Below are 222,846 nucleotides of genomic sequence, written 5' to 3' on the forward strand. Positions count from 1 at the left end.
ACCCGACCAGGACGTCATGCGCCACCGGCAGCGTCCGGGTGCTGGTCGGCCCGGCGTCCGCCGTGTCGTAGGCGGCCACGGCGTACCCGTCACGGGCCGCCACGGGCGCCTGCGGCACGTCGAGCTCCACGGCGATGTCGGTGGCGAGGATGCAGCCGACGGCGTCGGCGAGGACGACGTCGAGCGGGGCGACCGGGCCGACTGCCCCCAGCACCGCCGCCAGGTGGTCCTGGACGGATCTCATCTGCGCATTCTGCCCCGACGGCGGCCCTGGGACGGCCCCAGGGCCGCCGTCGGCGCGGCTCAGCCCTCCAGCGTCGGGGTGAAGCCCACCAGCCACTCGCGGAAGTCCGGGCCCAGGTCCTCGCGGTCCACGGCCAGGCGCACCACGGCCTTGAGGTAGTCGAGCCGGTCGCCCGTGTCGTAGCGGCGCCCGCGGAACACGACGCCGTACACCCCGCCGCCCTGCTCGGCCGGCAGGTCCGCGAGGGTGGCCAGGGCGTCGGTGAGCTGGATCTCCCCGCCACGGCCGGGCGCGGTGTTCTCCAGCACCTCGAAGACCGCGGGGTTCAGCACGTACCGCCCGATCACCGCGAGGTTGCTCGGCGCGTCCTCCGCGGCGGGCTTCTCCACGAGCCCGGTGACGCGCACCTGGTCGGCGGGGGCGTCCGCCAGCTCCTCGACCGCGGCCGCGCCGTACAGCGAGATCTGGCTGGGCTCGACCTCCAGCAACGCCACCACGGAGCCGCCGGTGCGCTCCTGCAGCGCGATCATCGTGGGCAGCAGCGGGTCCCGCTCGTCGATCAGGTCGTCGCCGAGCAGCACCGCGAACGGCTCGTCGCCGACGTGGTGCTTGGCCTGCAGCACCGCGTGCCCCAGGCCCTTCGGCTGGCCCTGCCGCACGAAGTGCACGTGGGCGAGGTCGCTCGAGCGCTTCACGGCGTCGAGCCGCGCGTCGTCGCCCTTGGCCTCGAGGGCGCGCTCGACCTCGGGCGCGGAGTCGAAGTGGTCCTCGATGGAGCCCTTGTTCCGACCGATGATGAGGAGGACGTCGTCGAGGCCCGCGGCGGCGGCCTCCTCGACGACATACTGGATGGCTGGCTTGTCGACGACCGGGAGCATCTCCTTGGGCGTCGACTTGGTGGCGGGCAGGAAACGGGTGCCGAGACCCGCCGCGGGGATGACCGCTTTGTGGAGTGTCATGCCAGATCACGCTAGCGTCGGACGGCGATCCCGGCGCGCGAGATTCGTCACATTCGTCCTCTAGGCGCGTAATGTCCGTGAGACTTAGGACACACGTGCCAGAGGTCCCAGATCACCTTTGCGAGAATGGTCCACATGCGCAGCGCTGCACAGCCCTATCCCACCGCCTCCGAGGGCTTGGAGGTCGAGGACCTCAAGGACTATCTGCGCAGGTCAATCAGGGCCTCGAGGGCCGCCCGCTCCACCCGCCGACGTGAGGAGGCGGAGCTCGCGCTGGCCTCCGTCGTGGAGACCGTCCCCGAGATCGCCGAGGCCCGTTGCGTGTCCGTCTACGCCGCGCGCCCCACCGAGCCCGGCACCGGCCCGCTGCTCGAGCGCCTCGCCTCCCGGGGCGTCCGGGTGCTGCTGCCAGTGCTCGGCGCCGGGCTGCAGCGCGACTGGGCCGAGTACGCCGGAGTCGAGGACCTGCGCCAGCGGGCGCCCGGCAGACCCCCCGAGCCGAGCACGCCTCCCCTGGGCGCCGAGGCCATCGCCGAGGCGGACGTCATCGTCGCCCCCGCGCTCGCCGTCGACACCGCGGGCACCCGGCTCGGGCAGGGCGGCGGCTGGTACGACCGCGCGCTGCTGCACGCCCGCCCCGGGGTCCGCGTCATCGCGCTCGTCTTCCCCGAGGAGGTCTACGACGCCGGGACGCGCCCACTCCCCCGGCAGCGGCACGACCGCACGGTGGACGCCGTGGCCACCCCCGACGGCTGGCAGTCGCTGCGCCCGGGTGACGACCGAGTCGGGTGACCCCCGCCGGGGCAAAGGCTCCCCGCCGGCCGTAGGGCCCCGGCGTCCGCTGGGCTCAGCGGCCGCCGCGGGCGGGCGTCAGGGTGAGCCGGTCCGCTGCCGCCTCGTCGACGGCCTCAGCGGTGAACGGCCACGGGTAGCTGGACCCCTCGGCCCAGGCCCCGAGCTGGTCGGCGTAGTGCGGGCTGGCCGGGTGGCCGGACACCCCCGTGAGGTTGACCCACGTGCTGGAGTCCAAGTCACCGAGGTCCACGACCATCCGCATGGACGGCGCGGCCCCCACCTCGAATGAGCCCGACGCCGCGTCCCAGGACGTCGCGTTGACGATCGAGGAGCCGCCGCCCACCGGCACGGCGCCGGGGTTCACCAGGCGGCGCACGATCGCGGGCATCGACGACCCGCCGAGCAGCGGGTGCTCCGGCGCCGCGGCGTGCAGCCTGCCCCACGTCCAGTCGCCCGCGTCACGTCCCATCGCCACGGTCAGCTCGCTGCGCGCCGTGACGAGCGCGCGGTTGAGGATCTCGTCGCGCCCCTCGACGATGCCCACGGTGGTGCGGTCGTCCCACCACGGCGACTGCGGGTCGTCGAGCATCCCCGCGACCACCGTGAGCCAGCGCGACCCGCCGCTCGGCTCGAACCCGTCGGGCAGGTCGTCCCAGAACGTGAGCCGCAGCAGCGTCGACCACACCGCCGCGAAGTACGCCGCCGCCGCCGAGTCGGCGTCGGAGCGCAGGTCCCAATCGCGCAGCAGCTCCTGGCCGTCGTCGTCGAAGTCGTCGTCGATCGGCACCGCCAGCAGCGCGGGCATGAGCGCCTCCGCGAACGGGTTCAGCTCGTCGAGCTGCAGCTCCTCGGTGCTGGCCACGTCGATCTTCTGCCCCGCCGCGATCTGGGCCGCGAGGCTGTCGCGGATGGCCTGCGAGCGGTACCCGTAGTCGAAGTCGTTCGTCAGGAACGGCCCGGCGTCGAAGGCCGTCACCGCCTGGTTCGCCGCCACGATGAACCCCTCGGCGGGGTCCAGGGCGGCGGGCAGCTCCTCGGCCGGCAGGTAGCCCTGCCAGTCGTAGGCGCTGTCCCAGCCGGGCCGGGGCCACGAGCCGTCGGACGGCACGGCAGCCCCGGCGACGTCGTCGCGCACCGGGATCAGGCCGGGCGCCTGGTAGCCGATGTGGCCGTCGACAGTCGCGAAGACGATGTTCTGCGCGGGCGCGGCGAACTGGGCCGCCGCGGCGGCGACGTCCTCGGCGTCCTCGGCGATGTTCAGCGCGAAGAGCGCGTCCGCTGTGATGTTCGGCTCCAGTGCCGTCCAGCGGAGCGCCACCTCGTACTGGCCCCACGGCGTCTCCTCGGTCGCCGGCGCCTGGTGCGCCTCGCCGAGGTTCAGCACATCGGACACGATCGGGCCGTGCACGGTCTCCCGCACCGCCAGGTCGACGTCGTCGCCGCCGTTGACCTTGATCGTCTCGATGCGGATGTCCATGGGCACCCGCTCGCCGTCGAGCAGCGTGGTCCGCTCGACCACCCGCTCCAGGAAGAAGTCGGTGACATCGGCCGCCATGTTGGTCAGGCCCCAGGCGAGATGGGCGTTGTGGCCGATGACGACGCCGGGGAAGCCCGCGAAGGAGAAGCCGGACACGTCGAACGGGCACTCCTGCGACACCTTCGCGCAGGTCAGGGAGATCTGCGACCAGATGCCGGGCGCGGAGATCCCCAGGTGCGGGTCGTTGGCCAGGACCGGGTTGCCGGAGGCCGTGTGGTCGCCGGCGACCACCCACGAGTTCGATCCGGTGCCCTCGCCGTCGGCCAGCAGGCGCGGGACGGCGGCGAGCGCGGCGTTCGCGGCGGCCAGCGCCTCCTGCAGGTCCGCGTCGGCCAGGTCGATGGCGGAGCCCTCCGCCACAGCGCTCACCTGCTGCGCGGCGCCGGCCGCGAGGATCGGGAGGTTGGACTCCTCCGGGTAGGCGGGGAACAGCTCCTCGACCCGCGCGACGTCGCCCACCGTGGCGTAGACGGTCGCCCGCTCGATCTCCTCGTCGAAGTTGGAGCGCAGGTCCCACGCCATCGCCTTGAGCCAGGCGAGGGAGTCCACAGGCGTCCACGGCTCCGGGTCGGCCACGTCGACGCGCATCCCGAGGATCGTGTACTCGACCGCGATCTCACCGGGCTCGCGGCCGTCCAGGTAGGCGTTCACGCCCTCGGCGTACGCCTGCAGGTAGTCCTGCGTCGGCTCCGAGAGCAGGTCCCACTCCTGCTCGGCGACCTTGCGCCAGCCCAGGGTGCGGATCACCTTGTCGGCGTCGAGGGCCTGCTCGTCGGCGCCGACGAGCTCCGACAACCGGCCCGCGGTGACATGCCGGCGGTAGTCCATCTCGAAGAAGCGGTCCTGCGCGTGCACGAAGCCCTGCGCGCGGAACAGGTCCGCGGAGGTCTCGGCGGTGAGGTGCGGGATGCCCTGGTCGTCACGCGTCACGGTCACCGCGGCGTCCAGGCCCGGCAGCTCGATCTCCCCCGAGACCTGCGGGAGGGGGCGCCGCACGAGGGCCGTGGTCACCACGACCGTCCCGACGAGGACGAGCACGATGGCCGTCGCGACGACGGCGAGGACAAGGCGGCGGGCGCGGCGACGGGGCACGCTGCGAGGGTAGCCGGTGGGCACAGGCGCCGACCTGCTCACTCGTCCGCGTAAGATTGGCACTCGATCTTGGAGAGTGCCAGCCGCCGATCTGCGGCCGGCAGGTCAGTCGACTGGGGAGAGACAGTGCCCACCTATGCCTACGCCTGCACGGAGTGCGGCCACGCCTTCGACATCCAGCAGTCCTTCAGCGACGACTCGCTGACGGTCTGCCCGGAGTGCGAGGGACGCCTGCGCAAGGTGTTCTCCGCCGTCGGAGTGGTGTTCAAGGGCTCGGGCTTCTACCGCAACGACTCCCGGAACACGAAGTCGTCGTCCTCTGCCAGCTCGCCGTCGACGTCGGGTGGCTCGACGTCGGGCGGCTCGGGCTCGTCGTCGAGCGACTCGTCCACGTCCTCGGCCGCCTCGTCGTCTGGTGGGTCGTCGTCTGGTGGGTCGTCGTCTGGTGGGTCATCGGCTGGCGGGTCGTCGTCGTCGACCGGCTCGTCGGGCTCGTCCAGCCCTGCTGCGAAGCCCGCCGCCGCGAAGCCGGCCGCCGCGAGCTGACCACCGCGACCCACCCCCAGTCCCTCCGTGGGACGGGCTCCGCGCGGGGCGCCGTGCTGCCACCTGGGGGGCCGCCCCACCGCGCCTAGCGTCCGGACATGGCACCCTCCCGCCCACTGACGCCCCGGCCCGCACGCGCCCGACGGCGCGCACGCGTGCTGCTCTGGCGGCTCCGCCTGCCGCTCGCCGCCCTCCTCGTCGGCGCCGCGGCGGCCGTGACCGTCGGCCAGCTCAGGCCACCGCCAGCGGCCACCACGCCGGTGGTCGTCGCCGCGCATGCGCTGCCCGCCGGGACAGTGCTCACCGCAGCCGACCTGCGCGCCTCCGCCCACCTCGCCGAGTCCGCTCCGGAGGGCGCCCTTCCTGCCGCCGACGAGCTCGTGGGGCGCACGCTCGCCGTCGCGGCGCCCGCCGGGCTGCCGCTGGTCGACGGGGTCGTGGCCGCCAAGGTGGTCGCGGGACCGCCCGGCACGGTGGTCGCCCCGGTCCGCTTCGCCGACGACGGAGTGGCGGCGCTGCTCACCCCCGGCGCCCGGATCGACGTGCTGGCCGCCGCTGCCGACGGCGCGGACCAGTCGGGCCGCTACCTGGCCCGCTCAGCGCTCGTGCTCGCGGCGCCCCTCGACGCGCTCGACTCGCGAGCGTCCGGGCCGCTCACGCTCGGCGCGGACCCCGGCGGGCAGGCGAGTCCCCCCGTGCTGCTCGCCGTCTCCGCCGACGACGCGGCAGCCCTCGCGGGGGCCGCCTCATGGGCGTCCTTGAGCCCGGTCATCGTGCGATGATTCCCGCGCCCAGTTCCCCCTCAGGAGGCGTCATGAAGAGTGTGCTGACCGGTTTCAAGGACTTCGTCGCGCGCGGCAACGCGATCGAGCTGGCGATCGCCGTGGTCATCGGCGCCGCGTTCAACGCGTTCGTCGCCTCGCTCGTCGAGGGGTTCCTCAGCCCGCTCATCGGCTCGGTCTTCGGTGGCGCCGACCTGACCAATCTGTGGAAGTACACGCTCCTCGGCGGCGACTACAAGTTCGGCCTCGTCGCCGACGCCGCGCTGCAGCTCCTCATCACCGCCGCCGCGCTGTACTTCGTCATCGTGCTGCCCCTGAACCACTTGGCCAAGCGCCGCAAGGCCGGGATCGAGGACGAGCCCGCCGCACCCGCCGAGGACGTGCTCGTGCTGCAGGAGATCCGCGATCTGCTGGCCCAGCAGCTCACCCCTGCCGTCCGCAACGACGCTGGCATCCAGCACCACCCGGCCCGCGACGACGCCGGAGCCCGCCCGCAGTCCTGATCCGGGCCCGCACCGCACCCGGCGGGAGGGAGGACGGATCACCCGGCAGACAGGCGCGCGGGACTGGCTCACCAGTGCGGTGGGACGTCCCGGCGCAGTCGGTCGTCGTTGGAGTCGAAGCCATCGCCCCAGCCGGCGTCCGAGTCGTCGGCGCTGCGGTCGGGGATGAGCGGGGCGTCGTCGATCACCGGGCGCCTCGGCCCGGGCTGGGGCGCGGCCGGGGTCGCGGGGCGCTGTGCCGGCTCGCCGTTCGCAGCGGGCTCGCCGGTGTCACTCGTGGCATGCGGGTCGATCGGGTTCACCCGTCCATGATCCCACCGCAGAGTCAGCGGCCGGTCAGCGGGCGCGGCGCACCGCGGCGGCGATCACGGCGTCCACCCGCGAGCTGCGGCGCGTGATGCCGAGCTCGTCGCGGACCTCGCCGGCCAGGTCCTCACGGGAGCGCTGCGCCCCGTCCGAGACCAGCCACGCCACGACCTCGTCGATCTCGTCGTCGCTGTACGCGCTGATCGGCAGCCCGGAGCGCACCGGCGGACGCGGCTGGGCGCGGACCGGGAGCGTCGGCTGCTGGCCCGCAACGTCGGCGGACGGCGCGGATGCCGACGGTTGGCCGTCGACCTCCCAGACGACTGTCGGCCCGGCCATCGCGGGCACGGAGCCCTCGCCGGACACAGGCTCCTGCGAGACGACGCCCGCTCTCAATGCTGCCTCCGCGACACCCGGGGCATCGGGGGCAGCGTCACCGTCGACCACCGGGATGGCCCCCGTGGCCAGTTGGTGCTCGAGCACGAAGGGCAGGGCGCCCGTCTGCGGGGCGTAGTCCACCACGCGCCCCACCGGCAGCCGCTCCGGCAGCCCGGCCTGCCCGACAGGCGCCACCGGCGGCCGGGCGGCGCGCACCGGCGCGGGACGCGACGCCACGACACGCGCCTGGACGACCCGCCGGATGCGGTCGACCTCGGCCTGCGGGTCGAGGAACGCCGCGGCGGACCAGACCTGCACGGTGCTCCAGCCGAGTTGCTCGAGCCTGTCGGCGGTCTGCCGGTCGCGCACGCGCACGCTCTGCTGGGCCACATAGGCGTCGTCGTCGGTGAGCACCGCGACGAGCAACTGGCCCGGCAACTCGGGGTGGCCGACAGCCAGGGGGATGCGCGTCCCGCCCGGCAGCCCGTAGTCCACCTCGACGAGCAGCCCATGGCGCCACAGTCGCTCGGCCAGGTCGATCACCAGGCGGTCGGACTCGTTCGGCGGGGCAGCGGGCGCGGCGGCCAGGCCGGTCGAGGCCACGGGCGCCTCAGTGGGCGCGTCGCCGGATGTGGGCACGTCAGCGGACTCATCGGCGGCCGGGGCGGCGATGAGCGAGGTCGTCTCCCCGTTGCCGCGTCGAGCGGCGAAGTCGAGCAGCGCGTGCAGGAGCTGGGCTCCGGGGCCGCGCAGCCGGTCGCGGTCCAGGTCGTCCGCGCCGAAGCACGAGACCACGTGCAACCGGTGCCGGGTGGCGCCCAAGGCGTCGAGCAGCAGGGCGTCGCCGCCCGGCGCGCTGATGGGGCCGAACCGGTGCAGCACGCGTCCGTGCGGGGTGCGGCCGTACCCGAGGGACAGCAGCACCGCGTCACGGCGCAGCCCGGCCACCCCGGCCAGATCGGCCACGACGAAGGGCTCCGCGCGGCGGGCGTCGAAGAACACCGCCAGCGCCGGGTTGTCCCGCACCTCGGCGAGCACCCGCTCGCGCACCTGCTCGGCGTGCAGCGGGGAGGACGCGATGACGGCCAGCGACTCGTCGGGGTGCATGAGCGCGTGGGTCAGCACGGCCTCGAGGACGTGCTCCACCTCGGCGCGGGTGCTCTCGACGGCGCCGGTGGCCGCGTCGGGCATGCCCGTGCCGTCGACCACGTCGAGCCGGACCAGCGGCGCGCTGTGCGGCAGCGGCGTGGGGCTCAGCACCCCGGCGTACCCGTGGTCGGCGAGGAACTGCGTGAGGTAGGGGTCGCGGCGGGAGGCGTCGGCGCGCAGCGCCACCACCGGCAGCACGTCCGCGAGCTCGCGGACGGCGGTGCCGGAGGCGCAGCGGGCGTCGCCCACCACGACCACCTGGCGGCCGCGCGCGATGGCGGCCAATGCGATCTCGACGGGCAGGTGCGCGGCGGCGTCGATGACCACGACGTCGACGGTGCGGCCGGCGGGGAGCACCTGCGGCACGAGCATCGGCGCGGCGGCGAGCACCGGGCGCAGCTTGCGGACCAGGTCCGGGTAGCGCGCGACCGTGTCCCGCAAGCTCGTCATGCGGTCGCCGATGAGCTCGGCGAACAGCGACTCCGCCTGCTCGCGGTGGGCGCGCAGCGCCGCTGTCACGTGCCCGACGACAGCCGTGCGCACCGGCCCCGGCAGGCTCGCGACATGCGCCCGGTCGAGGTGCGCGTACCTGGCGCTCAGGGCGCCGAGCGCCGCGCCGTCGTAACCGGCGAGCGCGGGGTCGGCGGTGAGGATGTGCTCGAAGACGGTGCTCCACCACGCCAGCTCGAGCTCGGGGCCCACCATCGCGGCGTCCACCTTGCGGCTGATCATGTCGTCCAGCAGACCGCCGAGCCCGGTGGCCACGAGCTGCGCGAGCGTCGCGGTGCGCTCGGGCAGGGTCTCCAACGCGGCGGCGTCGTCCTGCAGGCGCTGGAGTCGGTCCACCAACTCGGCGAACGGGACCTCGGCGAGCCTGCCGCCGCCGGGGGTGGTCGCGAGCGCCTGGTCGAGCACCTCGACGTCGGCCAGCACCTCCCGCAGCTCGCCCTCCATGACGGCCAGGCCGTCGGGCAGCCTCGGCCAGCCGCCCGCGGGGCAGTGCGCCTGCCAGATGTCGCGCTGGACCTGCACCTCGATGAGCGCGCTGTGCAGGTCGGCGACGGGACGGCCGGGGCGCACCATGTCCCGGGCCTGCTTGCGCAGCCGGCGACGCAGCCAGAAGCCCATCGGCATCCCGTGCTCCGCACGCCACTCCTTGGTGGCGGTGGCGGCGACCAGGTCGGCGGCGGTGCGCTCGAAGATCATCGGCTGGAACACGTCCAGCGCCCCGCGGATGCCGGCGAGCATCACGAGCTGCTCGCCCCACGCGGCGAGCGTGCCGGCTTCCAGCAGCCCGGTGGTGTCGGCGACCTCGCGCACCCGCCGGGTGATGCCCGCTAGGCCTGTGGTGAGCAACCGGTCGAGGCGTGCCAGCACGTCGGCGGCGGCCTCGGCGGTCCGCAGGCCGGCGCCGTGCCACGGGGTGTCGGTGGGCCGCAGCGTGAACGCGCCGAGCCGTGCGGCCCGGGCCAGCGCGTCGGCGGCCTGCTCGCGGCGGGGGGCGTCCAGCGTCCGCGCCACCTCCACGGGCAGGCGCACGCGGGTGCGCGGGGCCGGCCGGGTGGCGGTCAGCCGGGCCAGGGCCTGCTGGGCGTCGTAGGCCGACGCGCCCCATGGCATGCGGGAGGCGTGCAGGGCGTCCACGTAGGCGCGCAGCTGCTCGCGGTGCGCGACGAGGTCCCGGCGCAGCGCGCCGAGCCGGGCGGTGTCGACGGGCTCGGCTTCGAGCGTCATCGCGGCGAGGAGGCGCCGGCCAGCCGCGGTGCGCCACCCGGCCTCGGGCGCGACATCGAGCAGCAGGTCGCTCAGGCCCAGATCGTCCAACCGGGCGCTGAGCGCGGCGGCGGCCCGGCGGTGCCCCGGCACGTACAGCACCGAGCGCCCCGAGGCCGCGGCGTCGGCGACCACGGCGGCGAGGGTGCCGGTGACGTCGCTGCCGGTCGGCGCATCGATGAACAGGTGCTCCCCCGTGGCGAGCACGTCGAGGACGTGCTGCTGCGCGGGGTCGAGGTCCCCGACGCCGCGCTCCAGGTCCGGGTCGCGGTCCCCGCGCACCGGCTCGGGCAGGGGGCGGGCAAGGCGGGCCCGCGCCTCCGGGACGCCCGCGAGCGCGGCGACGACCTCATGGCGGTCGAGTGTGCCGGCCAGGCTGTCCAAGTCGTCGACCAGCACCTGCCCGGGGTGCACGAACGTGCCCACGACGACGCTCTCGTCGAGCCGGAAGCCCTCGAGGACGGCCTCGCCCAGCGACGTCAGCCGCTGCAGGGCCGAGCGCGGCTCGAAGCCCGTGCCGGTGAACGCGCCACGGGCCACGGCGCCCGGGTCGAGCAGCGCGCCACGGCTGCGCAGGGCGCGCGCGATGACGGGGTTCACCTCGAGGGACGGCTCCAGGGCCAGCTCGTAGTCGCTCTCGCCGCTGCCCCGGGCGCGCAGCGACACCGGTCGCAGCAGCACGGGGGCCCGGACGGTGCGCGCGGCGGGAGCCCCGTCGGCGTCCACGTCGCCCTGCCCCGCGCCCTGTCCGTCGCCCAGCCCGGCGCGGGACTGCGGCGCACGGGGGCGGGTGACGGCCGCGAGCGCGGCGACGTCGTCCTCGGCGATGTCGGGCGTCGTGCGCTCGGTCCAGGTCGCGACGCCGATGGCCAGGTAGGTGGGTGCGATGCCGTACCGCTGCGCGTACCGCTCCGCACGGGCGCTGACGGCCCGGGCCCGGCGCTTCGCGCTGGCGAGCGCGCCGCCCTCGCGGACCAGGTTGGACAGCCGCGTCTCCCGGCCGGCGAAGAGCTGCGCGATCCCGGACGGGTGCGCCGCGGACAGGTCGAGCGCGGCGTCGCCCAGCAGGTCGACGTCCGCCAGGGTGGAGCCCCCGGCGGCCTCGACGAGGGCGGCCCGCCAGGCCGCGACCGCGCCGCTCAACAACTCGGCGGCGGTGGGCGGCTCCACGAGCGTGGGGCTCGGCTGCGCGCTCGCGGGGTCGCGACGCCCGGCCTCGGCGTCAGGGCGGGCAGATGTGCCAGCGGTCGAGGTCGGGCTCGGGTGCACGCCGGGCGCGGAATCCACATCGGGTCCCGAGCCGGGTGCGCGCGCGGGAACGTTCACCCGCCGAACGCTAATGCCCTCAGGCCGAGATGGCCCTCCTGGCGCGCCGTAGCCAGCCCCACCGCGAGACGGCACAGGGCGACGACACAGCGCGAGGACACCACGCGCGACGACGACTGGTCAGGGGAAGGAGGAGCACGCTCGACCCGACTCGCGGGGAGCTTGTCGCGGGTCCTCGGGCGGGGGCTTCTCAGCCTCCCGCCCGAGCCCGGACGAAGAACAGTGCGCACCGCGCAGGGGGCAGGCGATGCGCACTGTCGAGCACCAGTGTGCCCCGTGCTAGAGGCGCTGGTCAAATGTCCAGGGCCGCGCAGGCGGGTGAACAGACGGCCGATAAACGCGGTGAAAACGGGAGAGTCACGCGGAATCCGACGTGAGGGCAGGTGCGTCCAGACGAGGTCGGGAGACGCCGTGACCAGCGCGTTGAGTCCCTCCTGGGCGCCGGGCGCGCGGGCCATGGCGTCGGAGCCGAGCCAGCCGCAGTCGAGCGGGCCGGCTCCCCGCTCGACGGTCGTCGGCGCCGGGGCCACGATGAGGGGGCGAGGGCGCCGCGACGCGAGGGCAGGGGGCGACGGGCCATGCACGAGGCACGTGCGGACATCCACATCAGGGCGACGCCGGAGGCGGTGTGGCGCGCGCTCACCGACACGGCCCTGGTGCGGCAGTACTTCTTCGGCACCGAGCTCACCACCGACTGGCAGGTCGGCAGCCCCATCCGCTACCGGGGCGAGTGGCAGGGCAAGCAGTACGAGGATCGCGGCGCGGTGTTGGAGTTCGACCGGCCGCGGCTGCTCGTCACGGACTTCTACAGCCCGTCCTCCGGCCTGCCCGACGAGCCCGCCAACCACCAGACTGTCACCTACGAGGTCGTCCCCGAGGACGACGGCAGCCGCGTCACAGTGATCCAGGACGGCAACCGGGACGAGGCCGGGGCCCAGCACGCCGCGGCGAACTGGCGGATGATGCTCGACGGCCTCGCGAGCCTCGCCCCCACACTCGACACCATCGTGGCCCGATTCGACGTGGACGGCTGGGAGCCCGCGACGCTCGAGGGGATCGACGGCGGGTGGCTTGACGCCGTGCTCATGCACAAGACGTTCACGTCCGGCATCCGCGGCACGTCTGTCGCGCACTTCCTGTCCTCCGGCGCGGAGGAGGGCAGCCGCGGGTACCTCGCCGCCGAGCGCATCGAGGGCGTCCTCGACGACGGGCGGTCTGGCGCGTTCACCGTGCACCACGGCGGGATGGAGCCCGGCCACCCGACCGCGTTCGCGTACGTGGTGCCGGGCTCCGGGGAGGGCGACCTCGTCGGCATCACCGGGACGGCGCGCATCGAGCACGACGACGCGGGGCCGTTCTTCGTGCTCGACCTCGACTGACGACGGCGGCGGCGGTGCGGCGGCGCGGAGGTGCAGCAGCGCGGTGGCCTCACGGCACGCGCAGGATGCGCACCGGGTCACGCGACGCCGCAGCGAGCGCAGGCGGCAGCGAGCCGAGGAGGGCCACCAGCACCGCGAGCGTCGCGACGCCGGCCGTGAACGCCGGCGCCGGGAGGCTGCCGGTGAGCAGCTCGACGGCCACGAGGCCGGCGCCGGTCCCGAGCACCGCCCCGGCAGTCGCCGCGACGGCCGTCTGCGCCAGGACGAGGACGACGATCGCGCTCCGGCTGGCCCCGAGCGCGCGGCGCCGGCCGAAGTCCCTGCGCCGCCCCGCCACGGCCCCGAGCACCGTGATCGTCACGAGGACGAGCCCTCCGCCGAGCACCCCGGCCATGAGCTGGCGTGACCCGGCGCCCAGGCTCCCCGCCACGACCTCCCGCAAGCGCAGCACACCCTCGGAGGTGCTGACCTCGACCGCAGCCGGGTCCTGTGCCCGCAGCACCGCGGTGATCGCGTCGGCGATGCCGGGTGCGGCGGCGGCATCGTCGACGAGCACGTAAACGAAGCGCACCGACTGGGCCTGCGCGTCGCCGGTGGCGCCGTCATCGGGGCGGTAGTCGCCGGGGCGGTACAACACGAGGTCGTCGAGGAAGGCGAGGGCTCCCCCGGCGCGCACGTGCCCGACGACGCCCACCCGCAGGGCCCCGTCCGTGGCGGTGCCGACCGCGTCGCCCATCCGGAGCCGGGCGAAGGCGCCCGACCCGACCACCGCCTCCCCGGGGCCCGTCGCGCCGCGGCCCGCCACGAGCTCGACAGTGGACGGCAGCTCGCCGACGAGGGCGCGCATCGGGACGCCGACCCCGACGGCGGGGAGGTCCGCATTGTGCGCGTCGCTCGCCGGGCCGAGCCCGAAGGCCCACTCGACGCCCGCGAGCGCGGCGACGTCCGCCACCGCCGAGGGCGCGATCCCCGCCGTGCCGCGGGTGTCCGTCACGGTGACGAGGCGGGCTCCGACCGAGTCGATCGACGCGATGACCTCGCGCTCCGTCGCGGCCGAGCGCCCGGTGGTGAGCAGCACCACGAGGCACACCGCCGCGACGACCAGCGCGGCCGTGGCGGTGGCCACCGGCTGCGCTACGGCGCCGAGCAGCGCGTCCCGCAAGATCAAGCGCGGGCGGGGCCGTCCGGGGTGGGCTGGCGCGCGGACGGCCGGCCGGGTGAGCGTCATGAGAGGCGCACCTGCTGGTCGGCCAGCGCCGCGAGCCGCAGGTCATGCGTCGCGACCACCACTGTCGCCCCGGCGCGGGCCCGGGCGGCGAGCGTCGACCAGACGAGCTCGGCCGACTCGTCGTCGAGGTTGCCCGTGGGCTCGTCGCCGAAGATCACCGTCGGCTCGGTGACCAGGGCGCGGCACAACGCGACCCGCTGGGCCTGACCGCCGGACACCTCGCCCGGGCGATGGTCGACGCGGTGCCCGACCCCGAGGTCGTCCAGCAGCGAGCGCGCGCGGTCACGGGCCTCGGCCAGGCCCATGCCGGCGTAGAGAGCGGCCTCGAGGACGTTGTCGAGCACTGTGCGGGACGGGTCGAGCATCGCGTCCTGGAACACGAACCCCGAGTGCGCGGCCCGCAGCCGGGCCCGCACGCCGTCGGGCAACGTGTCGGACCGCACGCCGCCCCACAACACCTGGCCCGCGGTGGGGCGCAGCAGCAGGGCCAGGACGTACAGCAGTGTGGACTTGCCCGATCCTGACGGCCCGGTCAGCGTCGTCACGGCGCCGGGCGGCAGCTCGAGGTCGAGGCCCTGGAAGACGGGCTGGTCGCTGCGATAGCCGAACGTGAGGCCGCCGGCGCCCAGGGCGGTCACGGTGACGAGGCGGTCGGGCCGCCCGGCTCGGGGCCGGTCACCGGCCCCTCGGCGAAGAGCCGCACCGACGCGCCCACCGCGATCCCATCCACCACGGCGCGCGATCCGTCCTGCGCGCGCACGGTCACGGGCGCCCGGGAGCCGTCTGCCAGCACCACGTACGCGCCTCCCCCGGCGGCGGTGGCCAGCGCGGACAGCGGCACGGCGGGCCCGGTGACCTCCGGGGTCAGGAGCACAGTCGCGGGAGCCCGGTGCTCCTGCCCGTCGAACGGCACCGCGTCGCACGGCCCCGGGCACACCGGGCCGCCGTCGGGCGCGGTCAGCGTGAACAGAAGCGCGCCGTCGTCGGTGGTCTGCGACGAGGCGACCAGCGCGTCCAGGACGGTGTCGCCGAGCGTGACGCGCACCGGGTCGCCGACCTCGGGGACCACTGAGCGCTGGTCGGGGCTGATCTGGAGGGTGAACGCGGGCGCCGGCTCGACCGCGCGGAGCACCGCGTCCCCCGGCGAGAGCACCGCGCCGACTCGCACGTCGTCCTCGAAGGTGATCCGCGCGGGGAGCTCGGGGACGAAGACGACGTCGCCGAGCGGCACGGACCCGGTCACGGGCGCCCCGAGGGCCTTCTGCCACGCCCGCACGGCCTGCGTGGTGGACGATCGGAACTTGCCGTCGGCGGCGCCTGCGAGGTGGCCCTGCGCGATGAGCATCCGCTGCAGTTGCGCCACGTCCGGGCCCTCGACCGTGGAGTCCAAGGCGCGGAAGGCGGGCACCTCGCCCGCGGCGACCACCACCGGGCGCAGGTCGACGCTGAACAGCACGCTGCCTTGGTCGACGACGGCCCCGGGCGCGGCCGTCATCCCCGTGACCTTGCCCGCGACATCACCGCCCACCAGCGGCACCGAACGCCACTGCGCCACAGACGTCAGGGCGAGCGAGGACCCGACAGTGTCCTCGGTGACGGTGTGCAGTTGCACCACGGCGGCGACGGGCTCCGCCTGCGGGGGGACGAACGTCGCCCGGCCCGCGGCCCAGCCCGCAGTCGCCGCCACGCCGAGCGCGGCGACCCAGGCCACCGCCGTCCACTTGCCCATCAGTGGATCCAGTACTGCGGGCACGCCGCCTCGGCCGCCGTGACCGCGTCGGCGTCGATCTCGCCGTGCTCGGCGAGCGACCACAGGTCGTCGTAGGGCTCCCAGTAGTCGGCCGACTCGTCTCCCGCGAAGAAGCGCACAGTCGTCTCGACGTACACGTCCTGCGAGGGTGCGTCCGGCATGTCGACCCCCTGGTGGCGCAGGCACGCGAGCGTGTCGAGCTGGTAGCCGTAGAACTCGCGCGCCTCGGCGTCGCCCACCGTCGGGAGGTCCATGCCGAGGTCCGCCAGGCACGTCGTCGAGTCCGCCATGAAGGCCGCTGCCTCGTCCTCGTCGGTGAACCCGGTGGGCGAGCCCCCGCGCTTGGTGATCGGCACCGACCACCCACGGCCGTCCATGCACGCCTGCAGGGCGGCTTGCGCTTCCTCGCCCTCGCGGGCCTGCTGGGCGAACCATGCCGGCTCCGCCCACTCCTCGGCCTGCCGGCTGTCCCCGGATCCGCCTTCGGACGCCGCGCACCCTGCCGCGGCGAGCGCCGTCAGCAGCGCGGCTGCCGCTGCCGCCACGACCCGTGACGCGGGCGCTCCGCCGCTCTGACACCGAGCTCGCACTTCCCCACCCTTCTCCGCGTGCTGGGGCCGCGAACGGCCCCAGCACGACGTTTGGCGCATGTGGTCAGACGGTGCCGCAGTAGCGCGACGCGGAGGACACCGAGCCCGCCGAGACCGACACCTTGTCGGCGAGCGACTTCCCCGTCTTGTTGGTGACGGTCCCGCCGCCGTTGCCGAGGATGAACGTCGTCGCCACGCCGTTCTTGACCACCGTGTCGTAGCGGTAGCCGGAGGTCGACGCCTTGATGTGGATCTGCCACCCCGTGGAGGTCGTGCACGAGATCGCGCTCGAGTTGGTCCACGCGAGGGCCGTGGTCGCGGGAGCCAGCACGAGGACCGCCGCGAGAGCCGAGGTGATGAAAGTGCGCTTGCTTGTCATTCCATCCTCATTCCAGTCGTCATCGAGAGAAATGCGAGAGCGGCGACTGGACGACAAACGGGAAGGTCATACGCGAGCCCCCTTCGCGTCTCCGCCTGTCGGCGCGCCCAGAACGTAGCGATCGGGGATGAACGGTGTCAACGGGCCCGCTTCACGTAGTTCATTAGCGTTGAGAACTCGTGAGGAACGCACTAGCCACGGCGCGGGGTGTGGTCTATTCGCAGGTGGGAGGCCGTGTCACGGCCATGTTCGAAGCGCGCCCGACGGCGGGCCTGCCGCGGCATGAATAGCAATCCGACGCGCCTGAGACGCGCGGTCGGGCGTCGTTGAGAATGGCGTCCGCCCGCCGCGCCGAACCGGCCAGACGCACGTGTCACCGAACGACTTGTCGTCATTCCTCAGCGGGTCATGTCACGTCAGGTCACGGCGCGACGGGCAGCACGAGCCGCGACGGATGGGCCGCGTCGTGGCGCACGCGCTGGTGCGCCACCCGGAACTTGGACCGGGCGGTGACACCGGCTCCGGCGCCCGTCCCGGGGTTCGGGTCGAAGCGGGGGAAGTTGGAGCTGGAGACGTCCAGGCGCAGGCGATGGCCCGCGCGGAACGTGTGGGCCGTGGCGCCCAGCTCCACAGCGACCTCGCGCACCTCGCCGGGTGGGACGAGCTCCCCCAGCACCTCCCGCACCCGGGAGATCCCATCGAGCACCGCGAGCGCCGTGCCGTCGGGGTGCACGTCGACGAGTTTCGCGGTCCAGTCGGTGTCCAGCGCGTCGGTCGCGGCCCACAGCCGGACGACCACGTCGCCGATGACCGTGACGTCCTCGTCCAACGGCGGGGACATGAAGCGCAGCACGTCGGGCCGGTGGTCGAGGGGACGCTGGTCCCACTGCCCGGTTCCCCGGGCGGTGTCGCCGCGGGCGAACAGGTTGGGGCCGCCGATGGTCAGCACTGGATCACGGGGGTCGAAGACGAACGTGGACGGCTCCGCGCTGCCGTCCGCGGCCTCTGACGCCAGCCTGCCGCCGGGCGCGAGATGCCACGTCGTCGAGACGGTGTCACGCGGCGGCCAGGTGTCGAGGTCCCGCCAGGCGTTCTCGCCCATGACGAAGACCCGCACCCGTGGGCCCGTCACGTCGTCGGGCGCCCCAGTCGCGTGCGCCACCAGGAACTCGACGCCGTCTGCGCCCGCCTGCTCGGCGCCGCGTGCCGCCGCGCGTCCGTAGTCCACCTCGCCCATCGCCTGCGCGGGGAGGCCGTGGCCCCACGGCCCGACGACCAGCCGCGAGTCAGGGTGTTGGGCCGTGGTGAACTCCCGCAGCGTGAGGTCCCGGAAGAGGTCGTGCCAGCCGGCGACGAACATCGTCGGCACGGCGGGCCGCGGGGGAAGCGCCCACTGCCGCCACCACGGGTCGCCGGCCGGGTGGGTCATCCAGTCCCGCCAGGCGGGGAAGCGCCGGTTCAGCAGCGGGAAGCCCGCTAGCGGCGCCGTCCGGGCGGCGGCGTCGGGATCGGCCGCGAGCGCCTCCCACTCGACGAGCTCGGCGCTCACGTCCTCGCCGCGCGCCGCGGCTCGCATCAGCTCCCCGCGCGTCATCGCCGTCGCCCAGTTGAGGGCCGAGCCCAGCACCACGGCGCCGCCCCGGTAGATGATCCCGACGGGGTCGCCGGGACACACCCCGAGGTGCATCGCCCGTAGCGCCGGGTGGCCGGTGGACGCCAGGTACAGCTGGGTCTGCGCCAGGTAGGAGCGCCCCCACCCGACCACCGATCCGCTGGACCACGGCTGCCGCGCGCACCACTCGATCACGGCATGCGCGTCCTCGACGTGCCCTTGCCACGGCACGAACGCGCCCTCCGACGCGCCGGTCCCCCGCAGCGCCACGACGACGACCGCGAGCCCGCGCGCCACGAGCTCCGACTCCCCCATCTCCTGCCGGGCGGCGTCAATGGGGTAGGGCGTGAGGGCCAGCACGACGGGCACGGGCTCGTCCGTCGCCGGGCGGTGGACCGTGGCGCGCAGGGTGGAGCCGTCCGTCAGTGGGATCGGCACGAGCTGCTCGACCTGGCTCACGGGGGCTCCTTCGGTCGCGGGCTCGGCAGGCACGCCCACGGCGGGCGGCCGTGCTCGCGGTGCGTGATCTGGGCTTGTCTACCGAGCGGCCCGGCAGATCGCAACGACGGCGCGCCTGGTTCGGCTGGGCCGGCTGGGTGATGTGCAACCGCTAGGCGATCCTCGATCAGAATCGTTTCGCATCTGGAAGCGGTCTGGGCGCGGCGCCAATGTGAACGCTCACACGGCCATCGAGATCGTTATCGAATTTCCAGGCACACGGCAGCCGTGCGGACGACCGACGACGACCGTCCGCTCGAGGCGGGGTCCGGTCCGCGGCGCACCCGCATGCCCGCACACCGGCCGCTGGCTGCGGCACGCCCGCTGGCGAAGCGCGAGACGGCTCACCCGGCCCCGCCCACCTGCCGGTGACGCCAGGTGCTTCCAGAGAGGCGACCCATGACCACCACACCACAACGGAGACGACGAGCCCTCGCCGCCACCACGCTGTCGGCGGCCCTCGCGCTCGCAGGCCTGTCCGCCGCCCTCCCCGCCCACGCCGCCGCGACCACGTTAGGCGAGGCCGCCGCGCAGAGCGGCCGCTACTTCGGAACCGCGCTGGCGGCAGGGCGGATGAGCGACACGACGTACACGACCATCGCGAACCGCGAGTTCACCATGATCACGGCCGAGAACGAGATGAAGATGGACGCGACGGAGCCGTCGCAGAATCAGTTCAATTACGCGAATGGCGACCGGATCGTCAATTGGGCCCGGCAGAACGGCAAGCAGGTGCGCGGCCACGCGCTCGCCTGGCATTCCCAGCAGCCCGGCTGGATGCAGAACATGTCCGGGACGGCGCTGCGCAACGCGATGCTGAACCACATCACCCAGGTGGCGACGTACTACAAGGGCAAGATCCACACCTGGGACGTCGTCAACGAGGCATTCGCCGACGGGTCGTCGGGCGGGCGCCGGGACTCCAACCTGCAGCGCACCGGCAACGACTGGATCGAGGCCGCGTTCCGCGCCGCCCGGGCCGCCGACCCGAACGCCAAACTCTGTTACAACGACTACAACACCGACGGGATCAACGCGAAGTCGACCGGCATCTACAACATGGTCAAGGACTTCAAAGCCCGCGGCGTGCCCATCGACTGCGTCGGCCTCCAAAGCCACCTCGGGACCACGATCCCCAGCGACTACCAGGCCAACATCCAGCGGTTCGCGGACCTCGGCGTGGACGTGCAGATCACCGAGCTCGACGTCGAGCAAGGTGGCAACCAGGCGAACATCTACCAGGCCGTGACGCGCGCGTGCCTGGCGGTGGCGCGGTGCACCGGCATCACGGTGTGGGGTGTGCGTGACAGCGACTCGTGGCGCACCGGGGCGAACCCGCTGCTCTTCGACGCGTCCGGCAACAAGAAGGCCGCCTACACCTCGACGCTGAACGCCCTCAACGCGGCGATCCCGACCCCGACGCCCACCACCACCACGCCCCCACCGAGCCCGACGCCGACCACCACCACGCCACCGGTGACCGGGGCGGGCTGCACCGTCACGTACTCGGCGCCCAGCCAATGGCCCACCGGGTTCACCGCCAACGTCAAGGTCACCAACCACGGAACCTCGGCGATCAACGGGTGGACCGTCACCTGGGCGTTCCCCGGCAACCAGACCGTGCAGCAGGCCTGGAGCGCCACAGTCACCCAGAGCGGCAACCAGGTGACCGCGCGGAACGTCGCCTACAACCCGCAGATCCCCGCGGGCGGCTCCGTGGAGTTCGGCTTCAACGGCGGGTTCAGCGGGACCAACACCAACCCGACGAGCTTCAGCCTCAACGGCACGCTGTGCAACGGCAGCGTGAACCCCACGCCACCGCCCACGACGACCAACCCGACTCCCCCGCCGACGACCAGCCCGACGCCGACGCCGACTCCCACCACACCGCCCACGGGGACGCTTCCGTCGAGCTTCCGCTGGTCTTCCAGCGGGGCGCTCATCAGCCCCAAGCCGGACAGCCAGCACGCCGCGACCTCGGTCAAGGACCCGACGGTGGTGTACGCCAACGGCAAGTGGCACGTCTTCGCCACGGTGTGGGCAGGCAGTTACCAGATGATGTACACGAGCTTCACCGACTGGTCGCAGGCCTCCTCCGCGACGCCGTACTACCTCGACCAGTCCGGCATCGGGGCGGGTTACCGCGCGGCGCCCCAGGTGTTCTGGTTCGCCCCGCAGAACCAGTGGTACCTCGTCTACCAAACCGGCGCGGGCGGCTCGTACTCGACGACCACGGACATCTCCAACCCCGCGTCGTGGTCGGCCCCGAAGAACTTCTACTCCTCGCAGCCGCAGATCATCCGCGACAACATCGGCGACGGGTACTGGGTCGATTTCTGGACGGTGTGCGACACCGCGAAGTGCTACCTGTTCTCCTCCGATGACAACGGTCATCTGTACCGCTCGGAGACGACTGTCGCGAACTTCCCGAACGGCTTCACCAACACCGTCATCGCGATGCAGGACTCCGACCGCTTCCGCCTGTTCGAGGCCGCGAACATCTACAAGATCGCGGGGAAGAACACCTGGCTCATGGTCCACGAGGCCATCGGCACAGACGGCAAGCGGTACTTCCGATCCTGGACCGCCCCGTCCATCACGGGCTCCTGGACGGCGCTGGCCGACACCGAGGCCAATCCGTTCGCCCGGGCGAACAACGTCACGTTCCCAGCGGGGGCCTGGACCCGCGACATCAGCCACGGCGAGATGCTGCGCTCCGGCACTGACCAGACGATGGAGATCAGCCCATGCAACCTGCGGTACCTCTACCAAGGGCTGGATCCGAACGCGTCAGGTGAGTACAACGCGCTGCCGTGGCGGCTCGGGCTGCTGACGCAGACGAACTCGACCTGCTGATGCGCTGATCCGCCGCTCATACCCGGGATGCCCGATCGCCGATGGAGGCGGTCGGGCATCTCGGTGTCCGGCGGGACTCAAGACCCGGGTGCGGGCTCCCGCGGAACGGCACTGTTGTCCCCGGCTGGAACGTCACCTCCCCGCAGAGTCGTGGGGCCCCACTCGCGGAAAGAGGACCTGGGCATGGTCGCGCTCCTCGCTGAGAACCCGGTGCTGCTGCTCTTCGTGACCGCCGCTCTCGGGTTCGCGGTGGGCCGCGTGCACGTGCGGGGCGCGAGCCTGGGCGTGGCGGCTGTGCTGTTCGTCGGGCTGGTGATCGGGGCCCAGAACCCCGACCTGGTGATTCCGGAGTTCGCCCGCACCCTCGGCCTGGCGATCTTCGTCTACACGATCGGGCTCTCGAGCGGCGCGAGCTTCTTCGCGTCCTTCAACCGCAAGGGCCTGCGGGACAACGCGCTCGTGGTCGTGGTCCTCTCGTTCGCGGCGCTGCTCGTCTTCCTCGCCGCGGGGATCTTCGACCTCAAGCCCACGGTCGCGGCCGGGTTCTTCGCCGGGGCCACGACCAACACGCCCGCGCTGGCCGGGGTGATCGAGGCGGTGCGCGGGTCGGGCGAGGCGGCCGCGACCGAGCCCGCGGTCGGGTACTCGATCGCCTACCCCATGGGCGTGCTCGGGCCGATCATCGCGATCGCGATCGCGCGGCGCCTCTTCCGGGTCGACTACCGCAAGGAGGCAGGCCGGCTCGCGTCGCTGCACCTGGTGCAGGAGGAGATCGCGTCGGTCACGGCCCGGGTGACGGCGCCCGCCGCGATCGACCGGACGGTGCGGGACCTGCAGCGCGAGCTCGGGGTCCCCGTGGTGTTGAGCCGCATCCAGCGCGGCACGGAGACGATGCTCGCCGAGGGCGACGTGCGGCTGCGCGAGGGCGACCTCGTCTCGGTCGTGGGTGAGCCGGGGAACGTCGAGACGGCCGTCACCGCGATCGGTGAGCGCGACCCGCGGCGCCCCGCGCTCGACCGCAGCAGCTACGACTTCCGGCGCATCTTCGTCTCTCGCACCGATGTCGTCGGCCGCCGGCTGCGCGACCTGCGCCTGCCCGAGGACTACGACGCGATCGTGACGCGGGTGCGGCGCGGCGACGTCGACGTGACCGCGACGGGCGACACCGTGCTCGAGCTCGGCGACCGGGTCCGCGTCGTCGCCGGACGGGCGCGCATGAAGGCCGTGACCGAACGGCTCGGCGACTCGTACAAGCACCTCTCCGAGATCGACCTGCTCACGTTCGGCCTGGGCATGTCACTGGGCCTGCTGCTGGGCGCGATCACGGTGCCGCTGCCCGGCGGCCTGACGTTCGAGCTGGGCTCCGCGGCGGGCCCGCTGATCGTCGGCCTGGTGCTCGGGGCCCTGCGCCGCACCGGGCCCATCGTGTGGACCATCCCGTACAGCGCCAACCTCACGCTGCGCCAGATCGGTCTGATGCTGTTCCTGGCGGCCGTGGGGCTGGGCTCGGGCTACACGTTCCGCACGATGTTCGCGGCGAACTCCGGGGTGACGCTGCTGCTGACCGGCGCGGTCATCTCGATCGTCGTCCCGATGCTCACGCTCGTGATCGGCTACCGGCTGCTGCGCATCCCCTTCGGGCAGCTCACCGGGATGGTCTCGGCGCAGCAGACCCAGCCCGCGGTGCTCGGCTACGCGCTCGAGGACTCAGGAGACGAGGCGCCGAACGTCGGGTACGCGATGGTCTACCCCGTCGCGATGATCACCAAGATCCTGCTCGCCCAGGTGCTCCTGCTCGCGTTGGGTGGCCTCGGCTGACGCACGTCGGGCGCGATCACCACGGGTGCGCCCGGGGGCGTCGCGGTCGGGCGCGGACGTGCATCCGTTCGCCCTGGCGGCCGAACAGGTGGAGGACCTCAGCCGGGTGCGGCCCGGGGTTGCCGACGAAGTGCGGCAGGTTCGTGTCGAACTCGGCGACCTCCCCGGCGCTCAGGGTCAGGTCCTGGTCGCCGAGCAGGAGGCGCGCCTGACCCGACAGCACGTACAGCCACTCGTAGCCCGGGTGGACCGACTGCTCGGGCGGGGCCGTCGGCCAGCCGGGCGCGATGATCTGCTTGTAGGCCTGCACCCCGCCGGGGCGCCTGGTCAGCGGGATGAACGTCGAGCCCCACGCCGAGAGCGGCTTCAGGTGGACCCGTGGATCACCCGTCACGGGGGCGTTGACGAGATCGTCGAGGTGCACCTGGAGCGTCTCGGCCAGCGGCAGCAGCAGCTCCAGGGTGGGCCGCCGCAGCCCGGACTCGAGGCGCGACAGGGTGCTGACCGAGATCCCCGTCGCCGCGGAGACGTCGGCTAGCGTCCGGTGGCGCGCGAGCCGCAGTGCCCGCAGCCGTGGTCCGACCGCCTGCAGCACGTCACGGTGGCTCGCCATGGCCCCACTTTGCCGTATCGGCAAGATCCCTCGGCGAACCGGGCCCCGGGGCCGGACGCTGGAGGCATGGACGACGAGACGTACGACGTGGTGGTCATCGGTGGCGGCGCAGCCGGGCTGAGCGGGGCCCTGGCCCTGGGCAGGGCGCGCCGATCGGTGCTGGTAATCGACGCGGGCGAGCCGCGCAACGCTCCCGCCGGGCATGTGCACAACTACCTGGGGCGTGAGGGGACCCCGCCGGCCGAGCTGCTCGCGATCGGCCGCGGCGAGGTGCGGCAGTACGGCGTGCAGGTCCACGACGGCGCCGTGCAAGACGCCACCCGGCTGCCCGACGGGAGCTTCCTCGTGACGCTGGCGGACCGGGCCGTCACCGCCCGACGGCTGCTCGTCACCACCGGGCTCGTCGACGAGCTCCCCGACGTCGCAGGGATCGCCGAGGGCTGGGGCCGCACCGTGCTGCACTGCCCCTACTGCCACGGCTGGGAGGTACAGGACCAGGCGCTCGGCGTCCTGGCGACCGGCCCCCTCGCGGTGCACCAGGCCTTGATGTTCCGGCAGTGGAGCGACGACGTCGTGCTGTTCCAGCACACCGCGCCGCAGCCGAGCGACGACGAGGCCGAGCAGCTCGCAGCCCGCGGCATCCGGGTCGTCGAAGGCGAGGTGGTCGGGTGGGAGGCCGACGGCGTCCGGCTCGCCGACGGAGAGCTGGTCCCGCGGCAGGCGCTGGTCGTCGCCACGACGCTCCACGCCCGCGTCGACGCGCTGGTCTCGCTCGGACTGACGACCACGGACCTCGAGATGGGCGGGCAGGTGATCGGCAGCCACATCGCGGCCGACCCCACCGGTCTGACGGCCGTGCCCGGCGTCTGGGTGGCCGGCAACGTCGCCGATCCGCGAGCGCAGGTCGTCATGTCTGCCGCCGCGGGCCTCACCGCGGGCGCAGCCCTCAACGGCGACTTGATCGCGGAGGACACCCGTGCCGCCGTCGCGCACCGTCGTGCCTCCGGCCAAGACTCCCAGGTGGCGACGGGATCGGCGGACGGCTGATCACCGTCGCGTGAGGCGGCTCGTCGCGCCTGCCGCGGGCGTGCGCTGGCTGCTGCTTACCCTGTGCGCGTGTCCCCGCCCCGCCCGTCCTCGACCGCACCCTCGACGGCTCGGAGGTGGACTACTCGCATCGCGCTGAACGCCCTCGGGCTCGTGCTCGGTGTGGGCCTCGGGCTGTTCTTCGCGGTGATGATCCGCGACTACGCGCTGGTGTGGATGGTGCTGCTGCCCACCGGGCTGTGGGCGCTCGCCAACCGGTCCGGCGTCACGTCGGCAGCGGGCGGCCTCAACCTGTCCCGCGTGCCCGCCGGGGACCTCGTGGCAATGACGATCGGCGTGCTGCTCGCCATCCCCGCGGCGCTCAACGCGCTCGACGGGTCCTGGTGGCGCACCGCGGCGCTTGTCGCGATCCTCGGCGCCCTCGGATTCGGGATGCTCGCCTACGCCGGCGCCATCCGCGACGGCGCCACGATCCGCGCCGGCGAGGTCACCGACAGCCCCCGCATCCTGCGGGCCGTCGACGTCGCGCTGCGCGGGGTCCGGACCAGCTCCGGGCTCGCGAACATGTACCTCGCGGCGGTGGGGACCCTGCTCGCGTTCCCCACCGCGTCGGACTGGCTGCCGACGGTGGCGGTAGTGCTGACTGGCGCCTTGCACGCGGTGCTCGACGGGCGGGACGTGCGGGCCGACGAACGCACTCTCGAGCCGGATCCACCCCTCGCCCTCGGCTAGGTGCTGGCCTCACGTCTTCGTCAAGCCTCCGTGTGCCGAGACCGCTATGATCGGTCAATAATGACCTCTTGACCAAGATAAGTGGTCATCTATGACCGATAAGGAGCGGTGATGGCGACCCGGACACCGATCGCGGTGACGCGGGCCATGGAGGAACTCGGGGAGTCGCTCGCCACATGGCGGCGACTTCGAGAACTGACCACGGCCGAGGCCGCCGACCGTGCCGGCATCGGCGTCAAAACCCTCCAGCGCCTCGAGCACGGCCAAGGCGCCACGCTCGAGAGCATGCTCAGGGTGGCGCGAGCCTTGGGGATGCTCGACCAGATCACCGCCGCCGCGGACCCCCTGTCGAGCGATGTCGGGCGGCTGCGCGCCGCTGAGAAGCTCCCCACGCGTGTGCGCCGGAAGGAGCCTCGATGACCGAGGTCACCGTGTGCACCGCGACGCCCGGAGGCGACGTCGAAGTGGGGAGTCTCTACACCCACCAGCGAGGCCGCACCGAATCGGCAACGTTCGTGTACGGCGCGGACTACCTGACACGCCCTGGCGCCTACGCGCTGGACCCGGGCCTGCCACTGAGCACCGCCCCGAGCCAGACCGCCGTCGGGCGCACCATGTTCGGCGCCATGACCGACTGCTCCCCAGACCGCTGGGGTCGCACACTGCTCGACCGTGCGGAAGCGCGCGCTGCTCGCGAAGAAGGCCGGACGGCGCGCGCGCTGCGTGAGGTCGACTACCTGCTCGGGGTCCGGGACGACCTCCGTCAGGGAGCGCTGCGCTTCCGCCATCCCGACGGGCCATTCCTCGCCACCGAAGAGACCGGCGTCCCGGCCCTGGCCGACCTCCCCGAGCTGCTCTCACTCGCGGATGCCGCCGAGCGGGACGACATCCGACTCCCAGACCTCCAGCGGCTGCTGCGGGCCGGAAGCTCGCTGGGCGGAGCCCGGCCCAAGGCGCACGTCCGAGACGCCAACAACCGAATCGCGATCGCGAAGTTCCCCTCCGCGGCGCACGACACCTGGAACGTCATGGCGTGGGAGAAGGTCACGCTCGACCTGGCTCGAGCGGCCGGAATCCAGGTCCCGGACTCGACACTGCTGAATCTGGCCGGGCGGCACGTCCTCGTGATCGACCGGTTCGACCGGCTGCCCGACGGGCAACGGGTGGGCTATGTCAGCGCGATGACGATGCTCGAGGCCTCAGACGGCGACCAGCGGAGCTACCTCGAGATCGCCGAAGTCATCGAGCAGCACGCGGCGCGCGCGACCGACGACCTCGCCCAGCTGTGGCGCCGGATGCTGTTCAACGTGATGGTGTCGAACACCGACGACCACCTGCGCAACCACGGCTTCGTCAAGGCGCCCGGGACCTCATGGGCTCTCGCGCCCGCGTTCGACCTGAACCCCGACCCCTCCCCCGGTCCGAAGCACCTGTCGACCGCAATCGACACGGCCGACGACACGGCGAGCATCGACCTCGTCATGTCCGTCGCCGACTACTTCCGACTCTCCCCCACGGACGCCAACCGCATCCTGCGAGACGTCACCGGCGCGGTCGGCGCATGGCGCGATGTCGCAGCGCAGTGGCTGCGACCAGGCGAGATCGACGCGATGGCGCCGGCGTTCGCCGAGATCGGGTCGTGCCCAGGCCAGTGAACGCACGCGCGGTGTTCAAGTAGCCCTGGGGACCAGGTGGCGACCGCCATTGCGATCCACATTCATCGCCCGTCCCGTGAAACGCTGTTGGCGGGAACAGGGATAGGACGGACGGGATCGATATTCCCACGCTGTGCGCAGCGACCATCTATAGGGTCGCGGTCATGTCCGAGCAACTGGTCACCCTGTGGCGCCCGACTGGTCCCGACGAGCTCGAACTCGTGCGCGCGACCGGGTTCCGGCGCTGGCCCCCACGCCTGCCCGATCAGCCGATCTTCTACCCCGTTCTGAACGAGGACTACGCGATCCGCATCGCCCGCGACTGGAATGTCGCCGCCTCGGGTGTCGGATATGTGACGCGCTTCGACGTGCGGCGCAGTTTTCTCGACCGATACGACGTCCAGCAGGCTGGTGGTGAGACGATCCTCGAGTACTGGATCCCTGCTGAGGAGCTCGAGCAGTTCAACGACAACATCGTCGGCGTCATCGATGTCGTGCACACGTTTCGATGACGGCCAGTCGGTCGACTCGGCTCCGGCGAAGGTGATCCCGGCTGAGGTCAGAGCAATTCGTGCATGAGGAATGTGGGACAGCCGGGTTAGGTTCTCGGGATGGAGTTCACCGACGAGGAACGGGCGGTCCTGCGGGCGGGCCTCAACGAGTGGGGAGGCCCCGCGAACCCCAGTGACGCCATTGCCATCACCATGGGATTCACAGGCGTCGCGGACCTCTTTGCGGAGCGCGACCGGCTAGTGGCCCAGATCCGCGCACGGGTGCCCGCGAGTCGCGCGGACACCGACCGTGCGATCGCGGCAACAGAACTGGCATTCGTCTCAGACCGCGTCGGGTCTGGCGTCGAGTGGGAGACCACGACAGGCTTCTCCGATGCCGAGACGATCCGGCGCCTCCGCTCGATCCAGCGCAAGGTCCAACGCGGCGCGACCCTCTAACCCGGCAACGCGCAGCGTGGGACCTCTGCCGCCGGCAGGCAGCGACGCGCCGCAGGTCAGCCCACGCCCTCGGCGGCGAGCGCGTCAGTCAGCAGCCCGACCAGGGTCTCGAGCTGCACGTCAGTCGACGACGGGAGATCCTCGTCGGCTGCCCCGTCGAGCGCCCGGGCGGCCAGGCCTGACTTGCTGTCGATGAGCTCGGCGATCTTGGAGTCGATCGTCTGCGCGGCGATGATCCGCCACGCGGTGACGGGCTCGTCCTGGCCGATGCGGTGGATCCGGTCGATGGCCTGGGTCTGCTCGGCGTGGGTCCAGGACAACTCAGCCAGCACCAGGTTGGACGCGACCTGGAGGTTCAGCCCCACGCCGGCGGCCGTCAGGGAGCACACCACGATCGCCACGTCAGGGTCCTCGACGAACGCCTTGATGTTCTTCTCGCGCGCCTTGGGCGTCTGGTCGCCGCGGATCGAGGCGTAGCGGATGCCGCGGTCGGCGAAGGTCTGCTCGGCCTGGTCCATCACGTCGACGTGCTTGGCGAAGAACACCACCTTGCCGACGTTGCGGGCGAGCTGCGCGGCGTAGTCGGCGGCCAGCCCGGCCTTGGCCTGGCCGATCCGGCGGACCATCGTGAACACGTTCTCGCCGCTGGCCTTCGAACTGGAGTCCTTGAGCTCCCCTGCCGCGACCCGGCGAACGAGCTCGTGGTCGATCCCGTCCACGACGCCCTCGCGGCTGCGCATCTCGATGGCGGACCGGTAGCGCTCGACCATGCGGCGGGTCAGCGCGACCTCGGCGGCGCGGATCGAGCGGCCGACGGCGCCGTCGAGCTCGACGGGCAGGTCTGCCACTCGGCGGGCGGGGATGTCAGCGACCACGTCGGCCTTGCGGCGGCGCACGATGCCCATGTTGATGACGCTGTCCCGCGCGGCGGAGTAGAAGCCCGGATCGGCGGGGGTGAGCCCGGTCTCCTCCAGGGCGGTCTGCAGCGCGCCGAGCGGCTGCTTGTCGTCGATCCAGCCGAGGAACTGCCAGATCGCGCGGAAGTCCTCGATGTCGTTGATCAGCGGGGTGCCGGTCAGCGCCATCAGCAGCGGCCGCGCGGTGCGGGCGCGGATCCGCTCCGAGAGCGCGAGGACGTGCTGGGAGCGCTGGGAAGTCTTGTTCTTGATGAAGTGCGCCTCGTCGACCACCATGCCGCGGAAGCCGAGGTCGCCGAGCCAGCCGATGTGCCGGTCCAGGAGCTCGTAGTTCACGATCACGACGTCGGCGAACCCGTCGACCTTGTCGCCATCACCGTGGACGACGGTGGCCCGACGGTGCGGCGTCCACAGCCCCACCTCATGCGCCCAGTTCGTCTTCACCACGTTGGGCACCACGACCAGCAGCGGGTACGCGTCAGCGGCCTGGGCGGCGAGTAGCGCCTGGGCTGTCTTGCCCAGCCCGGGCTCGTCAGCCAACAGGAAGGTGCGGTGGCCGCGGGTCGTCGCCGCGACGACCTGGGCCTGGTGCGGCATCAGCACGCGGCCGGGGGACGCGAACGCGGGGCGGGCGTCGGGCATCCGCATGCAGGCAGGAGCGCCGGTGGCCGCCTTCTCGAATGACCTGAAGAGCGGCTCGAGCAGTTCCCAGCCGGCCAGTCGGCGGGCCCGCGTCGCGATCCGCTCGGCCGCGGCCTCGTAGTCGGGGGCCAGGAACGGATTCGCCAGTTGGCGTGAGATCACGGACCGAGGAACCACCTGGGGCGCGGTGCTGATCGCCGGCGCTATCGGCGGCGCGGGCGTGGGCTCCTCCTCCGGCGGCTCGAGGCCGCCAGCGCGCATCACCGTCGCCTTGAACGCGCGCGCCGCGTCGGAGACCCGGGCGTCCTCAGCGAGCAGCTCGAGCAGCGAGGTGTCGCGGGCAGCGGTCTTCGCCAGCTGCGTCGCGACACCATCGAGGCGCTTGAGCTCCTGCGTCCGCTTGGCGGAACTCAAGGAGCCGTCGGCCATCACCCGGGCCCGCTCCTCGCGCACGAGCAGCGCCACCACCTGGAACTTCGTGCGGACCGCCGGACGCGTCGGCGGGCGCCGCACGGCATTGTCGACCTCGCGGGCGACCTCAGCGAGCACCGGGATGATCCCCTGCTCAGCAGGACGCGGGGCACGGCGGCGCTGGGCGCTGGAGTCAGTGCGCGCACGACCGGACCCGCGTTGACCTGGTCGAGCCACATCTCCTCCTTCGTACCTCCGTACCGCTGCTGCGGCACAGCGCGCCACACCACGGCTGCCTCGGGCGACAGCCAAGGGCACCGTGCAGCATCCCCGCCTGCGCCGATCGCGGGTCCGTGCTCACTCCATGGGCGACAGGCGTCGTCCGTCTGCCCACGCCTACGCCCGTGGGCGTCCGCCGTGTCCCGCTCACTGTCACGACGGTTTCATCATGACGTCAGGCGCAGTGCGCCTGGGCGGACTCGACTGCCGACACCCGCTGCACGAGAGGGCGGCCCGTTGACGGCCGACGCTCTGGTGTGGTGGTTCGTAGACTACCCGCAGGCCACCCACCGCTTGGCCGGGAACAGCTCACGACACCCCATACCACGTGGCGACCACGGGTGGGTCGGTTCATGTCTCGACAGGGTCGTGCCGGGCGCGACCTGGCTGTTCAGCCGAGCGCACCGCCTCCGCTTCACCCGGAGTGCTCGACGCGCGCCTTGATGAGCCTGAGGAGCGCGTCGCTGTCGTGACGAACGACTCTGTACGCGTCGGACTGGTGGGTGACGCGGAAGAGCTCTTGGGCATACCGCACGACGCCAGCCTGGTACGCGTCGCGACCTGCGCGGAGGTGGGCGGTGACGTCGGGGTGGTCGGCCAGCGCTCGGTCGATGACGACCTCGAGGCGATCCGGGTCAGGCACATCCGACAGCTCTGTGATGAGCAACTCTGCTGCGGGCCCGAACGCCCAGTACTGGCTCCACGGGGTCGTGGCGGCGACGGTCCTGGCCGGGCTCATGGGTGCGGGCCACAACTGCAGGAGGTATCGCTCGGCTTGCGTGTCAGTCGCGTCTGACCAGGGCGAGGCGGGTTCGCCGTCGACCACGACGTAGCGGACCCGGACGTCGAGCTCGGCGGGGATCGGGATGTCCAGGCGACCGGTGCCGCCCGATCCGAGAACGCAGGGGCCCTGACCGGTACGCATCGAGAACTCGACAGCGGTGTCCCATGACGGGTCCCGGGGTGCGGGCGCGTCCAGGACCCCGACGTCGATCGTGACCGTTCCGTACTCACGAGGTGTGATCAGGACGGCGTGCTCGCCGAACTGACCGCTGACCAATCCGACCTTCTGGAGGTCGGCGATGCGTCCACCGTCGCCGGGGTGGAGCTCGATCTGGGCGTAGTCCGCGTAGACGTCACCGATCACGACGGGCATGCGCACAGCGTAGGTCGACACGTGTCTTCCACGGCGAGTCTCACGTGTCAGGCGGCGTTCCGGACCGCGTGGCGCACGTAGATCACCCCGTTGTCGAACCGTCGCTCGTCCAGCAGCTCGAGGTCGAGCCGTACACCCCGGGGCAGCGCCGGCTTGCCGCCACCCACGATGACCGGGCAGAGCAGCAGCACGCACTCGTCGACCAGACCGTGCCGGAATGCCTCCGCCGCGATGCCCGCGCCTCCGATGCTCAGGTCCGAACCGGAGGCCTCCTTTAGCCGTCGTACCGCCTCCAGCTCGAACTTCCGCTCGATCCTCGTGCGCGCGGTCGAGACATCGGTGAGCGAGGAGGAGTAGACGATCTTGTCGGGGTTGCGGCAGATGTTCGCGTACTCGCGGACCACCGCAGGCTCGTCCGTCAACCAGTCGTCGCTCTCCCAGACGCGCATCGTATCGTACATCGGCGCCCATAGAGCGACGTGCCGATGTGGCTCTCGTGCTCGTTCCAGAACGCGTGCACGTCCTCGTCAGGCACGGACCAGTCGAACGACTCGTCCTCCAGGAACCCGTCGAGCGAGATGTTGGCCGCGTAGATCAGCTTGCCCATGGTGTCCTCCGTCGGGACGAGGGCTACAGCGTGCAGCGTCGCGCCGACACCGGCAACACCACGAACATGCGAGTAGTTCGTGCGGTGACACCGTTCAGCCGTGAGCGCTGGCCGAGTCCTGACCACGGATACTCCCGTTGCGAGGGCACACCTCGAGACAACTAGCACCTGCTTGCCTCCGCTCCTACGACGCCCGCAGAACCTCCGAGGCCCGCTGCGCGAGGCCCACGGCGAGAGCGCGACGAGCGTCGTCGTCCAGAACGTCTGCGTACTTCAGTTGCCGCAAGGCATAGGCGAGAACGCCCGCCCATCGCTCACGCTGACCGAAGCCCCGCAATGACCAGGACCTGGCACACGCACCCAGCCACGTCGACTCCTCCTGGTGACCTGAGATCGCCGCCTCGACTTCCTCCAGCGACGGCGCCCTGTCGCGGAGCGGGCTAGCCTTGTTGAACACGCCCCCGAGCGCCAACGAGAGCCCATCTAGGACAAGCGCCCCGACGCGCTGCCGGTCGAAGTCGATGAAAACCGGTCTATCTTCAACTACGAGCACATTCCCGGGATGGAGGTCCCCGTGCAAACAGCCCACATGCGTGGGTATGGGCAACTCGGGATTTGGAAGTTCGATTTCCAAGGCTGCCGCAATCTGTTCCCCCCGCGGCCAATCGATCAAAGGAGAAACGAAGCGATCAAGCCGAAGGCTCGTCGTTGCGCTGGCAACGCCGTCAAGTACCTCCACCACCTGAGCCACCGCGTCGACGGCGCGCGTCTCATCCGATGCGAGCAGATCTGCGAGCGAAACGCTCCCCTCGCCCGCCAACGGCGCAACGTGCCCACAGGCACCACCGCAGGCACCAGCCACAAGATGGATGGGCGAAGCAGCATTCGCCGAGGGAATGCTCGCCATGAAGCCGCCCGACGGCCGCATGTCGCCGTGGACTCCCGTCTTCACTACCACCGAGGTCAGCAATCGGCCGTCCTCAGCAACGACACCACATATCCACACGGTCGCGTCGCTGAGTCCTCCAACAGCTGGCCTGACATCAACGACCGCCCCGCCGAACAACTGCCCGACACGCTTAAGAACACGTCTTGTCGACTGGGCGGTGACGGGGCCTTCAAGGGCCAGGTCTTCAGTCTCCCGCAGGGCAGTGCCGAGCGCCCGAAGCGCACTCCGGAAATCTAGGGCTTGACTCTTCTTGAAGTGCACCACCCGCTGAATTGGCTCACGAGGTCCGACTTCGAGAACGTTCCTGCGTTGCAGGACGAGTAAAGCGAAATCCTCATCCGAGTATCCCGTAAGGATCATAATCGCTGAATCAGGAAAGTCAGCTTCAACCGCTCGAAATAGAGCATCGCCTGAACTCTCGATCGCCCTGTCGCCGTCCCGTTCCGGCAACTTCCGATCCAGCACCACCAAGTCAACGATGCCTTGTGATGCTGCAACCTCAGCCAGGCGCGCCCGTGCCTCCGCTGCACTGTGGGCACGCGCGACCCTAAACCCAGCATCCCTGATTTCACGCTGGAAGCGGTCGGCGGCTTCGCCAACTTCGTCCTCTACGTAGAGTGCCCACGGACTAGACAACGCTTCGCCGTCCCTTCAAGGAGAAGATGGCTAAGCCTGCCTCGGCTTCCATCTGGAGTTCGTAGCCCAGTCGCGCCGCCACAATGCGCATTATCCCGAAACCCTGCCCTTGGTGGCCAATCTTGGCCGATACGCCCCTGCCAGAGACCTCATCAAGAGAGAATTCTGCTCCTGAGAACCGGTTGCTAATATTCACCCAAAATGCCTGTGGCGTGACGCCCGACGCAACGTACACCTGCGGGTTGTTGTCACCAGCCACCTCTAGCACCGCCTCATACCCATTTCGGATTGCATTTGATAGTAGCAATCTCAGTAGATTCGGATCGCTCATAATGCCGTCCGGGCCTCCCCTGCCCGCGTCAACGGCTACACGAGACGTGGGGACGCGACTGATCTGAATGGCCTCGTGCAGCGCTTCCGACAGCGACAGGGGTTCGTACCGCGGCGGAGCACTGGCGCGCACAAGGGCTTCGACACTGTCGAGCCGCTTCGCCATTCCGTCGATCGCCGCGCGGGTCTCACTTGTCTCGAACTCCCCGATTTCGTCACTCGCCGCCAAGGCGAGCCAGCCGATCCCCGGTTCGAGTTCGTGCCGCATCCAGTGTATGAAGTCGTCTTCAAGGCGCGTCACACGCCCCTCCTCAGCGGGGACAACAATCGGTGTTGAAGGCGCGTGTGCCTGATCCAGAGCTCTTGCGATGTGGGACAACTGCCGACGCAGGGCCGGAACCGTCTCAGAGGTCATCGCCGCGCGCACGAGCTTCACGTCCGCCGGAGTCGCCTCCCGCCTGAGGCGGTCGATTCCCACTGAACGACGCGAAGGCCTCTCGGACTGGAGGAGTCTCTTGAGATCGTCCTTCATCATTCGTTCGCATGGTCAGCGTAGAAGCGTGCTCGTAACTCGAAAGCGCGTCGCCCGCCCTCCATGAGCGTGGTGATCACCTGCACAACGGGCAGCGCGTCGAACGGGCCCTTCACGTCCACAAGACCCTGCGAACCGTCGCTCGATAAATGAGCAACTTGGGTCGCGCCGCCGAGCACTGGAATATTGGGGTTGTGCGTGGCAACGATCGACTGTGCGCCATCATTCGTTCTAGCGACCAGACTCGTGACTATCCGGTCAACCAGGAACTGGTTGTCTAGGTGATCTTCGGGCTGATCGAGGATCACGATTCTCTCGGGGTCCGTCAACACGATCGGCAAGGTCACTGCACACTTCTGACCGGTCGACAGTTGCGCGGCGCTCTTCACAGTAGCCCCGTCCTGCAGGCGGAAGTCGACCGAGTCCATCAGGCTAGCGGCAGCGATGCTCGAAAGCGCTTCGCGGTTGTCGAGTGCGACGATGATTCGTGTAGCGCGGTCCAGCGGGATACTCGCAGACTCGGCAAGACCGCCAGCATCTCCCTGCTCGACATATCTCAGTAGAGCAGAGGGTAACGTCGCGGAAGCCAGTGAGTCGGCGAGCGCATTGTATTTCAGGCCCGTGCCTTGGAGCAATTCCACCAAGGTTCGCCTGTACGCGTTCGTGTCGGCAAAATGACGTACGGCGATTTGAACGCGATGGTCAAGTTGCTCGGTGATCGAGCGTGCCGCACGATTCCGCGCGTCAAAGACCCTTTCTGAAGCATCCTCGAGGACTTCCTGCGCTGTCTGGCGCCCCGCTAGCTCTAGCCGCTCAAGCCGCTCTAGTTCGCGAAGATCATGCTCGACCGAGTCAAGCCTCGTAATCTGAGCCTCGAGGTCGCGAAGCTCTGCCGTGATTGCGCCTAGGCCACGCTCAAGTTGGTCGAGATTCGTCCGAACTGGCTCAGCTTCGGCGCGCAACCGCAGGTCTTCCTGCGTAAGCCTGGCAGTCGAACCGACGGAGAGACGCTCAAGCCGATCGGCCGCGGCCGCCACTTCTTCCAGAGACTGCTCGATTGCATCGGCCAGCCGCTCGACTTCGCCCTTGATGGTGGCCTCGACGGAGAGGTCCACCAATCGCGTCACAACCTCCCGCGCTGGCGCAGTCGCGCCCCGAATCTCGGCCTGGGCTGCGCCGAGAGCCGCGGCGCCGCGAAGATTCGCTTCGACTCGAATCAGTTCCTTCTCGAGCACGTTGAGCTTCGCTCGCTGCGGCGCGAGGTCGGCCGCCGAACTGTGCTCGAAAAGTTCGGCCTCCCGATCCTGGGCGCGCTGCCGGTCCTCTAGGAGCGACGATCTCTGTCTCAACAGATCTCGAAGTTCCTCCTGGTGCCCTCTGAGGTCCGAGGCGCGCGCCGTCATCTTCTTGATTTGGGCGAGAACATCGAGCTGAGTCGTCGACTTGATTCCAGCCCTCAGGTCTATAAGCGCGAGGCGACGCGTCGCGCTGTCGGCGATCTCTTCCAGTTCATTTTGCCCGAGCATCAACGCAAGGTCCGCAGTCACGTCGGGACGACGGCCCCCGCCGCCCGCGTCGACGACCAGCCGCTCTGCCCCGGCGGCAGTCTTCAGATCCAGGACGACCTCGCCGGCCCCAAGGGCGTGGCGGAGGAACGCCGTACGGTCGCCTGTCGGCGACCCGTGAGGAAGCGCGAGCGCATGCCGAAGCAACTCGAGCAGTGTGGTCTTGCCTGCGCCGCGGGGGCCAACGATGACGTTCAGGCCGGGAGAGAGCTCAAGGTCAAGGCCGTCGAGAAACCCACCCGTGACTCGTACCCGCGAGATCAAACTCACTGTGTTCCTCTTCCTCGCGAGTACGGCGCCTGCCGGACTCCTCCTAGACTTCGGGCCAACGATAGGGGACCGCGGTTCGCCTGGCCGCTTCACCGTGATGGTTGGGGCGTGGGCGCGCCGCCGGCCGGCTCGCCGACCCGCACCCGGTCACTGTCCTCGGCACGGTTCATGGCGCCTCGCTGCCCCTGCGGCCGCTGACGGGCATTGAACAATGCAAGAAGAGTCAAACCATGTCATCGCCTGTCAGGCCAGACTCCTGGCTCACCATCTGCGCTCAGTCGGCGGGCGTCCGGGCCCTTGCTTACTCGTGACCTGGCCGCGCCGGTTCGAGTCGCGCCGAAAGCTCGTTCACGAGCCGGCGCACCTCCGCGGTCAGTTGCTCGACTTCGGCACGCGACGCGGCTTGCTCCACGTCGGTCGCTTCCGCCACTCGCTCCACGAGCCACGACGCCAGGGTTGCGGTGACGACTCCGAGTAGCGCAACTCCCGCGATCATCAGGGCGACGGCGACGGCCCTTCCGGTCGTCGTCGGGTAGCGGTCCCCATAACCGACGGTCGTCATCGTCGTGATGGCCCACCAGAAGCCGTCACCCAGATTGGCGATGTTCGCGCCCGGTCGGCCGCGCTCCGCATCGGTCACAGCCAACGCCCCGCACGTGATCAGCAACGCCGTAGAACCGACCACGTATGTCACGACGCGGCCTCGCAGCGTGCTGGAGCCGACGCGGTTAAGCACCCTTGCGAGTGCGACGAGCCGCAGCAGGCGTAGCGGACGTAGAACCGGCAGCGCGATGACAGCGAGATCGAGCGGGTTGAGCTTCACGAACGTCCAGCGGCGTTCGGAAAGGGACAACCTGGCGAGGTAGTCGGCCGCGAAGGCAATCCACGTCATGAGCACGATGAGTTCGCAGGCATTGCGTGTCGCCTGGGTCGTCGTGGGGACCGCGATCGGCACCGCGTAAGCGACCAGGAACGCCACCGCGGCGATGGACGATGGCCATTCGCTGCGCTTCTCCCCTACTCGACCTTGGCCACAGTGCACGTGATGCCGCTGGCGACAGTCCGCTCCGAGGCACACCGTCAGCGGTTTGAGTCAAGCAGTGAGAACACCGTCGTCACGACCCTGGCGAGTGGTTCAGCGAGCCGTGCGCGCCGCGTCCAGAAGGACTGCCATCGCTCGCCCAGCACGACGGGCTCGGTCGGCGCTGACCGGCGAGTGGCTGTAACCAGCCAGAGTCTTCATGGTGAGCAACGCACGCAGGTGTCCGGCCAAGGTCTTGTCGACCGCAGAGAGCAGCGCAATCGCCTCGTCGTGGTTCTCTCCACGGGAGTACTCCCCCAGTCTGGCGGCGCAGATCACATCGGCGGCGGCAATGCCTGCGTGGACGCACAGCGTGACGTAGGCATCGGCGACGTCCGCGGCCTCGTCGGCAAGCATGTCGACGGCAACCGCCGCGTCCGCGAACTGTTCGGCCTTCACCAACCGTCCTCGGCGCATCGACTCATCGGCCTTGACGGTGCGTGGGGTCATCGCCGCGCACCTGCCATCGCGCGACGCAGCCAGAACGGGTCCCCGCTGATCGTCAGCGCCTCGTCGAGCAACGACTGCAGAATCGGGTCTCGCGTGACCGCACTCACCCGCACCTCGGCTTCCGTCATGGAAAGCACTCTCGTGTCGTTCCCGGTCCACCGGGACACGTCGCCTGAAAGCTGGTCCACCAGGACCTCCCACCGGTCAGACTCGGTTGCCGGATCCAGCAGGAACAGGTCGATGTCGGACCCGGGGAGCATCTGACCTCGCGCGGCCGAGCCGAACAGGGCCGCCCACACGGGGGGCGTCGGCCACGCCTGAACGTGGAATTTGATCCGGTCCATCAGCGTCCCGCGCAGGTTTGCCAGCGCGATGATGTGATCGGCGGCCAGGTGCTCCCGGTTGAGCCGGTAGCTGACCACGTTGCCGACCTGCTGAGCCGTCACGGTGCCCTGTGCCGTCAGCCGCGTGAGCACCTTGCGGATTCCCTCGTAGGAGCGGCCACCGATCAGCTTCTGGACTCCCCCGACGGTATGCGGGGCGTCAGCGGCCGCGAGCACGGCGAGGACATCGCCGTCGAGCGTGGGCGTGATCACTGCAAGCGGATGCTGGGTCTGCATCGCCTCTCCGGTTCCACAATAGTTCGCGTACGCCCACTATAGTTGAAATGCCCGGGCGACACTACGCCCCTTCGGCCATGCCGCTGACGCGTTGGTACTTCGAGGCAACGTACTCGTCGACCCAGGCCCGGCAGCTCATCCACTGACCGTTCTCCGTGCGCTGCGCCTTGAGTCGCCCCCGCTGAGCGGCCGCACGCAACGCGACGGCGTTCAGGTCCGGGGTGGCGAGCGAGGGCAACGGCACGAGACGAGCAGGTCCCGCGAGGGCGGGCACCACGAAACGAAGCACGTTGTCGAGCACCGCGCGGGCGATCTGCTCCCCCAGTGGACCGAAGTTGCCGCGGTCGGCAGTGCGCAGCGCCCGCAGGTACTTCTCCCGCTCGCGCTTCTGGATGATCGCCGGTGCGTAGCCGAGCCGGCACAGCACCAGGTTCAGCAGCAGGCGACCGGTGCGCCCATTGCCGTCGATGAAGGGGTGGATCTGCTCGAAGGCGACGTGGATCGCCGCGACCGACTCCATCGGATGACGGCCCGACTCCGTGCGGATCGCCTCCACAGCGTCGAGCCAGTCGCGCATCTTGGGGTCGATCAGCGCACGCGACGGCGGCGCCATCCCGCCAGGGAAGGGGTGGATCTCGTGCTTGCGGAAGTGCCCCGGGCCTTCGTCCGGTCCGGCGTCCGGGTGCGGGGCGACGTCCCACACTGGCGTCATCGCCATGCGGTGCACATGACGGACCTCGGTGAGGGTCACCAGCTCGCCGTCGCCGCCAAACTCAGGCGCCAGTGCCTGGCTGTAGACCCACTGGGCGGCGTCGGCGTAGCCCTTGACCTCCATGTACTCCCCGAGCTGCTTGTCGCCGACGGCGCGGCCCTCGCGCAGCAGCTCCTCGACCTCCCGAAGGACCAGGGTGTTGCCCTCGATGGCCGTGGAGTTGTGCGCGTCGTGAATCCACAGCTCATCCCAGATCGCGCGCGCCTCGGCCGGGCTTGGCAGACCGCCAAGGCGCTGCTGCACGTCCCCGAGCGTGTCGTCGAGCAGCCGGTACAGCGCCTCACGGCTCATGCGGCCCGGGCCACCGGCGCGCCGTGGGGACGGCGAAGCGGATGTCGGCGCGGAAGTAGACGACGACGTGGAGGAAGCGGAGCCTGACTCGAAGTTGTCGCGCTCGGCCATGTTGAAAGGTAACACGACCAACTGTCTTGGTCGCGTACACCGGATCAAAATGTGAACACGACAAATTCGAGCGGGGGCGGACCACCGCCCAGAGCTGCCCATCGCGGCCTTGCTCGGCTGAGCGCTGGACGATCCGGAGCACGTCGCCGGAGCAGCAGCTGGACCCGTATCGTCCTAGCCCCAGAAGACTGACGTCGCGTGTTGCGCATCCCCTAGCGCACCCATCACCAGGAGCACCGGCAACCGGGAGCGCCGCAACCCCGCCGCAGCCCTGGCACAAAGAGCGGGCCTCATGTGTGGTCGCGGCCGCCATCGATGTCGCACGTTCGCAGAAGACTGACGGCGTTACCTTTGCGTTCCGCGTCCTGGCCGAGGTAGGCGACCGATCCGACTCACTCGAGTCTCGACCTGCTCGATGCTCAAGGCATCCTCGCCAAGGTCCACGCGCATGATCGTCGTGAAGACGCGCACCGCTTGACCAGCTCGATCCAAATGTGCGGCGAGTTCCGCCTCCTGGCCGGCGGTCGCCCTCCACGGCACGACTCCGCTCAGGCGGCGTTGTGTGCCGGTCATCGCTGTGGCCGCCTGCAGGTACGCCGAAGCCGTCGTGACCACTTCTCTCGTTGCACGTGCGGCTTCTGGAGTACCGCACGCGATGACTCCTGCTTGTGCGTCGAGCACTGGGCGGACTTGATCCGACATGCGCCACGCGATCTCATGTGGATCCAAGGGCCTGCGGATACGCAGCAACTCGGCCGCCGAGACCGCGAACCCGGACTGAACCTGAAGCAGGGCGCGAAGAGTCTGGCCAAGCATGAGCACCCCGTGCGCGGCTTCGACGAACGCGACGTACGCGGCTCGGCGAACCTCCACAGACTGGCTGCGGGCCGCCGCCCTCCGGCGCTGGGTCTCGAGCCCCCAGGCGCCGAGCGTCGTCAGCAGGGACGCTCCGAGCGCCGCCACTACGGGCACCCACAGCGACACCTCGGACCTCCGTCTCGACACGTGGTGACACCGCCAAGGTGACAGGTTCCACGGGCAGCAGGAACTTACCGCGGAAGCCCGAAGCACCAGCTCGACATACCGAGCGACCAGGTCAATGACCGACCCAATGGCATCGAGGGCTGCTGACCACATGGTGACGACGGGGCCCTCGCAGGCACACCACCCCTGACCTGGAAGAACGCACTGTGCGCCTGGGCAGATTCGAACTGCCGACACCCGCTTTAGGAGAGCGGTGCTCTATCCCCTGAGCTACAGGCGCATGGGACTTGGGAGAACGTGGTCGGAATCCCGAACGCGTGGCGTCCGGTGCCCCCGTCAAGGTTCTTGTCGGTCCCGTACGTCGCCGATCGGGCCACGGGGCTCGGTTCGGCGCACGGCTAGGGTACCGGTGCGCGTGTCGGGGACGCACCACTAGCCCCTCTACGGGCGTAGTGGTGTCGGTCGTGAGTCCGGCGGCGTGCGCTGGGCCGTGGCCGCGTTCGCGGTGGCCGTGGTCTGGGCGGCCGCGGTAGAGCCAATCGTCGAGCCGCGAGTGAAGCGACTCGTCATTCGCCGAGGCCGAGCACCCGAGTTCATACCGGTTGAGCTGCTGAGCACGAATGAGGACGCTTTTCGGCCGCGCGGGCGCACCGGCTAGCGTCGGACGGCATCACGCCGCGCGGCGTCGTGAGTCCCGCAACAAAGGAGCGCCCCGTTGACGATCAAGGTCATCGCGCGAAGTGTCGTGCGCCCCCACAGTCTCCCTGAGGCCCTCCGGCTGTATGAGGCCCTGGTCAAGGAGACCGTCCTGGAGCCGGGGTGCCACTCCTACGAGCTCTTCCAGGACATCGACGACCCTCATCGGCTGACGCTGATCGAGGAGTGGGAGGATCTGCAGGCGTTGGACCTCCACACCAAGACGCCGCACTTCGTCGACTTGGTCAGTCAGCTCACGGAGCACGAGGACGAGTTGCCCGTCCACAGGTACTCCCGGGTGTTCTAGGCGCACTGCCAGCCCCGTCAGCCATTCGGGCGATCCCGTCAACGTTTCGTTGACATAGATCAAGGCGTCAAGCCACAGTTGACACATGACCTCCGACAACACCCCCACCCAGCCCAGCGGAGACTCCCTCCGCGACCACCTCGCCCGCGCCCTGCACAACGTCGACCCGACCCTGCGCGACCGCCTCACGCATGACGCCGACGCGCACCTCGAGCTCGTCGCGCTGGCCCGCGCCGCGCGCTCGGAGACCGACGTGCTGCTCGCCGCCGCCGTCCAGTCCGCGCGCGGCGCCGGCTGCACCTGGGAGCAGGTCGGCGCTGTGCTCGGCATGACCCGCCAGGCGGCCCAGCAGCGCTACGGACAGCCGGACGCCTCCACGGCAGCAGCCGCCGGCGGCGGCTCGAGGGAGCGCCTCATCCTGCGCCCGCTGTCCGCGTTCAACGAGATGTCAGTCCTCGCGCGCGCCGGCCGCTACGGCTGGCACTCGGTCGCCTACGGCCCGCTGTTCCACGCGCTCGAGCGGGACGACCGCCAGTGGGAGCACACCCGGACGTTCGGGTCGCTGCCGGAGGGCGGCGGCTGGCTGCCCGTCGGATCGGGCTGGGCGTGGTGGAGCTATTGGGCCCGCCCCACCGATGCCCCCGCCCTCGAGGGCGACCCGACCGCCGCCGAGCTGGTGCGCGGCTGACCAGGACTCAGCGCCGGAGGCCACCTCCGGGATCGCTGAGCGCAGCCTCGCCGCGACGGGTCACCCTTGGTCGACGCGACGGAGGAACGGCAGCATGGCGGCCGCCAGAGCCTGCGGCGCCTCGAGCGCGACATGGTGGCCGACCCCGTCGAGGAGCACGGACGTGACCTCCCCCGTCGAGACCTCGCGGACCGTTCGCTCCGTGAACGGCCCCCCGAATCCGCCGACGGCGAGGATCGGGATGTCCAGCGGCCGGGCGGCGGCGAGCGCCCGAAACTCGTCGCCCTCGGCGAGCATCGAGCGGTACAGCCCTGCGGCGCCCCTCCAACCGCCAGGCTGGGCGTAGGCGCGGGCGAACTCGGCGATGTCGTCGTCGGTGACGGCGCCGGCGACTGCGGTCATCGTCGGGAAGGCCCAGTCGCCCAACAGGGCTCGCTCACGCCCGGCGAAGAGCAGCTCGGGGATGCCGGGCGCGGCGAGGGCGCCGATATGCCAGGAGCCGCCGCGGGCGACATCCGCGAAGGCCTCGAGCCCGAACCCGGCCAGCCCCATCTCGATCGCGGTGAGGCTCGCGACCTCGTCGGGGTGGGCGGCGGCGAGCCGGAAGGCCGCGCCGCCGCTGATGTCCTGGGCGACGAGGTGCACGGGGCCGACGTCGAGGCCCCGGATGAGGTGGCGGAGGTCTTGCGCGGCAGTGGCGCTGTCGTGGTCGTCCGCGGCGGGGTCGGAGTCGCCGAACCCCCGCAGGTCGACGGCGAACACCCGGTGCTCCCGCGCGAGGAGGGGGATCAGCCGGTGGAAGGCCCACCACGACTCCGGGAAGCCGTGGACCAGCAGGATGGGCGAGCCGGACTCCCCCGCCGAGACGTAGTGGAGCGTGGCGCCAGGCACGTCGGCGGCGTGGTGGACGACATCCGCGAGGGCGCCCTCGGAGGCTGTGGCGTTCATCGACTTCCCCTGCCCATCGATCGGATTCGATTCGACAACTTAGTTGTCCAATATCCAGAGTAGACAACTGGGTTGTCGACGTCAACGGACGCCCTACCCTGAGAACGTGACTCGATCAGGCGCCGACCTCGCACTGCTGCTCCTCAGCGCCTACCGGCTCCTGGTGGATGACGCGGTCGAAGGGCTCGCCGCGCAGGGGCACCCGGACGTGCGCCCCGTGCACGACTTCGCGATGCGGGCGATCCTCTCCGGCGCGGACAGCGCCTCCGAGCTCGGCCGGCGGATGTCCGTCTCCAAGCAGGCTGCCGCGAAGACCATCGCCACCCTGGTCGAGCGCGGCTACGTCGTCCGCGAACCCGACCCACGGGACGCCCGGCGCAAGCGCATCGAGGTCACACCCCTGGGGCTAGAAGTCATGAGCACGGGCGAGGCGATCTTCGACGAGCTGCGACAGGCCTGGGCGGCCCAGATCGGCAGCCACCAGCTCGCGGAAGTGGAAGGGCGGCTCGCCACGCTCGTCGGGGACGCGCGCATCCGGGTGGACGCCCCCGGCTGGGTGGCCGACGAGGCCGCCGACTAGCGTCGGCGGCCTGCGAACGCCCCAGCCGTCGGCGCGACGCCCACCGCGGCCAGGTCCGCTGGGGCCAGGGCGGCGGACGTCTGCGGCGCGCGGAGCCGCCACTCGAGGTACCGGCGCATCGGCTGTTGGACGCGGCGCTCCACGACGAGGTGCACGAGCACCGCGACCAACACGCAGACGCCGATGCTCAGCAGCAACGCCGGATAGGGGTCGAGGTAGGAGGACAGCGCCTCGATCGACGCCCACCCCGTGTACTCGTGGGTCAGGTAGAGCGGGTAGGTCAGCAGCCCGGCCCGCGTCAGGAGCCTCGAGTCGACCTGGGCCATCCGCGGGATCAGCGTGGCCCCCGCGACGAGCGCGACGCAGGCCACCACTCCGAGGGCCACGACCGTGGGCGACGTCCGCATGCCTGAGGCGACCTGGTCGATCGCGCTCGTCGTGTTGACCACGGACAGGAGCACCGCGGCGCCGACGTCGACGCCCAGGGCCGACCACGCGAGACGGCTCGGCCCGTCACGGCGCATCAGGTAGACGACCATCCCCGCGCAGAACAGCGGAAGCCATTCGACCAGCGTGAACGTGCGGGACAGGGCGGGCACGGCCAACGTCGCGGGGACCGTCAGCAGCGGCGCCGCCGCAGCGAAGGCCAGCACCCGAGGGGCGGTGATGCCGATGCGCATGAACACGGCGACCACCAGGTAGAACTGCAGCTCCACCCACAACGTCCAGTACACGCCGTCCACCCGGGGCACCCCGAACAGGTCCTGCAGCATCGTCAGGTTCACCAGCACCTCGGCCGGGGACCGCGCCTCGAAACTGGGCCACAGGTACCGCAGCGTCGCGGTCAGCAGCACCGCGGCCCAGAACGCCGGATACAGGCGGCTGACGCGCGACGCCGCGAACGAGCCGACCGGGCGCCCCCAGGCCGAGGAGAGTATGACGAAGCCGCTGATCACGAAGAACAGGTGCACGCCGAGGTAGCCGTAGCGCGTGACCTGCGACAGCTCGGGGAACACCTCCGCGGGGAGCCCGCCCTGCCACCTGTGGTGGTCGCGGGCCGTGAAGTGGAAGAGCACCACAGCGCCCGCCGCCAGGAATCTCAGCAGGTCCAGGACGCGCAGGCGTGGAGCCGACTGCGGCTCACTCGACGGCGGGGCGGCGGGGGGCGCTGGGGCGAGGGGCACAAGGGGACTCTTCTTCGCCCTCCAGCGGCCCGCATGCGGAGTGCGGCATATCGCCCGATATGCGGTGCGGATTCGCCTCCCGTCGGACGCGGTCAACCGTCTACGTTGTGGTCCGACGTCGACAGATCGGACGGACATGACGCCCTCGGACGTGCGCACGCAGGCGACGCTGGGCACGGGCTGGCGCGTCGGGCTGCTGTGCCTCTTCGCGGGAACGCTCGCGATGACCTGGCTCTCCGCGGCGCCAGACCAGGCGTGGCTCGAGGCGTCGGCCACCACCGCCTTCGCCGCGCTGGTGTTCTTCCCGGTGGCCCTCATCCGCGTCGACGTGCGGGCAGGGCGCGACGGCATCCGCGCGGGCTGGTACCCGTGGGTGCGGCTGCGGTTCGCCGCGGAGGACATCGCCGACATCCGGCCGGTCGACCCACGAGGGGGCGTCCACGACGGCATGGGGCTGCGCCACTTGGGAGAAGGCGCCTGGGGGCTCCTGGTCGGCGGCCCCGCGGTGCAGGTCGACCTGCGCAACGGCCGTCGGTGGGTGCTGTCCACCCCACGGCCCGACGAGGTCGCCGCCATCGTGGCCACCCGGAGCCCTCGCGAGAACCGAGGCGAATAGATCCGACCGCGGGTTCGTTGGAATGGGCAGAGCAACCGACCCACCAGGAGGCCTGGCATGACCACAGCACCCTCGACCACAGCACCCTCGACCACAGCGGCCTCGACCGCGACCCGTCAGGACGACCCGCGCGAGGACATCGAGGTCGGCGTCCTGCTGGGCAACGGCCGCCTGGCCGGCCGCTCATTCTGCGACCGCGCCGAGGCGGAGGCGTGGGCCCGCCCCGAGGAGGGCGAGCAGGTCGTCGAGTTCAACCACGTCTGCGAGTGCGACATGTGAGGACGCGGCTGCTGCCGGCCCACGCGGCAGGCGGGTACTGGCAGGATCCCGGGGCATGGCTGCCCGCGCGCCCCTCGCACTCGCCGTCACCCTGGTGCTGGCGTCGACCAGCGCCTGCGGGGCGGCCGCCGATCGGCTGCCCGATGGCGACCCCGATGTGACAGGCGTTGTCGCGGCGCCCGCGTCGGGACCCGCTGATCATCCGCGACGACGATGCCGACTCGCCCGCCCGGCTCGAGGACGGCGACGCCGTCGAGGTCTGGCTCGGGGAAGCGTGCGCCGAGTCGTTCCCGGTCCAGTGCGAGATCCGCGCGGTGCGGGTCACGGGAGAGGCGACGCGCCGCCCTTAGCCCACCGCGGCCGCCGACGCCCTGGGCGCCGTGCCGTCCGTCTTCTCGGTGACCACCCCGTCGGAGATCCACAGCCGTCGCTGCGCCCGGCGGGCCACCCACGAGTCGTGCGTGACGATGACGATCGTCAGGCCCTGATCGCGCCACAGCCGTTCGATCATCGCCATGATCTCGTCGCGGGTGCGCTCGTCGAGGTTGCCTGTGGGCTCGTCGGCCAGCAGCACCCGGGGGTTCTTCGCGAGCGCCCGGGCGATGGCGACGCGCTGCTGCTGCCCGCCGGAGAGCTCGTCGGGCATGTGGGCGGCGCGCTCGGCGAGCCCCACGTCGGCGAGCGCCCGGGCGGCGCGCTCAGCCCGCTCGGCGGCGCCGATCCCGAGCGGGACCAACCCCGTCTCGACGTTCTGCTGCGCGGTCAGGGTCGGGATCAGGTTGAAGTTCTGGAAGACGAAGCCAACGGTGCGGGCTCGCACATCGGCCCCCGCCGACTCGCTCAGCCCGGCGAGCTCGAGGCCGTCGAGGGTGACGGAGCCGGAGGTGGGGCGGTCCATCGCGCCGAGCAGCTGCAGCAGCGTCGACTTGCCGCCGCCCGTCGGGCCCTGGATCGCGACGAGCTCCCCCTCGGCGATGGAGAGGTTCACGCCGCGCAGGGCGTCGACGGTGCGGTTCTTCTGGGTGTAGCGCTTGGTGACATCACGCAGCTCGTACATCGGGGAGCCTTCCGGAGCGGGAACGGACGGGCGGACGGGGGTGGTGTCGCGCGACACGCGGTCAGGCGACATGCGGTCAGGCGACTCGCGGTCAGGCGACACTGCGCAGCGCCTCCGCGGGCCGCAGCCGGGCCGCGCGCCAGCCGCCCAGGCCACCGGCGACCAGCCCGCCGAGCACCGCGAGCGCCACGGCGGCCAGCACGGCAGTCCCGGTCACGGGCGCCTGCAGGGTCACGGCGATCGCCGAGGCCGCCTGCCCCATCGGGCCGACCATGCCGCCGCCCATGCCACCGCCGCCCATGCCGCCCTCCGGCGCGCCGGGGGCTCCGCCGCCGGCCCCGCCACTGGCGGTGAGGCTCGCGGACAGCTCGGGGGCGATGAGGTTGATGGCCAGCACGGCGCCGAGCCCGAGCACCAGCCCGACGACCCCGCCGAGCAGCCCCTGGGCCACGGACTCCCCCATCACCTGGCCGACGACGCGACGGCTGCGCCAGCCGAGCGCCTTGAGGGTGCCGAACTCGCGGATGCGGCGCCCGACGCCGGACAGGGTGAACAGGATGGCCAGCGCGAACGCGGCGACCAGCACCACGACGGCGAGCCATGTGCCGAGGGTCCCGGCGAGGTCGGAGGCGCTGGACAGCGACCCGGAGACGCTGCTGGCCAGGTCGGCGGCGGTGGCGACGGTCGCGTCGGGCAGCGCGGTCTCGATCGCGGCCTGCACGGCGGTGATGACGTCGGCGGAGTCGGCCTGCACGTACAGGGTGCTGACCTGCCCGGCCTGGTCGGCGAGCGTCTGGGCCGTGTCGAGCGGGATGTACACGTTGGCGGCGGTGGTCGCCGACGAGGAGGTCGAGGACACGATGCCGACGACGGTGAAGTCCGTGCCGCCGAGCGTGACGGTCCCGTCCACGGCGATCTCGTTGCTGGTGGCGTAGGCCGAGTCGACGAGTGCGACGTTGGCCCCGGAGTCGGACTCGTCGAGCGCGCGGCCGTCGTCGAGGGTGGCCGAGGTGAGCGGGCCGACGGCGTCGTTCGCCAGGTCGATGCCCTCGACGTCGATGCTGTCGATGCTGAACGAGCCCCCACCGGGCTGGCCGCCCGACCCGTCGGCGCCGCCCTCGGGCCGCTCGCCGGGCTCCGGCATGGAGGACATGTCGGGGACCTCGCCGGAGAAGCTGGTGCTGCTCAGGCTCAGCGAGCCGGCCACGGACGCGACCCCGTCGATGGCTGCGACGTCGTCGACGGCCGAGGCGTCCATCGTGGAGGAGCCGCGGGCGACCTCGAGCCGGTCCTGGGCGAAGGTCGCCCCACCCGAGCCGTTGTCGGCGCCCTGCTCGAACTCGAACTGCTGGGGCCCTCCCCCGCCCTCGCCGTCGGGCATCTGCGGCGCATTGGTCACGGTGATGTCCGTGCCGACGCCGTACACCGAGGCGAGCACCTCGTCCTGGGCCTTGCCGATGCCCGCCGTCACGCTGGTCACGGTGATGACCAGGGCGATCGCCAGGCCGAGCCCGAGGGCCACGAGCCAGGTCTGCTTGCGGCGCTGCCGCAGCTCCCGGCGCAGGTAGGTGAGGAACATCGACGCTCCCGTCAGGTCCAGAGGGGTCGCCGCTCGCTCAAGCGGCTGCCCCACCTTCGGGCAGCAGTCTGGGGCCGCCCCTAGGAGAACCTGTGAGCCACCTGTTCGATCAGGAGGGCCCTCGCCGGTGCGTCATGAGCACAGCGCGGTGTCGACAAGCTCCGCGAGGTGCGCGGTGGTGTCGGGCTGCCCGACGTCGAGCGCGGCGACGGCGACCGTCACGGCTCGGCCGCTGTCGGTGACCCCGCCCTCGGTCAGGTAGCCGGCGATCGCGCCGCCGTGGCCCCAGGCGACGTCGCCGCAGCTCAGCGCGGTGGACGTCAGTCCCAGTCCGTAGCCGAAGCCCTCGGGGAGCCCGTCGGGCGTGATGACGGCCTTCATCTGCGCCAGCTCGGCGGGCCGCAGGATCTTGCCGCCGAGCAGCGCGCTGAAGAACGCATTGAGGTCGCTGGGGGTGGAGACGATGTCGCCCGACGCCCAGGCTTGCGACGAGTCGAGGTCGGTGACGTCGACCAGCGCGCTGTCGGCCGTCGCGGCGAAGTACCCGTGGGGGTGCGGGCCGCGGATGGCCCGCTCGCCGCGATCGGGCACGTAGGTGCTGCGCAGGCCCAGGGGCTCGATGATCCGCTCGGTGATGGCCTCGGCCAGCGGGCGCCCGGTGGCCTTCTGCACGATGAGGCCCGCGAGCAGGTAGTTCGTGTTGCTGTAGGCGAAGGCCTTGCCTCCCCCGGACGCCGGCATCGCCAGGGCCAGGTCGAGCAGCTCGTGGGGCTCGACGTACCAGTCGGTGATCGCCGCCAGGTCCGGGACGCCGTCCTGGAGGAACGGGGGGCCGTCGGTGTAGCTGCGGATCCCGCTGGTGTGCTGCAGCAGGTCGCGCACCGTGATGTCGTGGCCGTCGACGCCGTCTCCCCTGACGAGGCCGGGCAGGTAGGCCTCGATGGGATCGTCGAGCCCGATGGCGCCCTCGCCGACGAGTTGCAGCACGGTGGCCGCGACGAACGTCTTGCTGTTGCTGCCGATGCGGACCTGCCCGTCCACCGGCACGCGGGCGCCGGTGGCGAGGTCGCCCACGCCTGCGACCAGGTCGCGGTCCCGCCCCTTGCGGTCGGTGACGCTGGCCAGCGCCGCGGGGACGCCGTCCTCCCGGACGAGCCGGTCGAGCCCTTGCTGGACGACATCCGCCCGGGGCTTCCCCTGGCCGTGCGGGCGCTCTCTGTCACCGGCGAACGCGGCGCCGGGGACGGCGAGCGCGGCCCCGACGGCGAACGCGCTCACCAGCACGAGCGCCGACGTGCGCGTGGGACGGCGCGGGCCGCGCTGCTGCGGTCGGGACTGCTGCGGATCTGGCTGCTGGGGCATGAGGTCTCCTCGGGTGGCCGTGCTGACAGTGGCGTTTCGTGCCTGTTCAGCATGGTTCGGGAGACCGGGCGCCACTATGACGCCCCCTGCCCCTTCCCGAGTCGGGCCAGCCCCACCTCCGCCTTACCGCTGGCGCCACCTCCCGGCCGGCGGGCGGCGCGGGTCGGCGGGCGGCAACGCGGAGGCGGGGCTCGCCGCGCCCGTCTCAGTGGTCGTGGTGCGCGTGCCCTCCCCGCGTGCTCGCCGCGAGGCCCGCGACGCCGGTGAGCTCATTCGGGGTGACGGTCAGCTCGACGACGCGCGAGACCTCCCCGGCCTCGAGGTCCACCGCGCGCAGCGTCCCGTCGCGCGGGTCGGTGATGTACGCGGCGCCGCCCTGGACGAACAGCGTCGGGCGCGGCTCCTGCCAGGCCTCAGGCTCGCTCCACGGGTCGATCACCGGGATGGACCGGGTCAGCGTGGCGGCCTCCACGTCGATGACGTGCAGCGCGCCGTCTGAGCCGAGCACGAGCCCCTCCCCGTGCGGCCCGCGCCCGAGGGAGCGGAACGAGTAGCTGGCGGGCAGGTCGACGAGCCGCAGTTGGGCGGTGCGGGTGTCGATCAGCGAGACGCGGGTGGGGCGCTCGAGCTCGGCGTCCGGGTCGGACTTGTAGTCGCCGAGCACGATCGGCGAGGTCTCGGCGCCCGCCTGGTTGCCGATGCGGCCGTAGGCGTCGGGGCTGGCGACCTTGGTGACGACGTGGCCGGTGGCCAGATCGCCGGTGACGACGAGCGCGCCGTCCTCGCAGCCGATGACCACGGCGCCGTCGGCGGCCACCGCCTCGCCGTGCACGCCGGGGCACGCCGCCGAGGCCGCGACCTCGGTGCCCTCCCCGTCGAGCACCTGGATGCCGGTCCGCGCGTCGGCTGTGCCCTCGGAGACCACCAGGGCCCCGTCGGGGAGCTCCACGGCGACGCCGTGGTGCGGGGCCGCGGTCGTCACGGTGCGGGCCGTGCGATGGGGCTTGGCGACGTCGGCCGCGTCGAAGACGACCACCTCGCCTGTGCCGTCGTCGAACAGCGCGGTGCGGCCGCTGTGGGCGACGACGTGGCCGGGCTTCTCGGCGGGGAGGACGACGTCGGTGAGCTGGGGGTCGGCAACGAAGTAGTGGGAGTGGTCGCCGTGCTGGTCGGCCCAGGTCCCGGCGTCGAGCACCTGGAAGCCGCCCGCCGTGGTGATGAGCACGTGGCGGCCGTCGCCGGCGGGGTTGAGCCGGTTGAAGCCGTCGAGGGGCAGATCGGCGACGACGTCGAGGGTCGCGGCGTCGAGCACCTGCACCCCGCCGTCGTAGGCGAGGACCAGCCGCGGCGTGGCGCCCGTGGCCTCCTGGGGGGCCGCGGCTGTCGGGCTCGCGGTCGGCCCGTCAGCGCCGCCGGGGCCGGTGGCGCAACCGGCGGCGAGCATGAGGGTGGGGACGAGTCCGACTGCGGCGAGTCGGCGGCGGGGCATGGTGCGCGGTGCAGGTGGCATGGCGCGGTCGGGCCGCACGCGCCCGACGGGTCGCGCTGGGCCCACTCCTCTCGGTCGCGGGTCCACGCACCGGTTCGGCGCGTGCGGGAGCGACCGTAGCAGAGGTGAGAATGATTCTCATCATCATGACGGTTCGGATGGCATGACGGCGCGACGGGCTGGGCCCGCCGCACGGTCATCGACGCAGCACACGCCTCGCCAGCGTGTTGCCCAGCCACTGGGCGAGCTGCACGATCACCACGATCACCACGACCGTGATGAACGTGACCTGCCAGTTGAAGCGCTGGTAGCCGTAGACGATCGCGAAGTCGCCGAGCCCGCCGCCGCCGATCGCGCCCACCATCGCGGACATGTCCACGATGCCCACGAACAGGAAGGTGTAGCCGAGGATCAGCGGCCCCAAGGCCTCGGGCACGAGCACCGTGGCCACGATCCGCAGCCGCGAGGCGCCCATCGCGCGCGCCGCCTCGATCACCCCCGGGTCCAGCGCCACGAGGTTCTGCTCGACGATGCGCGAGGTGGCGAACGTGGCCATCAGCGTCATCGGGAAGATGGCCGCCTGGGTGCCGATCGTGGTGCCCACCACGGCGAGGGTGAGCGGCCCGATCGCCGTGATGAAGATGATGAACGGGATGGGCCGCACGATGTTGACCAGCACGTTGAGCACCGTGAAACCGGGGCCGCTGGCGAACAGGTTGCCCTTGCGCGTCGTGTAGAGCGCGAGCCCGAGCAGCAGCCCGGCGAACCCGCCGACCAGCAGCGTCACGGACACCATGTAGAGCGTCTCGCCCAGGGACTCCCACAGGATGGGGAGCAGGACGTCCCAGCCGAGCTTCATCGTGCCTCCGTCAGCTCGACCACGTCGGTGGTGCGGCGCAGCGACGCCAGCAGCCTGTCGATCGCGGGATCGTCGCCCACCAGCTCCAGCGTGAGGCTGCCGAACGGCCGCTCGTCGATCTCGGAGATGCCGCCGTAGATGATCGAGCCGTCCACGCCGTGCTCGCGCAGCTCACGGGTGAGCTGCGTGCCGGAGCCGCCGTCGTCGCGGACCCCGACGGTGACGATCCGCCCCTGGTGCCGGTGCCGCAGCCGCGCGAGGACCTCCTCGTCGGGCCGGTCGTGCAGCGCCGTCGCCACGAACCTGCGGGTGGCGTCGGCCTGCGGCTCGGAGAACACCGAGTACACGTCGCCCACCTCCACCACGCGGCCGTGCTCCATGACGGCCACCCGGTCGCAGGTGCTGCGCACCACGTCCATCTCATGCGTGATGACCACGACGGTGACGCCCTGCTCGCGGTTGACGCGCCGCAGCAGCGCGAGGACGTCGCGGCTCGTCTCGGGGTCGAGGGCGCTGGTGGCCTCGTCGGCCAGCAGCACCGCTGGCGCGGCCGCGAGCGCGCGGGCGATGCCGACGCGCTGTTTCTGCCCGCCGGAGAGCTGGGAGGGGAACTGCCGCGCCTTGTCGCTCAGCCCCACGAACTCGAGCAGCTCGGCCACGCGGGCCACCCGCCGCTCCTTGGACCAGCCGGCCACCCGCAGCGGGTAGCCGACGTTCCCGGCGACGGTGCGCGAGGCGAGCAGGTTGAAGTGCTGGAAGACCATCCCGATGCCCGCGCGGACCTTGCGCAGGTCGCCCTCCCCTAGGGCGCTGACCTCGTGGCCGTCGACGACCACCCGCCCCGAGGTGACGGGCTCGAGGGCATTGATGAGCCGCACCAGGGTGCTCTTGCCGGCGCCCGAGTAGCCGATGACGCCGAAGATCTCCCCCCGCCGGATCTCGAGGCTGACGTCGTCGACGGCGCGCACGGCGGTGGAGCCGCTGCCGAACACCTTCGTCGCGTGCTCGAACGTGATCATCGCGCTCATGCGCTGAGTCCTCCTGGGGGGATGGAGTGTGAGGGGACAGTCTGACGGGGGCCGCTGTGGACCCCCGTCAGCCCTGTGCGGCGACGGCCTTCTGGATGTCCGTCAGGTAGCCCTGCAGCTCGGAGCCGCCCTGGCTGGCGATGACGGCGGTGCCGCCCGACGCGGCGAGCAGCGCCTCCTGCACCTCGGCGCCCTGGTACAGCTCGACGAGCTTGAGGTAGGTGGCGTTGTCCTTGTCCTCGGCGCGCGCGACCCAGATGTTGATGTACGGGCGGGCCCCCGGGCTGTCGGCCTTGTCCTGGTAGAGCGCGTCAGCGGGCGAGAGCCCGGCGTCGGCCACGAAGTCGTTGTTGATGATCGAGGCCGCGACGCTGTTCAGCGCCACCGCCGTCTGGGCGGCGTCGACGGGGGTGACCGTGACCGTGGACTCGTCGGCGATCACGTCGGCGGGGATGGACACCGAGCTGCCGCCGTTCTTGAGCTTCACCAGCCCGGCGTCCTGCAGCACGAGCAGGGCGCGCGCCTGGTTGGTGGGGTCGTTGGGGATGGCGACCTCGCTGCCCTCGGGGATGTCCTCGATCGAGGTGTGCTTCTTGGAGTACAGGCCCAGCGGGTAGACGGCGGTGGCGCCGATGGGCGTCAGGTCGTCGTCCGTGCCCACGTTGTACTGGGCCAGGTACTGCAGGTGCTGGAACTGGTTGAGGTCGAGCTGCCCCTGCGACAGCGCGGGGTTGGGCTGCGTGTAGTCGGTGAAGTTGACGAGCTCGACCTCGATGCCCTCCGCGGCTGCCGCCTCCGTGAAGACCGTCCAGTGGTCCTCGCTGGCGCCGACGACGCCGATGCGGATGGCCTCCTGTGCGTCGCCGGCGTCGGAGCCCGCGTCGCTCGTGCCGGAGCAGGCGGCGAGCAGGGCGACCGCCGAGACTGCGGCAAGGGTGCGGGCGAGGGTGCGGAGCATGGGGATGTTCCTTCCGGTGGGTGCAGGCCGACGCCCGCCACGGTGCGTGGCGGCCCGGCGATGCGGGGAGGTGCGGGATCAGTGCGAGCCCTCGGCGCAGGCGTCACGCCTTCATGGCAGAGGGAGGGTGCGGCACGCCCTCAAGGGGCGGCGGGGGCCGAGCGGTGGATCGCTGGCGTCAGCGGCACGCGGCGAGGGGCAGGCAACACATCATCACGACGTGGCCCATGGCCAGCCGTGACATGTGCGTTCCTCGCGGGGTGCTCATGGCGAGGATGCTGCTCCTCGAACGCCCTCTACGTCCACTTGGTGGCGCAACCGTCTCAGTGCGCGAGATTTCCGGGTGATATGCGTGAATCACCCCTTGAGAAAGTTCCCGACAACGTGTTGGTATCGTACCGACGCAGCGTCGGCAACCTGCTCGGCGCGTCCCGACGAGAGGCCTCTCGATGTTCCTCGCACTCCGCGAGCTCCACTACGCGCGATCGCGCTTCAGCCTGATGGGAGGTGTGGTCGCCCTCATCGCCGTGCTGATGGTGATGCTCTCCGGGCTCTCCTCCGGGCTGGTGAACGACGGCGTCTCCGGGCTCAAGGCCCAGCCAGCCGATGCCTTCGCCTTCGCCGAGGGCACCAAGACCGACTCCGCCTTCTCGCGGAGCATCGTCGACCTCAGCCAGGTCGACGCCTGGGCAGACCGCCCCGACGTGGCCGCCGCCGCGCCGCTCGGCTCCATGCTCGTCAACGCGCACAGCTCCACCGACGTCCCCGTCGACCTCGCGCTGTTCGGCGTCCAGCCCGGCTCATTCCTCGAGCCCGCCGCCGCCGAGGGCCAGGGCCTGGGCGCCCCCCACGGCATCGTCGTCAGCCAGACCGTCCTGGACGACGGGCTCGCGATCGGCGACACCGTCACCATCGACCGCGTCGGCCTGGAGCTGACGATCATCGGCAGCACCGGCAACCAGCACACCTTCGGCCATGTCGACGTCGCCTACCTGCCCCTGACGACCTGGCAGGAGATCCACTCCGGCGCAGCCGCAGGCGAGGAGGTCCGCCCGGACGCGTACACCGAGGCCAGCGCGATCGCGCTGCAGGCCGCCGACGGCCAGAGCATCGACCTGGCCGCAGGCGACTCCGCCGTCGGGACCTCGAGCAAGACCCTCGTCGAGTCCTTCGGCTCCTCCCCCGGCTACACGGCGGAGACCTCGACGCTGATGCTCATCCAGGTGTTCCTCTACGCGATCTCGGCGCTCGTCGTCGGCGCGTTCTTCACCGTGTGGACCATCCAGCGCCGACCCGAGCTCGCCGTGCTGCGCGCCATGGGCGGCTCCACCGGGTACCTCCTGCGGGACGGCCTGGCACAGGCGCTCATCGTGCTGCTGGCCTCCACGCTCGTCGGCGTGGCGATCGGCGTGGGCAGCGGGGCGCTGCTCGCCAGCACCCCGATGCCCTTCGCGCTGGAGGCGCCGGCCATCGGGCTGGCGTTCATCCTGCTCATCGGCCTGGGACTGATCGGCGCCGCGTTCGCGATCGCCCGCATCGCCACGGTCGACCCGCTCAAGGCACTCGGAGGACAGCGATGACCAGCACCGACACCCGCGCCTCAGGCGCCACCAGCCACCCCACGGCCAAGCAGCGCGGGCTCGTGCTGGCCGACGTGACGCTCACCGTCGGCGACGGCGACGGCACCGTCACCGCACTCGACCGCGTGTCCCTGACGGTGGCCCCCGGCGAGCTCGTCGCCGTGGTGGGGCCGTCCGGCTCCGGGAAGTCGAGCCTGCTCGCCGTGGCCGGCGCCCTCACCACGCCCGACGCGGGCTCGGTGCTGATCGACGGCCACGACCTGGGGGCGATGCGGGACCGCGAGCGCACCCGGTTCCGCCTCGAGCACATCGGCTTCGTGTTCCAGTCCGGGAACCTGGTGCCCGCGCTCACCGCGGAGGACCAGCTGCGCCTCGCCCTGCACATGCGCGGCGGCAAGCCCGCGCGCGACCCCCGCGAGCTGCTCGCCGAGGTCGGCCTGGCCGACAAGCTCCGGAGGCGCCCGCATGAGCTCTCCGGCGGGGAGCGCCAGCGCGTCGGCATCGCCCGCGCCCTGGTGTGCGGCCCGTCGCTGCTGCTGGTCGACGAGCCGACATCCGCCCTGGACCGCGCGCGCAGCCAGGAGATCGTCGAGCTGCTGGCCCGCGAGACACGCCAGGCCGGCGTCGCGACTGTGATGGTCACGCACGACCATGACATCCTGCTCCACTGCGACCGCGTGCTCGAGATGGTCGACGGCTCCCTCTCGGCGGCGCCCACCCGGGAGCCCGAGGCGCTGGACGACTGACTGAACGAGGAGGGCCCGTGCCGAAGATCCAGGCGGCGACGGTGGCCGAGCACCGCGCGGCCCAGCACCGGGCCCTCCTCGACGCCGCGCACGCGCTCCTCATGGAGCGGCCGGAGCAGCCGCCCACCCTCGCCGCCGTGGGCGCCCGGGCCGGGCTCGCCCGCTCCAGCGTGTACCAGTACTTCGCGTCCCGTGACGACCTGCTCGGCGCGCTCGTCACCGAGCTGTTCCCCCGCTGGTCGGCCACCGTGCAGCAGGCCATGGACGCCGCGGGCGACCCCGGCGACAAGGTCCTGGCCTACGTCCGCGCCAACCTGGACCTGGTCGCGTCGGGCGAGCACGCCGTGGCGCGGGCCCTCACGGAGATCGCGCCGGGGGACGCCCTGGCCCGCAGCAGCCGGGAGATGCACGACGCGCTGCTGCTGCCCCTGGTCGCCGTGCTCAACGACCTCGGGACGCCCGATCCGCGGGTCACAGCGGAGCTGGTCAACGGCGTGGTGCTCACCGCCAGCCGGCTCATCGAGACGGGCCACGACGCCGCCGACGCGCATGACCGCGCGCGCGAGCTGCTCGAGCCGTTCGTGCGGAGCCAGCCCCGCGGCTCCTGACCTGGCGCCCGTGCCCGTCCAAGCCGTAGGTGGCAGGATCGCGGGATGACCACGGACCAGGCATCGCAGACCACCCCCTCGCCCACCTCCGCTCCGGCCGAGCTCTGGGTCGAGCGCACCGGGCGGCGCACCTACACCGGTCGCAGCTCGCGCGGCGCCGAGGTGCTGATCGGCCCCGTCGAGGCCGGCGCCGTCTTCACCCCCGGGGAGCTGCTGAAGATCGCCCTCGCCGGCTGCACCGGCATGAGCGCCGACACCGCCCTGGCCCACCGGCTGGGCGATGACGTCGCGGTGACCGTCGAGGTCGAGGGACCGAGCGACCCCGACGAGGACCGCTACCCCGTGCTGACCGAGCGCCTGGTGGTGGACCTCAGCAGCCTCGACGCGGCGCAGCGCGAGCGGCTGCTGACGGTGGTGCACCGCGCCGTCGACAACCACTGCACCGTCGGCCGCACCCTCACCCACGGCGCCACCGTCGAGCTCACCGTGGAGGGCGAGCGATGACCCCGGCCCTCGCGCGCCGCAAGCCGCCCCGGGAGCGCGCCGAGGTCGTCCTGCCCGGGCAGGCCCCCGACGGGCCGCACCTGCGCCGCACCCCGCTGCTCGACGCGGCCCTCGACAAGGCCGTGACGATCCCCTCGGCGACCATCCACGCGCATGTGGAGAGCCTGCGGCGCCGCAACCCGCACGCCTCCCCGCAGCAGATCGTGTGGCTGCTGGAGCGCGAGTACATGCGCGTCGTGCAGGCCACCGGCGGCGCGGTGGGCGTGGCGGCCGCCGCCCCAGCCGTCGGCACCGGCGTGGCGATGGCGCTGACGGCCAGCGACGTGGCGACGTTCTTCGCCGCGTCGGCGGCGTTCTCCCTGGCCGTGGCCAGCGTGCACGGCATCGAGGTGCAGGACGCCGAGCGCCGTCGCGCGCTGCTCCTGGCCACGGTGCTGGGCGAGAGCGGCGCGAAGATCGTCACCGACTCCGCGCAGATCGGCTCGGCGCACTTCGCCCGGGCGCTGCTCACCCGCATGCCCACGTCGACGATCCGCAAGGTGAACTCGACGCTCACCCGGCGGCTGGTGCGCTCGCAGGCGGCCCGGCAGGGCGGGCTCGCGTTCGGGCGGCTGCTGCCCTTCGGCATCGGCGCCGCGGTGGGCGTCGCGGGCGCCCGCGCGCTCGGCAAGCCCGTGGTGCAGGGCGCGCGGCTGGCCTTCGGCCCCGCCCCCGAGCGGTTCCCCCAGGTCATCGAGGGCGTCGGCGGCCTGGTGCCACCCGGGCAGATCGGCCGCGAGCCGATGGGCGGCGGGCAGATCGGCGGCGGGCAGAGCTGAAGGTGGGCACAGCTGAGGGCGGGCGCCGCGGCTGGGCGTCTGCCCCGCCGGTCACCCGCCCTCAGGCACAGGTCACACGCGGCTGATCACCAGCGGTCGTGGACGTGCGCGCGCACCGAGGTGTCGTAGATCCGCTCGAGCTCGGCCGAGGTGACCTCGTCCAGCGGCGCCAGGTCCGCTGCTGCCGCGTTGCCCCGCGCCTGCTCGGCGTTGCGCGCCCCGGGGATCACCACGGAGACGCCCTCCTGGTCCAGGATCCAGCGCAGGGCGAGCTGCGCGGTGGTGGCGCCGTCGGGGGTGCGCGCTGCGACCTCGCGCGCCGCGAGGACGCCGACCTCGAACGGCACGCCGGCGAACGTCTCGCCCACGTCGAAGGACTCGCCGTGGCGGTTGAACGTGCGGTGGTCGGTGGCGGCGAACGTCGTGCTCTCGTCGTACCGGCCGGACAGCAGGCCGCTCGCCAGGGGCACGCGCGCGATGATCCCGACGCCCGCCTCGACGGCGGCGGGGAGCACGGCCTCGAGGGGCTTACGACGGAACACGTTGAGGATGATCTGCACGGACGCGACGTTCGGGCGCGCGATGGCGGTCAGCGCCTCGTCGACGGTCTCCACCGAGACCCCGTAGGCGGCGATGGCCTTGTCCGCGACGAGCTCGTCCAGCGCGTCGTACACGCTGTCGCGGCCGAAGACCTCGGTGGGCGGGCAGTGCAGCTGCACCAGGTCGAGGGTGTCCACCCCGAGGTTCTCGCGCGAGCGGTCGGCCCAGCCGCGGAACGCGTCGAGCGTGTACGCGCCAGCCACATGCGGGTCGGCCCGCCGGCCCATCTTGGTGGCGACGGTCAGCCCCTGGGCCTGGTCGCCCCGCTCGGCGAGGAACCGGCCGATCAGCCGCTCGCTGCGCCCGTCCCCGTACACGTCAGCGGTGTCGAGGAAGGTCACGCCGCTGGCGACTGCGGCGTCGAGCACCGCCAAGGCGTCGTCGTCGGCCACCTCTCCCCAGTCCCCGCCCAGCTGCCAGCAGCCCAGGCCCACAACCCCGACCGACCTGCCCGTCCGTCCCAGCACACGCGTCTCCATGCCCGTGACGCTACCGTGAGGAGGACGTGATCCAGCACACGCCGGGAGGCCTGGCATGTCGTCTGCGCAGGTCAGAGCGAATGCCGCCCGCGAGCCCGCCGGCCGCGAGGTGGCGGTGGCCCGAGTGCTCCCGCTGCCCGCCGCCGAGGCGTTCGCGCTGCTGGTGGACCTGCGGCACCACGTCCGCTGGATCCCGATGACGCGGGTGGAGGTCCCGCCCGGGCCGCCTCGCGTGGGCGCGCACGTGACGGCGGTGTCGGGCCCGCTCGCCCGACGCGGCGCCCCGGGGCTGGTGGACCGGATGCGCATCGACCGGCTGGACCCGCCGGACGCGGCGACTGGCTCGCCGGGGGTCGCGGTGCTCACCAAGCTCGGCCCGATCCTGCGCGGCTCGGCGCGGATCGTGGTGGCGGCCGCCGGGCCCGGGCACAGCCGGGTGACGTGGTCCGAGCGGGTGTGGCTGGCCGGGCTTGTGCCCGCCGCCGCCCTGGTGGCGCCCGTGCTGCGGGGCATGCTGGCCCTCGCGCTGGCCCGGGTCGCGCGCGAGCTCCGAGCCTCGACGCCATCGCCGCCGCGGGCGCCGTCGCCAGCGCGAGGGCCGGGACGATGACGCATCCGCGGATGTACGACGACCACGACCCGTGCCTCGCGCAGGTGCGGCTCCTCGCGGCCGGCTTCCCGGAGTCGTCCGAGGTGGAGTCGTGGGGGCGTCCGACGTTCCGCGCCGGCCGCCGGATGTTCGCGGTCTTCGGCACGCACGTGAGCCCGCGCGGCCTGGTGCTGCGCCCCGACGAGGACGAGCGCGCCGCGCTGCTGGGCGATGCGCGGTTCTCCTCCCCGCCGTACTACGGCCCGGCGGGCTGGCTGGCGCTGGACCTGGACGCGGCGCCGGTGGATTGGGAGGAGGTCGCCGAGCTGCTCGACGACTCGTACCGGCAGGTGGCGCTGCGCCGGATGCTGCGCGCGCTCGACGCCCGCCCGTCGGGCCTGCACAACGAATCGCCGGTTGACGGCCCTTCGACGCAACGATTGCCTCCCAGAACACAACATGACCTGTCGATTTCGCCTCCGAACGGCTCGTAGGCTCGATACGGCCCCGTCCCGATGACGCGACTCCACCCTCCTGCCCTTCTGAAGGAGCATTCATGCCCGTGAGCCCGGTCACCGAGCAGCCCACCCCGCGCGCCGCCACCCGGCGCCGTTACCTCATGTGCGAGCCGGTGCACTACACCGTCTCCTACGAGATCAACCCGTGGATGGACTCGACCCGGCACACCGACACCGACCTCGCCCTGCGCCAGTGGCGCACGCTGCGCGACGTGTACCTGGACCTCGGCCACACCGTCGAGACGATCGACCCCATCCCCGGCCTGCCCGACATGGTCTACGCCGCCAACGGCGCCCTCATCGTCGACGGCATCGTGTACTCAGCCCGGTTCCGGCACCCCGAGCGCGCCCCCGAGGGCCCGGCCTACCAGAAGTGGTTCGCCGACCGGGGCTTCGTCACGCACACCGCCGCCGAGGTCAACGAGGGCGAGGGCGACATCCTCCCCGTGGGCGACCTGATCCTCGCCGGCACCGGCTTCCGCACGGACCGCTCCGCCCACGCCGAGCTCGCGCAGGTCACCGGGCGCCGGGTGGTGTCCCTGGAGCTCGTCGACGCGCGCTACTACCACCTCGACACGGCGCTGGCCGTGCTGCAGAGCGACCCGGCGGACCCGCAGGTCGCCTACTACCCGCCGGCGTTCTCCGCCGAGTCGCAGGAGACGCTCCGCGAGCTGTTCCCCGACGCGCTGCACGCCACCGACCGGGACGCCGCGGCACTGGGGCTCAACGCCGTCAGCGACGGGAAGCACGTGGTCGTGGCGCCCGGCGCCGTGGACCTGGCGCCCGCGCTGCGCGAACGCGGCTACACCACCATCCCCGTGGACACCAGCGAGCTGCTCAAGGGCGGCGGCGGCGCCAAGTGCTGCACGCTCGAGATCCGCGACGTGCCATGACCGCCACCGCGGGCGCCGACGTGGACGCCGACGCCCACCGCAGCCGCCTGGCGCCCAACTACGCGCCGCTGCCGGTCCAGCTCGCCTGGGCCTCCGGCGCGTGGGCGCGGGACGTGCGCGGGCGCGCCTACATCGACATGCTCGCGGGCTACTCGTCGCTGAACTTCGGCCACCGGCACCCCGCGCTCGTCGCCGCGGCGCATGCGCAGCTCGACCGCCTCACGCTGTCGTCGCGGGCCTTCGGCCACGACCTCCTCGAGCCGTTCGCCGATGCCCTGGCCCGCCTCGCCGCGCCCGCGGTGCGGGGGGACGAGCCGCTGGTGCTGCCCATGAACACCGGGGCGGAGGCCGTCGAGACGGCGATCAAGGCCGCCCGCAAGTGGGGGTACGACGTGCGCGGCGTCGCCCCGGAGCGGGCCACGATCATCGTGGCGGACGGCAACTTCCACGGCCGCACCACCACCATCGTGTCGTTCTCCACGGACGACCAGGCCCGGGACGGCTTCGGCCCGTTCACCCCGGGCTTCAAGGTCGTGCCCTACGCCGATGCCGAGGCCCTGCGCGCCGCCGTCGACGAGACGACCGTCGCGGTGCTGCTCGAGCCGGTGCAGGGCGAGCAGGGCGTCGTCGTGCCGCCGCCCGACTACCTGCCCGCAGTCCGCGCCATCTGCGACGACGCCGGCGTGCTGCTCATCGCCGACGAGATCCAGTCGGGCCTCGGCCGCACCGGAACGACGTTCGCCTGCGAGCTGTGGGACGTGCAGCCCGATCTGATGACCCTGGGCAAGGCCCTCGGCGGCGGGATCGTGCCGGTCAGCGCCGTCGTGGGCCGCGAGGACGTCCTCGAGGTGCTCTCCCCCGGCACGCACGGCTCGACCTTCGGGGGCAACCCGCTCGCGTGCGCGGTCGGGCTCGCCGTCGTCGAGCTGCTGGAGGGCGGCACGATGCAGGCTCGCGCCCGCGCCCTCGGCGCCCATCTGCACTCCCGCCTGGCCACGATGGCCAGCGCCGGGCTGATCGAGCGGAGCCGCGGAGTCGGCCTCTGGGCGGGCATCGACGTGGACCCCGGCCACCTGACCGGCCGCGAGCTGTGCGAGCGCCTCCTCGAGCGGGGCGTCCTCGCCAAGGACACCCACGGCTCGACCATCCGCCTGGCCCCGCCGATCACGATCGACGAGCAGGACCTCGACCTGGCCCTGGACCGGCTGGGCCAGGCCCTGTGCTGAGGCGCCCGCTCAGCTGAGCTTGATCGCGGTGAACAGGCGCCCGTCGCGCACCACGGCGCCGATGGACATCCGGCTGATGTCGCTCTTCAGCATCCACGCGTTGTGGGATGAGGAGTTGGCGTAGGCGTTGATCATCGCGCTGGAGCTCGCGGGCTGCACCCAGCCGACGATCGAGTCGTTGCCGCCGTGCCAGATGCGCCACTCGGAGGCCATCGCCGTGGCGTGCGCGCTCAGCGTCGACGAGCCCGAGATGCTCAGCGCGGGCAGGCCGTTGTTCGCCCGGTGCGCGTTGAGCGCGTCCCCGATGGACTGGATGCCATAGGCCTCGATGCCGGCGACCTGTGCCGCCGCCGGGGCCTCGGCTCCGGCGGACGACGTCGCGGGCGCGGCGGCGGCTCGGCTGCTGCGCGGCGTGGCCTTCGACGTCGAGGCACGGGCCTTGCGCTCAGCGGCCGCAGCCGCCTCGGCCGCGGCGGCCTGCTCGGCGGCGATGCGCGCGTCCTCGGCGGCCTGCCACTGGGCCTGCGCCTCGACGACCGCCTGCTGCGGGGCGGCCAGCGCCGCGACGGACCCGCGCAGATCCCTCGGGCTCGTGCCTTGCCCGAGGGCTGCCGCCATGGCGGCGGTGGTGTCCATCGCCTCCTGCAGGGCGGCCCGGGGCGCATCCCCGGCCTGGGCGTTCGCGTCGAGCACCGTCTGGGCCTGCGCATGCGCCTGCAGGGCTGCTGCGCCCTGCGCGGCGTGCGCGGCGGCGATGCCGGCTTGGGCGACGGCGGCGCTGCTCTGCTGGAAGAACTCGGCGTCGGCCCGCTGCTCGGACACGACGCGCGCCACGCGCTCCTGCACCCGGGCCAGCTCGGCTGCGCGGGCCTCCTGTTGCAGCCTCACGACGGTGCCAGTGGTCAGCGCCGCGAGGATCACCACGACGCTGACGCTCACCGCCACGGTGGTGGGCCGGCCCGGACGCGCGGCAGACCGTGCCGCGCGGCGAGGGCCGGGCGTCTCAGTCTGGGGCGGCGCGGCGGGCGGCTCGGCGCTCGGGACGAAGAGGCCGGCGAGGTCGGGCAGCAGCAGCGCGGCCGTCTCAGGCGGCAGCGGCTCGAGCTGGGGCGCCGGGACGAAGGACGCGGGACGCGACTCGACGGCCGGTGCGCTGACCTGCGCGGTCCCACTTCCCTGCCGCTGCGTCGGAACGGTCTCGAGCCGCCGCTGGTGCTTGTGCCGGACTGTCGCCATCAGTGAGCCCCCTCGTGTCGTGCACGACTTTCCTCGACCCCGAGAGCATCGGCAACCGGGAGAAACTTCTGAAGCCGCTGGGAGCAACCTGTGCCCGCGATGTCCCACCTGCCTGGGCGCCCGCCACATCTGGGACATCATGGGCGGGTGCACCACGACTCCGGAACGCGGGCCGACGCCCTCGACGGCCTCGACGAGGCGATCCTGCGCGAGCTCTCGATGGACGCCCGTGCGAGCTACGCCGAGATCGGCGCCGTCGTGTCGCTATCCGCGCCGGCGGTCAAGCGCCGCGTGGACCGGCTCCGGGCACGCGGAGTCGTCCGGGGGTTCACCGTCCGCCTCGACCCCGCCGCGCTCGGCTGGTCCACGGAGGCGTTCATCGAGCTCTTCTGCCACGGCTCCACAAGCCCCGCGACCATGCAGACGGCCGTCGAGCGCTACCCCGAGGTCGTCTCGGCCAGCACCGTCACCGGCGATGTGGACCTGATGGTGCAGGTGCGGGCGCGGGATATGCGCCACCTGGAGCGCGTCGTCGAGCGGCTCGCGGCGGAGCCGTTCGTGGCCCGCACCCGTTCCACCATCGTGCTCTCGGCGTTGGTGCGGCGCCCCGAGGTGCCACCCGCCCTGGCCGACTGACCAGGGCGCCCAGCGGTCAGGCTGAGGCGTCCGGCTCGTCCAGCTCCTTGCAGCGGTTCGTCACGACCATCACCGGGCACTGCGCGTGGTGCAGCACCGCCTGGCTCGTCGAGCCCAGCAGCAGCCCGGCGAACCCGCCGCGGCCCCGCGAGCCGACCACCACGAGGTCGCTCGCCGAGGAGAACTCGGTGAGCAGCTCGGCGCCCGTCCCGTCCAGCACGACCCGTCGCACCTGCACGTCGGGGTTGTCCCCCAACGCCCGGTCCACCACGACGTTCAGGCCCTCGGTGGCGTCGGCGAGCAGCTGCTCGTGGTCGATCGTCGCGGGCATCCAGGCGAGGATCCCCGTGCCGGCGCCCACGGGCACCCCGGCCACGGCGACCAGCTCGGCGTCCCAGGCGCGCGCCTCGGCGATGGCCCGGCGCAGCGCGAGGTCGGCCTGGGGGGACCCGTCGATGCCGACCACGATGCGCCGCACGGGCCGCACCTGGGGCAGCGGCGAGTCGTCGGCGACCGGCTTGCCGTCGGCGCCACGGAGCGGCACCACGACTGTCGGGCAGTAGGCGTGGGCTGGCAGCGCCGAGGACACGGTCCCCAGCAGCCGGTCGGCGAAACCGCCCCGGCCGCGGGTGCCGACCACGGCGAGGCTCACCTCGCGGGACATCTCCACGAGCACGCCCGTGGCGTCACCCGTGGCGACTGTCGCCGTCACGTCGAGGGGGCCGCCGGAGAGCGCGCGCTCCTTCGCCTCGAGCAGCACAGCCCGGGCGCCCTCGAGGATCGCCGTGTCGTCCAGCGCCGCGTACCCGCCGTCGAGGGACGCCGCCGTGAACGACGGCACCGAGTACGAGCAGACGATCCGCAGGGCGTGCCCGCGGACGCGCGCCTCCGCGGCAGCCCAGTCCAGGGCGTGGAGGCTCGCCGCTGAGCCGTCCACCCCCACCATCACCGTGGCCTCGTGCTTCATGGTTCCAGCCTCCTCTGGCTCACGCGGCAAGTGTGCCTCAGACCATGCCCTCAGCGCACCTTCCGCGGGGAGATCCTGGAGTCGCCCTTGAGGAATCCTTGACACTCAGGCGACGAGGTAGGCCGACCAGGCTGGCTCCATCGCGAGGACGCCCGCGACGAGCGCCGACGTGCCACGCGGGGTGCGCGGCACGTAGGCCAGCTCCCATCCCAGCTCGGCGAGCAGCCGGTCCGCCTTGCGATGGTTGCACCGGGCGCAAGCGGCGACCACGTTGGCCCACTCGTGCAGCCCGCCGCGCGACCGGGGGTGCACATGGTCCACGGTGTCAGCCGCGCCGCCGCAGTACGCGCAGCGGTAGGAGTCGCGCTGCAGCACGGTGCGGCGCGTGGGCGGCTGCGGGCGCCGCACGGGCACGTGCACGTAGCGGGTCAGGCACAGCACCACCGGGGCGGGGAGCACAGTGCGCTCGGAGTGCAGCAGCCGCCCGTCCGACTCGAGGATCGTGGCCTTGCCGGACATCACCAGGCTGACGGCCCGCCGCAGGCTCACCACGCACAGGGGCTCCATGCTGGCGTTCAGCAGCAGGGTCCGGCGCGGTACGGGCATCAGCACGGCGACTCCTAGGCCCGGTGTGGGACCCGGCTGGCTGCCGGAGCCCCGAGGGGGAGGTGCAAGCGCGACCAGCGTACGCGGCTGCCCCCGGCACACCCAGCGTTTCTGCGCGCTCGGCCGGGTGGAGACGCCGAAGGGCCCCGGTGACTCAGGTCACCGGGGCCCTTCATGCGGATCAGGTCAGCCGACGCGGAGGAAGACCGGCGCGCTCTGCCAGATGGAGCGGAACTGGACCGTCTTGCCCGGGCGGGGCGAGTCGATCTGCTGGTCGCCACCGGCGTAGATCGAGATGTGGCCGGGGCTCCAGATCAGGTCGCCGGCCCGCGCCTCGTCACGCGAGATGACCGTCGCGGCGGCCTTGATGCCAGCCGACGTGCGGGGCAGCGAGATGCCGAGCTGCCCGTAGACGTAGGACACGAAGCCCGAGCAGTCGAAGCCGTCGGGGGTGGCGCCGCCGGAGACGTACGGGACGCCGACGTACAGCGCGGCGATCTCGAGGACCGCGTTGCCGGAGACCGACTGCGGGACGGCGCTGGCAGCGACCGCTGCGCGCTCCGTCGTGCGCGAGACGGCCTGGGTGGCGGCGGCCCGGGTAGCGGCACGCGTGGGGGCCACGACGGGCTCCACGACCTCGACAGCAGGCGCGTCGAAGGACCATGCGGCGTCCACAGGGGCGGTGACGACCGGGGCGGTCTCGAGGACCGCGCGCGCCGAGGCGGTGAGGGCCGACGTGTCGACGGCGGGAAGCGAACCGGCGGCGGTGCCCGAGTTCGCGGCGGTGGCGCTGGTGCCCAGCATGGTGACGACGAGGCCAGAAGTGGCGGCGACGACAGCGGTCCGGCGTCCGACGACGCCTATGGACTCGGTGGCTGCATGGGCCAGATCAGTCAGGGGTGTCACGGGACGGCGCGCAGCACGATGGCGGGCGCGGTTCGAGCTCACGGTCACGAAGTGCCTCTCCTGTCGCCTACGAGGTGAGCTGTCGGGTTCGGGTGGGAGAACACCCGGCCGGTGGATGAGTTTCCATCCCTCGGCTTCACCCCAAGGGCGCCAGAGTTCAGCGCCCACTACGTGGGTCCCCCGCCCCTGCCGGCGAAGTTGTACGGACCTCGTGCGGCGGCAGGGTTCGGCGTTCCGCTCGAGGGCTTCAAAGGGAGGAGGGTTCCTTGAAGCAGGACTGAACGTACAGCAGACCCGGTGCCGTGTCACGCTCCGGTCACGATCTGCTGGGCCGTGCAATACCGCGGCCCCGTGCGACATCGCACGGGGCCGTCAGATGGAGGGGCGCTGACCTGCGCCGACGCCAGGGGCGCCAGACCCGGCCGGGCTGAGCGCGCCGTGGCGGGCGTCACCCGGACGTGTGGCCGGCGTCACGCCGGAGTCACACCCCTGGGCGCGTCTCGCCAACTATCCGACGCGCACGAAGACGTGCCGGGCGACCTCGTCGGGCAGGTCCAGCACCATCTCGGCGTCGGGGCGTCCGACGGTGACGACGCCGGGGCTGCGCTCGATGTTGATCTCCCCGCCGGGCACGACTCCCGCCTGCGCGAGCCGCGCGAGCAGCTCCACATCGGTCTGCAGGGGCTCGGCGAGCCGCGCCACGACAGCCTTGCCGCTGCCGGATCCGGGGGCGGCCAATGACGCGACCCCGTCGAGGAAGCCCACTGACGTGCTCTCCTCGCCCAGCTCCGCCAGCCCGGGGATCGGGTTGCCGTAGGGGTCGAAGTGCGGGTGGTCGAGCAACGCCGCGAGCCGGCGCTCGACGCGCTCGCTCATCACGTGCTCCCAGCGGCAGGCCTCCTCGTGCACGAACTCCCAGTCGAGTCCGATCACGTCGGTGAGCAGGCGCTCGGCGAGGCGGTGCTTGCGCATCACCCGCACGGCCTTGCCCATGCCCGTCTCGGTGAGCTCGAGGTGCCGGTCCCCGCTGACCACCAGCAGGCCGTCACGCTCCATCCGGGCGACTGTCTGCGAGACGGTGGGCCCGCTGTGCCCGAGCCGCTCGGCGATCCGGGCGCGCAGAGGGGTGATGCCCTCTTCGGTGAGCTCGTAGATCGTCTTCAGGTACATCTCGGTCGTGTCGATCAGGTCGCTCACGGCACTCCCTCTCATTCGCAAGTCTCGCGACCCTAGGCTAGTTGGTCCTAGGCGTGGTCCGTGCGGTTCCTGACCTGCACGCCTTATCCTCTGCGTGTGTCACAGGCCCGCGAGATCCCGCAGATCACCATCCCCTCCGACCTCCTGCCGAAGGACGGCCGTTTCGGCTCCGGGCCCAGCAAGGTGCGGTCCGCGCAGGTGGACGCCCTCGCGGCGCTGGGCACGACGGTGCTGGGCACCTCGCACCGCCAGGAGCCGGTGCGCGCCATCGTGCGCCGGGTCCGCGCCGGCGTCTCCGAGTTGTTCGCCCTGCCCGACGGCTACGAGGTGGCGCTCGGCAACGGCGGCTCCACCCTGTTCTGGGACCTCGCCACCTTCTGCCTGGTGCGCGACCGCGCGCAGCACGCGAGCTTCGGCGAGTTCGGCGCCAAGTTCGCGCAGGCCACGGCCCGCGCCCCGTTCCTCGGCGCGCCCACGGTCCGCACCGCGCCTGGCGGCGAGCTCGTGCTCCCCGAGCTCGAGGATGGCGTCGACGTCTACGCGTACCCCCACAACGAGACGTCCACCGGGGTCGCGGCGCCGGTGCGGCGGGTCGAGGGCTCGCGTGAGCAGGGCGCGTTGATGCTGGTGGACGGCACGTCCGGCGCGGCCGGGCTGCCGGTGGACGTGTCGCAGACCGACGCCTATTACTTCGCGCCGCAGAAGGGCTTCGCCTCCGACGGCGGGCTCTGGCTCGCGGTGCTGTCGCCCGACGCGATCGAGCGGGCCGCCACGATCGAGGCCAGCGGCCGCTGGGTGCCCGAGTCGCTGTCGCTCAGCACCGCGCTGGCGAACTCCCGCCTGGACCAGACGCTCAACACCCCCGCGATCGCGACGCTGGTGCTCATGGCCGAGCAGATCGGGTGGATCCTCGCGCAGGGCGGCCTGGACTGGGCCACGCAGCGCACCGCCGCGTCCGCCGCGGCCCTGTACGGCTGGGCCGAGGCGCGCGAGTGGGCCACGCCGTTCGTGGCCGACCCCGCGCACCGCTCCGACGTGGTCGGCACGATCGACTTGGCCGAGGGCATCGACGCGCCGACGGTCACCCGCGTGCTGCGCGCCAACGGCGTGGTGGACGTCGAGCCGTACCGCAAGCTGGGCCGCAACCAGCTCCGCGTGGCCATGTACCCCGCGGTCGACCCGGATGACGTGCGCGCGCTGACCGCCTGCGTCGACCACGTGGTCGACCGCATTGCCTGACCGCGGGGCTGCTGGCCTCGAGCGCGCTGCGCCCGCCCGGCTCGTCCGGGACCGCCTCACCCTGACCCTCTACGGGTACTCGGTGATGTGGGGCTGGTACCTCTACAGCTTCACGCCCGCCATCCCGCTGATCGCGGCGGACCTGGGCATCTCGCGGGCCGAGGCCGGCCTGCACGGCACGTTCATGGCCGTCGGCACCGTGCTCGCCGGGACGGTGAGCGCCCGGCTCGCGCATCGCCTGGGCCGCCGCGCGGTGCTGCTGATCGGCCCCGGCATCGTCATCGTCGGCGTGGCGCTGCTCACCACCGGGCACACGCTCGCCCAGACCCTGCCCGCCGCCGCGATCACCGCGCTGGGCGGCTCGCTGTGCATCTCGGGCTTCCAGCCCGCGCTGAGCGTGCACCAAGGCCCGGCGGGCGCCTCGGCGCTCACCGAGGCGAACGGGACGGGCGCCCTGGTCGGCCTGCTCGCCCCGCTCGCCCTGGGGCTATCCGTGGCCCTCGGGGTCGGGTGGCGTCCGTCGGTGGCCCTCACCGCTGTGCTCGCGATCGTGGTGGGCGGCGCCATGTACCGCTTCACCGCCACAGGAGCCCTCGGGCGGCCCGGGCACGGCGCGGGCGACGGCCAGCCGGACGACGCCAGCCAGTCCGACGACCAGCCGGCCGCGGATGAGGCCGCGCAGCAGGGCATCGTCGTCGCCCACCTGCCCGCCGAGCCCCGCCGCCGCGGCTTCTCCCCCGCGTTCTGGTTGTTCTGGGTCGCGCTGGTGTGCGTGATCGGGGTGGAGAACGCCACCACGTTCTGGGCCTCCGACCTGCTCCGGGATCAGACGGGCGCCAGCGCGGGGCTCGCCTCCGGCGCGGTGTCCGGCCTGATCGCGGGGATGGCCGCCTCCCGGTTCGCGGTGGGCCGGCTCGCGCTGCGGTTCTCGACGGTGAGCCTGCTGCTCGCGTCATTCGCGGTGGCGGGGGCCGGCTGGCTGCTGTTCTGGACGGCGACGAGCCCCGCCGTCGGGCTGGCGGGCCTGATCCTCGCAGGCCTCGGATACGGCGCCCACTACCCGCTGATGATCGCCTCGACGATGGCGGCCTCCGAGGGGCGGCCCGACATGGCCCAGTCCCGCTCGACTGTCGCGGCGGGCGCCGCCATCGCCGCGGCGCCGCTGCTGCTCGGCGCGCTCGCCGACCAGGTGGGCCCGCATCTGGCGTTCACGCTGGTGCCGGTGCTGCTCGCGGTGGCTGCGGGAGGCGTGGCGTTGGCCCGCCGATCGGCCCGCCGCACCCCGGGGATCGCACTGCTGTAGCCCTGCCCGGGCCGTGGCGGATCGGGTCTAGACCGCAGTGGTCGACGTCGTGGTCTCCTGCGCGCGGACCTCGGCGACCGCCGTCTGCGGGGTGCTCACCGGGGGGTGGCGCACGTCGAGGTGCGGGCGGCTGCGAACCCGGTAGCGGACCTCGAGCCGCCAGTGCCGCTTGACCCACAGCGCCGCGCCCGACGCGACCAGCAGCGCGGTGATGGAGCCGATGCCGATGGACCAGCGGGCGCCGAACTCCTCGGCCACCCACCCGACGATGGGCGACCCGACGGGCGTCGCGCCCAGGAACACGATCATGTAGAGCGACATGACGCGCCCGCGCACCGCGGGGTCGGTGCTCATCTGGATGGTGGTGTTGGCCGCCGTCATCATGGTCAGCGACGCGAAGCCGACGGGGATGCAGGCGATCGCGTAGCTGGTGTACGTGGGCATGAGCGCCATCGCGCCGCTCGCGATGCCGAAGGCGAACGCGGAGCCGATCACCAGCCGCACCCGGGGGCGCTCGCGCCGGGCCGCCATCAGGGCGCCCGCGAGGGAGCCGATGGCCAGCACCGAGCCGAGGATGCCGTACTCGCTGGCCCCGCGGCCGAACTCGGTGCGGGCCATCATGGCGCTGGTGAGCTGGAAGTTGAGGCCGAAGGTCGACACGACGCCCACCACGACCATGATCACCAGGATGTCGCTGCGGCGGCGCACGTAGGCGATGCCCTCGCGGATCTGGCCCTTGGCACGCGCCACGGACGGGAGCTGGTGCAGCTCGGACTGCCGCATCTGGGTGAGGGCGAAGATCGTCGCGACGAACGTGACGCCGTTGATCATGAACACCCAGCCGGTGCCGACCCAGGCGATGAGCAGGCCGGCCAGGCCGGGGCCCACGAGCCGCGCGGCGTTGAAGGACGCGCTGTTGAGGCCCACCGCGTTGGACAGGCCGGCGGCGGGCACCATCTCGGCGACGAAGGTCTGGCGCACGGGGCCGTCGATCGCCGAGACGCAGCCGAGGCCCGCGGCGAAGAGGTAGACGTGCCACAGCTCGGCGTGGCCGCCCAGGACGAGCACGCCGAGGCCGAGCGCGAGCACCGCCTGGGCCGACTGCGTGCCGATCAGCAGCTTGCGGCGGTCGACGCGGTCGGCGAGCACGCCCGCCCAGGCGGACAGCAGGAGGGTCGGGGCGAACTGCAGCGCCGTGGTGACGCCCACGGCCACGCCGGAGTCGTCGCTGAGGACGGTGAGGACCAGCCAGTCCTGCGCGACGCGCTGCATCCAGGTGCCGATGTTGGCGACCAGCGCGCCGAAGAACCAGAGCCGGTAGTTGAAGTGCTTGAGCGAGGCGAACATCTGGCTCATTCGGCGACGAGCCTCCGCAGCAGGACAGTGGCCTCGGCCAGGGTGGCGCGCTCGGCGGGGGTGAAGGACGCGAGTCGCTTGGTGAGCCACTCGTCGCGGCGGCGCCGGGTCTCGCGGACCTCGGCGGTGCCGGCGTCGGTGAGGCTCACCACGACCTGGCGGCGGTCGGTGGGGTGCTCCCCCTTCTCGACGAGTCCGAGCTCGACCAGGGAGTTCACCGTGCGGGTCATGGACGGCGGCTGGACGTGCTGGCGGTCGGCGAGGGCGCCGGGAGCCATCGGGCCGTCCTGGTGCAGCCACGCGAGGACGGAGAACTGGGAGTCGGAGAGGTCGGCGGCGCCCCGCTCGGACTTGACGCGGCGCGCGGTGCGGAAGACCGCGACCCGCATCTCGCCTGCGAGCTCGTTCGGGCGGGCCTGCTTCGCGGTGACGGGGCTGGCGGCAGGGCTCGCGCTTGGGTTCGGCGCCGCCCGGCCGGGTATGTCAGCAGCGGGAGCACACGTCATGCCGTTACCTTAACTCATTACCTCAGGTAACGAAAGGCGGCAAAGCCCCCACGCGGGCCCCGAGGCCGCCCTACCCTGGCGAGATGTCCGAGTCTCACCGGCGCGCAGCGCTGCACCTCGCCCTCGCCGGCTACCTCGCCCTGGTCGCCCGCATGACGCTGCGCCCCGAGCCCGCCGAGCCCGAGACATTCGACCTGGTGCGCGAGGTCATCGCCTGGCTCGCCGAGCGCGGCGCGCCCGTCACCTACGACGGCGTGGAGGCGGTGTCGAACGTGCTGATGTTCGTGCCGTTCGGGGTGCTCGTCGGGCTGCTCCTGGGCTGGCGCAGGCGGTGGGCGGTGGTCGTCGCCGCGGCCTGCGCCACCTCCACCGGCATCGAGCTCGCGCAGCGGGCGTTCCTGCCGAGCCGGGTGCCCACCGTCCAGGACGTCGTGCTCAACACCAGCGGCGCCGCAGTGGGCCTGGCCCTCCTCGCCGTGGCGCACGCCGCGCTCGCCGCACGGGCCCGCAGACGCCGCGAGCCGGGCCCCTCCCCCCAAGGGGTGGACCCGGCTCGCGAGCAGGAGGCGCAGATCAGACGCCGAGGGCGTCCTTGATCGGGGTGAGCGTGAAGTACGCGAGGAACAGCAGGCTCGCGACCCACATGAGCGGGTGGATCTGACGGATCTTGCCGACGGCGATCTTGATGATGACGAAGGCGATGAAGCCCGCGCCGATGCCCGCGGTGATCGAGTACGTGAACGGCATCATGACCATCGTGAAGAACGCCGGGATCGCGATCTCGTAGTTCTTCCAGTCGATGCCGGTGACCTGCATGACCATCAGGAACCCGACGACGACCAGCGCGGGGGCGGCGGCCTCGGACGGGACCATGTCGACCAGCGGGGCCAGGAACGTCGCGAGCAGGAACGCGATACCGGTCACGACCGAGGCCAGGCCGGTGCGCGCGCCGTCGCCGACGCCAGCGCTCGACTCCACGAAGCTGGTGTTGGAGGAGACGCCAGCGGCGCCACCCGCCACAGCCGCGAACGAGTCGACGATGAGGATCTGCTTGGTCTTGGGCGGGTTGCCGTCCTCGTCGAGCAGGCCGGCCTCGCCACCGACGGCCACCATGGTGCCCATCGTGTCGAAGAAGTCCGCGAGCAGGATCGAGAAGACCAGCAGGATGACCGCGACGATGCCGATCTTGCCGAAGGCGCCGAACAGCGAGAACTGCCCGAGCAGGCCGAAGTCCGGGACGCTGACGAACGTGTCGGGGATCGACGGGGCGTTCAGCTCCCAGCCTGTGGGGTTCGAGCCGTCGGTGTTCTGCGGGCCGACCTTCGCGATCGCCTCGACGATCACGGCCAGCACGGTGGAGCTGAGGATCGCGATGAGGATCGCGCCCTTGACCTTGCGCACCATCAGCACGATGGCGATGACCAGGCCGACGACGAAGACGAAGACGGGCCAGCCGCTCAGCGAGCCGCCGATGCCCAACTCGAGGGGCGTGGACTCCGCGGAGCGGACGAAGCCCGCGTTGACCAGGCCGAGGAACGCGATGAACAGGCCGATGCCGACGCTGATGGCGGTCTTGAGCGGCGCGGGCACCGCCTTGAAGACGGCCTCACGGAATCCGGTGAGCACGAGCACGAGGATGATGAGGCCCTCGAGCACCACGATGCCCATCGCGTCGGCCCAGGTCATGTCCGGGAGCATGGCGATGGAGAACGCCACCACGGCGTTCAGGCCCAGGCCTGCGGCGAGCGCGAGCGGGAAGTTCGCGACCACGCCCATGAGGATGGTGAGCACGCCGGCGACCAGCGCCGTGGCCGCGGCGATCATCGCCAGATTGGGCTCGTCGCCCCCGCCCAGGTACTGGCCGGTGCCGTCCTGGACGAGGCCGAGGATGATCGGGTTGAGGACGATGATGTAGCTCATCGTGAAGAACGTGACCAGGCCACCGCGGATCTCGGTGCCGATGGTGGAGCCACGCTCGGTGATCTTGAAGAAGCGGTCGAGGGCGCCCTGCGGGGGTGACGCCTTCACGACATCGGGGGAGGTTGTCGCCATGGCGCGAATAGTCTCAGATCGAACTGAGGAGATCGTGCGCGCGTCCATCGCCTGAACACTCCAGCGCTTGCGCGCGCGTGAATCCTGTGCGATAGGGCCTCAGCCGAGGAAGACCTGGGCGCACAGCATGCCGCGCGGCCCACTGACGCACCCGATGCCGACCGATGTGTAGGACGCGCGCAGGATGTTCTCGCGGTGCCCCGGCGATCCCATCCATCCCGCGGTCATCTCCGCCGGCGTCCGGTACCCCAGCGCGAGGTTCTCCCCCACGGTGCGGCCCTCGCATGCGGCGAGGATGGGGCCCAGCGGATCGTGCTCGAATCGCCCCTCGGCGACGAGCAGGGCCGCGCGCTGTGCCGCCTGTGACGTTGCGCACTCGGACGTCGCCAGTGCCGCGAGGCCCGCGGCGGCGCGCTGCTCGTTGGTCTGCGCGACGAGTGTCGCGGCGAACTCCACGGCGGGGTCGGCAGGCGGATCGGCCGGAGGGGCAGGCGGATCGGCGGGCGGCGCGGGCTCAGCGGCCTGCGCGGCGTCGGCCGGTGGCGCGTCGGCTGGCGGCGGGTCTGCGGCAGGCGGGGGCGCGGTGGTCGTCGTCGCCGTCGGGTCGCCGGTCTCACTCGCCGCGCTGACCAGCGGCGTCGCCTCACGGGACCCGCTGCGCGAGACCCCGGGGCCGTCCCGTTCGACGAGCGCCGTGACTCGGTCCGGGAAGCCCGCGAGGGTCACCGTGCCCGACTCGTCGCGGAGCGCGGGGGCCGCGACGGCCACTGCCGCGCCCAGCAGCAGGACCCCGGCGACGCCGACCGTCCGGCGGAGCCTGCGCGCCCGTCGGGCCTTGCGCGTACGCCACGCCCGGAGGTCCCGCCGACGCGGAGGCGTCACGTCCGCATCGGTCGAGTTCATCTGCGGCACGTTATCCGATCGTGACCCGCAGATCGCCGAGCGGCGCATGTGAAAGCTCTCATCACGCCGCCCGGCCCCGCACCCGAGCGCCGTCAGCCGCCCAGGACGAGCATCGAGAACCGGCCGGGCCCATAGCCCTTCACGTCCACGTCCAGGTCGAGCCGGCGCACATACGTCAGCACCCACTGGGACACGTCGGCGGGCAGCGCTTGGCCGGGCTCGTACACCGCGTCGAGCTTGAGGTGCGGCAGGCCCTCGCCGTTGAACAACGAGGCGAGCACGTTGAGGATCTCGCTCGCGTTGTCCAGCAGGTTCTCCGGCAGCGCGCCCGCGCCGATCGCGCGCTCCGCGCCCGACGACGGGATCAGCGCGATGGCCGCCCCGCACCGCGCCGCCAGGTCGAGGTCCATGATGACCAACGCGCTGAGCTGCAGGCGGCGGTCCACATACACCCCGACGAGGGCGCCGAACTCGTCCGCCGGGTCCACCATCCCGCCACCCGTGAGCACCTGCACGTCACGGCCGAGCAGGTCGGCGATGACGTCGCGGACCTCCTTCGCCGCGGGCAGCGGCGTCAGGTCGCTCATGCGAGCACCGGCTCGATGACGTCGCGGAAGGACTCCGCGCTGAACGGCTTCGCGATGAGGAACAACGCCCCCGCCTGCTCGGCGGCCTGGCGCATCTCCGGCGACCCCTCCGACGTCACGAAGCCGAACGGCGTGGAGAACCCGGCCGCGCGCAGCTCGCGCAGCAGCTCGATGCCCGTCATCTCGGGCATGTTCCAGTCCGAGAGGACGAGGTCCGGCTCATCGGCCCGGACCGCCGCCAACGCCTCGGCGCCGTCGGCCGCCTCGGTGACGGACCAGTCGTACCCCGCCTGACGCAGCGTGCGGATGACGATCTGCCGCATCACGCGGCTGTCGTCAGCGACGAGGACTCGCAGCATGGTGTTCCCTCCCTTGGGGTGCGCCGATCGCGCACCGGATCTCCTGGCTGTCGGAACTCTCGGGCACTACTCGGCGGCCGTGACGATGACGGCGAGCGGGCGCCCGCGCCACGCCATGCGCAGCTCGTGCAGCACAGTGCCCGCCATGGGCGGCGCGGCGTCGGCGACCTGCGGGAGCCCGAGGCGCCCCACCTCGGTCAGCAGGGTCTTCACGTTCCCCCCGACGACGTTCGCCACCTCGCCGAACGCGTCCGCCACGTCGTCGTCGCCCACCGGCTCCTCGGGGCCCATGCCCAGGAGCGCGCGGCTCAGGTCGTGCGCGGTGGTGAGCTCCGTGGTCAGCGCCACGCGTCCCGTCCACGGGCCGGTGACATCGACCCAGGCGTCCATCGAGTCCTCCAGGTCGGGGAAGAGCCCCGCCCACAGGACCAGCGCGCTGGGGTCGTCGTCGATCATCGCCGAGAACACCTGCTCCGCGATGGACTGCACCTGCGAGCCGTCGAACGTGCGGCGCTGGCCCTCCCCGCTGACCTGCACGATGCTCATCGGGCGCCTCCCACCGGGAGCAGGCCGAGCAGCGCGAGCTTCTCCTCGAACTCCAGCGGCGTGAACGGCTTCACCAGGTACTCGTGGGCGCCTGCCGCGAGCGCGCGCACGATCTGGCCCTGCTCGCTCTCGGTGGTCACCATCATCAGCGTGATCCCCCGCCACTCGCGGTTCGCACGGACCCGCGTGACGAAGGTGAGGCCGTCCATGACGGGCATGTTCCAGTCGACGCACGCGAGGTCGACCTCGAGTCCGCCGGCGAGCAGGTCGAGGGCCTGCTGGCCGTCGGCGGCCTCCGCGACCTCGAACCCGAGCGGCTCCAGGATGCGCGTGACGATGCGCCGCATCGTCCGTGAGTCGTCGATCACCAGTGCTCTCATCGGGGGGCTCCTGATCCGAAGGGGGTCGGGACTGTGGCCGGCCACGGCGGCGGGTCACTTGCGGCGCCACGCGGCCGGTACACCGAGCCCCTGCCGAGGGGCAGGCGCTCCCAGTCGTCGTCGACGCCGATGGTGGTCTCCGCCGCGCCCAGCACCAGGAACCCGCCTGGCCGCAGGACCCGGTGCATCCGCGCCAGGATCTGCTGCTTGGTGGCCACGTCGAAGTAGATGAGGACGTTGCGCAAGAAGATGAGGTCGAACCCCTGCCCGGCGGGCGAGGCGTCCAACAGGTTGTGCCGCATGAACCGGACGGCGGCGCGCAGCTCGTCGCTGATGCGCCACTCGGACCCCGCGGCCTGGAAGTGGCGCTCGCGCATCGCCGACGGCAGCCCGCGATCGACCTCGAGCTGGCTGTACAGGCCCGCGCGGGCCCGCGCCAGCACCTGCTCGGACAGGTCGGTGGCCAGGATGTCGGCGTCGACGTGCGACGGCAGCGCGTCCTGCAGCGTCATCGCGATGGAGTACGGCTCCTGGCCGGTGGAGCAGGCGGCCGACCACACCCGCAGCCGCCGGGGGGCGACGGCGTCGGCCGTCAGCGCCGGGACGATGTGCTGGCGCAGCGCCACGAACGGCGCGCCGTCCCGGAACCAGGACGTCTCGTTGGTGGTGAGCGCCTCCACCACCAGGTCGCGCTCATGCTCGGACGCGGCGGCCCGCACGGACTTCACGAACTCGTCGAGGCCGAGGCCCGCGCGGCGGGCCAGCGGGGCCAGGCGGCTCTCCACCAGGTACTCCTTGCCCGCCTCGAGCTGGATGGCGCTGCGGCGCCGCACGAGGTCGGCGACGAACTCGAACGAGTCGGTGGTGAGGCTCATGACGCCCCGCCCTGCGACACGGCGAGGCCGCGCAGCCCGGCAGGACGCGTGGCGGCCCGCTGCACGGTGGACTCGATCACCTGCGCCATCTCGTCGAGCGGCACGATCCGGTGGGCCAGGCCCGCGGCGGCCACGACGCCCGGCATGCCCCACACGACGCTGGAGGCCTTGTCCTGGACGACCACTGTGCCGCCGGCGGTCACGACATCCTCACAGCCCGTGCGCCCGTCGGCGCCCATGCCGGTGAGGACGACGCCCAGGAGGTCGCCGCGCAGCACCTGCACGGCGGAACGGAACAGCACGTCGACGGCCGGCCGGCAGAAGTTCACCGGCGGCGCCTGGGTGAGCGCCGTGCGCAGGCCGGAGCCCACACGGCGCAGCTCCAGGTGGTGGTTGCCGGGGGCCACGTACACGTGGCCGGGCAGCACGTCCTCGTCGCCGTGGCACTCGACCACCGTCGAGGGCCCGATCCGGTCCAGGCGGGCGGCGAGCTGGCGGGTGAACACCGGCGGCATGTGCTGCACGACGAGCACCGGCACGGGCAGCGGCTGGGACAGCGAGCCGAGCACCCGGGACAGCGCCTCGGGGCCTCCCGTCGAGGAGCCCATCACCACGGCGCGCACCGGATGGCGCGATGGCTCGGGGCGGCCCGGCGCGGGATCGGCGCCCTCCGGGCGGGCCGGCGGGCGGGTCAGCCCGGGCGCCGGCGGCGCGGCGCGCTCGACGCGGCCCGGCAGCTCGAACCCGGGGCCGACGAGCGCGTGGATCTTGGGCAGGAGCTGCCCGGCGACCCGCTGCAACGACTCCTGGACGCTGCCGCTGCCGCTGGGCTTGGTCACGTAGTCGCTGGCGCCCGCGACGAGCGCGTCGAGAGTCGCCGCCGCGCCCTTCTCGGTGAGCGTGGAGAACATGACGATCGGCATCCGATGACCCGTGCGGCGCAGTTCCCGCACTGCCTCGATGCCGTTCATCTCCGGCATCTCGACGTCCATGGTGATCAGGTCGGGCCCGAGCTGGGCGGCCTTGGCCAAGGCCAGCCTGCCGTTGGACGCGGTGCCCACGACCTCGACCGACGCGTCGGTGGACAACGCCTCGGTCACGAGCCGGCGGATGACGACCGAGTCGTCGACCACCAGCACCCGGATGCGGGTCATAGGAGCTCCTGCCTGGCGCCCGAATGGGCGCATGTCGTCCTGATCGGCTGGCACGGTCGGATCCTGAGCAGTGCGCCGCAGTGATCCGGCGCACGGCCGCTAGGCGTCAGGCCGCTAGGTGTCAGTAAGTGAAGGCGGCCACCCGGGAGCGCAGGTCCGAGGAGTTCGCCGCCAGCACGTCGACGGAGACCTCCATCTGCGTCACGACGCCCGACGTCTGCGCCGCCTCCCCCGCGACGGACGTGATCCGCTCGGCGATCTCGCCCGTGCCGGCGGCGGCCTCCTGCACGCCGCGCGACATCTCGCCGGTGGTGGCGGTCTGCTCCTCCACCGCCAGGGCGATGGTGAGCTGGTAGTCGTTGATCTGGGCGATCACCGAGGAGATCTCCTCGATGGCGGCCACCGCCGAGGCGGTGTGCTCCTGGTTGGCCTGCACGCGGGCGGCGATATCGTCCGCGGCCCGGGCCGACTCCAACGCCAAGTCCTTGACCTCCCCCGCGACGACGGCGAACCCCCTGCCCGCCGCGCCCGCCCGGGCCGCCTCGATGGTCGCGTTGAGCGCCAACAGGTTGGTCTGCCGGGCGATGGCGGTGATGGACTTGACCACTGTGCCGATCTCGGCGGAGCTGGCGCCCAGCGCGTCGACGGTGACCGCCGCGGCCCGGGCGTGCTCGACGCCCTCGGTCGCGATCTTCGCCGCGAGGTTGGCGTTCTGCGCGATCTCCCGGATCGAGTCGCCGAGCTGCTCGGCGCCGGCCGCGACGGCCTGCACGTTGCGGCTGACCTGCTCCGCGGCCGCGGCCACCACGCCTGCCTGCGAGGACGTCTCATGCGACCCGGCGCTCACCTGCGCCGCGGCGCCCGCCAGGTCGTGCGCCGCCCCGGAGACCTCGCCCGCTGTGGCGCTGACCCCCTCCAGCGTCGCGCGCACCGACGCCTGCGCCTGCGTCAGGGCCCTGGCCATGCGCCCCAGCTCGTCCTCCGAGCGCTGCGTGGCCACCACCGTGAAGTCGCCCCCCGCCATGGCCTCGAGCGCGTGGTGCACCTCTTGCACGGACCTGCGGATGGAGCGGGCGATGACCAGCCCGAGCGCCACCACGAGCACCAGCGCCGCCGACAGGCTCGCGGTGAGGATCAGCACGGCGCGCTGCGCCTTCGCGTCGGCGCTCTCGGCGACCGTGTAGAAGTAGGAGTTGGTCTCGTCCGCGACCCGTCCCAGAGCCGCGGTGTAGGTGTCCACCAGCGGCTGGCTGGAGTCCTCCACGAGCGTCGAGTAGTAGACGCGGTCGTCCTTGAGCGCGGTGGGGATGAGCACCCCGTCGCGCAGCTTGACCCACTTGGCGTAGGTCGTCTTGAACGTCTCCCACGCCTCGCCGCTGTCGAAGGCCTGCTCGTACTCGGCGATCGCCTCGCTCACCGCCGCGTCGTTCTCGGCCTGCTTGGCCAGCCAGGCGTCGGTCATGCGCTCGTTGTCGAAGGCGGCGATCTCCGCGGCGATCACCCGCGCGGCGAGCTGGCCCTGCTCGACCTCGCTGCGCTTGAAGACCGTCTCCTCCTGCAAGCGCGCGAGCTCCTGCGTGTCCGCGGCGATCGAGCGCATCGCCACGGCCGCATAGGCGCCGGCGGCGAGCGCCACGACCGCGAGCAGCAGGATCGCCGCGAGGATCTTGGTCCGCACCGACCGCGCCGCGAGCCAGCCGCCGGTGCGGGCCGGGCGGCTCGCACTGCCAGGGCGGCGGGCGCCCGCGGGCTCGCCACCGCGCCGTCGTGCCGCGACTCTCATGACCCGCATGCCCGCTCCTTCGCTGAACCTGGTGGTACGGGGCCCATCGGCGGCCGTGGGGCGTGCGTGAGACTCGGGCGGGGCGAAATCCCCGGGGCCAGGAGGTGAAACTCGCGCTAGTACCTGAACGTCTCCACCCGCGCGTGCAGATCGGCGGACATGCGGGCGAGCTCCTCCACGGCGGTTCCCATCTGGCTGACCACCACGGCGTTGGACTCGGCCGCCGCCGCCACCCCGGCGATAGTCGAGCTGATCTCCTCCGAGCCGGCCGCGGCCTCGCCGACCCCGCGGGACATCTCGTTGGTGGTGGCCGTCTGCTCCTCCACCGCTGAGGCGATGGTGAGCTGGTAGTCGTTGATGTTGGCGATGACCTGCGCGATCTCCGCGATGGCGCCCACCGCTGAGGAGGTGTCCACCTGGATCGCCTCGACTCGGCGGGCGATGTCCTCGGTGGCCCGGGCCGTCTCGGAGGCGAGCTCCTTGACCTCGCCCGCCACCACCGCGAACCCCTTGCCGGCGGAGCCCGCCCGGGCGGCCTCGATCGTCGCGTTCAGCGCCAGGAGGTTCGTCTGCGCCGCGATCGAGGTGATGACCTTGACGACGTTGCCGATCTCCTGGCTCGATGTGCCGAGCTTCGCGACCTGCGCGTTGGTCCACTCCGCGACTCCCGTGGCGGCAGACGCCACCTTCGCCGCCTCGTTGGCGTTCTGCGCGATCTCCCGGATCGAGGAGCCCATCTGCTCCGAGCCCGACGCGACGGCCTGCACGTTGCGGTTGACCTGCGCGGAGGCCGACGCGACGACGCCGGCCCGCTCGGAGGTCTCCTGCGATCCGGCGGCCACCTGGACGGTCGCCGCTGACAGCTCCTCCGTCGCCGCGGCGACGGCCTGGGCGGTCCTGGCGACCTCCGTGAGGGCGCCGCGCACGGACTCCTGGGCCACCCCCAGCGCGCTGGCCATCTTGCCGATCTCGTCACGGGAGGCCACGTGGCTGGTCACGGTGAAGTCGCCCTCGGCCATCGCCTCCAGGGACTTCTGCACGCTGGCCGCGGAGCGGCGGATCCAGCTCGCGGTGAGGCTGCCCAGCACGATCGAGAGCACGAGCCCGACGGCCAGGCTGGCCACCAGGATCAGCTTGGCGGTCTGCGCCTCGGCCTGGCCCTCGGCGGCCACGGCGTCGAAGTACTGGGTGATGTCGACGCGCAGGTCGGCGAGCGACGCCTCGAAGGCCATCGTGAGGGCCTGGCTGCGCGTCTCGAGCAGCAGGTTGTACCGGTCGAGGTTGCCCGACAGGCCCGCGGGCACCAGCTCGGTGTCGCGCACCCCCAGCCACGTCGCGTAGTCGTCCTTGAACGACTGCCACACCTCGTACGTCCCGCCGCCTCCTGCCTCGAGGCCCTTCATCGCCGCGTTCATCGCGGCGTCGTTCTTGTCCTGCTCGCCCTTCAGGCTGGCCGACAGCGACACGTCGGCCGCGGCGATCTGCGCGACCAGGAGCTGCGCGCGCACCTCCGCCTCCGTCACCTGCGCCACCCGCGCGACGACCTCCCGCTGCACCGTCGCGAGCTCGGCCGACCGGTCCGCGACCTTCCCCAGCGAGATGAAGGCGTACACGCCCGTCCCCGTGGCGGCGACGCCCAGCATGAGGATGCAGCTGAGGATCTTGGTGCGCACCGACCGGTCGACGAACCACGACCGCAGGCCCCGGCGTGGCTTCCGGGCCTTCCGGGGCTTCCGGGGCGCGACGGGCTCCGGCGCGACCTCAGCGGTTGTCGGCTCCCCCTTGGCAGAGGCCGCCTCCGGCGTCTCCAGCGAGGCCGCCTCGGGCTCCTCAGCGGAGGGCAGGTCGGGGGAACGCTCAGAGGTGCGCATCATCGGGCTCCTTCATGGAAAACAGATCTCAGACCGGGCGTCCCTGTCAGGCCGCTGCCGCGGAGTCGACGTCGAGGACCAGAAGCAGCTCGGCGTCGAGCTTGTACGCGCCGAGGATCACGGCGCGGAGGCGCGCGTCGAGGGTGTCGGGCGGCGACTCGAAGGCCTCGGGGCCGACATCCACCACATCGCCGATCTCGTCGACGAGGAGGCTCACGGGCTCCCCGTCCACCTGCACCACGACCATCATCGGCTCGGCGCCCTCGGCCAACGGCTCCAAACCCAGCCGGGCGCGCAGGTCGACGGTGAGCACGACCTGCCCGCGCAGGTTCACCAGCCCCGCCACGCCCACCGGGGCCAGCGGGACCCGAGTGCGGGTGTGCGCGCGCAGCGCCTCCTGCACGCGCGTCACGGCGACCCCGTACAGGCCGCCGCCCAGGGTGAAGGTCACGAACTGGCTCATCGGACGGCCCCCACGAGGTCACGGCTGGCATCGGCGTCGTAGAAGGACGGATCGGCGGCCAGGACGGCGCCCCGCACGTCCAACAGCTCGGTGACCCGGTCGCCCAGCACCGTCGAGCCCAGCAGGCCGGTGTCGACGATGTCGGAGTGCCGGCCAGCGTCGTCGTCGACGATGTCGATGATCTCGTCCACCACGAGCCCGACGCTGCGGTCCTCATGCGTGTAGACGACCAGCAGCAGCTCGGCGGGATCCTCAGCGCCCGCGGCGCCATGCGCCCGCAGCACCCGGTCGAGGCGGGCGAGCGGGAGGATCGTGTCGCGGTACTGGATGACCTCCCGGCCGCCGACCAGCTCGACCTGGTCGGCGGGCACCAGCTCGAGCCGTGCGACGGACGCCAGCGGCATCGCGACCCGGCGGCCCCGCCCGATGCCGACCACCAGCACCTGCTCGGTGGCGGCCTCCTCCAGCTCCACGTCGAACTCGCGGGCCGCCCGGGCCAGCTCGCCCTCACTGGTCAGCGCGCGCCGGGCGATGGACTGCACATCCAGGATGAGCGCGACCCGCCCGTCGCCGAGCACCGTCGCCCCGGCGTACACGCCGATGGACTTCAGCCGCGCCGACAGCGGCTTGACCACGATCTCCTCAGTGTTGAGCACCCGGTCCACCAACAGCCCGAATCGCTGCTGGTCGGCCTGCACCACGGCGATGACCCCGCCCTGCTCGACTCCCGCCTCGGGGCCCGAGCCGACCTGCAGCACGCCCGCCAGGGACACCAGCGGCAGCAGCTCCCCGCGCAGCCGGTAGACCGGCGCCGAGTGCACGTACTCGATGCCCCCACGCGAGCGCTGCGTGTCGAGCGCGACGAGCTCCAGCAGGCTGACCTGCGGCACCGCGTACAGGTCGCCCGCGCACTCGACCGTCAGCGCCGGCATGATCGCGAGCGTCAACGGGATGCCCAGCCGCCACACCGTGCCGCGCCCGACCGTCGAGTCGACGTCCACAGCCCCGCCGATGGCCTCGATCTTGGTGCGCACCACATCCATGCCCACACCGCGGCCGGAGACGTTCGTGACCGACTCCGCGGTGGAGAACCCCGCGTGGAACACCAGGTTGATGATCTCGCCCTGGCTCATCACCGCGAGCTGCTCGGCGGTCCGCAGGCCGCGCTCGAGCGCCTTGGCGGCGATCTTCTCCGGGTCGATGCCGCGGCCGTCGTCGGAGATCTCCACGACCACCTGCCCGCCCGCGTGGAACGCCCGCATCGACAGCAGCCCCTTGGGCCGCTTGCCGGCGGCGACCCGCTCGGCGGGCGACTCGATGCCATGGTCGACGGCGTTGCGCACCAGGTGCGTGAGCGGGTCCTTGACGGCCTCCAGCAGGCTGCGGTCGAGCTCGGTGTCGCCGCCCAGCATCTCGAGCTGCACCTCGCGGTCGCAGTGCGCCGCCAGGTCCCGGACGATGCGCGGCATCTTGGACCACACGTGCTCGATGGGCTGCATGCGGGTCTTCATGACCCCCTCCTGCAGCTCCCCGGCGATGAGGTTGAGGCGTTGCGCGGTGCGCGTCAGCTCGGCGTCCTCGCCGCCCGTCGCGAGCCGGGTGATCTGGTTGCGCGCGAGCACGAGCTCCCCGACCTGGCGCATCAGCGCGTCCAGCAGGTCCACGTCGACGCGGATCGAGGCGTCGGCGACGCCCCGCGACGATGTGGAGTCGTCAGTGGCCGCCGGCGCGGCGGGAGCAGGGGCTGCGGGGGTGCGCGGCTCGCCGATGCGGCGCTGCTGCGGCACACCGAGGACGGATTCGGCGGCGGCCGCGGGCGCGGCGGGCTCCGGCGACGGCTCGGGGGTGGCGGACTCGGCGGGGGCAGCAGGCTCGGTGGCGGCGTCGGGCTCAGTGGGCGCGTCGGGCTCGGGGGCCTCGACAGCGGCGGCGGGCTCAGCAGGCTCTTCGACCTCGGTGGCGGCCGGCGGCGCGGGCTCGGTCGCGGCCGGGGCTCCGCCGTTCTGCAGCTCGGTGATCGCCATGATCACGTCGTCCACGGCGACGTCGCCCTCGGCGCCGTCCCGGTCGATGGCCGCGAGGATCGCGCGCACGGTGTCCACCAGGCGCAGCAGCAGGTCAGTGGTCGGGCCGTCCATCTGGCGGTGGCCGTCGCGCAGCTCGACGAGCAGGTTCTCCCCCGCATGCGTCACCCGCTCGAGCTGGCTGAACGCGAGGAAGCCGCTGGTGCCCTTGATCGTGTGGACGGTGCGGAAGACGCTGCTGAGCAGCTCCCGCGAGCCCGGGGACCCCTCGAGCGCGACGAGGTCCTGGTCCAGCTGGTCCAGGTTCTCGTGGCTCTCGACGAGGAACTCGCGAACGATGTCGTCCATGTCCTCCACGGAGCGCCTCCAGCTGTGCCTCGTCGAGGGCGGTCCACCGACGTCGACTCACTGATCGACAGCGGAGGTGCGCAGTTGAGGGATGCGGCGAGGCGTCACCGGGTGATCCCGGTGGGCTCGAGTGCGCTCGCCCGCGCGCTGACCTGCGCGCGGACCGTGCGGTCAGCGCCGCCCGACGGCCCCGGACGAGGGATCGGCGGCGGGACGCGGGCGGGCGACGAGCTCGCGCAGGGCGTCCACGGCGTCGTCGTCGACGGCGCTGGCCTCCACATTGGCGGCCGTCACGGCCTCGAGGATCTCCGCGCGGTGGATGCGCACGTCCCGCGGGGCGTCGATGCCCAGGCGCACCCCGTCGCTGCGGACCTCGATGACCGTCAGGACGATGTCGTCGCCGATCATGAGGCGTTCGCCGACGCGACGGCTCAGGACCAACATCCGGTCAGCCTACCGGCGTCCGGCCTCGACGCCCCCGCGCCGCGTCGGCTCGGCGCGTCAGTCCCATCGCGCCCCGGCGCCCAGGCGGTCGCTGAGCGCCGCCGCCCAGGCCACCCGGGTCGCGGGCAGCCCGTCGATCCACGCGACCGGGACGCCGAGGTCGAGCACCGTCCCCGGCTGCGTGGTCTCGAAGACGCCGCGCACGGCCAGCACGTCGATCCGGCGCCGGGCGCCCGTCTCGGCGAGCCAGCGCGCGCAGTCGCGCAGCTTGCTGTGCGCGTCCACCACACCCCACACCTGTTCCGGGGCGAAGGCCTCCAGCAGCTCGGCAGCCTCGCCTCGGGACGCGGCGTCGGGGCCGACGCCGAGGGCGACCACGGCGACCTGCCCGTCGGCGTCGGGGGCCTGCCCGCGCCAGCGCCGCGCGGCGACGACTGTGGCCACCCGCCGCCCGTGCCCCGCAGTCGCCTCCGCCCGGCCGGCGAGCACCACGCCGGAGGTGGGCTGGCCCAGCCGCTCGGCGAGCTGCATGGCCACTGCGAGCGCCTCGCCCGCAGGGCCCGCCACGACCACCACGGAGCCCGGCGTGCGGGGCAGGCGCGGCACCGCCGGCAGGGCCTCCAACACGGCGGACAGCAGCACGGGCCCGGTCCCCGCGACCCGGGCCAGGTAATGCTCGGGCACGCCCAGGTCGCGCAGCGCGTCGCGGCCCACGCCGCCGCTGGACGGCGTGGCCGTGGCGGGGACCAGCGGCTCGAAGGTGCGCGCGCCCGGCGCCGGCACCTCGACGTCGGCGATCACGGCGCCACCCGCCATCGCGCGGACCTGGTCCAGCACCGAGGCGAACGCCTCCTCCCCGGTGGACACGCGCGGCCCGGCGTCGGCGGACGACGTCGCCGTGACGCCCTGCCCGGCGAGGGCCGCGAGGTCCTGGCCCGGGGCGGCGTCGATCTCCGCCGCGTCCGCCGCGGCGAGCAACGCCTCCAGGCCCGACGGCGCGGGGTGCTGGCGCATCGCGCGGGGACGGGTGTGCGGCTCGTCCGCCACGTCCACCGTCAGCTCGTAGCGCTGGCGGGCGAAGAAGCCGGCGAACCCGCCGGACCGCACCCGCTCGGCGCGCACGATCCGCGCCGAGCTCCCGAACTCGGCGCGCACATGCGCCATGAGCTCGGGCAGGTCGGTCCCCTCAAGCAGCAATCGTGTGGACACCGCTCACCATCCCGACGGTCTCGATCTTGACTCCGGAGCCGGTGACCTCGGAGTAGGACAGCACAGGGGTGCGCGTCTGGCCGAGCATCACCAGGCGGCGCAGGGCGGGGCGCAGCGCGGGCGCGCACACCAGGACCACGGGGTAGCCCGCGGCCTCGGCGGCGCCCACGGCGGTGCGCACCTGGGTGAGGATCGACTCGAGGCGGTCGGGCTCCACCAGCAGCTGCGACCCGGCGTCCGACGGGCGGAGCTGCTCGACGAGGCCCTGCTCGAGTGCCGGGTCGAGGGTGACGACCCGCAGCACGCCCTCGTGGGTGTGCTGCGCGCTGAGCGCGGGGCCGAGCGCGGCCCGGGCCGCCTCGACGAGCCCCTCCAAGTCGGCGCCCGTCTTCGCGCGCAGGGTCAGCGCCTCGTAGATCCGCGACAGGTCGCGGATGGCGACCTCCTCGGCGAGCAGCCCTTGCAGCACGCGCTGCACCTCGCCGAGGCTCAGCAGCCCCGGCACCAGCTCCTCGACCACTGACGGGTTGACCTGCTTGACGCCCTCGGTGAGCACGCGCACGTCCTCGCGGCCCAGCAGGCGCGGCGCGTTCTGGGCGATGATCGAGCCGAGGTGCGTGATGAGCACCGACACCCGGTCCACGACTGTGGCGCCGGACAGCTCGGCGGCGTGCCGCAGCTCGGTGGGCACCCACTTGCCCGGCAGCCCGAACACGGGCTCCACGACCGCCTGCCCCGGCAGCGCCGCGAGGTCGTCGCCGAGGGCGAGCAGCCGGCCCGCGGGCGCCTCGCCCCGGCCGACCTCCACCCCGGAGATGCGCACCACATAGGTGGAGCGCGGCAGGTCCACGGAGTCGCGGGTGCGCACCGGCGGCACCACGATGCCCAGGTCCATCGCGATCTTGCGGCGCAGCCCGCGCACGCGGGTCAGCAGGTCCCGGTCCGGTCCCGCGCCGACCAGGTCCACCAGGTCCGGGGCGAGCAGGATCTCCAGGGTGTGCACCCGCATCTGCTCGATGAGCTGCTCGGGGGTGTCGCCTGCGGTGGGCGCGGCCTCCGCGGCGGCGGAGTTCTTCGCGGCCTGCGCGTCCCGGTCCTCGGTGGCCTTGATGCGCTGCGCGCCGATGAGCAGCGCGGCGCCCACGATGAGGAACGGGGGCTTGGGCATGCCCGGCAGCATGGCCAGGGCGATGGCGCCGCAGCCCGCGATGGCGAGCGCCGAGCGGGACTGCATGAGCTGCTTGGCCGCGGCCGTGCCCATGTCGCCCTCGGCGGTGGCGCGGGTGACGACGATGCCCGTGGACACCGAGAGCAGCAGCGCGGGGATCTGGGTCACCAGGCCGTCGCCGATGGTCAGCAGGCTGAACCGCTCGAGCGACTCCCCCGCCGTCATCCCCATCTGCACCATGCCGATGACGAACCCGCCCACCAGGTTGATGACCGTGATGATGATGCCGGCGATGGCGTCGCCCTTGACGAACTTCGAGCCGCCGTCCATGGCGCCGTAGAAGTCGGCCTCGGCGGCCACGTCGGCGCGGCGCTTGCGGGCCTGGTCCTCGGTGATGAGCCCCGAGTTGAGGTCGGCGTCGATGGCCATCTGCTTGCCGGGCATCGCGTCGAGGGTGAAGCGCGCCCCGACCTCGGCGACGCGGCCGGCGCCGTTGGTGATCACGACGAACTGGATGACCACCAGGATCAAGAAGATCACCAGCCCGATGACGAGCGAGCCGCCCACCACGAAGTGCCCGAACGCGTCGATCACCTGGCCCGCGTAGCCGTCCCGCAGCACGAGCCGCGTCGAGGCCACGTTGAGCCCGAGCCGGAACAGCGTGAACACCAGGATCAGCGACGGGAAGATCGAGAAGTCCAACGGCCGCTGCACGTACATGCTGGTCAGCAGGATGACGAGCGAGGCCGTGATGTTGATCGCCAGCAGGATGTCGAGCATCCACGCGGGCAGCGGCACGACCAGCAGCAACACGATGCCGACGACCCCCGCGGGGACGGCGAACTGGGCGATCGGACGGTTCCTCATGTGCGGGCCTTCCTGGCAGCGGGTGCTGCGGGCTCGTCAGGTGCTGCGGGCGCGGGCGTCGGTGGGGCGGCGGGCGGAGGCATGCCGGGCCCGGGTGGCGGGCTCATGCCGCGGCCTCCCGTCGGCGCCGGCCCCGGCGCTCCGGCGCGTCGGGCAGCTCGGGCGCGACGCCCGGCACCCGGTGCTTGCCCGCCGCGGCGCCCCGGCGGCGCAACGTCATGACGAAGGCCAGCACCCGGGCGACTGCCGTGAACAGGTACTCGGGGACCTCCTCGCCCAGCTCGCAGGCGCCGTGCAGCGCGCGGGCCAGCGGGATGTCCTCGACCAGGGGGACGTGCTTGGCGGTGGCCTCCTCGCGGATGCGGGTGGCGACGACGCCGGCGCCCTTGGCCACCACGCGCGGCGCGCCCGACCCCGGCTTGTAGCTGAGCGCGACAGCCACGTGCGTGGGGTTGACCAGGACGACGTCCGCGTCGGCCACCGCGGCCATCATGCGGTTGCGGCTCATGGCCATCTGCTTGGAGCGGATCGCGCCCTTGAGCAGTGGGTCGCCCTCGGAGCGCTTGTGCTCGTCCTTGACCTCGCGCATCGTCATGCGGGTCTTCTTGCGGTTGCGGCGCATGACCACGGCGACGTCGGCCACCGCGAGCAGGATGCCCGCGACGATGCCCAGCCGCAGCAGCATCGTCGCGCCGGACGACGCCGAGTCGATGAGCTGCGCCAGGGTCAGGCGGCCCGAGCCCATCAGCATCGGCACCATCGACTGGACGCCGAAGTACAGCGCCCCCGCGACCACGCCCGTCTTGAGCAGCGTCTTGGCGCCCTGCCACCAGGTCTGGCCGCTGAACAGCCGCTTGATCCCGGCGAGCACGTTGAGCTGTTTGACGTTGAGCTTGAGCTTCTTGAAGTGCACGCCGCCCTGCGCCGCCGCCACAGCCACCGTGATGAGCACGACGAGGGCGAACATCGGCGCGAGGGTGGGCAGGAACGAGCCGAGGCCCTGCTCGAGCGCGGCGGTGACGGCGCCCTCGCGCGGGTTCGCGGCGATGTCGCGGACGGCGGCGAGCTGCGACTTCGCGGCCTCCCCCGCGGCGCCGATCACCATCGGCAGCATGAGCGCCGCCGCGCCGAGGCCGATCCACGCCGACAGGTCCTGCGAGCGCGCGAGCTCGCCCTTGCGGCGGACCTCCTTCATCCGCTGCGGAGTGGCCTTCTCGCTGCGCTCCTGGCCGTCGTTGCTCATCGGACCACCCCCAGCAGAGCCTCGACGGCGCTGCCCAGCAGGCCGTCGATCACGCCGGGCATCGCGAGGTACGCGAAGCTCGCGAACGTGAAGGTCATCAAAATCTTCAGCGGGAAGCCCAGCGCGAACGCGTTCATCGCCGGGGACACCCGGGTGAGCAGGCCCAGCCCCACGTCGGTGAGGAACAGCACCACGATCAGCGGGCCCGCGATCTGCAGCGCCGCCACGAACATCTGGGCGGTGCCGTCCACGAGCGAGCTGCCCAGCCGGGACAGGTCCAGGGCCGCGCCGATCGGCAGCGCGTCGAAGGTGCGCGCCAGGCCCGCGATCAGCATCTGGTGGCCGTCCGAGGCGAACAGCAGCACCACAGCCGTGAACTGGTAGAAACGGGCGAACTGCGCCGCGCTGGTCATGCTCATCGGGTCGAACGCCGCCGCCATCTGGAAGCCGCCGAACTGGTCGATGAACGACCCCGCGGCCTGCACGGCGGCGAACACCAGCGCCACCAGGAATCCCAGCGCGCCGCCGATCAGCACCTGCATGACGAGGGCGCCCACGAACCCGGCGGTGCTGAGCGACTCATCCGCGGGGCCCAGCCGCGGGCTCACCGCGAGCGCCAGGCCCAGCGCCAGCATCGCCTTGACCCGGCCCGGCACCGCGCTGTTCGCGAACGGCGGGGCGATGACCAGGAACGCGGCGAACCGCACGCCGGCCAGCATCACCAGCTCCACCATCGCCAGCGGCAACGTGACGCTCACCGGGCCCACCGCGCTCAGCCGCCCACGAGTTGGGGGATGCGGGCGAACAGCTCATGGGTGAAGGTGACCAGCTCGGAGATCATCCAGTGCCCCGAGACCAGCAGCGCCACCGCGGCGGCCACCGCCTTCGGCACGAAGCTGAGGGTCACCTCCTGGATCTGCGTCACCGACTGCAGCAGGGACACGATGAAGCCCACCACCAGCGCCGTGATCAGCACGGGCGCGGCCAGCTTCGCGGTGAGGATCAGGGCGTCCAGGCCGATGTCCAGGACGGCATTGGTGTCCACCGTCAACCACCGCCCGCATACGAGCCGATGAGCGCGGTGAGGATCAGGCCCCAGCCGTCGACGAGCACGAAGAGCAGCAGCTTGAACGGCAGCGACACCATGATCGGCGGCAGCATCATCATGCCCATCGACATCAGCGCCGCGGAGACCACCAGGTCGATCACCAGGAACGGCACGAAGATGACGAAGCCGATGATGAACGCGGCGCGCAGCTCGGAGAGCATGAACGCGGGAATCAGGGTGAGCATCGACACCGAGGCCGGGTCCTCGGGGTTGGGCTGGTCGGCGGCGCGGGTCATCAGCGCCAGGTCCGCCTCCCGGGTGTGCGCGAGCATGAACTCGCGCAGCGGCTCCGAGCCGACGTCCACGGCCTGGGAGAACGTCAGCTCCCCCGCCAGGTACGGCTGCACGCCCGCGTCGTTGACGTCGCCCATCACCGGCGCCATCACGAACAGGCTGAGGAACAGCGCCAGGCCCGCGAGCACCTGGTTGGGCGGCACGCCCTGCAGGCCGAGGGCGTTGCGGGTCAGGGACAGCACCACCAGGATCTTGGTGAAGCTCGTGGTCATCAGCAGCAGCGACGGCGCCACCGACAGCAGCGTGATCGCCAGCAGCACCACGATGGAGCTGCTCGGGGTGCCGTTGACCCCGTTGACCGACACCGAGACGGTGTCCCCCGCGCCGGGCTCCCCGGGCGCCACGGGGGCGGTCGGGTCCAGCGGGTCGAGCGGCGCGGCGTGCGCGACGGCGGCCCCGACGACCATCAGCAGGACGACGAGCCCGGCGAGCAGCGCCGCCAGGGCGAGCACGCGCCCGGCGCCGCGCCGCGGGGCCGTCGTGCCTGTCGAGGCGATGCCCGTCGAGGCGATGCCCGTCGAAGCGATGCCCGTCGAAGCGATGGCCGTCGAGGTCATCGGCGCACCGTGCGGTCTTGGAGCACACCGACGGCGCGGCGCCAGGTCGCGGGCGAGAGGATCGACCCGTCGAGCGGGCCCCTGGCGGCCGGCTCCGACGCCGTCCGCTCGGAGGCGGGCGCGGCGTCCGCGCGGTCAGCCGGGGCCGTGGGCCGCGTCGCGTCGATCCGCGCCTGGGCGAGGACGGCGTCGATGTCCAGGTCGGGCCGCGGCGCGGGAACCGCGGCGAGGGCGGGCGCGGCGCCGACCCGGCGTGCCGCCACTGAGCCGGAGCCGCCTGAGCCGCCCGAGCCGCCCGAACTGCCCGACGCGGCGACGCTGCCGGCCTCGGCCATGCTGTGCGCCGCATGCGGCGCGGTGTCCGCCACCGGCGCGAGCTCGGTGAGCATCGTGACCTGCTGCTCGCCGTATCCGACCAGCAGCCGGCGGTTGCCCACAGCGAGCACTGCCACCCCGGAGTGCCGCCCGAAGACCTGCCGCGAGACGACCTGCATCTCGGGCGCGGTCAGCTTGCGCCGGCCCTGGGCGCCGCCGAGCTTGCGGCTGGCGAGCCAGATCAGGCCGAGCACGCACGCCAGGGCCAGGGCGACGCGCAGCACCAGGAGCGGCCCGTCCATCAGGCGAGGCCGTCCGAGCCCGCGACGATCTGCGTGATGCGGATGCCGTACTCCTCGTCGACGACGACGACCTCGCCGCGGGCGATCAGGCGGCCGTTGACCATCACGTCCGCCGGGCTCCCGGCGGTCCGGTCCAGCTCCAGCACGGCGCCCGGGGTGAGCTCGAGCACCTGGCGCACCGGCAGCCGGGTGCGGCCCAGCTCGGCGGTGAGGGTCATCTCCACGTCGTAGAGCACGTGCAGGCCCGCGCGCTGCGTCGGGACGCCCGCCTCGCGTGCGGGCACCGGCTCGGCGCGCACCCGCAGCGCGAACCAGGCGTGCGTGACGCCCTCGTGGGCCAGGGCGAACAGGTGGGCGTCGGAGGCCACGGCCTGGCTCGCGGGCGCGGTGCTCGCGGCGTCGAGCACCCCCGCGCCCAACTCGGCGCAGGCAGCCTCCAGCGCCGGGCGCAACGCGTCCGCCAGGGCGACGGGCGCCCCCGCGTCGGCGGCGGCGAGCAGTGCCTCGCGCACTGCCTCCTCGGCGATGATCACCAGGTCGGCGCTCACCGAGCCGACGAAGGACGCCACCACGGCGACGTCGTCCGGGCCCGGGCGCGCGCCGGCGGGCGCCGGTGACGCGGTGAGCGGCGCCGTCGACGGCAGCAGGCGGGCCACCGCCGCCGCCGCGTCGAGCGCGGCCGCCGTGAGCGACCCGGCGGTGAGCGGGAGGGTGGGGTTCATCAGAGGTTCTCCTCGACGTCGACAACCATGCAGGCGAGCCGGGAACCGTTGTTCCCGGCGGCGGCTCGGGCGAGCACGACCCCGTCGACGACCACGTCCAGCGGACGCGACGAGGGGTGGTTCAGGGGCAGGACGTCGCCCACCGCCAGGCTCATGACCTGCGGGGGGCGGACGGACATCGGCGTGAACCGCACGGCCACATCCACGGGCACGTGCTGCACGGCCAGTTCCAGGTCCTCCTGGGCGATGGCCTGCGCGCGGCGGTCGTCGGCGGAGCGCGAGTCCGCGCCCTCCCCGCTCAGCAGGGCCGACAGCAGCAGGTCCGCGGGGAACATCAGCGTCGCGTGGTCCTCGCGCTGGCCGGAGCGCAACGTGAAGGATGCCTGTAGCACCGGGTCTGTGGCCCCGACGGCCTGCACGAACTGCGGGTTGTACTGCACCGACCGCACCGTCACGTGCAGTGGCAGCAGGCCCGCGAACGCGTAGCCGAGGTCGCCGAGCGCGAGCTGCAGCAGCTCGCGCACCAGGACCATCTCGATCTCGGTGAGCTCGCGGCCCTCCCGCTCGTCGCCCTTGCCGGCGCCGCCGAGCAGGTAGTCGACCCACACCATGAGCGCGCCCACGGGGATCTGCACGACAGCGGTCTGCCGCGACTGCTCGACGCCGCACAGCACCATCGCCGTGGTGGGCGGCAGCGCCCGCACGTACTCGTCGTACGAGCAGAGCGTCAGCTCGTCGAAGGTGACCTGGGCGCTCACGCGCAGTCGCGCGCTGAGCTGGTTGCCCCACTGCCGGGCGAAGGTCTCGAACGCCATCTCCAGGACGCGGCCGTGCTCACGCGCCATGGTCATCGGCCGCCGGAAGTCGTAGGCCTCCGGCTCCTGCAGTCGAGCTCGCCGCGTCGCAGTGCGAGCGGAAGCGTGCACAGTCTCGTCAACGGTCACGCACGACTCATCGGCGGACAGCGCGCATTCATGAGCAAGCGGCGTGCGCGGATTCTCCGACCTGGCCCGTCATGGGCCGTCTGCTGGGCGGAGCGGTATGGCGCCCTCCATGGCGCCCCGACTTCACCGGCTGTCAGCCGGGTCCTACTGGGTCACGTAGTTCGTCAGGTAGACGTCCATCACCTCGCCCTCGTAGACCTCGACGAGCTGCACGGCGAGCTCCGCGGTGAGCGCGTCCCGCGTGGCCGGGTCGGAGACCTCTTCCATCGTGCGACCCGAGAACAGCTTGATCGCGGCGTCCACCGCCTTCGACGGGTCGGGCGCCTCCTGGACGTCGCTGGTGAGCTGCAGGCCCAGCCCGATGCGCAGGTAGTGGCCCCCGGCGAGGTTGAGGCTCACCGGATCCACCGCCAGCACCTCCCCCGGCGTCGGCGCGGGGGGCGCCGTCGGCTCGGCGGCCGCGCCCCTGTCGAACACCCCGCCCAGGTACGCCGCCCCGACTCCGAGGACGACCAGCAGGACGGCGCCGATGACCAGCAGCTTGACGCGCTTGCCGCCGCTCTTCGCGGGGGGCTCCTCGGCGGCCTTCAGGCCGGGGCCCTGCTGGGCGTTCTTGGCGCCGATCTTGCCGCCGGAGATCACTCGTTGCTCGATGGGCATGGGATTACCCCTCCGTCCCTGTCAGGGTGGGCACCAGCGCGCGCACGGCCTCCGGCGCGCTGCTGAGGATGACGAGGTCGACGCGGCGGTTCGCGACGATGGCGTCCTCGCCGACGCCGTCGACGAGCGGGCGGGCGTCGCCGAAGCCGACCGCCATGATCCGGTGCGGCTGCACGCCGTCCACCTCGACGAGGTGGCGCAGCACCTGCGTGGCACGGTCGGACGACAGCTCCCAGTTGGTCGGGTAGCGGCCCGAGACGGGGATGTTGTTGGCGTGCCCCTCCACCGAGATCGACTCGGCGAGGCCCACGAGGGTCGGGCCGGACACGTCGAGCACCTGGCGCGCGGTGGGCGTCAGCTCGGCGCTCGCCGCCGCGAAGAACACGTCGTCGGCCACCAGGCCCAGCACGAGCCCGCGATCGTTGATGCGGAACCGCACCGCGTCGCCCAGCCCGTTCGCCTCCAGCAACGCCGTGAGCTGGGCGCGCACCCCCTCGAGGTGCGCGGCCTCACGGCGAGCCGCCTCCAGCACCGCGGGATCGATCGTCTCCCCTGGGACGGACGACGGGTTGGCGCCCTGCGTGCCGAGGCCCGCGTCCGCGTCCACCATCCCGCCGGTGCTCGACGCCGGGGCGGTCTCCGGCACGATGCTGGCCCCGTCGAGCGTGCCCGTGCTGCCGTCCAGCACCGAGGGCGCCGCGTTCGTGTTGAAGCCGGCCGCGAGGGAGTCGCGCAGCGCGACGTACTTCTGCTGGTCGACCTGGCTGATCGCGAACAGCACGATGAACAGCGCCATCAGCACGGTGATCATGTCCGAGTAGCTGACCAGCCAACGCTCGTGGTTGACGTGCTCCTCCTCGTGCTGCGCGCGGCGGCGGCCCCCACGCCCGCGGCCGGAGCTCACGCCGCTGCCTTCGCGGCGGACGCCGCCGGCACCAGGCTGCGCAGGCGCTCGCCCACCAGGCGCGGGTTCGCGCCGGCCTGCACCGCGAGCAGCCCTTCGAGGGTGACCTCCATCTGCAGGCACTCCAGGTCGGAGATGCGCCGGATGCGCACGCCGATGGGCAGCCACACCGCGTTCGCCGAGAGGATGCCCCACAGCGTCGCCACGAAGGCCGCGGCGATCGAGTGGCCCAGCGACGCGGGGTCGGCCAGGTTCTCGAGCACGTGCACCAGCGAGATGACGGTGCCGATGATGCCGATGGTGGGCGCGTAGCCGCCCATGTCCTGGAAGTACTTGGAGTGCACGCGGTCCTGGGTCCGCTTTGTGGCGATCTTGTCCTCGAGGATGATGCGCAGGTCCTCGGGGTCGGTGCCGTCGATCGCGGCCTGCAGCCCGGAGCGCAGGAACTCGTCGTCGATGTCCTTCGCGGCGTCCTCCAGGGCCAGCAGGCCCTCGCGGCGCGCCCGGTCGGCGAGGTCCACCACGGTGTCGACCATGACGCCCGGATCCGGGGCCTTGCTGAGGAACGCGCGCGGCACCGCCGAATAGGACGCGATGACGTCCTTGACGGTGTGCCCGGCGATGCCGACGCCGATCGTGCCCAGCCACACCAGCATCAGCGGGGCGGGCAGGAAGATCGACATCGGGTCGGCGCCCTCGATGAGGAGCGCGCCGAAGATGGCGCCGAAGGCGACGACGATCCCAATGAAGCCGGCGGGGTCCATCAGCGACTCCTGGGTCGAAGGGGCACCGGGTGCGCGAGGGGAGCGTCGTCCGCGGACTCGTCATCGCGGACCAGCTCGACCGCCGGCTTGGGGGTGGACTGGATCTCCTGCGCGCGCGCCAAGAGCTGGGCGCGGTGCTCGTGGACCCGGGCGATGACCTCGGTCATCGACTCCTCCACGATGTACTTGGACCCGTCGATCAGCGTGAGGATCGTGTCGGGCGCGCTGTCGATGCGTTGCAGCAGGTCGGGGTTCACCCCGAACTGGTGCCCGTTGAGGCGCGTCACGACGATCACAGCGGTTCCGTCCCTGGTCCTGGCCGACGAGCCCGTCCGTGGGCCCTGTGTCTCTGATCGGCCGCTCTTCGGCGGGTATGAGGCTTCCGGCGGATGACCGGGCCGTTGTGGTGGTCACACGGCCCGGTCAACCACCGGTGGCGCGTCAGCGCTTGAGGTTGACGAGCTCCTGCAGCACCTCGTCCGAGGTGGTGATGACCCGCGAGTTCGCCTGGAACCCGCGCTGGGCGATGATCAGCGAGGTGAACTCGCTGGACAGGTCCACGTTGGACATCTCGAGCGAGCCGCCCGCGAGGCCGCCACGGCCGCCGGTGCCGGCGGTGCCGATCTGCGGGCCGCCCGAGTTGACGCCCGTGCGGAACAGCGAGCCGCCCGCCTTCTCCAACCCGCCCGGGTTGGTGAAGTTGCCCAGCGCGATACGCCCGATGGCCTGCTTGAGGCCATTGCTGAACGAGCCCGTGATGGTGCCGTCGGCGCCCAGCGCGAACGACAGCAGGGTGCCGGCCGCCTGGCCGTCCTGCGTGCCGGCCTTGAGCGTCTCGATGCCCGCGAACCCGGTGATGGTCGACAGGTCCACGTCCACCCCGCCGAGGTTGAACGTGGTGGGCGTGGTAAGCGAGCCGTCCGCCGCGAACGTCAGCGCGCCAGGCGTGGCGGTGGCCGCGCCGTCGGTGGCGTCCAGCGACCAGCCGGCGGCCGACTTCGTGAAGGTGAGCTTGATCTCCCGCTCGACGCCCGTGGAGTCGTAGACCGAGATGGTGCGGTTCAGCACCGTCCCGTCGGCCGCGTCGGCCGGCAGGTTGCCCACGAAGCCCGCCTTGGTGCTCTGCACGGCGGCCATCACCGTGCCGGCGGGGACCTTGAGGTCCACCAGCGGGCCGTTGGTGTCGATGACGCCGTTCACGGCGGCCCAGCCCTGCACGATGGCGCCCTCGCCCGGCAGCACCATCTGCCCCGTGGGGTCGAAGTCGAAGCTGCCGGCCCGCGTGTAGAAGGTCTCGGCGCCCTTGCGGACCACGAAGAACCCGTCGCCCTGGATCATCATGTCGGTGCTGCGCCCGGTGGACTGCGAGGCGCCCTGCGTGAAGTTCGTGGTGATGCCCGCGACGCGCACGCCCAGGCCGACCTGCGCGGGGTTCGTGCCACCGGCGCCGTCCTGCGCGGCGCCGCCGTTCTGGAGCACCTGGCTGAGCGTGTCCTGGAACTGGACCTGTGAGGACTTGAAGCCCGTGGTGTTGACGTTGGCGATGTTGTTGCCGGTGACGTCGAGCATGGTCTGGTGACTGCGCAGACCGCTGATGCCGGAGAAGAGCGAGCGGAGCATGGGAGTTCCCTTCGGTGGAGGAGGCCTGCGTCAGGCGCTGGGCGCGGGGGTCTCGGGGGGTGTCTCGGGTGTCTCGGGGGTTGTCTCGGGGGGCGTGCCGGGTGTGGTGACGGTGGCCACGGCGTCGAGGCTGACCTCGGTGTCGCCGACCATCACCGTCGGCACTGCCGTCTTGTAGGACACGGACGACACGATCCCCGTCTGGGTCTCGCCCTCCGCGTCGGTGTAGGTGACCTGCTGGCCGACGAGGCCGGCAGCCGCCATCCGCATCTGCAGCGCGAACCCCTCACGGGACGTGGCGGTCAGCTCGGTGAGCTGCTCCATCGTCGCGAGCTGGGTGGTCTGCGCCATCAGGTCATTGGTGTCCATCGGCGAGCTCGGGTCCTGGTTGGCGAGCTGCGCGACGAGCAGGTTGAGGAACGCCTGCGAGTCGAGGGTGTTCTTCGCCGTCGAGGCGGTCTGGCCGGTCGCCGAGGCGGGAGCCGAGTAGATGGCTGACGTGTCGATGCTCAAGGGGCGCTCCTGTTCAGGCGATGACGTCGATGCCGCCGGGCCGGGTGGCCGACGGGGTGCGGGGCTGGGCGGGCAGGCCGGCGGCCTGGCCGATGCCGGACGGGCCGGCAGGATCGGCGGCGCGGCGCTGGGCCCCGTCGCCGGAGCGCTGGTCGTCGGCGGAACCGGCCTGCCGTTGGCCGAGCTCGAGCTCGGCCTGCAACCCGGAGGCGGCGAGGTCGCGGCGCAGCTCGGAGATCGAGGAGCGCAGGGCCTCACGTGAGGCGTCAGTCGCCCCGATCAACTCGATCCGGATGGCGTCCGGGGAGATGTGCGCCACGACCCGCACCGGGCCGAGGTGTTCGGGGTCGATGGCCAGCGACATCACGTGCTGCCCCTCCCCCAGGCTGCGCACCGAGGCGAGCTGGGGCGCGAGCTGCGCGGCGACGGGCGGTGGCGGCGCGGGCGCGACCGGCGCCACCGCACGGGTCGCGGACAGCGGCGTCGACTCGGCGACCACCGGGACGGCCACCGGCAACGGGTCCGCGGCAGGCGGTGCGACGGCCGACGCCGGGGCGGGGGTCGCGGCCTCGACGGGCGCGGCCCCGGCGACGGGCTGGGCCCCCGCAGTGGCCGCCGACACCGCGACGGGCGCCTGCGCGGCGGCCCGGGGGACGGCCTGGACGGCGGGGTCCGTCACGGCGGCGACGGATGCCAGGCCGGCGACGGCGGGCTGGGCGGTGAGGGCCGACTGCGGGACGGGCGTGGCGTCGCCCTCGCCCGGCAGGGCTGTGGCGGACAGGGCGGACGGGGCCGTGGCGGGCACGGGGCTCGGCTCGGCCCGCACCACAGCGGGCGCCGCGTCAGCCGTGGCATCGGTGGCGGCAGGCGCTGTCGTGGCGGTCGCGGCGAGGGCGGCGGACTGATCAACCGGCGCCCCGACGGCGGTGAGGGACTGCGTGGCCACGGGGGCCACGAGCGGCGCGGCCAGCAGCACGGCAGGGGCCTCGGCGCCGGTGTCGGCGGTCGCGCTGGGCAGCGTGCCCTCCACGGCGGGCTCCCCCGACGCGTCTGCCGCGTCCGTGCCGCTGGCGCCCGTGGCGGGTGCGCCAGGCGCGGCGGCCTGGCGAGCCCGCAGGCGGTCGTCGACCTGCCGGTCGCGCTGCGCCCGGGCGGAGTCCTGGGCACGGGCCTGGGCGTCGCGACCGACCTGATCGCGCAGCACCGCGTCGAAGTCCCGCTGGGAGGTCGACGGGCTCGACGAAGGGCGCGCCGGGGACGCGGGCGCCGGCACACCGCTCGACTGGACAGGGCTGGTCATGAGGCCACCCCCGTCCCGGCGAGCAGGCTCAGCACATTGCGCTGCGCGGTCGCGGTGGACAGCGCCGCCGACAGCGCCGCGCTCGGGTCGACGGTCGTCGCCGCCTCCTGCGGCAGCACCCGGCGGATGGCCGTGGGCGTGGTGTACACGTCGCGGATCTGCACATGCGAGCCCGCTCGCGGAGCGTCGATCATCTTGCCGTCCCCCATGTAGATGCCGATGTGCGTGCCCCCGCCGAAGACCACCAGGTCCCCAGGCAGCGCTTGGTCGAGCGAGGCGACCGGCGTGCCCATGGTCATCTGCTGCCGTGCGACCCGCGGCACGCCGTCACCGACGCCCAGGTCGGTCATCGCGCGCAGCACCAGGCCCGAGCAGTCGAGCCCGCCCTCGTCGAGCGTCTCCCCACCCCAGACGTACGGGACGCCCAGGTACTTCTTGGCCGCCTCGACCAGGCCCTGGCCCGTCGCCGCACCCGACGTGGCCGTCGTGGCCTGCCCGGTGAGGGCCGCGTACTGGGTCGAGTCGACGCCGAGCGCCGCGAGCGTCGCGGCGAACGTCGCGTCGGTGGTCGACCCCGTGGACGTCGACGACCCTGTCGACGTGGTGGCGGCCTGCGGCTCCACGAGCTGCCGGAGCTCGGCGATGCGCGCCTGCACGGCGGCGATCCCGCTCATCGGACCCCTCCCTCCCGGTCGGCTGCCGGCCGCCGGCCGGCGACCTCGTCGATCACTGCCTGCTCGGCCCGCGCGTCCTCGGCGCGGACCTCGGCGTCATGGCGCTCCTCGAGCTTCTCGAGGGTGCGGGTCGCGGTGCGGGCCTGTGACCAGGCCTGCTGCGCGTCGTCCACAGTCCCTTGGGCCTGCGCCACATGCGCCCCGTGCTCGAGCAGCAGGCTGCTCAGCGCGGTGCGGCTCGCCACGGCGGCGCGCCAGTGCAACTCGTCGGCGCGCGCGGGCAGCGACGCGTTGCCGAGCATCACCTCGGTGTCGAGCCGGCGGCGCTCCGCCTCGTCGCGGCGGCGGGTGGCGGCCGCGAGCTCCACGGCGGCGCGATCCTCGGCGATGCCGCGCAGCCGCAGCAGGCTCGCCAGCCGGAAGGGGCCGCTCATCGGGCCGCCCCCATCGCCGTGACGAGCTCGGCCAGCCGGCGCCAGGAGTCCTCCGAGCCGGCGGACTCCTCGAGCGGCTGCTGCAGGAACGCGTCGATGGCCCGGCTGTGCGTCACGGCGGCGTCCACCAGCGGGTTCGAGCCCGCGACGTAGGCGCCCACGTCGAGCAGGTCCTGCGCCTGGCGCCGCGCGGCCATGACGGTGCGCAGCCGCACGGCCAGGTCCCGCTGCTCGCGGGAGACGACCCGGGTCGCGACCCGGGAGATCGAGGCGAGCGCGTCGACGCTCGGGAAGTGGCCGGCCACGGCGAGCTTGCGGTCCAGCACCACATGCCCGTCGAGGATCGAGCGGGCCGCGTCGGCGATGGGCTCGTTGTGGTCGTCGCCGTCGACCAGCACGGTGTAGATCCCGGTGATCGACCCGGCCGACGAGGTCCCAGCGCGCTCGAGGAGCTGGGCGAGCAGCGCGAACGTGCTCGGCGGGTAGCCGCGGGTGGCCGGGGGCTCCCCCACCGACAGCCCGATCTCGCGTTGCGCCATCGCCACGCGGGTCAGGGAGTCCATCATCAGCACCACGTCGGAGCCGTCGTCGCGGAAGTGCTCGGCGATGCGGGTGGCGACGAACGCCGAGCGCAGGCGCACCAACGGCGGCGCGTCCGACGTCGCGACCACCACGACGGAACGGGCCAGGCCCTCGGGGCCCAGGTCGTCCTCCAGGAACTCGCGGACCTCGCGCCCGCGCTCGCCGACCAGGGCGATCACGGAGACCTCGGCGTCGGTGCCGCGCGCCACCATGGACAGCAGGCTCGACTTGCCGACGCCGGAGCCCGCGAACAGCCCCATGCGCTGGCCGCGCCCCACCGTCACCAGGGTGTCGAGCACCCGCACGCCCAGCTCGAGCGGCTCGGCCACGCGGCTGCGCTCGAGCGGATGCGGCGCGACGCCCGCCACGGGCACATGCGCGTCGGCCAGCAGCGGGCCCTTGCCGTCGATCGGGCGCCCCAAGCCGTCCACGACGCGCCCCAACAGTCCGCGCCCCACCGGCGCGGTGAGCGAGGAGCCCAGCGCCCGCACCGGCATCCCGGCGCGCAGACCGTGCGTGGGACCCAGCGGCATGCAGCGGGCCGCGCCCCGATCGGCGGCGACGACCTCCGCCGGGACGGCGTCCGGGCCGCTGCCGATCTCCACGAGGTCGCCCACCGCGGAGCCCGTCCCGGCCACCTCGACCGTCAGGCCGACGACGCCGCGCACCGAGCCGACCAGCTCCGGGCGCCCGACGCGCAGGGCATGCGCCCAGCCCGCGGCGCCCGCCACGGAGACGGCGGCGTCGAGCACGGGCTCGAGGGTGGGCGCGCTCATGGGCTCGCCTGCCCGGGCGGGTCGAGCACTGCGCGGACCCGGTCCAGCGCCGTGGTCAGCCGGGCGTCGAGGTAGCCGTCGGCGTGCTCGCTGACCGCGTCCCCGACGGCGAGCGTCGCGTCGGCCACCAGGGTGAGGCCTGTGACGTCCACCGGCGCCGCGGCCGCCTGCAGCGCGGCGAGGTCGCGCGGGTGCAGGCGCACCGTCTGGCCGCCCACCTGCAGCGGCTGCGACCGGACCCGGGCCAGCGCCGCGCGCGCGGAGTGCTCCCCGTCCCGCAGTTCATGGCCGAGGATCGCCTGCGCGAGCTCCAGTGCCGCCGCGTGCAGGCGCCGCTCCGCGTCGGCGAGCACCGGGGCCGTGCGGGCCGCGGCGGCCGTCGCGGCCCGTCCGAGCACCGCGAGCGCCTCGGCGTGCTCGGCAGCCCGCACCGCCTCGGCCCGCTCGCGCTCGAGGGCCACACGCGCGGCCTCCACGGCCGCTGCCTCGGCGGCGTCCCGGCGTCCAGCCGCGAAGCCCATGGCGTGCCCCGCCCCGCGCGCCCGGTCCAGCTCGGCCGCGAGGGCTGCGTCACGCGACTCGTCGCGACGCTGGCCCACGAAGGCGGTCTCGAACGGGCTGGTGCGCAGGTCAGGAGACATACTCGTCCTCGCCGTCGCGGCGGATGACGATCTGGCCGCCCTCCTCCAGGCGTCGGATCACCTGCACGATGCTCGCGCGGGCGTCCTCCACCTGGGAGAGCCGCACCGGTCCGAGCAGCTCCACCTCCTCGGTGAGGTTCTCGCGCGCACGCTCGGACAGGTTCCGCAGGATCTTCTCCCGCACCTCGGTGGCGACGCCCTTGAGCGCCACGGACAGCTCGCCCATCTCCACCTGGCGCAGCACGAGCTGCATCGCCCGGTCCTCGAGCAGCACGATGTCGCCGAAGACGAACATGCGGCTGCGCACCTCCTCCGCGAGCGCCTCGTCGCGGGCCTGCAGCCCCTCGAGGATGAGCTTCTCGGTGGTGGGGTCCGCGCGGTTGATGATCTCCACGAGCGGCTGCACGCCGCCCACGGCCGACAGCTCCTGCGGGGTCAGCACTGTGGACGCGTTGCGGCGCAGGTTGTCCGCGACGACTGCCACGACATCCGGCGAGGCGCGCTCCATCAGGGCGATGCGGTGCGCCACCTCGGCCTGCAGGTCCCCGTCCAGGCCGGCGAGGATCGCCGAGGCGTGGTCCGGGCGCAGGTGCGCGAGCACCAGCGCGATGGTCTGCGGGTGCTCGCCGCTGATCAGCGACAGCACCTGGCGCGCGTCGGCGTGCTGCAGGAAGTCGAACCGCTGCCCCGCCATCGACGACTGGAGCCGGTCGATCATCCCGGCGGCCTGGTCACGGCCGATCGACGCTTCCAGCAGGTGCTGGGCGTAGCCGAGCCCACCGCCCACGCCGGGGCCGGTCAGCGAGATCGCGTAGAACTCGTCGAGCACCTCATCAGCGACGGACTGGTCGACGTGCTCCAGGCGCAGGATCTCCGCGGTGAGCTCCTCGATCTCGGCGACGTCGAGCTGCGCCATGACGCGCGCGGCCCGGTCGCGGCCGAGCTGGAGCAGCATCATCGCCGCCTTCTGGGTGCCCGTCAGCGTCGCCATCAACGGCCGCCCGAGCTCGAGCCGGATGAGCTGAGCCAGCCGCGCAGCAGGTCCGCGACCTCGGCGGGCTGCTCATCGGCCAGGGCGCTGATCTCCGCCCGGCGCAGGGCCGAGCCGTCCTGCACCACGGGCGCCGCCACGAGGGCCATGGCATCCGAGTCCGGGCCGCCACCCTCGAGCTCGAGCGTCTCGCCACCGAGCAACGGCAGCTCCCCGATGTCGAGGGACTCGCGGCGGTTGCGCCGCGACCTGCGGGCGGCGGCGATGGCCAGCGCCAGCACGACCATCAGCACGACGCCCCCGATGGCGAGCTGGCGGACCAGGGACGCGGTGGCGGCCTTGGCGGCCTGCTCGTCGGCGGCGCTCAGCGCGGCCTGCGCGGCCTCGGCCGTCGAGGTGTCGAAGGCCATCCGCTGCACGGCGACCGTGTCACCGCGCTCGGTGTCGATCCCGGCGGCGGCGCTGACCATCGCGGTGAGCTCCGCCATGTCGATCTTCGCGGCGGCGGTGGCGTCCACGGCGACGGCCAGCGACTGCCGCTTCACGCTGCCCGGCGCCGTCACCGTCTGCTCGGTGACCTTGTTGACCGCGTTGTTGAGGTTCTCGGTGGTGGACGAGTACGCGCCGGAGTCGTCGTCGCCCGACGGCACCGCGATGTTGTCCGGCCCCAGCACGCCCGTGGCGGTCCCGCTGTTGCCCCGGCCCGTGTACTCCTCCTTGGTGGTCGCCGAGACGAGCGGCGGCACGTCCGGCGTGGCGGAGAACTGCTCGCTCACCCGCTCGGTCTGGTCGTAGTCGAGCTCGGCGGTGAGCGTCACGGCGGACTTGCCGACCCCGACCACCCGGTCCAGCAGCGCCTGCACGGCGACCTGCACCCGGGACTCGTACTCGGCGGTCTGCTGGCCGGACATCCCGACGCCGCTCTCGGCGCCCACGGTGGACAGCACCGCGCCGCTCGAGTCGACCACCGCGACGTCGGCGGGCTTCATGCCCTCGATGCCCGCGGACACCAGGTGCACGATCGCCTGCACCTGCTCGGCGCCCAGCGACGTGCCGGTCTTGGTGCGCACGAACACCGACGCCGTCGGGTCGGCGGTCTGCGAGACGAAGACGCTCTCCTCCGGGATGGCCAGCTTCACCGTCGCGGCCTCGACGCCCGCCAGCGCGCTGATCGTCTTGGACAGCTCGCCCTCGAGCGCGCGCTGGTAGGTGACCTCCTGCTGGAACTCCGAGGCCGTCATGCCCATGTCGTCGAGCAGCGAGTACCCGCCGCCGTCGGCGTTCGCGGGCAGCCCGGCCGCGGCGAGCTTGAGCCGCATCGAGTAGAGCTGGTCGGCGGGGACCATGACGGTGGAGCCGCCGTCGGCGAGCTCGTAGGAGACCCCGGCGGCGCTCAGCTCGTCGACCACGGCGCTCGCGTCGGTGGCGGACAGGCTGGTGAACAGCGGGCTCAGCGTCGGCTTCGTCATCCAGGCGCCCAGCGCCACGGCGCCCAGCACCACCACGGCCACGCCGATGATCGCCAGGGTGCGCTGCGCCAGCGTGAACTGCTTGACGGTGCCGCCCATGCGCTCCAGCACCGCGGAGAGCTGCGCGGGCATCAGGCCTGCATCCGCATGATCTCGGTGAACGCGTCCACTGCCTTATTGCGCAGCGCGGCGGTCAGCTCGAGGGTGAGGCTCGCCTCGGCGGAGGCCACCGTGTAGTCGTGCACGTCGTCGAGGTCGCCGGTGACGGCCCGCACCGCGAGCTCATTGCTCGTGGACTGGAGCTGCTGCAGCGAGTCGATGGACCCGAGCACCGAGGCGAAGGCGCTGCCGTCGGAGGCCGGCGCCTTGTCCGTCCCAGTGAGCGCGGACAGGTACGCGGTGGGCGCGACAGAAGTCACGCCGCCGATCGCGGGGATGCTCATCAGTTGCGTCCGATCTGGAGTGCCGCCTCGTACGTGGCCTTCGCCCGGTCCACCACGGCGGCGTTCGCCTGGTAGCCGCGCTGCGCCATGATCAACTGGCTCATCTGGCTGGCCATGTCCACCTCGGGGTAGCGCACGTACCCCGCCTCGTCGGCCAGCGGGTTGTCCGGCTCGTAGACCATCCGCCCCTCGGCGTCGCCCAGGGCGATGCCGGCCACCTGCACCCCGCCGCCGTCCTGGGTGGCGATCTCCTGGGCGATCACGTACTTCGCCTGGTAGGCGTCCTCCGTGGTGGACGTCGCGGTGGACATGTTCGCCAGGTTGTCGCTGACCGCGTCGAGCCACTTGCGGTAGACGGTCAGGCCGGTGCTGGCGATGCCGATGGCGCCGAACGTGGTCATCAGCTGCTCCTCATGGCGGTGCGGATCCCGGCGTACGTGCCGCTGACGGCCTGCGTCGCGAGCTGGTAGCGCAGGTTCGTGTCGATGTTGAGCAGCGTCTCGGCGTCGAGGTTCACGTTGTTGCCGTCCTCGCGCGTGGGCTCGAGGGACCGGGCGGTGGTGGCCTCGGCAGCGCCTGTCCCCTTGCCGACGGCACGCGTCAGGGCGTCCTCGAAGGACACGCGCTTCGCCTGGAAGCCGGGGGTCTGGATGTTCGCCACGTTCTCGGCGATGGCGCGCTGTCGCAGCGCCAACCCGTCGAGGGCGCTGTTCAGCGCCACATAGCTGACCGATCCGAACATGGACATGCGAGACCACCTCACCGACGTGGTACTTCGGGTCGGCCGATCCGTGGCCTGTTGCGCGAGCACTCCCTGCTCGGGTTCCTCATCGGAGGCGGCTGCGCAGACCTGAGGTGTTCCACCCATCGAGGCCGACCTTCACCCGGACGGCTCAATCGGTTCGGGCATGTGTGTCCGGCGGTGTCCGGGTCATCCGGTGGGCGGCGGCGGGCTCCTCAGCCCTCGACGTCGAGGTACACGGGCGCCTGGGAGCCGTGCGTGCGCAGCACGGAGACCACGTCGAGGTGGCGTCGGCTCATCGCCGCCGCCTCGGCCACCCGCTGCGCCGCGGAGGCCTGCGCGTCGAGGAGCCGCCGCGCGCGGGGCGCCAGCTCGGCTGGCAGCGGGCCCAGGCCGGGCTCGGGGCGCCAGGGCGCGGGGTCCACGGCGGCAAGCCCGTCGGCGGCCAGCGCCTGCGCCTGCTCGACGTGGGCCTCGAGCGCGTCCAGGGCGGCGGGCCAGCCCGTGGGCGCGTCAGCCGGCGCGTCGGCGGCGAGCACGTCAGCCGACACCGAGCTCGCCCACCAGCATCTCGGAGGCCACCGGCTGCCGGGGCGCCGGGACGGCGGCCCGCGCGACGACGTCAGCGGCGCCGTGCCACGCCTCGCGCAGCGGCCCGATGACGTCGCGGCACGCGGCCGTCCGGTCCGGGTCCGCCGTCATCGACGCCTCGATCAGCTCGGCCAGCAAGTACGTGTAGATCGACATCAGGCCGGGTGCGCCGTCCCACGCGTCCACGTCCAGGCTCGCGATGAGCTCCGAGAGGATCTCCTGCGCGTGCGTGAGCTGCGCGGTGCCCTCGATCCGGTCGCCGGCGCGCTGCGCGGCCTCGGCCCGCTCGACGTCGAGCAGCATCCGGTCGTACAGCATGGTCAGCAGGCGCTCGGACCCGACGGTCGCGACGGTGTCAGCCAGGTAGCGCGATCGGACGTCATACATGCCGGTCTCCTTCGGGCGTCGGCGAGGACAGGTGGGCTGGTCCTCAGGAGCTGGTCGAGAGCGACGCGAGCTGGCTGCTCAGCCAGCTCGACTGGGACTGGAGGTTCGAGAGCGTGACCTCGAGGGCCGAGTAGGTCTTCTGCAGGCCCTCGCGGCGGGAGGCGAGGCGCAGGTCCCACGACGCGATCTGCTCGCCGAGGTCCTTGACCATCCCCTCCTGGCTTTGGATCTTGAGCGTCAGGGTGCCGTCGTACTTGTCCGACGCCCCCGTCGCGACCTCGGCGACGCGCGCGGACAGGCCGGAGATGATCTTCTCGACCTTCGCGGGGTCGTCGGCGAGCGCCTTGGCGAACTTCTCCTCGTCGAAGTCGAAGTGGCCGGTCTTGGCGTTGATGCTGATGCCCGCCTCGGAGGGCGACATCCCCTCGACGGGGAACGACACGGCGCTCTGCAACTGCTGCTGGAGGCCGCGCACGGCGCTGTCGCCGCTGAACAGGCCACCCGTGATGACGGTGCGGCCGTCTTCGGCCGTGGTGGTGGTCGGCGACGTCCGGGCGGAGATCTCGGACATGACCACGCCGAGGGCGCCCATCAGGTCGGAGGCCAGCTTGGTGACCGCCGTGTCGTCGCGGGCCACCGTGAGGGTGACCGGGCTGGACTCGACCTGCGTGACGGTCACGTCGACGCCGGACATCAGGCCGGTGAACGTGTTCGTGTCCGACGTGACGGGCTGCTCATAGGCGGTCCCCGCCCAGAGGGTCAGTTTGGCGTCCTGGGCGGTGCGGACGTTGTTCAGCGTCAGGGCCTGCGTGCCCGAGCCGTCCGCGCCCGTCGCCACCGACAGGGAGAACCCCTTGCCGGCGCCGGTCTCGACACCCGTGAGCTGGAGCCGGTACTCGGGGGCCGCCGCCGTGCCCACGTTGACGGCCGCGGCCTTGACGCCCGTCCCCGAGGCGTTGAACGCGGAGACGATGTCGGAGATGTCGGCGCTCGCGGCGGTGACCACGGTGTCGACGCCGCCCTGCGAGATGGTGAACGTCGGGGTCGCGGAGTCGTAGCTCGCGGGGAGCGTGACGAGCGACGACTGGGACTGCGCGACCTGCGAGACGGTGAAGCTCAGCGTGGAGGGCTGGGCGCCCGCCGTGGCCGTGGCCGTCACGGACGGATGCGAGGACGTGGCATGCGCCGCCGCCCACGACGAGGGCTTGGTGGCCGCCGTCGCGGCTTCGCCCAGTGAGGAGAGCTTCGCGTTCAACGCCTGCAGCGCCGTCACCATGCTGCTGGTGGTCTTCTGCTTCGACACGAGGAGTCGCTGCGGCCCGGCTTCAGCCAGCATGAGCTGGTTGATCAGGTCCGTGGTGTTCAGCCCACTGATCAGCCCGTCAATCCCGAGCGATGCCATCTGGCGCCTTCCTCCGTCTTACGTGATCATTCACTGGCCTGGAAGTGCGACCGGCGGCGGGCGGACGGTTGTCCACCCACCGCCGGTCGTGTGGTGCTGCGTCCTCACCGCGAGGGTGAGGTCAAGATCACCGCAGGAGCGAGAGCACGCCCTGGGGGATCTGGTTGGCCTGCGCGAGCATCGCCGTGCCGGCCTGCGACAGGATCTGCGCGCGGGTGAAGGAGACCATCTCCGACGCCATGTCCGTGTCGCGGATGCGGGACTCCGACGCGGACAGGTTCTCGACCGCGACGTTGACGTTCTTGATGGTGTGCTCGAGGCGGTTCTGCATCGCACCGAGGTTGGCACGCGTGGTGGAGATCGCGCCGATCGCCGTGTCGACGGCGGCGAGCGACGTCTGGGCCGTGGCGTTGTCCGTGACCTTGAGCGCGGCGATGGTGCCGACAGTGGTCTTGACGTTGTCGAGGGTCACCACGATGGTGCTGTTGGCGTCGCCGTCAGCGCCGACCTGGAACGTCAGGCTGGCCTTGGAGCCGTCGAGCAGCTTGGTGCCGTTGAAGTTCGTCGAGTCCGTGATGCGCGTGAGCTCGGCGCCGAGGCTCTTGATCTCGGTCTCGATGTTGTCACGCGCCGCGACGCTGTTCGAGTCGTTACCACCCTGGACCGTGAGGTCACGCACACGCTGCAGGATCGCGTGGACCTCGGTCAGCGCGCCTTCAGCCGTCTGGACGACCGAGATGCCGTCCTGGGCGTTGCGGGCGGCGACCTTGAGGCCACCGACCTGCGAGCGCAGGCCCTCGGAGATCGCGAGGCCGGCAGCGTCGTCCGCCGCGCGGTTGATGCGGAAGCCCGAGGAGAGCTTCTCGAGCGACTTGCTCAGGTCGTTCTGCGTGTTGGACAGGTTGCGGTACGAGTTGACCGCGGCGATGTTCTGGTTGATCGACAGACCCATGATGAACGTCCTCCTTGAGGGGTCAGATGCTGCCCATCCGTGGGCACATCTCCCTCATCGGGCCCCTTGCCCGGCATCTGAGGAGTTTGACGTGACCTTTTTCTGGCCGCGCGGAGTCCCCTCAGGCGCTGGTGAGCCGCGTGGGGGCGCCGATGGGCCGGCCGTCGTCCGCTCCGCGCCGGGGCGTGGGCACGGCGCCGGCGTCGGCCATCGCCGCGCGGTTCGCGGAGGTGGCCGCCCGGGCCGCCACTGCCGCGAAGTAGGTCTGGCGGCGGCGCTCGGCGACGCCCTGGGGGCGCTCGGCGGTGGTGACGAGTTCAGGGTCGAGGCTCGCGTTGAGCCCGTCGCGCAGCAAGCTCAGGGCCTCGGTGCGGAGCTGGCTGATGCGGGACTGGGTGACGCCCATCTCGGCGGCGAGCTCGGCGACTGGGCGGTCGTGGAAGAACAGCCCCTTGACGACCTGGCGCAACCGGTCGGGCAGGGTCTCGACGCCAGCGCGCAGGTAGCGCAGGCGCTCGCCGATCAGCAGCGCGTCCTCCGGTCCGGGGCTCTCGTCGCTGAGCAGGTCGGCGACGGGGTGCACTGTGGCGTCGATGCTGAGCACGCGGCGCTCGGCGTCCTGGCGCGCCTGGTCGACGGCTGTGACGTCGGTGCCGAGCGCTTGCGCGAGCTCCTCACGCGAGGGCGCGCGTCCGAGCGCGCCGGTCAGGCGGTCGCTCGTGGCGGCCAGCTCCCGTGCGCGATGACGGGCGCCGCGGGTGGCCCAGTCCATGGAGCGCAGTTCGTCGAGCAGCGCGCCACGGATGCGCAGGGCGGCGTACCGCGCGAACGGGACTCCGGTCGACGGGTCGTAGGCGCGGGCTGCCAACACCAGGGCGAGGCTCCCGGCGGAGGCGAGCTCGTCGCGCGTCACGGTCGGGGGCACCCGCATCATGACCTCGCTGACGTGGTACCCGACCAAGGCCAGGTTCGCGACCACGAGATCGTCGGTGGGGTGTCCGGAGGCTGTCACCCGAGTTGTGTCGACCCGCGATCAGGCGCGCTTGAGCGATCTCGCGCAACGAGCTCACGGCGCCCCGCGGCCCCTGAGGGCCAAAGCGGACGATGTGGACGGTCGAATCACCCACAGGCGGCGCATCCGGAAATCCCTTCCCAACGAATGTGACGAAGGTCACACCGGGTGGATTTGTAGGTCGCGACGCCCGCCGCGAACCTGGACGTCCGTCCAGGCCAGGGCCTCAAGCCCGGGCGGCGACCGCCCGGATCGGCCGGATCACCCTTTCGAGTGCAGATCACCCTGCCCGAAAAGGTCATGACCGGGGCGCCGCATCCGATCAGGAAGCCAGAACCCCGGCGCGCACCGCGCCGACCAACGAGCGAGAGGCGGTGGCCAGGTGGTCCTCAGCCGGCTGTCCGACGTGCTGTGGCAAGAGCGGCACCTGCTCGAGCTGCTGCTGTTCAAGCTGGAGGAGGAGCAGCTGATCCTCACCAGCGGGCGGACCCGCTGGCTCGGACACGCCACCCGCGAGGTCGAGGCCGTGCTCGAGCAGATCCGCGACGCCGAGCTGGGCCGCTCCATGGAGGCCGAGGCCGCCGCGCAGCTGCTCGGCGTGGACGCCGACACCAGCCTGCTCACGCTGTCACAGCACGCGCCGAGCCCCTGGGACGAGCTGCTGCGGGCGCACCGCGACGCCTTCGTCGCGCTCACCTCGGAGATCTCCCAACTGGCCAACGGCAACCGCGAGCTGCTCGCCATGTCCCACCGCGCCACCCAGGAGACCCTGATGTCCCTGCAGGAGACGGTGCAGACCTACGCGCCCCACGGCCTGACGGCCGACACCGACCGCAGCGCCCAGCTGCTCGACCAGTCCTTCTGAGAGGCCACCCGTGAGCACCTTCTCCGGACTCGGCACCGCGCTGAGCTCGCTGATCGCCCAACGCCAGGCCCTCGAGGTCTCCGGTCAGAACATCGCCAACGCCAACACCATCGGCTACACGCGCCAGCGCGCCGCGCTCTCGTCGCTGCCGGCCGCGCAGCTCCCCTCGATGTTCTCCGTCTCGAACGGCCCCGGCTACGGCACCGCCGTCACCGACATCGCGCGGCTGAACGACGTGTTCCTCGACGCGCAGGTCCGCACCACCACGGCCAGCAGCTCCTTCCTCGCGGCCCGGGCCTCGGCGTCCAAGCTGCTCGAGACGAACATCGGCGAGCCCGCGGCCACCGGGCTCGCGACCCAGCTCACCGGCCTGTGGGCCGCGTTCGGGGATGTCGCCAACAGCCCCAACAAGGACTCCTCGCGCGCGGTGCTCCTGGAGACCGCCGCCGCGGTGGCCGACCGCATCGGATCGCTCTACACCGCCGCGAGCACGCAGTGGTCACAGGCCCGCACGCAGACGGGCGCGCTGGTCGAGCAAGCCAACACGGCCGCCTCGAACATCGCCGACCTCAACAAGCGCATCCTCGCCATGGAGAACTCCGGCTCCTCCGCGAACGAGCTCAAGGACCAGCGCGACCTGCTCGTCACCGAGCTGTCCGGCCTGGTGGGCGCGACCACGCGCACCCAGGAGAACGGCCAGATCGACGTGCTCGTCGGCGGGAACATGCTGGTGGACGGCTCCAAGTCGCGCCAGCTCGCGGTGACTGGCGCGGCCGGCTTCAGCGATGCGACGGGCGGCGCCGAGGTCAAGGTCGTCTGGGCCTCGGACCCGTCGCGCTCAGCCGGGCTGGAGGGCGGCCAGGTCGCCGGGCTCCTGTCGGTCCTGGCCCCGCCCGCCGCTGGTGGCACGGGCGGCCTGCTCACCGAGGCCGCGGCCTCCTACGACAAGCTGGCGACACAGCTCGCGACGCAGGTCAACACGCTGCACCGGCAGGCCCTCACCATCGACGGCACGCAAGGTGGCGACTTCTTCGACTTCACGGCCGGGCAGCCCGCCGCGCTCGGCCTCAAGGTGGCGTTCGACGACCCGGCCCTGGTGGCCGTGGCCGCGCCCGGCGCCGGCGCCCTCGACGGCTCCTTCGCCCGTCAGATCGCCCTGCTCGGAACCTCCGTCGACGGCCCCGACGCCACGTGGAGCGCGTTCGTCGTGCAACTCGGCGTGAGCACCGCCAGCGCGACCTCACGGGCCACCGCCGCCGAGGCGACCCGTGCCTCCGCATCGGCGCAGCAGATCGCCCAGACCAGCGTCGACACCGACGAGGAGACGGTCAACATGCTCGCCTACCAGCGCGCCTACGAGGGCGCGGCGCGGGTGCTCAGCGCCATCGACGAGATGCTCGACACCCTGATCAACAGAACCGGAATCGTGGGGCGGTAGAGATGATCAACCGTGTGACGCACCAGTCCGTGCAGCGCTCGACGCTGGCGAACCTGCAGGTCAACCTCTCGACCATGGCCGATTTGCAGGCCAAGATGTCGAGCGGCAAGAAGATCAACGTGCCGTCCGACGACCCGGCCGGCGCCTCCGACATGCTGCGGCTGCGCGGCGAGCAGCGCGCGCAGGCCCAGTACCAGCGCAACGCCGATGACGGCGTCGCGTGGCTCACCACCATCGACACCTCGCTGCAGACCACCTCCACGACCCTGCGCCGGGTGCGCGACCTGGTTCTCCAGAGCGGCTCCGGCGCGGCGAGCGTGCCCGCCCGCGAGGCGATCGCCGTGGAGATCGAGGGTCTGCGCGACGAGCTGCTGCAGCAGGCCAACACGACGTACCTGGGACGCAACGTCTTCGCCGGCACCTCCAACGCGGGTGTCGCGTTCACCGTGGACAACACCACCGACCCGGCCACCTACACCTTCACCGGCGCCGCGAACGCCACCGTCGAGCGTCAAGTCGCCGACGCCACCACCGTGCGGGTCGACGCGGACGGCGCGAAGGTCTACGGCGACGGCGCCCAGTCCGTGTTCGCGCTGCTCGACACCATCGCGGCCACCCTGCGGACCCCGGACGGCGACGCCACGGCGCAACTCGGCGCCATCGACGCCCGGTTCGAGACGGTGCTCACCGAGCTGGCCGGCGTCGGCGCCCGGCAGACCCGGGTGGTCAACGCGCAGACCAGCCTGGTCGACGCGGCGCTGACCACCAAGACGCAGCTCTCGGCGATCGAGGACATCGACCTGGCCGAGATCATCCTGGAGCTGGGCATGCAGGAGGTCGCGTACCAGGGCGCCCTCGGCGCCGCGGCGAAGGTGCTCCAACCGAGCCTGATGGACTACCTCCGATGAGCGCCCTGCCGGTGGACGGCCTGCCCGTGGACGCCCTGCCCCCGTCGGGCCGCCGCATGCCCCCCGCGCTGCGCCTGTGCTCGCCGCTGCCCGGCCTGCCCGGCCACGACACGTTCACGATGGACCCCCTGGACGACGACGGCACCCTGTACGCGATGCGCAGCACCCCGGCGGACCGCCCGCCGGTGCGGCTGTTCGTCGTCCCCCCGCGCGTGTTCTTCCCGGACTACGCGCCGAGCGTCGACGCCGAAGCCCACACGCTCGTGGGCGGGCGGGCCGAGGACCACCTGCTCCTGGTCGTGGTGCACCCGGCGGAGCGCGACACCCCGCCCACCGCGAACCTGCTGGCCCCGCTCGTGATCGACCCGGCCACCGGCTCGGCCATGCAGACGGTGCTCGGCGACGGCGACTGGCCCCTGCACGCCCCGTTGGGCTGAGACCGGGCCGGCAGCGAACTCCGCAAGCGTTTTCACTCATGTGCGCGGGCTGGGCGTCGATCAGATGAGTGACGTCAGTTCGCCAGCCCGCACCCCAGGGGGACTTGTCCATGAGTGTGCTCGATGGCCGTGACTCGGCCGCACGGGTCAGCGAGATCACGGTGCTGCGGCAACCCGTGGTGCACCCGGACCGGGCTGTCTACGGCTACGCGATCCGCGTGGTCGTGCTCGACGGCACGGGGACGCCGTTCCCCGAGCACCAGGTCGAGCACCTGATCGAGGCCGAGTACGCGAAGCTCGACTTCGCGGTGCTGGCCGGCGACCGCGCCATCCTGCTGCGCGCGACGAACCGCCTGCTCACCGGCGACCTCGCCACCCCGGCCAGCTCCCACGGCGTCGTCCTCGAGCTCTCGCCCCTGCTCGCCCAGCGCGCCGACGCGCGGCTCCTCGTCGACGCGGCCCGGCAGCGCGGCGCCCGCATCGCCCTCGCCGACTACTCCGGCAGCTCCTCGCAGGACGAGCTGCTCCCCCAGGTCGACCTCGTGAAGATCGACGTGGCGCGCGGCCCGGACCGGGTCAGCGAGCTCGTGTCCCGGGCGCATGCCGCCGGCGCCACGGTCATCGGCGAGCGCGCCGACAACCGCGAGCGGATCCGCCTCGGCCAGCAGGCCGGCGTCGACCTGCTCCAGGGCCCCATGTTCCAGCGCCACCCCGAGACCACGGGCCGCGACTTCTCCGCGGGCGAGCTCCAGTGCCTCGAGCTCATGCAGCTCCTCAGCGCGGAGTCCATCGACCAGGCCGCCGTGGTGCGGGTGGTCAGCTCGGACCCCGAGCTCGCGATCCGGGTGCTGCACCTGGTGAACTCGAGCGTGTACGCGCTGCGCCGCGAGGTCGACTCGGTGCACCAGGCTGTGGTGCTGGTCGGCCCGCAGCAGCTCTCCGCCCTGGCGATGGCCTCGCTCATCGACTCGCGCCCCACCACCGTGGGGGCCCTGTGGGCGACGCTCACCCGCGCGCTGACCTGCCGCAGCCTCACCGGCGAGGACGCCGCGTACACCGTGGGGCTGCTCTCCGCCGTCGCCTCCCAGCTCGGCGTCGCCACCAGCGACCTGGTGAGCCGCACAGGCGTCTCCAACGACGTCGCGCGCGCCCTCAACGAGCAGACCGGCCCCTACGGCCCGACGCTGGCCGCGGTGCTCGCCCACGAGGAGAACGACGTCGACGGCGTCCGCGCGACGGGCCTGGAGCCCTACGACGTGGCCCACGCGTACCTCGCCGCCGTGCCCGAGGCCCTCGCCACGGCGACGTCCCTGGCGGTCGGGTCCCGGTCGTAGCCAGGTTCGCGACGTAACCTGTGACAGTGCCATCACTGATCGAGGTCGTGCTCCACCCGGATCGCCGTCAGGCGAACCCGGAGCCGCTCGACGTCAGCCTGCGCCCGGTGTTCCTCGTCGGCATCGTGGTCTGGCTGGTCGCACTGGGCGTCTCGGCGCTGCTGTGGTGGCGCGGCACGATCGACAGCACCTCGCTGTGGGTGTGCGCCACCGGCATGCTGCTCGGCGCCGGCGGCTACCTCTGGTCACGGCAGAAGCCGGGCCGCTGACCCCTGCGCTCGTGTCGAGCGCTCAGGGCAGCTCCTCGCGGGAGCGCACCGCCCCGCCACCCCACGTCAGCTCCACCCCCGCGCGCCGGCGCGTCGTGGCGTTCGCGTGCACCGACCATCGCGGCACCCACCGCGCGAGCGCGCCCGCAGCGAGCAGCCCCAGGCCGCCGATGGTCGCGATGCCCGCCGCGAGGCTGCCCAGCGCGGCCCCGGCCGAGACCACCAGCGGCCCCGCCGCGGCGCCCGAGTCCTGCAGCAGCCGCCACGCGCCGAGGAACTGCGAGCGTCCGGCCACGGGCGCCACGTCGGCGCCCAGCGTCATGAGGATCCCGGAGCCGATGCCGTTGCCCAGCCCCATGACCATCGCCACCACGGCCAGGCTGACGAGGCTGTGGGTCAGCGGCAGCACGGCGATGCTCAGCCCCAGCACCAGCATCGACGGCACCGCCACCCACATCCGCCCGCGCCGGTCCATGACCCGGCCCGCCGGGTAGAACAGCAGCATGTCCACGGCCCCCGAGAGGCCGAAGACGAGGCTCGTGGCCGTCGGGGACAAGCCGATGTGCTCCGACCACAGCGGCAGCACCACCTGCTTGCTGGCCCGGACGGCGCCCACCAGCACCACCGCCGTGCCGAGCGTCGCCAGCACCCGCCAGTGCTGTGCCAGCACCTGCCGGGTCGAGACGCGGACCGCCGCGGCGCGGGCCGCCCGCCCGCCGCCCTCGACGTCGGGGACCAGCAGCACCACCAGGCCCGCGGCGAACGCGGTGCCGACCGCGAGCCAGAACACCCCGCGCAACTCGGTGAAGTGCAGCACCGCCGCGCCGAGGAACGGCCCGAGGAACGACCCGATGCGCGTCACGCCGCCGAGCGTCGACATGGCCCGCGCCCGGTTCACCACAGGCGTCACCTCGGTGAGGTACGAGTGCCGGGCCAGGTGGAACACCGAGCTCGCCGCGCCCGTGCCCAGCACCGCGACGCCGAAGGTCAACAGGTTGGGCGCCAGCGCGCACCCGGCGAGCGTGAGCAGCGCGAGGACCGTCGCGACGAGCATCGCCCGCCGGTCGCCCACCCGGGCGGCCAGGGCCCCGGCGGGCACGTCGCCGAGCACCTGCCCGACGCCGAGCAGCGCCACCAGGACGCTCGCCCCCGCCAGGCTCGCGCCCAGGTCGGAGGCCGCCAGCGCCACCACCGGCAGGATCGCCCCGAGCCCGATCTCGAAGACCAGGCTGGGCGCGAGCACCCCGGCGAGCACGGCGCCTGAGGACAGCTTCGCGACCCGCGTGGGGCCGGGTTCAGGCTTGGCGGGCTCCTCAGGCTCGGCGGGCTCGGGCATGGCGGGCTCAGGCGGCTTCGGAGCCGTCATCCACGCGCCTGCAGGTCGGGGTCCAGAGCCGCCTCGACCCGCAGCTCGGCAAGCCGGTCGGGGTCGGTGAGCACCGTCTCCACCGCATGCCGGGCCCAGAACCGCCCGGCGGCCTGCGCGAGGCCGCGCGCCAGCCCGGCGAGCTGCGTCGCGTGCACCACCGCGGTCTCGCCGTGGCCCTCGACCCACCAGTCGACGGGCACGCCGTCGACCCGCAGGCTGTCGTGCTCGATCCATGTGGCGGGGGCGCCAGGCAGCAGCGCCAGGACCTCTGGGGGTGTGGGGACGCGAGCAGGGCTGCCATCGCCCTCGTCATCGGCGTCGCCCTCGTCGTCGGTGTCGTCGTCGGTGTCGTCGGTGTCAGACGAGTCGCCGGTCTCGGACGTGTCGTCGCCCAAATCGTCGTCGGAGGGGGCCGCGTCCACCCGCCCAGGCGCCAGGTCGGAGGCCAGCGGCAGGTCCAGCAGCGCGGCCAACGCCTCGGCCGTCGAGCGGTCCGCGTCCGCCGGCTGCCCGGGCAGCAGCGCCGGCACGGGGATCAGCGCTGCCAGATCGGTGCGCTGCAGCCACATCGGGGCGTCGGCCACGGCCATGTCGTCGGTGTCCGCGACCTGCGCGTCCTCGGCTGAGACCAGGGCGGGCAGCAGGTCGACGCCCTCCCCCGGGCCGTCCTGCGGCGCGTGCCTGGCGATCCACGCCCAGGTGCGCCACAGCCCGACGGCGAGCGTCAGGTCGACGGGGGTGCCCGCGTCCCCCAGCCCGTCGAGCAGCACCCCCCAGGCGGCGGCGTCCAGGTGGTGCAGGTCGCTGACGCCGCCCAGCGCGCGCTGCGCCTCGGCGTCGAGGCCGGACACCGCGGCGGGCGGCGGCGGCAGCAGCTCCCGGGCCGCCTCGTCGGCGTCGGCGGGGGCGAACGGGCGGCCCAGGCCGAGCCCGGACCGCGTGCGCAGCCACCAGGCGGTGTACGAGGGCGCCGTGCGGGCCACACCCTCGGCGCGCACCGGCTCGAGCAGGGCCGACCGCAGCCGCGGCACGCTGGCGATGCGTGCCAGAACCTGCGGCCACGCGTCGTCGGCGACGGCGTCGAGGTCCGCGACGGCGACGATCTCGGCCACATAGGAGCCCGCCCCGAGCACCCGGGCGAGCTCGGCGACGTAGTCCTCCCAGCCGTCGAGGGACTGCGCGACGAGTTGGTCGGCGCCGTCGGCGTCGAGGTCGAGCGCGTCCACGTCCACCACGACGTCGCCGACCCGCACCGTCACCAGGTCGTCGCGCACGCCCACGGCGACCAGCACGTCGGCGCCCCACCGTTCCAGGGTGGCGACCTCCACCGCCGCGAGCACGCGCGCGTCGAGCAGGCGCTCCGCGTCGGAGCCCGGCAGCAGCAGGCCGTGGGCGGGGGTGGGCTCGCCGTCGGCGGCGGGCAGCGTGAGCAGGCCCAGCCACGCCGTGACCTCGGCCGGGAGCGCCAGCGCGGAGTCGGGGCCCCGCTCGTCGAGCGCCGCGCTGACCAGTGTGAGCACCGCGTCGGTCACCTCGTCGGCGAGGCGCAGGTCGTCGTCGTCGGCCTGGTCGAGCACCGCCTGCCGCACCGCCGGGTGGGCCAGCAGGCCCGCGGCGTCCGAGGCTGTCGCGCCGAGGGCCTCCAGCAGCGGGTGCGCGGCCTCGGGGTGCACGACGCGCAGCCCCCAGCGGGACAGCACCTCGAAGGCGGCGTCCTGCGCGGCGTCGCCCGCGCCGATGTCGCGCAGCACCAGCCCCCGGGCGCCGCGCACCACCCGGCCGTCGGCCAGCGGCACCGGCAGCGCGCCCAGTTGCTCGCGGACGTCCGGCTCGGAGGCCACGGGCGCCAGCGCGGCGTACAGGTCCCGCCACCGGCCCGGGTCGGCGCCACCGGCCGCGGGCAGCTCCTCGACCAGGTCGGACAGGTCCCGCAGCTCGACGCCCAGCGTGCGCGCCGCCGCCTCCGAGCCCGGGGCGAGGCGCACCAGCCCCGAGGCGTGCTCGGCCAACGCCGCCACGGCCCCAGGGTCCCGTCCGGCCGGCCCGGAGAGCGCCACCGCGCGCCGTGGCTCGAGTAGGCCGCCCACCACGGCGTCGCCGCCGTCCGTGTCGGCGTCGGGCAATGGCCGCGCCGCCGGGGCCAGCAGCGGGGTGCTGGCGAGCCGCTCCACCAGCCGCTCGCGCAGGGCGCCGTCCAGCCAGCCACCCGGCAGCCCGGTGGGCGCCAGGGCCAGCGGGTCGTCTCCGGCGTCCGCGAGCGTGATCGCGAGCCGGGCGTACACGTCCGCCGCGTGGTCCAGCACCGCGTCCGTCAGCGGCCCGCGGGCCACGTGGCGCCGTGCGGGGTCCAGCGGGAGCGTCGCCACCAGCAGCGCTGGCGCCGTGCACGGCTCGTCGGTGGGCGTGGGGGCGTGCACCACGCGCTCCCAGTGGGCGCCCGCGCCGGCGACGGGCACCGCCCAGGTGACCCGCCAGCCGCGCGCGTCGCGCTCCTCGACGGGCCGGTCGGCGAGCAGCGCGAGGTCCAGCTCGCCCTGCGCGGACGCCACATGCCACCGGTCCCCCACCTGCGCGATGCGCCGCACCGGCTGATCGGCGCCGTCGTCCTCGACGACGATCTCCACCAGGCCGGGAAGCGCCAGCAGCAGCGGGTCGCCCACGGCGGCGAGCAGGGCCCGCACCTCGTCGGTGGCGACCTCGTCACGCAGCTCGAGCACCACTGCGGTGTCGTAGCCCGTCGGCGGGGTCCCCTCGGCGGGCAGCGGCAGCCGCAGCGCGGGCAGCGAGCCGTCCCGGCGGCGCACCTCCTCCGCGAGTGCGGGCAGGTCTGCGGAGGCCTCGGCCAGCAGCTCGCGGGTGTCCGCGAGCGAGAACCGCACCCCGCCGGAGGCGGACAGCACCGACACCTCGTCGGCGACGGAGCGGACGGCGGCGAATCCCACGCCGAACCGGCCGACGACGCCGGGAGTCGCGGCGCTCCCCTCAGGCGCGTCGCGCTTCGCCGAGGCGCGCATCGACGCGAGCGACGCCACTCCCGCGGCGTCCAGCGGGGCGCCCGTGTTCGCCGCGACGAGCACGGCGCCGTCCTGCGTGTCGGCGAGCCGCAGCAGCAGCCGTCCCGGCATGCCCGCACGGGTGGCGGCGTCCGACGCGTTCTGCGCGAGCTCGACGAGGACCCGGTCGCGGTAGTACCCGCGGGCGTGGTCCTCCTCGGTGTTGGCGTCCTCGCGGAGCCGGGCCGCTGAGGCCCGCCACGCCTCCAGCACGGCGGCGCGCAACGCCGCCGTGTCGAAGGCGTCCGAGGTCACCGGTCCGGGCTCAGCGTGTCGGCGACCTCGTCGGCGGCTGGCACGTCCGAGACGATCTCGGGCACGACGACCGCGGCGGTGGGGACCTCGGCCGGGCCCGCGTCAGCGTCGGAGGCGGCTGCGTCGGCGGAGGCGGAGGCGGTGGCGTCGGGGGTGTCGGCGTCCATCCGGACCACCTCCACCTCCATCTCGTCGATGCTCGGGTCGGGGGCCGGCCAGTCGCTCGGATGCGGCTCCACGTCCGTCTCGGAGTGCGCGCCGCAGCCGTGGTCGAGGCTCACCACGCGCCCGTCGTCGGGGGACCACTCGTTCGCGCAGACCCCGAAGAGGCGCCCCAGGGAGCCCTGCAACGGGATCAGGAACGCGCAGGTGACGCAGGCGGCGGCAGCGGTGACCGCGCCGGCGGCCGTGGGCCCCTGCGAGCCGCGGTACCAGCGCTCGGCCACCTCGTCGAGGCCCTGCGGCGACAGCACGCGGGCACGGGCGAGGGCGAGCTCGTCAATGGCGACCTCGTCGACCTCGGGGTCGCCGGTGGGCGTCCACCCCGGCTCGAGGCGCGGGTCGTCGGCGCGGAACGGCAGCACGTCGCCGGGGCCGATGTCGCCCGGGCGCAGCCGCTCCGACCACGGCACCCACTCGGGGGCGAGGATCGCGTCGTCGCCGGGCAGCAGCACTGCCTCGCACACCGTGGCGGTGCGGGCGCGGGGCGCCCGGGCGACGGTGACAGTCCAGGCCCAGCCCCGGTAGCCCTTGGCCGCGCTGGCGAACCGGTGGGAGACCAGCCGCTCGCTCTCGACGACGGCGCCCAGGTACTCGCCGACGTCCGCCGGGTGCTCGGCCAGCTCGACTGCCGCCGCGCGGGCCAGCTCGACTGTCGACTCAGAGCGGAGGACGGCGTCCTTCGTCGCGGTGGCCATCCTCACGCCTCGAGGTCGTCGGCGACGGCGCGCAGCACAGCGGCGACCTTGGTCGCCCCGCCCTTCTCGGGGTAGCGGCCGCGACGCAGGCCGTTGCCGACCCCGTCGAGCAGCTTGATGAGGTCTTCGATGATGACGGCCATGTCGTCGGCCGGCTTGCGCTGCGCCTTCGCGACCGACGGCACCGGGTCGAGGACCTTCACGGACAGCGCCTGCGGGCCGCGTCGCCCGTCAGCCACCCCGAACTCGACCTTGGCCCCTGGCTTGGGAGCCGCCGCCCCCGCGGGCAGCGCCGAGGCGTGCAGGAAGACCTCGTCGCCCTCGTCGCTGGCGATGAATCCGAATCCGCGCTCGGTGTCGAACCACTTGACCTTGCCGGTGGGCACCGCAACCCCTGGTGTTCGATGGATGAATACTGGCCAATGCTACCTGTTGAGGCTGTCGCGCCATCGTCGCGCGCCGTGCCGGGGGCGCCGGGTCTGGACGGTGTCGCGGCGGGCCGCGGACGTATCGTGCCGGGATGGGAGACGACGGCACGGCGGAGCCGGACCCGACCGGAGCCCGGGAGCGGTTGGAACGGCGCAGGCGCGACGCCGTCGAGCGGCTGCGGTCCCTGCGCGGCGACCTGGCCGGCCTGTTCGACGCGCAGCGCGACACCGCCACCGACGACGAGCACGATCCGGAGGGCGCCACCCTCGCATTCGAGCGCGCGCAGGCGGACGCCCTCGCGCAGGCCGCCCTCGAGCAGGTCACCGAGATCGACGCGGCGCTGCGCAGGCTGGAGTCGGGCGACTACGGGCGGTGCGAGGCCTGCGGCGAGCCCATCTCCCCCGGGCGGTTGGAGGCGCGGCCGGCGGCGCGGACCTGCATCAGGTGCGCGTCCCGGTCGTGACGGGACCGCCGGGCGGGCTGACCTGCGCGGCCGCACGTGGCGCGCGGCCAAGGGCCGCCCCTCGGCCATAGGGCGTCGTCGCAGGGTAGGAGGTCCATCCGACACGTATCGTGGGAGGGATGGTCACGTTCACGGAGCACCTGCGCGCCCGCGGCGACGACGAGCTCGTCGCCCTGCTGCTGCAGCGCCCTGACCTGGCGGCGCCGTCGCCCTCCACGCTGTCGTCGCTGGCGGCGCGCGCCACGAGCCGGACCAGCCTGGAACGCGCCCTCGCGACGGTGGACGCGTCAGTGCTGCAGGCGCTGGAGGCGCTGGTCGCGCTGACCGACGGCGGCGCCACCGCTGGCCGTGACGACGTGGCCGCGGCGATCGGCGCCCAGCGCGCCCACCGCGAGCGCCTGGACCAGGCCCTGGACCGCGCCCACGAGCTCGCCCTGGTGTGGACCGACGAGGACGGGCTGCACCCCGCGCCGGGGCTGTCCGAGCTGCTCGGCCCGTACCCGGCGGGCCTCGCCCCGTCGACGGGCGCCCAGGAGCCGGTGGACCTCAGCGCGCTGGACGACGCGCCCGCCGCAGCCCGCTCGGTGCTGGACGCGCTGACCTGGGGCCCCCCGGTCGGCATCGCCCCGCCCGCCGGCAGCCCCGCCGCGGCGGCCGTGGACTGGCTGCTGGAGCGGCGGCTCCTGTCACCGGGCGACGCGCGCCACGTGGTGCTGCCGCGCGGCGTGGCGCTGGCCCTGCGCGAAGGTCGCACGCACCGCGCCCCCGCGACTCCCCCGGAGCCCGCCCCGACGGGCATGGCCCATGCCGAGGCGCTGGTCGCGGCGGAGTCCGCGGCGGCCGCCGAGCGGTTCGTGCGGCTCGTCGCGCTGCTGGTGCGGACTTGGGAGCAGACCCCCGCGCCGGTGCTGCGATCCGGCGGCCTGGGCGTGCGCGAGCTGCGCCGCGTCGCCGCCACCCTGGAGGTCGAGGACTCGGAGGCCGCGTTCGTCGTCGAGCTGGCCGCCGCCGCGGGCCTCGTCGCGGAGGACGAGGAGGAGAGCCCGGCGTTCGCCCCGACCCTCGCGGTGGACGAGTGGCTCAACGACGACCTGCCCTCGCGATGGGCGACGCTCGCCAGGGCGTGGGCGAGCACCGTCCGCACGCCGTGGATGGTGGGCGGCCGTGACGAGCGCGGTGGCGTGCGCGCCGCGCTCGACCCCGAGCTGTCCCGGCCCTGGGCGCCCCGGGTGCGGCACGCCGTGCTCAACGCGCTCGCGGAGGTGCCGCCCGGCACCGTGCTGCGCACCGAGGCCGTGCTGGAGCTGCTGCGCTGGCGCACACCCCGGTCGGTCCCGCCCGAGGCTGCGGTCGCCGCGACCCTGCACGAGGCGGGGATGCTGGGCGTGCTCGGCGCCGGGGCGCTGTCCCCCGCCGGCCGGGCGCTCCTCGAGGAGGTGGACCGCTCAGCGCATGCCGTGCCCTCCGACGACGAGCCGGGGATCACCCCGGAGGCCGCGCTGGCCGAGGCGCTGCCCGAGCCCGTCTCCGACCTGCTGCTCCAGGGCGACCTCACCGGCATCGTGCCCGGGCGCCCGACCCCCGAGCTGGCGGCGCTGCTCGAGCGGTCCGGCGTGATCGAGTCCCGGGGCGCCGCACTCACGGTCCGCTTCACCCCGGAGTCCATCCGCGCGGCCCTCGATGTGGGCGGCACGGCCGACGACCTGCTGGCCGGGCTGGCCGCGCATGCCCGAGGCGGCGTCCCGCAGCCGCTCGAGTACATGATCCGCGACGCGGGCCGGCGCCACGGGCAGCTGCGCGCCGGGTACGCCGCGAGCTACCTGCGGGCCGACGACCCGGCGCTGCTGGCCGGCCTCGTGGACAACCCGGCCTTGGCCGAGCTGGGCCTGATGCGCCTGGCGCCCACGGTGCTGGGCTCGGTGGCCTCGCCCCGCGAGCTGATGGCCGTGCTCCGCGAGCACGGCCTCGCCCCGATCGCCGAGGGCCCCGGCGGACAGGTGCTGCACCCCGAGCCCCAGGTGCGCCGGGTGCGCAGCGTCCGGCGCAACCAGCCCCACAAGATCGGCGCCGCCCCCGCTCGGCGCCCGGAGTCCCTCACCTCGCAGGAGCGCGCCGGCCTGGTCGCCCAGCTGGTGCCGACGTTGCGCGAGGCCGAGGGGTCTGACGACGCGTCGGGTGAGGAGCGTCGCCGGGAGCCCGCCACCCCGAACCCCGTCTCCGCGCTCGGCGTGCTGCGCGAGGCGGCGGCGCAGGGACGCGAGGTGTGGCTGGAGATGGTCGGCCCGCATGGCGTCCACCAGCGCCGACGCGTGCGCCCCGTGCACGTCGAGGGCGGCAGGGTGCGCGTGCGGGATGAGGCCCGCGACGCCGAGCTGACCGTCGCCGTGCACCGCATCGCGTCGGCCACGCCCGTCTGATCGCCCTGTCGATGCCCTCGCGCCCGGGCCCTCCCGGAACAAACCACGCCGCCTGCGGCGTTCGCAGACATGCCCGGACCCGTGATCTACCGGAAGGCACCGCATGACGAACGGCCCCCTGATCGTGCAGAGCGACAAGACCCTGCTGCTCGAGATCGACCACGACCAGGCTGCGGAGTGCCGCCGCGCGATCGCCCCGTTCGCCGAGCTGGAGCGCGCGCCCGAGCACATGCACACCTACCGGCTGACGCCGCTGGGCCTGTGGAACGCGCGCGCCGCGGGCCACGACGCCGAGCAGGTGATCTCGGTGCTGCTGGAGTACTCGCGCTACCCGGTGCCGCACGCCCTGCTCATCGACATCGCCGAGACGATGTCCCGCTACGGCCGCCTGCAGCTCGTGCAGGACCCGGTGCACGGCCTGGTGCTGCACTCCCTGGACCGCGCGGTGATGGCCGAGGTGCTGCGCTCCAAGCGCACCCAGGGCCTCGTCGGGCAGCGCCTGGACGACACCGACGTCGTGGTGCACCCCAGTGAGCGCGGGCACCTCAAGCAGGTGCTGCTCAAGCTCGGGTGGCCCGCCGAGGACCTCGCGGGCTACGTGGACGGCGAGGCGCACGCGATCGGGCTCCAGCAGGACGGCTGGTCGCTGCGCCCCTACCAGGAGCAGGCCGTCGACGGCTTCTGGCATGGCGGCTCGGGCGTCGTCGTGCTGCCCTGCGGCGCCGGGAAGACGCTCGTCGGGGCCGCCGCGATGGCGCGCTCGCAGACCACCACGCTGATCCTGGTGACGAACACCGTCAGCGCGCGGCAGTGGCGCGACGAGCTGGTGAAGCGCACCACGCTCACCGAGGAGGAGATCGGCGAGTACTCGGGCTCCCGCAAGGAGATCCGGCCCGTCACCATCGCCACCTACCAGGTGCTCACCACCAAGCGGAAGGGCGTCTACACGCACCTCGAGCTGCTCGACGTCCGCGACTGGGGCCTGGTGGTCTACGACGAGGTGCACCTGCTGCCCGCGCCGATCTTCCGCATGACCGCCGACCTGCAGGCCCGCCGCCGTCTGGGCCTGACGGCCACGCTGGTGCGCGAGGACGGCCGCGAGGACGAGGTGTTCAGCCTCATCGGGCCCAAGCGGTACGACGCGCCCTGGAAGGACATCGAGCAGCAGGGCTACATCGCGCCCGCCGACTGCGTCGAGGTGCGCCTGACGCTCCCCGAGCGCGACCGGATGCTCTACGCCACCGCCGAGCCGGAGGACAAGTACCGCCTCGCGGCGAGCGCCCCCGGCAAGAACACCGTCGTCGAGCAGCTCGTGGCCAAGCACGAGGGCGAGCCGACGCTGGTCATCGGCCAGTACCTCGACCAGCTCGAGGAGCTCGGCGAGCACATCGGCGCGGACGTCATCACCGGCGCCACCACAGTCCCCGAGCGGCAGCGGCTGTTCGACGCGTTCCGCTCCGGGGAGATCACCAAGCTCGTGGTGTCGAAGGTCGCGAACTTCTCGATCGACCTGCCCGAGGCGTCCGTCGCCATCCAGGTCTCCGGGTCGTTCGGCTCCCGCCAGGAGGAGGCCCAGCGCCTCGGCCGGCTGCTGCGCCCCAAGGGCGACGGCCGCACCGCGCACTTCTACGCCGTGGTGGCCCGCGACACCGTGGACCAGGACTTCGCGGCGCACCGCCAGCGCTTCCTCGCGGAGCAGGGTTACGCCTACACGATCGTCGACGCGGAGGACCTCGTCGCCGACTAACGTCATCCACGTCTCGCCCGGCTGAGCGGGAACCAGCGGCGCGCTCGCGTCGTTGCACCCGTGAGAACCCAGCGAGAGGATCGTGGAGTGCCACACCGCCGCACGACGATGACCAGCAAGGCACGCACCCCCTGGGCGGTGCTGGCCACGCTCCTCCTGGCGCTGGGGGCCGTGCTGCTGCCCGCGTCGGCGGCCACGGCCGCGGACCCGCTGTCGGTCTCCGGTGAGGTCACTGACCAGGTGGGCGCGCTGGGCGGTGACACCGCGGAGGTGCAGGCCGCGCTCGACGAGTTGTCCGGCGCGACCCGGTACCAGCTGTACGTCGTGTACGTCTCGACATTCGACGGGCCGTCGGACCCTGTCGCGTGGTCCGACGAGACCCGCGCGATGTCCGGGCTCGGCTCGGACGACCTGATGCTCTCGGTGGCAGTCGACGCCCGCAGGTACTCGCTGTCGCCGGAGAACGTGCCCGGGCTGAGCTCGTCCCAGCTCGACGACATCCAGGCCGCGATCGAGGACGAGCTCTCCGGCGACAACTGGGCGGGCGCGGCGATCACCGCCGCCCAGGAGATCCAGGCCGCGGCTGCCGGCGGCGGCGCGGGCGGCGGGCAACCGGCAGGCGACGGCTCGTCGGAGGGGTCCTCCGGCAGCGGTTTCCTCACGTTCCTGCTGGTCGGCCTCGTGGTCATCGTCGGGATCCTGGTGTGGACCACGATGAGCCGCCGCAAGCGGCCGGCGCCCGTCGGCGCGGGGGCTCCCAGCGGCCTGGAACGGCTCCCCACCGAGGAGCTGCGCAGCCGTGCGAGCTCCGCGCTGGTGCAGCTCGACGACGCCCTGCGCACCTCGGAGCAGGAGCTGGGCTTCGCCGAGGCGCAGTTCGGGCCGGAGGCCACCCGCGAGTTCACGCAGGTGCTCGCCACAGCGAAGACGCAGGTCAACGAGGCCTTCCGGGCGCGCCAGCAGCTCGACGACAGCACCCGCGAGGCCGAGCCGCAGGTGCGCGCGGCCGCGATCCACATCCTCACCATCTGCCACCAGGCGGCGCAGGCGCTGGACGCCCAGCAGGACAAGTTCGACGAGCTGCGGGACCTGCAGGCCCGGGCGCCCCAGATGCTCGCGGACGAGTCGGCGGCGGCGGACACGCTGGCCGCGCGCGTCGACCCGGCCCGCGCGACGCTCGCCACGCTCAGCCAGTCCTACCCGCCGGAGGCCCTGGCCTCGGTGGCCGCCAACCCGGACCAGGCGCTCGCGCTGCTCGCCGACGTCCGCTCCACCATCGACCAGGGCCGTGCCGCGCTGGAGCAGGACGACCGCGGCCGGGCCGTCGGCTTCGCCCGCGCCGCCGAGAACGCGCTGGGCCAGGTCAGGACCCTGCTCGACGCCGTGGACCGGGCCGGCGAGGACCTGGCCGCCGCGTCCGGGCGCCTGCAGCAGGCCATCGCGTCCATCTCCTCGGACATCTCCGACGCGGCGCGCCTGGCCCCGGACCGCGCCGACGTCACCGCGCGCGTCACCGACGCGCGCCACGCCATCGAGCAGGCCCGCGCCGCCCAGCAGGGGGGCGACCCGCTGGCCGCGCTGCGGGACATCACCTCGGCGGAGGCCGCCCTGGACGCGGCCCTGGCGCCGATGCGCGAGGCCGAGGAGCAGGCCCGTCGGTCGTCCGCGCTGCTGCGCGACGTCCTGGGCCGGCTCGACTCGCAGATCCGCGCCACCACCGACTTCGTCGAGACCCGGCGCGGCGCGGTGGGCCCCGAGGCCCGCACGAGCCTCGCGGAGGCGCAGCGGCTGTTCCGGCAGGCCCTCGACCAGCGTGACTCCGACCCGACGTCGGCCCTCGCGGCCGCGCAGCACGCCGAGCGCTTCGCGGCGGACGCCCAGTGGCGCGCCCGCGCGGACGTGGAGGCCGCGGAGGAGCGGAACCGCCGCAACGACGGCGGCTTCGGCGGCGGCGGGGGCCCGAACGTCGGGGGCATGATCCTCGGCGGCGGGCGCGGAGGCGGCTTCGGCGGTGGAGGCGGCGGTGGCGGACGGGGAGGCGGCTTCTGAGGCGCACCTGAACCCGTGCGCCGAGCGCGCCCCCACACCGGCACCCACCCCATCATCTGGCACGTCCTGACGACTGAGAGGCAGCACCCATGACCGAGAAGCAGAGCGTCTTCGGCCGCATCACCCAGCTGGCCAAGGCCAACATCAACGCGCTGATCGACAGCGCCGAGGACCCGCAGAAGATGCTGGACCAGTTGGTGCGCGACTACACCAACTCGATCGCCGACGCCGAGAAGGCCATCGCCCAGACCATCGGCAACCTGCGCCTCGCCGAGCAGGACTACAACGCGGACGTCGCCGCGGCGCGCGAGTGGGGCGGCAAGGCCATCGCCGCGTCGACGCGGGCCGACCAGTACCGCGCGCAGGGCGACACGGCGAGCGCCGACAAGTTCGACAACCTCGCCAAGGTCGCGATCCAGAAGCAGATCGCCGCCGAGGGCGAGGTCAAGCAGGCCGAGCCGATGATCGCCTCGCAGCGCGAGACGGTGGAGAAGCTCAAGAGCGGCCTCGCGCAGATGAAGGACAAGCTCGGCCAGCTCAAGCAGCGTCGCGACACGCTCGTGGCCCGGCAGAAGTCCGCCCAGGCGCAGCAGCAGGTGCAGTCCGCGATCGGCTCGATCAACGTGCTCGACCCGACCAGCGAGATCGCGCGCTTCGAGGAGAAGGTCCGCCGCCAGGAGGCCCTCGCGATGGGGCAGGCCGAGCTGGCCGCGTCGTCCCTCGACGCGCAGTTCGCCGAGCTGGAGGCGTCCGGCGAGGAGCTCGAGGTCGAGGCGCGCCTGGCCGCCCTGAAGGCCGGCTCGTCGAACGCGACGGCGATCGAGTCCACGGCTGTGACGCCGGAGATCGAGCGCTGAGTTCCCTCGAGCGGCTGAGGCCGCCTGATGTGGGTGGGGTGGGCGCGGGCGCGCTCACCCCACCGGCACGTCCGAGGCGGTGACGGCGAGCGGCTCGGGCTGGTCGATCCCCGCGCGCTGCCGGACGAGGGCGGCGAAGGCCGCGCCGATCGCCTGGCCGCCCGCCACGACCTCGTGCTCGTGCGCGGTGTAGGACTCGGCCACGGGCCCGGGGTCGATCCCGTCCTCCGCCGCCCACAGGGCCAACGCCGCCGCGCCCGCCTCCGGGTGGAACTGCAGGCCCCACGCCGTCCCCGTCCGGAACGCCTGGTACGGGTAGGTCGCGGACGCCGCGAGCCACAGCGCGCCGGCCGGCAGCTCCACGACGGCGTCCGCGTGCCAGCTCGGCATCGGGGTGCTCCGCCCGGACTGCCCCGAGCCGACGAGCCCGCCGACGAGCCCGCCGACCAGCGGGTCGCCGGCCGCCTGCGGGCGCCACCGCACGTCGATCACGCCGTGCTCCAACCCGGGGGGCGCCCCGACCTGCACGCGCCCGCCGCGGGCCACCGCGAGGAGCTGGGCGCCCAGGCAGATGCCCAGCGTCGGCAGTTGCGCGTCGACGCTGGCCGAGAGCAGCTCGCGGGTGGCCGGCAGCCACGGGGCCCGCACGTCGTCATAGGCGGACATCGGCCCGCCGAGCACGATGAGGCCGTCACCGGCCCCCGCCGCGCCCACGGGAACGGGCTCGCCCTCGTCGGCGCGGACCAGCCGCACCCGGACACCGGGGAGCCACCCCGTCAGTCGGTCGAGGCCCACATCCGCGGAGCTCTGCACAACGGTCACGACAGGGGGCTGTGGCACGGGGATCACGCAGAGGAAACTACTCCCCCGCGCGGGCTGCTCTGCGGGACCGACCGCGCAACGGGTCGGGGGCGTCGGCGGCAGGTCTGTGACCTGGCACTGAGCGCGTCCTCAGCAGACTTCCAGGGTGTGCGCGCACACTGGGGTTATGACCGGTGCACCCGTCGAGCCTGAAGCCCGGCTCTTGGTGGTGGATGACGAGCCCAACATCCGCGAACTCCTCGCGACGTCGTTGCGCTTCGGCGGTTTCGAGGTCCATACCGCCGCGGACGGCGCCAGCGCCCTGCGCCTCGCGCGCCTCGTCGACCCCGATCTCGTGGTGCTCGACGTGATGCTGCCCGACATGGACGGCTTCACCGTGACGCGGCGCCTGCGCGAGAAGGGCCAGCACGTCCCCGTCCTGTTCCTCACGGCCCGCGACGACACGGCCGACAAGGTGCAGGGCCTGACGGTGGGCGGCGACGACTACGTCACCAAGCCGTTCAGCCTGGAGGAGGTCGTCGCGCGCATCCGCGCGATCCTGCGCCGCACCAGCCCGTCCGACCTCCTCGAGGGCAACCTGCTGCAGTACGCGGACCTCGAGCTCGACGAGGACAGCCACGAGGTGCGCCGCGCCGGGCACGTCATCGACCTGTCCCCCACCGAGTTCAAGCTGCTCCGCTACCTGATGCTCAATCCCGGCCGGGTGCTGTCCAAGCAGCAGATCCTCGACCACGTCTGGCAGTACGACTGGGGCGGCGAGGCGAACATCGTCGAGTCGTACATCTCCTACCTGCGGCGCAAGATCGACCAGGTGCGCACCGCGGACGGCGCCCAGGTCACGCCGCTGATCCACACGAAGCGCGGAGTCGGCTACATGCTGCGCCAACCGACAGGGACATGAGCGCCGACGCTTCCCCGACCACCCCGCAGTCCCCCACCGTCCGCGAGCGGTGGGGCGCCGCGGGCTCAGCGGCGCGCGCCTGGTGGGCGGGGGTGCCGTTGCGGGCCCGGCTGGTCGGGCTCATCACCGCGCTGCTGGTGGTGGGGCTGGCGATCGCCGGGGGCACCACTGCCGTCCTGCTCCAGCGGCATCTCGTCGGGCAGGTGGACCGCCAGCTCGCCACACAGGCGGAGACCCTGGCGCACACCACGATCGCGGAGACGCTGTTCGCCAGCCCGCTGAGCGGGCCCCGGCAGCAGACGGTGCTGCCGAGCGACTACGCGGTCAAGCTCACCACCGACTCCGGCCTCTGGGCGGACCTGGGCCGGGAGGCCACGTACTCGCAGTACGGCACTCCGAACCTCCCGGCCATGACGGCGGCCGAGGCGTCCCAGGCGGGCTCCGAGCCGTTCACCGTCGACAGCTCGAAGGCCGGCTCGACGTGGCGGGCTGTCGTGTTCCCGTACCAGGCCACGGTGAACGGGACCACGATCACGGGGACCGCCACCGTCAGCCTCCCGCTGGCCGCCATCCACAACACGATCGACACGGTGCTGCTCGTCATGGTCATCGGCGGCGTCGGGGTGGTGCTGCTCGGCGCCCTCGTGGGCGGCTGGGCCGTGCGCCGCGCGTTCCGCCCGCTGCGCCAGATCGAGGACACCGCCGCGGCCATCGCCGACGGCGACCTCAGCCGCCGCGTCCCCGCCGCGCCGGTCGGCACCGAGGTGGGCAGGCTCGGCGCCGCGCTCAACGGGATGCTGTCCCAGATCGAGCAGGCGTTCGCGTCCCAGAGCGCCTCGGAGCACCGCATGCGCCGGTTCGTCGCGGACGCGTCACATGAGCTGCGCACCCCGCTCGCGGCGATCCGGGGCTACAGCGAGCTGTACCGGATGGGCGCGCTCACCGAGCCCGCGCAGGTGGACGACACGATGCGCCGCATCGAGGAGTCGGCCACGCGCATGGGCGCGCTCGTCGAGGACCTGCTGACCCTGGCCCGGATGGACGACGGGCGCCCGCTGCGCGCCGACGAGGTCGACCTCATGGTGCTGGTGGGCGACGCGCTCAGCGACCTGCACGCCCTCGACCCGAGCCGCCCGCTGCGCCTGGAGCCCGACGGCGGCACGTGCACGGTGCTCGGCGACGAGCCGCGGCTGCGGCAGGTGCTGGCGAACCTCGTCGGCAACGTGGTGCAGCACACCCCGGCGGGCAGCCCTGTCGAGATCGGCGTGACAGAGCGCGACGGGGTGGCGGTGCTCTCGGTGCGCGACCACGGCCCCGGCATCGACCCCGAGCATGCGGCGCGCGTGTTCGAGCGCTTCTACCGGGTCGACGCGAGCCGGGCCCGAGGCGGCGCCGGGGCCGCGGGCGCGGGTGGCGCCGGGCTCGGCATGGCCATCGTCGCGGCCATCGTGTCCGCGCACCATGGCGACGTCTCCATATCCCAGACACCGGGCGGCGGGACGACTGTGCAGGTCAGCCTGCCGCTGGCGGTGGGCGCCACAAGCCGGGCGCGGCAGATGTCAGCGGACTGGGAGCCTTCGACGCGCTGAGGGCTACGATGGCCCGTCCGAGCACGAGAACGACACGTGAGGGCTGTCTCATGGGCGTCAATGACGCACCACAGTGGTTGAAGTCGGCGTACGTCCGCAGCGCCGTCGAGGCTGGCGCCACAGCCCCGCCCGGTCAGATCCGGGAGGTCGCCGAGACGCTCATCAGCCGCTGGTCCTCCCCCGGCCGCCGCTACCACAACCTGCGGCACCTGATCGATGTGCTGGCGCATGTCGACGAGCTCGCCGAGGAGACGCACGAGCCCGACCTGGTGCGGCTGGCCGCCTGGTACCACGGGGCGAAGTTCGACGCCGCGGAGGCCGCCGCCTACGCGAACAAGGGCGGCGAGGACGAGCCGGGCAGCGCGCGGCTGGCGCTCGAGGAGCTGCTCGCGCTGGGGGTGCCGGAGCGCGCGGCGCGGCGTGTGCACCAGCTCGTGAACGCACTGGCCCACCACCACGCGGAGCCGGGCGACTTCGACGGCGCGGTGCTGTGCGACGCCGACCTGGCGATGCTGGCCGCCGAGCCGCAGCGGTACAAGGCCTACCTGCAGGACATCCGCGCCGAGTACGCGCACCTGCCCGTGGAGGACTACCTGCGCGCGCGGGTGGCGATCATCGGGCGGCTGCTGGACCGGCCGCAACTCTTCACCAGCCCGCTCGGCGCGGTCTGGGAGGAGCCCGCCCGGCAGAACCTCGCCGCCGAGCGGCAGCGGATCGACCGCGAGCTGGTCGCGCTCGCCCACTGACCCTCCCCCCTGACCCGGGCGGCCCGGCGCCGCCCGGGTCGCGGGCCGCCCACAGCCCTCGCGCGGCCGCGCCGTCCCACTGCTGGGCCGAGGGGCCGCGAGGGCCGCGCCGCCGCTGCGTAGCGTCCGTCACTCCCACACACCAGGAGGACGCGATGAGCAGGTACGAGGTCGACAGCGCCCAGGTCGGGCAGGCCGCAGCCGCCGTGCAGGCCCGCACGGCGGCCGTCCGCGCCGAGGTCGCGGCGATGCAGCGGCAGCTCACCGAGCTGCAGGGCGCCTGGCGCGGCGGCGCGGCCACCGCGTTCGCCGGCGTGATGACGGAATGGGGCGCCACCCAGGTCCGCGTCGAGCAGGCGCTGGACCACATCACCGCCGCGCTGAACGCCGCGGCCCGCACCTACGCCGACGCCGAGGAGCAGGCCTCCCGGCTGTTCCTGCGATGACCGGCCGGGCGGCGGGACGGCCCGGCGCGTCAGCCGCCGGCCACGTCGAGGACGACCAGGGCGGACCCCGGGCCCACCTGCTGCCCGGGCCGCACGCGCACCTGCACCACGCGCCCATCGGCTGGCGCCTGCACCCCGAGCTCGAGCTTCATCGCCTCGAGGGCCACCAACGGGTCGCCCTCGGAGACGAGGGCGCCCGGCTCGACCTCGACCCGCCACACGCTGCCGACCATGGGCGCCTCGACCACCACGCACCCGTCCGGGACGACCGGCGGCTCGGCTCCCGTGGCCGCGCCGAGGCCTGGGCCCAGGGGGCCCTCCTCAAGCGGCTCCGCGGCGGCGAACTCCCCCGCCGCCTCCCAGGCGGCGCGCTCCACGGCGAACGCCGCCTGCTGCGCAGTCGAGAACGCCTCGATCTCGGCGGCGGCCTCGCGCAGCATCGCCTGGTGCTCGCGGTACGAGAACGTCCCGTGCTCCACCTCGACGTCGAGCCGGCCGGCGGCGAACGCGGTGCGCTGCTCCGCCAACTCGGCGGCCGACACCGGATGCCACACGATCCGGTCGAAGAACCGCAGCAGCCACGGCTTCCCCTGCTCGAACACGCCGCGCTGCCGGTGGCCGGACCAGATCGGCACGGTGCGCCCCACGAGCTGGTAGCCGCCCGGCGACTCCATCCCGTACACGCACAGGTACGCGCCGCCCAGCCCCACGGTGTCGGCGGCGGTCCAGGTGCGCGCCGGGTTGTACTTCGTGGTGAGCAGCCGGTGGCGCGGGTCGAGGGGCACGGCCAGGGGCGCCCCGAGGTACACGTCGCCGAGCCCGAGCACCAGGTACTCCGCCTCGAACATCGTCCGGTACACGTCCTGCACGGACTCCAGGCCGTTGACCCGACGGATGAACTCGATGTTCGAGGGCAGCCACGGCGCCTCCGGGCGGACGCCCGCGGCATACCGCGAGACGGCGTCCGCGATGCACGGGTCGTCGAAGGACATCGGCAGGCGCACCGTGCGGCTCGGCACCACCAGGTCCTCGGTGGCCGGGAGCCCGGCCTCGAGCTCCCGCAGCACCTCCACCAGCGCGCGGACCGGCAGCACCGCCGGGTCGACGTGCACATGCAGGCTGCGCACCCCCGGGGTCAGGTCCACCACGCCTCGCAGCCCTGCGGCGACGCGCTCCCGCACAGCCTCGCCCAGCGCGTGCACGCGCAGCCGCATGCCCAGGTCGAGGGTCATCGGGCCGTACTCGACCAGCACGTTGTCGTCGGCGCCGCGCAAGTAGACGACGTCCGGGCGGCCCTCGGCGCCGCCCGTCACCCGCCCCAACACCCCGTCGTCGCCGTCCGGCCCCAGCGCGAGCCCGGCGCCCACCTGGGCCCGAGCGCGCCGCGCGTCCGAGACCCGCAGTGCGTCGGCGGTCGCCTCCGGCACCGGCACGAGCCGCACCGTGTCGCCGGGCCGGATCTGCCCCATCTTCCAGCGGTGCCCCGCCACCACCGTGACGGGGCAGGCGAAGCCGCCCAGGCTCGGGCCGTCGGGGCCGAGCAGGATGGGGGTGTCGCCGCTCACGTTGAGCGCGCCCACCGAGTACGGGTTGTCATGCAGGTTGGACGGGTGCAGTCCCGCCTCGCCGCCATCCGGCCGGGCCCACTGCGGGCGCGGGCCGGTGAGCCGGATGCCCGTGCGGTTCGCATGGGACTGCACCTGCCAGGTCGCGCCCCACAGCATCTCCATGTCGGCGGCGGTGAAGTAGGCGGGGGCTGGCTGCGGCCCCTCCTGCACAGCGATCTGCCAGTGGCGCACCAGCTCGGGGCGCACCTCGGGAGGCACCGGCGCCGGCGCGGGGGCGTCGTCGGGCGCCACCCCGGGGACCAGCACGTCGCCCACCGCGAGCGCACGCCCCGTGTACCCGCCGAAGCCCCCGAGCGAGAACGTGGACGCCGAGCCCAGGTACAGCGGGACGTCGAGACCGCCGCGCAGCAGCACATAGGTGCGCAGGCCCACGTCATGCGGCGCGCCCACGTCGAGCACACCGCCCGCCGGGACCACCACGGGCTCCCACTGCGGCACGGGCGCGCCATCGACGGTGACGGGCGCCGGCGCACCGGTCACGCACACCACGGCCTCGTGGCTGAACCGCAGTCGCGGGCCCGTGAGCGTGCACTCCAGGCCAGGGGCGCCCTCCGGATTGCCGACCGCCCGGTTGCCCCACCGGAAGGACAGGTCGTCCATCGGGCCCGACGGCGAGATGCCGACGTCCCAGTAGCCCAGCCGGCCCGGCCAGTCCTGCACGGTGGTCATCACGCCGGGGCGCAGCACGTCCACGAAGGGCTCGTCGTCGCGGACGCCACCGAGGGTCGCCGTGGTGTGCTCGGCGGCGAGCACCAGCGGGTCGGTGACGGCGGCGCGCAGCAGCGGCAGGTTGGTCTGCAGCCCGGACATCGACGTCCCGTCGAGCGCCGCCCGGGCGCGGGCGAAGGCCTCGGCACGATCGGCGCCGCGCACGATCACCTTGGCCAGCATCGGGTCATAGTGGCTCGACACCTCCTGCCCGGTCTCGACCCAGGTGTCCACGCGCACGCCCTCCGGGAACCGCACGTCGGTCAGCAGCCCGGCGCTCGGCCGGTAGTCCTTGCGAGGGTCCTCGGCGTAGACCCGTGCCTCCACCGCATGCCCGGTCACCGCGGGGCCGTTGTCGGGCAGCCCGTCGAGGAACGACGCGTCGCCCTGCGCGAGGCGGATCATCCACCCCACCAGGTCCACGCCGGTGACCTCCTCGGTGACGGGGTGCTCGACTTGCAGGCGGGTGTTCACCTCCAAGAAAGACGCCTCCTGGCGGTCCACGTCGTAGACGAACTCCACGGTCCCCGCCGAGCGGTAGCCCACCGACCCGGTGAGCGCACGCGCCGCTGCCTGCATCCGCTCCCGCACCAACGACGGCAGGCCCGGCGCCGGGGCCTCCTCCACCACCTTCTGGTTGCGGCGCTGCAACGAGCAGTCCCGGTCGCCCAGGCTCACGACCCGGCCGTCGCCGTCACCGAAGACCTGCACCTCCAGGTGCCGGGCGCGCGCCACGAACCGCTCGAGGAACACCCCCGCGCTCCCGAAATGGGCGGCGGCCAGGCGTTGCACCCGCTCGTAGGCGTCCGCCAGCTCGCCGGGATCCGCGCACGCCTGCATGCCGATCCCCCCACCGCCGCCGACAGCCTTGAGCATCACCGGGTAGCCGACCTCCTCGGCGGCGGCCAGCGCCTGGGCCACGTCGGCCAGCAGGCCGCTGCCCGCCACCATCGGCACTCCCGCCGCCTCAGCGGCCAGCCGGGCCCGGTGCTTGTCCCCGAACACCGCGAGGTGCGCGGGCGCCGGCCCCACGAAGGCGATGCCCGCCGCCTCGACATCCGCGGCGAACGCCGCGTTCTCCGACAGGAACCCGTACCCCGGGTGGATCCCGCCGGCTCCGGCGGTCAGGGCGGCGTCGAGCACCAGGTCGGCGCGCAGGTAGCTCTGCGCGGCGGGCGCCGGGCCGAGCCGGACCGCGACATCGGCCATGCGCACATGCGGCGCCGCGGCATCCGCGTCGGAGTGCACGGCGACGGTCTTCAGGCCGAGCTCGCGCGCGGTGCGGAGCACTCGGCAGGCGATCTCGCCTCGGTTGGCGACCAGGATCGTGTCGAACACGGCGTCTCCCACGGATGCGCTCGGAGGTGCGAGGTCGGGCGGACCGCTCCCCCGGCGACGCCATGGGCGCATCGGCGCCGGACGGGTCGGGGAGGCGGTCGGATCCGGGGGTGTATACACACCCGTATCCGCGTGGCCGACGCTAGGGAGCGGGTGTTTCCCGGACCCGTGCCGGGCGTAAACCCTGCGTTACGGACAGATCGACCCGGCTCAGCCCGCGAGCGCCATGCGCGTCATCGCCGTGGCAGCCCGGTCCATGACGACCTCCAGCGACTCGCCCACGTGGCGGTGCAGCGCGCCGAGCGCCTCCTCGAGCCGGCGGTCCAGCACCAGCTCCAGGATCTCGATGTGCTCGACGACCGTCGCCGTGATCCGCTCGGCCTCCACGAAGTCGTGCATGCGCACCGCGCGGATCTTCTGGTTCACCCCGATGAGCGCGGACGTCAACTGGTCGTTCCCCGAGGCCCGGGACAACGTGAGGTGGAATCCCTCGTCCAACAGCACGAAGCCGGGCGTCGGCTCGGGCGGGTCGTCGCGCAGCGGAAGCCACCGGGCGAGCTCGTCGCGGAGCAGCGCCTCGTCATGGCGGACGTGCGGGTTCTCGATGGCCCGCGCGATGCCCCGCAGCTCCAGGGTGATGCGCAGCTCGTAGAGGTCGCGCAGGTCGGCGAGGCTCGGCACCACCACCGCATAGCCGTAGTCGGTGCGCTCGACCAGGCCGTCCGCCAGCAGCCGGGCGAGGGCCTCCCGCACCGGGGTGCGGGACACGCCGAACGCCTTGCCGAGCTTCGGCTCGGTGAGCCGCTCGCGCGCGGGCACCCGGCCGCCCAGGATCTCGTCCCGCAGCCGCTCGTAGATGACGTCCCGCAGCACCCGCGAGGTCATAGCGCCATCGCAGCGCGGACCTGCTCCTCCTTCTCCGCGCCACCGGCACCCTCCTCGCGGACGCGGCCGGACTCGAGCACCACGTAGCGGGCGGCGGCCGCGAGCGCGAAGCCCACATGCTGCTCCACCAGGAGCACGGCGAGGTCGCCAGCCCGGGTCAAGGCCAGCACCGCGTCCTCGATCTCCGCGACCACCGACGGCTGGATGCCCTCGGTCGGCTCGTCGAGCAGCAGCACCCGGGGCTTGGTGATCAGCGCCCGCGCGATCGCGAGCTGCTGGCGCTGCCCCCCGGACAGGAGCCCGGCGCGGCGTCCGAGCAGCCCGCGCAGCGCGGGGAACAGGTCGAGGGCCTCGTCGGTGCGGGCCGCGCCGACCCCGCGCGGCTGGGCGTCGGCGACGAGCAGCAGGTTCTCCCGGGCGGTGAGCTGCCCGAAGGCCTGTTGGCCCTGCGCCACGTAGGCCAGCCCGCGGCGCACCCGCTGATGCGGCCGCAGCCGGGTGACGTCCTGCCCGTCGAGCCGCACCGACCCGGACCGGGGTGCGAGCAGCCCCACGGCCGCCCGCAGCAAGGTCGTCTTCCCGGCGCCGTTGTGGCCCATCACCGCGACGACGCCACCCGCCGGCACCGTGAGGCTCACGCCATGCACCACGGCTGTGCGCCCGTACCCCACATGCACTTCGGACAGTTCAAGCATCATTCCCCCGTCCTGACGGCGGCAGCGCGCCCTCGTGTCCCGTGGCCGCTGCCGAGGTACACCTCGACGACGCGCGGGTCGGCCTGCACCTGCGCCACCGACCCCTCGCTGAGCACCGCGCCCTGGTGCAGCACGGTGACCGACGAGGCGAAACTGCGCAGGAACTCCATGTCGTGCTCGACGACCACGACGGTCCGCTCGGCGCCGATGCGCCGCAGGAGCTGCCCGGTCTCCTCTCGCTCGGCGTGGCTCATGCCGGCCACGGGCTCGTCGAGCAGCAGCAGGCGGGAGTCCTGCACCAGCAGCATCCCGATCTCCAGCCACTGCTTCTGCCCGTGCGCGAGCACCCCGGCGAGCCTGTCCCGGGCCCCCGTGAGCCCGATGACCTCCAGGGCCTCCTCGACGGCGGGCGGCGTGCCGGACCGCCTGCGCAGCAACGTGCCCGGCCCGCGACGCGGGCCCGCCGCGATGTCGAGGTTCTGCAGCACGGTGAGCTCGTCGAAGACGCTGGCGGTCTGGAAGGTGCGCCCCACCCCCGAGCGGGCGATGCGGTGCACCTTGGCGCCGACCAGTTCCACGCCACCGAACTGCGCGGACCCGGTGGCGGGCGCCAAGCCGGTGAGCGCGTCGACGATCGTCGTCTTCCCGGCGCCGTTGGGCCCGATGAGGAACCGCAGGTCGCCCTGCGTGACGGTGAGGTCCACGCCGTCCACGGCCACGAACCCGTCGAACTCGACCCGCAGGCCGCGGACCTCGAGGTAGTCGTGCCGGAACCGCTGGGCTGTCACGTCGGGCGCCGTCGACTCGGACTCGGTCATGGCAGCCTCCCTGCGGTCGCCGCGGATGGGTCGGAGGGTTCAGGTGGGGTGAGCGCGTCGGCGCCCGGGGCGGGCGCCGTGTCGTCGTCGGACGGCGAGGCCTGCCCCGATCCGGCCACGCCCGGTGCGGCCGGCCCAGGGGCCGTCGACCGGCGCCGTCGCCACACCGCGCCGAGGGACGCGAGCCCGCCGGGCATGAACGCCACGACCAGGATGAACAGCGCGCCCTGGAAGTAGATCCACATCGACGGGAAGGACTCCGACAGGCTGGTCTGCGCCCAGGACACCGCGATGGCGCCGAGCACCGGCCCCAGCAGCGTGGCCCGGCCGCCGATGGCCACGCCCACCAGGAACGCGATGGACGGCACCACGCCGACGTCGGCGGGCGAGATGATCCCGACGATGGGCACGAACAGCGCCCCGCCGATGCCGGCGAACGCCGCGGCCACCGCGTAGGCGACGACTTTGACCTTCGCGGGGTCGTAGCCGAGGAACCGGACGCGGTTCTCCTGGTCGCGCACCGCGACGAGCAGCTCGCCGAACCGGGACACCATGAGCAGCCGCACCACGGCGACCATCACCAGCAGCGTCCCAGCGGCGATGAAGAACAGCATCCGCTTGTTCACGGGGTCGGCGAGGTCGAAGCCGAAGAACGAGCGGAACCCGTTGAGCCCGTTGGTGCCGCCGGTGACCTTCTGCTGCCCGATGAGCAGGATCGCGAACGCCGCGGCGAGCGCCTGGGACAGGATCGCGAAGTACGCGCCGCGCACCCGGCGGCTGAACACCGCCCATCCCAGGCCGGTGGCCACGAGCACCGGGACCACGACGATCGCGAGGATCGTCACGAGCGGGCTGCGGAACGGCTCCCACCAACCCGGCACCGTGCCGTCGCCGTACAGCAGCATGAAGTCCGGCACCCCGCCCGGCCCGGCGTCGGCGAGTTTGAGGTGCATGGCCATGAGGTAGCCGCCCAGGCCGAAGTACACGCCCTGGCCGAGGGTGAGCATCCCGCCGCGCCCCCAGGCCAGCCCGATGCCGACGGCGACCATCGCCAGGCACAGGAACTTCGCCAGCAGGTTGAGCCGGAAGTCGGAGAGCGCGGCGGGCGCGATGCCGAACAGGAGCACCGCCGCGAGCGCGAAGCCGCCCAGCGTGCGGGCCCGGCTGCCAGCGAGCAGCCGCTCCCGCGCGGTGGCCAACTGCGCGCTCATGCCAGGCTCCGAGTCCGCACGGCGACCAGACCCTGCGGCCTGGCCTGCAGGAACGCGACGATGGCCACGAAGACGAGCACCTTCGCGATGCTCGTGGTGGTCGAGTACTCGATGCTCGCCTGCAACAGGCCCAGCGCGAAGGCGGCGATCACAGTGCCCTTGAGCTGCCCGATGCCCCCGGCGACGACCACGAGGAACGCGTCGACGATGTACGCGGTGCCAAGCGTCGGGCCGATGGACCCGAGCAGGGTGAGGGTGACCCCGGCGACGCCCGCGACCCCGGAGCCGATGAAGAACGTCAGCCGGTCGGTGGCCCGGGTGGAGATGCCCGTGGTCTCGGCGAGGTCGCGGTTCTGCACGGTGGCGCGGATCTGGCGGCCCAGCGGAGTCAGGCGCAGCACCAGGGCCAGCGCCGTCACGCAGACGACGGCGACGAGCAGGATGAACAGGCGGGTCTTCGGCATGCCGATCCCGAAGACCTGCACGGCGCCCGACAGCCACTGCGGCGCCCGCACGTCGACGTTCGGCGCCCCGAACACGTCGCGCGCGAGCTGCTGGAGCACCAGCGCGACACCCCAGGTGACGAGCAGCGTGTCGAGGGGGCGGCGGTGCATGCGGGACAGCAGCGTGACCTCGAGCAGCAGCCCGATCAGCCCGCCCACCAGGAACCCGATGACCAGCGAGACCAGCAGCGACACCCCGGCGTCGGAGACGATCCCCTGCACCACGTACGCGGTGTAGGCGCCGGCCATCATGAGCTCGCCGTGCGCCATGTTGATGACGCCCATCTGGCCGAAGGTGAGCGCCAGGCCCAGCGCCGCGAGCAGCAGCACCGACCCGAGGCTCAGCCCGGCGAACAGCTGTGAGAACAGGGCATCCATCCCCGGCCCCTTTCCGTGCGGCCTGCCCGTCCCGGCGCCGTGGTGGCGGCGCCGGGACGGACGGGCGGTGGCGGCTCAGGTCAGGAGAGGCCCTCGGCCCAGTCGTAGCCCTTGAGGAACGGGTCGGGCTCGATGGCGCCGTCGGAGGCCCACTCGGTGTGGATGAGGCCGTCGGCGCCGATCTTGCCGATGAGCGCGGTCTTGGCGATGTGGTGGTTCTCGCCGTTGACGGTCACCGTGCCCTCGGGGGCGTCGAAGGTGACCCCGTCGGCGGCCTCCTGGATCGCGGCCACGTCGAAGGACTCGGCCTTCTCGACCATGAGCTTCCACAGGTGCAGCGAGGTGTAGGCGGCCTCCATCGGGTCGGAGGTGACGCGGTCCTCGCCGTAGGCGGCCTTGAACGCCTTGACGAAGGTGGTGTTCTCGGCGCTCTCGACGGTCTGGTAGTAGTTCCAGGCGGTGAGCTGGCCCTCGATGTTCTCCACGCCGATGCCGCCGACCTCCTCCTCGGCGATCGACACCGAGACGACGGGCAGCGCGTCCTTGCCGAGCCCGGCGTTCTTGTACTCCTTGAAGAACGCCACGTTGGAGTCGCCGTTCAGAGTGTTGAAGACCGCGTCGGCGCCGGAGCCCTTGAGCTTGTTGACGATCGTCGAGAAGTCCGTGTGGCCGAGCGGCGCGTACTCCTCGCCGACGATCTCGATGCCGTTGGCCTCGGCGTAGGCGTTGATGATCTTGTTGGCCGTGCGGGGGAAGACGTAGTCGGAGCCGACCAGGAAGACCTTCGTCTTGCCCTGCTCCTTGAGGTAGTCCATGCCCGGCACGATCTGCTGGTTGGTCGTGGCGCCCGTGTAGAAGATGTTCGGCGACGACTCCAGCCCCTCGTACTGCACCGGGTAGAACAGCAGCGAGTTCTTCGACTCGAACACCGGGAGCATCGCCTTACGGCTCGAGGACGTCCACCCGCCGAAGACCGCGGCGACGCAGTCGCTGGCGATGAGCTTCTCGGCCTTCTCGGCGAAGACCGTGGGCTCCGAGGCGCCATCCTCGCCGATCACCTCGAGCTGCTTGCCGAGCACGCCGCCGTCGGCGTTGATCTCCTCGGCGGCCAGGTCCAGCGCGTCGCGCACGGTCTGCTCGGAGATCGCCATCGTCCCGGACAGCGAGTTGAGGAACCCGATCTTCACCGTGTCGCCCGAGGTGTCGACGCAGGAGGCTCCTCCGGAGGCCGACGCGGCGGCGGGGTCGGCGGCGGAGTCGGTGCGGGAGCCGCAGCCGCTGACGGCCAGGGCGACCGTGAGCGCGACGGCTGGCAGCGCGAGTGCGCGGGTGCGAGGTCTGGTCAACGGAGTGCCTTTCGCTGGAGGGATTCCTGCGTGGTCAGGCCGGGGACCGTCGGGGACCACCGCGCTGTGTCCCGGCGTGTATACGTCCCTGTGGCCATGACGCTGGACGCTAGAGACGCGGTGTTTCATCCCTCTTCGCCCCGCGTGAACACGACGTTTCGGGTCGGTCTCGATCCCGACGCGACCCCCGCGCCCGATCCCGCCAGCGCGCCGACGTAGCCTCGGAGCCATGACCGTGCTCATCGACCCGCCGCTGTGGCCACGGCACGGCCTGCTGTGGAGCCACCTCGTCAGCGACGAGTCCCTCGCCGAGCTCCATGCGCTCGCCGACCGCGCGGGCCTCCCCCGGCGGGCCTTCGACCACGACCACTACGACGTGCCGCACACCCGCCACGCCGAGCTCGTCGCCCTGGGCGCCGTCCCCGTCGACACCCGCGAGCTGGTCCGCCGGCTGCGCGCCTCCGGCCTGCGCGTCCGCCCGGTCGACCGCATGGGCTGACCGACAACAGAACGACGGGCCGGCCGCCCGAAGGCAGCCGACCCGTCGTTTCTGTCGTGCTGTGAAGCTGAGCCGCGTGAGCGCGGACCCTGATCAGTGGATCAGAAGTCCATGCCGCCCATGCCGCCGTCGCCGCCGCCCTGAGGCGCCGACTTCTCGGGCTTGTCCGCCACAACCGCCTCGGTCGTGAGGAACAGGGCCGCGATGGACGCCGCGTTCTGCAGCGCCGAGCGCGTCACCTTGACCGGGTCGTTGACGCCCGCGGCCATGAGGTCCTCGTACACGCCGGTCGCGGCGTTGAGGCCGTGACCCGTCGGGAGGTTGCGGACCTTCTCGGCCACGACGCCACCCTCGAGACCGGCGTTGATCGCGATCTGCTTGAGCGGCGCGTCGATGGCGACGCGAACGATGTTCGCGCCGGTCGCCTCGTCGCCCTCGAGCACGAGGGTCTCGAACGCCGTCTTGCCGGCCTGGATGAGCGCGACGCCACCACCGGCGACGATGCCCTCCTCGACGGCGGCCTTCGCGTTGCGAACGGCGTCCTCGATGCGGTGCTTGCGCTCCTTGAGCTCGACCTCGGTCGCCGCGCCGGCCTTGATGACGGCCACGCCGCCGGCCAGCTTCGCGAGACGCTCCTGGAGCTTCTCACGGTCGTAGTCCGAGTCCGAGTTCTCGATCTCGGCGCGGATCTGCGCGACACGACCGGCGATCTGGTCGGCCTCGCCGGCGCCCTCGACGATCGTGGTCTCGTCCTTGGTCACGACGATCTTGCGCGCCTGGCCCAGGACCTCGAGGCCGACGGTGTCGAGCTTGAGGCCGACGGTCTCGGAGACGACCTGGCCGCCCGTGAGGATGGCCATGTCCTGCAGCATCGCCTTGCGGCGGTCGCCGAAGCCCGGGGCCTTGACGGCGACGGACTTGAACGTGCCACGGATCTTGTTGACGACGAGCGTGGCCAGGGCCTCGCCCTCGACGTCCTCGGCGACGATGAACAGCGGCTTGCCGGACTGGATGACCTTCTCCAGCAGCGGCAGCAGGTCCTTGACGTTCGAGATCTTCGACTCGACCAGCAGCACGTAGGCGTCCTCGAGGACGGCCTCCTGGCGCTCCGGGTCGGTGACGAAGTACGCCGACAGGTAGCCCTTGTCGAAGCGCATGCCCTCGGTCAGCTCAAGCTCGAGGCCCAGCGCGCTGGACTCCTCGACCGTGATGACGCCTTCCTTGCCGACCTTGTCGAGCGCCTCGGCGATGAGCTCGCCGATCGCGACGTCACCGGCGGAGATCGCGGCCGTGGCGGCGATCTGCTCCTTGGTCTCGACCTCCTTCGCCTGCGCGAGGAGCTGGGCGGTGACGGCCTCGACGGCCTTCTCGATGCCCTTCTTCAGGGCGATGGGGTTGGCGCCGGCCGCGACGTTGCGCAGGCCCTCGCGCACGAGCGCCTGGGCGAGCACCGTGGCGGTCGTCGTGCCGTCACCGGCGACGTCGTCCGTCTTCTTGGCGACCTCCTTGACGAGCTCGGCGCCGATCTTCTCGAACGGGTCCTCGAGGTCGATCTCCTTGGCGATCGAGACACCGTCGTTGGTGATCGTGGGGGCGCCCCACTTCTTGTCCAACACGACGTTGCGGCCCTTCGGGCCGAGGGTCACCTTGACGGTGTCGGCGAGGACGTTAAGCCCACGCTCGATGCCGCGCCGGGCCTCCTCGTTGAAGGCAATGATCTTGGCCATGGGGCTGTGATCCTTCACTTGACTCGTTGTTCGACCAGACGGTGCCCGCGACGGACGGAACTCCTGTGCGCGGTCATGTCCCGCACCCAGGTCGAACCTCACCTGTCAGTCGGTGATTCTGTCACTCTCCACCGGAGAGTGCTAACTCCATGGGTAGCACTCAGCACCCTCGAGTGCAAGACGCGCCCGGTTCGCGGAACCACCGCCAAACCACTCCCATGAGCCGGGACGGGCCCGTAATGTGCCCGCCATGCCGAGCGAACCATCCGAACCGATCAGGCTCAGGCGGCTCTCTCGAGCATGGCGCCTGTCCGTCACCGCCGCAGTCCTAGGCGTCCTCGTCGCAGCGCAGGTCGTCGACACCAACGACTGGTTCCCGTTCGGGTCGCTGTCGCAGTACGCGACGGCGCGCGACCTCAACGGCACGGTCAAGTCGATCTCGATCGAGGCCGTCGACGAGTCCGGGGACACCCTCCGCGTGCCGCTGAACCAGACGGGCGTCGGGGTCGGCCGCGCGGAGATCGAAGGGCAGCTCGGGCGCATCCTCGACAACCCGGAGCTGCTGCAGTCGATCGCCGACGCGCATGCCGGGCTGCACCCGGACGAGCCCGCGTACACCGAGCTGACGGTGCGGCGCACCACCCGCGCCCTCGTCGACGGGCGGCCGTCGGGCGAGCCGACAGTCGAGACCCTCGCCACCTGGACGGTGCAGCCATGACCGCCGCGACCCCCGAGCAGCCGGCGCCCGCCGCCGCCACGCCCGGCGACTCCCGCCCCGCCTCGTGGCGCCGCGCGCTCGGTGCCGTGGGCCGCTGGTGGACGTCCCCCGTGCCCCTCGCGCGCGTCGCGGTGCTGCGCCTGGTCATCTACCTGTTCGTCATCTATGACGTGCTGGCGCTCACCAACGACGTCATCCCGCACGGCTACGCCCCCGATCTGTACCAGCCCACGCTGATCGGGCGGATCCTGCCGTTCCCCACGCCGTCGCCTGGCGTGGGCTGGTTCCTGCTCGTGACGATCATCGCCGCGTCGTTGGTGGCGGCCACCGGCCTGCTGCCGCGCATCGCGGGCGGCGTCGTCGCAGTGGCCTACCTGGCGTGGATGGTGAACTCGCAGGGTTTCGCGTACGTGTCCCACGACCACCTGGCGCTGATCGTCGCGACCCTGGTGCTGCCGACGGTGGGCCGGGCCCGGTTCACCGACCTGCGCCCATCGGAGGCCGGCGGCTGGGCGCTGCGCGCCATCCAGGTCGCCACGGTGGCCACCTACGTGGGATCGGCCGTCAACAAGGTGGCCCGCACCGGCTCGCCGTGGGCGTGGGCGAATGGCGCGGTGTTCACCTGGGCGATCATGCGCCGCGGCTCCGCGATCATCACCTGGACGCTGGAGTACCCATGGCTGCTGCGGCTCAGCCAGTGGGGCCTGCTCGTCGCCGAGGTCCTCTCCCCCGTGGTGTTCTGGCTGCGCGGCAAGTGGCTGGCCCTGGCGATCGGGTTCTTCCTCGTGTTCCACCTGGCCACGTACCTGAGCCTGGGCATCCACTTCCTGCCCACGGTGGTGTGCTGGGCCGCCTTCGCCCCGCTCGAGCGGCTGGTGCCGCCGGTTCAGCGCGCCTGGCGCAGGGTCACGCGGCGGGAGCCCGGTCCGGGGCCAGCGACGGCAGGCGCGTGATCCCGAAGCGGTCGCGCAGCGCCCGACGGGCCGCGTACCAGCCGCCGAGCCCGTGCACGCCGGGGCCGGGCGGCGCGGACGCCGAGCACAGGTAGACGCCCGGCAGGCCGCCGCTGAACGGGTCCCACGCGAGCCGGGGCCCGACCAGCACCCGGTTCAGCGTGACCGCCCCGGCGGCGATGTCCCCGCCGGGGTAGTTCGCGTTGTGCGCGCTCATCTCGGCGGCGGGGATGGCCTGCGAGGCGACGACGACGTCGCGGAATCCCGGGGCGAACCGCTCGAGCTGCGCGGTGACGGCCTCGGTGGGGTCCTGGGTGGAGCCCGAGGGCACATGCGCGTACGTCCACAGCGGCCGCCGGCCGCCGGCGCCGATCCGCCCGGGGTCGACGATCGCGGGGTCGCTGACCAGCACGACGGGCCGCTCGGCGTGCCGGCCCGCCACGAGGGCGGCCTCGGCGGCGGCCATCTCCGCGCGCGATCCGCCCACGTGCACGGTGCCCGCGAGCCCCACCTCGGGATGCGCCCACGGCACCGGGCCGGAGAGCACGAAGTCCACCTTGGCCGCCGCGTTGCCGTACCGGAACCGCCCGAAGGCCCGCGCCGCGCGCAGGGGCAGCCGATCGCCCAGCACCCGCAGCAGCGTGCGCGGCGTGGTGTCGAACAGGTACGCGCGGGCGCGGGGCAGCTCGTCGAGGTCCGTGACCTCCGTGCCGGTCAGCAGCGTCCCGCCGTGCGCCCGCAGGTCGTCGACGAGCGCGTCGGTGATCGCCTGGCTGCCCCCACGCGGGATGGGCCACCCGACACCGTGCGCGAGCCCGGCCAGCATCAGCGCGGCGCCCGACGCGGGCACCGACGGCAGCGGGGTGATGGCGTGCGCGGCGACCCCGGTGAGCAGCGCCGCCGCCTCCTCGCCGCGGAACCGCAGGCCCCACGCGGGGCTGCCCTGCTCCAGGACGCCCAACCCGTAGCGGGCCGCCGTGACCAGGTGGCGCGGCACGCTCCGCCGGTCGCCCAGCGCGATCTCGACGAGCCCCTCCCGATCGGCGGCGAGCGGCCCCAGCAGCCGGCGCCAGGCCGCGCCGTCGCGTCCGAGCCCCGCGGCGGTGCGCTCCACCGACCGGTGGGCGAGCGCCGCGCGGCCGCCGTCGAGCGGCTGGGCGTACTCGATGTCGGGCACGAGCAGGTCCACCCGCGACGCGAGGTCGAACTCCCGCATGAACGGCGAGGCCAGCGCCATCGGGTGCACCGCGGAGCACAGGTCGTGCACCACGCCGTCCGCGAGGCCCAGGTCGACGGTGCGGGCGCCGCCACCCAGGGCGTCCTGCGCCTCGACCACCTGCACCGACAGTCCGGCGCGCGCGAGGGTGACGGCGGCCGCGAGCCCGTTGGGGCCTGATCCGACGACGACGGCGTCCACCTCGGTCGAGCGCGTGGGACTCATGGGGCCATCCTGGCGTATCGACGCACGCCCTGGCTGGCGCGTGCCGTCGCACGACCGCCAGACGATCGAAGGCCGCGCACCAGACGGTGCGCGGCCTTCGACGGTGTAGCTGGGTGCTGCGCGATCAGACGGGTCGAACCTGCTCGGCCTGAGGCCCCTTCGTCCCCTGACCGACCTCGAAGTCCACCTGCTGGCCCTCTTCGAGCGAGCGGTAGCCATCCGTCTGGATCGAGCTGTAGTGGACGAAGAGGTCCTGTCCGCCGCTGACCGGCGTGATGAACCCGTACCCCTTCTCCGCGTTGAACCACTTGACGGTCCCCTGGGCCATTCCGTGCTCCCTTGCCTACGTTCGCGCCACGCCCCGCCGGCGTCGCGGTGGTGGCGAGCCTAGACCTGGGAGGGCCGCCCCGACCAGGGGTTCGTCACGGTGTGTAGTCCTTTGCCACCACTGCGGTGATTCCGCTGGGCGACTGGGTGGGCGACAACTCGACCTTGGTGATGCCGAGAGTCGAGGCGACCTCGGCGGCGGTGACCGCCTGGTCCTCGGTCGCGTAGTACACCCCGGAGACCGTTGTCGCGGCGCCTGTGTAGTTCCCCGAGTCGACGGTGGTGAACCCGGCGGCGGTGAGCTTGTCGGCGGTCTTGCCCGCGAGTCCGGAGACCTTCGCGGCGTTGAGCACCATCACGCTCGTGGTCTTGTCGGACACCGGCGCGGGGGCCTCGGGCTCGGCGGACTCCTCGGCGGCGCCGTCCTCGGGGGCCGTCTCCTCGCCGCCCTCTGCCGCGCCGTCGCCCTCGCCACCCTCGGCGGCGAGGTCGTCAGCGGGGGCGTCAGAGGTCGCGTCGGAGCTCGAGCCGAGCCCATCCCAGCTGTAGAGCGAGTTCACGACACCGAAGGCCAGTGCGGGGAAGAGCACCAGGACCAGCAGGAACGGCCAGACGCGACTCCACCGGGAGCGCGGCGCGCGGTGCACGCCCCGTGGGCCGGCAGAGCCGTCGACGACGTCGAACTCATCGTCCGGGTACGGATATCTGCCCTTGGTCACGGCGGACAGGTTAACCGGTGTGGCTGCGCGGCGTGGCGGGGACGCGGCGGCGAGCCCCGACGTCGCCCGATCTGATCAACCCTCGACGCCGAGCCGCCGGGCCGTGCGGGCGCGCTGGCGGGTGGAGCGCATCCGGCGCAGGCGCTTGACCAGCATCGGGTCGTGCTCGAGGGCTGCCGGGGAGTCGATGAGGGCGTTGAGCACCTGGTAGTACCGCGTGGCGGACATGTCGAAGAGCTCGCGGATCGCCTGTTCCTTGGCTCCCGCGTACTTCCACCACTGGCGCTCGAACGCGAGCACCTGCTCGTCGCGTGCGGACAGGCCGGGCTGCTCGGCGCTCGTCGCTTCCGCCTGCTCCCGCTCTGCGGTGGCCGTGGCCTCCATGCGTCCTCCTCGCCAGACTGACGTCGGCCCAAGCCGACCTGGTCATGGTAAGCGCGAATCACATGGGTGTCATTCACGCGCCGCCGTGTCACCGGCAGGGCCAGCAGCCGGCCAGCGGCCGGTCAGCGGCCCCCGGTAGCCTCCGGGCCGTGGACGCCTCCTCCCCTGCCCTGCACGCCGCCGCCGACCTGACGGAGTTGATGGCCTCGGACTGGGCAGCCGCCCTCGCGCCCGTCGAGGCGCCGCTGCGCAGGGCCGCCGCGCTCGCCGCCGCCGAGGAGCGCTCCGGGCAGGTCGTGCTGCCATCGGGGCCGGACGTGCTGCGCGCCTTCGCCCGCCCGCTGGCGGATGTGCGGGTGCTCGTGGTGGGCCAGGACCCCTACCCGACGCCAGGCCACGCGATGGGCCTGTCGTTCTCGGTGCAGCCCCATGTGCGGCCGCTGCCCCGCTCGCTGGCGAACCTCTTCGCCGAGCTCGTCGCGGACACCGGGGTGGCGCCGCCCACGTCCGGCGACCTCAGCCCGTGGGCAGACCAGGGCGTCATGCTGCTCAACCGTGTGCTGACCGTCCGTGCGGGCGCCGCCGGATCGCACCGTGGCCAGGGCTGGGAGGCGGTCACCGACCGCGCCATCGCGGCCCTGGTCGAACGCGGGGGGCCGCTCGTCGCCGTGCTCTGGGGGCGGGACGCCCAGACGCTGCGACCGGCGCTCGGGTCGACGCCGGTGGTCGCCAGCGCCCACCCGAGCCCGCTGTCGGCGCGACGCGGGTTCTTCGGCTCGCGGCCGTTCTCGGCGGTCAACGACCTGCTGCGCGCGCAGGGCGCCGACCCCGTGGACTGGGCGCTGCCCTGACGGGCTCCCGCGAGCGCGCGCGGCCGGCGCTCTCAGTTGCAGAATGAGCGGGTGAGCAACCCGATGACGCCGCCACAGCCGACCACGGGCCACGCCGGGCCGCCGTGGGCAAGGTACGTCGCCCTGGGCGACTCCTTCACCGAGGGCCTGTGGGACCAGCCCGTCGAGGGCGCCCCGTGCCGAGGCTGGGCGGACATGCTCGCGAGCAAGCTCTCAGCCCGGCGGGTCGACGCCGGCCAGGAGCCGCTGGAGTACGCGAACCTGGCCGTGCGCGGGCTCCTGCTGCACCCGATCATCGCCGAGCAGCTCCCCCCGGCGCTGGACTTCGCGCCGGACCTGGTCAGCCTGGTGGGCGGCGGCAACAACATGCTGCGGCCCACCGCCGACGTCGACGCGATGGCCCGCGAGCTGGAGCAGGCCGTCGAGCAGGCCACCCGCGCGGGCGCGCATGTGCTGATGGCCACCGGCATGGACGCCGCCGACAGCCTGCTCGTGCGCCGCAGCCGCAACCGGACCGCGGTGTTCAACTCGCATGTGTGGTCCATCGCCCGCCGCCACGGCGCGAGCGTGCTGGACCTGTGGGGCATCCGCTCGTTGCGGGACTGGCGGATGTGGTCGGCCGACCGCATCCACCTCACCACCGAGGGGCACGCGCGGGTCGCGCAGGGCGCGCTCGTCGCACTGGGGCTGGCCCCCGACGACCCCGACTGGGACGACCCGCTCACCCCGCTCCCGCCCACGCCCCGGATCCAGCAGGCCCGCGACGACGTCCAGTGGATGCGCGAGCACCTGTACCCGTGGGCCACGCGGCGGCTGCGCCGGACCGGGCCGGAGGGCCGTGTGGCGAAACGGCCCGACCTGGCGCCCGTGGTGGACGCCCGCTCCGGCTCCCACTCAGGCTGAGGCCGCGGGCGGCCAGCGCCCGGGTCAGCCGGTGACGAGGTCGCCCATCACCAGCGACACCGCGTCCACGTCGGAGGCCAGCACCGGCGTCTCGAGCTCCGCGGCGCGCGCGGCGCCCTGGCCGAGGGTCGGGACGTCGGCGACCAGGCGGCCATCGGCGGCGAGCAACGCCACCCGCAGGCCGATGTCGGCGCACTCCTCGGGCACGCCCGTCAGCCGCAGCCCGGTGACGGCGTGGCCGCCCAGCACTGTCACGTACTCGACGTCGTAGCCGATGACGATCTGCGCCGACGCGCACCCCTGGGGCGCGGCGCCCAGCACCGCGTCATCCCCACCGGTCAGGGCGTCCACAGCGGTGATCGCGAGCCCGGACACGCCGAGCACGGCCAGCCAGCCCGCGGCGATCCGGCGGGCACGCTTCTGACCTGAGCTCATGGGCATTCGCCTCCTGCGCACGCCACGGCCGATCCTTCGACCTGACGTCACCATCGGCGCCCATCGGGCCCGGGTGAGCAGTCGCGCGCCCGTTCACCCGGCTGCGCGGCGCCTCCACGGCTCCCGGGGTGTCAGGAGCAGGCCAGCAGGTTCCCGCCCGCCGACGCGAACCCCTGCACCTCCAGTGAGCGCTTCTCCCCGGCGACGACGGTGTGGTACGAGCCCCACGACGTCGTGCCCTTCACGGTGACGAGCCGGGTCGCGTCGGAGCAGGCGCTCGCGCTGACCTTCACCAGGCCGCCCTGCTGGTCGGAGAGCCCCGCCGCGAGGAACGGGAACACCGTGGTGTCGGACAGGTTGAACGTGAGCTGCCAGGTGACCGGGGTGGTCGAGGTGGTGCTGACCTCGAACCGGCGCAGATACGTCCGGGACGCGCCCGAGCCCCACTCGGCCTCGCTCGTGACCTTCACCTCGCAGGTGGCGGAGGGGTTGTCGAGCACGGTGCAGGCGATGCCGGGCACCGGCGTGGGCGTGGGCGCCGACCAGGTGGGGGTGACGCCCCAGCCGTCGACGGTGAGCGCCACGCTCCGCACGGCCGACGGCGTGTACGCGGCGACGGGGATGGTCGCGGTGGCGCCGGCGGCGGGCAGCGTGGCCACGGCGTCGGTCGTCGCGAGCGCCCCCGACGCGCCGATCAGGCGCAGCCGGACCGTCTTGCCCGCGCAGTCGGCGGGGACCTCGCGGATGGTGACGCTGCTGGCCGTCCCGCTCGTCGCCGTCCCGGCCTCCACGGCCAGGTCGGGGGCGCACCGGTCGGCGGCGGTGAGCGTCGTGAGCCGGGACGTGGCGAGAGGCAGGGTCGCGGCGCTCGCGGTGGACAGCCCGGCGACGACGAGGGCGCCGATCACGGCGACGACACGGAGGACGCTCCGGCTCATCGGGCTCCCTCCTCGCTCTCAACGGGTTCGGCGGGTTCGGCAGGCTCGGCGGGTTCGGCGGGGATGGCGTCGGCGTCGGGCTCGGCGGCCTGGGCACGGCCCGGCCACAGCAAGATCCCCGCGGCGATCACCAGCAGCGACGCCCAAGTCAGGGGCATCAGGAGGATCGAGGCGACGACGCCGACCCCCGGCAGGTGCAGCCGCGCCACCCCCAGCACCTCGTCCGCGACGGGCTGCCACGGGTCGGTGAAGTCGTTGTTGTCACCCTGCATCCGCCAGCCGGTCTCGCCGTCGCCGCCGATGATGCGGTGGATGACCCGGCCGCCGTTCTCCGTCGCGGGCTGGTAGACGATGACGTCGCCCACCTGGGGCTCGCCGCAGCGCGCGACCACCAGGTCGCCCGTCGCGTACGTGGGGTCCATCGAGTGCCCCGAGACGATCGTCAGCGTGGTGCAGCCACCGAGGGTGGAGGGCCACAGCGCCCACACGGCCACGGCCAGGAACAGCGCGAGCCCGAGGTTCGCCACCACGCCCGGAAGCCGACGCGCGCGAGGCGTGTCGGCTGTCGGGGGCGTGGTGGTCGCCAGAGCGGTGGTGATGGGTGTCTCCCAGAACGGTCACGCGGTGACGGGCTCGCCGCGGAGCTGGTCGCTGCCGCGGCGAGCCCGGTCAGAGATGACGGGGGCTCAGTCGGAGATGACGGCTCAGTCGGAGATGACGACCGAGACCTTCTCGACAGCAGTCGCCGCGACAGACGCGGACGGGGCGCCGAGGTTGACGGCGCCAGCGGACGCGACACCAGTGACCTGCCCCAGCGAGGCGCCGGAGGCGTCGATCAGGTCGGCCTTGACGGCCTTGCCGTCGCAGGCCGCGTCCACGTCGTTGAGCGTCACGCCGGACACGTTGTAGCCCGGGCTCGAGGCGCTCGCGGCGAAGGAGTTGTCGAATCCGACGGTGATGGGGGTCCCGGTGGGCTGGCACGAGGCCACCACCACGGTGTTGGCCGCGAGCGTCCCACCCTCGAGGTTCAGCGTGGCGGCTGACGCCAACGCGAGGCCGGCGACACCGAGCACGGCCAGGGAGACAGCGGCGGTCTTGCGACGGTTGGAGGTCTTGCGGGCCATGTGGAACTCCTGAGGGGACGAACTGTTGATGCTGGCAAAACTGGACGCTAGGCGCGTCGAGATGGCCTCACAGGAACGCGCCTAGGTGCTGGCACCTGAGGATAGCGAATAGTCCGGATCTTTCACCCGGGCCATACCGGGCGAACCTCGCGATCCGTGCAGGATTTTGCCGACGGCTGACGCCCGAGGCAGTCAAGCCTTGGCCGCTGCCCGGGCGATAGGGACGCGGGCTCGCAAGGTGGCGCCCCGGCTGCGCGAGGAGGTGAGCGTCAGATCCCCGCCGACGAGCGCCAGCCGGTCCCGCAGCCGCGCAGTCCCGGACGCCGGGCCGGCATCTGCCGCGTCGAACCCGGCGCCGTCGTCCTCCACCTCCACGACGAGGGCCGCCCCGTCCAAGTCCACTCGGACCTGCAGTGTTCCGGCGCCCCCGTGCCGCAGCGCGTTCGTCAGCGCCTCCTCCACGACGCGCACCGCGAGCAGCCGCTCCGTCTGGGTGAGCGCCGGGGCAGCCGGATCGTCGAGCGCCCGCACCTCCGGCGACACCTGCAGGCGTGTGCCGATGCTCGCGGGGATGCGGCCCAACAGCGACCGCATCGCCGGGACCATGCCCACCTCGAGCCCGTCCGGGTACAGCATCCGGCTGGCCTCGCGCACATCACCCTCGCGGATCTGCTCGAGCTGCGCGCGGATGTCCTGCAATGCCTCGACGTCGGCGTCGCTGGTGGCGCCCTGGGCCAGATGCCCCTGGATGATGTCGAGGCGCGCGACGATCAGCACCAGACGCTGCTGCAGGCTCCCGTGCAGCCCCTCCGCGACCTCGCGCCGGACCCGCACCTCCTCGTTCTGCAACGCGGCCAGCGCCAGCTCGATCTGGATCCGCCCGTCGGCCGACACCTGCGCCTGCATGCGCAGGCGCCGCCGCGACATCATGAACGCCACGCCCATGGCCCCCGCCACGGCCGCAGCGCCCAAGGCGCTGAAGAACTCGATCGACACGGCCTGCAGCGGGCTGTCCGCGTCGTAGATGCCGACCGCCCGCTGGGCCAGCGACCTCGCCCCGGCGCCGAGCACCGCCGCGGCCAGCGCCCGCGCGAGCATGCGCCACTGCGAGCGCTCCTCATGCACTCTGAGCGCCGCGATGGCGGCCAGCATCCCGGCGACTCCCACCAAGTTGGCCGCCAGGCGCGGCACCGCCCCGCCGACGCCGAACGGGCCCGCGGAGAACACGTACGCCGTCTGCACCGCGGCGCCCACCCCGAACACGACGAGGATCGCCGCGACGGCCACCAGCAGCGCGTGCAGGTCCGTCGCGTCATCGACCTGGCGGCGGAACGTCATGGTCGCCTCGCATCCCGTGGGGTGTCGGCGGCCGCGCTTGCGGCCCGCTGACCTGGCCGCCGACGATACTGGGAGGCGTGACGCAGACCGACCACCGGCTGATCCGTGTCGGGATCGTCGAGGACCAGCCGCTCTTCCGCTCCATGCTCGAGCTGACCCTCGCCGGCGTGCCGGGGCTGCGGGTCGTCGCCGCCGTCGGCACCGTCACCGCCGCGAACCAGGCCTTCAAGCCGGGCGCCGTCGACGTGGCGCTGCTCGACATCGACCTGCCCGATGGCAACGGCATCGCGCTGGGCGTCACGCTGCGCCGCGCGCAGCCCGGGCTCGGCATCCTGCTGCTGTCCGCGCATGACGCGATGGACCTGCTGCTCGACCTGCCGCCGGACGTCGCCAGCGGCTGGAGCTACCTGAGCAAGACCTCCTCGACCAGCACCGACGAGCTCGTGCGCGCGGTGCGGGCCACCGCCGACGGGCACACGACCCTCGACCCGGCCCTGCTGGACCGCATGGAGCCACGCGCCGGGTCGTCCGTGGCGCGGCTCACCGACCGCCAGTACCGGGTGCTGCGGCTGCTCGCACGAGGGCTGTCCAACGCGGGCATCGGCGAGGAGCTGGGCATCGCCGAGAAGTCCGTGCAGAACCACATCAACACGATCTACGCGGCGCTCGGCATCGACGCCGACCCGGCGCGGAACCCGCGGGTGACGGCGGCGCTGCGGCTGCTGGAGGAGACCGGGCCCGCCTCCTGAGCCGTCGCCCGCAGCGCCCCGACGGTGCGCTCCCCAGAGGCGGCGCCCCGGAGCGCGTGGCATGGTCGTTGTCATGAAAGCGACCGCCATGCTGCTCGGCGGGGCGCTCCTGGCAGTGGGCGCCATCGCGGGCTGCAGCAGCCCCAACGACGCCGAACCACGGCCCGCCACCGCCAGCCCCCCGGCCGGCGGCACGAGCACTCCCCCCGACTCGAGCACTCCGCCCGACTCCGAAGCCGACTGGCCCGACTCCCTCGAGCTCGCCACCGCCATCCAAGGCCAGCACAACCCGCTGTCCGTCGCGTGGATCGCCGTGGCCACCCTCGGCACTGACGACCTCGACGCCGCGCTGAACCCCGCGAGCGCCCTGGTGGAGGACGTCGGCTACGACGGCTCGCAGTGGCCCCTGAGCTGCCAGCACGACGCATACGCGGCACTGGGCGTGACGGATGGGCCGAGCACGGAGTTCGGCGTGGGGGTGGTGTTCACCACGCATGCCGACGCCGTGGCCTTCGACGAGCTGTGGACGGGGCCGATGCTGGGCATCGTGGACGGCGACGTCTTCTGCGACCTGGGCGGCTAGGCCAGCCCCGTCGGGGCTTGCGCGCTGTCGGCCGGTCGCCAGGCCCAGCCCTCCCTGCTCCAAGCCATGCGAGCGGCGCCTTCACGCACGGTGTCAGTGAGCCACCAGGTGGCGTCCGGACACCAGCCAGCCAGCGTCGTCGTCTCCCCGGGCGCCACCTGCACTGCCGTTCCCGAGGTCAGGAGCCAGCCGAGGACGCTGACATGCACGCCGTCATACGCCTCGGCCACAGCAGCCCAGTCGGGGATCAGCCAGGAGCCGTCGCGGGCGTCCACCGCCTCGTACCAGTCGGGCCGCCGTGAGGCCGTGACGTCCAGCGGGAACGCCGCCACCAGCGCGGCCCAGTCCTGCGGGCCGGTGATCTCCAGCACCCGCGCGGCCGGATCGACCGCGCACCGGGTCAGATCGGCCGACGCCCACCCCTCCTCGTCCTCGGTGAGCCACAACGCGGCGGACCCCTCCCCCGGGAGCGCCCGCGTCGTCACGTCGAGCCCGGAGAGCGCGGGCGTGGCCCACCACATGCCGCCCATCCGGCGGTGCGGGCGCCCCGCGCGCTCCTGGGCGAACCAGCGCTCCTGGTCGAGCACAGACTCGCGCCATCGGCTCAGGCGGCGCCCGGCAATGTCGTCGCGCACGGGGGCGGGCACCCCCGCGAAGGCGGTGCGGACCTGGGCGTCACGGTCGAGCGGCCCCGACCACCAGGCAGCCTGCGGCGCCGCGAGGACCGCCTCGGCGATCGGGAACAGCAACGCGCTGACGTCAGGCTCGGCGAGGACGACGTCCTCGGCGTGCGGCGGCTGCCAGTACATGGCGGAGGTCACGGTGTCGGCCAGTGCCGGCAGCAGTCCCCCGACGTGGGTGGCGCCTGCCTCGGCGGCTGCGGTCAGCGCCTCGTGGAGCGTCGGCGCCGCGAGCGGCTCGGCGGCGTCCGACCTCGCCGAGCAGACGAACTCGACGGCGACGACGCCGGGGGCGCCCCGGTCCTCGTCGACCCGCCGCGCCGCGTCGAACATCGCGACCCTCACCTGGTCGCCGTGCGGCCCACGCTGGGCGGCCTCGAGGCAGAGCCGTCGGCCGCGCACACTGGCCAGCAGGTCCGCCGCTGTGATCATGGCGCCACTGTAGGGACCGCCAGGGGAGGCGGGCAGCGCTCTTCGGCAGGTCACCGCGTCGGGGTGACCACCACGCGCCTGCCGGAGGGGACCGGCATGGTCCAGGCCTGCTCGACGTCGGCGAGGCCCACCGCCTGGACGCCCACGGTGAACGCCCCCGCGTCGATCCACCGCGCGAGGTCCCCGAGCTCCGCCTCCATCGCCTCGGGCGACACCGAGCCCTGCCCACTGCCCAGCACCCGCAGGTTCACCCGGCGCAGCGCCGCCGACGGCAGCGTGATGTCCGGCCCCGCCACGGAGCCGATCTGGACCCAGTCGAGCCGTCGGGCCGGATCCGCCCGGCTCCCGACGACAGCGGCCAGCACGTGCTGCGTCGGCGGGCCCCACAGGTAGTCCAGCAGCACGTCGACCTCGGCGGCCGCGCGCCCCACAGCCTGCGCGGCCTCTCCCAGGTCGCCGTCGAGCGGCACGACGACATCGGCCCCCACATCGCGCAGCGCCTCGAGCCGGGCGGCCCCACGCCCCACAGCCGTGACGGTCCCCGCGCCGAGCTCCTTCGCGACCTGGATCGCGAGCTGGCCCGCGTTCCCCGTCGCGCCGAACACCAACACGCCCTGACCGGGCCGGAACGACACCCGCCTGCGCAGCGCCACCCAGGAGGACATCGCCGGGTTCATCGCCGCCGCGACCCGCAACGGGTCCGAGTCGTCCGGCAGCGTCACCGCGCGCCGCGTGTCGACCGCCACCCGCTCCGCCATCGAGCCCCGCGAGCTCCCGGGCGGCAGCAGGAAGTACACCAACGACCCGTCGGCCCGGCGCCCCACGCCGTCGATGCCGGGGATCAACGGCAACACCCCCGACGACGTGTAGTGGGAGCCGTTCGCCTGCGAGCGCACCCGCGGGTGCAGTCCCGCCGCCAGGACGTCCACGACTTCCTGGTGCTCGCCCGGCTCCGGCTCCGGCACATCCTCGCACCGCGGCGGGTTGTCGAACGCCGTCACCACTGCCGCGCGCATGGCGCCTCCGAGGATGTCGATCCCTGACCCGCGCCGGATCCGGGCACGGCTCGGACCTGACACCTCAGACGCTAGACCCGGTGCGCCGGAGCGCACGCCGGACGGTGGAGTAGATGGAGCCCCCTACCGGATTCGAACCGGTGACCCCCTGTTTACAAGACAGGTGCTCTGGCCAACTGAGCTAAGGAGGCGTGGCGCCGAGGCGCCGTCGCGGGGCCGTGGTGACGGTCCGCGACGGGGACGACGCCGGCTCAGCCTACCGAGCCGACGCCGTCCCGTGTGCACGGTCAGCCCTTCGCGGCCTCCACGGCCTCGATGAGCTTGCCGTCGATGCGCCAGTCGTAGACGGACGTGTCGAGCGGCTTGCCGTTGATGACGACGGTCGGCGTCGCGAGGTTCGTGCCTGCGGCCTCGAGGTCGTCACCGGCCTGCTGGGTGAGCGCGGAGACGTACGGGGCGTAGACGCGCCACGGGTTGTCGCCGTCAGTCTGGGTGAACACCTCGATGACGTCGTCGGGGACGCCTGCCTCACGGGCGATCTCGGCGATCTGCGCGTCGGTCAGGCCACCGGTGCCCTCCTCGGGCTGGTTGGCGAACATCGCGTCGTTGAACGCGAGGAACTTGTCCGGGGCGAGGTCCGCGACGGCTGCTGCGGCGTTGGCCGCGCGCGTGGAGAACTGGGTGCCGTTGGACGCGCGGTCGAGGATCGAGATCGGGTGGTAGACGACTGTCACGTCGCCGCTGGCCCGCAGCTCCTCGAGCTGGTGGGCGTTGGCCTCCTCGAAGGTGCCGCAGACGGGGCACATGTAGTCGAGGTAGACGTCGACGACGGTGCCGCCGTCGGCGGTGGTCCCGGCGACGTCCTCGCTGGCCACGGGGATGCCCCCGTTGCTCGGCTGCGCGGTGGAGGGCTCCTTCACCTCGGAGAGGGTCACCGGGTCGCCGGTGTAGGCGGCCTCGGCCTCGGCGCTGTCGTCGGGCTGCTGGGCCAGGATCATCGTGATGACGACGGCGAGCACGGCGAGGGCGGCGACGAGGCCGCTGATCGCCACGATGCGGTTGCGCTTCTCGCGCTTGGCCTGCTCCTGCTTGAGCTGGAGGGCCTTGACGCGGGCGTCGTCGCGTCGCTGCGCCTTGCTGGGTCGGGGGTCGTTGGTCGGCATGGTCCTGCTCTCGGTGCGTGGGGACGTGGGGTCGGCTGGTCAGGCGAGCCTGAGCGGCGGACCTCGTCGGAGCGGGCTGGCCATTCGGACGGATCTGGGCCGGGCGATGGGCCCGGCGCAGGCCGCCGACAGCGCGCGGGCCTGGACGTGCGGCGCCGTGGGGCGCGGCAACCGGCGCAGCACGGCCCGCAGCAGGCGGCCGGCCGCATTGACGACGCGCACGAGCAGCGCGGTGAGGCCGATCCCGCAGGCGCCCAGTGCGGCGTGCGCGGCGATCACGGGGAGGGCGAGGCTCATCACCAGCACGGCGCGGTGCGCGCCTGCCGGGTCCATCGCGAGGCTGCCGTCCGGGCAGTCGGCGCTGCCCTGCAGCAGCGCGAGCCGCACCCCCAGCATGGCCAGCGGGCCGTCGGCGCTGGTGCACGCGTGCAGCAGCACGCGCCCGCCGAACAGGACGTGCAGGAGCCCGACAGTCCCGATGGAGGCGACCGTGAGCGCGCTGACGTCCCGCGCGAGCATGCGCGGGATGGCGCCGAGGCGCGCGCGGGCAGCGGTCATGCGGCCAGGGTACGTGGTGCTCCTGGCGCCGTTGAAGGGCCTAACGGGAGGTCGCGTCGCTGATGGCGGCTGCCAGGCGCGCGTCCCCCAGCTCCACCTGGGGCAGGTCGACCTCGGGCAGCGGCGCCCAGTGGATCGGCTGGTCGGAGAGGAGCTGTGCGGTGAGCACCGCTGTGACCGCCAACGTGATGAGCACCAGCACTGTGGCGCCGCGCCGCCCGGGCGCCACGACGGCCAGCAGCCGCCGGGTCCCGATCCGGGTGAGCCCCGACATCGGCCCCCACCACAGCAGGATCAGCCCGAGCAAGAACGCCCCGCCGATGATCGCCGCCGCGACGAGCCCGTCGGGCGACTGGCCGGGCGCCGTGGAGCCTGGCGTCCACCCACCGCTGCCGATGAGCCACCACAGCGCCCCCAGCACGATCACCACGGCGCTGGCGGCGACCACCACTGACGGCAGCAGGCCCACGATGGCGCGCAGCAGGTGCCACGGGCTGCTGACCACGGCGACCAGCGCGTCGCTGCCCCGCACGCCCTTGCGCTCGCGGCGCCGGTGCATCGCCTCGACGGTGGACCCGAAGGTCCGGGCCAGCACCAGCGCGACGGCGAGCGCGATGAGCGTCACCCCGGGGTACGTCATCGCGCCGACCACGGCGAGCAGCCCGAGCGAGCCCACGGTGCCCCAGCGGCGGCGGGCCGGCGGGCGTGTGTACCCGCCCTCGCCCTCGGGGTAGGCGTCGTCCGAGTACTCGCCGCCCTCGCCGCCCAGCGGCCACTGGCCCTCGTCGTGGCGGTCCCAGTCGCCCCCGCCGTCGGCGCGGTAGTCGTCGTGGCCGTAGTCGTCGTACGCCTGCTCCTGACGCGGGGGCGCCCCGAACACCGCGGTGTCGGCGGGCTGGTCGGCGCGCGGGTAGGCAGACTCTCGGCGCACTCCCCGCTGCACCGGGTACACCTGGGTGCCGCCTGCGGCGGCGCCCGCGCCCCACACGGCGGTGCTGTCGGCATCCTGCGCGGGCAGCCGCTGGGTGGCGGGGTCCGCGTCGAGCCGCTGTGTGGCCTGCCCCGAGGAGAACAGCTCGGTGTCGTGCGCGTCGCCCGCGTGCAGCACCACGGTCTCGGAGGCCGCTGCCGTGTCGCCCGTGGCGGCGGCCTCATGCAGCTCGTCGACGAGCTCGGCGGGCGGCAGCCGGTCGGCGGCCTCCCCCGCGAGCGCCTGCCCCAGCGCTGCGGCGGTGCGCGGCCCCAGCCCTGCGAGGTCAGCCTCCCCGGAGCGGGCCCGGGCGATGACGGCGGCCAGCGGGCGCAGCCCGAACGGCGGGCGGCCCGTCGCCGCGAAGGCGAGCACGGCGGCCCAGCCCCACCAGTCGGTCTCGGGAGTGGGCTCGGCGTCGTCGAGCAGCTCGGGGGCCAGGTAGCCGGGGGTGCCGATCACCAGGCCGGTGGACGTGATACGGGGGTCGTCGGCGGCCTGCGCGATGCCGAAGTCGATGAGCACCGGGCCGGTGTCGGTGACGAGCACGTTGCTGGGCTTGAGGTCGCGGTGGACGACGCCGGCCTCGTGCACGGCCGCGAGCGCGCCGTGCAGCCCGTCGGCGAACTCGGCGAGCTGGTGGGGGTCGAGCGGGCCGTTGTCGCGGACGTGGTCCTCGAGGTTCCGGCCGGCGACGAGCTCGGTGACGATGAACGCCTCGGTGGAGTCGGCCTCGGCGTCGAGCACGGCGGCGACGGCCGGATGGCGCAGCCGTTGCAGGGCCACGACCTCGCGGCGCAGCCGATCGCGGGCCGCGGGATCGGCTCCCACGTGCGGGTGCAGCAGCTTGAGCGCCACCGCGTTGCCCGCCCCGTCGAGTGCCCGGTACACCGTGCCCATGCCCCCTGAGCCGAGGGGGGCCACCACCGTGTAGCCACCCACCTCGGACCCTGGCTCCAGTCCGATGCGCTCCATGCATCGACGGTATCCGCGCGGGGCCGTTGCCGCGCGCAGCCGCGCTCGACGGGGAGGCCGAGCGAGACATCCCAGGTCACGCTAGGGTCGAGAGAACCCCAAGAAGGAGTGTGCCTCGGTGGGATCTGCCGGTTATGACCTGGTCGTCGTCGCGAATCGCCTCCCGGTCGATGTGACGATCGGCCCGGATGGCGACGTGTCGTGGGACCGCTCCCCTGGCGGCCTGGTGACGGCGATGGAGCCGGTCATGGTCGAGGCCAATGGCGCATGGGTGGGCTGGAGCGGGGCCCCCGACGTCGAGCTCGAGCCCTTCGACACCGACGGCATGCGCCTGGTGCCGGTGCCGCTCTCCGAGGCCGAGGTCGCGGACTACTACGAGGGCTTCTCCAACGACAGCCTGTGGCCGCTCTACCACGACGTCATCGAGCCGCCCACGTTCCACCGGCAGTGGTGGGAGGTGTACCGCAAGGTCAACCAGCGGTTCGCCGAGGCCGCTGCCGCCCAGGTGGCGCCCGGCGGCACCGTCTGGGTGCACGACTACCAGCTCCAGCTCGTCCCGCGCATGCTCCGCGAGCTGCGCCCCGACGTGCGCATCGGCTTCTTCAACCACATCCCCTTCCCGCCCCTGGAGTTGTTCGCCCAGCTCCCCTGGCGCACCGCCGTGGTCGAGGGCCTGCTCGGCGCGGACCTCATCGGCTTCCAGCGCGCCGGTGACGCGCAGAACTTCGTCCGGGTGGTGCGCCGGCTCACCGACCTCACCACCCGCGGCCAGATGATCACCGTGCCCGCCGAGGGCGACCGCCCCGAACGGCACGTCCGGGCCATGCCGTTCCCCATCTCGATCGACTCGAAGAAGTTCGACGAGCTGGCCCGCACCCCCGAGGTGCAGGCCCGGGCGAAGGAGATCCGCGCCGAGCTCGGCGACCCCGACGTCGTGCTGCTCGGGGTGGACCGCCTCGACTACACCAAGGGCATCCGGCACCGGATCAAGGCGTTCGGCGAACTCCTCGAGGACGGCCGGCTGAGCGTCCCGGAGACCGTCCTGGTGCAGGTCGCCAGCCCCAGCCGCGAGAACGTGGGCGCGTACCAGCAGCTGCGCGAGCACGTCGAGCTGCTGGTGGGCCGCATCAACGGCGACCTCGGCGAGCTGGGCCGCCCGGCGGTCCACTACCTGCACCACTCCTACCCCATGGAGGAGATGGCCGCGCTGTACCTCGCGGCCGACGTCATGCTCGTCACCGCGCTGCGGGACGGGATGAACCTCGTCGCCAAGGAGTACGTCGCGGCCCGCTCCGACGATCGCGGCGCCCTGGTGCTCAGCGAGTTCACCGGCGCCGCCGACGAGCTCACCAGCTCCATCCTGGTCAACCCGCATGACATCGCGGGCCTGAAGAACGCGATGGTCTACGCCGCCAACATCGACCCCCGCGAGGCGCGCAAGCGCATGCGCCGACTGCGCCGCAAGGTGCTGGAGAACGACGTCGCGGCCTGGTCGCACTCGTTCCTGTCGGCGCTCGCCGCAGTGCCGGCCCCGCAGAAGACCCAGGACACCCAGGAGCGTCATGCCTGAACCCCATGACCCCACGGCGGCCCTGGCCGCCCTCGCCGCCGACCAGTCCCGGCGGCCCGTGCTGCTCGCGCTCGACTTCGACGGCACCCTGGCGCCGTTGCAGGACGACCCGGCGGCCTCCCGCATCCTGCCCGACGGGGTCGGGGTGCTGGCCGACCTCGCGGCCACCGACGGCATCGTCCTCGCGCTCGTCTCCGGCCGCGCGATGGCGGACCTGCACGCCCTCGCGGAGGTCCCCGTCGGCACGCTGCTCGTCGGCAGCCACGGCGCCGAGCGCGCCCGCGTGACCGCGCATGGCCTGGACCGCGACGTCGTGCGCCTCACCGACGACCAGGCGGACCGGCTGGCGGCGCTGGGCGCCGAGGCCGCGGCTGTCGCCCGTGGGCGCGAGGGCGTCTGGGTGGAGACGAAGCCGACAGCCGTGGTGGTGCACACGCGCCTGGCCGACCCCGAGGTCGCACAGGCAGCCGAGCAGGAGTCCCTCGCCCTCGGCGAACGGCTGGGCACCGGGGTGCTCCACGGCAAGGCGGTCGTGGAGCTCACCGTGCTGCACGCCAGCAAGGGCGAGGCGCTCACCGCGCTGCGCCAGGAGATCGGGGCGCCCGTCGTGATCTACGCGGGTGACGACGTGACGGATGAGCGGGCGTTCGAGGCATTGGGCCCGGACGACGTGACCATCAAGGTGGGGGCGGGCGACACCGGCGCCCGATACCGGATCGACAGCCCGGAGGGCGTCGTGACGGCACTCGCCCGGTTCCGCGACGACCTGGCGGCTGCCGCCGGCTGATCAGCGCGAATCCCTCCCCGGTTCCGCGACGCGGACCGCCGCGCGTGGGTAGCGTGCCGGGATGACCAGGCCGCACCAGATGCAGCCCGTCGCCCTCGAGGAAGAGGGCAGCGGGTTCCCGAACGGCGCGCGCTCCGACCGCCCCGACGCCGGGCCGGCCGCTGAGGGCGGCAACGGCTCTGGCTGGCGCCGTGCCGCACGGCGGGGGTGGCCCATCGCCGCCACTGTGGTCGTGGCCCTGGCGCTGGGAGGCGCCCAACTCGTGCTCGACGCCCGGGAGCGAGGGCGGCTCAACCAGCTCCGCTCGGTTCCCGGTGTGCTCGCCGCAGTCGACCCGTCCACCCTGCGCGAGCTGTGGAGCAGCGAGTCCCCCGGAGTCGCGACGGGAGCGAACGTCGGTGGCGACCTCGTCAGGGGCGTCGCCTCACCCGATGGCTCCCAGCTCGTCGAGCTCCTCGACGGGGGCAGCGGCGGCGCGCTGTGGTCCGCCCCCGTCGCGCCGCCAGACCCGAACCTGGCCGAGGCGATCGTGACAGTCGGCCCCTGGTTCGGCCCCAGGTGCCAGCCCGTCCCGGACCGCGACCTGGTCTGGTGCACCGTGGAAGACGAGTACCCGGTGCTCGACTCCGACACCGCATGGTCAGAGCACGGCAGGACCCGGACGGTGGTGCTCGACACCGCGACGGGCGCCGTGGTGAGCGACCACGAGATCGCGTCAGCCGGCGCGGCGGCCGTGCTCGGCGACGCGTTGCTGATCGCCACGACGGCTGCCGATGGCGCCGCGAGCGTCCACGCGTGGGACCTGCGATCTGACCAGCCCTCGTGGCAGAGCGCGCTGCCCAAGTCTGAGGAGGGCGCCGCGTCCGGGGGCACATCCGACCTGGAGCCCGGGGCCCTCCAGACAACGGAAGCGGTCTGGATCACCGCACAGGGCGACACCATCGTCGTCCACGGGCATCGCGACGTCTGGGCCCTGTCGGAGGACGGGCAAGTGCTGCGGACCTTCCCCTTCGGCGACAGGCAGGCGTACGTCCAACTGCTCCGGGGCCAGTTGTGGTCCAAGCTCGACTACAGCGCCGCCAGCACGGCCATGCTGTCCCTGCTGCGCGCCGACGGGTCCTGGACCCAGCCCGTCGCGGAGCAGCCGGTGTCGCTGGCCATCGATGACGGCTCCGCGGCAGACCTCTGCTTCCTGAGCGGACGCGCCCGGCTCCGCGCCGTGGACTGCGAGTCAGGCGCCGAGAGGTGGGATGAGGCGTCGTCCGAGAGCACATCGGGGTTGCTCCTCGACGGGACGCTCTACTCGGCGACCAGGACCCAGGTCACCGCGATGAACGCGTCCACCGGCGAGTTGCGGTGGAGATCCGTGCGCGACGCGACCTTGTCGTTGAGCTCTGAACAGGTCTTCACCGACGGCGAGAGCCTCTTCGTGCTGGAGTACGCGCCAGCAGCCGACGGCGACAGCGGAGCGGCGCAGGGCACAACCGACCTCGTGGCCCTGTCGATGGCAGACGGCTCGGAGTCGTGGCGGATCCCGTTGACGGAGTCGTCCACGTACTCGTCGTTGTCCATCTCCGAGCTGGGCGGCCGCCTGGCCATCTCCACCACCGATGAGTGGGGCGACAGCCACATCACCCGCGTGTACGGCAGCCCATGAGCGGCGCCCGGACGGCCCCTGGCCCGACGCTGGACGCCGACATGACGGGGGTGGCCGCATGAAAGGCCCGACGCGGATGGTGCCCGTCGTCCTCGACGAGGGCGACGGGGTGGTGTCGGCGCGCGGCGACGCCCAGGAGCCCGTCGCGGCCGACGGGCTCGCGCGGCGCCGCCTGCTGCGCTGGTGGCCCGTCGCGGCTGTCGCGGCCGTCGTCCTGGTGGGTGGCCAGGCAGTGCTCGACCAGCGCGAGCGCGCCGCGCTGGACCGCGTCGGCGACCTCCCCGGCGTGCTGCTCCCCCTCGACGCGTCGATGCGCGAGCTGTGGCGCACCGACGACCTGAGCGGGATGCCGACCTTGCGCGTGGGAGCGGACATCGTGCTGGGGGTGATGGAGCCCGACGGCTCCCAGGCGGTGCGAGCAGTCGACGGGGCAACCGGCGAGGCGCGATGGGAGGTGCCCGTCGCAGACCCCGAGCTGACGCGCGCCACCGAGGATGAGGGCCGCTGGCGCGTCCCGTACTGCGTCGACGCCAAGGATCTGGTGGTGTGCTCGGTGAACGACCGGTACGAGATCCCCCCCGACGCGTCACCGCTGTCCTCGACGCCCGAGCCGCCCCAGCCGACCAGGGCGAGGCTGGTGGTGATCGACCCCGTCAGGCACCGTGTCGTCGCGGAGCGCGAGGTCGCCATTGACTCCCCCACGGTGATCGCGGGCGATCAAGTCGCCACCAGCAGCACCGCCGCCGGCACCGTCACCCTCGAGGCCAGCGACCTGCGGACGGGCGACGTGCGGTGGCGCCGGGAATTGCCCGACGCGGAGGTCTCGCCCGCCCAGGAGGAAGCGCGAGCCGCCGTGGAGCAGACGCTCGACGGCGGGGCCATCTGGCGCCAGGCCTGGCTCAACCCGTTGCCGGATGGCGGCCTCGTCGTCAGCGGGCAGCGGACCGAATGGGTGGTGTCGGCGACGGGCGAGGTCCTCCATGCCGTCGCCCGAACGGAGCTGGGAGACCGGCTGACACATGTGCGCGAATCGACCCACATGCTCACGACGGGCGGCGCGGCGCCGTCCGTGCTCGTCCATCCGGACGGCTCGCGCACCCAGGTTTCCGGTCAGCCGCTCATCCTCAGCGTCGATGACGGATCGGCGCCAGGGCAGTGCTTCGTGGGCGACTCCGCTCTCGCCGCCCATGACTGTGAGACAGGCGCACGGCTCTGGGAGGTCGACGTCGAGACGTACAGCGGCATACTTCTCGAGGGGGTGCTGTACCTCTCTGCCGGCGCTCAGATCGTCGCCGTCGACACCGCGCTGGGGCGCAGGCTGTGGACGCGGGAGCTCGCCGGGTCCGAGGCCGCCTGGGGCGGCAACACCCTCACCGACGGCCGCGACCTGTTTGTCGTGGACTGGCAGGCCGACGCGGATGGGCAGGCCGGTGGCGCAGCGTCGATGGGAGAGTTCAGCGTCGTCGCGCTCTCGAAGAGTGACGGCTCACAGCTCTGGGGCGCCCCGCTCGACATGCGGGGGAGGCGGCACGACGTCTGGGTCATGCCCGTGGGCGGGCGGCTCGTCGCCTGGCAGACATCGACCCCGGGACCGGCCCGCGTCTTCGGCAGCGGATAGCCGCGCTAGGCAGGTCATTTCCCCCTTCTGGCATGTGGCAGGATGGGCCGCGGACCGCAGGCTTCAGCGTCGAACGACGATGGCCGCCTTCGGACTGTGTCAGCGGCGACACTTCTGACACCTTTCACAACGGATCGTCCGGCACGTACCTGCCGGTGAAGGGAACTGACATGGCTACGGTCACGTTCGACAACGCCACCCGGGTCTACCCCGGCACGGAGCGTCCCGCGGTGGACGCCCTCAACCTCCACGTCGAAGACGGCGAGTTCCTCGTCCTCGTCGGCCCCTCCGGCTGCGGTAAGTCGACCTCGCTCCGCATGCTCGCGGGCCTCGAGGACGTCAACGGCGGGCGCATCCTGATCGGTGACCGCGACGTCACCGACGTGCAGCCCAAGGACCGCGACATCGCGATGGTCTTCCAGAACTACGCGCTGTACCCGCACATGACGGTTGCCGACAACATGGGCTTCGCGCTCAAGATCGCCGGCACGCCGAAGGCGGAGATCCGCGCCCGTGTCGAGGAGGCCGCCAAGATCCTCGACCTCACCGAGTACCTCGACCGCAAGCCGAAGGCCCTCTCGGGTGGCCAGCGTCAGCGTGTCGCGATGGGCCGCGCGATCGTGCGCCAGCCGCAGGTGTTCCTCATGGACGAGCCGCTGTCGAACCTTGACGCCAAGCTCCGTGTCCAGACGCGTACGCAGATCGCGTCGCTGCAGCGCCGCCTGGGCGTCACCACGGTCTACGTCACGCACGACCAGACCGAGGCCCTGACCATGGGCGACCGCATCGCGGTCCTCAAGGACGGCCTGCTCCAGCAGGTCGGCACGCCGCGCGACATGTACGACACCCCGAAGAACGTCTTCGTCGCCGGCTTCATCGGCTCCCCGGCCATGAACATCGGCACGTTCGCGGTGCTCGAGGGCTACGCGCAGGTCGGCCGCGCCCGCATCGCCGTCCCGCGCCAGGTCATCACTGACCTCCAGCCCGAGGACAAGAACCAGATCACCATCGGGTTCCGCCCCGAGTCGCTCGACGTGGTGCCCGAGGGCACGCCGGACGCGATCCCGGTCGTCGTGAACCTCGTGGAGGAGCTCGGCTCCGACGCGTTCGTCTACGGCGCCCTGACCAACGAGTTCGGCGCCGCCGAGGCCGTGCACTCCGGGGCCGGCGACGCGCAGATCATCGTGCGCGTCGACCCGCGTCAGGTGCCCGGCAAGGGCGAGACGATCTGGGTCCGGATCCGCACCGGCGAGCAGCACCTGTTCCACGCCGGCTCGGGCGAGCGCATCGCCGTCTGACCACCACGCACCACACCTGAGGGCGGGTCCGGCTGCTGCCGGGCCCGCCCTCGGGCGTTCCACCCTGATGAACCTGTGCGCATCCCACCAGCAGTCTCTGAGAGGATCGAGGCCATGAGTCCCCGCCCGCAGCGGTTGCAGATCACCGCCGCGTCCCCCGATCCGGCACTGCTCGACCTCCCGTGGCACATCCCGCTCGAGGACTGGCCCGCCGAGAACCTCGCCGCGCTCCCCCGCGGCATCTCGCGGCACATCGTGCGATTCGCCCGCCTGTCCGGTCGCGTCATCGCGATCAAGGAGATCGGCGAGAGCGTCGCGTACCGGGAGTACGAGCTGCTGCGCCAGCTCAACCGCCTCGACGTGCCCTGTGTGGAGCCCGTGGGGGTCATCACCGGCCGCGCGACGCCCGAGGGCGAGCCGCTGGAGGCGGTGCTCATCACCAAGCACCTGCAGTTCTCGTTGCCGTACCGCGCGCTGTTCAGCCAGACGCTGCGCCCCGACACCGCCACGCGCCTCATCGACGCCCTCGCGGTGCTGCTCGTGCGCCTGCACCTCATCGGGTTCTACTGGGGTGACGTGTCCCTGTCGAACACCCTGTTCCGCCGCGACGCCGAGACGTTCGCCGCGTACCTGGTCGACGCCGAGACGGGCGACCTGCACGACACGCTCACCGAGGGGCAGCGCGCCTACGACCTCGAGGTCGCGCGGGTGAACATCATCGGCGAGCTCATGGACCTGCAGGCCGGCGAGTTCCTCGAGGACGACGTCGACGCGATCGCCATCGGCGAGATGCTGGTCGACAGGTACACGGAGCTGTGGACCACGCTCACGGATGCCGAGTCCTTCGGCCTGGACGACCGCTGGCGGGTGCAGGCGCGCATCGAGCGCCTCAACGACCTCGGGTTCGACGTGGGCGAGCTCGACATCACCACGGACGTAGGCGGCACCACTGTCAGCATCCAGCCCAAGGTCGTCGACGCCGGGCACCACTCGCGGCGGTTGATGCGCCTGACGGGGCTCGACGTGCAGGAGAACCAGGCGCGCCGGCTGCTCAACGACCTCGACTCCTACCGCGCCGCCACACACCGCCAGGGCGAGGACGAGTCCTTCGTCGCGCATGACTGGCTCACCGAGGTCTTCGAGCCCGCGGTGCGCGCTGTGCCCCGCGACCTGCGGCTCAAGCTGGAGCCCGCGCAGGTCTTCCACGAGCTGCTGGACCACCGCTGGTTCCTGTCCCAGCAGCAGCGCCGGGACGTGCCGATGGCTGAGGCGACCCGCTCGTATGTCGAGAACATCCTGCCGGGCCGCCCTGACGAGCAGGCGATCCTCGGGGTCAGCGCCGCCGACCTGCGGGAGGACGCCCACCCGACGGGCTCCCTGCCCGCCGTCGACGACGCCCCTGCCTCGAACGACTGAGGCCCCGGCGAGATGATCTCGTCCGAGTCTGCGCACTCCGCCCAGCGTGTGGTGGTCGGCTGGGCTGTGGCCACCGCGGTCACCGTGATGCTCGCGATCGGCATCGTGGCGTCCGCTCCCCTGGACCGCTCCCCCTCCCGCGGGTGCGCGAGCCAGGCCAATGAGATCCCGGAGCGCTTCCAGGACTTCTACGACGTGCAGGGGACGCGGACGTGGTTCCCCTTCGGTGTGGCGTGCGAGTGGACGTCGAGCGCAGGCACGTTCAAGGCGGGTCCGGGCTGGACGGTGACCCTGGCCCTCATCGCCCCGCTCGTCGCGGGCGGCGGCATGCTGGCCCACACGGCTGTCGCGTCCAGCCACCGTCGCACACTCGAGGACGAGGCCGCCGCCTCGCCCTCGCACCGCTGAACGGCACGAGGGCGAGGGTGCGGCCCGGGGGTCAGCTGGTCTTCGGCAGGCCTGGCGGGTTCGTCTCCGGCTTGTCGATGGACTCGTCCTGCAAGCCCCACCGCTCGAGCACCTGGGCGTAGGTGCCGTCCTCGAAGACGTGCTCCAACGCGGCGGTCACCGCAGGCGCCAGGTCGGTGCCCTTGAGGGTCGCCACCGCGATCTGCGCGGTGAGGGGCCAGCCGCCGTTGAGCGTCCCCGCCACCCGGAAGTCCTGCGGTGAGGACGCCGCCGTGAAGGCCAGCGAGGCGTTCGGGCCGACGTAGGCGTCGAGCCGGCCGGACTGCAACGCGAGGAGCGCGTCGGACAGGTTCTCGAAGTACTCCGGCTCGCCGCCGTCGATCGGGTCGAGCCCCTTCGCGATGTTCTCCTCGTTCCACGCCAGCAGGATCTTCTCCTGGTTGGTGCCCGATCCGACGGCCACCTTGAGCCCGGCGATGTCCGCCGGCTCGGTGATCGACTCGACGTCGCCGTCCGTCCCGACGATCCAGCCGAGCTGGTCGTTGCGGTAGGACGAGAAGTCGTACAGCTCCTTGCGCTCCTCGGTGACGGTCACGTTGGAGATGACGGCGTCCACATCCTGCGACTGCAGGGCCAGCGGCCAGTCGGCCCAGGCGCGCACCTCCAACTGCAGCTCGAGGCCGAGCGCGTCGGCGACCAGCTGGGCGATGTCCGTCTCGTTGCCGATCGGCGTCTTCTCGTCGTCGGCGAGGAACGTCAGCGGCGCGCTGCCGCCGGCGCTCGTCGCGACCTTGAGCACGCCGCGCTCGGCGATCGCGGCCGGCAGCAGCGCGATCGCGTCCGCGGCCTCGGTGCTGCGCACCCGGTTCTGCTCGGGGCTGGTGCTGATCTCCAGGCCCACGGCCTCGGCCTTCGCGGAGGTGTCGTCCAGCGGTGCAGCGGCGTCGTCCGTGCCCGCCTGGGCGCCGGCGCACGCGGCAAGCGCCAGCAGGGGCACGACGGCCAGTGCGGTCACGAGCCTTGCTCGTCGGGTCGTTGCGGTCACGGGATGCTCACTTTCGGTGGGGTGGGGAAATAGCGGGTGGCACGCGGCGCGCGCTCACCCCTCGGGGCGGGCCCCGGGGTCATGGGTGTGCGATGGGCCGGCTCAGAGGACCTTGTCGAGGAAGGCCCGGGTGCGCTCATGCCGGGGATGGTCGAGCACCTGGCCGGGTGGGCCCTGCTCGACGATCACCCCCTCGTCCATGAACACGACGGTCGTGGCGACCTCGCGGGCGAAGCCGATCTCGTGGGTGACCACGACGAGCGTGGTCCCGGAGGACGCGAGATCCTTGATGACGTCGAGCACCTCGCCCACGAGCTCGGGGTCGAGGGCGGAGGTCGGCTCGTCGAAGAGGACGACCTTCGGCCGCAGCGCCAGGGCACGCGCGATGGCGACCCGCTGCTGCTGCCCGCCGGACAGCCGGCGCGGGTGCACGTCGGCCTTGTCCGCCAAGCCCACCCGCGCGAGCAGCGCCCGCGCCTCGACCTCCACCTCGGCGCGCGGCCGGCCCTGTGCGGAGACGGGCGCCTCGACCACGTTCTCCAGGGCAGTCAGGTGCGGGAACAGGTTGAAGGACTGGAACACGAACCCGATGTGGGTGCGCTGGCGCAGGATGTCCCGCTCCTTGAGCTCCTGCAGCACGCCATGCGACGTGCGGCGGTAGCCGATGAGGTCGCCGTCGAGCGACACGAGCCCCCGGTCGACCTTCTCCAGGTGGTTGATGGCGCGCAGCAGCGTCGACTTGCCGGAGCCCGACGGGCCCACGATCACTGTGACCTCGCCGGGCCGCACCTCCAGGTCGACGCCGCGCAGCACCTCGAGCGCGCCGAACGACTTGTGCACGCCGCGCACCTCCACGTGTCCAGCGGTGGCCATCAGATCCGCCCTCCGTCGGCGCCCGCAGAGACGCGGGTGCGGGTGCGGGTCAGCACATTCGAGGCCGCCGACGACCTGGCCAGGTAGGACGGCGGCGCCCCCGTCGGCAGCGGGCGTCCGGTGAGCCGCGTCCACGCGACGCCGACGGTCCACCGGGCGTGCTGCAGCGGCGTCGGGGGCAGCGTGCGCAGCGCGCCCTTGGCGTAGTGCCGTTCCACGTAGTACTGGATCACCGTGATGAACGTGGTCAGCACCAGGTACCAGATGCCCGCGACGAGCAGCAGCGGCACCACCCGCTGGTTGCGCCCGTAGATCACTCCGACGACGTAGAACAACTCGCCGTAGGCCAGCACGTAGACCACCGAGGTGCCCTTGACCAGGCCGATGATCTCGTTGACGGCGGTGGGCACGATCGTCCGCATCGCCTGCGGCAGGATGATGCGCCGCTGCTGGCGACGGCGCGGCAGGCCCAGCGCGGCGGCGGCCTCATGCTGGCCCTGGTCCACCGAAAGAATGCCGGCGCGCACGATCTCAGCCGAGTACGCCGCCTGGGAGAGCCCGAGGCCCAGCACCGCGGCGCCGAACTTGTCGATCACGTCGAGCGTGCCGAAGTGCAGGAACTCGGGGCCGAACGGGATGCCGATGCTCAGCGTCGGGTACAGGTACGCCAGGTTGTACCAGAGCAGCAGCTGCAGGATCAGCGGCACCGACCGGAACACCCACGTGTACGTCCAGGACACCGAGCGCAGCAGCGGCGACGGCGACAGCCGCATCAACGCGAGGACTGTGCCCAGCCCGAAGCCGATCACCGCTGCGACAAGGGTGAGCCGCACGGTGCCCCACAGCCCGTTGAGCACCGACGGCCACGTCAGGTACTGCCAGACGATGGACCACTCCCAGCGCGCGTTCGTGGTCAACGAGCTGATCACCATCGCCAGCAGCACGAACGTCCCCGCGGTGGCGACCCAGCGGCCCACATGCCGGGCGGGCACGATCCGGGCGTCGGCGTCGGCGTCCACCGGCCGCGGCACGGCTGGCGCCAGGTCGTTCGCGTCGCGCGGCAGGCGCTTCTCGAACGGCAGCGGGCGCGGTTGCGGGTCCGCGTCCACGTCGAACAGCGGGGTGTACCCCGTGGCCAGGTACAACGCCCGCGCCTCAGGCTGCCGAGGGCCCGTGGTCAGGTACACGCGGGAGTACCCCCGGGCGGCGATCTCGCCCTCCAGCACCTCCAGCACCCGGCGGGCGAGGCCGCGACGGCGCTGGTCGGAGCGCGTCCAGATGCGCTTGAGCTCGGCGGTCGTCTCGTCGTAACGGCGGAACGCCCCACCGGCGACGGGCTCGCCGTTGACCAGCAGCAGCACGAGCGCGCCTCCGGGGCCCGCGAACTCCTCGGCCGGGTACTGGGCGAGGTCGTGGGCCATCTCCTGGGGCGAGCGCTCATATCGATCCGCGTACTCCTGGGCCAGCTCGGCCAGCAGCGGCCTGACCAGCGGGTCGCCCTGGTGCGTGAATCGCACCTCCAGGTCGGCCACGCCCGCGCCGCCCACCGGACGCGCCTGCACGGTCATGACCGGGCCGCCACGCGCAGCAGGTCCACCGTGCTCGGCGCCGCCACGCGGGCCGGGGCCTCGCCGCCCGCCGCCGCCGTCGGCACGGCGACCGGAGTGGCCTGCTGCGCCCACGCGTCGGCGAGCAGCTCGTAGCTGCGCACCCGGTCCTCATGCCGATGCGTCACTGTCGTGACCAGCAGCTCGTCCGCGCCGGTCAGGCGTTGCAAGGCCGCGAGGCGCCCCACCACCGTCTGCGACGAGCCGACCAGCTGGGTCTCCGTGCGGTCCCGCACCGCGGCGTGGTCGTCCTCGCCCCACCCGGACAGGATTTGGCGGGCCTCCTCCGCGTCGGGGTACGGGATGGCGCCCTGGCCGCTGCGGATCGACTGCACCCACGGCCCGTAGCCCACCGCGAGCTCCCGCGCGGCCGCGTCGTCGGCCCCCACCACGACGTCCACCGACACGATGACGTACGGCTGCGCGAACCGCTCGGACGGGCGGAACGCGTCACGGTAGGCCGCCACCGACTCCTGCAGGGTGGCCGGCGCCACGTGGTAGTTCGCCCCGTAGGGCAGCCCGAGCTCACCGGCGAGCTGCGCGCTGGGCCCCGCGCTCGACCCGTGCACCCAGAGCTGCGCGTCGGTCCCCTCCGCGGGGGTCACCACGACCGGGCGCCCCTCAGGCGCCACGTACGTGCCGGCGAAGAACCCGAGGATGTCCCGCACGTCGGCGCCGAAGTCGCCGTCGCCGGGCGCCCGGCCCAGCAGCCTGGCCTGCAACTCCCACCGGACCGGGTCATAGGCCGCCGGGCGCGCGGGCGGGATCACCACACCGTCGACGACACGCCAATCCTGCGGCGCGCTGTCCGGCGCACGCCCCGCAGTGCCTGGCTTCTCAGCGCCCGGCTTCTCAGTGCCCGACTTCTCAGTGCCCGGCTTCTCACGGCTCGGCCTCCCGATGCCCGAGCGCCCGATGCCCAGGTCGATCCGGCCAGGGTGCAGGGCGGCGATGACGCCCCACTGCTCGGCGATCTGGAGCGGTGAGTAGTTGCCGAGGAGCACCGCCGCCGAGCCCACCCGGATGTCACGGGTGGCCTGGGCGACGATCGCGGCGACCACCGCGGGGCTGGCGCCGGCCACCCCGGGGTTGAGGTGGTGCTCGGCGAGCCAGTACCGCCGGTACCCGGCGCGCTCGGCCGCCTGGGCCAGGTCGATGGTGCGGCGCAGGGCGTCGGCAGGCGTGCTGCCGGACGAGATGGGGCTCAGGTCCAGCACGGACAACGGGACAGGTGGGTGCGACATGGGTCTCCTCGACCGCGTGCGGCGCAGGGCGCGCTCCGCCGATGGCTGCCGTCGGCAGGCTCGCTGACGGCGGCGCCCGGTGCGGGTGCGCGGGATTCGGGCTGGTGGTGGGGCTCCAGGGCGGCATGCGGCCGTGGCGTGGAGCGGGTTCGGGCGGGAGCCCGGGCGGCCGGACGTGCGTGCGTCGGCGGGTGGCGAGGGGCCGATTCGGGGTGGCGTGAGCGTCGGCTCGCCCACCGGCGTCGTCAGACGAGGCGTGGGGAGGGTGTGAGCCGCTGTCGGGCGGGGATCCGGGCGCGTGCGGGACCTGGACCCCGCCTGCCGGTCCGGAGATCAGCAGACGAGCATCAACAACAGCGACAGCGCGTGACGGCAGCGATGCTGGCATCGCTCAGGCCGTGGCGGCGGTTCGTGGAGGTGCTCACGCGTCGGACGTTAGGGCGAACTCCGACGCGTCGTCAACAGATGGGGCGTATCGGGCCGTGTGGTGAGACACCGGTCGCCTCGCGTCGAATCCCCGTGCTACAACTGCCCCGAGGTCTTGAGCGCCAGTGCTCGCATGAGCACAGCCCCGGCTTGCTGGCCAGCAACCCCCACGCGTCACGGCGGGGTGCTCCGGGAGACGACCTGGCCGTGTTGAGGGACACGGCAAGCGTGATCGACATCGGCGACCAGCACGGCGCCACCCCGTCATCGGCCTGCGTCGGGCCGACGGCGACGGTGGCTCCGCGCCCGGATCCGCCGGCCCACTCCGAGGACTCCCTGATGACCACGTCAGCCGTCACCCCGTCCGTCCCGCCGAGCGTGTCAGCGCCGGATCCGTCCCGCGGCGTCTTGCCCGTCGTCGGCAATCCCCGTCCCGGGTCGCGCACGCGGCTCGCGGCGGAGGCCCTCGCCCAGGCGATCGCCGACCGCCTGGGCTCGCCCCTCGCCCCGACCATCGACCTGGCCGACCTGGCGCCGGAGGTCTTCGCGCCGGTGCGGCCCGGCGTCGACGACGCGCTCCGGAGGCTGTCCTCCGCGCAGGTCGCCGTCATCGCGACACCCGTCTACAAGGCCAGCTACACCGGGCTGCTCAAGTCGTTCCTCGACCTGTACGGCTCGGACGGGCTGCGCGGGCTCGTGGCGGTGCCGCTGGTCGTGTCCGGGAATCCCGCGCATGCCCTGGCCGGCGAGGTGCACCTGCGCCCGCTGCTCGTCGAGCTCGGCGCCAGCGTCCCCACCCGCGCGCTCGCGCTGACGGAGTCCCAGCTCGGCGCCCTCGACAGCGTGGTCGGCGCGTGGCTGGACCAGCATGGCGACGTGCTCGCGGCCGGGGTCCGGGCATGACCGCCGACGCCCCCGCCCGGGCCCAGCGCCCCGCGGCCCATGCCGACGCCGATCACCGCCGCCGCACGCCGGACGAGCCGCACCTCAGCCCGGAGGAGTACAAGCGAGTGTTCCGCCGCCACCCGGCGGGCGTCGCCGTCATCACACTGGAGGACCCACGCACCGGGCAGCCGGTGGGCTTCACGGCCACGTCGGTGATCTCGGTGTCGGCGGCGCCGCCGGTGCTGGCGTTCTCCATCGCGTCGACGTCCTCGAGCTGGCCGGCCCTGGCCGCCGCGACCACTGTGGTCGTGAACTTCCTGGGACATGGGCAGGCCGACCTGTCGGCGCGGTTCGCCACGCACGGGATCGATCGCTTCGCAGGCACCGAGCATGTGCGGCTCGCAGGCGGCGAGCCGGTGCTGGTCGGCAGCCTGACGTGGGTGCACGGCCGGGTGCTCGACCGCATCACCGTCGGGGACAGCCACCTCGTGACGGTGCAGGCCCTCGCGTCGGACACCTCCACCCAGGGGGCCCCGCTCGTCTACCACGACAGGGCCTACACCCAACTCGGCGACCACTACGAGATCTGAGCCCGTCATGCCCGCACCCGACGCCAGGACGCCCGGGCTCGCCGCGACATGTCGTCGCTGGCGGGCCCGGGCGTCCGGGACGTGCTGGCCTCGTTCGGCCGGTCGGGCTCGGCTACTGCGCGGCGCCCCGCTGACGGGCGATCTCGTACAGCGCGATCCCGGCGGCGACGCCGGCGTTCAGCGACTCCGTCGACGAGGCGATCGGAATCGACACGATCGCGTCGCAGTGCTCCCGGACGAGGCGCGAGAGGCCCTTGCCCTCGGAGCCGACCACGACGACCAGCGGGTCGGCGGCGAACGGCAGGTCCGCGACGGGGGTGTCCCCGCCGCCGTCCAAGCCGATGATGAAGCAGCCGGCCTTGCGGTACGTCTCCAGCGTGCGCGTCAGGTTGGTGACCTTCGAGACGGGGACCCGGGCGGCGGCGCCAGCGGACACCTTCCACGCGGCGGCGGTGACGCTCGCAGAGCGGCGCTCCGGCACGACGACCCCGTGGGCGCCGAAGGCGCCGGCGGACCGGAGCACGGCGCCGAGGTTGCGCGGGTCGGTCACGCCGTCCAGCGCCACGATGAGCGGCGCCTGGTCGAGGAGGGCCGCGGCGTCGAGCAGGTCGTCGGCGTCGCCGTACTGGTACGGCGGCACCTGGATCGCGACGCCCTGGTGCACGGAGCCGTCGGTCAGCCGGTCGAGCTCGGGCTTGGTGACCTCGAGCAGCGGGTAGCCGCGCCCGGTGGCGATCTGCAGGATCTCCCGGGTGCGGTCGTCCGCCTCGATGCGCGAGGCGATGTAGACCGTCTGGACGGGGATGTCCGCGCGGAGGGCCTCGACCACGGAGTTCCGCCCGGAGACGATCTCGTGGGTGGCGCTGACGCCCTTGCCGCCGCGCGTGCCACCGGCGCTGCGCGACGTGCGGCCCATGCGGCTCGGCGCGGCGCCCGTGACCGGGCCGCGACGCTCAGCGGCGGCCTTGCGCTTGGCGGCAGGGTGGTACGGGCGCTCCTCGGCCTTGGGCGTGGGGCCGCGTCCCTCGAGAGCCTGACGCCCCTTGCCGCCCGTGCCGACGTGGGCGCCCTTCTTCGAGCCGGGCTTGCGGGTGGCGCCTCGGCGCTGCGAGTTTCCTGCCATCAGTTCTCGACCTCATCACTGCGATGCGCGAGCGACCAGCGGCTGCCGGTCGCGGAGTCTTCGACGACGATGCCGGCGGCGGCCAGCCGGTCCCGGATCGCGTCAGAGGTGGCGAAGTCGCGCGCGGCGCGCGCTTCGGAGCGGGCGGCGAGCTCGGCGGCGACGAGCGCCTCGAGCGCGGCCTCATGCCCGCGGTCGTTCGTCTGGCGGCGCCACTGCGGCCCGTCAGGGTCGAGGCCCAGGATGTCGAGCATCGAGCGCACCGACACGAGCGCGGCGCGGATTCCATCCAGGTCCCGCTCGGCGAGGGCGGTGTTCCCGGCGCGCAGGTGCTCATGCACCACCGCGAGCGCGGCGGGCACGTTGAGGTCGTCGTCCATCGCGGCGACGAAGCCCGCGGGCAGCTCGGCCTTGGCGATCTCGTCATCGTCCACGGGGCCGACCTGCTCGGTGGCGCGCTCCACGAACCGCGTGAACCGCTCCCATGTCGCCTCGGCCTCGCCGAGCGTGTCCGGCGTCCACTCGAGCATGGACCGGTACTGCACCGCCGTCAGGGCGTACCGCAGCACCGCCGGCTGCGTCGTCTCGAGCAGCGTGCTGACCAGCAGCCCATTGCCGAGCGACTTGCTCATCTTCGCCCCGCCCTGCGTGACCCAGCCGTTGTGCAGCCAGTACTGCGCGAAGCCGTCGCCGGCGGCACGGGACTGCGCCTGCTCGTTCTCGTGGTGCGGGAAGCGCAGGTCGAGTCCGCCGCCGTGGATGTCGAACGTGGCGCCCAGGTAGCGGTGAGCCATCGCGGAGCACTCGAGGTGCCACCCCGGACGCCCACGGCCGAACGGGGTGTCCCAGGACGCGGTCTCGGGCTCGCCGGGCTTCGGCGCCTTCCAGAGCGCGAAGTCCCGGGGGTCCTTCTTGACGTCCTCGTCGTCGCCCGTGCCGTCCTGCGCCGAGACCATGTCGTCGAGCCGCTGGTTGGTCAGGGCCCCGTACTCGGGGTACGAGCGGACGTCGAAGTACACGTCGCCCTCGCCCGTTGTGTAGGCGTGCCCGCTGTCGACGAGGCGCTGCATGAGCTCGATCATCGCGGGCACGTGGCCGGTGGCGCGCGGCTCGTACGTGGGGGGCAGCACGCCCAGCGCGTCATACGCCGCCGTGAAGGCGCGCTCGTTGGCCAGGGCCCAGGCCCACCACGGCTCGCCGGCCGCGTCGGCCTTCGCGAGGATCTTGTCGTCGATGTCGGTGACGTTGCGCACGAGGGTGACCCGGTGGCCGCTGCGGCGCAGCCAGCGCACGAGCACGTCGAAGGCGACACTCGAGCGCATGTGCCCGATATGGGGGGTGCCCTGCACGGTCGCGCCGCACAGGTAGATGCCGACCTCGCCCGGGACCACGGGGACGAAGTCACGCACCTCACGGGTGGCGGTGTCGTACAGGCGAAGGGTCACACGGGCAAGGTTACCGGCGCGGGCGGCTTCGGTCGGCGCCGCGGCCTGTGTCTGGCCCGCTGCGCCGAGGCGAGGGCTCAGCCGAAAGCCCGCTGCTCACCGCGGTACGTCGGCGCCACCCGTTCGACCACGTCGCCCCGCACGAGGTGCACCTGGTCGAACCGCTCCATCACCTCGCCGGCCTTCGCATGGCGGAACCACACCCGGTCGCCGATCCGCAGGTCCGCCGAGGCCGCGCCCCGCAGCGGGGTCTGCACCTCCCCCGCGCCCTCGCGCCCGGTGAGCGCGAGCCCGTGCGGCGCGACAGGCCGCGGCAGCCTCGAGCGGCTCGCGGGGCCCGACGCGACGTAGCCGCCACCGGCGACGGTGGCGAACCCGCGGGCGGGCGCGCGCACCACGTCGAGGCCGAAGTACGCGGCGGGCCGGGGCGCGAACGCCCGGTAGCCGTCGAAGAGCGTGGGCACGTACAGGCCCGATCCGGCAGTGACCTCGGTGACCACCGGGTCGGCGGAGCTCGTCTCCAGCGACCCGGAGCCGCCCGAGTTCACCAGTTCCAGGTCCCGGCCCAGCACCTCGCGCACCGCGCCCAGCACCTGGCTGCGCCGGCGCGCCAGATCGGCCACCGAGGCGTGCTTGACCGCCCGCACGGCCAGGCTCGTGTCCGGCATGCCCGCGACCTGCGCCTCGTAGAACATCACCCCGCGGATCTCGAGGTCGGGGCGGCGCAGGAGCTCGGCGGCGAGCCGGGCGGCGTCCTGCGGGGTGTGGATGGGCGACCGCCGCACGCCGAGGTGCGCGGTCAATGGGCCGACCCGGATCCGCAAGGACGCGTCCACGTCGAGGCACACCCGCACGCGCTGGCCGCCCGACGCCGCGGCGCGCTGTGCCAGGTCGGCCTGGAGCACGTCGTCCACCATGAGCGTCACGGCCGCCGCGGCCACCGGGTCGGCGGCCAGCTCTGCCAGCGCGCCCTCGTCGACGGTCGGGTACCCCACCAGGACATCGGTGACACCCTCGCTGACCAGCCACAACGCCTCGCGCAGCGAGTAGGCCATCACGCCCGCGAACCCGGGCCGAGCGAGCACCGAGTGCAGCACCTCGCGCACCCGCACCGACTTGCTGGCCACCCGCACGGGAACCCCCGCGGCCCGCCGGACGAGGTCGTCGGCGTTGGCCTCGAGCGCGTCCAGGTCGACCACGGCCAGCGGGGCCGGCAGCCCCTTGGTCGCGGCGTCGAGCCGCGTGCCGAGCATGCTCATTGCACTCTCCCGGGTGTCGGGGGCCGCGAGGACCCGCGCGGACCGGCGGCGACGGCGGTGTGGTGCTGCGGCGGCGCCTGTGTGGCGCCGGCGGCCAGCGCATGCCGGGTCGTGCCCTGCATCATGCCCCGGTCAGGTGGCTCCCGGGGAGGTTCCGGCCCGATCGGGCGGGCCGATCTGCGCGATGTCGCCCGCGGGCGGCGCCGGCGGGGCCGTGGCTCGACGGCGTGCGCCGAACGCGGGCGCCAGGGCCACGATGACGAGGGCGAGCACCAGGGGCACCGCGAACCCGATCCGCAGTGACGAGCCGACCCCGATGGCTCCGACCAGCACGCCGCCCAGCACCGCGCCGACGTAGTTGAAGCCGTTGAGCCGGGCCACGACGGCGTCGGCGTGCTCAGGCGCCAGGGCGCCCGCGGCCGCGAAGCTGAGCGGTGCGATCGCCCCCAGGCCGAGGCCGGTGAGCGCGAAGCCCGCCACGGCGACGGCGGGCCCGGGCGCGAGGACCACCCCGAGCAGCCCGAGGGCGCCGGTGAGCCCGGCGACCCGGACCACGGCGACCTGGCCCCAGCGCCGGACGGCGAGGTCGCCGAGCAGCCGCGACAGCAGCGTCGTGGCCAGGTACGCGGCGAGCCCGAGGGGCGCCAGGTCGGCGGCGCGCAGGCCGTCCTGCAGGTAGATCGTGCTCCAGATCTGCGCCGCGGAGTCCACCACGAAGTAGGCGACGACAGCCGCGCCCAGCAGGAGGATCCCCGACCAGGGCACCACCGTCCGCGCGGCGTGGCGCTGCTCGGCGGTGGGGCCGATGGGCAGGTCGTGCGCGCGCCACCCGTCGCGCAGCACGCTGAGGGCGACGAGGGCGACGAGCACGGTGACGACGGGGATCGCGAGCTGCTGCGCCAGGTCGAGCGCCTCATAGGCGATCACCACGAGCGCGCCCGCGATCGCCGCCGCCGACCACGCCGCGTAGAAGCCGGTGAGGATGCTGCGCCCGTAGGCCCGTTGCAGCGCCACCGCCTGCATGTTGGTGCCGGCGTCCACGAGGCCCAGGCCCAGCCCGTACACCCCGAATCCCGCGAAGAACAGCGCGAGGCCCGGGGCGAGGGCGATCATCAGCACCGCGAGCGCCACCGCGCCGAGCCCGGCGACCAGCACCGCCCGGCTGCCCGGCCCGCGCGCGATGCGGTCGGCGACCACCGTGCCGGCCCCGGCCATCACACAGATGCCGAGCGTGACGACTGTGACGACGCCGTCGTCGATGCCGAACCGCTCTTTGAACCCCGGCAGGCTCGCGACGAGCACCGCATACGCCAGGCCCTGCGCGCCGAAGGCCATCGCCACCGCGCGCCGGGCCGGGCGGGCGCCCGCCGGCGGATGCGAAGCGTCGCGCGAGCCGCCGGGGTCCGTGGTCACGCGTGCGCGCTCACGGGCTCCACGACACCGGGGATCACGGGGCCGTCCACCGGCTGCACCGTCGCCAGCGGGGCCGCTGCCGGCTGGGCCTCCACCGGCTCCCCGAACTCGACGGTCTGGGTGGCGAGGTACTGGGCGAATCTGCGCAGCCCCTCGACGGTGGCCTCCTCGTCGCCGTCAACGAGCCAGGCGAGGGCGAAGCCGTCCACTGTGGCGACGACGGTGCGGGCGAGGCTGGACCGCGGCACCGCCCAGCTCACCTGGGCGCCGTGCTCGATGCGCTCGAGGAACAACTCGACGGCGCCCCGGGAGCCGCGGTACTGGTCGGTGGCGACCTGGTTCAGCTCGGAGTGGCGCAGCGACGTGGTGGTGAGCTCGTAGCTGAGGAGCTGCGAGCCACGGTTGTCGCGGATTCCGCGCCAGAGCCCCTCGACGGCGAGCTCGAGCACCGTGGCCAGGTCCGCGTCGGGCGGGATCGCCGCCTCGGTCATGGCGAGGTTCTGCGCGGTGATGGCGTCGGCCACCGCGCGCAGCAACTCGTCCTTGTCCTGGAAGCAGTAGTGGACGACGCCGAGCGACACCCCCGCCTCCGCGGCGACTGCGCGCACGGTGGCGGCGTCGATGCCGTCTCTGCTGGCGACCGCCAAAGCAGCCTGGATGAGTTGCTCACGCCGCTCGGCGACTGGCAAACGATTCATGGTTGGTTCCCCCCCGGAAATCCGCCGCGTGGTCTCGCACCGGCCAGTGCGAACTGCATCCACGCGCCCCCTTGCCTCATTTCAACGGCGGTCATGACAATAGTCAAGGGAAACAGGCACTTGACTTGGACGGCCGCCCAGAATGAAGGTCTGATCATGACCACGGGCACCGAGCAACTCCGCTGGCAGAACTGGGCGCGCACCGAGTCGGCGCAGCCCGTGCAGGTCGCCCACCCCCGCGACCTCGAGCATCTCGTCTCGATCGTGCGTTCGAGAGGCGGGCTGCGCGTGCGCGCCATCGGCGCCGGGCACTCCTTCACCGGCGCGGCCGTCACAGACGGCATCCAGATCCGGATGGACGCCCTCAACCTGCTCGAACGCGTCGAGCCGCAGCCTGACGGGACCACGCACGTGACAGTCGGCGCGGGCATCCGGCTGCACGCGCTCAACCGGGTCCTCGCCTCCTGTGGGCTCGCGATGCGCAATCTCGGCGACATCGACCGGCAGACCCTCGCCGGGGCCATCTCCACCGGGACGCACGGCACCGGGTCGCGCCTGGGCGGGCTCGCCACCCAGGTGGTCGGCGTCCGGCTCGTCACCGCGCAGGGCGAGGTGGTCGACGCCTCGCCCACACATCGGCCCGAGCTCTTCGAGGTGGCCCGGCTGGGTTTGGGAAGCGTCGGCATCCTCGCCGCGATCACACTGGCGGCGGTCCCCGCTTTCCACCTGCGCGCGGTGGAGGCCCCGTTGCCGCTCGACGAGGTGCTCGAGCGTTTGGACGGACCCGACAACCTCGTCGAGGGCAACGACCATTTCGAGTTCTACTGGTTCCCGCACACCCGCCGCGCGCTGACCAAGAGCAACAACCGCACATCTGCCGACGCCGGGCCGCGACTGCACCCAGTGCGCGGATGGGTGGACGACGAGCTGCTGTCGAACGGCGTGTTCGCGGCCACGAACCGGCTCGCCGCGGCGGCGCCCGCGCTCACCCCCCGGATCAACCGGATCGCGTCGCGCGCGTTGAGCGCCCGCGACTACACGGCGCCCTCCCCCGAGGTGTTCGCCTCCGCCCGCCGGGTCCGCTTCCGGGAGATGGAGTACGCCGTCCCCCGGGAGCGGCTGCGCGAGGTGCTCGCCGAGATCGACTCCTGGATCTCCGCCTCGGGCGTCAACGTCCCGTTCCCGCTCGAGGTGCGCTTCGCGGCGGCCGACGACGTCTGGCTGTCCACCGCGCACGGTCGCCCGACCGCCTACGTCGCCGTGCACCAGTACCTGCGCCTGCCCTACGGCCGGTACTTCCAGGCCGTCGAGCGGATCATGGCCCAGGTGGACGGCCGCCCGCACTGGGGCAAGCTGCACTGGCTGGGCGCCAGCCGGCTCGGCGAGCTCTACCCGAGGTTCGCCGACGCCTGCGCGGTGCGCGCCGACGCCGACCCGGACGGCGCGTTCTCGAACGAGTACCTGGACCGCGTGCTCGGCCCCGTATGACTCCCGCGTCGCCCCTGGCCAGCCGATTCCTGACCGTGGGGACGGGAACGCCCAGCAGGCGGAATGCGCAAGACACGGCGCGCCACGGCGTGCTTGCCTGAGCCATGAGTCGAGCAGTGGTCGCGGAGGCCTACGGCGGGCCCGAGATCCTCGCCGTCATCGACGAGCCCGACCGGCCGCCAGGCCCCGGCGAGGTCCTGCTGGAGGTTCGGGCGGCGGGGGTCAACCCTGCCGACTGGAAGGGCTACTCCGGCATGTGGGGCACGAACCCGAGACGGCTGCCCATCCGGCTCGGCTACGAGGTCGCCGGGGTCGTGCTGGACGTGGGCCCCGACGTCGACGGCCCGGCAGTGGGTGACGAGGTGGTCGCCTGGCCGGTGGCCGGTGGCTACGCCGAGCGCGTCGTCGTGCCCGCGAGGGTCGTCGCCCCCCGGCCGGCCGGGCTCAGCTGGGCGCAGTCCGCCGGGCTGCTGCTCTCCGGCGCGGCCGCGACGCACCTGCTCACCGCCACCCGGACAGGCGCCGACGACGTGGTGCTGGTGCACGGGGGGTCCGGCGGCGTGGGCCGGCTGGCCGTGCAGCTCGCCGCGCTGGCGGGCGCGCGCGTCGTGGCCACAGCCGGCCCCGCCGCGCATGACGACCTGCGCCAACTCGGGGCGATCCCCGTGGCCTACGGCCCCGGGCTGCTCGAGCGGCTACGCGCCGTCGCCGCGCAGACCGGCCCGTTCACCGCGGCGCTCGACACCGCCGGGACGGACGAGGCGTTGGACGCCTCGGTGGCGCTCGTCGCCGACCGCAGCCGGATCGCGACGATCGCCGCGTTCGACAGGGGCGCCGAGCTCGGCATCCAGGTGCTCGGCAACGGGCCCGACGCCGATCCCGGGGACGACATCCGCGACGCCGCGCGCGCCCACTTGGCCAGGCTCGCAGACGAGGGGGTGCTGGACATCAGGGTGGCGCGCACCTACCCGCTCGACGACGCGGGCCGCGCCCATGAGGACAGCCGCAGCGGCCACGCCCGCGGCAAGCTGGTGCTGATTCCGTGACCGCCGGCTAGTCCTGCGCGGGCCGTTCCCGCAGCCGGGCCAGGTGGTCGTCGGCGGGGGCGGGCGCGGTGGCGACGTCCTGCGCGGTGAGCACGCCCGCCTGCTGCTCGTCCAACTCGGTCAGCCCGATGATCGTGGCCTCCAGCACGTCGACGGGGATGCGCACCCGGAGCCGGACCCGCGGTGGCCCCTCGCGTCGCGGCAGTGGCGTCGGCTGGCTCCGCAGCTCCCCGGTGGGCGTCGGGCCGCTCGGCCCTCGGAGCGCTCCCACACGGGAGTCCGCGCGGGGCGGGGGGCGGTGCGTCGTCGTCACGAACGGGGACGGTACCGGACAATTGCCCGCACATGCGAGGCCTGGAATCGCCACGCCCGCCGTGGGACACTTCCCGGCCGGTCTGGGGTCCCGCCGCCGGGACCGGCTCAGCCGGTGGCCACGACCAGCGCCGTGGCGATGGCCGCCACACCCTCGCCGCGGCCCGTCAGCCCCAGCCCGTCGCTGGTGGTGGCGGACACCGTCACGGGGGCGCCCGCTGCCGCCGACAGCGCGGCGGCGGCCTCGGCACGGCGCGCGCCCAACCGGGGCCGGTTGCCGATCACCTGCACCGCGACGTTGCCGATGGCGAAGCCCGCCTCGCGAACCCGTCGGGCGGCCTCGGCGAGCAGCACGGAGCCGGACGCGCCACGCCACTGCGGCTCCGACGTGCCGAAGTTGCTGCCGAGATCGCCGATGCCCGCCGCCGAGAACAACGCGTCGGCGGCGGCGTGGGCGGCCACATCGGCGTCGGAATGACCCTCCAGCGGCCGCTCCCCCGGCCAGGCCAGGCCCGCCAGCCACAGCACCGCGTCGGGCGCCGGATCGACCGCGTAGGCGTGCACGTCGACGCCGATGCCGGTGCGCGGGAGCACCACCCGGGGGGTCCCGTCGGTGGGGTGCTGGCTCATCTCGAGTCTCCGTCCTGCTGCGGGGGCCGGCCGGCGAGCACCAGCCCGGCGACGGCCAGGTCCCACGGGGTGGTGATCTTGGCGGCGTCCGCGTGGCCCGCGACGACCCACACGGGCTCGCCGAGCTGTTCGACGAGCCCGGCGTCATCGGAGGCGGCGACCGCCTCGTCATGCGCGCGCCCCCGCCCGGCGGCGTGGGCGCGGTCGAGGAGCTCGCGGGCGAAGCCCTGCGGCGTCTGCACGGCGCGCAGCTCCTCGCGGGCGACGGTCTCGACGACGGGCCAGCCCTGCGTGTCGCCCGACCCGGGGGCGTCGTCCTCGTCGAGGCCGACGCGTTTGATGGTGTCGGTCACCGCGAGCGCCGGGACCACGGCGCCGTGGCCAGCGCGCACGGCGCCGATCACCCGCCGCACCACGTCCGCGGGGACGAGCGCGCGGGCGGCGTCGTGCACCAGCACGACGTCGACGTCGGGCGGCAACACGGCCAGGCCCGCCGCGACGGAGCCCTGCCGGGTGGAGCCGCCGGCGACGACGTCCAGCCGGGTCTCCGCGAGGGGCCCGTCGAGGCCAGCCGCGCGCAGCGCCTGGTGGAACTCCGGGAGCCGGTCGGCGGGCGCGGTGACGACCACCCGCTCAAGCCGGTCGGCGGGGGCAGCGCCCCTGGCGCCCTCGAGGATCGCCCGGACCGCGTGCACCACCAGAGGTGTCCCGCCGAGCGGCGCCAACGCCTTGGGCAGCGCATGCCCGAGCCGACTGCCGCTCCCGGCGGCAGTGACGATCGCCGCCACGCTCATCGCGGGACCCCGGATGCTGCGACGACGGACGCTGCTACGACGCCAGGACCTCGTCGAGGATGGCCTCGGCCTTCTCCTCCTCGGTGTGCTCCGCGAGAGCGAGCTCCGAGACGAGGATCTGGCGGGCCTTCGCGAGCATGCGCTTCTCACCGGCGGAAAGGCCGCGGTCGGCATCCCGACGTGAAAGGTCGCGGACAACCTCGGCGACCTTGATCACGTCACCGGAGGCGAGCTTCTCGAGGTTGGCCTTGTAACGGCGCGACCAGTTCGTCGGCTCTTCTGTGTAAGGCGCGCGCAGCACCTCGAATACGCGGTCCAGGCCCTCCTGGCCCACGACGTCACGAACGCCCACGAGGTCGACGTTCTCCGCCGGAACCTCGATGGTGAGGTCCCCTTGGGCGACCTTCAGCTTGAGGTAGAGCTTGTCCTCGCCGCGGATGGTCCTCGTCTTGATCTCTTCGATCAGCGCTGCACCGTGGTGCGGGTAGACAACCGTCTCCCCAACAGTGAAAGTCATCTGAAGGTGTCCCCTTTCGCGGTGATCCATCTTATCACGGGCAAAAATGGCCCTCCCCAGCCGCTCCAGTCATTTGCGCAGGTCAAGCGACGCGCACAGGCGAGAGGCGCCGAGAGAGGTGCGACACACCACTAGGCTGTCGGCAGGGACCTTCGTCCCAGTCGTCTCACGAGTCGCCCAGCGCCTTCCCAGCACGGCCCCAGCACCGCCCCAGCACCGTCCTGCCCCGAGGAGTCACAGTGGTCCGCGTCACGTCCGTCCGTCGCCGGTTCGCCCTCGTCGGCGCTGTCGCGCTCGTGAGCGCAGGGCTGGCCGGGTGCTCGGCGACCAACGAGATCACCACGCAGCTCGACTACGCGGCATCCGACGGGGTGCGGGCCACCCTCGGCGACGTCACAGCGGAGAACCTGCTGATCATCACCGCGGGCAAGGGCGAGGAGGGCGCGCTGCAGGGCGCGTTCACCAACCGCGGCAGCGCCGACGTCGACGTCACCCTGACCACCGAGGACGACGTCGAGCTCGCCTCCGTCCCCGTCGCGGCCGGGACCACAGTGCTGCTGGGCGGCACCCGCGGCGAGGTCGTCACCTTCACCACCCCGGTGGCGCCCGGCGCCACCCTCCCGGTGACGCTCAGCTCCGGGGCCGCCGGCACCGAGGCGCTCTCCGTCCCGGTCCTCGACGGCACGCTCTCGGAGTACACCGACCTCGTGCCCACCGCGACGCCCAGCGCCACGGCCACCGCGACGCCCAGCCCCACGGCCACGGAGACGGCGACGGAGACGGCGACGCCCACCGCCGGCTGAGCCGCCAACCCCGTCCATGCCAGAGGCCCCACGACGCATCGTCGTGGGGCCTCTCGCATCGCCCACTCAGCCGAAGCGGCCCGAGATGTAGTCCTCGGTGGCCTTCTGCCGCGGCGAGGAGAACATCGTCGCGGTGTCGTCCAGCTCGATGAGCCGGCCGGGCTCGCCGGTGCCGGCGATGGTGAAGAACGCGGTGCGGTCCGAGACTCGCGCGGCCTGCTGCATGTTGTGCGTGACGATGACGATCGTGTACTCGGCCTTGAGCTCGGAGATGAGGTCCTCGATGGCGAGGGTCGAGATGGGGTCGAGCGCCGAGCAGGGCTCGTCCATGAGCAGCACCTGCGGGCTGACGGCGATGGCGCGGGCGATGCACAGGCGCTGCTGCTGGCCGCCGGACAGGCCGGCGCCGGGGCGGTCGAGGCGGTCCTTGACCTCGTTCCACAGGTTCGCGCGGCGCAGCGACGACTCCACGAGGTCCTGCGCGTCGCCCTTGGAGATGCGGCGATTGTTCAGCCGCACCCCGGCCAGCACGTTGCCGGCGATCGACATCGTCGGGAACGGGTTGGGGCGTTGGAACACCATGCCGACCTGGCGGCGCACGGCCACGGGGTCGATGTCGCGGCCGTACAGGTCGACGCCGTCGATCTCGACCTTGCCCTCGACGCGCGCGCCCGGCACAACCTCGTGCATGCGGTTCAGCGTGCGCAGGAACGTCGACTTGCCGCAGCCCGACGGGCCGATGAACGCGGTCACCGAGCGTGGCTCGATGGACATCTCCACGTCCGCGACGGCCCGGAAGGCGCCGTAGTAGATGTTGAGGTCCTTGACCTCGATGCGCTGTGCCATCGGTGCTTCCTGTCGTGTCCGGGGGGCGGGTCCGGGGGATGTGGTGGGGGCGGCCATCAGCGGGGCAGCTTCGGCGCGAACATGCGGGTGATGAGCCGGGCCACGAGGTTCAGCAGCATCACGATGAGGATCAGCACGAGCGCCGCTGCCCAGGCGCGCAGGTACGCGATGTCGGGGATGCACGCGATGCTCGCGTCGTTGCACGGCGTCAGGCCCTGGCTGTACTGCCGGTAGACGTACACGGGCAGCGTCATCATGCGGCCCTCGAAGAGGTTGTAGTTGATCGAGTCGATGACGCCGACGGTGATGAGCAGCGGCGCCGTCTCGCCGATCACGCGCGCGATGGCGATCATCACGCCGGTGCCGATGCCCGCGACGGCGGTGCGCAGCACGACCTTGACCACCATCAGCCACCGGGGCACGCCCAGGGCCAGCGCGGCCTCGCGGAGCTCGTCGGGCACCAGGCGCAGCATCTCCTCACAGGAGCGCACCACCACCGGGATCATCAGCACCGACAACGCCACGGATCCGACGACGCCCATCTTGACGCCGGGCCCCAGCAGCACCGCGAACAGGGCGTAGGCGAACAGGCCCGCGACGATGGACGGGATGCCCGTCATCACGTCCACGAAGAACGTGACGGCCTTGGCCAGGGCGCCGCGCCCGTACTCGACCAGGTAGACGGCCACCATGATGCCCACGGGCACGGAGATCAGCGCCGCGAAGAGCGTGATCTCCACGGTGCCGACGATCGCGTGGTAGATGCCGCCGGCGTCCATGCCGCCGAACACCCCGCGCATCGAGTGCGAGAGGAAGTACGGGCTCAGCCGCTCGACGCCGTTGGCGACGACAGTCCAGATGAGCGAGACGAGCGGGGCCATGGCCAGCACGAAGGCGGCGACGACGAGCACGCGCATGATCTGGTCGGTGCGCCGGCGGCGGCGGTCGACAGTGCGCAGCAGGTCGCGGGTCGACTGCCCGCTGGTCTGCGAGGCGGGGGCCGGCGCGGAGGTCGTGGACATCTCAGCGTCCCTTCTGGGCGCCGCGCGCGACGATGGCCCGGGCGGTCATGTTCACCGCGAGGGTGATGACGAACAGCGCGAGGCCGGTGGCGATGAGCGTCGAGACGCCCAACGGGTTGGCCTCGGGGAACTGCGCGGCGATGTTCGCGGCGATGGTCTGCTGCTGGCCGGCGACCAGGAGCTTGAAGGAGTAGAGGGTCCCGGGCGACAGGACCATGAGCACCGCCATCGTCTCGCCCAGCGCGCGGCCCAGGCCGAGCATCGAGGCCGACGCGATGCCCGAGCGGGCGAACGGCAGCACGGCCGTGCGGATCATCTCCCAGCGGGTGGCGCCCAGGGCGAGGGCGGCCTCCTCGTTGAGCCGGGGGGTCTGCAGGAACACCTCGCGCACCACGGCGGTGATGATCGGCAGGATCATCACCGCGAGCACCACGGCGACGGTGAGGATGACGCGCGGCGGCTGCGACGCCGGGCCGGAGAACAGCGGGATCCAGCCCAGGTTGTCGCTGAGCCACGTCCACGCGGGCGCGAGCCACGGCGCCAGGACCACGACGCCCCACAGCCCGTAGACCACCGACGGGATGGCCGCGAGCAGGTCCACGGCGTAGCCGAGCGCGTTCGCGAGCCGGCGCGGCGCGTAGTGCGAGATGAACAGCGCGATGCCGACGGCCACCGGCGCCGCCATGGCCAGCGACAGTGCCGCGACCAGCACCGTGCCGAACGCGAGCGGGCCGATGAAGCCCAGCAGTGACGTGTCCGCCGGGAACCACGCGATCTTCGCGGACAGCTCGGCGGGGTCCGTCTGCATCGCGGGCCACGCCCGCAGCACCAGGAACACCGCGACGGCCGCCAACACCACGAGGATCAGCACGGCCGAGGCCGTCGCCGTCCAGCGGAACACCCGGGAGGCGCCACGGTCCGCGGTGCGGGCGCGCCGCAGGCCGCGAGGGCTCAGCAGCCCGGTCCGGGCGCCAGTCATCGCGGCGTGGTTGTCGTTCGCGGGACTGCCGGCCGTGTCAGCCGGTGGCCCCTCGGTGTCGTGCTGCACCTGGTCGCTGTGCCGTGTCATGCGTGCCTTCTTGTCATGCGTGCTCCTGCACGGGCCGTCTGCTGCGGCGCCGGTGGCCGCCCCGCCTCCCCCCAGGCGCGGGGCGGCCACCGGCGGTCCCTCAGGAGGCGGCGCTGATCGAGTCGATCGCTGCCTGGACGTCCGTGCGCAGGGCCTCGGAGATCGGCGCCGAGCCGGCGGCGCTCTCCGACGCCTTCTGCCCCTGCTCGCTCACCACGTACGTGAGGAACGCCTTCACCAGGTCGGCCTCCTCCTGCGTCTCGTAGGCCGGGCAGGCCACGCCGTAAGACACGAGCACCAGCGGGTAGGCGCCCGCCTCGGTGGTGGTCCGGTCGAGCTTGATGACGATGTCGTTCGCGTCGCGCGAGTCGTCACGGGGCGAGGCGTCCAGGGCCTTGGCCGCGGCGGCCTCCGACGGCGCCACCCACTCGTCGCCGACCTTGATGCTCGCGGTGCCCAGGTCGCCGACCTTCGACAGGTCCGCGTAGCCGATGGTGCCCTGCGCGCTCTGCACCGTCTGGATGAGGCCCGACGTGCCCTGCGCCGACTGGCCGCCCTCGAGGGGCCAGTCACCGCTCGCCTCGTGGGCCCAGGCCCCGCCCGACGCCTTGCTCAGGTAGTCGGTGAAGTTCTTGGTGGTGCCCGAGTCGTCCGAGCGGTGCACCGTGGTGATCGCGAGCGACGGCAGCGTCACGCCGGGGTTCTCCGCGGCGATCTCGGGGGCGTCCCACTGCGTGATCTTGCCGTCGAAGATGGCGGCGGTGGTGGCCGCGGACAGGTTGAGCGAGTCGATGCCGTCCAAGTTGAAGGTGACGGCGATCGGGCTGACGTACACCGGCAGGTCGATGGCCGCGGAGCCCGAGCACCGCTCGATCGACTGCGCCAGCTCGTCCTCCGAGAGCGCCGAGTCCGTGCCCGCGAACTGCACGCCGCCCTCGAGGAACTGGGTGCGGCCGCCGCCCGAGCCCACCGGGTCGTAGTTGACGGTCACGTCGGGGTTCTCGTTCTGGAAGCCGGCCCGCCACGCCTCCATCGCCGACTCGATCGAGCTGGCGCCGGCGCCGTTGAGCTCGCCGCTCAGGTCGCTCGCCGACGGCGCGCCAGCGGCGCCCGTGGCGCCCCCGACCGGGTCGTCCGAGCCACAGGCCGTCAGGGTCAGTGCGAGCGTTCCGGCCAGCGCCAGGGCTCCAGCGCGGTGAGGGGAGAGCTTCACAGGGGTTCCGTCCCGTCAGTGCAGTGCGCACCGTCTGTGCGCGACCACTCCTGACGGTAGGCACGCCAGGTGACTGGATCAGCCTCCCTCGGTGAACCCCAGGTGAACGGCTGACGACGATTCGCCGCCGCCTGCCGCTGCCCGCCGGCTCAGGCGGGGACGTCGTCCGTGAGCTTGTAGCCCAGGCCGCGCACGGTCAGCAGCAGCCGGGGGTTCGCGGGATCGGCCTCGATCTTCGCCCGCACCCGCTTGACGTGCACATCCAGCGTCTTGGTGTCGCCCACGTAGTCCGAGCCCCACACCCGGTCGATGAGCTGGCCGCGGGTCAGCACCCGGCCGGCATGCCGCAGCAGCAGCTCGAGCAGCTCGAACTCCTTGAGCGGGAACGCCACGACCTGGCCGTTGACCTGCACCACATGGCGCTCGACGTCCATCCGCACGGGGCCGAGCTCGAGGGTGTCGTCCTCCGGGTCCGCCGCCTGCGCCGGGTCCCCCGCGGGCGCCGCGGCCCCGCTCGCCGGGGCGGTGGACTCCCGGCGCCGGAGCACGGCGCGCACCCGCGCGAGCAGCTCGCGGAACGAGTAGGGCTTGGTCACGTAATCGTCGGCGCCCAGCTCGAGGCCGACCACCTTGTCGATCTCGGAGTCCTTGGCGGTGAGCATGATGATCGGCACGTCGCCGCGGGCCCGGAGCTGGCGGCACACCTCCGTGCCGGACAGCCCGGGGAGCATGAGGTCGAGTAGCACCAGGTCCGCGCCCACCCGGTCGTACTCGGCGAGCGCCTGGGTGCCGGTGGCGGCGGTGACGACGTCGAAGCCCTCCCGGCTGAGCTGGTACGTCAGCGGGTCGCGGTAGGACTCCTCGTCCTCGACCAGCAGGATGCGCGTCACGGGGTCTCTCCGGTCTTGTCGGTCGGGCGCGCGTCGTCGGCGCGCCGCTCGGGGGTGATCGTGCTGGTGGCGCGGGGGGCGTGGGCGGCGTCCGCCTCCGGGAGGCGGATCGTGAACGTCGAGCCCTGGCCGGGCTGCGACCAGACGGTCACGTCGCCGCCGTGGTCCGCGGCGATGTGCTTGACGATGCTGAGCCCCAGCCCGGTGCCGCCGGTGTCGCGTGAGCGCGCCGGGTCCACACGGTAGAACCGCTCGAAGAGCCGCTCCTGGTCCTCGGGCGCGATGCCGATCCCCTGGTCCACCACGGCGATCTCCACGAGCCCGTCGACCAGCCGCACCCCGACGCCGATGCGCGTCTGCGCGGGCGAGTACGCCACGGCGTTGTCCAGGAGGTTCCGCACCGCGGTGACCAGCAGCGCATGGTCGCCGAAGACGTGCAGCCCTGTGGGGCCGCCCACCTCGAAGACGATGTGCTTGGCGTTCGCCGCGACCCGGGCGCGGTCCACCGACTCCTCGATGACGCCGTCCACCTCGATCGGGACGAGCTCCTGGATCGCGCTGGCGACCTGCAGGCGGGACAGCTCGATGATCTCCTGCACGAGTGTCGACAGGCGCGCGGCCTCGCCCTGCATGCGCCCGGCGAACCGGCGCACCGCCTCCGGGTCGTCCGCGGCGGCCTCGACGGTCTCAGCGAGCAACGCGAGCGCGCCGACCGGGGTCTTGAGCTCATGGGACACGTTCACCGCGAAGTCACGGCGGATCTCCTCGACCCGGCGGGCCTGCGTGCGGTCCTCCGCGAGGACCAGCAGGTGCCGCGGCCCGACCTGCGCGACGCGCACCTGCACGGTCACGGTGCCGGCGCCCACGGGACCACGCGGCAGGTCGAGCTCCTCGTCGCGGATCACGCCGTCGCGACGCACCTCGGCGACCATCTGCCGGATGACGGCATGCGCGACCCGCCGGTCGCGGACGATCCCGAGCGTGTAGGCGGGCGGGCTCGCGCGGAGCACGTCGTCGTCGTCGTCGAGCACCACGGCCGCCGAGCGCAGCACCGCGAGCACGCGGACCAGGCCGTCGTCGAGCTCCGGCTCCGGCTGCGGGGCCATCTCCCGCTGCGACCGCTCGCTCCAGCGGAAGCCCAGCGCGGCGACCAGGCCCGTGAGCAGGCCGATCAGGCCCGCGAGGACCACCACACCACCTTCGAGGCCATTCACGCTCTTCAGCGTACGTGCGGCGCCTGCGCAGGTCAGCGACCTGGCAGCCGGGACGCCTGTTCCTTGCCTGATGTTCACCTCGACGCGGGCGCCCGTTCACCTGTGCCTGCGATCCTGGTGGCCGCGGGACATCTTTGACCGCCCAGAGAGAGGCAACTTCGTGCGCCACATCTTCGACGCCGAGCTCACGCAGCTCGGTCAGGACCTCGCGGCGATGAGCCGCCGGGTCGAGCACGCCGTGACGAGTGCCGGGACGGCGCTGCTGACCGCCGACCTCCAGCTCGCCGAGTCCGTCATCGCCGACGACCTGGCCATCGACGCGATCGAGCGGGACCTCGACGAGCGCTGCGTGCTCCTGCTCGCCCAGCAGGCCCCGGTGGCCACCGACCTGCGGGTCGTCGTGTCCTCGCTGCGGATGAGCGCGACCCTCGAGCGCATGGGCGACCTCGCCCGGCACGTGGCCGAGGTCGCGCGCGGCCGGTACCCCCGGGTGGCGATCCCGCAGAGCCTGACCGGCACGTTCGCCGAGATGCACGACGCCGCGGCGCGGGTGGGCCGGCGCACCACCACGCTGCTCACCACCCACGACTTGGCCGTGGCCGAGAAGATCGAGCGCGACGACGACCTGCTCGACGAGCTGCACCGCGACACGTTCAACGCGACGCTGGGCCCGTCGTGGGACGGCACCGCGCAGGAGACCGTCGATGTGACGCTCGTGGGCCGCTACTACGAGCGGTTCGGCGACCACGCCGTCTCGATCGCGCGCCGCGTCACGTACCTGGTCACGGGCGACTCCGAGGTCGCGGCGCGCTGACGCCGCGCACGACAACCCCGCTCCACGCCGAAGGGCGCCGCACCCCTGCTGGGGTGCGGCGCCCTTCGGCGTGCTGCGGTGTGCGACCGGGTCAGCGACCCTGGTTGGCCACGGCCTTGATCGCGTCGGCGGCGGCGGCCGGGTCGAGGTACGTGCCGCCCGGGTTCGTCGGCTTCAGCGTCTCCTCGTCCAGCTCGTAGACGAGCGGGATGCCGGTGGGGATGTTGATCCCGGCGATCGTCTCGTCGTCGACGCCGTCGAGGAACTTCACGATCGCGCGGATCGAGTTGCCGTGCGCCGCCACGAGGACGGTCTTGCCGGACTTCAGGTCGGGGACGAGGTCCGACTCCCAGTAGGGCACGACGCGCTCGAGGACCTGCTTGAGCGCCTCGGCGGACGGGATCGGCTCACCGGCGTACCGCGGGTCGCCGTCCTGCGAGAAGGCCGAGCCGGGCTCGATGGGGGGCGGCGGGACGTCGTACGAGCGGCGCCAGAGCATGAACTGCTCCTCGCCGTACGTCTCGAGCGTCTGCTTCTTGTCCTTGCCCTGCAGGGCGCCGTAGTGGCGCTCGTTCAGGTGCCAGCTGCGGCGGACCGGGATCCAGTGGCGGTCGGCGGCGTCCAGCGCGAGGTTCGCCGTGGTGATGGCACGGCGCAGCAGCGAGGTGTGCACGACGTCGGGCAGGACGCCCTCGTCGACGAGCAGCTTGCCGCCGCGCTTGGCCTCCTCGACGCCCTTCTCAGACAGGGGGACGTCCACCCAGCCGGTGAACAGGTTCTTGGCGTTCCACTCGCTCTCGCCGTGGCGGAGCAGCACGAGGGTGTAAGTCATGGGTTCCATCCTGCCGCACCAGCGCGGTGGCGCACGGGGGACGTTCGACCCGTGGGCGCCCAGGCCAGGACTGGTGGTCACCCGCGACGGCGGGAGCCCTCCGTGGCGTAGACCTTGAGCACCTGTGCCGCTGTCGCGTCCCACCCGTACCGCTCGGCGACCCGGCGGGCCCCCTGCGGCCAGGTGGTGCGGAGCTCCGGCGCCGCCAGCGCGGAGGTGAGCGCCTGCGCCCAGACGTGCGGCTCATGCTCGGAGACGAGCCGCCCGGACACCCCCTCGACCACCACGGAGCGCAGCCCGCCGACAGCCGCCGCCAGCACCGGGGTGCCGCAGGCCTGGGCCTCGACCGCGACCAGCCCGAAGGACTCCGAGCGGGACGGCATCGCCACCAAGTCGGCCGCGCGGTACCAGCGCGCGAGCTCCGCGCGGGGCACGGGGTCCCGGAAGAGCACATCCGCCTCGACGCCGCTCGACGCCGCGAGCGCCTGCAGCTCGCGCACCGCCGTGGGGCGGCCGCTGGGGCCGCCGAGCACCACGAGCAGCGGGACCCGGCCGCCGCTCGCGGCGATCTCCGCGAGGGCGCGCACCAGCAGGTCCGGGCCCTTGAGCGGCTGGACGCGCCCCGCGAACAGCACGATGTCCCGATCGGCGGGCAGGCCCAGGGCCGCGCGCTCGGCCAGCCGGTCGGGGACCGGGGTGAACAGCTCCAGGTCGACGCCGGGCGCCACGACATGCACCCGGGCCGGATCGGCGTCGTACAGCCGCACCAGCTCGTCGGCCTCCTGCGAGGTGCTGGCCACGAGCGCGTCGGCGGCGGCGACCACCTGCTCCTCGCCGATGACCCGGCCCCACGGCTCAGGGCTGTCCCCCGGGGCCAGGGAGGCGTTCTTCACCTTGGCCATCGTGTGCATGGTGTGCACCAGCGGGACCTCCCACCGGTCCGCGGCGAGCCAGCCGACCTGCCCCGAGAGCCAGTAGTGGGTGTGCACCACGTCGTACCAGCCGGGCCGTCGGGCCGCCTCGGAGCGCAGGACCCCGGCGGTCATCGCGCAGAGCTGGCCCGGGAGGTCGTTCTTGTCGAGGCCCTCGAACGGGCCGGCGGGGACGTGGTGCACCAGCACCGGCGGGACCACGCCGGGCGGCACGGACGGCGCCAACAGCACGTCATGCGCCGCCTCGCCCGTCAACGGGCTGCCATCCGCGGCCGTGCCGTCGAGCATCACCGTCTCCGGCAGCGTCGAGGAGGTCGCGCGCGTGAAGATCTCCACCCTGGCGCCCTGGCGGGCGAGAGCCTGGGACAGCTCGGCCACGTACACGTTCATCCCACCCGCGTCGCCGGTGCCCGGCTGGTCGAGTGGGGAGGTGTGCACCGAGAGCATGGCAACCCGGGGTTGCTCGAGGGTCACAGCGCTCCTGTCGAGGATCTGGCGTCGCGGCGCCCAGCGGCTGGCCGGCGCGACTGCGTCGACCTCCATTGTGGGCCAGATCCGGGCCTCAGCCGACCTGTGCGCCGTCCAGCGCCGGCCGGTCGGGGCAGACCGGGACGGGCCGGGCAGCCCCAGGTGGGGGCCCGGCGGGGAGGAGCGGCTCAGCCCGCGGGGTGCGCCACCACGCAGGCGGCCGACGGCACACGCAGCGTGTGCGCCACCGCGCGGCTGCCCGGGGCCAGGGCCACGACCGCGCCCGGGATCTGCTCGGCCACCACGGCCCACCCCTCCACGACGGCCAGGTGGCGGGGCCAGCCGCCAGACAGCTCGGTGGGCGGCGCCGCCTGTTCGAGCAGCCCGTCCGGCCGGATCCGCAGGGCGGCCACTAGGTCGGTCTTGCGGACGCCCACGAGCAGCAGGTCGCCGTCGCGCTCGATGTGGGACGGCAACGCGGTGGACGGCAGCTCGGCCGGCGGCGGCGAGCCGAGCGGGACGCGCTGCACATGCTCGCCCGTGGCCGCGTCCCGATCCCAGGCCAGGACGTGGACCGCCTGGTCCAGCTCCCCCACCACGTAGGCGTGGCGGCCATCGGCGGCGAAGACGAGGTGGCGTGGGCCGGCGCCGGCGGGCAGGCGCGCGGCGATGCCGTCCTCGGTGAGCAGCCCGTCGCCGGCCACCCGGTAGCGGCGCAGCTCGTCGGTCCCCAGGTCGCTGACCAGCAGGTGGGCGCCGCCGGGCGCGAGCACGACGAAGTGCGCGTGCGGGGACTCCTGGCGGTCGGCGCGGGGGCCGGAGCCGGTGTGGCCGAAGACTTGCGCCGGGCCGCCGGCGTCCAGCACCTCGGGAGCAAGGTGGCCGTCGGCGTCTAGCGGCAACACCGCCAGGGTCCCCGAGGAGTAGTTGGCGGCGTAGAGCGTGCGGGCGTCGGGGGCCAGCAGCAGGTGGCAGGGATGGGCGCCGCCTGACGACACCGTGGCCTGGCGCACGAGGGCGCCGTCACCCTCCGGAGCGGCCGCTGGATCGGCCACTGTGAACACGCTGACCGTGCCCGCCTCGTCCTCCCCCACGGCGTACAGCACCCGCCCGGACGGGTGCACGGCCAGGAACGACGGCGCCGGGGCGGTCGCCACCTGACGGCCCGCGAGCCGCCCGGTGGCCGGGTCCAGCGTGACCCGCCAGATCCCCTCGCCGGCGCCCGTGGGCGCATCCGCCCCCAGCTCGGGGTACGTGCCGACCCACAGGGCCCTGGAGGTCGGCGCAGACGACGCGGCGGTGGTGGCGGACGGCTCGGCGGCAGGGGTGTGCTCGGTCACAGTGGTGGAGCCTAGACGTCACCCGGTTCCGGCGCGCCGCTTGTTGACCAGGTCGAACGCGACGGCCAGCAGCAGCACGAAGCCCTTGATGGCCTGCTGCCACTCGGTGTCCACCGACATGATCGACAGGCCCATGTTGAGCACGCCCATGACGAGCGCGCCGATGATGGCCCCGGAGATCTTCCCGATGCCCCCGGTGACGGCCGCCCCGCCGATGAAGCAGGCGGCGATGGCGTCGAGCTCGTAGTTCTGCCCGGCGGCGGCCACCGAGGCGCCGGCCCGCGAGGTGGTGACCACCGCCGCCATCCCGGTCAGCAGGCCCATGTTGAGGAAGATCCAGAAGTTGGTCCTGCGGGTGTCCACCCCCGAGAGGATCGCGGCCTGCCGGTTGCCGCCGATCGCGTAGATGTGCCGCCCGAACACGGTGTGCCCCATGACGAACGTGTAGACGAGGATCAGCACCCCGACGATCACCAGCACGATCGGCGTGCCCCGGGCGCTCTGCGACAGGATCCACGCGAAGGCGCCGATGCCCACGGTGATGAGCACGAGCTTGATGGTGAACGACAACCGCGGCTCGAGCACGAGGCCCTCACGCCGGAGCGCCGCGCGGGACCGGAGCTGGCTGGCCACGATCACCGCGATGGTCGCCGCGCCGAGCAGCAGCGTGACCACGTCCCCGTTGGCCACGTACCCGAGCGCGTTGGGCAGCGACCCGTTGGAGATGTCGACGAACGGCTGCGGGAACCCGGAGACCGTCACGCCCACCAACACGATGGCCAGCCCACGGAAGATCAGCATCCCGGCGAGAGTGACGATGAATGCGGGGATGCCCACATACGCGACCCAGTACCCCTGCCAGGCGCCCACCGCCGCCCCGACGGCCAGGCCGAGCAGCACGGCCAGCAGCCATGGCAGCCCGAGCTCCTTCATCGACAGGCCCACGATGGCGCCGACGAACGCGACCACCGACCCCACCGACAGGTCGATGTGCCCGGCCACGATGACCATGACCATGCCGATGGCCAGGATCATCACGTAGGCGTTCTGCTGCACCAGGCTGGCCACGTTGTTCGGCAGCAGCAACTTGCCGTCCGTGAGCACCTGGAACAGCACCACGATCACCACGAGCGCGCCGAGGATGCCGTACTGGCGCACGTTGCCGCCCATCCCCTGCATGCGCGCCCGCAGTGACAGCGCCGACGCGGTGCGCTGCGGCGGCGACTCGGGCGGCGTCGGCGTCGTCATCGTGCTCATCGGGCGGCCCCGTCCTTGTCCATGGTCATGAGGTGCATGAGGGACTCCTGGTTCGCGTCCTCGCGGGACACCTCGCCGGTGACGCGCCCGGCGGAGAACGCGTAGATGCGGTCGCAGATGCCGAGCAGCTCGGGCAGCTCGGAGGAGATGACGATGACCGCCTTCCCCTCGTCCGCGAGGCGGTTGATGATCGTGTAGATCTCGTACTTCGCCCCGACGTCGATGCCGCGCGTCGGCTCGTCGAGGATCAGCACGTCGGGATCGGCGAAGATCCACTTGCTGAGCACGACCTTCTGCTGGTTGCCGCCCGACAACTTGCCGGTCAGCGCCTCCACTGTCGTCGTCTTGATGCCGAGGCTGGTCCGGTACTCCTCGGCGATCCGCACCTCCTGGCGCCCGTCCACCACGCCCCATCGGGAGACCTTGCCCAGCGCGGACGCGGACACGTTGCGGCGGATGGTGTCGAGCAGGTTGAGGCCGTACTTCTTGCGGTCCTCGGTCGCGTACGCGATGCCGTGGCGGATGGCGTCCCCCACGGACGCGAGGTGGACCTCCTGACCGTCTCTGAGGACGCGCCCCGAGATGCCGGCGCCGTAGGTGCGGCCGAAGACGCTCATCGCCAGCTCGGTGCGCCCCGCCCCCATCAGCCCGGCGAGCCCCACCACCTCGCCCCGGCGCACGTGCAGGCTGGCCCCGTCGACCACCACCCGGCCCACGTCGACGGGGTGGTGCACCGTCCAGTCCTCGATCCGCAGGGCCTCCTCGCCGATGCGCGGCGTCCGCTCGGGGAACCGGGAGTCCAGCGCCCGGCCCACCATGGCCCGGATGATGCGCTCCTCGGTGACCTCCACCTCGTCGTGCATGTGCAGGGTCTCGATGGTCCGGCCGTCCCGGATGACAGTGGTGCGATCGGCGATGGCCTCGATCTCATTGAGCTTGTGGCTGATGAGGATCGACGTGATGCCCTCGTCTTGCAGGCTGCGGAGCAGGTCGAGCAGGTGGCTGGAGTCCTCGTCGTTGAGCGCCGCGGTGGGCTCGTCGAGGATGAGCAGCCGCACCCGCTTGGACAGCGCCTTGGCGATCTCCACGAGCTGCTGCTTGCCGACGCCGAGGTCCAGCACGGGGGTGTCGGGCCGCTCGTCGAGCCCCACCCGGGCGAGCAGCTTGGCCGCCTGCGCGTTGGTGGCCGTCCAGTCGACCACCCCGCGCTTGGCCCGCTCGTTGCCGAGGAAGATGTTCTCCGCGATCGACAGGTAGGGGCTGAGGGCCAGCTCCTGGTGGATGATGACGATCCCGCGCTCCTCCGAGTCCCGGATAGTGCGGAACTCGCACGGCTCGCCCTCGAAGAGGATCTGCCCCGCGTAGCTGCCATGCGGGTACACCCCCGAGAGGATCTTCACCAGCGTCGACTTGCCCGCGCCGTTCTCCCCGCAGATCGCGTGGACCTCGGCGCGGGCGACCTCCAGGGTGACGTCCTGCAGCGCCGTGACTCCGGGGAACGTCTTGGTGATCCCCCGCATCTCGAGGATGGCGTCCTCGTCTGCCATGTCAGCCCGCCCCGCCCTCAGCCCGCCCCGTCCGGCGTCGGTCAGAGGCCGACGTCGGCGGCCGTGTAGAAGCCTGAGTCGATGAGCGTGGACTGGATGGTGTCCTTGGTGACGACGACGGGCGGCAGCAGGTAGGTCGGCACGACCTTGACCTCGTTGTTGTAGCTCTCCTCGTCGTTCACCGAGACCGTCTCCCCGGCGAGCACCTGGTCGACCATGGTGGCCACCTGGTCGCCGAGCGTGCGGGTGTCCTTCCAGACGGTCATCGCCTGCTTGCCGGCGATCATGTTCTCGACGTTGGCCTCGTCGGCGTCCTGCCCGGTGACCAGCGGCCAGTCCACGCCCACGGTGTACCCGGCGCCCTCAAGGGCCTGCTGGATGCCGAGCGCGAGGGAGTCGTTGGGCGAGAGCACCACGTCGACCTTGTCGGAGCCGTAGAACGAGTTGAGGCGGTTCTCCATCTCGGCCTGGGCGGTCTCGGAGGACCAGCCCTGGATGCCGATGCTGGACCACTCGTCGTTCGAGGCCGGGGCCTTGCCGGAGGGCACCACGAGCTGGCCGCTCGTGACGTACTCGCCGAGCACGTCCCACGCGCCGGAGAAGAAGAACTTGGCGTTGTTGTCGTCGGGCGAGCCGGCGAAGGGCTCCAGGTTGAACGGCCCGGCGCCGGTGTCCAGGCCGAGCTGCTCGACGATGAACTCGCCCTGCATCTGGCCGACCTCGTAGTTGTCGAAGGTCGCGTAGTAGTCGACGTCCTCGGTGCCGTTGATCAGGCGGTCGTAGGCGATGACGGTGATGTCCTTCTCCTTCGCCTGCGCGAGGACGGGGGCCAGCGCCGTGCCGTCGATCGAGGCGATGACCAGGACCGCCGGGTCCTGGTTGATCATGTTCTGGAGCTGGGTGATCTGCTGGTCCACCTTGTTGTCGGCGAACTGCAGGTCCGTCTCGTAGCCCGCGTCCTGCAGCAGCGACTCGAGGTGCGCGCCGTCCTTGTTCCAGCGCTCGAGGCTCTTGGTCGGCATCGCGATGCCGATCAGCGAGCCCTCGGCCGCGGCGCCGCCGGTCTCCTCGGTGTCGGCGTCCCGCTCGGCGCTGCATGCGGCGGTCGCGAGCAGGAGCGCGACCCCTGCGGCCGCGGCGATCGTTCTGGTCGTGAGAGACATCATCGTCCGCCCTTTCCGTCCCGCCGCCGGACCACCCGGTCGACGCCCCAGGCGCCTCGTCGCGCCCGCGCTGTCCAGGGGGCTGGCATGTCTGGGCCCCCGTCGGCCCGTGCCCCCGTCTGCCGCCTCGGGCTCGATGCCCGATTTGTTGTGGCGCTGAATTTAGGAGGTGAACGTACGCGGCGCAAGGAGTTGGGCGCGTCTAGATTGTCACGATATGGCATAGGCCGCCGCGCGACCGCCCCGGACGCGACGAAGCCGGCGCCGAGCACCCCGGAGGGTGTCGACGCCGGCTTGGCGTGGCATGGTCGGGCAGGCGCCTCGCGCCGCGCGCTGACCAGGCCAGACGCGCGGGCACCACCCCGTCAGGGGCGGCGGTCGCGCGTCAGAGCCCCACGTCCTCAGGCTTGTAGAAGCCGGAGTCCAGCAACGTGTCCTTGATCGAGTCCTTGGTGACGACCACGGGGGGCAGCTGGTACGTCGGGACGATCTTCACGCCGTTGTTGTAGGTCACCTCGTCGTTGACCGTGACCTTGGAGCCCTTGAGCGCCTGGGTGACCATCGTGGCGGCCTGGTCGGCGAGCGTGCGGGTGTCCTTCCACACGGTCATGGCCTGGCGGCCGATGACCATGTTCTCCACGTTGATCTGGTCGGCGTCCTGGCCGGTGATCAGCGGCCACCCCTCGCCCTCGGTGTACCCGGCGGCGAGCAGCGCCTGCGTGATGCCGAGCGCGAGCGAGTCGTTCGGGGACAGCACGACGTCGACCTTGGTTGATCCGTAGGACGACTCCAGGCGGCTCGCCAGCTCGGCCTGGGCGGCCTCCGACGTCCACCCCTCAATGCCGATGCTCGCCCAGTCGTCATTCGACGCCGGGGCCTTTCCGGACGGCACCACGAGCTGGCCGTTGGCGACGTACTGGCCGAGCACATCCCAGGCGCCGGAGAAGAACAGCTTGGCGTTGTTGTCGTCGGGCGAGCCGGCGAAGGGCTCCAGGTTGAACGGGCCAGTGCCGGCGCGCAGATCGAGCTGCTCGACGATGAACCTGCCCTGCAGCTTGCCGACCTCGTAATTGTCGAAGGTCGCGTAATAGTCGACGTCGCCGGTGCCGTTGATCAGGCGGTCATAGGCGATGACGATGACGCCCTTCGCCTTCGCCTCGGCCAGGACGGGCGCCAGCGAGGATCCGTCGACTGCGGCGACCACCAACGCGTCCAGGTCCTGCTCGAGCATGTGCGTGATCTGGGCGACCTGCTGGCTCGCCTGATTGTCGGCGAACTGCAGATCCGTGTCATAGCCCGCGTCCTGCAAGAGGCCCTCCACGCGCGCGCCGTCCTTATTCCAGCGCTCCAGGCTCTTCGCGGGCATCGCGATGCCGACGAGCCCGAGGGAGTCCCCGCCCACGGCCTCGGCGTCCGCGGGCGAGCCGCATGCCGTGACGCCCAGGAGGAGCGCGGCTCCCGCCGCTGCGACGATGGCCTTAGTGATCTGAGACGTCATTGTCCGACCTTTCAATCCCACCGCCGGACCCCCCGGTCGGTGCTGGGCGCACCGCCGACGCCCGGCGACAGGGGGCACTCCACGAAGGGGCCCCGACTGCGCCGACGCGCCCTCGCTGCTTCCGGACCGCTGTCCGTTGTACAACTCACCCCGAGGAGAGCGAACTCACCGCAGTTGAGTGCCAGTACAGCCAGGAGATGTCACGTTGAGGACACAATTTGGTCTCACATTGGTGACATTCCCGCTCCAGCACTTGCCGAATGCCCAGACACCTGGCGAACCAGACATCCTCATGTCGACAAGCGGGGCGCCACCAGCCAGGTCAGCGGGCCTCCGCGTCGATGAGCGTCGCCCCATCAGCCCAACCGGCAGGGTCGGACACCACGGCGTTCAGGGCCACCAAAGCGCCGCCGGTCATCGCCGGATACTCCCCCGCCTGCGCCGCGCTGACCTCGATCGGCGACCACGGGGAGAAGATCACACACCGCTCGAGCTGCTGCTCCACCGCCTTGTGCACGAACGGGAACACCTCCCCGAACGTCCCGCCCAACACCACCAGGCCGACGTCCACCACGCTCACCACATTCGCCACCGCGACGCCCAGCGCCGTGGCCCCGCGATGCAGGGAGTCCACCGCCGCGGGGTCGCCCGCCTGGGCCGCCCTCAGCAGGCTGGACAGCGGCTCGGTCGGGTCGAGGCCCGCCCCCCGCATCAGCGCGTCCTGCCCGGCCAGGTCTTCCAGCGTCGATATCCCCTCCGGGTGGCGCCACACCGCCCGACTGGAGGCGTGCGGACGCCCCTCGGGCGCGGCGAACGCGTCCACCACCGTGTGCCCGATCTCCCCGCTCCACCCGTGGCGCCCCGGGAAGATCTCGCCGTCGAGCACGATGGCCGCGCCGATCCCGACCTCGCCTGAGATGTACACGAAACTCGAGCGCGCGCCGTCGAGGGCACGGGTGTCGGCCTCGGCCCTGGCCGCCAGCTTGGCCTCGTTCGCCAGGCGCGGCGGCAGGCCCGCGAGCACGGGGTGCTCGGTGAGGATCCCGATCACGTCGACGTCCCGCCACCCGAGGTTCGGCGCGACGCGCAACGGGCCCGTGATGCGGTCCACCAGGCCGGGCAGGGCGAGCGCCGTGCCCGCCACCCGGATGCCGTCGGAGCCGAGGTTGGACACCACCCGGGCCGCGATCCGCGCCAATCGGTCGAGGACTGCCACCGGGTCGCTGTCCCGGAAGTCGCCGAGCTCGACCCGCTCGCTGAGCACGCGCCCGCCCAGATCGAGCGCGCGGACGCCCAGGTAGTCGACATTGATCTCCATGCCGATGCCGGCCACCGTGCCGCGGGCGGGCGCCAGCGGCACCGCCGGACGGCCGGCCCGCACCGCGGCGGCGGGCTCGAGCTCGACCAGCAGGTCAGCGGCGATGAGCTCGTCGACCAGGCCCGAGACGGTCGCCCGCGAGAGCCCTGTCGCGGTGGCGATATCCGCGCGAGACTGGGGCTGCGCGCAATCCAGCACGTGGCGCAGAGCGAGGCTCAGGTTCTGGTCGCGCACGCCTGCCTGGCGGGCTGCGCGGTCGACGGTCGCTGCGGACCGCGGGCGGCGGACCGGTCCTGTGCTGTGGGCGGGCATGACTTGACCCTAGCGGTTCCGGTGGATAAGTTCAGAGCCACAACAAATCTCGACGAGGAGTCCTCCATGGCACTGAAGCCCACCCCCGAAGACAAGTTCTCGTTCGGTCTGTGGACCGTCGGCTGGGAGGCGCGCGACCAGTTCGGCGACGCCACCCGCCCGTGGCTGGACCCGGTGGAGTCCGTGCACAAGCTGGCCGAGCTCGGCGCGTCCTACGTGACGTTCCACGACGACGACGTCGTCCCGTTCGGCTCCGACGCGAACAGCCGCGACAAGATCCTCGCCCGCTTCAAGGAAGCGCTCGACGAGACCGGCGTCAAGGTCGAGATGGTCACGACCAACACGTTCAGCCACCCGATCTTCAAGGACGGCGCGTTCACCTCGAACGACCGCCGCGTGCGCCGCTACGGCCTGCGCAAGATCGTCCGCAACGTGGACCTGGCCGCCGAGCTCGGCGCCGACACGTTCGTCATGTGGGGCGGCCGCGAGGGCGCCGAGTACGACTCCGCGAAGGACCTCAAGGCCGCGCACGACCGCTACGCCGAGGGCATCGACACCGTCGCCGCCTACATCAAGGAGAAGGGTTACGGCCTGCGCATCGCGATCGAGCCCAAGCCCAACGAGCCCCGCGGCGACATCCTGCTCCCCACCGTCGGCCACGCGCTCGGCTTCATCGCCCAGCTCGAGCACGGCGACATCGTCGGCCTGAACCCGGAGACCGGCCACGAGCAGATGGCCGGCCTGAACTACACGGGCGGCATCGCCCAGGCGCTGTGGGCTGACAAACTCTTCCACATCGACCTCAACGGCCAGCGGTCCATCAAGTACGACCAGGACCTCGTCTTCGGCCACGGCGACCTGTTCTCCGCGTTCGCCACCGTCGACCTGATCGAGAACGGCTTCCCGTCCGGCGGCCCCCGCTACGACGGCCCGCGCCACTTCGACTACAAGCCGTCGCGCACCGAGAGCTTCGACGGCGTGTGGGCCTCGGCCGCCGCCAACATGAGCACCTACCTCATCCTCAAGGAGCGCGCGAAGGCCTTCCGCGCCGACCCCGAGGTGCAGGCCGCTCTCGAGGCGTCCGGCGTCTACGACCTGGCCAAGCCGACGCTCGCCGAGGGCGAGACGCTGGCCGACCTGCTCAACGACCCGTCCGCCTACGAGGAGCTCGACGTCGACGCAGTGGCCGCCCGCGGCTTCGACTTCGTGCACCTCAACCAGCTCGCGCTCGAGCACGCGCTCGGCGCCCGCTGACCCAGCAGCACCCTGGACCCGGCGACCGTCCCACACGGTCGCCGGGTCTGCCTGTCCCCCTCGCCTTTCCCACCTCCGAAGGATGTCCGCATGCCGCTCGTCGCCGGGGTCGACTCGTCCACCCAGTCCTGCAAGGTCGTCATCCGCGACGCCGAGACGGGCGCCCTCGTCCGCAACGGCCGCGCGTCCCACCCTGACGGCACCGAGATCGCGCCCGCCCACTGGTGGGACGCCCTGCAGACCGCCGTCGCCGACGCTGGCGGGCTCGACGACGTCGACGCGATCGCCGTCGGCGGACAGCAGCACGGCATGGTCGCGCTCGACGCCGACGGGCAGGTCGTCCGCGACGCGCTGCTCTGGAACGACACCCGTTCCGCCGGCGCCGCACTCGACCTGATCGAGGAGCTCGGCGGGCCCGACGAGTGGGCCAAGGCCACCGGCGCCACCCCCGTCGCCTCGTTCACCGGCACCAAGCTGCGCTGGATGCGGGACAACGAGCCCGAGAACGCCCAGCGCACCGCGGCTGTGGCCCTGCCCCACGACTGGCTGACCTGGAAGCTCGCCGGAGCCCCCGGCATCGACGCGCTCGTCACCGACCGCTCCGACGCGTCCGGCACCGCCTACTGGTCCCCGTTCACCGAGGACTACCGCCGCGACCTGCTCGAGCTGGCCCTGGGCCACGACGCGGTGCTGCCGCGCGTCGCCGGGCCCAGCGAGCGGGCCGGCGTCTCGACGTTCGGCGCCCGCCGCGCGGTGCTGGGCGCCGGCGCCGGCGACAACGCCGCAGCCGCGCTGGGCCTCGGCCTGGAGCCCGGCGACGTCGCCATCTCCATCGGCACGTCGGGCGTGGTCTCCGCGATCTCCACAGTCCCCACCGCCGACGGCTCCGGCCTGGTCGCAGGCTTCGCCGACGCCACCGGCGCCTACCTGCCGCTGGTGTGCACGCTGAACGCCTCGCGTGTGCTCGACGCGGCGGCCCGGATGCTCGGCGTCGACCACGCCGGCCTGTCCGCGCTGGCCCTGTCCGCGCCCGCCGGGGCCGACGGGCTCGTCCTCGTGCCCTACCTGGAGGGCGAGCGCACCCCGAACAAGCCCGACGCCACCGGGGCCCTGCACGGCATGCGCCTGGCGAACACCACCCCCGCCCACCTGGCCCGGGCCGCCGTGGAGGGCATGCTCTGCGCCCTCGCCGACGGCGTGGAGGCCCTGCGGGCCCAGGGCGTCCCGGTGCGGCGCGTGTTCCTCATCGGCGGCGGCGCGCAGTCCGAAGCCGTGCGGCGCATCGCCCCCAGCGTGCTGGGCCTGGACGTCGCGGTCCCCACCCCCGGCGAGTACGTGGCCGACGGCGCCGCCCGGCAGGCCGCGTGGGCGCTCTCCGGCGCCGAGCACGCCCCGGCGTGGGGCGCGGCCGGCGTCGCCGACGTCTACCGGGCGGACGCCGCCCCGCGGGTGCGCGAGCAGTACGCGGCGGTGCGCGAGCTCACCACGGACCGTCCTGCCTGATCAGCACCACCCCGGACGCACACGAGCCCGGCGCCCCCTAACAGGGCGCCGGGCTCGTGTGCGTGTGGAACGGGTGCGTCAGTGCGCGGCCTCGTACGCGGCGCGGACATCGGCCGAGATGCGGCCACGCTCGGAGACGGGGTGGCCGTTGGCCTTCGCCCAGTCGCGGATGGCGCCGGCGTCGACGCCACCACCCGAACGGCGGGCGCGGCTGGTACGCCCCGCGGAGCGCCCACCCACCTTGCGCGCGTGGCCCACCCAGGTGGCCATGGCGTCCCGCAGCTCGGCAGCGTGCGCGGATGTGAGGTCGATCTCGTAGGACACGCCGTCGAGGGAGAAAGTGACCGTCTCGTCCGCGTTGCCGCCGTCAATGTCGTCGACGAGCAGGACCTGAACCTTCTGAGCCATTGTGTTGTCTCCTGTTGGGACGACTTAGTGAAGAATGCGTGCTCAGAGCATCGCACCTAATCAAAGTCGCGTCAAAGGATGACGGCCATATCTCATGAACCCTTGACGGGGGAACTCTGTGGACGAGTTGTGAACGTCAGGTATCAGATTCCCGGGCCGAGACATTGGCCGACTGCTTCGCCGCGGCGTCCTGGGCGTCAAGGCGCGCGAGCGCGGCACGCTCGTTTCGATCGGCATTGATCAACGCGCGGATCGTGAGCCAGAAGAGGACCCCGACGCCGATCGAGGGCACGATGGCGGCGAGCGCGGCTGTCACGGAGTTCACGCGGTCAGTCTACGACCCGCGCGCGCACCGTTCGCGAATGCCTCGGGGAGCCGTGCGTCACGGCTCCCCGAGGCCCCTGGAGAATCGCGTCAGACCTGCGGGTTGTGCGGCTTCACCAGCGGAAAGAGGATCGTCTCGCGAATGCCCATACCGGTCATCGCCATGAGCAGTCGGTCGATGCCCATCCCCATGCCGCCCGACGGCGGCAACGCGTACTCGACGGCTGTGAGGAAGTCCTCGTCAAGCAGCATCGCCTCGTCATCACCGGCGGAGGCGAGCAATGCCTGCGCCTCGAAGCGCTTGCGCTGGATCACCGGGTCCACGAGTTCTGAATAGGCAGTGGCGAGCTCGAACCCGCGCACGTACAGGTCCCACTTCTCGACCACGCCCGGAAGGGTCCGGTGGTCGCGGGTCAGCGGCGACGTCTCCACGGGGAAGTCCCGCACGAAGGTCGGCGCCACCAGGTGGTCGCCCACCAGGTGCTCCCAGACAGCCTCGACGAGCTTGCCGTGGCTGACGCGCTTCGGGTCGACGACCACGCCGAGCCGGTCCGCGATGGCCGACAGGTGGGCCACCGACGTCTGCGCGGTGATCTCCTCGCCGAGCGCCTCCGACAACGAGCCGTACATCGTGAGCTGCGTCCACTGGCCGCCGAGCTCGTACTCCGTGCCATCCGCCAGCGTGACGGTCGTGGTGCCGAGCACATCCATCGCAGCCGTCTGCACCAGGTCCTGGGTCAGGGCCGCCATGGTGTCGTAATCGCCATAGGCCTCATACGCCTCGAGCATCGCGAACTCCGGCGAGTGCGTGGAGTCGGCGCCCTCGTTGCGGAAGTTCCGGTTGATCTCGAAGACCTTCTCGATGCCGCCCACCACCGCGCGCTTGAGGAACAGCTCCGGGGCGATGCGCAGGTACAGGTCGATGTCGAACGCGTTCATATGCGTGACGAACGGGCGGGCCGTGGCGCCGCCGGCCTGCGTCTGCAGCATCGGCGTCTCGACCTCGAGGTAGCCCCGGCGGTGGAAGTTCTCCCGCAGCGAGCGCACGACGCCGGCGCGCAGGCGGGCCGCGTCACGGGCCGCCGGGCGGGCGATGAGGTCGACGTAGCGCTGGCGCACCCGCGCCTCCTCGGAGAGCGCCTTGTGCAGCACCGGCAGCGGGCGCAGGGCCTTCGCGGCGAGCTGCCAGGAGTCGGCGAAGACCGAGAGCTCGCCGCGGCGCGAGCTGATGACCTTGCCGTGCGCGAACAGGTGGTCGCCCAGGTCCACGTCGGCCTTGAACGCGGCCAGACGGTCCTCGCCCACCTCGGCCAGGCTCAACATGACCTGGAGCTGGTTGCCCTCGCCGTCCTGCAGGGTGGCGAAGCACAGCTTGCCGGTGTTGCGCAGGAAGACCACCCGGCCGGCGACGCCGACCTCGTCCTCGGTCTCCTGGCCGGCCTCGAGATGGGGGTAGGCCTGGCGCACCTCGGCGATGGTGTGGGTGCGCGGCACCGAGACGGGATACGCCTCGACGCCTGCGGCCAACATCCGCTCGCGCTTCTCGCGGCGGACCCGCATCTGCTCGGGGAGGTCCTCGTCGGGCTGGGGAAGGGGCGTCTCGCTCACGAGCCGATCCTACTGGCGGTCGCTGAGCCCCCGGCCGCGCTCGTCCAGGTCCAGGGCGAGGTCCAGGATCGGCGACGAGTGCGTGAGCGCGCCCACCGACATGTAGTCCACTCCGGTGGCGGCGACCTCGGCCGCCCCGTCGAGGGTGAGGTTGCCCGTCGCCTCCAGCTCGACGCGCCCCACGGCGGCCTCCCGGGCGCGCACGGCCGCCACCACCTCGCGCAGCACTGGGGCCGGCATGTTGTCGAGCAGCAGGAAGCGCGCCCCCGCCTCGATGGCCTCCAACGCCTGGTCCAGCGTGTCCGCCTCGACCTGGATCGCGGCCTCGGGGAAGCGGGCCCGCACCGCGCGCACAGCCGCCGCCACCGAGCCCGTCGCCACGACGTGGTTGTCCTTGACCATCGCGACGTCGTGCAGGCCCATGCGCTTGTTCGTGCCGCCGCCGCAGCGCACCGCGTACTTCTCCAGCTCGCGCAGGCCGGGGGTGGTCTTGCGGGTGTCCAGCACCTGGGCGCCGGAGCCCTCGAGCGCATCGGCCCAGCGGCGGGTGTGCGTGGCGACGCCCGACGCGCGCGAGGCCAGGTTCAGCAGCGTCCGCTCCGCGACCAGCAGCGCCTGCACCGGGCCGGCGAGCACCGCCAGCACGTCGCCCCGCTCGACGCGAGTCCCATCCGGGACCCGCTGCTCGCAGGTGGCCGCGGCGAGCCCCAGCCGGGCCGCGACCTGGTCCAGCACCTCCTGGACGACGACGAGGCCAGCGACCACTCCGGGCTCGCGGGCCACGAGGCGGCCCGCGCCGAGCTCCTCCGCCGGCACCGTCGCCTGGCTCGTCACGTCCCGGCCGGGAGCGGCGCCCAAGTCCTCGTCGAGGGCCAAGGCCACCATGCGGCGGGTCCAGGCGGGGTCGAGCGGGCGCGAGACGGGGACGGTGTGCGGGGCTGTCGAGGTCACGGACCCACGCTAGCGGCGCCCCGGGCCCCGGTCCGGCGCCATCCCGCCCGACGGCCTCCCATCCGGCGCGGTCCCCCGATGGCATGCTGGGAGTCTGGGGCTCCTGAGCCGAGCCCTCGTCGAAGGAGCCCGCCGATGCATGAGATCGACATCGCCCACCTGCACGCCCTGCTGCAGCAGGACCCGGCCACCCCCGTCGTGGACGTCCGCGAGGACGTCGAGTACGCCGACGGCCACGTGCCCGGCGCGATCTCCGTGCCGCTGTCCGAGCTGGTGGCCCGGCACGCCGAGATCGGCGCCCTGCCCGGGCCCGTGTACCTGGTGTGCGAGGTCGGCGGGCGCTCCGGGCAGGCCGCCGCCTGGCTCGAGGGCCAGGGGTACGACGTGCGGAACGTCGCCGGCGGCACCCGGGCCTGGCGCGAGTCGGGCCTGCCGGTCGAGTAGGCGGCTCAGGCCGGCAGCGCGTCCGCCACGACGCCCGGCAGCGCCACCGGGGACACGTCGAGCGTGCCGTCCGGCTCGAGCCTGGCCTCCAGGCGCAGCCGCCACCTGTCGTCGGGCAGCGGGTGGTCGGTGCGGAAGTGCCCGCCCCGGCTCTCCGTGCGCGCGAGCGCTGTGGCCGTGAGCACTGCCGCCACCTGGTGCACGTTCGTGGTCTCCCACTCGGCGGCCTGCGGGTCCGCGACAACACCCCCTGCGCCGACGTGCGCGTCGGTGCGAACCCGGGCGAGGACGTCCGACGCCGCCAGCAGGCCCTGCGCCGAGCGGAGCACCCCCGGCCCGTCGGACGCCGCCCGCTGGATGCGCGAGCGCGTCGCGGCCGCCACCAGCGCCGCGGGTCCCGGCCGCTCCACCGGCTCGGCCTGCGTGAGGTCGCCGGCGCCCACGCGGGCCGCGAGGTCCCGGGCCGCGCGATGCGCGAAGACCAGGCCCTCGAGCAGCGAGTTCGAGGCGAGCCGGTTGGCGCCGTGCACGCCCGTGCAGGCCGCCTCCCCCGCCGCGTACAGGCCCGGCACCGACGTGCGCCCGTCCAGGTCGGTGACGACGCCGCCCGAGTGGTAATGCTGGGCCGGCGCCACCGGCACCAAGTCAGTGGTCAGGTCGATGCCGTGCTCCAGCAGCCGCTCGTGGATCGTCGGGAACCGCCGCCGCAGGAACGCCGCGCCCAGGTGGCGGGCGTCCAGCAGCACATGGTCGGAGGACGTGGCGGCGGCCTGCCGGACGATCGCGTGCGCGACGACGTCGCGGGGGGCGAGCTCGGCCATCGGATGCACCGCGGGCATGAACCGCGCGCCGTCGGTGTCGAGCAGCAGCGCGCCCTCGCCGCGCACCGCCTCGGAGATGAGCGTCAACTGCCCCTTGGCGTGCGCGCCCAGCCACAGCACCGTCGGGTGGAACTGCACGAACTCGACGTCGCCGAGCACCGCGCCAGCCCGCAGCGCCGCCGCCACCCCGTCGCCCGTCGCCTGCGCGGGGTTCGTCGAGGAGCGGAACACCTGGCCGATGCCGCCCGTCGCGAGCACCACCGCGGGGGCCAGCGCGGCGCCCACGCCATCGCGGGAGCCCTCGCCGATCACGTGCAGCGTCACACCACAGGCGGCGCCGGGGCGGCCGTCCGGGCCGGGCGGCCCGGTGAGCACATCGAGCACCAGGGCGTTCTCGATGACCTCGATGCCCGGGTCGTCGCGCACCGCCTCGATGCGGGCCACGAGCGCGCGCGACACCTCCGCGCCCGTGGCGTCGCCGCCCGCGTGGACGATCCGGTCCGCGTGGTGGCCGCCCTCGCGGGTGAGCGCGATCGCGCCATCCGGCGCGAGGTCGAACAGGGCGCCGCGCCGCACGAGCTCGCGCACCCGGGCAGGGCCCTCGGTGACCAGCACCTCGACGGCTGCGGGGTCGCACAGCCCGCCGCCCGCGACCAGCGTGTCCGCCAGATGCGCCGACGTGGAGTCGGTGGGGTCGAGCACCGCGGCGATGCCGCCCTGCGCCCACACCGTCGAGCCCGAGACGAGCTGCCCCTTGGTGACCAGCAGCACATGCGGCACCCGGGTGCGCAGTTCCAGCGCCGCGGTGAGCCCGGCGATGCCGGAGCCGACGACGATCGCGTCGGCGCGCACCGTCCATCCGGGCGCCGGCGCGGCGAGCCGCGTCGCCAAGCGGACCGCGGCGTCAGGGCTCGCGGTCGGCTCAGCCTGGGCGGGTGATGCGGCGGCCGGAGCCGTCGCGGTGGTGGCGGGGGCGGGCGCCCCGGTCACCAGCTCGAGCCTTGGACCAGCCCACGTCCCTCGGTGAACGGCACCCCGCTGGGCTCCAGCCCGGACTCCGCAGTCCAGGCCGCGGGCACCTGCCCGGGGTCGTCGCCAGTGTCGATGATGCGGTTCTCGCCGTCGACCAGCACCACATGCGGCTCATAGGTGCGGGCCTCGGCGTCGGACATGATGCCGTAGGCGATCAGGATGACGATGTCGCCCGGGTGCACCAGGTGCGCTGCCGCCCCGTTGATGCACACCTGGCCCGAGCCGCGCTCCCCCGCGATGGCGTAGGTGGTCAGGCGGGAGCCGTTGGTGACGTCGACGACGTCCACCTGCTGGCCCGGCAGCAGGTTCGCGGCCGCCAGCAGATCGGCGTCGACGGTGATCGACCCGACGTAGTGCAGATCGGCCTGCGTCACCGTCGCGCGGTGGATCTTGCCGATCATCATCGGACGCTGCAGCGTGGTCATGCTTCTCCCTGGTGTGCGTCGGCCTGACGCGTGCCTGACACGCCCGCGCCGTGCAGGCCCAGGTCGGACCCGCCCAACTCGAGCGTCGTGTTGTCGATGAGCCGGACGCCGCCCACCCGCGCGGCGAGCGCGAGCACCGCCGTCCCGCGGTGGTCCGCCGCGACGTCCGCGAATGTGCGGGGGTCGACCAGCGCGACGTAGTCCACGTCGATCCGCGCCGCGTCCAGCGCAGCGCGCACACTGGCCCGCAGGTCGTCCGGCGAGGCCCCCGCTCGTGCGGCCTCGGCGGCGTCGCGCAGCGACCGGGACAGCGCGAGCGCGCGAGCCCGCTGCTCGGGGGTGAGGTAGGAGTTCCGCGAGGAGAGCGCCAAGCCCTCGACGTCGCGCTGCGTCGGCACGCCGCGCACCTGCACGGGCACGTCGAGGTCCCGCACCATCTGGCGCACCGCGGCCAACTGCTGCGCGTCCTTCTCACCGAACAGGGCCACGTCGGGGCGGGTGAGGTGCAGCAGCTTCAGCACGACGGTCAGCACGCCGTCCAGGTGGCCCGGCCGGGACGCGCCCTCGAGCACCTCGCCGATGCGGCCCGCGCTCACCCGCACCACCGGGTCGCCCTCGGGGTACATCACCTCGGGTGTGGGCGCGAACACCACGTCCCCGGCGCCCAGCAGGCCGTCGCCGGTCAGCGTCGCCAAGTCGCCGTCCAGGTCGCGGGGGTACCTGTCGAGGTCCTCGCCGGGGCCGAACTGCAACGGGTTGACGAAGATCGACACCACCACCTGGGCGGCCAGGCGCTTGGCCTCCCGCACCAACTCGACATGCCCGGCGTGCAACGCGCCCATCGTCATCACGACGGCGCGCGCGCCCCCGGCGCCGGTCGACGCCAGCGCGTCGGCCAACTCCTGGCGGGTGCGGGCCAACGTGGGCGCTCCCACGCTGTCGAGCGGGTTCATGCGTCGTCCTCCTGCGGATCGTGCGGCTGCTGCGGGTCGTCGGGATCGCGAGGGTCGCGCACGGGGCCACCCGGGTGCTCCCCCTGGTGCAACGCCTCGGACGGCGTGGTCATGCCCGGATCGGCCAGCACGTCCAGCACGTCGCGCGCGGCGTCCTCACGGAGCTGGCCCGCCGCCAGCGCGCGCTGCGCCGCCGAACGGGCGAGGACACGATAACTGGCGGAGATGTCCGTGGCGCCGGTGCGGGCGCCGAGCTCGGCCAGCACCTCCGCGTGATCCCGCACGGTCCCCGCGTCGCCGCGGCGCACCGGCCCGGTCAGCGCCGTCAGCGCGCCGGCCCCGCGCAGCGCGAGCGCCTCGGCCGCCACGTCGGCGCGCTCCCCCGACAGGTCGTCCTGGCCGGATCCCGTGGCCGTGGCCGACTCGCCCCGCAGGGCGCCGTCGAGCGCGGCGTTCAGCAGCGGCGCCAGCACCCGGCCCGGATCGTCGACCCCGGCGGCAGCGAGCGCCTGGCCCGCCTGCGCGACGAGCACCACCAGGTGGTTCGCGCCGTGTGCGAGGGCCGCGTGGTACAGGGCGCGATCCTGCTCGGCGATGACCACCGGCTCCCCGCCGATCTCCACGACGAGGGCCTGGGCGATCGGCAGCACGGGCCCGGGCGCGGTCACCGCGAACGTGGTGCCCTCCAGCCGGGACAGGTCCAGCGAGGTGCCGGTGAACGTCATCGCGGGGTGCATCGCGAGCGGGATGACCCCCGCCGCGCGCGCCGGGGCGAGCACGTCGATGCCATGCCGGCCCGAGGTGTGCGCCACGATCTGCCCAGGCTGCCAGGCGCCCAGGTCGGCCAGGCCGCTCACCAACCCGGCCAGGGCGTCGTCCGGCACCGCGATCAGCACCAGCTCGGCGCGGCGCACCACCTCCGGCACGTCGACCACGGGCACGCCCGGCAGCAGCACCTCCGCGCGCTCACGGGACTCGGCGGAGATCGCGCTCACCGCCACCACAGGGTGCCCGGCGGCGCGCAGCGCACTGCCCAGCACCGCGCCCACATGCCCTGCGCCGATCACCCCGACGCCCAGGCGCCCGGGTCGGCGCGACGGGTCGCCGCCGGCGCTCATGCGTCCTCCGGCCGGCGCATCCACTGCTCAGGCGTCGCGACCTTGCGGGCCGTGCGAGCCCGGTCGGCCTGCTCGGCGAGCAGCCGCGCGGCGACGTGCTCGTCGAGGTGGTCCACCGTGGGGCTCACCGGCCCCGGCGTGGAGTGCACCACCATCGAGGCGACCCGCAGCCGCCGCTGGATCGGCCCCTGCTGCAGCGCGAGGGACTGGGTGCGCTCATGCGGCACGACGACGAGCCGGCGCACGAACCGCCCCGAGCGGATCAGCAGGGCCCGGTCGGTGACCAGCACCCCGCGGCGGCGCCACGCCAGCAGGTCGAGCCACCGCCCGCGCCGGGGCATCGTGGTGTAGCCGACGTCGCCCCCGGCGCCGGACAGGCCGGCCTCGACCACGGCACGCGGGTCAGGGACGCCGAGATCAGGCAGCACCAGCCACAACGCCAGCACCGCCTCATCGCGGGTGCCCACCGGCAGCAGCACGTTCTCCGTGGCGTGATCGGAGTCGCTCGACCCGCCGTACCCGGCGACGTTCATCTCCACACGCCACCAGTCCGGGCCCCGCCACAGCGGGCCCTGAGTGATCGACAGCGCCTGCACACGGCCCGGGGGCACCGTCTGCGCCCGCGCCTCCGTGAGGCCGTGCCGCAGCCGGATGCCGTCCGGCGAGATCGCCGCCCGGAAGTTCGCGCCGCGGTTGAACCGCGTCCAGAAGAAGCCGACGAAGCCGAGCAGGCCCGGCACCAGCACGAACGCTGGCCCCAAGTCGCGGCTCACCACAGCGATCACGATCATCGCGATGACGACGACCACCAGCCCGACCGTCGCGGCCGAGCGCAGCGTGGCGGCGACGAGCCGCCCCATCGGCACCTCGAAGAGCGGCTGCTCCGGGGCCGCGGGCGCCTGCACCTCGCTCTCCGCACGGCGCACCCCCGCGGCGCGCGCGAGCAGCTCGGCGCGCACGGCCTCCGCCTCGGGCTCCCGCAGGAACGCCAACGACACCGCCGAGCCCGATCCACCGGCGACCTCGAGCCGCAACTCGGCGAGCCCGGTCAGCCGGGCCAACAGCGGCTGCACCACGTCCACCGCCTGCAGGCGGTCCAGCCGCGCCTGCCGCTGCTGGCGGAACAGCACGCCCTGCTGCAAGTGCACGGCCTCGTCAGTGACGGCGTACCGCGTCATCCGCCACGCGAGCGCGGAGTACCCGAACCCGACCACCACGACAGCCGTGATCACCCCGAGCACGATCCGCCAGCCGCCGCCCTCCACCAGCTCGATGGCCCGGCGCAGGTCGTCGCCGAACTGGTAGCTCGCGATCACGAGGACGCCGACGAGGACCTTCCACCCCTTGATGGCCGGGGTGATGGGGTGCATCCGGCGCCACTCCTGCGGCTCGACGCTCCCCGTCGGCTCCGGCTCGACGCCGCCCCTCGACTCCGGCTCGACGCCGCGAGGACCACTGTCGGTGCTCACAGCCCCGCCAGCCTGGCCTCACCGCGTGACGCGAGCCGGTCCCTCAACCGGGCGGCCTCATGCGGGGGCAGGCCGTCGATCGTGGCGTTGGTGCCCGGGGCGGCCGTGTGGAGCTGCACCGAGGCGATCTGGAACCTGCGGGCCAGCGGGCCGGCGGTCACGTCCACGTACTGCATGCGCCCATACGGCACCACGACCAGCGAGCGCAGCATGATGCCGCGGCGGATGAGCAGGTCGTCGGCCCGCTCGGCATAGGCCAGCGCACGGACCTGGCGCGGGATCAGCAGTGCCGCCCACACCCCGCACAGCACGACCACGGCGGGCAGCGACCACAGCCAGGGCAGCCCCGAGAGGACCGCGGGCGCCGCCGTCGCCACCAGCGCGATGACCAGCACGATGCCGGTCGAGGTCAGGCGCGCGGTCGCCAGGCGGGTGGACACCGGCGTCCAGGTGACGTCCGACGGGTCGAACGGCCCCGGAGCGTCAAGGGCGGCAGCACCGTGCTCATGTGCGGTCATGGCCACCATCCTTCCACCGCCCGGCACTTCCACGGCAGGACGGTCAGCCAGCGACCGGCCCCGGATTGTGGTCGCCGCGCCGCGCGGCCTCCTCGCCGTCCTCCGGCGGGACCTGGCAGAACCACTCCACGACCAGTCCCACCGCCGCCAGCACCAGCGCGCCGAACGCCGCCAGCGCCGCCGCGCCGGCCCGCCCCCGCTGCGACGCGATGTCCAGGTCGCCCGCGACGATCAGCACCTGCGCCAGGTACCACCCGGCGAGCAGCGCGCCGGTGTAGCAGGACGCCTTGGCGAGCACGGCGGTGCGGGCCGCCCGAATCGGGTCCAGCGTCGGCCGCTTGCCGTGCAGGAACTGCCGCACGGCCCACCCCATCGCGAACACCACGCCCGCGATGACGATCTCCACCAC

218 protein-coding genes, 2 tRNA genes, 2 pseudogenes and 2 riboswitches (2 of these 224 only partly in view) are annotated in these 222,846 nt (G+C 72.8%); of the genes and pseudogenes, 69 read left to right on the plus strand and 153 right to left on the minus strand.

Annotated elements, in window-relative coordinates:
• Together QUV83_RS00720 and galU are read right to left on the minus strand one after the other, a co-directional pair.
• A protein-coding gene (locus QUV83_RS00720; protein WP_289561664.1) for a molybdopterin molybdotransferase MoeA crosses the window boundary here: on the minus strand, positions 1 to 244 show its start. The gene continues 986 nt to the left of window position 1, outside the view; 244 of the gene's 1,230 nt are visible here — the first part of the coding sequence; its start codon is at positions 242 to 244; the stop codon falls past the left edge of the window.
• 59 nt (positions 245 to 303) lie between these two features.
• Positions 304 to 1,203 (minus strand): UTP--glucose-1-phosphate uridylyltransferase GalU, encoded by a 900-nt coding sequence (galU, locus tag QUV83_RS00725; RefSeq protein ID WP_289561665.1) that lies wholly within the window; start codon positions 1,201 to 1,203, stop codon positions 304 to 306.
• 135 nt (positions 1,204 to 1,338) lie between these two features.
• On the opposite strand from galU, the gene QUV83_RS00730 reads away from it, so the two are divergent.
• Positions 1,339 to 1,995, plus strand: a complete 657-nt coding sequence (locus tag QUV83_RS00730) for a 5-formyltetrahydrofolate cyclo-ligase (protein WP_289561666.1) — start codon at positions 1,339 to 1,341, stop codon at positions 1,993 to 1,995.
• Between the two features lie 55 nt (positions 1,996 to 2,050).
• On the opposite strand, the gene QUV83_RS00735 is transcribed toward QUV83_RS00730, so the two are convergent.
• On the minus strand, positions 2,051 to 4,627 hold the full coding sequence (locus QUV83_RS00735) for a penicillin acylase family protein (protein WP_289561667.1): 2,577 nt from the start codon (positions 4,625 to 4,627) through the stop codon (positions 2,051 to 2,053).
• Positions 4,628 to 4,753: 126 nt separating this feature from the next.
• On the opposite strand from QUV83_RS00735, the pseudogene QUV83_RS17625 reads away from it, so the two are divergent.
• Positions 4,754 to 4,894 (plus strand): annotated as a pseudogene (locus QUV83_RS17625) (FmdB family zinc ribbon protein); the annotation flags it as partial.
• Between the two features lie 14 nt (positions 4,895 to 4,908).
• On the opposite strand, the gene QUV83_RS17630 reads toward QUV83_RS17625, so the two are convergent.
• Positions 4,909 to 5,187 (minus strand): hypothetical protein, encoded by a 279-nt coding sequence (locus QUV83_RS17630; RefSeq protein ID WP_354003917.1) that lies wholly within the window; start codon positions 5,185 to 5,187, stop codon positions 4,909 to 4,911.
• 84 nt (positions 5,188 to 5,271) lie between these two features.
• Between QUV83_RS17630 and QUV83_RS00745 the strand changes: the two genes are divergently transcribed.
• Both QUV83_RS00745 and mscL read left to right on the plus strand, forming a co-directional pair.
• Positions 5,272 to 5,955: an SAF domain-containing protein gene (locus QUV83_RS00745; protein ID WP_289561669.1), complete on the plus strand. Its 684-nt coding sequence runs from the start codon at positions 5,272 to 5,274 to the stop codon at positions 5,953 to 5,955.
• 32 nt (positions 5,956 to 5,987) lie between these two features.
• Positions 5,988 to 6,458: a large conductance mechanosensitive channel protein MscL gene (gene mscL, locus QUV83_RS00750; protein ID WP_289561670.1), complete on the plus strand. Its 471-nt coding sequence runs from the start codon at positions 5,988 to 5,990 to the stop codon at positions 6,456 to 6,458.
• A 68-nt stretch (positions 6,459 to 6,526) separates the two neighbouring features.
• Here mscL and QUV83_RS00755 read toward each other — a convergent pair whose 3' ends face one another.
• Together QUV83_RS00755 and QUV83_RS00760 are read right to left on the minus strand one after the other, a co-directional pair.
• Complete coding sequence (locus QUV83_RS00755; protein ID WP_289561671.1) at positions 6,527 to 6,760, minus strand: hypothetical protein; 234 nt, start codon at positions 6,758 to 6,760, stop codon at positions 6,527 to 6,529.
• 34 nt (positions 6,761 to 6,794) lie between these two features.
• Positions 6,795 to 11,390, minus strand: a complete 4,596-nt coding sequence (locus QUV83_RS00760; RefSeq protein WP_289561672.1) for a hypothetical protein — start codon at positions 11,388 to 11,390, stop codon at positions 6,795 to 6,797.
• Positions 11,391 to 11,968: 578 nt separating this feature from the next.
• On the opposite strand from QUV83_RS00760, the gene QUV83_RS00765 reads away from it, so the two are divergent.
• Positions 11,969 to 12,769: an SRPBCC domain-containing protein gene (locus QUV83_RS00765; protein WP_289561673.1), complete on the plus strand. Its 801-nt coding sequence runs from the start codon at positions 11,969 to 11,971 to the stop codon at positions 12,767 to 12,769.
• 49 nt (positions 12,770 to 12,818) lie between these two features.
• Here QUV83_RS00765 and QUV83_RS00770 read toward each other — a convergent pair whose 3' ends face one another.
• From QUV83_RS00770 to QUV83_RS00795, 6 genes are all read right to left on the minus strand, one after another.
• On the minus strand, positions 12,819 to 13,997 hold the full coding sequence (locus QUV83_RS00770; protein ID WP_289561674.1) for an FtsX-like permease family protein: 1,179 nt from the start codon (positions 13,995 to 13,997) through the stop codon (positions 12,819 to 12,821).
• Positions 13,994 to 14,635 carry an ABC transporter ATP-binding protein gene (locus tag QUV83_RS00775; protein ID WP_436231858.1) on the minus strand — a complete coding sequence of 214 codons (642 nt, stop codon included), beginning with the start codon at positions 14,633 to 14,635 and terminating at the stop codon, positions 13,994 to 13,996. The genes QUV83_RS00770 and QUV83_RS00775 overlap by 4 nt, the downstream gene beginning before the upstream one ends.
• Entirely contained in the window at positions 14,632 to 15,726 is a 1,095-nt protein-coding gene (locus QUV83_RS00780; protein ID WP_289561675.1) for a peptidoglycan-binding domain-containing protein, read from the minus strand. Before QUV83_RS00780 ends, QUV83_RS00775 begins: the two co-directional genes overlap by 4 nt.
• Positions 15,726 to 16,292, minus strand: coding sequence for a hypothetical protein (locus QUV83_RS00785; protein ID WP_289561676.1), 567 nt, complete (start codon positions 16,290 to 16,292; stop codon positions 15,726 to 15,728). Before QUV83_RS00785 ends, QUV83_RS00780 begins: the two co-directional genes overlap by 1 nt.
• A 109-nt stretch (positions 16,293 to 16,401) precedes the next feature.
• A complete protein-coding gene (locus tag QUV83_RS00790) occupies positions 16,402 to 16,716 on the minus strand; it encodes a hypothetical protein (protein WP_289561677.1) in 315 nt (104 codons plus the stop codon).
• Positions 16,717 to 17,137: 421 nt separating this feature from the next.
• On the minus strand, positions 17,138 to 18,787 hold the full coding sequence (locus QUV83_RS00795; protein WP_289561678.1) for a CocE/NonD family hydrolase: 1,650 nt from the start codon (positions 18,785 to 18,787) through the stop codon (positions 17,138 to 17,140).
• 438 nt (positions 18,788 to 19,225) lie between these two features.
• Between QUV83_RS00795 and QUV83_RS17635 the strand changes: the two genes are divergently transcribed.
• Both QUV83_RS17635 and QUV83_RS00810 read left to right on the plus strand, forming a co-directional pair.
• Positions 19,226 to 21,682, plus strand: coding sequence for a non-reducing end alpha-L-arabinofuranosidase family hydrolase (locus QUV83_RS17635; RefSeq protein WP_354003912.1), 2,457 nt, complete (start codon positions 19,226 to 19,228; stop codon positions 21,680 to 21,682).
• Between the two features lie 183 nt (positions 21,683 to 21,865).
• Entirely contained in the window at positions 21,866 to 23,500 is a 1,635-nt protein-coding gene (locus QUV83_RS00810; RefSeq protein ID WP_289561679.1) for an aspartate:alanine exchanger family transporter, read from the plus strand.
• Positions 23,501 to 23,516: 16 nt separating this feature from the next.
• On the opposite strand, the gene QUV83_RS00815 is transcribed toward QUV83_RS00810, so the two are convergent.
• Positions 23,517 to 24,113: a helix-turn-helix domain-containing protein gene (locus QUV83_RS00815; RefSeq protein ID WP_289561680.1), complete on the minus strand. Its 597-nt coding sequence runs from the start codon at positions 24,111 to 24,113 to the stop codon at positions 23,517 to 23,519.
• A 66-nt stretch (positions 24,114 to 24,179) separates the two neighbouring features.
• Here QUV83_RS00815 and QUV83_RS00820 point away from each other — a divergent pair, with 66 nt between their 5' ends.
• The 6 genes from QUV83_RS00820 (at position 24,180) to QUV83_RS00845 (ending at position 28,497) form a co-directional block, all read left to right on the plus strand.
• Positions 24,180 to 25,160: an NAD(P)/FAD-dependent oxidoreductase gene (locus QUV83_RS00820; protein ID WP_289561682.1), complete on the plus strand. Its 981-nt coding sequence runs from the start codon at positions 24,180 to 24,182 to the stop codon at positions 25,158 to 25,160.
• 69 nt (positions 25,161 to 25,229) lie between these two features.
• Positions 25,230 to 25,892: a hypothetical protein gene (locus tag QUV83_RS00825; protein ID WP_289561684.1), complete on the plus strand. Its 663-nt coding sequence runs from the start codon at positions 25,230 to 25,232 to the stop codon at positions 25,890 to 25,892.
• A gap of 111 nt (positions 25,893 to 26,003) precedes the next feature.
• Positions 26,004 to 26,312 carry a helix-turn-helix domain-containing protein gene (locus QUV83_RS00830; RefSeq protein WP_289561686.1) on the plus strand — a complete coding sequence of 103 codons (309 nt, stop codon included), beginning with the start codon at positions 26,004 to 26,006 and terminating at the stop codon, positions 26,310 to 26,312.
• The gene (locus QUV83_RS00835; RefSeq protein WP_289561688.1) at positions 26,309 to 27,547 is read left to right on the plus strand and encodes a type II toxin-antitoxin system HipA family toxin; all 1,239 of its coding nucleotides are present in this window, start codon (positions 26,309 to 26,311) and stop codon (positions 27,545 to 27,547) included. Before QUV83_RS00830 ends, QUV83_RS00835 begins: the two co-directional genes overlap by 4 nt.
• A gap of 164 nt (positions 27,548 to 27,711) precedes the next feature.
• Entirely contained in the window at positions 27,712 to 28,059 is a 348-nt protein-coding gene (locus tag QUV83_RS00840) for a hypothetical protein (RefSeq protein ID WP_289561689.1), read from the plus strand.
• Between the two features lie 99 nt (positions 28,060 to 28,158).
• Complete coding sequence (locus QUV83_RS00845) at positions 28,159 to 28,497, plus strand: hypothetical protein (protein WP_289561691.1); 339 nt, start codon at positions 28,159 to 28,161, stop codon at positions 28,495 to 28,497.
• A 56-nt stretch (positions 28,498 to 28,553) separates the two neighbouring features.
• Here the strand turns inward: QUV83_RS00845 and QUV83_RS00850 are convergent, their stop codons facing one another.
• The 13 genes from QUV83_RS00850 to QUV83_RS00905 all read right to left on the minus strand — a co-directional run bounded on the left by QUV83_RS00850 (position 28,554) and on the right by QUV83_RS00905 (position 41,380).
• Positions 28,554 to 30,704, minus strand: a complete 2,151-nt coding sequence (locus QUV83_RS00850) for a DEAD/DEAH box helicase (RefSeq protein ID WP_289561693.1) — start codon at positions 30,702 to 30,704, stop codon at positions 28,554 to 28,556.
• 457 nt (positions 30,705 to 31,161) lie between these two features.
• On the minus strand, positions 31,162 to 31,902 hold the full coding sequence (locus QUV83_RS00855; RefSeq protein ID WP_289561695.1) for a hypothetical protein: 741 nt from the start codon (positions 31,900 to 31,902) through the stop codon (positions 31,162 to 31,164).
• A gap of 47 nt (positions 31,903 to 31,949) precedes the next feature.
• Positions 31,950 to 32,351: a dihydrofolate reductase family protein gene (locus tag QUV83_RS00860; protein WP_354003913.1), complete on the minus strand. Its 402-nt coding sequence runs from the start codon at positions 32,349 to 32,351 to the stop codon at positions 31,950 to 31,952.
• Positions 32,321 to 32,509 (minus strand): hypothetical protein, encoded by a 189-nt coding sequence (locus QUV83_RS17640; protein WP_354003914.1) that lies wholly within the window; start codon positions 32,507 to 32,509, stop codon positions 32,321 to 32,323. Before QUV83_RS17640 ends, QUV83_RS00860 begins: the two co-directional genes overlap by 31 nt.
• 184 nt (positions 32,510 to 32,693) lie before the next feature.
• Entirely contained in the window at positions 32,694 to 34,094 is a 1,401-nt protein-coding gene (locus QUV83_RS00865) for a phosphotransferase (protein WP_289561697.1), read from the minus strand.
• Positions 34,087 to 34,956: a GHKL domain-containing protein gene (locus QUV83_RS00870; RefSeq protein WP_289561699.1), complete on the minus strand. Its 870-nt coding sequence runs from the start codon at positions 34,954 to 34,956 to the stop codon at positions 34,087 to 34,089. Before QUV83_RS00870 ends, QUV83_RS00865 begins: the two co-directional genes overlap by 8 nt.
• A complete protein-coding gene (locus QUV83_RS00875; RefSeq protein ID WP_289561701.1) occupies positions 34,956 to 36,791 on the minus strand; it encodes an AAA family ATPase in 1,836 nt (611 codons plus the stop codon). The genes QUV83_RS00870 and QUV83_RS00875 overlap by 1 nt, the downstream gene beginning before the upstream one ends.
• A 301-nt stretch (positions 36,792 to 37,092) precedes the next feature.
• Positions 37,093 to 37,770 (minus strand): potassium channel family protein, encoded by a 678-nt coding sequence (locus QUV83_RS00880; RefSeq protein ID WP_289561703.1) that lies wholly within the window; start codon positions 37,768 to 37,770, stop codon positions 37,093 to 37,095.
• Between the two features lie 156 nt (positions 37,771 to 37,926).
• Positions 37,927 to 38,322, minus strand: a complete 396-nt coding sequence (locus tag QUV83_RS00885) for a hypothetical protein (protein WP_289561705.1) — start codon at positions 38,320 to 38,322, stop codon at positions 37,927 to 37,929.
• Entirely contained in the window at positions 38,319 to 38,942 is a 624-nt protein-coding gene (locus QUV83_RS00890) for a nucleotidyltransferase domain-containing protein (protein WP_289561706.1), read from the minus strand. The genes QUV83_RS00885 and QUV83_RS00890 overlap by 4 nt, the downstream gene beginning before the upstream one ends.
• A gap of 61 nt (positions 38,943 to 39,003) precedes the next feature.
• On the minus strand, positions 39,004 to 40,116 hold the full coding sequence (locus QUV83_RS00895) for a Fic family protein (RefSeq protein ID WP_289561708.1): 1,113 nt from the start codon (positions 40,114 to 40,116) through the stop codon (positions 39,004 to 39,006).
• A gap of 345 nt (positions 40,117 to 40,461) precedes the next feature.
• On the minus strand, positions 40,462 to 41,100 hold the full coding sequence (locus QUV83_RS00900; protein WP_289561710.1) for a hypothetical protein: 639 nt from the start codon (positions 41,098 to 41,100) through the stop codon (positions 40,462 to 40,464).
• Between the two features lie 207 nt (positions 41,101 to 41,307).
• Positions 41,308 to 41,380: transfer RNA gene (locus QUV83_RS00905), tRNA-Arg, on the minus strand.
• A 435-nt stretch (positions 41,381 to 41,815) separates the two neighbouring features.
• On the opposite strand from QUV83_RS00905, the gene QUV83_RS00910 reads away from it, so the two are divergent.
• Entirely contained in the window at positions 41,816 to 42,103 is a 288-nt protein-coding gene (locus tag QUV83_RS00910; RefSeq protein WP_289561712.1) for a putative quinol monooxygenase, read from the plus strand.
• An 85-nt stretch (positions 42,104 to 42,188) separates the two neighbouring features.
• Positions 42,189 to 42,791, plus strand: coding sequence for a hypothetical protein (locus QUV83_RS00915; protein WP_289561714.1), 603 nt, complete (start codon positions 42,189 to 42,191; stop codon positions 42,789 to 42,791).
• Between the two features lie 60 nt (positions 42,792 to 42,851).
• Here QUV83_RS00915 and QUV83_RS00920 read toward each other — a convergent pair whose 3' ends face one another.
• On the minus strand, positions 42,852 to 43,739 hold the full coding sequence (locus QUV83_RS00920; RefSeq protein WP_289561716.1) for an alpha/beta fold hydrolase: 888 nt from the start codon (positions 43,737 to 43,739) through the stop codon (positions 42,852 to 42,854).
• A gap of 106 nt (positions 43,740 to 43,845) precedes the next feature.
• On the opposite strand from QUV83_RS00920, the gene QUV83_RS00925 reads away from it, so the two are divergent.
• Entirely contained in the window at positions 43,846 to 44,319 is a 474-nt protein-coding gene (locus QUV83_RS00925; RefSeq protein ID WP_289561718.1) for a MarR family winged helix-turn-helix transcriptional regulator, read from the plus strand.
• On the opposite strand, the gene QUV83_RS00930 is transcribed toward QUV83_RS00925, so the two are convergent.
• Positions 44,316 to 45,503 (minus strand): acyltransferase family protein, encoded by a 1,188-nt coding sequence (locus QUV83_RS00930; protein WP_289561720.1) that lies wholly within the window; start codon positions 45,501 to 45,503, stop codon positions 44,316 to 44,318. The two genes, QUV83_RS00925 and QUV83_RS00930, sit on opposite strands and share 4 nt — an antisense overlap.
• Positions 45,504 to 45,639: 136 nt before the next feature.
• Between QUV83_RS00930 and QUV83_RS00935 the strand changes: the two genes are divergently transcribed.
• Positions 45,640 to 46,119: a hypothetical protein gene (locus QUV83_RS00935; protein ID WP_289561721.1), complete on the plus strand. Its 480-nt coding sequence runs from the start codon at positions 45,640 to 45,642 to the stop codon at positions 46,117 to 46,119.
• 57 nt (positions 46,120 to 46,176) lie between these two features.
• Positions 46,177 to 46,398 carry a hypothetical protein gene (locus tag QUV83_RS00940; RefSeq protein ID WP_289561723.1) on the plus strand — a complete coding sequence of 74 codons (222 nt, stop codon included), beginning with the start codon at positions 46,177 to 46,179 and terminating at the stop codon, positions 46,396 to 46,398.
• A 346-nt stretch (positions 46,399 to 46,744) separates the two neighbouring features.
• On the opposite strand, the gene QUV83_RS00945 is transcribed toward QUV83_RS00940, so the two are convergent.
• From QUV83_RS00945 to QUV83_RS00975, 7 genes are all read right to left on the minus strand, one after another.
• The gene (locus QUV83_RS00945; protein WP_289561724.1) at positions 46,745 to 47,455 is read right to left on the minus strand and encodes an ABC transporter ATP-binding protein; all 711 of its coding nucleotides are present in this window, start codon (positions 47,453 to 47,455) and stop codon (positions 46,745 to 46,747) included.
• 91 nt (positions 47,456 to 47,546) lie between these two features.
• On the minus strand, positions 47,547 to 49,034 hold the full coding sequence (locus QUV83_RS00950) for an ABC transporter permease (protein ID WP_289561726.1): 1,488 nt from the start codon (positions 49,032 to 49,034) through the stop codon (positions 47,547 to 47,549).
• A gap of 132 nt (positions 49,035 to 49,166) precedes the next feature.
• Positions 49,167 to 50,396 (minus strand): serine hydrolase domain-containing protein, encoded by a 1,230-nt coding sequence (locus tag QUV83_RS00955; protein WP_289561728.1) that lies wholly within the window; start codon positions 50,394 to 50,396, stop codon positions 49,167 to 49,169.
• Between the two features lie 205 nt (positions 50,397 to 50,601).
• Positions 50,602 to 51,885 carry a zinc metallochaperone AztD gene (aztD, locus tag QUV83_RS00960; protein ID WP_289561730.1) on the minus strand — a complete coding sequence of 428 codons (1,284 nt, stop codon included), beginning with the start codon at positions 51,883 to 51,885 and terminating at the stop codon, positions 50,602 to 50,604.
• A gap of 196 nt (positions 51,886 to 52,081) precedes the next feature.
• The gene (locus tag QUV83_RS00965; RefSeq protein WP_289561732.1) at positions 52,082 to 52,744 is read right to left on the minus strand and encodes a methionine ABC transporter permease; all 663 of its coding nucleotides are present in this window, start codon (positions 52,742 to 52,744) and stop codon (positions 52,082 to 52,084) included.
• A complete protein-coding gene (locus QUV83_RS00970; protein ID WP_289561734.1) occupies positions 52,741 to 53,772 on the minus strand; it encodes a methionine ABC transporter ATP-binding protein in 1,032 nt (343 codons plus the stop codon). The genes QUV83_RS00965 and QUV83_RS00970 overlap by 4 nt, the downstream gene beginning before the upstream one ends.
• A gap of 67 nt (positions 53,773 to 53,839) precedes the next feature.
• Complete coding sequence (locus QUV83_RS00975; RefSeq protein ID WP_289561736.1) at positions 53,840 to 54,730, minus strand: MetQ/NlpA family ABC transporter substrate-binding protein; 891 nt, start codon at positions 54,728 to 54,730, stop codon at positions 53,840 to 53,842.
• 449 nt (positions 54,731 to 55,179) lie between these two features.
• On the opposite strand from QUV83_RS00975, the gene QUV83_RS00980 reads away from it, so the two are divergent.
• The 5 genes from QUV83_RS00980 to QUV83_RS01000 are packed head-to-tail and all read left to right on the plus strand — an operon-like array spanning position 55,180 to position 58,986.
• On the plus strand, positions 55,180 to 56,310 hold the full coding sequence (locus QUV83_RS00980) for an ABC transporter permease (protein ID WP_289561738.1): 1,131 nt from the start codon (positions 55,180 to 55,182) through the stop codon (positions 56,308 to 56,310).
• The gene (locus QUV83_RS00985) at positions 56,307 to 57,056 is read left to right on the plus strand and encodes an ABC transporter ATP-binding protein (RefSeq protein WP_289561740.1); all 750 of its coding nucleotides are present in this window, start codon (positions 56,307 to 56,309) and stop codon (positions 57,054 to 57,056) included. Before QUV83_RS00980 ends, QUV83_RS00985 begins: the two co-directional genes overlap by 4 nt.
• 17 nt (positions 57,057 to 57,073) lie before the next feature.
• A complete protein-coding gene (locus tag QUV83_RS00990) occupies positions 57,074 to 57,664 on the plus strand; it encodes a TetR/AcrR family transcriptional regulator (protein WP_289561742.1) in 591 nt (196 codons plus the stop codon).
• A gap of 45 nt (positions 57,665 to 57,709) precedes the next feature.
• Positions 57,710 to 58,168: an OsmC family protein gene (locus tag QUV83_RS00995; RefSeq protein WP_289561745.1), complete on the plus strand. Its 459-nt coding sequence runs from the start codon at positions 57,710 to 57,712 to the stop codon at positions 58,166 to 58,168.
• Positions 58,165 to 58,986: a hypothetical protein gene (locus tag QUV83_RS01000; protein ID WP_289561747.1), complete on the plus strand. Its 822-nt coding sequence runs from the start codon at positions 58,165 to 58,167 to the stop codon at positions 58,984 to 58,986. Before QUV83_RS00995 ends, QUV83_RS01000 begins: the two co-directional genes overlap by 4 nt.
• Positions 58,987 to 59,072: 86 nt before the next feature.
• Here the strand turns inward: QUV83_RS01000 and QUV83_RS01005 are convergent, their stop codons facing one another.
• Entirely contained in the window at positions 59,073 to 60,065 is a 993-nt protein-coding gene (locus tag QUV83_RS01005) for an aldo/keto reductase (protein ID WP_289561749.1), read from the minus strand.
• A gap of 55 nt (positions 60,066 to 60,120) precedes the next feature.
• Here QUV83_RS01005 and QUV83_RS01010 point away from each other — a divergent pair, with 55 nt between their 5' ends.
• The 4 genes from QUV83_RS01010 to rocD all read left to right on the plus strand — a co-directional run bounded on the left by QUV83_RS01010 (position 60,121) and on the right by rocD (position 63,291).
• Entirely contained in the window at positions 60,121 to 60,675 is a 555-nt protein-coding gene (locus QUV83_RS01010; RefSeq protein WP_289561751.1) for an SRPBCC family protein, read from the plus strand.
• A complete protein-coding gene (locus QUV83_RS01015; protein ID WP_289561753.1) occupies positions 60,672 to 61,148 on the plus strand; it encodes an MmcQ/YjbR family DNA-binding protein in 477 nt (158 codons plus the stop codon). Before QUV83_RS01010 ends, QUV83_RS01015 begins: the two co-directional genes overlap by 4 nt.
• Before the next feature lie 62 nt (positions 61,149 to 61,210).
• Complete coding sequence (gene ddaH, locus QUV83_RS01020; RefSeq protein WP_289561756.1) at positions 61,211 to 62,065, plus strand: dimethylargininase; 855 nt, start codon at positions 61,211 to 61,213, stop codon at positions 62,063 to 62,065.
• Positions 62,062 to 63,291: an ornithine--oxo-acid transaminase gene (gene rocD, locus QUV83_RS01025; RefSeq protein ID WP_289561758.1), complete on the plus strand. Its 1,230-nt coding sequence runs from the start codon at positions 62,062 to 62,064 to the stop codon at positions 63,289 to 63,291. The genes ddaH and rocD overlap by 4 nt, the downstream gene beginning before the upstream one ends.
• Positions 63,292 to 63,300: 9 nt before the next feature.
• On the opposite strand, the gene QUV83_RS01030 is transcribed toward rocD, so the two are convergent.
• Positions 63,301 to 64,527, minus strand: a complete 1,227-nt coding sequence (locus QUV83_RS01030) for a CAP domain-containing protein (protein ID WP_289561759.1) — start codon at positions 64,525 to 64,527, stop codon at positions 63,301 to 63,303.
• A 147-nt stretch (positions 64,528 to 64,674) separates the two neighbouring features.
• Between QUV83_RS01030 and QUV83_RS01035 the strand changes: the two genes are divergently transcribed.
• A complete protein-coding gene (locus tag QUV83_RS01035; RefSeq protein WP_289561761.1) occupies positions 64,675 to 65,163 on the plus strand; it encodes an Lrp/AsnC family transcriptional regulator in 489 nt (162 codons plus the stop codon).
• Positions 65,164 to 65,179: 16 nt separating this feature from the next.
• On the opposite strand, the gene QUV83_RS01040 is transcribed toward QUV83_RS01035, so the two are convergent.
• From QUV83_RS01040 to QUV83_RS01055, 4 genes are all read right to left on the minus strand, one after another.
• The gene (locus QUV83_RS01040) at positions 65,180 to 66,130 is read right to left on the minus strand and encodes a universal stress protein (RefSeq protein WP_289561763.1); all 951 of its coding nucleotides are present in this window, start codon (positions 66,128 to 66,130) and stop codon (positions 65,180 to 65,182) included.
• Between the two features lie 105 nt (positions 66,131 to 66,235).
• Positions 66,236 to 66,736 carry an HNH endonuclease gene (locus tag QUV83_RS01045; RefSeq protein WP_289562126.1) on the minus strand — a complete coding sequence of 167 codons (501 nt, stop codon included), beginning with the start codon at positions 66,734 to 66,736 and terminating at the stop codon, positions 66,236 to 66,238.
• A gap of 186 nt (positions 66,737 to 66,922) precedes the next feature.
• On the minus strand, positions 66,923 to 67,690 hold the full coding sequence (locus QUV83_RS01050; RefSeq protein WP_289561765.1) for a C40 family peptidase: 768 nt from the start codon (positions 67,688 to 67,690) through the stop codon (positions 66,923 to 66,925).
• A gap of 2 nt (positions 67,691 to 67,692) precedes the next feature.
• Positions 67,693 to 67,884, minus strand: a riboswitch (cyclic di-AMP (ydaO/yuaA leader).
• 265 nt (positions 67,885 to 68,149) lie between these two features.
• Positions 68,150 to 68,839, minus strand: a complete 690-nt coding sequence (locus tag QUV83_RS01055; protein WP_289561767.1) for a metal-dependent transcriptional regulator — start codon at positions 68,837 to 68,839, stop codon at positions 68,150 to 68,152.
• 96 nt (positions 68,840 to 68,935) lie between these two features.
• On the opposite strand from QUV83_RS01055, the gene serC reads away from it, so the two are divergent.
• Together serC and QUV83_RS01065 are read left to right on the plus strand one after the other, a co-directional pair.
• Entirely contained in the window at positions 68,936 to 70,078 is a 1,143-nt protein-coding gene (gene serC, locus QUV83_RS01060; protein ID WP_289561769.1) for a phosphoserine transaminase, read from the plus strand.
• Positions 70,071 to 71,381, plus strand: coding sequence for an MFS transporter (locus QUV83_RS01065; protein ID WP_289561770.1), 1,311 nt, complete (start codon positions 70,071 to 70,073; stop codon positions 71,379 to 71,381). Before serC ends, QUV83_RS01065 begins: the two co-directional genes overlap by 8 nt.
• Before the next feature lie 27 nt (positions 71,382 to 71,408).
• Here the strand turns inward: QUV83_RS01065 and QUV83_RS01070 are convergent, their stop codons facing one another.
• The gene (locus QUV83_RS01070; protein WP_289561772.1) at positions 71,409 to 72,737 is read right to left on the minus strand and encodes an MFS transporter; all 1,329 of its coding nucleotides are present in this window, start codon (positions 72,735 to 72,737) and stop codon (positions 71,409 to 71,411) included.
• On the minus strand, positions 72,734 to 73,243 hold the full coding sequence (locus QUV83_RS01075; RefSeq protein WP_289561774.1) for a MarR family winged helix-turn-helix transcriptional regulator: 510 nt from the start codon (positions 73,241 to 73,243) through the stop codon (positions 72,734 to 72,736). Before QUV83_RS01075 ends, QUV83_RS01070 begins: the two co-directional genes overlap by 4 nt.
• Positions 73,244 to 73,326: 83 nt before the next feature.
• On the opposite strand from QUV83_RS01075, the gene QUV83_RS01080 reads away from it, so the two are divergent.
• Positions 73,327 to 73,839 carry a VanZ family protein gene (locus QUV83_RS01080; protein WP_289561776.1) on the plus strand — a complete coding sequence of 171 codons (513 nt, stop codon included), beginning with the start codon at positions 73,327 to 73,329 and terminating at the stop codon, positions 73,837 to 73,839.
• On the opposite strand, the gene QUV83_RS01085 is transcribed toward QUV83_RS01080, so the two are convergent.
• From QUV83_RS01085 to QUV83_RS01295, 43 genes are all read right to left on the minus strand, one after another.
• Positions 73,817 to 75,295: an NCS2 family permease gene (locus QUV83_RS01085; protein ID WP_289561777.1), complete on the minus strand. Its 1,479-nt coding sequence runs from the start codon at positions 75,293 to 75,295 to the stop codon at positions 73,817 to 73,819. The two genes, QUV83_RS01080 and QUV83_RS01085, sit on opposite strands and share 23 nt — an antisense overlap.
• A gap of 99 nt (positions 75,296 to 75,394) precedes the next feature.
• Positions 75,395 to 76,198, minus strand: a complete 804-nt coding sequence (locus tag QUV83_RS01090; protein ID WP_289561779.1) for a CAP domain-containing protein — start codon at positions 76,196 to 76,198, stop codon at positions 75,395 to 75,397.
• Between the two features lie 92 nt (positions 76,199 to 76,290).
• Positions 76,291 to 76,785, minus strand: coding sequence for a hypothetical protein (locus QUV83_RS01095; RefSeq protein WP_289561781.1), 495 nt, complete (start codon positions 76,783 to 76,785; stop codon positions 76,291 to 76,293).
• Positions 76,782 to 77,144 (minus strand): response regulator, encoded by a 363-nt coding sequence (locus tag QUV83_RS01100; RefSeq protein WP_289561782.1) that lies wholly within the window; start codon positions 77,142 to 77,144, stop codon positions 76,782 to 76,784. Before QUV83_RS01100 ends, QUV83_RS01095 begins: the two co-directional genes overlap by 4 nt.
• A gap of 66 nt (positions 77,145 to 77,210) precedes the next feature.
• The gene (locus tag QUV83_RS01105) at positions 77,211 to 77,690 is read right to left on the minus strand and encodes a chemotaxis protein CheX (RefSeq protein WP_289561784.1); all 480 of its coding nucleotides are present in this window, start codon (positions 77,688 to 77,690) and stop codon (positions 77,211 to 77,213) included.
• Positions 77,687 to 78,070 carry a response regulator gene (locus tag QUV83_RS01110; protein WP_289561786.1) on the minus strand — a complete coding sequence of 128 codons (384 nt, stop codon included), beginning with the start codon at positions 78,068 to 78,070 and terminating at the stop codon, positions 77,687 to 77,689. The genes QUV83_RS01105 and QUV83_RS01110 overlap by 4 nt, the downstream gene beginning before the upstream one ends.
• A complete protein-coding gene (locus tag QUV83_RS01115) occupies positions 78,067 to 78,945 on the minus strand; it encodes a CheR family methyltransferase (protein ID WP_289561788.1) in 879 nt (292 codons plus the stop codon). Before QUV83_RS01115 ends, QUV83_RS01110 begins: the two co-directional genes overlap by 4 nt.
• Positions 78,942 to 80,099 (minus strand): protein-glutamate methylesterase/protein-glutamine glutaminase, encoded by a 1,158-nt coding sequence (locus QUV83_RS01120; protein ID WP_289561790.1) that lies wholly within the window; start codon positions 80,097 to 80,099, stop codon positions 78,942 to 78,944. Before QUV83_RS01120 ends, QUV83_RS01115 begins: the two co-directional genes overlap by 4 nt.
• 121 nt (positions 80,100 to 80,220) lie before the next feature.
• A complete protein-coding gene (locus QUV83_RS01125; RefSeq protein WP_289561792.1) occupies positions 80,221 to 81,891 on the minus strand; it encodes a methyl-accepting chemotaxis protein in 1,671 nt (556 codons plus the stop codon).
• Positions 81,892 to 81,998: 107 nt separating this feature from the next.
• On the minus strand, positions 81,999 to 83,753 hold the full coding sequence (locus tag QUV83_RS01130) for a methyl-accepting chemotaxis protein (protein ID WP_289561794.1): 1,755 nt from the start codon (positions 83,751 to 83,753) through the stop codon (positions 81,999 to 82,001).
• 46 nt (positions 83,754 to 83,799) lie between these two features.
• Positions 83,800 to 84,216, minus strand: coding sequence for a chemotaxis protein CheW (locus QUV83_RS01135; RefSeq protein WP_289561795.1), 417 nt, complete (start codon positions 84,214 to 84,216; stop codon positions 83,800 to 83,802).
• Complete coding sequence (locus QUV83_RS01140; RefSeq protein WP_289561797.1) at positions 84,213 to 86,588, minus strand: chemotaxis protein CheA; 2,376 nt, start codon at positions 86,586 to 86,588, stop codon at positions 84,213 to 84,215. Before QUV83_RS01140 ends, QUV83_RS01135 begins: the two co-directional genes overlap by 4 nt.
• A gap of 171 nt (positions 86,589 to 86,759) precedes the next feature.
• Positions 86,760 to 87,032 (minus strand): carbon storage regulator CsrA, encoded by a 273-nt coding sequence (csrA, locus tag QUV83_RS01145; protein ID WP_289561799.1) that lies wholly within the window; start codon positions 87,030 to 87,032, stop codon positions 86,760 to 86,762.
• A 57-nt stretch (positions 87,033 to 87,089) separates the two neighbouring features.
• The gene (locus QUV83_RS01150; RefSeq protein WP_289561801.1) at positions 87,090 to 88,241 is read right to left on the minus strand and encodes a hypothetical protein; all 1,152 of its coding nucleotides are present in this window, start codon (positions 88,239 to 88,241) and stop codon (positions 87,090 to 87,092) included.
• Positions 88,219 to 90,276 carry a flagellar biosynthesis protein FlhA gene (locus tag QUV83_RS01155; RefSeq protein ID WP_289561803.1) on the minus strand — a complete coding sequence of 686 codons (2,058 nt, stop codon included), beginning with the start codon at positions 90,274 to 90,276 and terminating at the stop codon, positions 88,219 to 88,221. The genes QUV83_RS01150 and QUV83_RS01155 overlap by 23 nt, the downstream gene beginning before the upstream one ends.
• Before the next feature lie 103 nt (positions 90,277 to 90,379).
• Positions 90,380 to 91,519 carry an EscU/YscU/HrcU family type III secretion system export apparatus switch protein gene (locus QUV83_RS01160; RefSeq protein WP_289561805.1) on the minus strand — a complete coding sequence of 380 codons (1,140 nt, stop codon included), beginning with the start codon at positions 91,517 to 91,519 and terminating at the stop codon, positions 90,380 to 90,382.
• Positions 91,516 to 92,277 (minus strand): flagellar biosynthetic protein FliR, encoded by a 762-nt coding sequence (locus QUV83_RS01165; protein WP_436231859.1) that lies wholly within the window; start codon positions 92,275 to 92,277, stop codon positions 91,516 to 91,518. The genes QUV83_RS01160 and QUV83_RS01165 overlap by 4 nt, the downstream gene beginning before the upstream one ends.
• 14 nt (positions 92,278 to 92,291) lie before the next feature.
• Positions 92,292 to 92,564 carry a flagellar biosynthesis protein FliQ gene (fliQ, locus tag QUV83_RS01170; RefSeq protein WP_289561809.1) on the minus strand — a complete coding sequence of 91 codons (273 nt, stop codon included), beginning with the start codon at positions 92,562 to 92,564 and terminating at the stop codon, positions 92,292 to 92,294.
• Between the two features lie 2 nt (positions 92,565 to 92,566).
• A complete protein-coding gene (gene fliP, locus QUV83_RS01175; protein ID WP_289562128.1) occupies positions 92,567 to 93,328 on the minus strand; it encodes a flagellar type III secretion system pore protein FliP in 762 nt (253 codons plus the stop codon).
• A gap of 146 nt (positions 93,329 to 93,474) precedes the next feature.
• Positions 93,475 to 94,095 (minus strand): flagellar biosynthetic protein FliO, encoded by a 621-nt coding sequence (locus QUV83_RS01180; protein WP_289561811.1) that lies wholly within the window; start codon positions 94,093 to 94,095, stop codon positions 93,475 to 93,477.
• On the minus strand, positions 94,095 to 94,817 hold the full coding sequence (fliN, locus tag QUV83_RS01185) for a flagellar motor switch protein FliN (RefSeq protein ID WP_289561813.1): 723 nt from the start codon (positions 94,815 to 94,817) through the stop codon (positions 94,095 to 94,097). The genes QUV83_RS01180 and fliN overlap by 1 nt, the downstream gene beginning before the upstream one ends.
• Positions 94,817 to 95,761, minus strand: coding sequence for a flagellar motor switch protein FliM (locus tag QUV83_RS01190; RefSeq protein WP_289561815.1), 945 nt, complete (start codon positions 95,759 to 95,761; stop codon positions 94,817 to 94,819). Before QUV83_RS01190 ends, fliN begins: the two co-directional genes overlap by 1 nt.
• 144 nt (positions 95,762 to 95,905) lie before the next feature.
• On the minus strand, positions 95,906 to 96,421 hold the full coding sequence (locus QUV83_RS01195; protein ID WP_289561817.1) for a flagellar basal body-associated FliL family protein: 516 nt from the start codon (positions 96,419 to 96,421) through the stop codon (positions 95,906 to 95,908).
• Positions 96,422 to 96,425: 4 nt separating this feature from the next.
• Positions 96,426 to 97,325: a flagellar motor protein MotB gene (locus QUV83_RS01200; protein WP_289561819.1), complete on the minus strand. Its 900-nt coding sequence runs from the start codon at positions 97,323 to 97,325 to the stop codon at positions 96,426 to 96,428.
• Positions 97,322 to 98,089 (minus strand): motility protein A, encoded by a 768-nt coding sequence (locus QUV83_RS01205; protein ID WP_289561820.1) that lies wholly within the window; start codon positions 98,087 to 98,089, stop codon positions 97,322 to 97,324. The genes QUV83_RS01200 and QUV83_RS01205 overlap by 4 nt, the downstream gene beginning before the upstream one ends.
• The gene (locus QUV83_RS01210; protein ID WP_289561822.1) at positions 98,089 to 98,385 is read right to left on the minus strand and encodes a flagellar FlbD family protein; all 297 of its coding nucleotides are present in this window, start codon (positions 98,383 to 98,385) and stop codon (positions 98,089 to 98,091) included. Before QUV83_RS01210 ends, QUV83_RS01205 begins: the two co-directional genes overlap by 1 nt.
• 145 nt (positions 98,386 to 98,530) lie before the next feature.
• Positions 98,531 to 99,709, minus strand: a complete 1,179-nt coding sequence (locus QUV83_RS01215) for a flagellar hook protein FlgE (RefSeq protein WP_289561824.1) — start codon at positions 99,707 to 99,709, stop codon at positions 98,531 to 98,533.
• Positions 99,710 to 99,739: 30 nt separating this feature from the next.
• Positions 99,740 to 100,222, minus strand: coding sequence for a flagellar hook assembly protein FlgD (locus QUV83_RS01220; RefSeq protein ID WP_289561826.1), 483 nt, complete (start codon positions 100,220 to 100,222; stop codon positions 99,740 to 99,742).
• A gap of 13 nt (positions 100,223 to 100,235) precedes the next feature.
• Entirely contained in the window at positions 100,236 to 101,522 is a 1,287-nt protein-coding gene (locus tag QUV83_RS01225; protein WP_289561827.1) for a flagellar hook-length control protein FliK, read from the minus strand.
• A complete protein-coding gene (locus QUV83_RS01230) occupies positions 101,519 to 102,196 on the minus strand; it encodes a C40 family peptidase (RefSeq protein WP_289561828.1) in 678 nt (225 codons plus the stop codon). Before QUV83_RS01230 ends, QUV83_RS01225 begins: the two co-directional genes overlap by 4 nt.
• Positions 102,193 to 102,630, minus strand: a complete 438-nt coding sequence (gene fliJ, locus QUV83_RS01235; RefSeq protein WP_289561829.1) for a flagellar export protein FliJ — start codon at positions 102,628 to 102,630, stop codon at positions 102,193 to 102,195. The genes QUV83_RS01230 and fliJ overlap by 4 nt, the downstream gene beginning before the upstream one ends.
• Positions 102,627 to 103,988 carry a FliI/YscN family ATPase gene (locus QUV83_RS01240; RefSeq protein WP_289561831.1) on the minus strand — a complete coding sequence of 454 codons (1,362 nt, stop codon included), beginning with the start codon at positions 103,986 to 103,988 and terminating at the stop codon, positions 102,627 to 102,629. Before QUV83_RS01240 ends, fliJ begins: the two co-directional genes overlap by 4 nt.
• Entirely contained in the window at positions 103,985 to 104,629 is a 645-nt protein-coding gene (locus tag QUV83_RS01245; RefSeq protein WP_289561834.1) for a FliH/SctL family protein, read from the minus strand. Before QUV83_RS01245 ends, QUV83_RS01240 begins: the two co-directional genes overlap by 4 nt.
• Positions 104,619 to 105,620 (minus strand): flagellar motor switch protein FliG, encoded by a 1,002-nt coding sequence (fliG, locus tag QUV83_RS01250; protein WP_289561836.1) that lies wholly within the window; start codon positions 105,618 to 105,620, stop codon positions 104,619 to 104,621. The genes QUV83_RS01245 and fliG overlap by 11 nt, the downstream gene beginning before the upstream one ends.
• On the minus strand, positions 105,620 to 107,221 hold the full coding sequence (fliF, locus tag QUV83_RS01255) for a flagellar basal-body MS-ring/collar protein FliF (protein ID WP_289561838.1): 1,602 nt from the start codon (positions 107,219 to 107,221) through the stop codon (positions 105,620 to 105,622). The genes fliG and fliF overlap by 1 nt, the downstream gene beginning before the upstream one ends.
• On the minus strand, positions 107,221 to 107,532 hold the full coding sequence (gene fliE, locus QUV83_RS01260) for a flagellar hook-basal body complex protein FliE (protein ID WP_289561857.1): 312 nt from the start codon (positions 107,530 to 107,532) through the stop codon (positions 107,221 to 107,223). The genes fliF and fliE overlap by 1 nt, the downstream gene beginning before the upstream one ends.
• A complete protein-coding gene (flgC, locus tag QUV83_RS01265) occupies positions 107,532 to 107,933 on the minus strand; it encodes a flagellar basal body rod protein FlgC (RefSeq protein WP_289561859.1) in 402 nt (133 codons plus the stop codon). The genes fliE and flgC overlap by 1 nt, the downstream gene beginning before the upstream one ends.
• Positions 107,933 to 108,274, minus strand: a complete 342-nt coding sequence (locus QUV83_RS01270) for a flagellar basal body rod protein FlgB (RefSeq protein WP_289562130.1) — start codon at positions 108,272 to 108,274, stop codon at positions 107,933 to 107,935. The genes flgC and QUV83_RS01270 overlap by 1 nt, the downstream gene beginning before the upstream one ends.
• 215 nt (positions 108,275 to 108,489) lie before the next feature.
• Positions 108,490 to 108,825, minus strand: a complete 336-nt coding sequence (locus QUV83_RS01275) for a hypothetical protein (protein WP_289561861.1) — start codon at positions 108,823 to 108,825, stop codon at positions 108,490 to 108,492.
• A complete protein-coding gene (gene fliS, locus QUV83_RS01280) occupies positions 108,815 to 109,252 on the minus strand; it encodes a flagellar export chaperone FliS (RefSeq protein WP_289561863.1) in 438 nt (145 codons plus the stop codon). The genes QUV83_RS01275 and fliS overlap by 11 nt, the downstream gene beginning before the upstream one ends.
• Positions 109,253 to 109,295: 43 nt before the next feature.
• On the minus strand, positions 109,296 to 110,654 hold the full coding sequence (gene fliD / locus QUV83_RS01285; RefSeq protein WP_289561865.1) for a flagellar filament capping protein FliD: 1,359 nt from the start codon (positions 110,652 to 110,654) through the stop codon (positions 109,296 to 109,298).
• Between the two features lie 127 nt (positions 110,655 to 110,781).
• On the minus strand, positions 110,782 to 111,606 hold the full coding sequence (locus QUV83_RS01290; RefSeq protein ID WP_289561867.1) for a flagellin: 825 nt from the start codon (positions 111,604 to 111,606) through the stop codon (positions 110,782 to 110,784).
• 121 nt (positions 111,607 to 111,727) lie between these two features.
• Complete coding sequence (locus QUV83_RS01295; protein WP_289561870.1) at positions 111,728 to 112,618, minus strand: sigma-70 family RNA polymerase sigma factor; 891 nt, start codon at positions 112,616 to 112,618, stop codon at positions 111,728 to 111,730.
• Positions 112,619 to 113,000: 382 nt separating this feature from the next.
• On the opposite strand from QUV83_RS01295, the gene flgN reads away from it, so the two are divergent.
• From flgN to QUV83_RS01325, 6 genes are all read left to right on the plus strand, one after another.
• Entirely contained in the window at positions 113,001 to 113,483 is a 483-nt protein-coding gene (gene flgN, locus QUV83_RS01300) for a flagellar export chaperone FlgN (RefSeq protein ID WP_289561872.1), read from the plus strand.
• Positions 113,484 to 113,493: 10 nt separating this feature from the next.
• Entirely contained in the window at positions 113,494 to 114,921 is a 1,428-nt protein-coding gene (gene flgK, locus QUV83_RS01305; protein ID WP_289561874.1) for a flagellar hook-associated protein FlgK, read from the plus strand.
• A 14-nt stretch (positions 114,922 to 114,935) separates the two neighbouring features.
• The gene (flgL, locus tag QUV83_RS01310; RefSeq protein ID WP_289561875.1) at positions 114,936 to 115,829 is read left to right on the plus strand and encodes a flagellar hook-associated protein FlgL; all 894 of its coding nucleotides are present in this window, start codon (positions 114,936 to 114,938) and stop codon (positions 115,827 to 115,829) included.
• Positions 115,826 to 116,266 (plus strand): flagellar assembly protein FliW, encoded by a 441-nt coding sequence (gene fliW / locus QUV83_RS01315; RefSeq protein WP_289561876.1) that lies wholly within the window; start codon positions 115,826 to 115,828, stop codon positions 116,264 to 116,266. Before flgL ends, fliW begins: the two co-directional genes overlap by 4 nt.
• 110 nt (positions 116,267 to 116,376) lie before the next feature.
• Positions 116,377 to 117,600, plus strand: coding sequence for an EAL and HDOD domain-containing protein (locus QUV83_RS01320; RefSeq protein WP_289561877.1), 1,224 nt, complete (start codon positions 116,377 to 116,379; stop codon positions 117,598 to 117,600).
• Positions 117,601 to 117,626: 26 nt separating this feature from the next.
• On the plus strand, positions 117,627 to 117,869 hold the full coding sequence (locus QUV83_RS01325; protein ID WP_289561878.1) for a DUF2530 domain-containing protein: 243 nt from the start codon (positions 117,627 to 117,629) through the stop codon (positions 117,867 to 117,869).
• A gap of 22 nt (positions 117,870 to 117,891) precedes the next feature.
• Here the strand turns inward: QUV83_RS01325 and QUV83_RS01330 are convergent, their stop codons facing one another.
• From QUV83_RS01330 to QUV83_RS01345, 4 genes are read right to left on the minus strand one after another with little or no spacing between them, the layout of a single operon-like run.
• Positions 117,892 to 119,235 (minus strand): MFS transporter, encoded by a 1,344-nt coding sequence (locus QUV83_RS01330; protein WP_289561879.1) that lies wholly within the window; start codon positions 119,233 to 119,235, stop codon positions 117,892 to 117,894.
• On the minus strand, positions 119,232 to 122,546 hold the full coding sequence (locus QUV83_RS01335; protein ID WP_289561882.1) for a sacsin N-terminal ATP-binding-like domain-containing protein: 3,315 nt from the start codon (positions 122,544 to 122,546) through the stop codon (positions 119,232 to 119,234). Before QUV83_RS01335 ends, QUV83_RS01330 begins: the two co-directional genes overlap by 4 nt.
• Positions 122,543 to 123,463, minus strand: coding sequence for a DUF3027 domain-containing protein (locus QUV83_RS01340; protein ID WP_289561884.1), 921 nt, complete (start codon positions 123,461 to 123,463; stop codon positions 122,543 to 122,545). Before QUV83_RS01340 ends, QUV83_RS01335 begins: the two co-directional genes overlap by 4 nt.
• 2 nt (positions 123,464 to 123,465) lie before the next feature.
• Positions 123,466 to 123,849 (minus strand): cold-shock protein, encoded by a 384-nt coding sequence (locus tag QUV83_RS01345; RefSeq protein ID WP_066585390.1) that lies wholly within the window; start codon positions 123,847 to 123,849, stop codon positions 123,466 to 123,468.
• A 134-nt stretch (positions 123,850 to 123,983) separates the two neighbouring features.
• Between QUV83_RS01345 and QUV83_RS01350 the strand changes: the two genes are divergently transcribed.
• From QUV83_RS01350 to QUV83_RS01370, 5 genes are all read left to right on the plus strand, one after another.
• The gene (locus QUV83_RS01350; RefSeq protein ID WP_289561888.1) at positions 123,984 to 124,355 is read left to right on the plus strand and encodes a TraR/DksA family transcriptional regulator; all 372 of its coding nucleotides are present in this window, start codon (positions 123,984 to 123,986) and stop codon (positions 124,353 to 124,355) included.
• Between the two features lie 119 nt (positions 124,356 to 124,474).
• The gene (locus tag QUV83_RS01355; RefSeq protein WP_289561890.1) at positions 124,475 to 126,772 is read left to right on the plus strand and encodes a helicase-associated domain-containing protein; all 2,298 of its coding nucleotides are present in this window, start codon (positions 124,475 to 124,477) and stop codon (positions 126,770 to 126,772) included.
• A gap of 103 nt (positions 126,773 to 126,875) precedes the next feature.
• Positions 126,876 to 128,519: a DNA repair helicase XPB gene (locus QUV83_RS01360; RefSeq protein WP_289561892.1), complete on the plus strand. Its 1,644-nt coding sequence runs from the start codon at positions 126,876 to 126,878 to the stop codon at positions 128,517 to 128,519.
• Between the two features lie 108 nt (positions 128,520 to 128,627).
• Positions 128,628 to 130,568, plus strand: coding sequence for a TPM domain-containing protein (locus QUV83_RS01365; protein ID WP_289561894.1), 1,941 nt, complete (start codon positions 128,628 to 128,630; stop codon positions 130,566 to 130,568).
• 89 nt (positions 130,569 to 130,657) lie between these two features.
• Positions 130,658 to 131,425, plus strand: coding sequence for a PspA/IM30 family protein (locus QUV83_RS01370; RefSeq protein WP_289561896.1), 768 nt, complete (start codon positions 130,658 to 130,660; stop codon positions 131,423 to 131,425).
• Between the two features lie 54 nt (positions 131,426 to 131,479).
• Here the strand turns inward: QUV83_RS01370 and QUV83_RS01375 are convergent, their stop codons facing one another.
• Positions 131,480 to 132,247: a type 1 glutamine amidotransferase gene (locus tag QUV83_RS01375; protein WP_289561898.1), complete on the minus strand. Its 768-nt coding sequence runs from the start codon at positions 132,245 to 132,247 to the stop codon at positions 131,480 to 131,482.
• Positions 132,248 to 132,413: 166 nt separating this feature from the next.
• Between QUV83_RS01375 and QUV83_RS01380 the strand changes: the two genes are divergently transcribed.
• The 4 genes from QUV83_RS01380 (at position 132,414) to QUV83_RS01395 (ending at position 135,929) form a co-directional block, all read left to right on the plus strand.
• Positions 132,414 to 133,148: a response regulator transcription factor gene (locus QUV83_RS01380; RefSeq protein WP_289561900.1), complete on the plus strand. Its 735-nt coding sequence runs from the start codon at positions 132,414 to 132,416 to the stop codon at positions 133,146 to 133,148.
• Positions 133,145 to 134,737, plus strand: a complete 1,593-nt coding sequence (locus QUV83_RS01385; RefSeq protein WP_289561902.1) for a sensor histidine kinase — start codon at positions 133,145 to 133,147, stop codon at positions 134,735 to 134,737. Before QUV83_RS01380 ends, QUV83_RS01385 begins: the two co-directional genes overlap by 4 nt.
• A 50-nt stretch (positions 134,738 to 134,787) precedes the next feature.
• Positions 134,788 to 135,483 (plus strand): HD domain-containing protein, encoded by a 696-nt coding sequence (locus QUV83_RS01390; protein ID WP_289561907.1) that lies wholly within the window; start codon positions 134,788 to 134,790, stop codon positions 135,481 to 135,483.
• Between the two features lie 155 nt (positions 135,484 to 135,638).
• The gene (locus QUV83_RS01395; protein WP_289561909.1) at positions 135,639 to 135,929 is read left to right on the plus strand and encodes a WXG100 family type VII secretion target; all 291 of its coding nucleotides are present in this window, start codon (positions 135,639 to 135,641) and stop codon (positions 135,927 to 135,929) included.
• 29 nt (positions 135,930 to 135,958) lie between these two features.
• On the opposite strand, the gene uca is transcribed toward QUV83_RS01395, so the two are convergent.
• The 7 genes from uca to urtA all read right to left on the minus strand — a co-directional run bounded on the left by uca (position 135,959) and on the right by urtA (position 145,439).
• Positions 135,959 to 139,603 (minus strand): urea carboxylase, encoded by a 3,645-nt coding sequence (gene uca / locus QUV83_RS01400; protein ID WP_289561911.1) that lies wholly within the window; start codon positions 139,601 to 139,603, stop codon positions 135,959 to 135,961.
• 210 nt (positions 139,604 to 139,813) lie between these two features.
• The gene (locus tag QUV83_RS01405; RefSeq protein WP_289561912.1) at positions 139,814 to 140,488 is read right to left on the minus strand and encodes a GntR family transcriptional regulator; all 675 of its coding nucleotides are present in this window, start codon (positions 140,486 to 140,488) and stop codon (positions 139,814 to 139,816) included.
• A complete protein-coding gene (gene urtE, locus QUV83_RS01410) occupies positions 140,485 to 141,183 on the minus strand; it encodes an urea ABC transporter ATP-binding subunit UrtE (protein WP_289561914.1) in 699 nt (232 codons plus the stop codon). Before urtE ends, QUV83_RS01405 begins: the two co-directional genes overlap by 4 nt.
• Positions 141,183 to 142,001 (minus strand): urea ABC transporter ATP-binding protein UrtD, encoded by an 819-nt coding sequence (gene urtD / locus QUV83_RS01415; RefSeq protein WP_289561915.1) that lies wholly within the window; start codon positions 141,999 to 142,001, stop codon positions 141,183 to 141,185. The genes urtE and urtD overlap by 1 nt, the downstream gene beginning before the upstream one ends.
• On the minus strand, positions 141,998 to 143,212 hold the full coding sequence (gene urtC / locus QUV83_RS01420; RefSeq protein ID WP_289561917.1) for an urea ABC transporter permease subunit UrtC: 1,215 nt from the start codon (positions 143,210 to 143,212) through the stop codon (positions 141,998 to 142,000). The genes urtD and urtC overlap by 4 nt, the downstream gene beginning before the upstream one ends.
• The gene (gene urtB, locus QUV83_RS01425; RefSeq protein WP_289561919.1) at positions 143,209 to 144,093 is read right to left on the minus strand and encodes an urea ABC transporter permease subunit UrtB; all 885 of its coding nucleotides are present in this window, start codon (positions 144,091 to 144,093) and stop codon (positions 143,209 to 143,211) included. Before urtB ends, urtC begins: the two co-directional genes overlap by 4 nt.
• Before the next feature lie 80 nt (positions 144,094 to 144,173).
• Complete coding sequence (gene urtA / locus QUV83_RS01430; RefSeq protein ID WP_289561921.1) at positions 144,174 to 145,439, minus strand: urea ABC transporter substrate-binding protein; 1,266 nt, start codon at positions 145,437 to 145,439, stop codon at positions 144,174 to 144,176.
• 229 nt (positions 145,440 to 145,668) lie between these two features.
• On the opposite strand from urtA, the gene QUV83_RS01435 reads away from it, so the two are divergent.
• Positions 145,669 to 145,938: a DUF4031 domain-containing protein gene (locus QUV83_RS01435; RefSeq protein ID WP_289561923.1), complete on the plus strand. Its 270-nt coding sequence runs from the start codon at positions 145,669 to 145,671 to the stop codon at positions 145,936 to 145,938.
• 101 nt (positions 145,939 to 146,039) lie between these two features.
• Here QUV83_RS01435 and groL read toward each other — a convergent pair whose 3' ends face one another.
• Complete coding sequence (gene groL / locus QUV83_RS01440) at positions 146,040 to 147,665, minus strand: chaperonin GroEL (protein WP_289561925.1); 1,626 nt, start codon at positions 147,663 to 147,665, stop codon at positions 146,040 to 146,042.
• 250 nt (positions 147,666 to 147,915) lie between these two features.
• Here groL and QUV83_RS01445 point away from each other — a divergent pair, with 250 nt between their 5' ends.
• Both QUV83_RS01445 and QUV83_RS01450 read left to right on the plus strand, forming a co-directional pair.
• A complete protein-coding gene (locus tag QUV83_RS01445) occupies positions 147,916 to 148,383 on the plus strand; it encodes a hypothetical protein (protein WP_289561927.1) in 468 nt (155 codons plus the stop codon).
• On the plus strand, positions 148,380 to 149,336 hold the full coding sequence (locus QUV83_RS01450; protein ID WP_289561929.1) for a hypothetical protein: 957 nt from the start codon (positions 148,380 to 148,382) through the stop codon (positions 149,334 to 149,336). Before QUV83_RS01445 ends, QUV83_RS01450 begins: the two co-directional genes overlap by 4 nt.
• Here QUV83_RS01450 and QUV83_RS01455 read toward each other — a convergent pair.
• The 4 genes from QUV83_RS01455 to QUV83_RS01470 form a co-directional block, all read right to left on the minus strand.
• Positions 149,290 to 150,777, minus strand: a complete 1,488-nt coding sequence (locus QUV83_RS01455) for a phytoene desaturase family protein (protein WP_289561931.1) — start codon at positions 150,775 to 150,777, stop codon at positions 149,290 to 149,292. The genes QUV83_RS01450 and QUV83_RS01455 overlap by 47 nt on opposite strands.
• 124 nt (positions 150,778 to 150,901) lie before the next feature.
• Entirely contained in the window at positions 150,902 to 151,105 is a 204-nt protein-coding gene (locus tag QUV83_RS01460; protein ID WP_066585442.1) for a cold-shock protein, read from the minus strand.
• Positions 151,106 to 151,199: 94 nt separating this feature from the next.
• Positions 151,200 to 151,823 (minus strand): LytR C-terminal domain-containing protein, encoded by a 624-nt coding sequence (locus QUV83_RS01465; RefSeq protein WP_289561934.1) that lies wholly within the window; start codon positions 151,821 to 151,823, stop codon positions 151,200 to 151,202.
• Positions 151,824 to 151,898: 75 nt separating this feature from the next.
• Positions 151,899 to 152,207, minus strand: a complete 309-nt coding sequence (locus QUV83_RS01470) for a DUF3263 domain-containing protein (RefSeq protein WP_289561936.1) — start codon at positions 152,205 to 152,207, stop codon at positions 151,899 to 151,901.
• Positions 152,208 to 152,356: 149 nt separating this feature from the next.
• On the opposite strand from QUV83_RS01470, the gene QUV83_RS01475 reads away from it, so the two are divergent.
• Together QUV83_RS01475 and QUV83_RS01480 are read left to right on the plus strand one after the other, a co-directional pair.
• The gene (locus QUV83_RS01475) at positions 152,357 to 153,058 is read left to right on the plus strand and encodes a uracil-DNA glycosylase (protein WP_289561938.1); all 702 of its coding nucleotides are present in this window, start codon (positions 152,357 to 152,359) and stop codon (positions 153,056 to 153,058) included.
• Positions 153,059 to 153,121: 63 nt separating this feature from the next.
• Positions 153,122 to 153,961 carry an SGNH/GDSL hydrolase family protein gene (locus tag QUV83_RS01480; protein WP_289562132.1) on the plus strand — a complete coding sequence of 280 codons (840 nt, stop codon included), beginning with the start codon at positions 153,122 to 153,124 and terminating at the stop codon, positions 153,959 to 153,961.
• Between the two features lie 24 nt (positions 153,962 to 153,985).
• Here QUV83_RS01480 and QUV83_RS01485 read toward each other — a convergent pair whose 3' ends face one another.
• The 5 genes from QUV83_RS01485 to QUV83_RS01505 all read right to left on the minus strand — a co-directional run bounded on the left by QUV83_RS01485 (position 153,986) and on the right by QUV83_RS01505 (position 157,796).
• On the minus strand, positions 153,986 to 154,396 hold the full coding sequence (locus QUV83_RS01485) for a hypothetical protein (protein ID WP_289561940.1): 411 nt from the start codon (positions 154,394 to 154,396) through the stop codon (positions 153,986 to 153,988).
• Between the two features lie 131 nt (positions 154,397 to 154,527).
• Positions 154,528 to 155,334, minus strand: a complete 807-nt coding sequence (locus QUV83_RS01490; RefSeq protein WP_289561941.1) for a hypothetical protein — start codon at positions 155,332 to 155,334, stop codon at positions 154,528 to 154,530.
• A complete protein-coding gene (locus QUV83_RS01495; protein WP_289561943.1) occupies positions 155,331 to 155,864 on the minus strand; it encodes a signal peptidase I in 534 nt (177 codons plus the stop codon). Before QUV83_RS01495 ends, QUV83_RS01490 begins: the two co-directional genes overlap by 4 nt.
• A gap of 174 nt (positions 155,865 to 156,038) precedes the next feature.
• Complete coding sequence (locus tag QUV83_RS01500; RefSeq protein WP_289561949.1) at positions 156,039 to 156,458, minus strand: hypothetical protein; 420 nt, start codon at positions 156,456 to 156,458, stop codon at positions 156,039 to 156,041.
• 192 nt (positions 156,459 to 156,650) lie between these two features.
• Entirely contained in the window at positions 156,651 to 157,796 is a 1,146-nt protein-coding gene (locus QUV83_RS01505; RefSeq protein WP_289561951.1) for a sensor histidine kinase, read from the minus strand.
• Positions 157,797 to 157,873: 77 nt separating this feature from the next.
• Between QUV83_RS01505 and QUV83_RS01510 the strand changes: the two genes are divergently transcribed.
• Both QUV83_RS01510 and QUV83_RS01515 read left to right on the plus strand, forming a co-directional pair.
• Entirely contained in the window at positions 157,874 to 158,545 is a 672-nt protein-coding gene (locus QUV83_RS01510) for a response regulator transcription factor (RefSeq protein WP_289561953.1), read from the plus strand.
• Positions 158,546 to 158,618: 73 nt separating this feature from the next.
• Positions 158,619 to 159,128 (plus strand): hypothetical protein, encoded by a 510-nt coding sequence (locus QUV83_RS01515; protein WP_289561956.1) that lies wholly within the window; start codon positions 158,619 to 158,621, stop codon positions 159,126 to 159,128.
• On the opposite strand, the gene QUV83_RS01520 is transcribed toward QUV83_RS01515, so the two are convergent.
• From QUV83_RS01520 to QUV83_RS01545, 6 genes are all read right to left on the minus strand, one after another.
• A complete protein-coding gene (locus QUV83_RS01520) occupies positions 159,125 to 160,240 on the minus strand; it encodes a hypothetical protein (protein WP_289561958.1) in 1,116 nt (371 codons plus the stop codon). The two genes, QUV83_RS01515 and QUV83_RS01520, sit on opposite strands and share 4 nt — an antisense overlap.
• Before the next feature lie 50 nt (positions 160,241 to 160,290).
• A complete protein-coding gene (locus QUV83_RS01525) occupies positions 160,291 to 161,256 on the minus strand; it encodes a quinone oxidoreductase family protein (RefSeq protein ID WP_289561960.1) in 966 nt (321 codons plus the stop codon).
• Between the two features lie 114 nt (positions 161,257 to 161,370).
• Positions 161,371 to 161,447 (minus strand) — tRNA-Thr (locus QUV83_RS01530).
• A gap of 96 nt (positions 161,448 to 161,543) precedes the next feature.
• A complete protein-coding gene (locus QUV83_RS01535; protein ID WP_289561962.1) occupies positions 161,544 to 162,419 on the minus strand; it encodes a DsbA family protein in 876 nt (291 codons plus the stop codon).
• A gap of 39 nt (positions 162,420 to 162,458) precedes the next feature.
• The gene (locus QUV83_RS01540) at positions 162,459 to 162,977 is read right to left on the minus strand and encodes a hypothetical protein (RefSeq protein WP_289561963.1); all 519 of its coding nucleotides are present in this window, start codon (positions 162,975 to 162,977) and stop codon (positions 162,459 to 162,461) included.
• Positions 162,978 to 163,017: 40 nt separating this feature from the next.
• Positions 163,018 to 164,922: a protein kinase domain-containing protein gene (locus tag QUV83_RS01545; protein WP_289561964.1), complete on the minus strand. Its 1,905-nt coding sequence runs from the start codon at positions 164,920 to 164,922 to the stop codon at positions 163,018 to 163,020.
• A gap of 118 nt (positions 164,923 to 165,040) precedes the next feature.
• Between QUV83_RS01545 and QUV83_RS01550 the strand changes: the two genes are divergently transcribed.
• The 7 genes from QUV83_RS01550 to QUV83_RS01580 all read left to right on the plus strand — a co-directional run bounded on the left by QUV83_RS01550 (position 165,041) and on the right by QUV83_RS01580 (position 173,676).
• The gene (locus QUV83_RS01550) at positions 165,041 to 166,492 is read left to right on the plus strand and encodes an alpha,alpha-trehalose-phosphate synthase (UDP-forming) (protein WP_289561966.1); all 1,452 of its coding nucleotides are present in this window, start codon (positions 165,041 to 165,043) and stop codon (positions 166,490 to 166,492) included.
• Entirely contained in the window at positions 166,485 to 167,279 is a 795-nt protein-coding gene (gene otsB, locus QUV83_RS01555) for a trehalose-phosphatase (protein WP_289561968.1), read from the plus strand. The genes QUV83_RS01550 and otsB overlap by 8 nt, the downstream gene beginning before the upstream one ends.
• Positions 167,280 to 167,340: 61 nt before the next feature.
• Positions 167,341 to 168,936, plus strand: a complete 1,596-nt coding sequence (locus QUV83_RS01560) for an outer membrane protein assembly factor BamB family protein (protein ID WP_289561973.1) — start codon at positions 167,341 to 167,343, stop codon at positions 168,934 to 168,936.
• A 58-nt stretch (positions 168,937 to 168,994) separates the two neighbouring features.
• Positions 168,995 to 170,554 carry an outer membrane protein assembly factor BamB family protein gene (locus QUV83_RS01565; protein WP_289561975.1) on the plus strand — a complete coding sequence of 520 codons (1,560 nt, stop codon included), beginning with the start codon at positions 168,995 to 168,997 and terminating at the stop codon, positions 170,552 to 170,554.
• A 170-nt stretch (positions 170,555 to 170,724) separates the two neighbouring features.
• On the plus strand, positions 170,725 to 171,852 hold the full coding sequence (locus QUV83_RS01570; protein ID WP_289561977.1) for an ABC transporter ATP-binding protein: 1,128 nt from the start codon (positions 170,725 to 170,727) through the stop codon (positions 171,850 to 171,852).
• A gap of 114 nt (positions 171,853 to 171,966) precedes the next feature.
• Positions 171,967 to 173,268, plus strand: a complete 1,302-nt coding sequence (locus QUV83_RS01575) for a DUF4032 domain-containing protein (protein ID WP_289561979.1) — start codon at positions 171,967 to 171,969, stop codon at positions 173,266 to 173,268.
• Positions 173,269 to 173,280: 12 nt separating this feature from the next.
• The gene (locus QUV83_RS01580; RefSeq protein ID WP_289561981.1) at positions 173,281 to 173,676 is read left to right on the plus strand and encodes a hypothetical protein; all 396 of its coding nucleotides are present in this window, start codon (positions 173,281 to 173,283) and stop codon (positions 173,674 to 173,676) included.
• Between the two features lie 31 nt (positions 173,677 to 173,707).
• On the opposite strand, the gene QUV83_RS01585 is transcribed toward QUV83_RS01580, so the two are convergent.
• The 5 genes and pseudogenes from QUV83_RS01585 to QUV83_RS01605 form a co-directional block, all read right to left on the minus strand.
• Positions 173,708 to 174,691, minus strand: a complete 984-nt coding sequence (locus QUV83_RS01585) for an ABC transporter substrate-binding protein (protein ID WP_354003915.1) — start codon at positions 174,689 to 174,691, stop codon at positions 173,708 to 173,710.
• Positions 174,692 to 174,823: 132 nt separating this feature from the next.
• Positions 174,824 to 175,594, minus strand: coding sequence for an amino acid ABC transporter ATP-binding protein (locus tag QUV83_RS01590; RefSeq protein ID WP_289561985.1), 771 nt, complete (start codon positions 175,592 to 175,594; stop codon positions 174,824 to 174,826).
• On the minus strand, positions 175,594 to 176,658 hold the full coding sequence (locus QUV83_RS01595; protein ID WP_436231864.1) for an amino acid ABC transporter permease: 1,065 nt from the start codon (positions 176,656 to 176,658) through the stop codon (positions 175,594 to 175,596). Before QUV83_RS01595 ends, QUV83_RS01590 begins: the two co-directional genes overlap by 1 nt.
• A 69-nt stretch (positions 176,659 to 176,727) precedes the next feature.
• A pseudogene (locus QUV83_RS01600) lies at positions 176,728 to 177,162 on the minus strand (GNAT family N-acetyltransferase); the annotation flags it as partial.
• Positions 177,159 to 178,445 (minus strand): MsnO8 family LLM class oxidoreductase, encoded by a 1,287-nt coding sequence (locus QUV83_RS01605; RefSeq protein WP_289561987.1) that lies wholly within the window; start codon positions 178,443 to 178,445, stop codon positions 177,159 to 177,161. The pseudogene QUV83_RS01600 and the gene QUV83_RS01605, both read right to left, overlap by 4 nt.
• 537 nt (positions 178,446 to 178,982) lie before the next feature.
• Positions 178,983 to 179,106: riboswitch (SAM riboswitch) on the plus strand.
• A gap of 104 nt (positions 179,107 to 179,210) precedes the next feature.
• On the opposite strand from QUV83_RS01605, the gene QUV83_RS01610 reads away from it, so the two are divergent.
• The gene (locus QUV83_RS01610) at positions 179,211 to 179,774 is read left to right on the plus strand and encodes an NADPH-dependent FMN reductase (protein ID WP_289561989.1); all 564 of its coding nucleotides are present in this window, start codon (positions 179,211 to 179,213) and stop codon (positions 179,772 to 179,774) included.
• Positions 179,771 to 180,346: a flavin reductase family protein gene (locus QUV83_RS01615; protein ID WP_289561991.1), complete on the plus strand. Its 576-nt coding sequence runs from the start codon at positions 179,771 to 179,773 to the stop codon at positions 180,344 to 180,346. The genes QUV83_RS01610 and QUV83_RS01615 overlap by 4 nt, the downstream gene beginning before the upstream one ends.
• A 112-nt stretch (positions 180,347 to 180,458) precedes the next feature.
• Here QUV83_RS01615 and rlmB read toward each other — a convergent pair whose 3' ends face one another.
• From rlmB to QUV83_RS01640, 5 genes are all read right to left on the minus strand, one after another.
• Complete coding sequence (gene rlmB / locus QUV83_RS01620) at positions 180,459 to 181,469, minus strand: 23S rRNA (guanosine(2251)-2'-O)-methyltransferase RlmB (RefSeq protein WP_289561994.1); 1,011 nt, start codon at positions 181,467 to 181,469, stop codon at positions 180,459 to 180,461.
• Positions 181,469 to 182,914, minus strand: coding sequence for a cysteine--tRNA ligase (cysS, locus tag QUV83_RS01625; protein ID WP_289561997.1), 1,446 nt, complete (start codon positions 182,912 to 182,914; stop codon positions 181,469 to 181,471). The genes rlmB and cysS overlap by 1 nt, the downstream gene beginning before the upstream one ends.
• A 77-nt stretch (positions 182,915 to 182,991) precedes the next feature.
• Positions 182,992 to 184,173: an alanine racemase gene (locus QUV83_RS01630; RefSeq protein WP_289562000.1), complete on the minus strand. Its 1,182-nt coding sequence runs from the start codon at positions 184,171 to 184,173 to the stop codon at positions 182,992 to 182,994.
• Between the two features lie 132 nt (positions 184,174 to 184,305).
• Positions 184,306 to 185,586: an MFS transporter gene (locus tag QUV83_RS01635; protein ID WP_289562001.1), complete on the minus strand. Its 1,281-nt coding sequence runs from the start codon at positions 185,584 to 185,586 to the stop codon at positions 184,306 to 184,308.
• Positions 185,583 to 186,284 carry a TetR/AcrR family transcriptional regulator gene (locus tag QUV83_RS01640; protein ID WP_289562003.1) on the minus strand — a complete coding sequence of 234 codons (702 nt, stop codon included), beginning with the start codon at positions 186,282 to 186,284 and terminating at the stop codon, positions 185,583 to 185,585. The genes QUV83_RS01635 and QUV83_RS01640 overlap by 4 nt, the downstream gene beginning before the upstream one ends.
• Before the next feature lie 156 nt (positions 186,285 to 186,440).
• Between QUV83_RS01640 and QUV83_RS01645 the strand changes: the two genes are divergently transcribed.
• Positions 186,441 to 187,772 carry a D-arabinono-1,4-lactone oxidase gene (locus QUV83_RS01645; protein ID WP_289562004.1) on the plus strand — a complete coding sequence of 444 codons (1,332 nt, stop codon included), beginning with the start codon at positions 186,441 to 186,443 and terminating at the stop codon, positions 187,770 to 187,772.
• 104 nt (positions 187,773 to 187,876) lie between these two features.
• Positions 187,877 to 188,818: an NADP-dependent oxidoreductase gene (locus QUV83_RS01650; protein ID WP_289562006.1), complete on the plus strand. Its 942-nt coding sequence runs from the start codon at positions 187,877 to 187,879 to the stop codon at positions 188,816 to 188,818.
• A gap of 7 nt (positions 188,819 to 188,825) precedes the next feature.
• On the opposite strand, the gene QUV83_RS01655 is transcribed toward QUV83_RS01650, so the two are convergent.
• From QUV83_RS01655 to QUV83_RS01670, 4 genes are all read right to left on the minus strand, one after another.
• The gene (locus tag QUV83_RS01655; RefSeq protein WP_289562008.1) at positions 188,826 to 189,131 is read right to left on the minus strand and encodes a hypothetical protein; all 306 of its coding nucleotides are present in this window, start codon (positions 189,129 to 189,131) and stop codon (positions 188,826 to 188,828) included.
• Between the two features lie 107 nt (positions 189,132 to 189,238).
• Complete coding sequence (ispF, locus tag QUV83_RS01660) at positions 189,239 to 189,760, minus strand: 2-C-methyl-D-erythritol 2,4-cyclodiphosphate synthase (protein WP_289562010.1); 522 nt, start codon at positions 189,758 to 189,760, stop codon at positions 189,239 to 189,241.
• Positions 189,757 to 190,554, minus strand: coding sequence for a 2-C-methyl-D-erythritol 4-phosphate cytidylyltransferase (gene ispD, locus QUV83_RS01665; RefSeq protein ID WP_289562013.1), 798 nt, complete (start codon positions 190,552 to 190,554; stop codon positions 189,757 to 189,759). The genes ispF and ispD overlap by 4 nt, the downstream gene beginning before the upstream one ends.
• A gap of 34 nt (positions 190,555 to 190,588) precedes the next feature.
• Positions 190,589 to 191,071, minus strand: a complete 483-nt coding sequence (locus QUV83_RS01670) for a CarD family transcriptional regulator (protein WP_028046210.1) — start codon at positions 191,069 to 191,071, stop codon at positions 190,589 to 190,591.
• Between the two features lie 239 nt (positions 191,072 to 191,310).
• Between QUV83_RS01670 and QUV83_RS01675 the strand changes: the two genes are divergently transcribed.
• Positions 191,311 to 191,874, plus strand: a complete 564-nt coding sequence (locus QUV83_RS01675; protein ID WP_289562019.1) for a hypothetical protein — start codon at positions 191,311 to 191,313, stop codon at positions 191,872 to 191,874.
• A 66-nt stretch (positions 191,875 to 191,940) separates the two neighbouring features.
• Here QUV83_RS01675 and pstB read toward each other — a convergent pair whose 3' ends face one another.
• The 6 genes from pstB to QUV83_RS01705 form a co-directional block, all read right to left on the minus strand.
• The gene (pstB, locus tag QUV83_RS01680; RefSeq protein WP_066585560.1) at positions 191,941 to 192,720 is read right to left on the minus strand and encodes a phosphate ABC transporter ATP-binding protein PstB; all 780 of its coding nucleotides are present in this window, start codon (positions 192,718 to 192,720) and stop codon (positions 191,941 to 191,943) included.
• 56 nt (positions 192,721 to 192,776) lie between these two features.
• Positions 192,777 to 193,742, minus strand: coding sequence for a phosphate ABC transporter permease PstA (pstA, locus tag QUV83_RS01685; RefSeq protein WP_289562024.1), 966 nt, complete (start codon positions 193,740 to 193,742; stop codon positions 192,777 to 192,779).
• 1 nt (position 193,743) lies between these two features.
• Entirely contained in the window at positions 193,744 to 194,721 is a 978-nt protein-coding gene (gene pstC, locus QUV83_RS01690) for a phosphate ABC transporter permease subunit PstC (protein WP_289562137.1), read from the minus strand.
• 190 nt (positions 194,722 to 194,911) lie between these two features.
• Positions 194,912 to 196,024, minus strand: a complete 1,113-nt coding sequence (pstS, locus tag QUV83_RS01695) for a phosphate ABC transporter substrate-binding protein PstS (protein ID WP_289562026.1) — start codon at positions 196,022 to 196,024, stop codon at positions 194,912 to 194,914.
• A 149-nt stretch (positions 196,025 to 196,173) separates the two neighbouring features.
• Positions 196,174 to 196,914 carry a response regulator transcription factor gene (locus tag QUV83_RS01700; RefSeq protein ID WP_289562028.1) on the minus strand — a complete coding sequence of 247 codons (741 nt, stop codon included), beginning with the start codon at positions 196,912 to 196,914 and terminating at the stop codon, positions 196,174 to 196,176.
• Complete coding sequence (locus QUV83_RS01705) at positions 196,911 to 198,128, minus strand: sensor histidine kinase (protein WP_289562030.1); 1,218 nt, start codon at positions 198,126 to 198,128, stop codon at positions 196,911 to 196,913. Before QUV83_RS01705 ends, QUV83_RS01700 begins: the two co-directional genes overlap by 4 nt.
• Positions 198,129 to 198,288: 160 nt before the next feature.
• Between QUV83_RS01705 and phoU the strand changes: the two genes are divergently transcribed.
• On the plus strand, positions 198,289 to 198,942 hold the full coding sequence (gene phoU / locus QUV83_RS01710; RefSeq protein WP_289562032.1) for a phosphate signaling complex protein PhoU: 654 nt from the start codon (positions 198,289 to 198,291) through the stop codon (positions 198,940 to 198,942).
• 91 nt (positions 198,943 to 199,033) lie between these two features.
• Here phoU and QUV83_RS01715 read toward each other — a convergent pair whose 3' ends face one another.
• The 8 genes from QUV83_RS01715 to QUV83_RS01750 form a co-directional block, all read right to left on the minus strand.
• Positions 199,034 to 199,774, minus strand: a complete 741-nt coding sequence (locus QUV83_RS01715) for a phosphoglyceromutase (protein ID WP_289562033.1) — start codon at positions 199,772 to 199,774, stop codon at positions 199,034 to 199,036.
• A gap of 77 nt (positions 199,775 to 199,851) precedes the next feature.
• The gene (locus QUV83_RS01720) at positions 199,852 to 201,180 is read right to left on the minus strand and encodes a glycosyltransferase (protein WP_289562035.1); all 1,329 of its coding nucleotides are present in this window, start codon (positions 201,178 to 201,180) and stop codon (positions 199,852 to 199,854) included.
• A gap of 182 nt (positions 201,181 to 201,362) precedes the next feature.
• Positions 201,363 to 202,514 carry a lactonase family protein gene (locus QUV83_RS01725; protein WP_289562038.1) on the minus strand — a complete coding sequence of 384 codons (1,152 nt, stop codon included), beginning with the start codon at positions 202,512 to 202,514 and terminating at the stop codon, positions 201,363 to 201,365.
• Positions 202,515 to 202,532: 18 nt separating this feature from the next.
• Positions 202,533 to 203,771, minus strand: a complete 1,239-nt coding sequence (gene mmsB, locus QUV83_RS01730; RefSeq protein ID WP_436231860.1) for a multiple monosaccharide ABC transporter permease — start codon at positions 203,769 to 203,771, stop codon at positions 202,533 to 202,535.
• Positions 203,768 to 205,318 carry a multiple monosaccharide ABC transporter ATP-binding protein gene (gene mmsA, locus QUV83_RS01735; protein WP_289562040.1) on the minus strand — a complete coding sequence of 517 codons (1,551 nt, stop codon included), beginning with the start codon at positions 205,316 to 205,318 and terminating at the stop codon, positions 203,768 to 203,770. The genes mmsB and mmsA overlap by 4 nt, the downstream gene beginning before the upstream one ends.
• A 41-nt stretch (positions 205,319 to 205,359) precedes the next feature.
• Positions 205,360 to 206,481, minus strand: coding sequence for a multiple monosaccharide ABC transporter substrate-binding protein (gene chvE, locus QUV83_RS01740; protein ID WP_289562041.1), 1,122 nt, complete (start codon positions 206,479 to 206,481; stop codon positions 205,360 to 205,362).
• 385 nt (positions 206,482 to 206,866) lie between these two features.
• The gene (locus QUV83_RS01745) at positions 206,867 to 207,979 is read right to left on the minus strand and encodes a substrate-binding domain-containing protein (RefSeq protein WP_289562043.1); all 1,113 of its coding nucleotides are present in this window, start codon (positions 207,977 to 207,979) and stop codon (positions 206,867 to 206,869) included.
• A 322-nt stretch (positions 207,980 to 208,301) separates the two neighbouring features.
• Positions 208,302 to 209,609, minus strand: a complete 1,308-nt coding sequence (locus tag QUV83_RS01750; RefSeq protein ID WP_289562045.1) for an ROK family transcriptional regulator — start codon at positions 209,607 to 209,609, stop codon at positions 208,302 to 208,304.
• Positions 209,610 to 209,675: 66 nt separating this feature from the next.
• On the opposite strand from QUV83_RS01750, the gene xylA reads away from it, so the two are divergent.
• Positions 209,676 to 210,863 carry a xylose isomerase gene (gene xylA, locus QUV83_RS01755; protein WP_289562047.1) on the plus strand — a complete coding sequence of 396 codons (1,188 nt, stop codon included), beginning with the start codon at positions 209,676 to 209,678 and terminating at the stop codon, positions 210,861 to 210,863.
• 90 nt (positions 210,864 to 210,953) lie between these two features.
• Complete coding sequence (gene xylB / locus QUV83_RS01760) at positions 210,954 to 212,366, plus strand: xylulokinase (RefSeq protein ID WP_289562049.1); 1,413 nt, start codon at positions 210,954 to 210,956, stop codon at positions 212,364 to 212,366.
• Positions 212,367 to 212,444: 78 nt separating this feature from the next.
• Here xylB and QUV83_RS01765 read toward each other — a convergent pair whose 3' ends face one another.
• The 4 genes from QUV83_RS01765 to nadC form a co-directional block, all read right to left on the minus strand.
• The gene (locus QUV83_RS01765; RefSeq protein ID WP_289562051.1) at positions 212,445 to 212,774 is read right to left on the minus strand and encodes a histone-like nucleoid-structuring protein Lsr2; all 330 of its coding nucleotides are present in this window, start codon (positions 212,772 to 212,774) and stop codon (positions 212,445 to 212,447) included.
• 136 nt (positions 212,775 to 212,910) lie between these two features.
• Complete coding sequence (locus tag QUV83_RS01770) at positions 212,911 to 213,099, minus strand: hypothetical protein (RefSeq protein WP_289562053.1); 189 nt, start codon at positions 213,097 to 213,099, stop codon at positions 212,911 to 212,913.
• An 89-nt stretch (positions 213,100 to 213,188) separates the two neighbouring features.
• Positions 213,189 to 214,658 carry a lysine--tRNA ligase gene (gene lysS / locus QUV83_RS01775; RefSeq protein WP_289562141.1) on the minus strand — a complete coding sequence of 490 codons (1,470 nt, stop codon included), beginning with the start codon at positions 214,656 to 214,658 and terminating at the stop codon, positions 213,189 to 213,191.
• 57 nt (positions 214,659 to 214,715) lie between these two features.
• Positions 214,716 to 215,591: a carboxylating nicotinate-nucleotide diphosphorylase gene (nadC, locus tag QUV83_RS01780; RefSeq protein ID WP_289562143.1), complete on the minus strand. Its 876-nt coding sequence runs from the start codon at positions 215,589 to 215,591 to the stop codon at positions 214,716 to 214,718.
• Positions 215,592 to 215,792: 201 nt separating this feature from the next.
• Between nadC and QUV83_RS01785 the strand changes: the two genes are divergently transcribed.
• Positions 215,793 to 216,101, plus strand: a complete 309-nt coding sequence (locus QUV83_RS01785) for a rhodanese-like domain-containing protein (RefSeq protein WP_289562055.1) — start codon at positions 215,793 to 215,795, stop codon at positions 216,099 to 216,101.
• A gap of 5 nt (positions 216,102 to 216,106) precedes the next feature.
• Here QUV83_RS01785 and QUV83_RS01790 read toward each other — a convergent pair whose 3' ends face one another.
• The 7 genes from QUV83_RS01790 to QUV83_RS01820 all read right to left on the minus strand — a co-directional run.
• Positions 216,107 to 217,813 carry an L-aspartate oxidase gene (locus tag QUV83_RS01790; RefSeq protein ID WP_289562146.1) on the minus strand — a complete coding sequence of 569 codons (1,707 nt, stop codon included), beginning with the start codon at positions 217,811 to 217,813 and terminating at the stop codon, positions 216,107 to 216,109.
• 95 nt (positions 217,814 to 217,908) lie between these two features.
• Positions 217,909 to 218,379, minus strand: coding sequence for an aspartate 1-decarboxylase (gene panD / locus QUV83_RS01795; protein WP_289562057.1), 471 nt, complete (start codon positions 218,377 to 218,379; stop codon positions 217,909 to 217,911).
• Positions 218,376 to 219,332 (minus strand): pantoate--beta-alanine ligase, encoded by a 957-nt coding sequence (gene panC / locus QUV83_RS01800; RefSeq protein WP_289562059.1) that lies wholly within the window; start codon positions 219,330 to 219,332, stop codon positions 218,376 to 218,378. The genes panD and panC overlap by 4 nt, the downstream gene beginning before the upstream one ends.
• Positions 219,329 to 220,450 (minus strand): Rossmann-like and DUF2520 domain-containing protein, encoded by a 1,122-nt coding sequence (locus QUV83_RS01805; protein WP_289562060.1) that lies wholly within the window; start codon positions 220,448 to 220,450, stop codon positions 219,329 to 219,331. Before QUV83_RS01805 ends, panC begins: the two co-directional genes overlap by 4 nt.
• Entirely contained in the window at positions 220,447 to 221,919 is a 1,473-nt protein-coding gene (locus QUV83_RS01810; RefSeq protein WP_354003916.1) for a PH domain-containing protein, read from the minus strand. The genes QUV83_RS01805 and QUV83_RS01810 overlap by 4 nt, the downstream gene beginning before the upstream one ends.
• The gene (locus tag QUV83_RS01815; RefSeq protein WP_289562061.1) at positions 221,916 to 222,437 is read right to left on the minus strand and encodes a PH domain-containing protein; all 522 of its coding nucleotides are present in this window, start codon (positions 222,435 to 222,437) and stop codon (positions 221,916 to 221,918) included. The genes QUV83_RS01810 and QUV83_RS01815 overlap by 4 nt, the downstream gene beginning before the upstream one ends.
• A gap of 43 nt (positions 222,438 to 222,480) precedes the next feature.
• On the minus strand, positions 222,481 to 222,846 hold the 3' portion of the coding sequence (locus QUV83_RS01820) for a DUF3180 domain-containing protein (RefSeq protein WP_289562150.1). 126 nt of this gene lie beyond the right edge of the window; the window shows 366 of its 492 coding nt (coding positions 127-492); its start codon lies off the right edge, out of view; it ends in the stop codon at positions 222,481 to 222,483.

Origin of the sequence: Cellulomonas cellasea (assembly GCF_030372105.1) — a bacterium.
In the GTDB taxonomy this organism is placed as follows: Bacteria; Actinomycetota; Actinomycetes; order Actinomycetales; family Cellulomonadaceae; genus Cellulomonas_A; species Cellulomonas_A cellasea_A.

What these genes read in the sequence shown, in the direction of transcription:
- galU (WP_289561665.1), bottom strand. Translation starts at nt 1,203, where the DNA reads ATGACACTCCACAAAGCGGTCATCCCCGCGGCGGGTCTCGGCACCCGT.
- QUV83_RS00730 (WP_289561666.1), top strand. Translation starts at nt 1,339, where the DNA reads ATGCGCAGCGCTGCACAGCCCTATCCCACCGCCTCCGAGGGCTTGGAG.
- QUV83_RS00745 (WP_289561669.1), top strand. Translation starts at nt 5,272, where the DNA reads ATGGCACCCTCCCGCCCACTGACGCCCCGGCCCGCACGCGCCCGACGG.
- mscL (WP_289561670.1), top strand. Translation starts at nt 5,988, where the DNA reads ATGAAGAGTGTGCTGACCGGTTTCAAGGACTTCGTCGCGCGCGGCAAC.
- QUV83_RS00765 (WP_289561673.1), top strand. Translation starts at nt 11,969, where the DNA reads ATGCACGAGGCACGTGCGGACATCCACATCAGGGCGACGCCGGAGGCG.
- QUV83_RS00770 (WP_289561674.1), bottom strand. Translation starts at nt 13,997, where the DNA reads ATGACGCTCACCCGGCCGGCCGTCCGCGCGCCAGCCCACCCCGGACGG.
- QUV83_RS00780 (WP_289561675.1), bottom strand. Translation starts at nt 15,726, where the DNA reads ATGGGCAAGTGGACGGCGGTGGCCTGGGTCGCCGCGCTCGGCGTGGCG.
- QUV83_RS00790 (WP_289561677.1), bottom strand. Translation starts at nt 16,716, where the DNA reads ATGACAAGCAAGCGCACTTTCATCACCTCGGCTCTCGCGGCGGTCCTC.
- QUV83_RS17635 (WP_354003912.1), top strand. Translation starts at nt 19,226, where the DNA reads ATGACCACCACACCACAACGGAGACGACGAGCCCTCGCCGCCACCACG.
- QUV83_RS00810 (WP_289561679.1), top strand. Translation starts at nt 21,866, where the DNA reads ATGGTCGCGCTCCTCGCTGAGAACCCGGTGCTGCTGCTCTTCGTGACC.
- QUV83_RS00815 (WP_289561680.1), bottom strand. Translation starts at nt 24,113, where the DNA reads ATGGCGAGCCACCGTGACGTGCTGCAGGCGGTCGGACCACGGCTGCGG.
- QUV83_RS00820 (WP_289561682.1), top strand. Translation starts at nt 24,180, where the DNA reads ATGGACGACGAGACGTACGACGTGGTGGTCATCGGTGGCGGCGCAGCC.
- QUV83_RS00830 (WP_289561686.1), top strand. Translation starts at nt 26,004, where the DNA reads ATGGCGACCCGGACACCGATCGCGGTGACGCGGGCCATGGAGGAACTC.
- QUV83_RS00835 (WP_289561688.1), top strand. Translation starts at nt 26,309, where the DNA reads ATGACCGAGGTCACCGTGTGCACCGCGACGCCCGGAGGCGACGTCGAA.
- QUV83_RS00840 (WP_289561689.1), top strand. Translation starts at nt 27,712, where the DNA reads ATGTCCGAGCAACTGGTCACCCTGTGGCGCCCGACTGGTCCCGACGAG.
- QUV83_RS00845 (WP_289561691.1), top strand. Translation starts at nt 28,159, where the DNA reads ATGGAGTTCACCGACGAGGAACGGGCGGTCCTGCGGGCGGGCCTCAAC.
- QUV83_RS00855 (WP_289561695.1), bottom strand. Translation starts at nt 31,902, where the DNA reads ATGCCCGTCGTGATCGGTGACGTCTACGCGGACTACGCCCAGATCGAG.
- QUV83_RS00860 (WP_354003913.1), bottom strand. Translation starts at nt 32,351, where the DNA reads ATGCGCGTCTGGGAGAGCGACGACTGGTTGACGGACGAGCCTGCGGTG.
- QUV83_RS17640 (WP_354003914.1), bottom strand. Translation starts at nt 32,509, where the DNA reads ATGGGCAAGCTGATCTACGCGGCCAACATCTCGCTCGACGGGTTCCTG.
- QUV83_RS00870 (WP_289561699.1), bottom strand. Translation starts at nt 34,956, where the DNA reads ATGAAGGACGATCTCAAGAGACTCCTCCAGTCCGAGAGGCCTTCGCGT.
- QUV83_RS00885 (WP_289561705.1), bottom strand. Translation starts at nt 38,322, where the DNA reads ATGACCCCACGCACCGTCAAGGCCGATGAGTCGATGCGCCGAGGACGG.
- QUV83_RS00890 (WP_289561706.1), bottom strand. Translation starts at nt 38,942, where the DNA reads ATGCAGACCCAGCATCCGCTTGCAGTGATCACGCCCACGCTCGACGGC.
- QUV83_RS00895 (WP_289561708.1), bottom strand. Translation starts at nt 40,116, where the DNA reads ATGGCCGAGCGCGACAACTTCGAGTCAGGCTCCGCTTCCTCCACGTCG.
- QUV83_RS00915 (WP_289561714.1), top strand. Translation starts at nt 42,189, where the DNA reads ATGACCTCCGACAACACCCCCACCCAGCCCAGCGGAGACTCCCTCCGC.
- QUV83_RS00920 (WP_289561716.1), bottom strand. Translation starts at nt 43,739, where the DNA reads ATGAACGCCACAGCCTCCGAGGGCGCCCTCGCGGATGTCGTCCACCAC.
- QUV83_RS00935 (WP_289561721.1), top strand. Translation starts at nt 45,640, where the DNA reads ATGACGCCCTCGGACGTGCGCACGCAGGCGACGCTGGGCACGGGCTGG.
- QUV83_RS00940 (WP_289561723.1), top strand. Translation starts at nt 46,177, where the DNA reads ATGACCACAGCACCCTCGACCACAGCACCCTCGACCACAGCGGCCTCG.
- QUV83_RS00945 (WP_289561724.1), bottom strand. Translation starts at nt 47,455, where the DNA reads ATGTACGAGCTGCGTGATGTCACCAAGCGCTACACCCAGAAGAACCGC.
- QUV83_RS00950 (WP_289561726.1), bottom strand. Translation starts at nt 49,034, where the DNA reads ATGTTCCTCACCTACCTGCGCCGGGAGCTGCGGCAGCGCCGCAAGCAG.
- QUV83_RS00955 (WP_289561728.1), bottom strand. Translation starts at nt 50,396, where the DNA reads ATGCCCCAGCAGCCAGATCCGCAGCAGTCCCGACCGCAGCAGCGCGGC.
- aztD (WP_289561730.1), bottom strand. Translation starts at nt 51,885, where the DNA reads ATGCCCCGCCGCCGACTCGCCGCAGTCGGACTCGTCCCCACCCTCATG.
- QUV83_RS00965 (WP_289561732.1), bottom strand. Translation starts at nt 52,744, where the DNA reads ATGAAGCTCGGCTGGGACGTCCTGCTCCCCATCCTGTGGGAGTCCCTG.
- QUV83_RS00970 (WP_289561734.1), bottom strand. Translation starts at nt 53,772, where the DNA reads ATGAGCGCGATGATCACGTTCGAGCACGCGACGAAGGTGTTCGGCAGC.
- QUV83_RS00975 (WP_289561736.1), bottom strand. Translation starts at nt 54,730, where the DNA reads ATGCTCCGCACCCTCGCCCGCACCCTTGCCGCAGTCTCGGCGGTCGCC.
- QUV83_RS00980 (WP_289561738.1), top strand. Translation starts at nt 55,180, where the DNA reads ATGTTCCTCGCACTCCGCGAGCTCCACTACGCGCGATCGCGCTTCAGC.
- QUV83_RS00985 (WP_289561740.1), top strand. Translation starts at nt 56,307, where the DNA reads ATGACCAGCACCGACACCCGCGCCTCAGGCGCCACCAGCCACCCCACG.
- QUV83_RS00995 (WP_289561745.1), top strand. Translation starts at nt 57,710, where the DNA reads ATGACCACGGACCAGGCATCGCAGACCACCCCCTCGCCCACCTCCGCT.
- QUV83_RS01000 (WP_289561747.1), top strand. Translation starts at nt 58,165, where the DNA reads ATGACCCCGGCCCTCGCGCGCCGCAAGCCGCCCCGGGAGCGCGCCGAG.
- QUV83_RS01005 (WP_289561749.1), bottom strand. Translation starts at nt 60,065, where the DNA reads ATGGAGACGCGTGTGCTGGGACGGACGGGCAGGTCGGTCGGGGTTGTG.
- QUV83_RS01010 (WP_289561751.1), top strand. Translation starts at nt 60,121, where the DNA reads ATGTCGTCTGCGCAGGTCAGAGCGAATGCCGCCCGCGAGCCCGCCGGC.
- QUV83_RS01015 (WP_289561753.1), top strand. Translation starts at nt 60,672, where the DNA reads ATGACGCATCCGCGGATGTACGACGACCACGACCCGTGCCTCGCGCAG.
- ddaH (WP_289561756.1), top strand. Translation starts at nt 61,211, where the DNA reads ATGCCCGTGAGCCCGGTCACCGAGCAGCCCACCCCGCGCGCCGCCACC.
- rocD (WP_289561758.1), top strand. Translation starts at nt 62,062, where the DNA reads ATGACCGCCACCGCGGGCGCCGACGTGGACGCCGACGCCCACCGCAGC.
- QUV83_RS01030 (WP_289561759.1), bottom strand. Translation starts at nt 64,527, where the DNA reads ATGGCGACAGTCCGGCACAAGCACCAGCGGCGGCTCGAGACCGTTCCG.
- QUV83_RS01040 (WP_289561763.1), bottom strand. Translation starts at nt 66,130, where the DNA reads ATGAAGCACGAGGCCACGGTGATGGTGGGGGTGGACGGCTCAGCGGCG.
- QUV83_RS01045 (WP_289562126.1), bottom strand. Translation starts at nt 66,736, where the DNA reads ATGCCCGTACCGCGCCGGACCCTGCTGCTGAACGCCAGCATGGAGCCC.
- QUV83_RS01070 (WP_289561772.1), bottom strand. Translation starts at nt 72,737, where the DNA reads ATGAGCCAGATGTTCGCCTCGCTCAAGCACTTCAACTACCGGCTCTGG.
- QUV83_RS01075 (WP_289561774.1), bottom strand. Translation starts at nt 73,243, where the DNA reads ATGACGTGTGCTCCCGCTGCTGACATACCCGGCCGGGCGGCGCCGAAC.
- QUV83_RS01080 (WP_289561776.1), top strand. Translation starts at nt 73,327, where the DNA reads ATGTCCGAGTCTCACCGGCGCGCAGCGCTGCACCTCGCCCTCGCCGGC.
- QUV83_RS01085 (WP_289561777.1), bottom strand. Translation starts at nt 75,295, where the DNA reads ATGGCGACAACCTCCCCCGATGTCGTGAAGGCGTCACCCCCGCAGGGC.
- QUV83_RS01090 (WP_289561779.1), bottom strand. Translation starts at nt 76,198, where the DNA reads ATGAACTCGACCGATGCGGACGTGACGCCTCCGCGTCGGCGGGACCTC.
- QUV83_RS01095 (WP_289561781.1), bottom strand. Translation starts at nt 76,785, where the DNA reads ATGAGCGACCTGACGCCGCTGCCCGCGGCGAAGGAGGTCCGCGACGTC.
- QUV83_RS01100 (WP_289561782.1), bottom strand. Translation starts at nt 77,144, where the DNA reads ATGCTGCGAGTCCTCGTCGCTGACGACAGCCGCGTGATGCGGCAGATC.
- QUV83_RS01105 (WP_289561784.1), bottom strand. Translation starts at nt 77,690, where the DNA reads ATGAGCATCGTGCAGGTCAGCGGGGAGGGCCAGCGCCGCACGTTCGAC.
- QUV83_RS01110 (WP_289561786.1), bottom strand. Translation starts at nt 78,070, where the DNA reads ATGAGAGCACTGGTGATCGACGACTCACGGACGATGCGGCGCATCGTC.
- QUV83_RS01115 (WP_289561788.1), bottom strand. Translation starts at nt 78,945, where the DNA reads ATGAGCCTCACCACCGACTCGTTCGAGTTCGTCGCCGACCTCGTGCGG.
- QUV83_RS01120 (WP_289561790.1), bottom strand. Translation starts at nt 80,099, where the DNA reads ATGACCCGCATCCGGGTGCTGGTGGTCGACGACTCGGTCGTCATCCGC.
- QUV83_RS01125 (WP_289561792.1), bottom strand. Translation starts at nt 81,891, where the DNA reads ATGCGGGTCATGAGAGTCGCGGCACGACGGCGCGGTGGCGAGCCCGCG.
- QUV83_RS01130 (WP_289561794.1), bottom strand. Translation starts at nt 83,753, where the DNA reads ATGCGCACCTCTGAGCGTTCCCCCGACCTGCCCTCCGCTGAGGAGCCC.
- QUV83_RS01135 (WP_289561795.1), bottom strand. Translation starts at nt 84,216, where the DNA reads ATGAGCCAGTTCGTGACCTTCACCCTGGGCGGCGGCCTGTACGGGGTC.
- QUV83_RS01140 (WP_289561797.1), bottom strand. Translation starts at nt 86,588, where the DNA reads ATGGACGACATCGTTCGCGAGTTCCTCGTCGAGAGCCACGAGAACCTG.
- csrA (WP_289561799.1), bottom strand. Translation starts at nt 87,032, where the DNA reads ATGTTGGTCCTGAGCCGTCGCGTCGGCGAACGCCTCATGATCGGCGAC.
- QUV83_RS01155 (WP_289561803.1), bottom strand. Translation starts at nt 90,276, where the DNA reads ATGAGGAACCGTCCGATCGCCCAGTTCGCCGTCCCCGCGGGGGTCGTC.
- QUV83_RS01160 (WP_289561805.1), bottom strand. Translation starts at nt 91,519, where the DNA reads ATGAGCAACGACGGCCAGGAGCGCAGCGAGAAGGCCACTCCGCAGCGG.
- fliP (WP_289562128.1), bottom strand. Translation starts at nt 93,328, where the DNA reads ATGGTCGTCGGGGCCGCCGTCGCGCACGCCGCGCCGCTCGACCCGCTG.
- QUV83_RS01180 (WP_289561811.1), bottom strand. Translation starts at nt 94,095, where the DNA reads ATGGACGGGCCGCTCCTGGTGCTGCGCGTCGCCCTGGCCCTGGCGTGC.
- fliN (WP_289561813.1), bottom strand. Translation starts at nt 94,817, where the DNA reads ATGAACCCCACCCTCCCGCTCACCGCCGGGTCGCTCACGGCGGCCGCG.
- QUV83_RS01195 (WP_289561817.1), bottom strand. Translation starts at nt 96,421, where the DNA reads ATGCCCATCGAGCAACGAGTGATCTCCGGCGGCAAGATCGGCGCCAAG.
- QUV83_RS01205 (WP_289561820.1), bottom strand. Translation starts at nt 98,089, where the DNA reads ATGGACCCCGCCGGCTTCATTGGGATCGTCGTCGCCTTCGGCGCCATC.
- QUV83_RS01215 (WP_289561824.1), bottom strand. Translation starts at nt 99,709, where the DNA reads ATGCTCCGCTCGCTCTTCTCCGGCATCAGCGGTCTGCGCAGTCACCAG.
- QUV83_RS01225 (WP_289561827.1), bottom strand. Translation starts at nt 101,522, where the DNA reads ATGACCAGCCCTGTCCAGTCGAGCGGTGTGCCGGCGCCCGCGTCCCCG.
- QUV83_RS01230 (WP_289561828.1), bottom strand. Translation starts at nt 102,196, where the DNA reads ATGAGCGGGATCGCCGCCGTGCAGGCGCGCATCGCCGAGCTCCGGCAG.
- fliJ (WP_289561829.1), bottom strand. Translation starts at nt 102,630, where the DNA reads ATGAGCGGCCCCTTCCGGCTGGCGAGCCTGCTGCGGCTGCGCGGCATC.
- QUV83_RS01240 (WP_289561831.1), bottom strand. Translation starts at nt 103,988, where the DNA reads ATGAGCGCGCCCACCCTCGAGCCCGTGCTCGACGCCGCCGTCTCCGTG.
- QUV83_RS01245 (WP_289561834.1), bottom strand. Translation starts at nt 104,629, where the DNA reads ATGTCTCCTGACCTGCGCACCAGCCCGTTCGAGACCGCCTTCGTGGGC.
- fliG (WP_289561836.1), bottom strand. Translation starts at nt 105,620, where the DNA reads ATGGCGACGCTGACGGGCACCCAGAAGGCGGCGATGATGCTGCTCCAG.
- fliF (WP_289561838.1), bottom strand. Translation starts at nt 107,221, where the DNA reads ATGCCCGCGCAGCTCTCCGCGGTGCTGGAGCGCATGGGCGGCACCGTC.
- fliE (WP_289561857.1), bottom strand. Translation starts at nt 107,532, where the DNA reads ATGAGCATCCCCGCGATCGGCGGCGTGACTTCTGTCGCGCCCACCGCG.
- flgC (WP_289561859.1), bottom strand. Translation starts at nt 107,933, where the DNA reads ATGACCACGTTCGGCGCCATCGGCATCGCCAGCACCGGCCTGACCGTC.
- QUV83_RS01270 (WP_289562130.1), bottom strand. Translation starts at nt 108,274, where the DNA reads ATGTTCGGATCGGTCAGCTATGTGGCGCTGAACAGCGCCCTCGACGGG.
- fliS (WP_289561863.1), bottom strand. Translation starts at nt 109,252, where the DNA reads ATGTATGACGTCCGATCGCGCTACCTGGCTGACACCGTCGCGACCGTC.
- fliD (WP_289561865.1), bottom strand. Translation starts at nt 110,654, where the DNA reads ATGGCATCGCTCGGGATTGACGGGCTGATCAGTGGGCTGAACACCACG.
- QUV83_RS01290 (WP_289561867.1), bottom strand. Translation starts at nt 111,606, where the DNA reads ATGGGTCTGTCGATCAACCAGAACATCGCCGCGGTCAACTCGTACCGC.
- fliW (WP_289561876.1), top strand. Translation starts at nt 115,826, where the DNA reads ATGAGCGCCCTGCCGGTGGACGGCCTGCCCGTGGACGCCCTGCCCCCG.
- QUV83_RS01320 (WP_289561877.1), top strand. Translation starts at nt 116,377, where the DNA reads ATGAGTGTGCTCGATGGCCGTGACTCGGCCGCACGGGTCAGCGAGATC.
- QUV83_RS01330 (WP_289561879.1), bottom strand. Translation starts at nt 119,235, where the DNA reads ATGACGGCTCCGAAGCCGCCTGAGCCCGCCATGCCCGAGCCCGCCGAG.
- QUV83_RS01340 (WP_289561884.1), bottom strand. Translation starts at nt 123,463, where the DNA reads ATGGCCACCGCGACGAAGGACGCCGTCCTCCGCTCTGAGTCGACAGTC.
- QUV83_RS01350 (WP_289561888.1), top strand. Translation starts at nt 123,984, where the DNA reads ATGGGAGACGACGGCACGGCGGAGCCGGACCCGACCGGAGCCCGGGAG.
- QUV83_RS01355 (WP_289561890.1), top strand. Translation starts at nt 124,475, where the DNA reads ATGGTCACGTTCACGGAGCACCTGCGCGCCCGCGGCGACGACGAGCTC.
- QUV83_RS01360 (WP_289561892.1), top strand. Translation starts at nt 126,876, where the DNA reads ATGACGAACGGCCCCCTGATCGTGCAGAGCGACAAGACCCTGCTGCTC.
- QUV83_RS01365 (WP_289561894.1), top strand. Translation starts at nt 128,628, where the DNA reads ATGACCAGCAAGGCACGCACCCCCTGGGCGGTGCTGGCCACGCTCCTC.
- QUV83_RS01370 (WP_289561896.1), top strand. Translation starts at nt 130,658, where the DNA reads ATGACCGAGAAGCAGAGCGTCTTCGGCCGCATCACCCAGCTGGCCAAG.
- QUV83_RS01380 (WP_289561900.1), top strand. Translation starts at nt 132,414, where the DNA reads ATGACCGGTGCACCCGTCGAGCCTGAAGCCCGGCTCTTGGTGGTGGAT.
- QUV83_RS01385 (WP_289561902.1), top strand. Translation starts at nt 133,145, where the DNA reads ATGAGCGCCGACGCTTCCCCGACCACCCCGCAGTCCCCCACCGTCCGC.
- QUV83_RS01390 (WP_289561907.1), top strand. Translation starts at nt 134,788, where the DNA reads ATGGGCGTCAATGACGCACCACAGTGGTTGAAGTCGGCGTACGTCCGC.
- QUV83_RS01395 (WP_289561909.1), top strand. Translation starts at nt 135,639, where the DNA reads ATGAGCAGGTACGAGGTCGACAGCGCCCAGGTCGGGCAGGCCGCAGCC.
- QUV83_RS01405 (WP_289561912.1), bottom strand. Translation starts at nt 140,488, where the DNA reads ATGACCTCGCGGGTGCTGCGGGACGTCATCTACGAGCGGCTGCGGGAC.
- urtE (WP_289561914.1), bottom strand. Translation starts at nt 141,183, where the DNA reads ATGCTTGAACTGTCCGAAGTGCATGTGGGGTACGGGCGCACAGCCGTG.
- urtD (WP_289561915.1), bottom strand. Translation starts at nt 142,001, where the DNA reads ATGACCGAGTCCGAGTCGACGGCGCCCGACGTGACAGCCCAGCGGTTC.
- urtC (WP_289561917.1), bottom strand. Translation starts at nt 143,212, where the DNA reads ATGAGCGCGCAGTTGGCCACCGCGCGGGAGCGGCTGCTCGCTGGCAGC.
- urtB (WP_289561919.1), bottom strand. Translation starts at nt 144,093, where the DNA reads ATGGATGCCCTGTTCTCACAGCTGTTCGCCGGGCTGAGCCTCGGGTCG.
- QUV83_RS01435 (WP_289561923.1), top strand. Translation starts at nt 145,669, where the DNA reads ATGACCGTGCTCATCGACCCGCCGCTGTGGCCACGGCACGGCCTGCTG.
- groL (WP_289561925.1), bottom strand. Translation starts at nt 147,665, where the DNA reads ATGGCCAAGATCATTGCCTTCAACGAGGAGGCCCGGCGCGGCATCGAG.
- QUV83_RS01445 (WP_289561927.1), top strand. Translation starts at nt 147,916, where the DNA reads ATGCCGAGCGAACCATCCGAACCGATCAGGCTCAGGCGGCTCTCTCGA.
- QUV83_RS01450 (WP_289561929.1), top strand. Translation starts at nt 148,380, where the DNA reads ATGACCGCCGCGACCCCCGAGCAGCCGGCGCCCGCCGCCGCCACGCCC.
- QUV83_RS01455 (WP_289561931.1), bottom strand. Translation starts at nt 150,777, where the DNA reads ATGAGTCCCACGCGCTCGACCGAGGTGGACGCCGTCGTCGTCGGATCA.
- QUV83_RS01460 (WP_066585442.1), bottom strand. Translation starts at nt 151,105, where the DNA reads ATGGCCCAGGGGACCGTCAAGTGGTTCAACGCGGAGAAGGGGTACGGG.
- QUV83_RS01470 (WP_289561936.1), bottom strand. Translation starts at nt 152,207, where the DNA reads ATGGAGGCCACGGCCACCGCAGAGCGGGAGCAGGCGGAAGCGACGAGC.
- QUV83_RS01480 (WP_289562132.1), top strand. Translation starts at nt 153,122, where the DNA reads ATGACGCCGCCACAGCCGACCACGGGCCACGCCGGGCCGCCGTGGGCA.
- QUV83_RS01485 (WP_289561940.1), bottom strand. Translation starts at nt 154,396, where the DNA reads ATGAGCTCAGGTCAGAAGCGTGCCCGCCGGATCGCCGCGGGCTGGCTG.
- QUV83_RS01490 (WP_289561941.1), bottom strand. Translation starts at nt 155,334, where the DNA reads ATGAGCCGGAGCGTCCTCCGTGTCGTCGCCGTGATCGGCGCCCTCGTC.
- QUV83_RS01500 (WP_289561949.1), bottom strand. Translation starts at nt 156,458, where the DNA reads ATGGCCCGCAAGACCTCCAACCGTCGCAAGACCGCCGCTGTCTCCCTG.
- QUV83_RS01505 (WP_289561951.1), bottom strand. Translation starts at nt 157,796, where the DNA reads ATGACGTTCCGCCGCCAGGTCGATGACGCGACGGACCTGCACGCGCTG.
- QUV83_RS01515 (WP_289561956.1), top strand. Translation starts at nt 158,619, where the DNA reads ATGAAAGCGACCGCCATGCTGCTCGGCGGGGCGCTCCTGGCAGTGGGC.
- QUV83_RS01520 (WP_289561958.1), bottom strand. Translation starts at nt 160,240, where the DNA reads ATGATCACAGCGGCGGACCTGCTGGCCAGTGTGCGCGGCCGACGGCTC.
- QUV83_RS01525 (WP_289561960.1), bottom strand. Translation starts at nt 161,256, where the DNA reads ATGCGCGCGGCAGTGGTGACGGCGTTCGACAACCCGCCGCGGTGCGAG.
- QUV83_RS01535 (WP_289561962.1), bottom strand. Translation starts at nt 162,419, where the DNA reads ATGCCGACCAACGACCCCCGACCCAGCAAGGCGCAGCGACGCGACGAC.
- QUV83_RS01540 (WP_289561963.1), bottom strand. Translation starts at nt 162,977, where the DNA reads ATGACCGCTGCCCGCGCGCGCCTCGGCGCCATCCCGCGCATGCTCGCG.
- QUV83_RS01545 (WP_289561964.1), bottom strand. Translation starts at nt 164,922, where the DNA reads ATGGAGCGCATCGGACTGGAGCCAGGGTCCGAGGTGGGTGGCTACACG.
- otsB (WP_289561968.1), top strand. Translation starts at nt 166,485, where the DNA reads ATGCCTGAACCCCATGACCCCACGGCGGCCCTGGCCGCCCTCGCCGCC.
- QUV83_RS01560 (WP_289561973.1), top strand. Translation starts at nt 167,341, where the DNA reads ATGACCAGGCCGCACCAGATGCAGCCCGTCGCCCTCGAGGAAGAGGGC.
- QUV83_RS01565 (WP_289561975.1), top strand. Translation starts at nt 168,995, where the DNA reads ATGAAAGGCCCGACGCGGATGGTGCCCGTCGTCCTCGACGAGGGCGAC.
- QUV83_RS01570 (WP_289561977.1), top strand. Translation starts at nt 170,725, where the DNA reads ATGGCTACGGTCACGTTCGACAACGCCACCCGGGTCTACCCCGGCACG.
- QUV83_RS01575 (WP_289561979.1), top strand. Translation starts at nt 171,967, where the DNA reads ATGAGTCCCCGCCCGCAGCGGTTGCAGATCACCGCCGCGTCCCCCGAT.
- QUV83_RS01580 (WP_289561981.1), top strand. Translation starts at nt 173,281, where the DNA reads ATGATCTCGTCCGAGTCTGCGCACTCCGCCCAGCGTGTGGTGGTCGGC.
- QUV83_RS01590 (WP_289561985.1), bottom strand. Translation starts at nt 175,594, where the DNA reads ATGGCCACCGCTGGACACGTGGAGGTGCGCGGCGTGCACAAGTCGTTC.
- QUV83_RS01605 (WP_289561987.1), bottom strand. Translation starts at nt 178,445, where the DNA reads ATGTCGCACCCACCTGTCCCGTTGTCCGTGCTGGACCTGAGCCCCATC.
- QUV83_RS01610 (WP_289561989.1), top strand. Translation starts at nt 179,211, where the DNA reads ATGACCACGTCAGCCGTCACCCCGTCCGTCCCGCCGAGCGTGTCAGCG.
- QUV83_RS01615 (WP_289561991.1), top strand. Translation starts at nt 179,771, where the DNA reads ATGACCGCCGACGCCCCCGCCCGGGCCCAGCGCCCCGCGGCCCATGCC.
- rlmB (WP_289561994.1), bottom strand. Translation starts at nt 181,469, where the DNA reads ATGGCAGGAAACTCGCAGCGCCGAGGCGCCACCCGCAAGCCCGGCTCG.
- QUV83_RS01630 (WP_289562000.1), bottom strand. Translation starts at nt 184,173, where the DNA reads ATGAGCATGCTCGGCACGCGGCTCGACGCCGCGACCAAGGGGCTGCCG.
- QUV83_RS01640 (WP_289562003.1), bottom strand. Translation starts at nt 186,284, where the DNA reads ATGAATCGTTTGCCAGTCGCCGAGCGGCGTGAGCAACTCATCCAGGCT.
- QUV83_RS01645 (WP_289562004.1), top strand. Translation starts at nt 186,441, where the DNA reads ATGACCACGGGCACCGAGCAACTCCGCTGGCAGAACTGGGCGCGCACC.
- QUV83_RS01650 (WP_289562006.1), top strand. Translation starts at nt 187,877, where the DNA reads ATGAGTCGAGCAGTGGTCGCGGAGGCCTACGGCGGGCCCGAGATCCTC.
- ispF (WP_289562010.1), bottom strand. Translation starts at nt 189,760, where the DNA reads ATGAGCCAGCACCCCACCGACGGGACCCCCCGGGTGGTGCTCCCGCGC.
- ispD (WP_289562013.1), bottom strand. Translation starts at nt 190,554, where the DNA reads ATGAGCGTGGCGGCGATCGTCACTGCCGCCGGGAGCGGCAGTCGGCTC.
- QUV83_RS01670 (WP_028046210.1), bottom strand. Translation starts at nt 191,071, where the DNA reads ATGACTTTCACTGTTGGGGAGACGGTTGTCTACCCGCACCACGGTGCA.
- pstB (WP_066585560.1), bottom strand. Translation starts at nt 192,720, where the DNA reads ATGGCACAGCGCATCGAGGTCAAGGACCTCAACATCTACTACGGCGCC.
- pstA (WP_289562024.1), bottom strand. Translation starts at nt 193,742, where the DNA reads ATGTCCACGACCTCCGCGCCGGCCCCCGCCTCGCAGACCAGCGGGCAG.
- pstC (WP_289562137.1), bottom strand. Translation starts at nt 194,721, where the DNA reads ATGACTGGCGCCCGGACCGGGCTGCTGAGCCCTCGCGGCCTGCGGCGC.
- QUV83_RS01715 (WP_289562033.1), bottom strand. Translation starts at nt 199,774, where the DNA reads ATGACTTACACCCTCGTGCTGCTCCGCCACGGCGAGAGCGAGTGGAAC.
- mmsB (WP_436231860.1), bottom strand. Translation starts at nt 203,771, where the DNA reads ATGAGCACGATGACGACGCCGACGCCGCCCGAGTCGCCGCCGCAGCGC.
- mmsA (WP_289562040.1), bottom strand. Translation starts at nt 205,318, where the DNA reads ATGGCAGACGAGGACGCCATCCTCGAGATGCGGGGGATCACCAAGACG.
- chvE (WP_289562041.1), bottom strand. Translation starts at nt 206,481, where the DNA reads ATGTCTCTCACGACCAGAACGATCGCCGCGGCCGCAGGGGTCGCGCTC.
- QUV83_RS01745 (WP_289562043.1), bottom strand. Translation starts at nt 207,979, where the DNA reads ATGACGTCTCAGATCACTAAGGCCATCGTCGCAGCGGCGGGAGCCGCG.
- QUV83_RS01750 (WP_289562045.1), bottom strand. Translation starts at nt 209,609, where the DNA reads ATGCCCGCCCACAGCACAGGACCGGTCCGCCGCCCGCGGTCCGCAGCG.
- xylA (WP_289562047.1), top strand. Translation starts at nt 209,676, where the DNA reads ATGGCACTGAAGCCCACCCCCGAAGACAAGTTCTCGTTCGGTCTGTGG.
- xylB (WP_289562049.1), top strand. Translation starts at nt 210,954, where the DNA reads ATGCCGCTCGTCGCCGGGGTCGACTCGTCCACCCAGTCCTGCAAGGTC.
- QUV83_RS01765 (WP_289562051.1), bottom strand. Translation starts at nt 212,774, where the DNA reads ATGGCTCAGAAGGTTCAGGTCCTGCTCGTCGACGACATTGACGGCGGC.
- lysS (WP_289562141.1), bottom strand. Translation starts at nt 214,658, where the DNA reads ATGCGGGTCCGCCGCGAGAAGCGCGAGCGGATGTTGGCCGCAGGCGTC.
- nadC (WP_289562143.1), bottom strand. Translation starts at nt 215,591, where the DNA reads ATGGTGGCCTTGGCCCTCGACGAGGACTTGGGCGCCGCTCCCGGCCGG.
- QUV83_RS01785 (WP_289562055.1), top strand. Translation starts at nt 215,793, where the DNA reads ATGCATGAGATCGACATCGCCCACCTGCACGCCCTGCTGCAGCAGGAC.
- panD (WP_289562057.1), bottom strand. Translation starts at nt 218,379, where the DNA reads ATGACCACGCTGCAGCGTCCGATGATGATCGGCAAGATCCACCGCGCG.
- panC (WP_289562059.1), bottom strand. Translation starts at nt 219,332, where the DNA reads ATGAACCCGCTCGACAGCGTGGGAGCGCCCACGTTGGCCCGCACCCGC.
- QUV83_RS01805 (WP_289562060.1), bottom strand. Translation starts at nt 220,450, where the DNA reads ATGAGCGCCGGCGGCGACCCGTCGCGCCGACCCGGGCGCCTGGGCGTC.
- QUV83_RS01815 (WP_289562061.1), bottom strand. Translation starts at nt 222,437, where the DNA reads ATGACCGCACATGAGCACGGTGCTGCCGCCCTTGACGCTCCGGGGCCG.